At 60.2% G+C, this 228,094-nt stretch carries 210 protein-coding genes, 2 tRNA genes, 6 pseudogenes and 1 riboswitch; of the genes and pseudogenes, 109 read left to right on the forward strand and 109 right to left on the reverse strand.

Annotated elements, in window-relative coordinates; all coding sequences use genetic code 11:
- Positions 1-19 precede the first annotated feature (19 nt).
- The 3 genes from JFV30_RS32900 (at position 20) to JFV30_RS00010 (ending at position 1,668) form a co-directional block, all read left to right on the forward strand.
- Complete coding sequence (locus JFV30_RS32900; RefSeq protein WP_207201803.1) at positions 20-349, forward strand: hypothetical protein; 330 nt, start codon at positions 20-22, stop codon at positions 347-349.
- A gap of 91 nt (positions 350-440) precedes the next feature.
- Positions 441-1,409, forward strand: coding sequence for a DUF932 domain-containing protein (locus JFV30_RS00005; protein ID WP_201121450.1), 969 nt, complete (start codon positions 441-443; stop codon positions 1,407-1,409).
- A 67-nt stretch (positions 1,410-1,476) separates the two neighbouring features.
- Positions 1,477-1,668, forward strand: coding sequence for a hypothetical protein (locus JFV30_RS00010; RefSeq protein ID WP_155584205.1), 192 nt, complete (start codon positions 1,477-1,479; stop codon positions 1,666-1,668).
- Between the two features lie 29 nt (positions 1,669-1,697).
- On the opposite strand, the gene JFV30_RS00015 is transcribed toward JFV30_RS00010, so the two are convergent.
- A complete protein-coding gene (locus JFV30_RS00015; RefSeq protein WP_201121451.1) occupies positions 1,698-2,006 on the reverse strand; it encodes a helix-turn-helix domain-containing protein in 309 nt (102 codons plus the stop codon).
- Between the two features lie 121 nt (positions 2,007-2,127).
- Between JFV30_RS00015 and JFV30_RS00020 the strand changes: the two genes are divergently transcribed.
- The 3 genes from JFV30_RS00020 to JFV30_RS00030 all read left to right on the forward strand — a co-directional run bounded on the left by JFV30_RS00020 (position 2,128) and on the right by JFV30_RS00030 (position 4,234).
- Complete coding sequence (locus JFV30_RS00020) at positions 2,128-2,784, forward strand: hypothetical protein (protein WP_201121452.1); 657 nt, start codon at positions 2,128-2,130, stop codon at positions 2,782-2,784.
- 33 nt (positions 2,785-2,817) lie between these two features.
- On the forward strand, positions 2,818-3,150 hold the full coding sequence (locus tag JFV30_RS00025) for a hypothetical protein (RefSeq protein WP_201121453.1): 333 nt from the start codon (positions 2,818-2,820) through the stop codon (positions 3,148-3,150).
- Between the two features lie 496 nt (positions 3,151-3,646).
- Positions 3,647-4,234, forward strand: a complete 588-nt coding sequence (locus JFV30_RS00030; protein ID WP_342215024.1) for an EAL domain-containing protein — start codon at positions 3,647-3,649, stop codon at positions 4,232-4,234.
- A 9-nt stretch (positions 4,235-4,243) separates the two neighbouring features.
- On the opposite strand, the gene JFV30_RS00035 is transcribed toward JFV30_RS00030, so the two are convergent.
- The 14 genes from JFV30_RS00035 to JFV30_RS00095 form a co-directional block, all read right to left on the reverse strand.
- Positions 4,244-4,684: a response regulator gene (locus tag JFV30_RS00035; RefSeq protein WP_446739843.1), complete on the reverse strand. Its 441-nt coding sequence runs from the start codon at positions 4,682-4,684 to the stop codon at positions 4,244-4,246.
- Between the two features lie 14 nt (positions 4,685-4,698).
- The gene (locus JFV30_RS00040) at positions 4,699-5,820 is read right to left on the reverse strand and encodes a fimbrial protein (protein WP_201121454.1); all 1,122 of its coding nucleotides are present in this window, start codon (positions 5,818-5,820) and stop codon (positions 4,699-4,701) included.
- Positions 5,817-8,327 (reverse strand): fimbria/pilus outer membrane usher protein, encoded by a 2,511-nt coding sequence (locus JFV30_RS00045; RefSeq protein ID WP_342215017.1) that lies wholly within the window; start codon positions 8,325-8,327, stop codon positions 5,817-5,819. Before JFV30_RS00045 ends, JFV30_RS00040 begins: the two co-directional genes overlap by 4 nt.
- A 120-nt stretch (positions 8,328-8,447) precedes the next feature.
- Positions 8,448-9,194 (reverse strand): fimbrial biogenesis chaperone, encoded by a 747-nt coding sequence (locus tag JFV30_RS00050; RefSeq protein ID WP_201121455.1) that lies wholly within the window; start codon positions 9,192-9,194, stop codon positions 8,448-8,450.
- A 72-nt stretch (positions 9,195-9,266) separates the two neighbouring features.
- On the reverse strand, positions 9,267-9,815 hold the full coding sequence (locus tag JFV30_RS00055; protein ID WP_201121456.1) for a fimbrial protein: 549 nt from the start codon (positions 9,813-9,815) through the stop codon (positions 9,267-9,269).
- A 289-nt stretch (positions 9,816-10,104) separates the two neighbouring features.
- The gene (locus tag JFV30_RS32950) at positions 10,105-10,704 is read right to left on the reverse strand and encodes a response regulator (RefSeq protein ID WP_342215018.1); all 600 of its coding nucleotides are present in this window, start codon (positions 10,702-10,704) and stop codon (positions 10,105-10,107) included.
- Between the two features lie 5 nt (positions 10,705-10,709).
- Positions 10,710-12,410 carry an ATP-binding protein gene (locus JFV30_RS00060; protein ID WP_242486999.1) on the reverse strand — a complete coding sequence of 567 codons (1,701 nt, stop codon included), beginning with the start codon at positions 12,408-12,410 and terminating at the stop codon, positions 10,710-10,712.
- The gene (locus JFV30_RS00065; RefSeq protein ID WP_201121457.1) at positions 12,407-14,797 is read right to left on the reverse strand and encodes an ATP-binding protein; all 2,391 of its coding nucleotides are present in this window, start codon (positions 14,795-14,797) and stop codon (positions 12,407-12,409) included. Before JFV30_RS00065 ends, JFV30_RS00060 begins: the two co-directional genes overlap by 4 nt.
- A complete protein-coding gene (locus JFV30_RS00070) occupies positions 14,794-15,459 on the reverse strand; it encodes a response regulator transcription factor (RefSeq protein ID WP_201121458.1) in 666 nt (221 codons plus the stop codon). Before JFV30_RS00070 ends, JFV30_RS00065 begins: the two co-directional genes overlap by 4 nt.
- Before the next feature lie 150 nt (positions 15,460-15,609).
- A complete protein-coding gene (locus tag JFV30_RS00075) occupies positions 15,610-16,275 on the reverse strand; it encodes a response regulator transcription factor (protein ID WP_201121459.1) in 666 nt (221 codons plus the stop codon).
- 241 nt (positions 16,276-16,516) lie between these two features.
- A complete protein-coding gene (locus JFV30_RS00080; RefSeq protein WP_201121460.1) occupies positions 16,517-17,989 on the reverse strand; it encodes an EAL domain-containing protein in 1,473 nt (490 codons plus the stop codon).
- Between the two features lie 262 nt (positions 17,990-18,251).
- Positions 18,252-18,926, reverse strand: a complete 675-nt coding sequence (locus JFV30_RS00085) for an inovirus Gp2 family protein (RefSeq protein ID WP_201121461.1) — start codon at positions 18,924-18,926, stop codon at positions 18,252-18,254.
- A 425-nt stretch (positions 18,927-19,351) separates the two neighbouring features.
- Complete coding sequence (locus JFV30_RS00090) at positions 19,352-19,540, reverse strand: helix-turn-helix transcriptional regulator (RefSeq protein ID WP_201121462.1); 189 nt, start codon at positions 19,538-19,540, stop codon at positions 19,352-19,354.
- A gap of 53 nt (positions 19,541-19,593) precedes the next feature.
- Positions 19,594-20,994, reverse strand: coding sequence for a hypothetical protein (locus JFV30_RS00095; RefSeq protein ID WP_201121463.1), 1,401 nt, complete (start codon positions 20,992-20,994; stop codon positions 19,594-19,596).
- A 172-nt stretch (positions 20,995-21,166) separates the two neighbouring features.
- Here JFV30_RS00095 and JFV30_RS00100 point away from each other — a divergent pair, with 172 nt between their 5' ends.
- Complete coding sequence (locus JFV30_RS00100) at positions 21,167-21,850, forward strand: hypothetical protein (protein ID WP_201121464.1); 684 nt, start codon at positions 21,167-21,169, stop codon at positions 21,848-21,850.
- Positions 21,851-22,092: 242 nt separating this feature from the next.
- Here JFV30_RS00100 and JFV30_RS00105 read toward each other — a convergent pair.
- From JFV30_RS00105 to dapA, 5 genes are all read right to left on the reverse strand, one after another.
- A tRNA-Ser gene (locus JFV30_RS00105) sits at positions 22,093-22,182 on the reverse strand.
- 83 nt (positions 22,183-22,265) lie between these two features.
- Positions 22,266-22,979: a phosphoribosylaminoimidazolesuccinocarboxamide synthase gene (purC, locus tag JFV30_RS00110; RefSeq protein ID WP_003211975.1), complete on the reverse strand. Its 714-nt coding sequence runs from the start codon at positions 22,977-22,979 to the stop codon at positions 22,266-22,268.
- 28 nt (positions 22,980-23,007) lie between these two features.
- The gene (locus JFV30_RS00115; RefSeq protein ID WP_010176582.1) at positions 23,008-23,766 is read right to left on the reverse strand and encodes an MBL fold metallo-hydrolase; all 759 of its coding nucleotides are present in this window, start codon (positions 23,764-23,766) and stop codon (positions 23,008-23,010) included.
- 4 nt (positions 23,767-23,770) lie between these two features.
- Positions 23,771-24,886 (reverse strand): outer membrane protein assembly factor BamC, encoded by a 1,116-nt coding sequence (gene bamC, locus JFV30_RS00120; protein WP_010176583.1) that lies wholly within the window; start codon positions 24,884-24,886, stop codon positions 23,771-23,773.
- Between the two features lie 17 nt (positions 24,887-24,903).
- Complete coding sequence (gene dapA, locus JFV30_RS00125; RefSeq protein WP_010176584.1) at positions 24,904-25,782, reverse strand: 4-hydroxy-tetrahydrodipicolinate synthase; 879 nt, start codon at positions 25,780-25,782, stop codon at positions 24,904-24,906.
- Between the two features lie 261 nt (positions 25,783-26,043).
- Here dapA and JFV30_RS00130 point away from each other — a divergent pair, with 261 nt between their 5' ends.
- Positions 26,044-26,604: a glycine cleavage system protein R gene (locus JFV30_RS00130; RefSeq protein WP_003172487.1), complete on the forward strand. Its 561-nt coding sequence runs from the start codon at positions 26,044-26,046 to the stop codon at positions 26,602-26,604.
- 10 nt (positions 26,605-26,614) lie between these two features.
- Positions 26,615-27,088: a peroxiredoxin gene (locus JFV30_RS00135; RefSeq protein ID WP_201121465.1), complete on the forward strand. Its 474-nt coding sequence runs from the start codon at positions 26,615-26,617 to the stop codon at positions 27,086-27,088.
- Positions 27,089-27,221: 133 nt separating this feature from the next.
- Here the strand turns inward: JFV30_RS00135 and JFV30_RS00140 are convergent, their stop codons facing one another.
- Positions 27,222-28,292 (reverse strand): AI-2E family transporter, encoded by a 1,071-nt coding sequence (locus JFV30_RS00140; protein ID WP_003211986.1) that lies wholly within the window; start codon positions 28,290-28,292, stop codon positions 27,222-27,224.
- 40 nt (positions 28,293-28,332) lie between these two features.
- Complete coding sequence (locus tag JFV30_RS00145; RefSeq protein WP_003211989.1) at positions 28,333-28,572, reverse strand: sulfurtransferase TusA family protein; 240 nt, start codon at positions 28,570-28,572, stop codon at positions 28,333-28,335.
- A 95-nt stretch (positions 28,573-28,667) separates the two neighbouring features.
- Here JFV30_RS00145 and JFV30_RS00150 point away from each other — a divergent pair, with 95 nt between their 5' ends.
- On the forward strand, positions 28,668-30,101 hold the full coding sequence (locus tag JFV30_RS00150) for a M48 family metalloprotease (protein WP_010176586.1): 1,434 nt from the start codon (positions 28,668-28,670) through the stop codon (positions 30,099-30,101).
- Between the two features lie 67 nt (positions 30,102-30,168).
- Here the strand turns inward: JFV30_RS00150 and JFV30_RS00155 are convergent, their stop codons facing one another.
- The 4 genes from JFV30_RS00155 to rpoE all read right to left on the reverse strand — a co-directional run bounded on the left by JFV30_RS00155 (position 30,169) and on the right by rpoE (position 34,027).
- Positions 30,169-31,608, reverse strand: coding sequence for a DegQ family serine endoprotease (locus JFV30_RS00155; protein WP_003211993.1), 1,440 nt, complete (start codon positions 31,606-31,608; stop codon positions 30,169-30,171).
- A gap of 245 nt (positions 31,609-31,853) precedes the next feature.
- Positions 31,854-32,810 carry a MucB/RseB C-terminal domain-containing protein gene (locus tag JFV30_RS00160; protein WP_201121466.1) on the reverse strand — a complete coding sequence of 319 codons (957 nt, stop codon included), beginning with the start codon at positions 32,808-32,810 and terminating at the stop codon, positions 31,854-31,856.
- A 16-nt stretch (positions 32,811-32,826) separates the two neighbouring features.
- Positions 32,827-33,414, reverse strand: coding sequence for a sigma-E factor negative regulatory protein (locus JFV30_RS00165; RefSeq protein WP_034096393.1), 588 nt, complete (start codon positions 33,412-33,414; stop codon positions 32,827-32,829).
- Between the two features lie 31 nt (positions 33,415-33,445).
- The gene (rpoE, locus tag JFV30_RS00170) at positions 33,446-34,027 is read right to left on the reverse strand and encodes an RNA polymerase sigma factor RpoE (protein ID WP_007944079.1); all 582 of its coding nucleotides are present in this window, start codon (positions 34,025-34,027) and stop codon (positions 33,446-33,448) included.
- A 467-nt stretch (positions 34,028-34,494) separates the two neighbouring features.
- Between rpoE and nadB the strand changes: the two genes are divergently transcribed.
- Complete coding sequence (nadB, locus tag JFV30_RS00175; RefSeq protein ID WP_201121467.1) at positions 34,495-36,099, forward strand: L-aspartate oxidase; 1,605 nt, start codon at positions 34,495-34,497, stop codon at positions 36,097-36,099.
- A 648-nt stretch (positions 36,100-36,747) separates the two neighbouring features.
- Here the strand turns inward: nadB and JFV30_RS00180 are convergent.
- The 3 genes from JFV30_RS00180 to JFV30_RS00190 all read right to left on the reverse strand — a co-directional run bounded on the left by JFV30_RS00180 (position 36,748) and on the right by JFV30_RS00190 (position 39,457).
- Positions 36,748-37,898 (reverse strand): IS3 family transposase gene (locus JFV30_RS00180; protein ID WP_201121468.1). Its coding sequence is split into 2 segments (ribosomal slippage): positions 36,748-37,664 and positions 37,664-37,898, totalling 1,152 coding nucleotides; the frame shifts between segments, so codons are not numbered across the junction.
- 40 nt (positions 37,899-37,938) lie between these two features.
- Positions 37,939-38,322 carry an HNH endonuclease signature motif containing protein gene (locus JFV30_RS33545; RefSeq protein ID WP_446739844.1) on the reverse strand — a complete coding sequence of 128 codons (384 nt, stop codon included), beginning with the start codon at positions 38,320-38,322 and terminating at the stop codon, positions 37,939-37,941.
- A 511-nt stretch (positions 38,323-38,833) separates the two neighbouring features.
- Complete coding sequence (locus JFV30_RS00190) at positions 38,834-39,457, reverse strand: hypothetical protein (RefSeq protein ID WP_201121470.1); 624 nt, start codon at positions 39,455-39,457, stop codon at positions 38,834-38,836.
- Positions 39,458-40,611: 1,154 nt separating this feature from the next.
- On the opposite strand from JFV30_RS00190, the gene JFV30_RS00195 reads away from it, so the two are divergent.
- Positions 40,612-41,439 (forward strand): toll/interleukin-1 receptor domain-containing protein, encoded by an 828-nt coding sequence (locus JFV30_RS00195; protein ID WP_201121471.1) that lies wholly within the window; start codon positions 40,612-40,614, stop codon positions 41,437-41,439.
- Positions 41,440-41,866: 427 nt separating this feature from the next.
- On the forward strand, positions 41,867-42,112 hold the full coding sequence (locus JFV30_RS00200) for a hypothetical protein (protein ID WP_201121472.1): 246 nt from the start codon (positions 41,867-41,869) through the stop codon (positions 42,110-42,112).
- Between the two features lie 408 nt (positions 42,113-42,520).
- Here the strand turns inward: JFV30_RS00200 and JFV30_RS00205 are convergent, their stop codons facing one another.
- The gene (locus JFV30_RS00205) at positions 42,521-43,336 is read right to left on the reverse strand and encodes a TIR domain-containing protein (RefSeq protein ID WP_201121473.1); all 816 of its coding nucleotides are present in this window, start codon (positions 43,334-43,336) and stop codon (positions 42,521-42,523) included.
- A gap of 74 nt (positions 43,337-43,410) precedes the next feature.
- A complete protein-coding gene (locus JFV30_RS00210; protein WP_201121474.1) occupies positions 43,411-44,847 on the reverse strand; it encodes a tyrosine-type recombinase/integrase in 1,437 nt (478 codons plus the stop codon).
- A 43-nt stretch (positions 44,848-44,890) separates the two neighbouring features.
- Here JFV30_RS00210 and JFV30_RS00215 point away from each other — a divergent pair.
- A pseudogene (locus JFV30_RS00215) lies at positions 44,891-45,082 on the forward strand (L-aspartate oxidase); the annotation flags it as partial.
- On the opposite strand, the gene JFV30_RS00220 reads toward JFV30_RS00215, so the two are convergent.
- Both JFV30_RS00220 and JFV30_RS00225 read right to left on the reverse strand, forming a co-directional pair.
- Positions 45,051-45,503: a protein YgfX gene (locus tag JFV30_RS00220; RefSeq protein ID WP_201121475.1), complete on the reverse strand. Its 453-nt coding sequence runs from the start codon at positions 45,501-45,503 to the stop codon at positions 45,051-45,053. The pseudogene JFV30_RS00215 and the gene JFV30_RS00220 overlap by 32 nt on opposite strands.
- The gene (locus JFV30_RS00225) at positions 45,487-45,741 is read right to left on the reverse strand and encodes an FAD assembly factor SdhE (protein WP_003212000.1); all 255 of its coding nucleotides are present in this window, start codon (positions 45,739-45,741) and stop codon (positions 45,487-45,489) included. Before JFV30_RS00225 ends, JFV30_RS00220 begins: the two co-directional genes overlap by 17 nt.
- A 139-nt stretch (positions 45,742-45,880) precedes the next feature.
- Between JFV30_RS00225 and ygfZ the strand changes: the two genes are divergently transcribed.
- Complete coding sequence (gene ygfZ, locus JFV30_RS00230) at positions 45,881-46,822, forward strand: CAF17-like 4Fe-4S cluster assembly/insertion protein YgfZ (protein ID WP_201121476.1); 942 nt, start codon at positions 45,881-45,883, stop codon at positions 46,820-46,822.
- Positions 46,823-46,858: 36 nt separating this feature from the next.
- Positions 46,859-47,680: an HDOD domain-containing protein gene (locus JFV30_RS00235; RefSeq protein ID WP_010176592.1), complete on the forward strand. Its 822-nt coding sequence runs from the start codon at positions 46,859-46,861 to the stop codon at positions 47,678-47,680.
- On the opposite strand, the gene JFV30_RS00240 is transcribed toward JFV30_RS00235, so the two are convergent.
- Both JFV30_RS00240 and JFV30_RS00245 read right to left on the reverse strand, forming a co-directional pair.
- Entirely contained in the window at positions 47,681-49,066 is a 1,386-nt protein-coding gene (locus tag JFV30_RS00240; protein WP_201121477.1) for a sensor histidine kinase, read from the reverse strand. It lies immediately after the preceding gene.
- Positions 49,059-49,730, reverse strand: a complete 672-nt coding sequence (locus JFV30_RS00245; protein ID WP_003212008.1) for a response regulator — start codon at positions 49,728-49,730, stop codon at positions 49,059-49,061. Before JFV30_RS00245 ends, JFV30_RS00240 begins: the two co-directional genes overlap by 8 nt.
- A 237-nt stretch (positions 49,731-49,967) precedes the next feature.
- On the opposite strand from JFV30_RS00245, the gene JFV30_RS00250 reads away from it, so the two are divergent.
- Genes JFV30_RS00250 through JFV30_RS00270 form a run of 5 tightly spaced genes read left to right on the forward strand, consistent with a single transcriptional unit; the run spans position 49,968 to position 55,328 of the window.
- Positions 49,968-51,248 (forward strand): OprD family porin, encoded by a 1,281-nt coding sequence (locus tag JFV30_RS00250; protein WP_010176594.1) that lies wholly within the window; start codon positions 49,968-49,970, stop codon positions 51,246-51,248.
- A 28-nt stretch (positions 51,249-51,276) separates the two neighbouring features.
- Entirely contained in the window at positions 51,277-52,263 is a 987-nt protein-coding gene (locus JFV30_RS00255; protein WP_169387311.1) for a Bug family tripartite tricarboxylate transporter substrate binding protein, read from the forward strand.
- 60 nt (positions 52,264-52,323) lie between these two features.
- Complete coding sequence (locus JFV30_RS00260; protein ID WP_201121478.1) at positions 52,324-52,782, forward strand: tripartite tricarboxylate transporter TctB family protein; 459 nt, start codon at positions 52,324-52,326, stop codon at positions 52,780-52,782.
- A 1-nt stretch (position 52,783) separates the two neighbouring features.
- Positions 52,784-54,298, forward strand: a complete 1,515-nt coding sequence (locus JFV30_RS00265) for a tripartite tricarboxylate transporter permease (RefSeq protein WP_003212016.1) — start codon at positions 52,784-52,786, stop codon at positions 54,296-54,298.
- Complete coding sequence (locus tag JFV30_RS00270) at positions 54,291-55,328, forward strand: AbrB family transcriptional regulator (protein ID WP_201121479.1); 1,038 nt, start codon at positions 54,291-54,293, stop codon at positions 55,326-55,328. Before JFV30_RS00265 ends, JFV30_RS00270 begins: the two co-directional genes overlap by 8 nt.
- Before the next feature lie 40 nt (positions 55,329-55,368).
- On the opposite strand, the gene ung is transcribed toward JFV30_RS00270, so the two are convergent.
- Positions 55,369-56,061, reverse strand: coding sequence for a uracil-DNA glycosylase (gene ung, locus JFV30_RS00275; RefSeq protein WP_010176598.1), 693 nt, complete (start codon positions 56,059-56,061; stop codon positions 55,369-55,371).
- A gap of 132 nt (positions 56,062-56,193) precedes the next feature.
- Here ung and JFV30_RS00280 point away from each other — a divergent pair, with 132 nt between their 5' ends.
- Positions 56,194-57,306, forward strand: a complete 1,113-nt coding sequence (locus tag JFV30_RS00280; RefSeq protein WP_201121940.1) for an enoyl-CoA hydratase/isomerase family protein — start codon at positions 56,194-56,196, stop codon at positions 57,304-57,306.
- A gap of 6 nt (positions 57,307-57,312) precedes the next feature.
- Here JFV30_RS00280 and JFV30_RS00285 read toward each other — a convergent pair whose 3' ends face one another.
- Entirely contained in the window at positions 57,313-57,669 is a 357-nt protein-coding gene (locus JFV30_RS00285) for a hypothetical protein (RefSeq protein WP_201121480.1), read from the reverse strand.
- A gap of 302 nt (positions 57,670-57,971) precedes the next feature.
- Positions 57,972-58,072: riboswitch (guanidine-I (ykkC/yxkD leader) on the forward strand.
- A 61-nt stretch (positions 58,073-58,133) separates the two neighbouring features.
- Here JFV30_RS00285 and JFV30_RS00290 point away from each other — a divergent pair.
- From JFV30_RS00290 to JFV30_RS00335, 10 genes are all read left to right on the forward strand, one after another.
- Positions 58,134-59,201 carry a putative urea ABC transporter substrate-binding protein gene (locus JFV30_RS00290; protein WP_010176602.1) on the forward strand — a complete coding sequence of 356 codons (1,068 nt, stop codon included), beginning with the start codon at positions 58,134-58,136 and terminating at the stop codon, positions 59,199-59,201.
- Positions 59,202-59,213: 12 nt separating this feature from the next.
- A complete protein-coding gene (locus JFV30_RS00295; RefSeq protein WP_010176603.1) occupies positions 59,214-60,029 on the forward strand; it encodes an ABC transporter permease in 816 nt (271 codons plus the stop codon).
- Positions 60,026-60,790: an ABC transporter ATP-binding protein gene (locus tag JFV30_RS00300; RefSeq protein WP_010176604.1), complete on the forward strand. Its 765-nt coding sequence runs from the start codon at positions 60,026-60,028 to the stop codon at positions 60,788-60,790. Before JFV30_RS00295 ends, JFV30_RS00300 begins: the two co-directional genes overlap by 4 nt.
- The gene (locus JFV30_RS00305) at positions 60,787-61,512 is read left to right on the forward strand and encodes an urea amidolyase associated protein UAAP1 (protein WP_201121481.1); all 726 of its coding nucleotides are present in this window, start codon (positions 60,787-60,789) and stop codon (positions 61,510-61,512) included. The genes JFV30_RS00300 and JFV30_RS00305 overlap by 4 nt, the downstream gene beginning before the upstream one ends.
- 9 nt (positions 61,513-61,521) lie before the next feature.
- Complete coding sequence (locus JFV30_RS00310) at positions 61,522-62,154, forward strand: urea amidolyase associated protein UAAP2 (protein WP_010176606.1); 633 nt, start codon at positions 61,522-61,524, stop codon at positions 62,152-62,154.
- Between the two features lie 305 nt (positions 62,155-62,459).
- Positions 62,460-66,080, forward strand: a complete 3,621-nt coding sequence (gene uca / locus JFV30_RS00315; RefSeq protein WP_201121482.1) for an urea carboxylase — start codon at positions 62,460-62,462, stop codon at positions 66,078-66,080.
- A 73-nt stretch (positions 66,081-66,153) separates the two neighbouring features.
- On the forward strand, positions 66,154-66,366 hold the full coding sequence (locus tag JFV30_RS00320; RefSeq protein ID WP_201121483.1) for a cysteine-rich CWC family protein: 213 nt from the start codon (positions 66,154-66,156) through the stop codon (positions 66,364-66,366).
- Positions 66,366-67,058 (forward strand): pseudouridine synthase, encoded by a 693-nt coding sequence (locus JFV30_RS00325; protein ID WP_201121484.1) that lies wholly within the window; start codon positions 66,366-66,368, stop codon positions 67,056-67,058. Before JFV30_RS00320 ends, JFV30_RS00325 begins: the two co-directional genes overlap by 1 nt.
- A 305-nt stretch (positions 67,059-67,363) precedes the next feature.
- Positions 67,364-68,248, forward strand: a complete 885-nt coding sequence (locus JFV30_RS00330; protein ID WP_010176610.1) for an alpha/beta fold hydrolase — start codon at positions 67,364-67,366, stop codon at positions 68,246-68,248.
- Between the two features lie 137 nt (positions 68,249-68,385).
- Positions 68,386-68,459: transfer RNA gene (locus JFV30_RS00335), tRNA-Gly, on the forward strand.
- 89 nt (positions 68,460-68,548) lie between these two features.
- Here JFV30_RS00335 and lysA read toward each other — a convergent pair.
- A pseudogene (lysA, locus tag JFV30_RS00340) lies at positions 68,549-69,786 on the reverse strand (diaminopimelate decarboxylase).
- Between the two features lie 127 nt (positions 69,787-69,913).
- On the opposite strand from lysA, the gene JFV30_RS00345 reads away from it, so the two are divergent.
- A complete protein-coding gene (locus JFV30_RS00345) occupies positions 69,914-70,840 on the forward strand; it encodes a LysR family transcriptional regulator (protein ID WP_201121485.1) in 927 nt (308 codons plus the stop codon).
- Positions 70,841-70,904: 64 nt separating this feature from the next.
- Here JFV30_RS00345 and JFV30_RS00350 read toward each other — a convergent pair whose 3' ends face one another.
- Together JFV30_RS00350 and JFV30_RS00355 are read right to left on the reverse strand one after the other, a co-directional pair.
- Positions 70,905-71,144, reverse strand: coding sequence for a DUF6124 family protein (locus tag JFV30_RS00350; RefSeq protein WP_201121486.1), 240 nt, complete (start codon positions 71,142-71,144; stop codon positions 70,905-70,907).
- Between the two features lie 317 nt (positions 71,145-71,461).
- Complete coding sequence (locus JFV30_RS00355; protein ID WP_201121487.1) at positions 71,462-72,358, reverse strand: SDR family oxidoreductase; 897 nt, start codon at positions 72,356-72,358, stop codon at positions 71,462-71,464.
- A 95-nt stretch (positions 72,359-72,453) separates the two neighbouring features.
- Between JFV30_RS00355 and JFV30_RS00360 the strand changes: the two genes are divergently transcribed.
- Positions 72,454-73,266 carry a helix-turn-helix transcriptional regulator gene (locus tag JFV30_RS00360; protein WP_201121488.1) on the forward strand — a complete coding sequence of 271 codons (813 nt, stop codon included), beginning with the start codon at positions 72,454-72,456 and terminating at the stop codon, positions 73,264-73,266.
- A 110-nt stretch (positions 73,267-73,376) separates the two neighbouring features.
- Here JFV30_RS00360 and JFV30_RS00365 read toward each other — a convergent pair whose 3' ends face one another.
- Together JFV30_RS00365 and JFV30_RS00370 are read right to left on the reverse strand one after the other, a co-directional pair.
- Positions 73,377-74,570 carry an MFS transporter gene (locus JFV30_RS00365; protein ID WP_201121489.1) on the reverse strand — a complete coding sequence of 398 codons (1,194 nt, stop codon included), beginning with the start codon at positions 74,568-74,570 and terminating at the stop codon, positions 73,377-73,379.
- Positions 74,567-75,730, reverse strand: coding sequence for an MFS transporter (locus JFV30_RS00370; RefSeq protein ID WP_201121490.1), 1,164 nt, complete (start codon positions 75,728-75,730; stop codon positions 74,567-74,569). The genes JFV30_RS00365 and JFV30_RS00370 overlap by 4 nt, the downstream gene beginning before the upstream one ends.
- A gap of 95 nt (positions 75,731-75,825) precedes the next feature.
- Between JFV30_RS00370 and JFV30_RS00375 the strand changes: the two genes are divergently transcribed.
- The 4 genes and pseudogenes from JFV30_RS00375 (at position 75,826) to JFV30_RS00390 (ending at position 78,119) form a co-directional block, all read left to right on the forward strand.
- Positions 75,826-76,734 carry a LysR family transcriptional regulator gene (locus JFV30_RS00375; protein WP_201121491.1) on the forward strand — a complete coding sequence of 303 codons (909 nt, stop codon included), beginning with the start codon at positions 75,826-75,828 and terminating at the stop codon, positions 76,732-76,734.
- 171 nt (positions 76,735-76,905) lie between these two features.
- Entirely contained in the window at positions 76,906-77,088 is a 183-nt protein-coding gene (locus JFV30_RS00380; protein ID WP_201121492.1) for a type II toxin-antitoxin system HicA family toxin, read from the forward strand.
- Positions 77,089-77,111: 23 nt separating this feature from the next.
- A pseudogene (locus JFV30_RS00385) lies at positions 77,112-77,488 on the forward strand (type II toxin-antitoxin system HicB family antitoxin).
- A 130-nt stretch (positions 77,489-77,618) separates the two neighbouring features.
- A complete protein-coding gene (locus JFV30_RS00390; RefSeq protein ID WP_201121493.1) occupies positions 77,619-78,119 on the forward strand; it encodes a methylated-DNA--[protein]-cysteine S-methyltransferase in 501 nt (166 codons plus the stop codon).
- Here the strand turns inward: JFV30_RS00390 and JFV30_RS00395 are convergent, their stop codons facing one another.
- Positions 78,120-78,878: a GNAT family N-acetyltransferase gene (locus JFV30_RS00395; RefSeq protein ID WP_342215019.1), complete on the reverse strand. Its 759-nt coding sequence runs from the start codon at positions 78,876-78,878 to the stop codon at positions 78,120-78,122.
- Between the two features lie 203 nt (positions 78,879-79,081).
- Between JFV30_RS00395 and JFV30_RS00400 the strand changes: the two genes are divergently transcribed.
- A complete protein-coding gene (locus JFV30_RS00400) occupies positions 79,082-79,495 on the forward strand; it encodes a low affinity iron permease family protein (protein ID WP_201121495.1) in 414 nt (137 codons plus the stop codon).
- Between the two features lie 55 nt (positions 79,496-79,550).
- On the opposite strand, the gene JFV30_RS00405 is transcribed toward JFV30_RS00400, so the two are convergent.
- The gene (locus JFV30_RS00405) at positions 79,551-80,078 is read right to left on the reverse strand and encodes a DUF4142 domain-containing protein (protein WP_003212082.1); all 528 of its coding nucleotides are present in this window, start codon (positions 80,076-80,078) and stop codon (positions 79,551-79,553) included.
- Between the two features lie 209 nt (positions 80,079-80,287).
- Between JFV30_RS00405 and JFV30_RS00410 the strand changes: the two genes are divergently transcribed.
- Together JFV30_RS00410 and JFV30_RS00415 are read left to right on the forward strand one after the other, a co-directional pair.
- Positions 80,288-80,527 (forward strand): CopG family ribbon-helix-helix protein, encoded by a 240-nt coding sequence (locus tag JFV30_RS00410; RefSeq protein ID WP_010176623.1) that lies wholly within the window; start codon positions 80,288-80,290, stop codon positions 80,525-80,527.
- Positions 80,517-80,801 carry a type II toxin-antitoxin system RelE/ParE family toxin gene (locus tag JFV30_RS00415; protein WP_201121496.1) on the forward strand — a complete coding sequence of 95 codons (285 nt, stop codon included), beginning with the start codon at positions 80,517-80,519 and terminating at the stop codon, positions 80,799-80,801. Before JFV30_RS00410 ends, JFV30_RS00415 begins: the two co-directional genes overlap by 11 nt.
- A 6-nt stretch (positions 80,802-80,807) precedes the next feature.
- Here the strand turns inward: JFV30_RS00415 and JFV30_RS00420 are convergent, their stop codons facing one another.
- Entirely contained in the window at positions 80,808-81,716 is a 909-nt protein-coding gene (locus JFV30_RS00420; RefSeq protein ID WP_242487000.1) for a LysR family transcriptional regulator, read from the reverse strand.
- A 77-nt stretch (positions 81,717-81,793) separates the two neighbouring features.
- Here JFV30_RS00420 and JFV30_RS00425 point away from each other — a divergent pair, with 77 nt between their 5' ends.
- Positions 81,794-82,282, forward strand: coding sequence for a DMT family transporter (locus JFV30_RS00425; RefSeq protein ID WP_201121498.1), 489 nt, complete (start codon positions 81,794-81,796; stop codon positions 82,280-82,282).
- On the opposite strand, the gene JFV30_RS00430 is transcribed toward JFV30_RS00425, so the two are convergent.
- The 5 genes from JFV30_RS00430 to JFV30_RS00450 form a co-directional block, all read right to left on the reverse strand.
- Positions 82,283-83,614 (reverse strand): MFS transporter, encoded by a 1,332-nt coding sequence (locus JFV30_RS00430; protein WP_010176627.1) that lies wholly within the window; start codon positions 83,612-83,614, stop codon positions 82,283-82,285.
- Between the two features lie 59 nt (positions 83,615-83,673).
- Positions 83,674-84,612: a hydroxymethylglutaryl-CoA lyase gene (locus JFV30_RS00435; RefSeq protein WP_201121499.1), complete on the reverse strand. Its 939-nt coding sequence runs from the start codon at positions 84,610-84,612 to the stop codon at positions 83,674-83,676.
- Positions 84,609-85,802, reverse strand: a complete 1,194-nt coding sequence (locus JFV30_RS00440) for a CaiB/BaiF CoA transferase family protein (RefSeq protein ID WP_201121500.1) — start codon at positions 85,800-85,802, stop codon at positions 84,609-84,611. Before JFV30_RS00440 ends, JFV30_RS00435 begins: the two co-directional genes overlap by 4 nt.
- Before the next feature lie 236 nt (positions 85,803-86,038).
- Entirely contained in the window at positions 86,039-86,950 is a 912-nt protein-coding gene (locus tag JFV30_RS00445) for a LysR substrate-binding domain-containing protein (RefSeq protein ID WP_201121501.1), read from the reverse strand.
- Positions 86,951-87,625 (reverse strand): NAD(P)H-binding protein, encoded by a 675-nt coding sequence (locus JFV30_RS00450; protein ID WP_169387289.1) that lies wholly within the window; start codon positions 87,623-87,625, stop codon positions 86,951-86,953.
- Positions 87,626-87,740: 115 nt separating this feature from the next.
- Between JFV30_RS00450 and JFV30_RS00455 the strand changes: the two genes are divergently transcribed.
- Entirely contained in the window at positions 87,741-88,928 is a 1,188-nt protein-coding gene (locus tag JFV30_RS00455; RefSeq protein WP_201121502.1) for an MFS transporter, read from the forward strand.
- Here JFV30_RS00455 and yiaY read toward each other — a convergent pair.
- Positions 88,895-90,043 (reverse strand): L-threonine dehydrogenase, encoded by a 1,149-nt coding sequence (yiaY, locus tag JFV30_RS00460; RefSeq protein WP_010176633.1) that lies wholly within the window; start codon positions 90,041-90,043, stop codon positions 88,895-88,897. The two genes, JFV30_RS00455 and yiaY, sit on opposite strands and share 34 nt — an antisense overlap.
- A gap of 127 nt (positions 90,044-90,170) precedes the next feature.
- Here yiaY and JFV30_RS00465 point away from each other — a divergent pair, with 127 nt between their 5' ends.
- On the forward strand, positions 90,171-91,187 hold the full coding sequence (locus JFV30_RS00465; protein ID WP_201121503.1) for a DUF4917 family protein: 1,017 nt from the start codon (positions 90,171-90,173) through the stop codon (positions 91,185-91,187).
- 838 nt (positions 91,188-92,025) lie between these two features.
- On the opposite strand, the gene JFV30_RS00470 is transcribed toward JFV30_RS00465, so the two are convergent.
- Positions 92,026-92,568 carry a helix-turn-helix domain-containing protein gene (locus JFV30_RS00470; RefSeq protein WP_010176635.1) on the reverse strand — a complete coding sequence of 181 codons (543 nt, stop codon included), beginning with the start codon at positions 92,566-92,568 and terminating at the stop codon, positions 92,026-92,028.
- A 104-nt stretch (positions 92,569-92,672) separates the two neighbouring features.
- Between JFV30_RS00470 and JFV30_RS00475 the strand changes: the two genes are divergently transcribed.
- The 5 genes from JFV30_RS00475 (at position 92,673) to JFV30_RS00495 (ending at position 98,746) form a co-directional block, all read left to right on the forward strand.
- Positions 92,673-93,455 (forward strand): aldolase, encoded by a 783-nt coding sequence (locus JFV30_RS00475; RefSeq protein WP_010176636.1) that lies wholly within the window; start codon positions 92,673-92,675, stop codon positions 93,453-93,455.
- A gap of 27 nt (positions 93,456-93,482) precedes the next feature.
- On the forward strand, positions 93,483-94,370 hold the full coding sequence (locus JFV30_RS00480) for a dihydrodipicolinate synthase family protein (RefSeq protein ID WP_201121504.1): 888 nt from the start codon (positions 93,483-93,485) through the stop codon (positions 94,368-94,370).
- Between the two features lie 184 nt (positions 94,371-94,554).
- The gene (locus tag JFV30_RS00485; protein ID WP_010176638.1) at positions 94,555-95,094 is read left to right on the forward strand and encodes an RNA polymerase sigma factor; all 540 of its coding nucleotides are present in this window, start codon (positions 94,555-94,557) and stop codon (positions 95,092-95,094) included.
- The gene (locus tag JFV30_RS00490; protein ID WP_201121505.1) at positions 95,091-96,059 is read left to right on the forward strand and encodes a FecR family protein; all 969 of its coding nucleotides are present in this window, start codon (positions 95,091-95,093) and stop codon (positions 96,057-96,059) included. Before JFV30_RS00485 ends, JFV30_RS00490 begins: the two co-directional genes overlap by 4 nt.
- Before the next feature lie 128 nt (positions 96,060-96,187).
- On the forward strand, positions 96,188-98,746 hold the full coding sequence (locus JFV30_RS00495) for a TonB-dependent receptor (RefSeq protein WP_201121506.1): 2,559 nt from the start codon (positions 96,188-96,190) through the stop codon (positions 98,744-98,746).
- 159 nt (positions 98,747-98,905) lie between these two features.
- Here JFV30_RS00495 and JFV30_RS00500 read toward each other — a convergent pair whose 3' ends face one another.
- Complete coding sequence (locus JFV30_RS00500) at positions 98,906-99,223, reverse strand: ribbon-helix-helix domain-containing protein (RefSeq protein ID WP_169387283.1); 318 nt, start codon at positions 99,221-99,223, stop codon at positions 98,906-98,908.
- Between the two features lie 16 nt (positions 99,224-99,239).
- Positions 99,240-99,821, reverse strand: a complete 582-nt coding sequence (locus JFV30_RS00505) for a DJ-1/PfpI family protein (protein WP_201121507.1) — start codon at positions 99,819-99,821, stop codon at positions 99,240-99,242.
- Positions 99,822-100,009: 188 nt separating this feature from the next.
- Between JFV30_RS00505 and JFV30_RS00510 the strand changes: the two genes are divergently transcribed.
- Positions 100,010-100,909, forward strand: a complete 900-nt coding sequence (locus tag JFV30_RS00510) for a DMT family transporter (protein WP_010176643.1) — start codon at positions 100,010-100,012, stop codon at positions 100,907-100,909.
- A gap of 106 nt (positions 100,910-101,015) precedes the next feature.
- Here JFV30_RS00510 and JFV30_RS00515 read toward each other — a convergent pair whose 3' ends face one another.
- The 4 genes from JFV30_RS00515 to JFV30_RS00530 are packed head-to-tail and all read right to left on the reverse strand — an operon-like array spanning position 101,016 to position 104,260.
- Entirely contained in the window at positions 101,016-102,233 is a 1,218-nt protein-coding gene (locus JFV30_RS00515; RefSeq protein ID WP_201121508.1) for a class I SAM-dependent methyltransferase, read from the reverse strand.
- Positions 102,234-102,274: 41 nt separating this feature from the next.
- A complete protein-coding gene (locus tag JFV30_RS00520) occupies positions 102,275-102,892 on the reverse strand; it encodes a TPM domain-containing protein (protein ID WP_010176645.1) in 618 nt (205 codons plus the stop codon).
- A gap of 28 nt (positions 102,893-102,920) precedes the next feature.
- Positions 102,921-103,652 carry a TPM domain-containing protein gene (locus tag JFV30_RS00525; protein WP_201121509.1) on the reverse strand — a complete coding sequence of 244 codons (732 nt, stop codon included), beginning with the start codon at positions 103,650-103,652 and terminating at the stop codon, positions 102,921-102,923.
- Positions 103,652-104,260 carry a LemA family protein gene (locus tag JFV30_RS00530; protein WP_010176647.1) on the reverse strand — a complete coding sequence of 203 codons (609 nt, stop codon included), beginning with the start codon at positions 104,258-104,260 and terminating at the stop codon, positions 103,652-103,654. The genes JFV30_RS00525 and JFV30_RS00530 overlap by 1 nt, the downstream gene beginning before the upstream one ends.
- 214 nt (positions 104,261-104,474) lie before the next feature.
- Between JFV30_RS00530 and bglX the strand changes: the two genes are divergently transcribed.
- On the forward strand, positions 104,475-106,766 hold the full coding sequence (bglX, locus tag JFV30_RS00535) for a beta-glucosidase BglX (RefSeq protein WP_201121510.1): 2,292 nt from the start codon (positions 104,475-104,477) through the stop codon (positions 106,764-106,766).
- Between the two features lie 162 nt (positions 106,767-106,928).
- Here the strand turns inward: bglX and JFV30_RS00540 are convergent, their stop codons facing one another.
- The 8 genes from JFV30_RS00540 to JFV30_RS00575 all read right to left on the reverse strand — a co-directional run bounded on the left by JFV30_RS00540 (position 106,929) and on the right by JFV30_RS00575 (position 115,082).
- On the reverse strand, positions 106,929-108,086 hold the full coding sequence (locus JFV30_RS00540) for a phospholipase D-like domain-containing protein (protein ID WP_201121511.1): 1,158 nt from the start codon (positions 108,084-108,086) through the stop codon (positions 106,929-106,931).
- Between the two features lies 1 nt (position 108,087).
- A complete protein-coding gene (locus JFV30_RS00545; RefSeq protein WP_201121512.1) occupies positions 108,088-108,669 on the reverse strand; it encodes a YceI family protein in 582 nt (193 codons plus the stop codon).
- Between the two features lie 97 nt (positions 108,670-108,766).
- Positions 108,767-109,537 carry a helix-turn-helix domain-containing protein gene (locus tag JFV30_RS00550; RefSeq protein ID WP_010176651.1) on the reverse strand — a complete coding sequence of 257 codons (771 nt, stop codon included), beginning with the start codon at positions 109,535-109,537 and terminating at the stop codon, positions 108,767-108,769.
- A gap of 64 nt (positions 109,538-109,601) precedes the next feature.
- Complete coding sequence (locus JFV30_RS00555) at positions 109,602-111,044, reverse strand: amidase (protein ID WP_201121513.1); 1,443 nt, start codon at positions 111,042-111,044, stop codon at positions 109,602-109,604.
- Entirely contained in the window at positions 111,041-112,351 is a 1,311-nt protein-coding gene (locus JFV30_RS00560; protein ID WP_169387278.1) for a citrate-proton symporter, read from the reverse strand. Before JFV30_RS00560 ends, JFV30_RS00555 begins: the two co-directional genes overlap by 4 nt.
- A gap of 56 nt (positions 112,352-112,407) precedes the next feature.
- Entirely contained in the window at positions 112,408-113,583 is a 1,176-nt protein-coding gene (locus JFV30_RS00565) for a M20 aminoacylase family protein (protein ID WP_201121514.1), read from the reverse strand.
- A 108-nt stretch (positions 113,584-113,691) separates the two neighbouring features.
- Positions 113,692-114,006, reverse strand: a complete 315-nt coding sequence (locus JFV30_RS00570) for an amidase (RefSeq protein ID WP_201121515.1) — start codon at positions 114,004-114,006, stop codon at positions 113,692-113,694.
- Complete coding sequence (locus JFV30_RS00575) at positions 114,003-115,082, reverse strand: serine hydrolase domain-containing protein (protein ID WP_201121516.1); 1,080 nt, start codon at positions 115,080-115,082, stop codon at positions 114,003-114,005. Before JFV30_RS00575 ends, JFV30_RS00570 begins: the two co-directional genes overlap by 4 nt.
- 1,027 nt (positions 115,083-116,109) lie before the next feature.
- On the opposite strand from JFV30_RS00575, the gene olsB reads away from it, so the two are divergent.
- Both olsB and JFV30_RS00585 read left to right on the forward strand, forming a co-directional pair.
- Positions 116,110-116,865 (forward strand): L-ornithine N(alpha)-acyltransferase, encoded by a 756-nt coding sequence (gene olsB, locus JFV30_RS00580; RefSeq protein WP_010176659.1) that lies wholly within the window; start codon positions 116,110-116,112, stop codon positions 116,863-116,865.
- A complete protein-coding gene (locus JFV30_RS00585; RefSeq protein WP_201121517.1) occupies positions 116,865-117,659 on the forward strand; it encodes a lysophospholipid acyltransferase family protein in 795 nt (264 codons plus the stop codon). Before olsB ends, JFV30_RS00585 begins: the two co-directional genes overlap by 1 nt.
- Here JFV30_RS00585 and JFV30_RS00590 read toward each other — a convergent pair.
- Positions 117,656-118,228, reverse strand: coding sequence for an acyl carrier protein phosphodiesterase (locus JFV30_RS00590; protein ID WP_201121518.1), 573 nt, complete (start codon positions 118,226-118,228; stop codon positions 117,656-117,658). The genes JFV30_RS00585 and JFV30_RS00590 overlap by 4 nt on opposite strands.
- A gap of 156 nt (positions 118,229-118,384) precedes the next feature.
- On the opposite strand from JFV30_RS00590, the gene JFV30_RS00595 reads away from it, so the two are divergent.
- From JFV30_RS00595 to JFV30_RS00605, 3 genes are read left to right on the forward strand one after another with little or no spacing between them, the layout of a single operon-like run.
- On the forward strand, positions 118,385-118,699 hold the full coding sequence (locus tag JFV30_RS00595; RefSeq protein WP_010176662.1) for an ArsR/SmtB family transcription factor: 315 nt from the start codon (positions 118,385-118,387) through the stop codon (positions 118,697-118,699).
- A gap of 13 nt (positions 118,700-118,712) precedes the next feature.
- The gene (locus JFV30_RS00600; protein WP_010176663.1) at positions 118,713-119,879 is read left to right on the forward strand and encodes an MFS transporter; all 1,167 of its coding nucleotides are present in this window, start codon (positions 118,713-118,715) and stop codon (positions 119,877-119,879) included.
- 26 nt (positions 119,880-119,905) lie between these two features.
- Entirely contained in the window at positions 119,906-120,961 is a 1,056-nt protein-coding gene (locus JFV30_RS00605; protein ID WP_010176664.1) for an alkene reductase, read from the forward strand.
- A 106-nt stretch (positions 120,962-121,067) separates the two neighbouring features.
- Here the strand turns inward: JFV30_RS00605 and JFV30_RS00610 are convergent, their stop codons facing one another.
- From JFV30_RS00610 to JFV30_RS00655, 10 genes are all read right to left on the reverse strand, one after another.
- Positions 121,068-121,835: an autoinducer binding domain-containing protein gene (locus tag JFV30_RS00610; protein WP_201121519.1), complete on the reverse strand. Its 768-nt coding sequence runs from the start codon at positions 121,833-121,835 to the stop codon at positions 121,068-121,070.
- Positions 121,836-121,936: 101 nt separating this feature from the next.
- Positions 121,937-122,518, reverse strand: a complete 582-nt coding sequence (locus JFV30_RS00615; protein ID WP_201121520.1) for an anthranilate synthase component II — start codon at positions 122,516-122,518, stop codon at positions 121,937-121,939.
- Positions 122,515-123,990, reverse strand: coding sequence for an anthranilate synthase component I family protein (locus tag JFV30_RS00620; protein ID WP_201121521.1), 1,476 nt, complete (start codon positions 123,988-123,990; stop codon positions 122,515-122,517). Before JFV30_RS00620 ends, JFV30_RS00615 begins: the two co-directional genes overlap by 4 nt.
- A gap of 503 nt (positions 123,991-124,493) precedes the next feature.
- Positions 124,494-125,402, reverse strand: a complete 909-nt coding sequence (locus JFV30_RS00625) for an alpha/beta fold hydrolase (RefSeq protein ID WP_242487001.1) — start codon at positions 125,400-125,402, stop codon at positions 124,494-124,496.
- Positions 125,403-125,431: 29 nt separating this feature from the next.
- Positions 125,432-126,391, reverse strand: coding sequence for a DMT family transporter (locus tag JFV30_RS00630; RefSeq protein ID WP_242487002.1), 960 nt, complete (start codon positions 126,389-126,391; stop codon positions 125,432-125,434).
- Positions 126,324-126,935: a flavodoxin family protein gene (locus JFV30_RS00635; RefSeq protein WP_201121522.1), complete on the reverse strand. Its 612-nt coding sequence runs from the start codon at positions 126,933-126,935 to the stop codon at positions 126,324-126,326. The genes JFV30_RS00630 and JFV30_RS00635 overlap by 68 nt, the downstream gene beginning before the upstream one ends.
- Before the next feature lie 4 nt (positions 126,936-126,939).
- Positions 126,940-127,626 carry an iron-containing redox enzyme family protein gene (locus JFV30_RS00640; RefSeq protein WP_201121523.1) on the reverse strand — a complete coding sequence of 229 codons (687 nt, stop codon included), beginning with the start codon at positions 127,624-127,626 and terminating at the stop codon, positions 126,940-126,942.
- On the reverse strand, positions 127,619-128,173 hold the full coding sequence (locus JFV30_RS00645; protein WP_201121524.1) for an acetyltransferase: 555 nt from the start codon (positions 128,171-128,173) through the stop codon (positions 127,619-127,621). Before JFV30_RS00645 ends, JFV30_RS00640 begins: the two co-directional genes overlap by 8 nt.
- A 13-nt stretch (positions 128,174-128,186) precedes the next feature.
- Positions 128,187-129,542, reverse strand: a complete 1,356-nt coding sequence (locus tag JFV30_RS00650) for an AMP-binding protein (RefSeq protein WP_201121946.1) — start codon at positions 129,540-129,542, stop codon at positions 128,187-128,189.
- Between the two features lie 430 nt (positions 129,543-129,972).
- Positions 129,973-130,605 (reverse strand): TetR family transcriptional regulator, encoded by a 633-nt coding sequence (locus JFV30_RS00655; RefSeq protein ID WP_003219798.1) that lies wholly within the window; start codon positions 130,603-130,605, stop codon positions 129,973-129,975.
- A gap of 265 nt (positions 130,606-130,870) precedes the next feature.
- Between JFV30_RS00655 and emhA the strand changes: the two genes are divergently transcribed.
- The 8 genes from emhA to JFV30_RS00695 all read left to right on the forward strand — a co-directional run bounded on the left by emhA (position 130,871) and on the right by JFV30_RS00695 (position 144,011).
- The gene (gene emhA, locus JFV30_RS00660) at positions 130,871-132,028 is read left to right on the forward strand and encodes an efflux RND transporter periplasmic adaptor subunit EmhA (RefSeq protein WP_201121525.1); all 1,158 of its coding nucleotides are present in this window, start codon (positions 130,871-130,873) and stop codon (positions 132,026-132,028) included.
- A 3-nt stretch (positions 132,029-132,031) separates the two neighbouring features.
- Positions 132,032-135,199 (forward strand): efflux RND transporter permease subunit, encoded by a 3,168-nt coding sequence (locus tag JFV30_RS00665; protein WP_201121526.1) that lies wholly within the window; start codon positions 132,032-132,034, stop codon positions 135,197-135,199.
- Positions 135,196-136,653, forward strand: a complete 1,458-nt coding sequence (adeC, locus tag JFV30_RS00670; RefSeq protein WP_201121527.1) for an AdeC/AdeK/OprM family multidrug efflux complex outer membrane factor — start codon at positions 135,196-135,198, stop codon at positions 136,651-136,653. The genes JFV30_RS00665 and adeC overlap by 4 nt, the downstream gene beginning before the upstream one ends.
- 284 nt (positions 136,654-136,937) lie before the next feature.
- The gene (locus tag JFV30_RS00675; protein ID WP_201121528.1) at positions 136,938-138,635 is read left to right on the forward strand and encodes a molecular chaperone HscC; all 1,698 of its coding nucleotides are present in this window, start codon (positions 136,938-136,940) and stop codon (positions 138,633-138,635) included.
- A gap of 12 nt (positions 138,636-138,647) precedes the next feature.
- The gene (locus tag JFV30_RS00680; protein WP_201121529.1) at positions 138,648-140,267 is read left to right on the forward strand and encodes a J domain-containing protein; all 1,620 of its coding nucleotides are present in this window, start codon (positions 138,648-138,650) and stop codon (positions 140,265-140,267) included.
- Positions 140,268-140,422: 155 nt separating this feature from the next.
- Positions 140,423-141,673 (forward strand): OprD family porin, encoded by a 1,251-nt coding sequence (locus JFV30_RS00685; RefSeq protein WP_201121530.1) that lies wholly within the window; start codon positions 140,423-140,425, stop codon positions 141,671-141,673.
- A 176-nt stretch (positions 141,674-141,849) separates the two neighbouring features.
- A complete protein-coding gene (locus JFV30_RS00690; protein WP_201121531.1) occupies positions 141,850-142,980 on the forward strand; it encodes a hypothetical protein in 1,131 nt (376 codons plus the stop codon).
- A gap of 131 nt (positions 142,981-143,111) precedes the next feature.
- Entirely contained in the window at positions 143,112-144,011 is a 900-nt protein-coding gene (locus JFV30_RS00695; RefSeq protein WP_201121948.1) for a polysaccharide deacetylase family protein, read from the forward strand.
- Here the strand turns inward: JFV30_RS00695 and pcaC are convergent.
- The 11 genes from pcaC to pcaR all read right to left on the reverse strand — a co-directional run bounded on the left by pcaC (position 144,008) and on the right by pcaR (position 154,904).
- Positions 144,008-144,400, reverse strand: coding sequence for a 4-carboxymuconolactone decarboxylase (pcaC, locus tag JFV30_RS00700; RefSeq protein ID WP_010176670.1), 393 nt, complete (start codon positions 144,398-144,400; stop codon positions 144,008-144,010). The two genes, JFV30_RS00695 and pcaC, sit on opposite strands and share 4 nt — an antisense overlap.
- Positions 144,401-144,587: 187 nt before the next feature.
- Complete coding sequence (gene pcaD, locus JFV30_RS00705; protein ID WP_201121532.1) at positions 144,588-145,379, reverse strand: 3-oxoadipate enol-lactonase; 792 nt, start codon at positions 145,377-145,379, stop codon at positions 144,588-144,590.
- Positions 145,380-145,389: 10 nt separating this feature from the next.
- The gene (locus JFV30_RS00710; RefSeq protein ID WP_201121533.1) at positions 145,390-146,754 is read right to left on the reverse strand and encodes a 3-carboxy-cis,cis-muconate cycloisomerase; all 1,365 of its coding nucleotides are present in this window, start codon (positions 146,752-146,754) and stop codon (positions 145,390-145,392) included.
- Between the two features lie 49 nt (positions 146,755-146,803).
- On the reverse strand, positions 146,804-148,099 hold the full coding sequence (locus tag JFV30_RS00715; RefSeq protein ID WP_201121534.1) for an MFS family transporter: 1,296 nt from the start codon (positions 148,097-148,099) through the stop codon (positions 146,804-146,806).
- Positions 148,100-148,279: 180 nt separating this feature from the next.
- Entirely contained in the window at positions 148,280-148,846 is a 567-nt protein-coding gene (gene pcaG, locus JFV30_RS00720; protein WP_201121535.1) for a protocatechuate 3,4-dioxygenase subunit alpha, read from the reverse strand.
- A 1-nt stretch (position 148,847) separates the two neighbouring features.
- Positions 148,848-149,552, reverse strand: coding sequence for a protocatechuate 3,4-dioxygenase subunit beta (pcaH, locus tag JFV30_RS00725; RefSeq protein WP_201121536.1), 705 nt, complete (start codon positions 149,550-149,552; stop codon positions 148,848-148,850).
- Between the two features lie 28 nt (positions 149,553-149,580).
- Entirely contained in the window at positions 149,581-150,786 is a 1,206-nt protein-coding gene (gene pcaF, locus JFV30_RS00730; RefSeq protein ID WP_201121950.1) for a 3-oxoadipyl-CoA thiolase, read from the reverse strand.
- Positions 150,783-151,565 (reverse strand): CoA-transferase subunit beta, encoded by a 783-nt coding sequence (locus tag JFV30_RS00735; protein ID WP_201121953.1) that lies wholly within the window; start codon positions 151,563-151,565, stop codon positions 150,783-150,785. The genes pcaF and JFV30_RS00735 overlap by 4 nt, the downstream gene beginning before the upstream one ends.
- Positions 151,562-152,419, reverse strand: coding sequence for a CoA transferase subunit A (locus JFV30_RS00740; RefSeq protein WP_003219830.1), 858 nt, complete (start codon positions 152,417-152,419; stop codon positions 151,562-151,564). The genes JFV30_RS00735 and JFV30_RS00740 overlap by 4 nt, the downstream gene beginning before the upstream one ends.
- A 147-nt stretch (positions 152,420-152,566) precedes the next feature.
- Positions 152,567-153,913, reverse strand: a complete 1,347-nt coding sequence (locus JFV30_RS00745) for an MFS transporter (RefSeq protein ID WP_010176678.1) — start codon at positions 153,911-153,913, stop codon at positions 152,567-152,569.
- A gap of 148 nt (positions 153,914-154,061) precedes the next feature.
- Positions 154,062-154,904 (reverse strand): pca regulon transcriptional regulator PcaR, encoded by an 843-nt coding sequence (gene pcaR / locus JFV30_RS00750; protein ID WP_003219833.1) that lies wholly within the window; start codon positions 154,902-154,904, stop codon positions 154,062-154,064.
- A gap of 622 nt (positions 154,905-155,526) precedes the next feature.
- Between pcaR and JFV30_RS00755 the strand changes: the two genes are divergently transcribed.
- Positions 155,527-155,727, forward strand: coding sequence for a hypothetical protein (locus JFV30_RS00755; RefSeq protein WP_201121955.1), 201 nt, complete (start codon positions 155,527-155,529; stop codon positions 155,725-155,727).
- Between the two features lie 311 nt (positions 155,728-156,038).
- On the forward strand, positions 156,039-157,514 hold the full coding sequence (locus tag JFV30_RS00760) for an inorganic phosphate transporter (protein WP_003219836.1): 1,476 nt from the start codon (positions 156,039-156,041) through the stop codon (positions 157,512-157,514).
- A 769-nt stretch (positions 157,515-158,283) separates the two neighbouring features.
- Here the strand turns inward: JFV30_RS00760 and JFV30_RS00765 are convergent.
- From JFV30_RS00765 to JFV30_RS00770, 3 genes are all read right to left on the reverse strand, one after another.
- Positions 158,284-159,225, reverse strand: a complete 942-nt coding sequence (locus JFV30_RS00765) for an IS110 family transposase (RefSeq protein WP_201121537.1) — start codon at positions 159,223-159,225, stop codon at positions 158,284-158,286.
- A gap of 367 nt (positions 159,226-159,592) precedes the next feature.
- Positions 159,593-159,709, reverse strand: coding sequence for a cytochrome c oxidase subunit CcoM (gene ccoM, locus JFV30_RS33475; RefSeq protein ID WP_010176679.1), 117 nt, complete (start codon positions 159,707-159,709; stop codon positions 159,593-159,595).
- A gap of 143 nt (positions 159,710-159,852) precedes the next feature.
- The gene (locus JFV30_RS00770; RefSeq protein ID WP_177091307.1) at positions 159,853-160,014 is read right to left on the reverse strand and encodes a hypothetical protein; all 162 of its coding nucleotides are present in this window, start codon (positions 160,012-160,014) and stop codon (positions 159,853-159,855) included.
- A 133-nt stretch (positions 160,015-160,147) separates the two neighbouring features.
- Here JFV30_RS00770 and JFV30_RS00775 point away from each other — a divergent pair.
- The 3 genes and pseudogenes from JFV30_RS00775 (at position 160,148) to JFV30_RS00785 (ending at position 162,771) form a co-directional block, all read left to right on the forward strand.
- Positions 160,148-161,019: pseudogene (locus JFV30_RS00775) on the forward strand (LysR substrate-binding domain-containing protein).
- 88 nt (positions 161,020-161,107) lie between these two features.
- Positions 161,108-161,578 carry a RidA family protein gene (locus JFV30_RS00780; protein ID WP_010176682.1) on the forward strand — a complete coding sequence of 157 codons (471 nt, stop codon included), beginning with the start codon at positions 161,108-161,110 and terminating at the stop codon, positions 161,576-161,578.
- The gene (locus JFV30_RS00785; RefSeq protein WP_446739845.1) at positions 161,575-162,771 is read left to right on the forward strand and encodes an aminotransferase class V-fold PLP-dependent enzyme; all 1,197 of its coding nucleotides are present in this window, start codon (positions 161,575-161,577) and stop codon (positions 162,769-162,771) included. The genes JFV30_RS00780 and JFV30_RS00785 overlap by 4 nt, the downstream gene beginning before the upstream one ends.
- Here the strand turns inward: JFV30_RS00785 and JFV30_RS00790 are convergent.
- Positions 162,768-163,109, reverse strand: a complete 342-nt coding sequence (locus tag JFV30_RS00790; protein ID WP_010176684.1) for a hypothetical protein — start codon at positions 163,107-163,109, stop codon at positions 162,768-162,770. The genes JFV30_RS00785 and JFV30_RS00790 overlap by 4 nt on opposite strands.
- A 218-nt stretch (positions 163,110-163,327) precedes the next feature.
- Between JFV30_RS00790 and rapA the strand changes: the two genes are divergently transcribed.
- Entirely contained in the window at positions 163,328-166,174 is a 2,847-nt protein-coding gene (gene rapA / locus JFV30_RS00795) for an RNA polymerase-associated protein RapA (RefSeq protein ID WP_201121538.1), read from the forward strand.
- Between the two features lie 178 nt (positions 166,175-166,352).
- On the opposite strand, the gene JFV30_RS00800 is transcribed toward rapA, so the two are convergent.
- On the reverse strand, positions 166,353-167,699 hold the full coding sequence (locus tag JFV30_RS00800; protein WP_010176686.1) for a spinster family MFS transporter: 1,347 nt from the start codon (positions 167,697-167,699) through the stop codon (positions 166,353-166,355).
- 279 nt (positions 167,700-167,978) lie between these two features.
- Here JFV30_RS00800 and JFV30_RS00805 point away from each other — a divergent pair, with 279 nt between their 5' ends.
- Both JFV30_RS00805 and JFV30_RS00810 read left to right on the forward strand, forming a co-directional pair.
- Positions 167,979-170,240 (forward strand): putative bifunctional diguanylate cyclase/phosphodiesterase, encoded by a 2,262-nt coding sequence (locus JFV30_RS00805; protein WP_010176687.1) that lies wholly within the window; start codon positions 167,979-167,981, stop codon positions 170,238-170,240.
- Positions 170,241-170,446: 206 nt separating this feature from the next.
- On the forward strand, positions 170,447-172,624 hold the full coding sequence (locus JFV30_RS00810) for a hypothetical protein (RefSeq protein ID WP_029616157.1): 2,178 nt from the start codon (positions 170,447-170,449) through the stop codon (positions 172,622-172,624).
- A 1,042-nt stretch (positions 172,625-173,666) separates the two neighbouring features.
- Here the strand turns inward: JFV30_RS00810 and JFV30_RS00815 are convergent.
- Entirely contained in the window at positions 173,667-173,969 is a 303-nt protein-coding gene (locus tag JFV30_RS00815) for a DUF2288 domain-containing protein (RefSeq protein ID WP_017479356.1), read from the reverse strand.
- A gap of 339 nt (positions 173,970-174,308) precedes the next feature.
- Here JFV30_RS00815 and JFV30_RS00820 point away from each other — a divergent pair, with 339 nt between their 5' ends.
- The 9 genes from JFV30_RS00820 to JFV30_RS00860 all read left to right on the forward strand — a co-directional run bounded on the left by JFV30_RS00820 (position 174,309) and on the right by JFV30_RS00860 (position 181,984).
- On the forward strand, positions 174,309-175,436 hold the full coding sequence (locus tag JFV30_RS00820) for a branched-chain amino acid ABC transporter substrate-binding protein (RefSeq protein ID WP_010176689.1): 1,128 nt from the start codon (positions 174,309-174,311) through the stop codon (positions 175,434-175,436).
- Positions 175,437-175,663: 227 nt separating this feature from the next.
- Positions 175,664-176,587: a high-affinity branched-chain amino acid ABC transporter permease LivH gene (livH, locus tag JFV30_RS00825; RefSeq protein ID WP_003211659.1), complete on the forward strand. Its 924-nt coding sequence runs from the start codon at positions 175,664-175,666 to the stop codon at positions 176,585-176,587.
- A complete protein-coding gene (locus tag JFV30_RS00830) occupies positions 176,584-177,837 on the forward strand; it encodes a high-affinity branched-chain amino acid ABC transporter permease LivM (RefSeq protein WP_010176690.1) in 1,254 nt (417 codons plus the stop codon). Before livH ends, JFV30_RS00830 begins: the two co-directional genes overlap by 4 nt.
- Entirely contained in the window at positions 177,834-178,601 is a 768-nt protein-coding gene (gene livG, locus JFV30_RS00835) for a high-affinity branched-chain amino acid ABC transporter ATP-binding protein LivG (protein WP_201121539.1), read from the forward strand. Before JFV30_RS00830 ends, livG begins: the two co-directional genes overlap by 4 nt.
- Position 178,602: 1 nt before the next feature.
- Positions 178,603-179,304: an ABC transporter ATP-binding protein gene (locus JFV30_RS00840; RefSeq protein ID WP_003211664.1), complete on the forward strand. Its 702-nt coding sequence runs from the start codon at positions 178,603-178,605 to the stop codon at positions 179,302-179,304.
- A gap of 217 nt (positions 179,305-179,521) precedes the next feature.
- Positions 179,522-179,827: a BufA1 family periplasmic bufferin-type metallophore gene (locus JFV30_RS00845; RefSeq protein WP_010176692.1), complete on the forward strand. Its 306-nt coding sequence runs from the start codon at positions 179,522-179,524 to the stop codon at positions 179,825-179,827.
- 26 nt (positions 179,828-179,853) lie between these two features.
- The gene (bufB, locus tag JFV30_RS00850) at positions 179,854-180,729 is read left to right on the forward strand and encodes an MNIO family bufferin maturase (RefSeq protein ID WP_201121540.1); all 876 of its coding nucleotides are present in this window, start codon (positions 179,854-179,856) and stop codon (positions 180,727-180,729) included.
- Entirely contained in the window at positions 180,726-181,502 is a 777-nt protein-coding gene (locus JFV30_RS00855) for an HvfC/BufC N-terminal domain-containing protein (protein ID WP_201121541.1), read from the forward strand. The genes bufB and JFV30_RS00855 overlap by 4 nt, the downstream gene beginning before the upstream one ends.
- Positions 181,499-181,984 (forward strand): DoxX family protein, encoded by a 486-nt coding sequence (locus tag JFV30_RS00860; protein ID WP_201121542.1) that lies wholly within the window; start codon positions 181,499-181,501, stop codon positions 181,982-181,984. The genes JFV30_RS00855 and JFV30_RS00860 overlap by 4 nt, the downstream gene beginning before the upstream one ends.
- Here the strand turns inward: JFV30_RS00860 and JFV30_RS00865 are convergent.
- Positions 181,981-182,889, reverse strand: coding sequence for a LysR family transcriptional regulator (locus tag JFV30_RS00865; protein WP_201121543.1), 909 nt, complete (start codon positions 182,887-182,889; stop codon positions 181,981-181,983). The two genes, JFV30_RS00860 and JFV30_RS00865, sit on opposite strands and share 4 nt — an antisense overlap.
- Positions 182,890-182,993: 104 nt before the next feature.
- On the opposite strand from JFV30_RS00865, the gene JFV30_RS00870 reads away from it, so the two are divergent.
- From JFV30_RS00870 to JFV30_RS00880, 3 genes are all read left to right on the forward strand, one after another.
- A complete protein-coding gene (locus tag JFV30_RS00870; protein ID WP_010176697.1) occupies positions 182,994-183,593 on the forward strand; it encodes a short chain dehydrogenase in 600 nt (199 codons plus the stop codon).
- Positions 183,594-183,667: 74 nt separating this feature from the next.
- Positions 183,668-184,339 (forward strand): COG3650 family protein, encoded by a 672-nt coding sequence (locus tag JFV30_RS00875; protein ID WP_201121544.1) that lies wholly within the window; start codon positions 183,668-183,670, stop codon positions 184,337-184,339.
- A 107-nt stretch (positions 184,340-184,446) separates the two neighbouring features.
- A complete protein-coding gene (locus JFV30_RS00880) occupies positions 184,447-186,060 on the forward strand; it encodes an NAD(P)/FAD-dependent oxidoreductase (RefSeq protein WP_201121545.1) in 1,614 nt (537 codons plus the stop codon).
- Between the two features lie 84 nt (positions 186,061-186,144).
- Here JFV30_RS00880 and JFV30_RS00885 read toward each other — a convergent pair whose 3' ends face one another.
- Positions 186,145-187,242, reverse strand: coding sequence for a PLP-dependent cysteine synthase family protein (locus tag JFV30_RS00885; RefSeq protein WP_173860404.1), 1,098 nt, complete (start codon positions 187,240-187,242; stop codon positions 186,145-186,147).
- Positions 187,243-187,455: 213 nt separating this feature from the next.
- On the opposite strand from JFV30_RS00885, the gene nhaA reads away from it, so the two are divergent.
- The 4 genes from nhaA to JFV30_RS00905 all read left to right on the forward strand — a co-directional run bounded on the left by nhaA (position 187,456) and on the right by JFV30_RS00905 (position 190,616).
- Positions 187,456-188,643: a Na+/H+ antiporter NhaA gene (gene nhaA / locus JFV30_RS00890; protein WP_010176701.1), complete on the forward strand. Its 1,188-nt coding sequence runs from the start codon at positions 187,456-187,458 to the stop codon at positions 188,641-188,643.
- Positions 188,644-188,799: 156 nt separating this feature from the next.
- Positions 188,800-190,005, forward strand: coding sequence for an S-type pyocin domain-containing protein (locus tag JFV30_RS00895; protein WP_201121546.1), 1,206 nt, complete (start codon positions 188,800-188,802; stop codon positions 190,003-190,005).
- Between the two features lie 14 nt (positions 190,006-190,019).
- Complete coding sequence (locus JFV30_RS00900) at positions 190,020-190,265, forward strand: pyocin S6 family toxin immunity protein (RefSeq protein WP_201121547.1); 246 nt, start codon at positions 190,020-190,022, stop codon at positions 190,263-190,265.
- Positions 190,266-190,286: 21 nt separating this feature from the next.
- A complete protein-coding gene (locus JFV30_RS00905) occupies positions 190,287-190,616 on the forward strand; it encodes a hypothetical protein (RefSeq protein WP_201121548.1) in 330 nt (109 codons plus the stop codon).
- 77 nt (positions 190,617-190,693) lie between these two features.
- On the opposite strand, the gene JFV30_RS00910 is transcribed toward JFV30_RS00905, so the two are convergent.
- The 6 genes from JFV30_RS00910 to dinG all read right to left on the reverse strand — a co-directional run bounded on the left by JFV30_RS00910 (position 190,694) and on the right by dinG (position 199,227).
- Positions 190,694-191,158 carry a glycine zipper 2TM domain-containing protein gene (locus tag JFV30_RS00910; RefSeq protein ID WP_010176704.1) on the reverse strand — a complete coding sequence of 155 codons (465 nt, stop codon included), beginning with the start codon at positions 191,156-191,158 and terminating at the stop codon, positions 190,694-190,696.
- A gap of 280 nt (positions 191,159-191,438) precedes the next feature.
- Positions 191,439-192,086 carry a pyridoxamine 5'-phosphate oxidase gene (gene pdxH, locus JFV30_RS00915; protein ID WP_201121549.1) on the reverse strand — a complete coding sequence of 216 codons (648 nt, stop codon included), beginning with the start codon at positions 192,084-192,086 and terminating at the stop codon, positions 191,439-191,441.
- Between the two features lie 27 nt (positions 192,087-192,113).
- Positions 192,114-193,280, reverse strand: coding sequence for an OmpA family protein (locus tag JFV30_RS00920; RefSeq protein WP_201121550.1), 1,167 nt, complete (start codon positions 193,278-193,280; stop codon positions 192,114-192,116).
- Positions 193,281-193,421: 141 nt separating this feature from the next.
- Entirely contained in the window at positions 193,422-194,567 is a 1,146-nt protein-coding gene (locus JFV30_RS00925; protein ID WP_169387257.1) for a serine hydrolase domain-containing protein, read from the reverse strand.
- A 92-nt stretch (positions 194,568-194,659) separates the two neighbouring features.
- A complete protein-coding gene (locus JFV30_RS00930) occupies positions 194,660-196,987 on the reverse strand; it encodes a beta-galactosidase (protein ID WP_201121551.1) in 2,328 nt (775 codons plus the stop codon).
- A gap of 95 nt (positions 196,988-197,082) precedes the next feature.
- Positions 197,083-199,227 carry an ATP-dependent DNA helicase DinG gene (gene dinG / locus JFV30_RS00935; RefSeq protein WP_010176709.1) on the reverse strand — a complete coding sequence of 715 codons (2,145 nt, stop codon included), beginning with the start codon at positions 199,225-199,227 and terminating at the stop codon, positions 197,083-197,085.
- Between the two features lie 99 nt (positions 199,228-199,326).
- On the opposite strand from dinG, the gene JFV30_RS00940 reads away from it, so the two are divergent.
- Positions 199,327-199,791 carry a CopD family protein gene (locus tag JFV30_RS00940; RefSeq protein ID WP_010176710.1) on the forward strand — a complete coding sequence of 155 codons (465 nt, stop codon included), beginning with the start codon at positions 199,327-199,329 and terminating at the stop codon, positions 199,789-199,791.
- Positions 199,792-199,839: 48 nt separating this feature from the next.
- Here the strand turns inward: JFV30_RS00940 and JFV30_RS00945 are convergent, their stop codons facing one another.
- From JFV30_RS00945 to JFV30_RS00955, 3 genes are all read right to left on the reverse strand, one after another.
- The gene (locus tag JFV30_RS00945; RefSeq protein ID WP_010176711.1) at positions 199,840-200,598 is read right to left on the reverse strand and encodes a hypothetical protein; all 759 of its coding nucleotides are present in this window, start codon (positions 200,596-200,598) and stop codon (positions 199,840-199,842) included.
- A complete protein-coding gene (locus tag JFV30_RS00950) occupies positions 200,591-200,884 on the reverse strand; it encodes a DUF1145 domain-containing protein (protein WP_201121552.1) in 294 nt (97 codons plus the stop codon). The genes JFV30_RS00945 and JFV30_RS00950 overlap by 8 nt, the downstream gene beginning before the upstream one ends.
- Before the next feature lie 128 nt (positions 200,885-201,012).
- A complete protein-coding gene (locus tag JFV30_RS00955) occupies positions 201,013-201,708 on the reverse strand; it encodes an OmpA family protein (RefSeq protein ID WP_010176713.1) in 696 nt (231 codons plus the stop codon).
- A 180-nt stretch (positions 201,709-201,888) separates the two neighbouring features.
- On the opposite strand from JFV30_RS00955, the gene JFV30_RS00960 reads away from it, so the two are divergent.
- The 4 genes from JFV30_RS00960 (at position 201,889) to JFV30_RS00975 (ending at position 203,620) form a co-directional block, all read left to right on the forward strand.
- Positions 201,889-202,386, forward strand: a complete 498-nt coding sequence (locus JFV30_RS00960) for a DUF6231 family protein (RefSeq protein WP_010176714.1) — start codon at positions 201,889-201,891, stop codon at positions 202,384-202,386.
- A 4-nt stretch (positions 202,387-202,390) separates the two neighbouring features.
- The gene (locus JFV30_RS00965) at positions 202,391-202,861 is read left to right on the forward strand and encodes a YchJ family protein (protein ID WP_010176715.1); all 471 of its coding nucleotides are present in this window, start codon (positions 202,391-202,393) and stop codon (positions 202,859-202,861) included.
- Positions 202,862-202,922: 61 nt separating this feature from the next.
- On the forward strand, positions 202,923-203,423 hold the full coding sequence (locus JFV30_RS00970; RefSeq protein ID WP_201121553.1) for an LEA type 2 family protein: 501 nt from the start codon (positions 202,923-202,925) through the stop codon (positions 203,421-203,423).
- Positions 203,420-203,620, forward strand: coding sequence for an SEC-C metal-binding domain-containing protein (locus JFV30_RS00975; RefSeq protein ID WP_003213695.1), 201 nt, complete (start codon positions 203,420-203,422; stop codon positions 203,618-203,620). The genes JFV30_RS00970 and JFV30_RS00975 overlap by 4 nt, the downstream gene beginning before the upstream one ends.
- Before the next feature lie 121 nt (positions 203,621-203,741).
- Here the strand turns inward: JFV30_RS00975 and JFV30_RS00980 are convergent, their stop codons facing one another.
- Positions 203,742-205,133, reverse strand: coding sequence for an ATP-binding protein (locus tag JFV30_RS00980; RefSeq protein WP_201121554.1), 1,392 nt, complete (start codon positions 205,131-205,133; stop codon positions 203,742-203,744).
- The gene (locus JFV30_RS00985) at positions 205,130-205,840 is read right to left on the reverse strand and encodes a response regulator (RefSeq protein WP_201121555.1); all 711 of its coding nucleotides are present in this window, start codon (positions 205,838-205,840) and stop codon (positions 205,130-205,132) included. The genes JFV30_RS00980 and JFV30_RS00985 overlap by 4 nt, the downstream gene beginning before the upstream one ends.
- Positions 205,841-206,036: 196 nt before the next feature.
- Here JFV30_RS00985 and JFV30_RS00990 point away from each other — a divergent pair, with 196 nt between their 5' ends.
- The 16 genes and pseudogenes from JFV30_RS00990 to pdeM all read left to right on the forward strand — a co-directional run bounded on the left by JFV30_RS00990 (position 206,037) and on the right by pdeM (position 227,027).
- Positions 206,037-208,418: a TonB-dependent receptor gene (locus tag JFV30_RS00990; protein WP_201121556.1), complete on the forward strand. Its 2,382-nt coding sequence runs from the start codon at positions 206,037-206,039 to the stop codon at positions 208,416-208,418.
- Positions 208,419-208,421: 3 nt separating this feature from the next.
- Positions 208,422-209,102: a Fe2+-dependent dioxygenase gene (locus tag JFV30_RS00995; RefSeq protein WP_169387242.1), complete on the forward strand. Its 681-nt coding sequence runs from the start codon at positions 208,422-208,424 to the stop codon at positions 209,100-209,102.
- Between the two features lie 28 nt (positions 209,103-209,130).
- A complete protein-coding gene (locus JFV30_RS01000; RefSeq protein WP_201121557.1) occupies positions 209,131-210,246 on the forward strand; it encodes an ABC transporter substrate-binding protein in 1,116 nt (371 codons plus the stop codon).
- Between the two features lie 164 nt (positions 210,247-210,410).
- A pseudogene (locus JFV30_RS01005) lies at positions 210,411-211,468 on the forward strand (FecCD family ABC transporter permease).
- The gene (locus JFV30_RS01010; protein ID WP_201121558.1) at positions 211,465-212,253 is read left to right on the forward strand and encodes an ABC transporter ATP-binding protein; all 789 of its coding nucleotides are present in this window, start codon (positions 211,465-211,467) and stop codon (positions 212,251-212,253) included. The pseudogene JFV30_RS01005 and the gene JFV30_RS01010 overlap by 4 nt, the downstream one beginning before the upstream one ends.
- A 276-nt stretch (positions 212,254-212,529) precedes the next feature.
- Positions 212,530-213,174: a glutathione binding-like protein gene (locus tag JFV30_RS01015; RefSeq protein ID WP_201121559.1), complete on the forward strand. Its 645-nt coding sequence runs from the start codon at positions 212,530-212,532 to the stop codon at positions 213,172-213,174.
- 130 nt (positions 213,175-213,304) lie between these two features.
- The gene (locus JFV30_RS01020; protein WP_201121560.1) at positions 213,305-215,746 is read left to right on the forward strand and encodes a penicillin acylase family protein; all 2,442 of its coding nucleotides are present in this window, start codon (positions 213,305-213,307) and stop codon (positions 215,744-215,746) included.
- Positions 215,747-215,892: 146 nt separating this feature from the next.
- Positions 215,893-216,897 (forward strand): ligase-associated DNA damage response exonuclease, encoded by a 1,005-nt coding sequence (locus tag JFV30_RS01025; protein ID WP_201121561.1) that lies wholly within the window; start codon positions 215,893-215,895, stop codon positions 216,895-216,897.
- Positions 216,894-218,527, forward strand: a pseudogene (locus JFV30_RS01030) (ATP-dependent DNA ligase). The gene JFV30_RS01025 and the pseudogene JFV30_RS01030 overlap by 4 nt, the downstream one beginning before the upstream one ends.
- A 300-nt stretch (positions 218,528-218,827) precedes the next feature.
- Positions 218,828-219,607, forward strand: coding sequence for a transporter substrate-binding domain-containing protein (locus JFV30_RS01035; protein ID WP_010176727.1), 780 nt, complete (start codon positions 218,828-218,830; stop codon positions 219,605-219,607).
- A gap of 57 nt (positions 219,608-219,664) precedes the next feature.
- On the forward strand, positions 219,665-220,393 hold the full coding sequence (locus tag JFV30_RS01040; RefSeq protein WP_010176728.1) for an ABC transporter permease: 729 nt from the start codon (positions 219,665-219,667) through the stop codon (positions 220,391-220,393).
- Complete coding sequence (locus JFV30_RS01045) at positions 220,390-221,100, forward strand: ABC transporter permease (protein ID WP_201121562.1); 711 nt, start codon at positions 220,390-220,392, stop codon at positions 221,098-221,100. The genes JFV30_RS01040 and JFV30_RS01045 overlap by 4 nt, the downstream gene beginning before the upstream one ends.
- A 9-nt stretch (positions 221,101-221,109) precedes the next feature.
- Positions 221,110-222,228: a succinylglutamate desuccinylase/aspartoacylase family protein gene (locus tag JFV30_RS01050; protein ID WP_201121563.1), complete on the forward strand. Its 1,119-nt coding sequence runs from the start codon at positions 221,110-221,112 to the stop codon at positions 222,226-222,228.
- Positions 222,229-222,241: 13 nt separating this feature from the next.
- A complete protein-coding gene (locus tag JFV30_RS01055; protein ID WP_003209529.1) occupies positions 222,242-223,006 on the forward strand; it encodes an ABC transporter ATP-binding protein in 765 nt (254 codons plus the stop codon).
- Between the two features lie 887 nt (positions 223,007-223,893).
- Complete coding sequence (locus JFV30_RS01060; protein ID WP_201121564.1) at positions 223,894-226,371, forward strand: ligase-associated DNA damage response DEXH box helicase; 2,478 nt, start codon at positions 223,894-223,896, stop codon at positions 226,369-226,371.
- Positions 226,371-227,027 (forward strand): ligase-associated DNA damage response endonuclease PdeM, encoded by a 657-nt coding sequence (gene pdeM / locus JFV30_RS01065; protein WP_201121565.1) that lies wholly within the window; start codon positions 226,371-226,373, stop codon positions 227,025-227,027. Before JFV30_RS01060 ends, pdeM begins: the two co-directional genes overlap by 1 nt.
- Before the next feature lie 31 nt (positions 227,028-227,058).
- Here pdeM and JFV30_RS01070 read toward each other — a convergent pair whose 3' ends face one another.
- Together JFV30_RS01070 and dcd are read right to left on the reverse strand one after the other, a co-directional pair.
- Positions 227,059-227,262, reverse strand: coding sequence for a hypothetical protein (locus tag JFV30_RS01070; RefSeq protein WP_003219272.1), 204 nt, complete (start codon positions 227,260-227,262; stop codon positions 227,059-227,061).
- A 107-nt stretch (positions 227,263-227,369) separates the two neighbouring features.
- On the reverse strand, positions 227,370-227,936 hold the full coding sequence (gene dcd / locus JFV30_RS01075) for a dCTP deaminase (RefSeq protein ID WP_003219273.1): 567 nt from the start codon (positions 227,934-227,936) through the stop codon (positions 227,370-227,372).
- Positions 227,937-228,094 lie beyond the last annotated feature (158 nt).

Here is a 228,094-nt window from a genome sequence, read left to right on the forward strand (position 1 = left end):
CACCATGGAGCTTCGAACCATGTCATTGCAGTGCCCTCGCTGTCATTCCCTAAAAGTCGCTTCTTTCCATCACGCAATGAAAATTGGCGCTACCATTGGCACTCTAGGCGGCGCTGCTCGTGGCGCCAGCGCCGCACTTGCTGGCAGTCAGGCAGGGGCGCTCGTCGGAGCTATTACCGGCCCGCTGGGAGTTACCCTCGGAGCCGTTTCTGGCGCGATCCTCGGTGGGCTTGTTGGCGGCGCTGGCGGCTGTGCATTAGGCGCTCAACTCGGCGACAAGCTTGACCGACATGTACTCGCCCACAACCTCTGCCTGATCTGTGGGCATCGTTTCAACCTCCCTGCTTAAACCGTTTCCCACTTCTCTCTTTTAATACGTCCGGACGGGGCCACGCGATGCGTGGCCTTTATGCCGGCTCGCACCCTAAGGAATCGTAATCATGGCTCATCAAATCGAACAAATGGCTTACGTTGGTGCAACTCCGTGGCATGGCCTCGGCAGTCAGCTGACTCAAAAACAACCTATCGAGATCTGGCAGCGTGAAGCCGGTATGGACTGGCAGATCCAGGAAAGCCCCGTCCACTTCAAAGCCGACGCTATTGGCCATATGGGCAGTATTCACTCATTCCCAGAGCAAAAGGTACTGTACCGTTCCGACACCAAGGCTCCGCTGTCCGTGGTATCCAACCGCTACCAAATTGTCCAGCCGCGTGAGGTTATGGAGTTTTACCGTGACCTGACTGAAGTGTCCGGCTATGAGCTGGAAACGGCAGGTGTTCTGAAGGGAGGGCGTAAGTTCTGGGCATTAGCGCGAACTGGGCAAAACGCCACTTTGAAGGGCAACGATCAGGTTAATGGCTACTTGTTGCTGGCGACCTCGTGTGACGGCACCCTCGCGACAACAGCCACGCCGACCACCGTTCGCGTGGTTTGCAACAACACGTTGAGCATTGCCTTGAATTGTATCCCCCATGCAATCAAGGTCCCACATAACACGCGATTCAATCCGCAGACTGTGAAAAAGCAACTCGGTATTGCCGTCTCGCAATGGGACGAATTCATGTACCGGATGCGCGTGCTCTCCGAACGCAAAGTTCAGTGGCCTGAGGCGATGAGCTTTTTTATGGAGGTGCTATGTGAGACCTACGCCCAAGATCCCATTCCCGACGTACTACCCAACAAACGAGCGCTGGAGAAGGTGCAAAGCCTATACGAAGGCAAAGGGCGTGGATCAGGCATGGAGTCCACTCGCGGCACCGCATGGGGCCTGCTAAACGCAGTAACTGAGTATGTCGATCACGAGCGTCGTGCCAGGAGTTCAGAATACCGGATGGACTCAGCTTGGTTCGGGCAGGGAGCGCAAATCAAGCAACGCGCACTCGACTCGGCTCTTCGACTAGTTGCATAAAATTGTTTTCGACCAACATGCCTGAGCGATCACCGCTCAGGCATTTTTCCGCCTGAAGGAAAATACGATGAATTTCATACGCTTTGTCGGTCTGCTTTTCATGTTTTTCGGCATTCTGGCCAGCTGCCTGTTGGCAGTAGCGCTTGCTGTTCTCATGGCTCGCTCCTGGCCAATCCTGATTGCAGTGCTGCTGGCGGGTTTGCTATTCGAGTTGATCACGACAGAAGCCGGGGTCGAAGTATCTTTGAACCCATGCTGAAGGTAGACCAAAGGCGCATTGCTGAGTTGCTATTGAGATTCCAGCAGCAGGTCCAGGTGTTGCATAAGCTGCACGCGCTCGTCTGCACCCAGCTTACTAAACTTGATAAGCAGCTCAGCTTCGTCATCTTCGACCGCGTAAAAATACGCCGCAGGAACACTGAGCACCTCGCTCAGACGCTCGACCAAATCCGGTGCAGGAACACGCTTCCCCAACTCGTACCGGTTCATACGGGTGCTTGCAGACATCTCGTCTAAGCCGGCATCCAGTCCTAGTCGTTCTTGCGACAACCCCGCCCGAATACGCGCCTGCTTTATCCGCTTTGCCAGTACTGACATGCACACACCCAATTTCCAAAGGGGCATCGTGCATGCGCAGCTTTTTCCAAATACTACCGTTTTGGTAGTATTCGAATATCATACGAACTCAATCCAACCATCGACAAAACCGAGCACTCAGATGAAAGTCAAAATCTCGCTGATCAATGCAATGCTTTTTGCCGCTTTACAGGCAGGTGTGTCCCTGACAGCTGCCGCAGACCCGAACGTACGTGTATGCGATACGACCCCCACTCCAATGCCTATCCTTGCGATCAAACACATCGACTGCTCTATCCCCAACTCTCCGTCTTCAGTAAATAGGGCCTACGTCGATCAGAACGGCAACAAAACTTTGCAGCGTGTTGATGGAAGGCGAATCGTCAACTGCGACAGCGCAGGGACCTGCGCGCACCGTGGTGAATTCATGGGCAATGCTCCTGAAGGGATCTACGGGATCACAACCGGATGGTATCTGGGCACAGATACGTCGGGGGCCGTTGTGGCTTACAAGGAAGGTACAGGTCCAGGCTACGGAGGAAAGCGTTACGAACGACAGGCAACGAAAAGCCCATCATCAAGCCCGATAGACGTAAGCAAACTTGAAGTTGTGTGCATGGCAACGGCGGTTTTCAACTGTTCGATCAATGGGCAAGACATCGAAGATGAGGATTTACCTAAATATCTTCCGTTGGTGGATAAAAAGGATGTAAAGACAAAAGGTGGAAACTGCGACTCAGTACCACTTTGCTACGATAAGAACATGATGCTCCTGGGTCTCAACAAAGACCTATTTTAAAACTTGCGAATAGCACAAGCGAATGGAGACAAAATGGACATCAGTGTTTATTCAGCCAGCAAAATATCTAACGAGGAAATTTCCTCAATGATCGCAGAAAAAAAGTCTTTCAAAATAAAAGAAATCGAGTCTGATTTTTTTGGTGACACTGTGGAGACCATAGAAAAGCTAATTGAGTCTCAAGGACTCACGTGCAGAGTATATACCGCTGGCCGCATAGCAGCCCTCGGAGTCGGAGCACTTACTATCGTTGGTGGAATAGCAGCCGGACTTACAATTGCAGCTCACAACATTGCAACCTACAACCCAGACTACGAAATAGCCAAATTTTATCCGACAACGCTAGCCGTCATCTACAAGAAATAGAAACCTCCACCCAGCATAAATCAACCTTACGCCTTCCTTAGCAAAGCTGAGAAAGGCATAATGATCAAAAGTTTTCTTTTTGGGTAGCAGCTGAACCTTTACCCCACTCGTGCTTCTCCTGATTCACTTTAAATAAACTGAGAGGTATTTATTAGTCGACTATTATATCGACAGCATCTCGCATAGCTCTCTCCCTCATAACTATTAAAGAAAAGAGGTACCAGCCGTATGCCGTGTAATTTAGGGCATCTGGGAGGAGTCGACCACACTGACCTTTAGCCACAACATCAGTCCCTAAAGCTTTTGCATTTCAGCATGCCCAATAGCGGCCCTTCAATTTCCGAATCGCTCCGAATTATCCAGGCTTAAAGGCTATGCGTCGATACGCCAAGACAGGCCGCGTCATCAGCGACAGAGAGTTTCTTTTCGTTCACTTGATTGACAAATTGTATTTCGAACTCTTCGAGACAACGCTGGTTGCTCGTGGCACCTCCTAATTGGCCTCAGTTTAAGGCAAAGAGGTGTCTACGAAACCCGGGGCGATTCATCTAGAGCAGGGCCAACTCATAGGCATGGCATTCAACCTGTCCCTTGGGCATTGATGAGCGAAACACTTGTCGAGCGCTTGGAGACTCGGTTGCGCCAGCACCCTCTGCCACTTTCATCACTAACCATCGAAATCACCGAGGACGGTCCTAGCGGTGCTTGCGCTAGCAGCGTTGAAAAGCTTAATCGCCTGCGCCTATTGGGCATACGCCTATCGATTGATGACTTCGGCACGGGCTGTTCGTCACTTTTACGACTATGCCAGGTACCGTTTAGTGAAATAAAACTGGCGAAAGAGTTCATCCAATTTATCGACGGCCCCGGCCACTGCCGTGCAGTCATTCGCAATACACTGGTTCTGGCCGGCAATTTGGGCATGCAACTGGTGGTGGAAGGTATCGAAACCGCAGCTCAGCAGGATCATTTGTATGAGATGGGGGTGCAGATTGGTCAGGGCTTTTTGTATGCTAAACCGATGGCGATCGATGTATTTGAAAGGTGGATACAAGAACCGATGACAGAAGCCTGTTTCCAATAACGGTTTTCATTAGGCACCGACTTCTCCGTTTCGCTCCTGCGCAACAGGACAGGTCTCGACCTTTGCCATCAGGTGGGTGAGGGTTTCGAAGTCCGGCAATGGCAAAGCGCTGATCAGCACCTTGTCTTGACGGCATACCAGAAGCGAGGGTACGCCCCGTTGCTGATCATCGTAAATCAATGCATAACGAATATGCGGGTTGTCCATGCAGAAAGAAAACAGATCAAATTTCACCCCCTTCACCAATGAGGCGTTGATAATCAACAGGTCCAGAGGCTCGCGGTCGTACTCCACCGCACTAAATACCTGCACCAGTTGATGCAAGGGCGCAATTCGGTAATAACCCAAATGGTTCAGGTCCCGTTCAATCCTCAACCGGTAAAAGTGTTGTTCATCTGCGATCAGAATTCGTAGCGCTTTATTCGGCCTTATTCGCATCCTCGCGATCACTCTCAAGTTTTCCATCACTGATAAATAATCGTAAACGTCGCCGACGCATTGGCCGGCCCCGGCGTGACCTTGGCCTGTGTTTGCAAATAGCGGGCACGCAGCCGGATTGAATAGCTGCCCTCAGTCGTTCGCAGGGTCAGGCCACTGTTTTGATTGGTAGACAAAGGCAAGCCGCTGCCGTTAGGCGTCCCGACCTGCACACCTACGCCGGTGGCGGCGGGTGAACTGCCGGCAGTCGTAGGGTCCAGGCTTAGCACACCAGTACCGGCGTTGATCGCCGTCCTTGCCGGGTCAACGCGGTATTGCAGGGTGTTGTTGACCAGGGTGCCACTGGTGCCCGTACCGGAGGGTGAATTACCGCTCTGGGAGCTCCAGCCTGGTCCTGTGGTGCTAAAGGTTCCTGTAAACGCCGGGCAATCATTCAATTGAATGGCAAAATCAACCCAGCCGCTGGCCGTGTTTATTCCGGTAAATGTCTTGGTCTGATGCGTGCCCATAGGGACTGTCACATCCGGCGTACTGCAGGTGCGCGAGACAATCTGGATACTGCCGGAGATGCCCATCTTGAACCCCAACATTCTGACATCGCCAAAATTGCCAAACAGGCTCACGGTCGGCAACGTGCTGCCCATTAACACTCCCGGTGAAATATCGCCTATCTTGATGAGGATCAATTCATAATTGGATGGACCATCAAAAGGAACCAGGCACCTCCAGCCCGCCGAACACGTGGTCCATGATGGGCTACTTTGCCTTGGTAGCGGGCCGCCCGTGCTGTTAAAGGCGACCCCGAGCCCCGGAATCCTGGTTCTGTAGACTTTGTTGGCGTAGGTTCCGCTGGACCAACTGGCCAGTGAATTGTTCTCAAGAGTCATCTCCATCCATTGTTGAAACGGGGCATACAGGCACTCTAGCTTCACTGCCTGGCCCGCCGCCATGCTGAACTTCTGTCGATACACCTCAGTGCCCACCGGCACATCGCGCCCAACGCTGATGGAGGATATCTGCAACGGCATGTCGCCCACCGCCGGCTGAATACCGTTCATGTAGGTACAGGTGACTGCCATGGCCGTGTTGGCAGCGGCCCACAGCGCCATGACGGCCAATCCCGATTTGATCAAAGCCCTGATGCTCATAACGGTACCTTTTGCGTAGTGTTGGGCCGCACGCTGTTCGCGACTTGTTTGCCTGCCGCACACACGGCGTCCAGCTGTTGCAACTGCTGCCCCTCACCTGGGCCCGGCGGAATGGCCAACGCGCACTGCTGATGGGCTTTGCTGCCCCAGTTGATCAGCAATTGACGGGTGTCCGGCTTGATCCGCGCATAGAGCTGGCCACCCTGCCCGACCATGCCCACCGTGGCGCCTTCGCCATCCGTTACGCCGGCGCCGAACGGCAAGCTGCTGCCATCGTCCAAGCGCACATTGAGCAGCACCGCACGGCCTTGGTTGGTGGTGTATTTAAGGTGCACCACGGCACCGGCACGTGGTGCGACTTGCTGGCTGGTTTCGCTGAATTCGACGTCCAGGGAGCTGCCGGCCGGGTCAATGGCCACTTCATTCAACTCATATGGGCGCAAGTACGGCACCACGGCATTGCCACTCCCGTCGAGCCTTAGGCCTGGGTAACCGGAAACTTTGGCGCCCTGCGCACCGGGCGCACTGATCACGGCCATGGTTTCGCCGCGATAAGGCGACAACGTCACACCTTCGGAGTGAGCCACCACCGTGCCGCTGGCGCCCAGGGACGTGCTGGTATACCCATCGCCATAGCCCAATGCGGCATTGAGCATGGCCCGGGCGCCGGTGTACTGCCCGTTGAACGCAGCGCTCTTGCTGCTACTGCCGCCATCGTGCCCGAAGGTAGCGCCGTAGCCATACTGGCGGTCTTCGCCGGCAGTACCACTGATACCGGCCTGCTCGCTGTAGTTGCCGCGGGTGTCACGGCCAACCTGGGCGGTCATCTGCGGGCCATAACCTGAGCCGCCGAATTCCAGGGGCATGCTCATGGTCAGCAGAAAACTGTTCTCCATGTCGCCCATGCCCACACGGCTGCGGTTGGCATTCACACTGAAACTCACGCGGTTGAATTGCTTGCTATAGCTGAACTGGTATTGCACGTCGCTGCCCGGCTGGTTCCAGTAGTTCTGGGCATAGCCGCTGATAGTCACTTGGCCCCAAGGCCCGAGCGTCTGGTCGGCGGTGATGGACAGGCGGCTACGCGGGCGCCCAAATAAGCGGGTATCCCAGCCATTTTTCTCGGCATCCAGCAGTTGCACTGCATTACTGAAATCCAGGTAGTCACCGGTAGAAAACCGATAAGCCGCCACCGAAAAGTTACTGCCGGTGCTGAGTACGTTCTTGCTGTAGGACACGCGCATGCTCTGCCCTTTGGCGGTACCGCCAGCCAGCTCGGTCTGAGCATGAGTCACGTCGACCGCCATGGCACCGATGGGCGTACCGAACGCCACGCCCGTGAGTAACGCCGTGTAGTGGTCGCTCGATTGCATACCACCAAACCCGGTGAACGTGTTGTTCAGGCCGTATTGCAAAGTACCTTGCAGCAGGCGTACCTGTTGGTCGACATAGTTGTTGCGGGTTTCACCGGCGGTAAGGCTGAAACGCGCGGTTCCTGGGCGCAGCAACTGGCTGACCGAGGCATAGGGCACGATAAAGTTCTGTTCCGTGCCGTCTGCCTCGGCAACGCTCACATTGAGGTCGCCGCCGTAGCCGGTGGAGTACAGGTCGTCGATCACAAAGGCACCGGGCGCTACAGTGGTTTCCAGCAATACGTTGCCGGCCTGGCGGATGGTGACCCGCGCGTTGGTGCGCGCAATGCCACGGATAACCGGGGCATAACCGCGCATGGAGTCGGGCAGCATGCGGTCGTCGCTGGCCAACTGCACGCCGCGAAAGGACAATGTGTCGAAGATCTCGCCGCTGGTGTTGGACTCCCCCGCCGTGAACTGGCTTTTCAGCGCAGTGATATCGCGCTGTACGTAAGTGTCCAGGGCTTGGTATTTGTTGCCCTGGCGCGACTGCCAGCTCATCGACGCGTTGTGGCGCAGGCGCCAGTCACCCAGATTGAGGCCGGCGTTGAGGCCCATGAAAGCCGAGTCATAGTTACCGGAGCGGGTGCGGTTCCGATTAGCGTTAAAGTTGTAACTGAGCATGCCTGCCGTAACCCCGCGGTCCCACAGTTCAGGGCTGACATAGCCCCGGGAATTACGCTTCAAGGCCGCTTGGGGAATGCTGAGGTCGAGCGCCTGGTTCTCGGGCGAAAAGTTCGCGCTGGCGCCTTGGATCAAACTGCCCAATGCCACGCAGCCCTGACTACCGAGCGCCTGACTGGCCTCGGGTGGCAACTTGGACATTTCCACGCCCTGGCGCTCAAGCAACCCATGATCCATGCACACCACCGGCTTGCTGCCGTCGGGCTGGGCCTCAATGCGGATGTCCTGGCGGCTGTTCAACTGGCCATTGAGCAAAACGTCGGCGCGGTACTGTCCTGGCGTCACCGGGTTACCGGCCTGGTATTTACCGAGGTCAAGATTGCGTGAATCCTCAGGCAAAAACGCGTCGTTGAATTGCACCTCTTGCGCCAACGCGCCTTGCACCCCCAATGCACCAGGAGTAACGGCCAATACCCTGAGTATCAAGGTCGTAAGCGGATTCAAGGCAAAGCGAGGCTGCGCCCTCAGGGCAAGCCTGGAGCTGGAAGAGGTTGGCATAATTGACTCGCGGGTAAAAACGTCAGGGATTGATCAGGGCTTGAGTGCTTTCCGAGTCGGGATCAGCGCGCCGTAATCATTGATGGCACTGAACTCCACTTGGGCATCGGCGGCAGGTCGAGTCTTGAGGGTTGGCAGCGGGAACTGCCGGGTTTCGCCCGGGGCAACCATCCCATCCTCACTGCGAGCGCGCGTAGCACCTTGCACCAGGTCCAATTCGACCATCGACACGTAGAACGCCGACGGGTTGAACGCTTGCAACGCCAGGCCCACGCCATCAGGGGTCGACACCACTTGCCATTGCACCTGTTCAATCGCTTCAGTGGCGGTTCCAGGCAACCCGGTGGGGCGGTAGAACAGCTTGATACGCGAGCGGAATGCCATTTGCAGGGTGTTGAGGTCTGCGCCGGCTTCGGGCTTTGGCGGAATCTCCAACACGTTGAGCCAGAATATTGATTCTTTGCCTGGGGCAAGTGCAGCGCCCGTGAACATTACCCGCAGGCTTTGGCCTTTGGCCGGGTCGATACGCGCCACCGGTGGCGAAAGCAGAAACGGCGCCTTGGAACTGGTGGGGGTGGAGGTCACACTGCCGGTGTCGATCCACGCCTGCATCAGCGCAGGTTGCGTGCCGTTGTTGTTGAGTTTTACGGTGACTTCCTTCTGGCCTGCCGGGTAGATCACCCGAGTGCCGGTGATCACCACACCTGCATTGGCCTGAAAACTTGCCAGCACCATGAGGCTTGCCAGCAGTAACTGTTTGAATGGAAGTTTGTAATACATGACGTTGTCCCATCGCTGCCAGAAAACACGCCCTTCACATACCAATCAGGGCGTGTGCTCATTGCGCGCGGCTTACTGATAGTTGATAGAGTACGTAACGTTACTGATAACAGTACCTGGCGTAGTTGCTGCCTGTGCGTAGTACTGAACGGAGTACGGCAGGTCTGCACTTAGGGTGGTCGAATTGATGCTGATACGGCTGGTAGAAGCAACTTGCCCGGTATCGCCGGCCTTGATCGGTTTGCCATTAGAGGCGTCAACTAGTTGCAGTTGAGCCTTGGTGGCAGTGCCGCTCAAGTTCTTCAAATTGCCGCTGGCCGGGTCAACTGAAGCGCCGGCTTCAAAGAACGCAGAAGCGGTTTTCAGTGCAGCAGAGCACTTGCTCAGTTGAATGCTGAAACCGGTCTGGCCTGCCACTTGGCCGAGCGAGGCAAGCGAAGCGGTGGAGATCGTCGGCAACGTAACAGTGCTGCCCGCGGAGCCGGCAGCACCATTGACCGCAACCTGGCAGGTTTCAGCTTTCAGTTCGCCGTTGAAATTGATGGTGCCGTCCGACGCCATGGCGGCGGAGGTGGCGGTGGCTGCGACCAGTACAGCGAGGGCGCGGGCTTTGTAATCCATGAGGTAACTCCGAAAGAGCAAGGGTCTAAGTAAGTATTGGAGTTTCCTTTTGCAGGATAACTCCCTGTGCTGTTGCGGGGTTAAGTTTAAGGCGCCGACTGAGCCATCCAAATAGGACTGCTCCGAAAAAAACAACTAGCCAGCGTAGATTTCCAACAATTAACTATTCGCGCCCCACGCCTAAAAAACCACAAGTATCGGTTATTGTTTTTATTGATCACGCCGACACTTCGTCAATAGGAGCACTCCTAAAAAACTTGTGCCACCAGAGAGCAATTTGCAGCAAAACTCAAGAACTTAGTCCCACCCACTGTTCAACCAAACAACTGAGATGGCCCGCAATAACCACAGTGGGCCAGCGCCCTTCAGCCTGTAGCTCAGGCTCGAGCATTTTGGCTGTGGCCGCGAGATCCGCCCAACCCACCGCTAACGCAACCGCATGCAGGCGCCGCACGGCCTGCAGCGCCAGGCTGCGATCACGCAGGGCCACCGCCTCAAGCAAACTACTCAGGTGCTTGCGCAACGTCTCAGGCCCTGGGGCATTGGGTGACTGATCGGGCTGCGCCAAGATGACTTCGCACCACAGCTCAATGGTTTGTTGCAATGGCGCCTGGTGAATAGGCTTGCTCAGTGCACCATCCATACCGGCATCAAAGCAACGTGCGAGATGTTCATTGCCAGCAAACTGCGAGACCCCGATGATCGGGCAATACGTCCGCTGCTGTTGGCGCTCAAGTTCACGAAACTCGCCGGCCAGGTTATATCCATCGGCCTCTGGCAGATCACAGTCCATCAACACCAGATCAACTTCGTGTGCGCTGAAGAGGCTCAAGCCTTGGGTAATATCAGCCGCTGACAACGGCTCACAACCCAAGTCATGCAGTTGCACCTCCACTACGTGTTGATCGACTTTCGTGCCCCCACTACCAAAACCCGCAACCCCACAGATTCGGGCGCTATCGCTAGCGCCGGCGAATCGAGCGGTTCAGCCCATTCGATGGGCAACATCACCCCGACTTGGGTCCCTTTGCCCAGCGTGCTACTGAGCGTGAGCTCGCCCTGCATCAACTTCACCAACCGCCGACAGACCACCAACCCGAGCCCAGTGCCGCCCTTGCGCTTGTAAGCGTCCTTGTCCCGGACATAGGGCCGAAACAATGAACCTTGCGCCTGTTCAGACAAGCCGATGCTGCTGTCAACTACCCGAATCATCAGTTGCCGATCCCCCTCAAGCACTTGAAGCTGAACCTCTACCCGACCGACGTCGGTGAACTTGATGGCATTGAAGATCAGGTTGCGCAAAATCTGGGCCACGCGCAGCTCATCGAGTAACAAAGGGGCGACAGGTCGCTCACTCGTCACTGTCAGTTCAAGACCTTTTTCCTCGGCATACGGACGCTGGCTGTCCACCACGCGCCGGGCCAGTACACCGAGGTCCACGGCTTCCACGTTGAGCTTTAATTGCCCGGCCTCCATCTTGGAGATATCCAGCACATCGTCCACTAACCGCAACAAGGCGTTAGCGCCATTGTTAGCGAGATACGCGAAGTGGCGTTGATGTTCATCGAGCGCGGTATGCTCCAACAATTCGACAGCGGCCAGTACCGCGTTCATGGGCGAGCGAATTTCATGGCTCATCACCGCCAGGAACATCGCCTTCTCTCGCTCGTTATGGGTGGCGCGTCGACGCTGCACGCGACTTTGCCAAACGAGTGTGACGAGTATCAGCACAACGCCCAGCAGCAACCACAACTCACTTTCGTAATGATCGGTGATGGCCTCGATGGTCGGTATATCCAAGTTCATGTCTGCGAACCAGGCATCGTAGATCGCCTTGCGCTCATCCCCGGTGATGGAGGCCAGCGCCTTGTCCAGAATCGACAACAGGATCACATCGTCATCGCGTACCGCCATGCTCACCCCGGTATGCTGCTGGGGCACCACTCCGGAAACCTGCAACACGCCGTGGTACTGGCGAGACAGGTACGGAATCAGTAACCATTCTGAAGCAATGGCTGCATCTGCCTTGCCGTCCTTGACCATTGCCATCATGTCTACTGCGTTCTGGGCCGAAATGATCGTGATACCAGGCACCTTTTCCTTCAAAAATGCCGAATAGCCTTCACGTCCCAACATCACCAGCCGCTTGCCGGCGAGTTGCTCAAGATCGGCAAAAGGTTCACCGTCAAAACGACTGACAAGGATGGTCGAACTGGTGTTGTAAGGCTGGGTATAGAGGATCCCGCGATCCTCAGCGGGGTCATCGGAGCGACGCCGAGTAGGCAAGATATCGACCTCACCGCTGATCAGCATGTCTTTGCGGGCACTGCGTGTAGTGGTCGGCACAGACGTGAAATGCAACCCCGTACGGCGTGTGATCAATCCCAGGTACTTGGCCGACAGCCCTCGCAGCTCGCCACCGCTGATGTACTCGAAGGGCAACAGATTTTCGAACACACCTACGCGCAAGACCGGGTTAGCCGCAACCCAGTCGAGTTCCTGTTGCGTCAAAGTCAGTGGCGGCGGGTTCGCCTGTGCACCCACCAGGCCAGCGCAGCCCACCAGGACCAGTACCAGTAAAAGACGCCACATCATAGTTGCATCCGATGTGCCCGGATTGCCGGCAGCGCATCGAGCTGCGTATCGCCGTCCAAATCATTCCATTGCTGGAGCAATGCTCGCAGGGCTTGCGTGTAAAACGGGTTATCCCACTCCGCCTGCGTGCGCAGCAGGTTCTCCACATGCTCCGTCGCCCGGCCCATTGCTGGCCACTCCATGATCAGCGCTGCACCGTGCAAGCGATGAGCCACGTGCAGGGCGGACGGGCGATCACACAGGGCTATCGCCTTGATCAGGTTCCCCAGGTCAGCGGCCACTTCCCGGTTGATCCCGGCCTGGTCGAGCACGGGAGCCATCAAACTCACCGCGGGATCTGCCAGTGTGACGTCGCACCAACGCTCAATGACCTCGCGCAATTGGCCCAGGCCAATGGGCTTGCTCAATGCGGCGTCCATCCCGGCTTCCAGACAACGCTGAAGGTGCTGCCCACCGGTCAAGGCAGAGATAGCGATGATCGGGCAACGCGTGCGGCCCAGTTGCTGCTCGAATGCGCGCAACCTACGGGCTAGGCCATAACCATCCTCGTCCGGTAGATCGCAGTCCACCAGGATCAAGTCGTACGCGGCTTGCGCAAACAGGGCGCGGGCTTGGGCAGCATCGGCGGCCACCACGGGCCGACCACCGTAGCTGCTGATTTGTGCACGCAACACCTCTTGATTTGCCAGGGTGTCCTCCACCACCAGGATCTGCAATCCGCTGGAGGCCGGCAGCGCTGACGTGGCTTCTACTTGTGGCAGTTCAACAGGTGACGGTGCGGCCGCTACGGGCAAGCAGATAGTGATTGTGGTGCCTGCACCCAGCTCGCTCCTGAGTGTCAACGTGCCGCTCATCAAGTTGACCAATTGCTGGCAAATCACCAATCCTAATCCGGTTCCCCCTGAACGTTTGTATGACTGGCTGTCTTGTGCATACGCCCGGAACAGCGACGCCTGCACTGCGGCTGAAATCCCGATCCCGGTGTCACGCACCTCAATCTGCAATTGCCCGGCGTGGTCGGTAAGCCCCACCACCCGCACGTCGATATCGATACCGCCTGCATCGGTGAACTTGATGGCATTGGAAAGCAGATTATGAAAAATCTGCGTCAGGCGGGTGCTGTCGAGCAGCACCAAGGGTAACTGCGCTTGGATGTGGGAATTCAGCACCAGATGTTTTTCTCTGGCGCGCAAGCGGTGTAGGCCGACGACGCCTTGCACCAACGCCGTCACATCGGTCGATTCAACTGTCAGCTGTATGGGCTTCACCGTCGACCTCGACGTCTCCAAAATGTCATCCAGTAAACGCACCAACGTGTTGGCGCCACTGTTCGCCAAATGAGCAAAATGACGTTGTTGCAGGTTGAGCTGGGTGTGCCCCAGCAGCTCCAACGCCGCCAGCACGGCATTCATGGGGGAGCGTATTTCATGGTTCATGACCGCCAGGAATCTCGATTTTTCCTGCTCATTGCGTAGCGCGCGGCGCCGCAACCGATGACTGCGGTAGACCAGCGCGCACAGGCCGGCCAACGCCAGTGCACCAATCGTGAGGACATGCATGTAGTGGTTGGCGATACTCAACAGGGACGGAGCGTCTACATCCAGGTCGTGATACCAGTTCTCATAGATGGCATTGCGTTGATCCGCCGTAATGGACCCGAGAACTTTTTCAAGTATGGAACGCAGCATGACCTGGTCTGCGCGGACCGCCATGCTCACCTCCAGCACCTGGTGCCCAACCACACCCGACGTTTCCAGAACGCCCTGGAACTGTCGATACAGATAGGGCATCAGAAAGGTTTCTGAGGCGACCACCGCATCGGCCCTGCCCTCCTTGACCATGGTCAACATCTCCATGGCCGATGTGCTTCTGATGAGATGGGCCTTGGTCGCCTTTCCCCGGAATATCTCCTCGTAGTGCTCCACATCGGGAATCATCACGGTTTTGCCCTGCAGCTGTTCCAGGTCAAAAATCCCGGGACTGTCGACACGCGTGACAATAATGGGCGAGGTGGTGTGGTAGACCAACGCGACCAGCCCCTGAGTCGCGGGCTCGGACCTGAAGTGCAGGTAAGAGGACAGCAGATCCACCTGGCCTTCCAGTAGCATCTCTTCACGCGCGGCCAGGGTCTTGCCAGGTACATAAGTGAATTGAAGGCCCGTAGCGGCCGTCACAAACTGCAAGTACTGCATTGATCGACCGCGCAGTCCCCCGTCGCTCATGTACTCGAAGGGAATCAGGCTCTCCACCACCCCAACACGAAGTACCGGGTGTAGGGTTATCCAGTGCAATTGCTCTTCGCTCAGCTCAACAGAACCAGCCCAGATAAGCGGCGACCCCAGCATCAACAACACGAGAAGCCCAACACTCCACAACCTGGCTTTCATGACGTGCCGATGATCCTATTAAGCTTGAACAGTTCGTTGTTCGACGTCACGCCCAATTTGCGAAACGCTGAGGTTTTCTGGGTGCTGATGGTCTTGATACTGCGATTGAATTTCTCGGCAATTTCACTCACGGTCATACCCGCGAGATAACAGCGAATGACTTCCTGTTCTCGACTGGTCAGCTCCGCCTGGAATAACGCATCCTGCGCATTGCCCTGGCCTTCGCGGGTATCGCTGGTGACCGTTTCCGCCAAGCGGTAGGTCATGTCGGTGCTTAGGTACGCCGCACCCGCGGCGACCTTGCGAATGGCCTTGACCAGTTGGTCCATGTCTTCACCCTTGCCGACAAAACCACGGGCGCCGACCCGCATGGCCAGGCTAACTGTCGCCGGGTCGTGATGCGTGGACAAGACGAGGATATGACAGAGGGGAAACTTGACCCGCAAGGCCCGAATCAGTGATACCCCGTCCAGTTCGTCGGGATTCAGGGAGAAGTCCAGCAAGAGTAAATCCGCAGGAGACGTGGCGAGACCCGCGATAAGGTCACGGCTGCGTGCGTAAACGCCAACCACTTCAAAGTTCGCCTCACACGCCAGGGTGTTGGCGAGTCCATGCCGTACAACCGCGTGATCATCCAACAACGCAATGCGTACAGGTTTCATCGTGATCGACCCCACTCTGCGGACCGCACACAGTGCGATCGGAACACAGGAATAGCCTACCGATACAACGTTCAGCCCGTAGTTGAGTATATCCAGTGATCGGTAAATCACATCCCACTCGTGCTTTTTTCCGAGCAGTGCGTAGTTGAATCAAATACCCTCAATAATGTGCTTGATTCTGAATAACTCATTGTTCGATACCACACCCAATTTGCGAAATGCCGCGGCTTTTTGTGAGCTGATAGTCTTGATGCTACGACTAAATTTTTCGGCGATTTCCGTAATGGTCATGCCCGCCAGGTAACAACGGATCACGTCCTGCTCACGTGCTGAAAGGCTCACAAAACGCAAAGCTTCATCCCGGTTACTTTCTTCACCGTGACTATTCACGGCCGTGGCTTCCGCTACCCGATAAGCCATGTCGGGACTCAGGTAGACCTCGCCCGATGCCACCAACCGGACAGCGCTGATCAACTGATTGATGTCTTCACTCTTACCCAGAAAGCCGCGCGCGCCGACACGCAAGGCGAGAATCACAGTCGCAGCGTCGTGGTGGGTGGAAAATATCAGGAGGCGGCACTGCGGGTGCTTTACCCTCAATGCACGAATCAACAAGATGCCGTCTAACTCACTCGGCCCGAGCACAAAATCCAGCAACAATACCTCCGCCGGCGCCACCGCAAGCCCAGCCATGGCGTCACGGCTGCGGGCATAGACACCGACCACTTCAAAATCAGGTTCCTGCTGCAATCGATTGACCAACCCATGTCGTACGATTGCATGATCATCCAGCAAAGCAATTTTCAAGCGTTTCATAAATCAGAAGGCACTCTTTATAACGAGCAAAAGGATGAGATATACAGTGCCCTCATCTTTAGTAAGTTCTCGTCATCTCAGACGAACCTATAAAATCAATGACATCCGTGCTATTGACCAATCGCACATAACTACACAAGCGAACGAAAAGAGCGGCAAATAACCCAGAAAGCCAGAGGCCATAAAAGCTAATGTGATCGCGCCAGAATAAACATCAGAAAACTCTTAAAAGCGGTCAGTGCTATAGATTATTTTCCCGTTGAATAACGAAACTCAAGAAAGCATCAATTTCCATCGGGCGTGCCAACGCGTAACCCTGCCCTACCCGGCAACCCAATCGGTACAACAGCGGAATAGTCGACTCATCCTCGATCCCTTCTGCCACCAAATTCAAACTGAGCAGGCGTGCCCAGTTGACGATTCCGGCGATGACTTTACGTGACGACGAATGCAGCTCCACACCACGGACGAACGACCCATCAATTTTCATCTCATCAAACGACAGGTTCGCCAACAGGTTCAACGTAGCGGCACCCGTACCAAAATCATCCATCGACACTTGGAAGCCCTTGGCTCGAATAGCCGTCAACGAGGCCGATAAGTAGAGTTCGTCGGGCTCGGGTACATCCTCGGTGAGTTCAATTTTGAGCAGTCGACTCGGCAGGTCAGCCTGACGCATACGTGCCGCCAGCCGGTCAGAAAAGTTAGGCGTACAAATGGTCTTTGCCGACGCATTCACCGCAATGGGAATCTCGATATTTTCGCGTTTTAGCGCAAGCATGACCTTGATCGTCCACATCTCCACCAGGCTGAAAAGCAGCAAGTCCAGGCCCAACCTGTTGACCAATGGCATCAATACAGAAGGCGGTATTTCCCCAAAACGTGGGTGCTTCCAACGCACCAGCGCCTCAGCCCCCACAACGCGTCGGCTCCGCAACTCAAATTGCGGCTGGAACACAAAGCGCAGGCCCTCCCCCGTCGTCAGCGCATTGATCACCTCATCTTCGGCCAACGAATCGAACGTATTCATTCGCAACGTGGCGTCCGGTTGCGCACGCGTCAGTACCGCCGCTCGCAAGGCGTCGCCCAGGGCCAGGGTGGCACCTTCGCGCAGGATTTCCACCGAAATGCCTGCCGTCCGTGCCAATCGGGCATGGGACTCCAAAGCACTGACGGCAACCCCACCCATGTACTTGATCCAGAGCGGACTGGTCGGCGTTTTGTGGCACAGCGAGTGCCCCCCTTCAACGACACTGGAGGGTGCATCCAAGGCAGCCTCCCCGGTCCAGAAGATACTGGGGAACTGGGTCAGTGTGCCCACCTCATGCATCCCCCTGAGGAGGCTCGGCAACATCAGCCCGTCGCCACACTCAGGACGGAGCTCACAGACAATAACGTCGACTGGATATTCGCCCAACCAGGCCTCAACGCCACTCAAGGATTCGAGGTTGACGATTGGAGTCACCCCCATTCCACTCAAGGCAGAAGCCAGCCGGTGTGCACATACAGCATCGGACGCCAACGTGATGACACGTAATGCGCTGAACTCGCTGGGCACGGCGGCATTCAAGATCATGATAAAAATTTCCTGAGACTGTTTCAGGAAAAAGCTTATCAGCGCAAAAAAGAAGCAAATAGGACTGGGACTAAAAGTACACCCGCGCAGCTCAGGACAACTGATGCCCCACCCAAGCGGGTGTTGGGTTTCCCACATAAAAGCGTCGTTCTAACACGCTGTCAGAAATAGGTAGCTACCGGTAATCCGTAGAGTGTTGAACCGGGCTTTGATTTTCCTCCCTGCATCTCCTTTCTCATCAGCTGACCTACTCGCCTACATCAGCGACAGACAGTTTCATTTCCGGGCACTTAATTGACCGCTTGGCTTTTTTGAATCTTCGGGGCAGCGTAGGTTGCTCATGGCGCCTCCTGATTCGCCTCAGTTAAGGCATGGAGGTGTCTACGGAATGAGGGGCGATTCACCCTCTACTGCAACCAAACCCATGCTGATTGCTTCCGTAGACCTTGGTAGCCGATTTGCAGAGGTAGCTAGCCCTTCTGAAAAGTGAACCAAGCCCATCGTCACCAAATCCTTTCGCAGATTTTTCTCTGGCTACTCGGTAGGTCGCGTTATCTGGAATCTCTACCAGCCCTACAACTAGATTGACTGGTATCCCCTGCGCGCTCGCCCACGCCTCGTTCAAGCGGCTGAACATGTTGGCTCGGTCTGAGGCGATTTTGCCTACTGTGTAAAAGGCGTCTCGATTTAGCAAGATCAGCAGATGGTAGTGCGGTCTTCCACGCCACCCTTGCTCTCGTGCCCAGACATATCGAACTTTGCAGCTATGAGCGTACTCGTATCGCCGTGAAGCCATTTCGCGGTGATGCTTGACCTTTGATTTGAATGAGGCAAAGAACCTGCTAATGACCTGGTTGGAATCCAAGTAACCGTCAAGTTCAATATCACAGGGAAGCCGTAGGTCCACCCTGAACGCCAGCACCCTGGGATATTGATCAAGAGCCAGATCAATGGTGCGTTTTAGATCAGCAAGGTATTCGCGGATGAATGGGCCTTTCTCCACCATCACTGGCAGCCCTTCGAAGGTGTCGTCGTAGTGGAAGTGAAGGTTTCGGTTATCGGGATGACGAAGCATGATTACTACTCTTGGAGTGGAGGTCATAACCTCTGCATCCTGAGTAGTTTTTAACCCTGCCTCCTTCCTGCCCCTGATGCATTCGCCTTCGAGGGATGCCCCTTCTGTACAGGTCTATAAAGCATATTACCCGCACCGAGAAAGTAACCTCAGAGAGCTGCGAAGGCACATCGCTGAAATCCCAACGATACGTTGAGTTTTTGATAATCCCTTCACTCTGGAAAAAAAGCATCCCCCATGCATGGACCTCCTCATACTGTCGCGGATCACGCTATCAGCAATAGTGATCAACTCAACTTCGACGTAGGCCATGAATCACTGAAGCGACCGCAATGACCCGCACGGCCTCCGGCATAAGCGCCATGGTCGGAGATGATCCGACCATGGCGCTTATGCCGGTTAGTCAACACCCTTCACGCAACAAATTATTCGGCCGTGTCGCGCTCTTCGATTCGAGCCAGAATCCACTCGTGTACCTCCTCCTCCACCCAACCAACGCTGCGCTCTCCCAGTGAAACCGGCTTGGGGAAGGCTCCATCGGCGATGTACTTATAGATGGTAGAGCGACCTAGACCGGTTGAGTCGATGACGTCTTTCAGGCGAATGATCCTCATGAACGGGACTCCTCTGTTCGTTCAGAGGATTGGCAAGGCCTGTAAAAAATGACCTACACCTTGCTCGGACACCGCTTGGGCCGGGTGAGTAGCCCGAAGTCATAGCGATTTCGTAAGTCAACTTCAGACTCCAAAGTCTCCGCCCGTCGCGTGACAACACCTTGACTCGACTCGTCCAGCCAAACAAACCCTTCCGCACCACTAGAAGTTGATCTCAGTACCATTGCAATAACCTTATAACCAAGGTCATCAGCAACAGGTAGCACGCTCATTTGGGCAGATTCAAACTGAAGAAAAGTCGCCTGACCAAATCTGCTACGGAACTCATGAGCTATCTCATGTGTGAGCGTGTAAAAGTGTTCGATTATCTCAACCCATTCGGCATCAAGCTTGGCTTGCTCTGCTGTAGCATTCTCGCCGATCAATTTTAGGACCGGCTTGCGAAAATCAAGCTTTATCATTTCGTAGAGCCTGTCATCCAACATGTAGGCGCCCGGCAAAAGAGCCCGCCAGTGATGGGAGAGCAAAAACGAGGCATACCGATACAGGATGATCTGGAGCACCGCATAAACACGCGGACGCTGCCCCACCAAAAAACGAGCGACGCTAATCGGTGTCACTGAATCGGGATGTCTAGCCCCTCGGGCATAATCTAGGACATCGGCTCTTAGCCAACCAACATGGGTAAAAGCTTTATCCTCAGGAATCCAGGCTTGATGCACTGTCACTGCATACTTTCCCTGAAGCCCAAAGCTGGGATGATTCAGATTTAGAAAATAGGTGCTGCTTATCTTCGACTTCGCAAAAATTGAGCTCGATATACCGGGTACATAACGACGGATCAACCCCAGATCCATCAGCCGCCGAAGGCGGTGCTTCAGACTTGCAGAGTCAAAGCCCGTTAATTTCCGTAATTCCGGTCCTCCGAGCCCACTGACTACTCCACACTGATCGGCACGAGCAAGCAAGGTAGCGAACAACAGCCGATTACAGGCACTCAGTCGCTTACAAGCTCCTGGAGGCGCGGGTTTACCAGTCTTGGTAATTTTCACTCTCTCTTTCACGGTGCGTGACTGAAGGCCAGGCACCTCTACCTCAATTTTCGCGTCAGAAAATATGCGTTCGAGCAGCGAGACGTGAATCTCATAAGCAGGCCCACTAGCTTTCAGCGCGTGTATCACCGCAGGTGAGAATACATACCTGATCGCAGGCCTGCCTTTACCCACCCGCATTAAGCTCTGTTGCACCATCATGCCTAATCGAACCAAATCCGCCAAAGCATCACTTACCAGCTTTTGAGAAAGCCGAAACTGCTGAGTAAGCGCCTCAATGCCATAGCCCTCATCATCGCCATCCCCGCAGGCTGCTCTAGCAACGAGCAGCTCAAAAAAGAACCTGGTCTCCGGCTTTGCACCCTTGAGACACTCCATAAACTCCTTGATAAAAATCCTCACGCCTTGGAGTCCCCTACAATAACCAGCAGTTTTTATACCCTATAATTAATCTCTAAATGAGACAATAACACAACGAATAACACTACCAATAACGCGACAATAACGCCACTGTCACGCTAGACTCATATGTTTGCGCTCGCAAGAAATCACGTAAGGCCGATGGAGACAAATAATGATCAACGACGGGAGTGAGATGAGATGGTTACGCAAAGCTGGTGATGAATGGCAGTGGGCACAGAAATACATCAGCAAGCATGCCGACGCCGCTATGCGCGGAGGCATAAGAAATGCCACCCAAACAATGAAAGAGGGCTACGAACAGGTAGCAGCAGCCATCACATACCTTGAGCAGTCAGCCGAGGGGTTGAAGCTTGTTACCCGATTGAAAAGCGCGCTGAGACAGCACCGCTATCGCTCACCAAGTCACGGCAGAAAGCCGTGTACCTTTTCGCTCCCAAACTCGACTAGAGCGAACCTTTCTCGTCGAGCCAAGGACAACAAGATCACAGAGACAGAAGCCATCATCACGCTCATCGACGACGCCGAGCGGGCTGTAAGAACGCACAGCGAGCGAGCAAAGACCCTAAAGGCGACTCTAGCATTCGAACGAAAGCGCTCAGAAGTCGCCATAGAGCTTCTCAGGACTCAACTTGAAGCAATCACAAGACACCTGGAGCGATCAACAGAGCTGCTTGTTATGTGGGAGCAAACCATGGAGTGCGAACAACCACCGTTTAGCGGTGATATGGAGAGCGTAAAGCGAGAGGTGGAAATGCGACTGAAGTACGTGAAGACCGTGAACACGATGGCTGCCTTGAGCAACGACCTGCCCAACAGAGAGACTGAGCTGCAATGAGTAGCACAGGAGCCGACAGGCATCAGCACCCTCCTTATGAACTCACGCGTACTTGAGAGCGCTATGGCAGTGCCAATGCAGTAATCGACACAAACGACGACATGGGAACCTAGCGCACTCTAGATCCGGAGCTATCCAACGGCGCAGATAACTTTCCAAAATCCACATGGGGGAACAAATGGGGGAACAGAAACCACAGAATGCAAAAAGGCCCCGTAAAACGGGGCCTTTAGCTTAAATAATGGCGGAGAGATAGGGATTCGAACCCTAGGTACCGGTGAAGGTACAACGGATTTCGAATCCGTCCCATTCGGCCACTCTGGCATCTCTCCAACGGCGCGCATCATAACAGCCTGTTTCGTGGAAGCAAAGCGCCTAAGCGATTTTTTTCCGTGCTATCAGATGCTTGCGTCGATTACAGCGGTACGCCAAGACGGTTGGCGACTTCTTCGTAGGCTTCGATGACGTCACCGAGGCCCTGGCGGAAGCGATCTTTGTCCATCTTCTTGCGGGTGTCTTTGTCCCACAGGCGGCAGCCATCCGGGCTGAATTCGTCGCCCAGGACGATGGAGCCGTCGTGGAAAACACCAAACTCCAGTTTGAAGTCCACCAGCAGCAGGCCGGCGTCGTCGAACAGTTTGCTCAGGACGTCGTTGACCTTCAGCGACAGTTCTTTCATGCGAGCCAGTTGCTCAGCGGTGCCCCAACCGAATGCCACCACGTGGGATTCGTTGATGAACGGGTCGCCCTTGGCGTCGTCCTTCAGGAACAGTTCGAAGGTGTAAGGATTGAGCTTGAGGCCCTCCTCCACGCCCAGACGCTTCACCAGGCTGCCGGCAGCGTAGTTACGCACGACGCACTCGACCGGGATCATGTCGAGTTTTTTCACCAGGCATTCGTTGTCGCCCAGCAGTTTGTCGAATTGGGTCGGAATGCCGGCCGCCTCGAGTTTCTGCATGATGAAGGCGTTGAACTTGTTGTTCACCATGCCTTTGCGGTCGAGCTGTTCGATGCGCTTGCCGTCGAACGCCGAGGTGTCGTTGCGAAACAGCAGGATCAAGCGGTTGGCGTCGTCGGTCTTGTAAACCGATTTGGCTTTGCCGCGGTAGAGTTCTTCACGTTTTTCCATGATGGGCTCCGCTTGCTAAGTAGGTGGGCTAGGCGATGTGTCGCCAGTCGAGCCCTGAATCTTGATCGGCCAGTTGCAGCCAGTCCGGGTCGCACCCAAGGGTGTCGACAAAACATTGCCGGGCCAGCTGCGGCAGGTTGTTCTTGCTGCTCAGGTGGGCCAGGACCAGGTGTTGCAGGTCTTGCCAGCCCAACTCATACACCAGGTACGCCGCCTGGTGGTTGTTCAAATGTCCAAACTGCCCGCCGACCCGTCGCTTGAGAAAGGCCGGGTAGTGACCCCGCGCAAGCAGGTCACGGCAGTGGTTGGACTCGATCATCAATGCATCGAGGTCGCGGTAACCGTCCAGCACCTTGGCGCAGTAGGAACCCAGGTCGGTGAGCAGGCCGAAGCGCCGTTCACCGTCACTGAATACGTATTGCGTCGGTTCCTGGGCATCGTGGGCCACGGCAACTACATCGATGCTCAAGGCACCGACCTGCAATTGCTCGCCACCAGCCAGCAAACCCGCGGGTTCAATCGGTTTGCGCATCCCGCGCAAGGTACCGCGGCTCAGGTACACCGGAAGATTGTAGCGCCGAGACAGCAAACCCACGCCATGCACGTGGTCGGCATGTTCGTGGGTCACCAGAATCGCACTCAGCTGCGAGGGGTGAACCCCCAGGCGCAGCAGGCGCCGCTCGGTTTCCCGCAGGGAGAAACCACAATCCACCAGGACGTACGTGTCGTCGTGGGCTACAAGCGTGCCATTCCCTTGGCTACCGCTGCCGAGAACGGCAAAACGCATCGGATCAGCCCAGGTTGTCCTGAATCACGCCCAACACTTTGCGCGCCACATCAGCCGGCGCCACAGTATTGATGTTTTTCTCGACGGTGACTTGCACGCTGTCGCCAACCTTGCTCAAACGAACCTGGTAACGCTCGGCGCGGGTCTCGATCTCTTCCTTGGTCGGCTTGCTGCCGAACAACTTGCTGAAGAAACCTGGCTCGTCGTCTTTCTTCTCGGCTTTTTCGGCCAGGTTGATGTAGTACAGGCCCAGGCTGCGGTTGATATCTTCAACGCGCCATTCGCCGTGTTCCAGCGCGCGGCCGACACTCGACCAGGCACGGTCCAGGTCTTCACCCAGGTTGAGCACTACGTTGCCGCTGCCGTCTTCGCTGAGGCTGACTCGGCTTGGTGTGTCAAAGCTGCCGGCGGCGAGCAGGGAGACGGAACCGCCCTTCTCGGAGATACGGCTCATGCTGGCGAGCATTTCGTCGACCAGGGCAGCGTCCACGCCGGTGTTGACCGAGCGCGGGGTGAAGTCGACGTTGGCGGTGCTGCCGGCAGGACGCTCGGCGCTGACCACGTAGACTTCACTGGTGTTGCGTTGCACGCCTGGCTCGATACGCACGCGGATGCGGGCTTCGCTGTCATTGGCTACGCCGCCGGCTTGCAGGCGCTTGGCCATGGAGGCCGACAGTTCGCTGGTGTGCTGCCACGCGGTGGTGAATTCACCGGTCTGCGGGCGTTGCTCGTCAATGCGGAAACCGTTGTCCTGGAAGAACTGCACGGCCACCGGCCAGACTTCGGCAGGTGGGCGCTGAGCCATGACCCAACGGGTGTCGCCGCTCTTCTGCAGGCTGTAGTCGCTGGCATCGGCCACGGCCGACAGCGGCTGTGGACGCGGCACTTCGTATTCACCCTTGAAGGTGTCGTCGGCTACGTTGCGCGGGATCGGCAGCAACGGGTCAAGGCGCTTGGCGACATTGACGTCCGACGGCAATTTCATCGGGGCGGTTTGTTGGGCTTCCAGGTAATCGCTACCGCGGTCGCGGAAGTAGCCTTCCGGGCCCCAGATCCAACCGCAGCCACTGGTGCTGGAGATAATCAAGGCAAGTGCGGAAAGTCCGGCCAATCGCTTCATGCGTAGTGCTTCCTCAATTAAACCAGGACGCCGGACTGGCGCAGGGCCTGTCGCAGCGGTTCGTGACAGGCTTCGCTGAGCCAGGTGAGCGGCAGACGGATACCGTCCGGCATCAGGCCCATCTCATGCAGCGCCCATTTCACGGGGATAGGGTTGGATTCGATAAACAGGGTTTTGTTGAGCGGTGCCAATTGCTCGTGGATCGCCCGGGCCTTGACCGCATCACCGGCAATGGCAGCGGCACACAGCTCGCTCATGGCGCGCGGTGCGACGTTGGCAGTCACCGAGATGTTGCCTTTGCCGCCCAGCAGGATCAGTTCGACAGCAGTGGCGTCGTCACCGGAATACACCAGGAAGTCGCTGCTGACGCCGGCCAGGATGTCCTTGGCGCGTTGCAGGTCACCGGTGGCTTCCTTGATACCAATGATGTTCGGTACGGTGGACAGGCGGATCACGGTCTCGGCTTTCATGTCGCAAGCGGTGCGACCGGGCACGTTGTAGAGGATCTGCGGGATGTCGACCGCTTCGGCAATGGCGCGGAAGTGCAGGTACAGGCCTTCCTGGGTCGGCTTGTTGTAGTACGGCGTCACCAGCAGGCAGGCATCGGCGCCGGCTTTCTTGGCGTTGCGGGTCAATTCGATCGCTTCGCGGGTCGAATTGGCGCCCGTGCCGGCGATCACAGCGATACGCCCTGCAACGCGCTTGACCACGAACTCGATCACTTCGATGTGTTCTTCCACATCAAGTGTGGCCGATTCACCTGTGGTGCCGACCGCCACGATGGCGTTGGTGCCCTCTTGCAGGTGGAAGTCCACCAGTTTGCCCAGGCTGTCCCAGTCGAGATTACCTTGTGCATCCATGGGTGTGACCAGTGCCACCATACTGCCCGCAATCATGCAACCGCTCCTGCCGGAAAAAGAGAGCGGTAATGGTACTGGCGCCAAGATGCTTGTACAAGCGAAGTACAGTCTGAGGATGCGTTCTGGATCAACTTAGTTCGCAGCAACGCCATCATTGGGCCAAAGCGGGGTTTGATGAAGCTGATTACGTAATGAAAACGCCACCTCCTAGCCCTTGGCGATGGTTTTCGCTACCCTTCATCCTTTGATTGATACCGCTTTCATCGTATCGACCGCTCATCGCTTTAGGAAGGCTGCATGTCCACCCCCACAGTCCGCGAACAATTCCTTGTCATCAGTGCCCTTGGCGCCAACCCCATGGAGCTGACTAACGTCCTGTGCCGCGCCAGCCATGAAAACCGCTGCGCCGTCGTGACCTCCCGCCTGACCCGCCATGGCGAGTGCAGCGCGCTGGTCCTGCAGATTTCCGGAACCTGGGATGCCCTGGCCCGCCTCGAGACCGGCTTGCCGGGCTTGGCCAAGAAGCATGACTTCACGGTCAACGTGGTGCGCAGTGCGGCCCTGGAGAACCGTCCCCAGGCCCTGCCCTACGTTGCCTATGTCAGCTCGGCCTACCGCTCGGACATCGTCAACGAGCTGTGCCAGTTCTTTATCGACCACAACGTCGAGCTGGAAAACCTGACCTGCGACACCTATCAGGCCCCGCAGACCGGCGGCACCATGCTCAACGCCACCTTTACCGTGACCTTGCCGGCCGGCGTGCAGATCAGTTGGCTGCGCGACCAGTTCCTGGATTTCGCCGATGCCCTGAACCTCGACGCACTGATCGAGCCATGGCGCCCACAGAACCCAATGTAAGGAAGTTTTCATGGCTGTAGTCATCGACAAACCGGTAGCCGACTTCGAAGCCCAGGCAACCAGCGGGCAGACCTTCAGCCTCGCCGGGCTCAAGGGCAAGCAAGTGGTGACCTACTTCTACCCGAAAGACAGCACCCCGGGCTGCACCACCGAAGGCCAGGGCTTTCGTGACCAGCACGCAGCGTTCGAGGCCGCCAACACCGTGGTGTTTGGCGTGTCCCGGGACAGCGTGAAGTCCCACGAGAACTTCAAGGCCAAGCAGGCATTCCCCTTTGAGCTGATCAGCGACAAGGACGAAGCGGTTTGCCAGCTGTTTGATGTGATCAAGCTGAAGAAGCTGTATGGCAAGGAATACCTGGGCGTTGATCGCAGCACCTTCCTGATCGACAAGGATGGCGTGCTGCGCCAGGAATGGCGTGGTGTGAAAGTGCCCGGCCATGTGGACGCTGTATTAGCAGCGGCGCAAGCGCTGAACAAGGCTTGATTCACTTGCTGGCGTTGGAATAGCTATCGCAGGCAAGACAGCTCCCACATGTGATCGTCGTTCGACATCACAACTCAGTCAAATGTGGGAGCCGGGCTTGCCCGCGATGAGGTCTGCACCGGCACCACAGATATCAGAGTAATGGCGCGACAACGGGCTCCTGCCGGGGCCAGGCATCCAGCACCGCCTTGAACAGCGTCGCCAGGGGAATCGCAAAGAATACCCCCCAGAAGCCCCACAACCCGCCAAACAACAACACCGCACAGATGATCGCCACCGGATGCAGGTTCACCGCCTCGGAGAACAGCAATGGCACCAGCACGTTGCCATCCAGCACCTGGATAATGCCGTAGACCGCCATGAGGTAGATGAACTGATCACTCCAGCCCCACTGGAACAGCGCGATCAGCATCACCGGCACCGTCACCACCACCGCGCCAACATAGGGCACGACCACTGAAACGCCGACCAGCAAAGCCAGCAGGGCTGCATAGTTCAGCCCCAGTGCGACAAAGCCGATGTAGGTGACCCCACCGCAGATGAAGATCTCGATGACCTTGCCACGGATGTAGTTGGCAATCTGCCGGTTCATTTCCTCGGCGACCCGGGTAATCAGCGCCCGTTCACGCGGCAGGTAGCCACGCACCCAACGACCGATCATCTCGCGGTCCTTGAGGAAGAAAAACACCAGGATCGGCACCAACACCAGGTAGATCATGATGTTGACCAACAGCGGCAAGCTCGAAAGGGAAAAGGTCAGCGCCCACTGTCCGAACTTTCCGATTTCGCCGCGCGCCACTTCAATCGCCTGCAATACCTGCTCGTCCGACACCAGGTGCGGATAGCGCTCGGGCAACAGCAAGAGCAGCGACTGCCACTTGGCGAGCATGCCCGGCAGCTCGTTGAACAAGGTGATCAACTGATGCCACAGCAACGGCACCACGATCACGATAAACACCAGCAACAGGCCCATGAACAAAGCAAACACCAGGCCCACCGCTGCCCCGCCCGGCAAGCGCAGACGCTCCAGAATGGAGACCAGGCCTTGCATCAGGTACGCCAGCACCATCCCCGCCAGTACCGGCGCCAACATGCCGCCCAAGGTGAGCACGGCCGTAAAGGCGAGAAACAGCAGGACGGCCAGCACCACGGCTTCTTCGTCGGAGAAGTAGCGCTGAATCCAGTCACGTAACACTTTGAACATCAATAAACCTCAGGCGATAAGGACAGCACGTTCAAGCGATTCAGGCCTTGCGCAACCAGTAACGATAGACGCCCGCTTCGTCTTCTTCATGCAACAGGGTGTGGCCGGCCAGCTTGGCAAATGTACGGAAATCCCGCTGGGAACCCGCGTCTGTGGCGATCACCTTGAGCACCGCGCCGCTGGCCAGCCGATTGAGTTCCAGCTTGGCCTTGAGCAAGGGCAGCGGACAGTTAAGGCCACTGGCATCCAGTTCGGCATCGAAGGCTACAGCGTCGGTCATGGTTTTGCTCCGGGTGGGCGTCGGGGGCGCTTAGAATATCTGGTCCGAAGCTCAGTGTCCGGCTACAGTAAGCTCTTTGTCGAAAGGCTTTGTGCATGACTTTTTTGCGCCCTACCCTGCTGACGCTGGCTTGCCTGCTTGCCTCTCCAGGCTTCGCCGACGACCTGCCGTCACTTGGCGACGCCAGTTCTGCCATTGTCTCGCCAAAACAGGAATACGATTTGGGTCGGGCATGGCTCGCCTACCTGCGTGGCCAGGTCTCGCAACTCAACGACCCGCAACTCAAGGATTACGTCGAAACCAGCGTTTACAAACTGGTGGAGACCAGCCAGGTCAATGACCGGCGCCTGGAATTCATTCTGATCAACAGCCCGCAACTGAATGCCTTTGCCGCACCAGGCGGCATCGTCGGGGTCAACGGCGGCCTGTTTCTCAATGCCCAGACCGAAGGCGAATATGCCTCTGTACTGGCTCACGAACTGGCTCACTTGTCCCAACGCCACTTCGCCCGGGGCGTGGAAGCGCAGCAACGCATGCAAATCCCGATGATGGCTGCGCTGCTCGGCGGCATCATTGCCGCTGCCGCGGGTGCAGGCGATGCGGGCATTGCCGCGATTGCCGGCAGCCAGGCCGCCGCAATCCAGGAACAACGTCGCTTTTCCCGGCAAAACGAGCAAGAGGCTGACCGTATCGGCATCCTCAACCTGGAGAAGGCCGGCTACGACCCGCGCTCCATGCCGACCATGTTTGAGCGCTTGATGCGCCAATACCGCTTTGACGCCAAGCCGCCAGAATTCCTGCTGACTCACCCGGTCACCGAATCGCGGATCGCAGACACCCGCAACCGCGCGGAGCAAGCCAAGCCGGGCGGTATTGAGGACAGCCTGCGCTACCAACTGATCCGCGCTCGTGTGCAGTTGTATTACGAAGACACTCCGGGCCTGGCAGCCAAACGCTTCCAGGCTCAGCTGGATGAAAACCCGAAAAACGATGTGGCGCGTTATGGCCTCGCCATCGCCCAGATCAAAGGTGCGCAATTCAACCTGGCCCGGGAAAACCTGAAGCCGCTGCTGGCCAAGGCGCCCAACGACATCACCTACAACCTGGCGCAGATCGAGTTGGACATGAGCAACAATCGCCTGCCGGATGCCCAGCAGCGTACGGACCGGATGTTGACGCAATATCCAGGCAACTACCCGCTGAATCAGGTTCGGGTGGATCTGCTGCTCAAGCAAAGCCGCACCGCTGACGCGGAAAAAGCCCTCGAAGGCCTGCTTAAATCACGCACCGACGATCCGGACGTCTGGTATCAGGTCGCGGAAACCCGGGGTTTGTCGGGCAATATCATCGGCCTGCATCAGGCCCGCGCCGAGTACTTCGCGCTGGTAGGGGACTTCAAGCAGGCCATTCAACAACTGGACTTCGCCAAGCGTCGCGCCGGCAGCAACTTCCCGCTTTCGTCACGTATCGATGCACGCCAACGTGAACTGATCGATCAGGAACGCATGATCAAAGACATGATGGGCTAAACCTTACAGCCACAAAAAAGCCCCGCTCTCGTGCATCAAGAGCGGGGCTTTTTATTGGACTAGCGGATTACTCGGCCAGTTTGAAGGTAATGAAGCTGGCGCGACCCTGACGCAGGACACGCATCGACACCGAGCGGTTCTTCGGCAGCGCCTTGGCGATGTCGGTGAACTCTTTGGTGGAGTTGATGGCCTGGTTGTTCAGGTGAGTAATGACATCACCCGGCTGCAGGCCGATCAGGGAGGCAGGACCGTCCTGGACTTCCTTGATCACTACGCCACTCTTGAGGTCGAAGCTTTTCTTCTGCTCATCGGTCAACTCGACCACGGCGATGCCCAGGCGGTTGCTGCTGCGCTCTGCACCCGGCTTGCTGTTACCCAGCGCATCAAGTGCCGCGCCTTCTTCCGGGATCGCACCTACGGTCAGCTCAACGTTCTGGCGCTTGCCGTCGCGAATCACTTCCAGCTTGGCCTTGCTGCCGGCCTTGAGCGCGCCCACCAGGTGCGGCAAGTCTGCAGACATGACAATCGGCTGGCCGTTCATGCTCAGAATCACGTCACCGACTTGCAAGCCGCCTTTGGCAGCCGGGCCATCGTCCTGAATCTGCGCGACCAGGGCACCGGCCGGCTTGTCGAGACCGAAGGATTCAGCCAGGTCCTTGTTCACTTCCTGGATCACCACACCCAGCCAGCCGCGGCTGACTTTGCCACCGGTTTTCAGCTGGTTGGAAACGTCCATGGCCACGTCGATTGGAATCGCAAAGGACACGCCCATGAAACCACCGGAACGGGTGTAGATCTGCGAGTTGATGCCGACCACTTCGCCCGCCAGGTTGAACAGTGGGCCACCGGAGTTACCCGGGTTGATTGGCACGTCGGTCTGGATGAACGGCACGTAGTTTTCGTTTGGCAGGCTGCGACCGATGGCGCTGACGATGCCTTGGGTCACGGTATGGTCAAAACCAAACGGCGAACCGATGGCGACTACCCATTGCCCGGCTTTCAGGTCCTGGGATTTGCCCAGCTTGAGCACCGGCAGGTCCTTGCCTTCGATTTTCAGCAGGGCCACGTCGGAACGTGGGTCGGTGCCCACCAGCTTGGCTTTCAGCTCGCTGCGGTCAGCCAGGCGCACGAGAATCTCGTCAGCGTCGGCAATCACGTGGTTGTTGGTCAGGATGTAGCCGTCAGGCGAGATGATGAAACCCGAACCCAGGGACTGGGCCTCGCGCTGGCCACCACCACCGCCACGCGGCGTACGCGGCTGGGGCATGCCACGCTCGAAGAACTCCCGCAGCATCGGCGGCAGGCCTTCCAGGTCGGGCATCTGCTGGTTGGAAACTTTGCGATCCGGCAGCTTCTGCGTAGTACTGATGTTCACCACGGCAGGCGACGCCTGCTCCACCAATTGGGTGAAGTCAGGCAGCTCGGCCGCTTGCGCGGTAACGGCCTGACCCAGCACCAGCACCGTGGCGACTATGGATAGGTAAGACTTCAAACGTGGTATCGACATACAGCTCCCGTTACGACGAGCAGGGTTGAGCGACAGGGTTCAATAAACGCCGAAAAAACTGCGACCGACATTTTTGTTCCGCGAACAAAACAAGGCCAGGGCCGGCAGGCACTGACCTATAAAAAACATAGGGGATTTTAGCAAGTGAAAAAAATGATCCAGACATTTCATGCTCTCGACAGAGGCAGGCATCGACTTTCTCCTGCGCAACATTGAAATATCAGGATGAACATAGGATTAACAACTCACGGCTTGGCGGGCGTGGTGCCGCTGCGTACAGACAGCGCAATCCGTTCGGCGGTGCCAATCGGGATTTCACCGACGACAGTCACCATCACCTCGCCTTCCAGGGTATTGAGACGCCGTGATACAGCGACGGTCGGGCCCAGCTGGGTTCGAGTCTCGGTCACGGTCGCACCGTTGAGCGGCTCCAAAAACACGGAGAAACGTGCCAGGCCATCGTCATACATCAAACTGCTGACGATTACCTTGGTATGGGGATCTTTATGGGCGCTGCTGTTGACCAACTGGAAGCCTGGCGGCAGCCAATCGAGGCGCCAATCCTGAGGAACTTCGACCTCCGGGGCCTTGGCGCTGGTTACAGCCACAGGCGTACATTCGCCACTGGACTGCAGGTCACGATCATCAGGCACCGACGTATTGAGCTGGGTGAACTGGAATCGCTCCAGCAACTGGCCCTGGTCGTTAAGCAATAACGACTTCAGTGGCAGCGCGGTTTCGCGGTCCAGGTGCAGCTCAAAGCCATAACGGTATTGATCCCGGGGAGTCACAGAGACAATCACCGCATTTCGACCCGCCACGCGCGATTTGCCGATAACGGCAAGCTCGTAGAAAGCTTTGAGTTTTTGCGGATCAAGGGTGCGTGAAGGAGAATCGGGGGAGCCCCCAAGCCCGGCAACCAGTGTGCCACTCACGCATTGGGTACGGCCATCGACGCGCAGGACTTCCTGGGCAGAACCATCGAGCTGCAAAAGCCGCTCACGGACCTGACCGTTCTGGACGCGATGCCAGATGTCGTGGGTAGAAAAACTACCGTTACGCTCGTAGATGAAGGTGCCCTGAAAGCTTTGTTGCTGCTCCGCCCGCCCAAGACGCGTAAGCCAGTCTTGGGCTTCGTCGGCATGGGCGGGGACTGCAAACCAGCCACTGAGCAACAACGCAAGGAGCGGTATGGCGCGCATAAAGCTCCTTGGCGGTCTAGCGGTTTTCCAGGCTTGCAGCGCGAGCGTATGGCAGAGCGCTTTCAGTGCCCTTCAAGGCCGATTCCTGTGCGTGTTGGCGCAGGTAGCCTGGAAGACGCTGGTCCTGCCAGCCGGATTGCCCTTGAAGTACACCGTTGGCCATAGGCCCGGTGGCATCGGAGCTTTCCTTGTAGCCGGCCAGTACGGCTGGACCCTTGACCTGCGGACCGGCCATGACCGGTTGCTGGGTTTGTTGGGCCAGTTCGGCACCGGCGATTTCGTCCTGGTTGTACAGGCGAACACCTGCCAACACAGCAACGGTCACCGAAGCAGCGACTGCCAAACGACCCAGGCTACGCCAAGGACCGCGAGCAGCTTTTGCCGGAACGGCTTCATCAGCCAGCGCAGCAGAAACGGCCGCAGCAATATCCAGACGAGGGATTAGAAGATCCTTGTGCATCACCGCCCGAGCGACTTGGTAACGAGACCAGGTATCACGGGTTTCGGCGTCATCAAATGCATTAAGCACTCGACGAAGTTCCAGTTCATCCGCTTCGTTATCCATCACTGCGGACAGCGATTCCTGCAGGGCATCACGACTCATGGCGGTTCCTCTCTTGGCTGTCGCCGCTGTCTCAGTTTTCCTGCAACAACGGCTGCAGGGCTTTATCGATGGCTTCCCGAGCCCGGAAAATCCGGGAACGTACGGTACCCACCGGACATTGCATGACGGCCGCAATGTCCTCGTAACTCAGACCATCGAATTCACGTAAAGTTAACGCCGTACGTAAATCTTCTGGTAGTTGCTGAATTGTTCGATGGACGGTTCCCTCGATCTCGTCGCGCAGCAATGCACGCTCCGGCGACTCGAGATCCTTGAGGCCGTGATCACCATCATAAAATTCAGCATCTTCCGAACTAACATCACTATCCGGTGGGCGGCGACCGCGAGAAACCAGATAGTTCTTCGCCGTGTTGATGGCGATGCGGTAAAGCCACGTGTAAAACGCACTATCACCGCGAAAATTACCGAGTGCACGGTAAGCCTTGATAAAGGCTTCCTGTGCAACGTCCTGCGCTTCATGGGTGTCGTGCACAAACCGCACGATCAACCCGAGAATTTTGTGCTGGTATTTCAGCACTAGCAGATCAAATGCCCGCTTGTCGCCGCGTTGAACGCGCTCGACCAGCTGCTGATCCTCTTCCTGGGTTAGCATGAACACTCCTCGTTGTACTTGAAGGAGGCTTGCATAACTAATCGATCAGGCTTGCAAACATAGACTCGGACTTTTCGCAAAAGTTCTCCCCCTCCAAGCAAGTTTCCGGTGCGCACTGATTTGGCACACACGAAAAACGCAGCGCGGGCGATGCCGGCTGCGCGAATAATCTGTCGCCAGTTTCCTGACGCGCCTGACAGAGACGCCGATCAGTAAATCCAGCGTGTTCCCAGCTTTCGGGCATCCTGCTATTGAGTCGGGGCTTATGCAAAAAGTTCCCATCCCAATAGCTGTCGCCCTCATGAAAGCCGTGCAGTTCGTTGACCGTAGTCTCACAATGCCACGAATGCCCGGCTATTGTGCCGCTCCCCCCCTCTATATACTAGTGGGCCGTGTGACCCTTTGATTCGCCGATCCAGGCGTCCTGTTTGCGCCCCCTTCGGATCGCTTTTTGCGGAATCCTTCAAATGAGCCAACAGTTTCAACACGATGTCCTGGTGATTGGCAGCGGCGCCGCAGGCTTGAGCCTTGCGCTGACTCTGCCGAGCAATCTGCGCATAGCCGTACTGAGCAAGGGCGACCTGGCCAATGGCTCGACATTCTGGGCCCAGGGCGGTGTCGCCGCGGTACTGGATGACACCGACACCGTACAATCCCACGTCGAAGACACCCTGAATGCGGGCGGCGGCCTGTGCAACGAAGAGGCAGTGCGCTTCACTGTAGAGCACAGCCGCGAAGCCATCCAATGGTTGATCGACCAGGGCGTGCCGTTCACCCGCGATGAACATTCCGGTACCGACGACGGCGGCTTCGAGTTCCACCTGACCCGCGAAGGCGGCCATAGCCATCGGCGCATCATCCATGCCGCCGACGCCACCGGCGCCGCGATTTTCAAGACCTTGCTCGACCAGGCCCGGCAGCGCCCGAACATTGAACTGCTGGAACAACGGGTCGCCGTCGACCTGATCACCGAAAAACGCCTGGGCCTGTCGGGCGAACGCTGCCTCGGCGCCTACGTACTCAACCGCGCCAGTGGTGAAGTCGACACCTACGGCGCGCGCTTCACGATTCTCGCCTCGGGCGGCGCGGCGAAGGTCTACCTCTATACCAGCAACCCCGACGGCGCCTGCGGTGATGGTATCGCCATGGCCTGGCGTTCGGGCTGCCGGGTGGCGAACCTGGAGTTCAATCAGTTCCACCCCACGTGCCTTTATCACCCGCAGGCCAAGAGTTTCCTGATCACCGAGGCCCTGCGCGGCGAAGGTGCACACCTGAAGCTGCCCAACGGCGAACGCTTCATGCAGCGCTTCGACCCCAGGGCCGAACTGGCCCCGCGAGACATCGTCGCCCGGGCCATCGACCATGAAATGAAGCGCCTGGGCATCGACTGCGTCTACCTGGACATCAGCCACAAGCCCGAAGCCTTCATCAAGACCCACTTCCCGACGGTCTACGAGCGCTGCCTGGCGTTCAACATCGACATCACCAAAGGCCCGATCCCGGTCGTACCGGCGGCGCACTACACCTGCGGCGGCGTGATGGTCGACCAGCACGGCCGCACCGATGTGCCAGGCCTGTACGCCATCGGCGAAACCAGCTTCACCGGCCTGCACGGTGCCAACCGCATGGCCAGTAACTCGCTGCTGGAATGCTTCGTGTACGCCCGCTCCGCCGCCGCCGACATCATGGAACAACTGCCGCGCATCCCGGTGCCGGCCGCCCTGCCCCGCTGGGACGCCAGCCAGGTGACCGACTCGGACGAAGACGTGATCATCGCCCACAACTGGGACGAGCTGCGGCGCTTCATGTGGGACTACGTGGGAATCGTGCGCACCAACAAGCGCCTGGCACGGGCGCAACACCGGGTTCGACTGCTGCTGGATGAGATCGACGAGTTCTACAGCAACTACCGAGTAAGCAGAGACCTGATTGAATTGAGGAACCTTGCTCAAGTAGCGGAACTGATGATCAGGTCTGCCATGGAACGTAAGGAATCTCGGGGTCTGCACTACACGCTGGACTATCCAGGGATGCTGCCAGAGGCGAAGGATACGATCCTTACACCGACCTAATGAGGCACGTTAAGAGACCTTAGCGTAGCACCATTGGACCCCGTTTTGTAACAGCTTTGGCGCACATTTGTCCCACCGCTGGGGTCCTTATCGCCTGCCCGCAAGGGTCCTTATCGTGCGCCTATGCGAGCGTGCGAGGGCCTACGGGGGTAAGCGCGCAAGAGCTTTGTTGAAGGTGACCTAAGAAACGTTTTTGCCATTTTCTTAAAGGCCCCTTGAGGTCAGCCATCCAGACCCAACGGAACTGACGTGGCCCTCAGGGCGCGCTTAGAAGAACAGGATTGATGTATAGGAAAGCCCGTGCGAGGGCCTTTGTGTCGGGATGCTGCTTTGATCGTGGCCCTCGACTGTCACCCCTCCCAAGAATCAAGGAGAGTACAGCCACCACAACTGTAACCGCTAAGGCACCATGACCAGGGCCTTTAACACAGCGGTAAACTCAGGGAGGGACAGTCGAGGGCCACGATCAAAGCAGCATAGAGGGAGGGGTGTTTGTTGATAACAACCCCTGTCAACCAGTAGACATCAGATGCCCTCATGTGTGCCTTACGGGTCCACTGAGCTCTTCATGAGGTCACCCTGATATATGCCTTAAAGAATGATCATTAAGGGACCAGGGAGGGGCTCCCCTGAATCGCCCCGGATTCTCTAGACACCTTGCAAGCTCATTGCGTAACGTTTTTCAAACTCTACCGGTGACAGCTGATTGTTGAAACCATGCCGGCGTTTTGCGTTGTAGAACATCTCGATGTAATCGAACACATCACTACGAGCATCTTCGCGCGTGGAATAGATTTTCCGCTTGATCCGTTCCCGTTTTAGAAGCTGGAAAAAGCTCTCAGCCACGGCGTTGTCATGACAATTGCCTCGGCGACTCATGCTGGCAACCAAATTGTTCGCCTTCAAAAAGCTGCGCCAATCGGAGCTGCTGTACTGGCTGCCTTGGTCGGAATGAACCATCACCTCTTGCTTCGGTTTACGCCTCCAAACCGCCATCAATAACGCATCAATGGCCAAATCACTGGTCATCTGCGACTTCATTGACCAGCCAACGACCTGACGAGAAAACAGATCCAGCACCACTGCCAAATACAGCCAGCCTTCATACGTACGAATGTAAGTGATGTCGGTGACCCAAACTTTGTTGGGTTCTACGACATCAAACTGGCGCTTCAGTAAATTGGGTGAGGCGACCGCTGGCTTACCGCCGTACTTTCCAGGGCGACGTCGATACCCTGTCTGAGAGCGCAGCCCTTCAAGACGCATCAGCCTCGCCACACGATGGCGACCACAATCCTCACCGACTTCGCGCAGATCGTCATGGACTTTGCGATAGCCATAAACGCCGCCGCTCTCCAGCCAGGAATGCTTGATCAAACCCAGCAGTCGCTGGTCGTCTTTGGCGCGTACAGATTGCGGCTCAGACAGCCAGGCGTAATAACCGCTGGGATGGACTTTCAGCGTCAGGCAAAGCCGTCGAATGGAATAGTCGCCCGCTCGCTGCTTTATAAAGGCGTACTTCAACCGCACTCCTTGGCAAAGTACGCGGCGGCCTTTTTTAAGATGTCTCGCTCTTCGGTGACCCGCTTGAGTTCGGCTCGCAGACGACGCAGTTCAGCGTGCTGATCATCGTCTTGCTTCCGTTCTCCTTGAGGTTTGCTGTAGCGCTTTATCCAGGCATAGAGGCTATGCGACGACACGCCAAGACGCGCCGCCACATCAGCGACAGGCAGCTTCTTTTCGGTCACTTGATTGACCGCTTGGATTTTGAATTCTTCGGGGTAACGCGGGTTGCTCATGGCACCTCCTAATTGACCTCAGTTTAAGGCAAAGAGGTGTCTACGAAACCCGGGGCGATTCACCGTCCCGCTTAATGAAGGCCTTAAGTAGGGCCGCAGTCATGGCGTTGAGACGCTCTGAGCTATGGTCCTTGAGCAGGGAGAACGACTTGCAAGGGTAGACCTGGGAGAGGCCATCGCCTGGGCTATAGCAGCCAATGACGCGACCCACGGCTGATACGCTCATGCCCACAGGTAGGAAGGTCTTACGGCCACGCTTGCCGGTGTGGCGACTATTGAGTGCGCCTGACAGTAGCTCCAGGTTCCCGATCAGGTTGTTAGCTGGGTTGAGGTCAATGTGATTCACCAGCAGACCAGCCGGGATAGGGCCGTTGACCATCTCCCATATGAGGCGGTGGCATGAGACCAGCTTAGAGCCGGCCACACTTGCCAGTAACCGTGGGTGTCACGGCGACCAGCGCGAAGGTCAGCACGGCGACCGGTGCCGGATGTCTTCCAGCTAAACCCTGAAGGACTCATAGGGTCGATGTACAAGTGTTCCAGGGCGAAGGCTACAGGTGTGGTGTATTGGGGTTGTGCGGTCATGGTTATAGTTCTCCTTTGAGTGTCTCCTTGAGGGTGGCCGGTGGTGTGGCCTATTGGTGTGCCGTACTGGAACCTTGATGGTCCCTAAGCGCGACTTGTGCAACCGTGGTCGGTAGACCCAGGCTCTGTAACCCTTGAGGGTCCCTGAGTGGTCTGTCTTATAAAATGGGGAAAGGAACAGTGAGACCGATTGAGCATCAGTCCTCTTAAAGGAACCTTAGGGATAGGGATTGCTTATCAGCAAATAATCCCAATCACATAGGGTCTCAGAGAGCTTAGAGGTGGTCTCTATACACTCCATCGGTAACCATGAAGGTTGTGCGTTAGGTCTTCTTTATCTTGTGTCCGTATTAACTGGCGAACGCATCAACTCCCAGGGCTAAGCGCAGTTGCTGCAAGGACTTCAGGCAGACAGCGCACAGGGATTCAGGCTCAGAGGCTGTCCGTACTGAGTCCATATCGCCCATCGCCACACGCAGCCATTGAGGCCGGGACCGCATGAGGTATTGCATGGCAACGTAAAGTGCAGCCAGATACCGCCGCGCCGTCCTTGAGGACGCTCCCAGGTGTTCCCCGATGGTCTCAGCGCTCAGGTCCTCAAGCGTTTCAAGGAGGTCATAGAGAACCTTGACGGGTAGCTGCTTGGTCCCGCCATGATCCAGACGAGCAACGCCCACAAGGACATCCTCTGACCATGGCTCATAGCGGTCCTGAAAATCGAGGTGACCATAGAAAGGGTTCTCAATGATCAAGGGTACGGGCCCACGGCGGCGCACAGCAGGGACCTTAATAAGGGCCTTGAGGTAGTCCGTGGAGTCCTTCGGCTCATGCAACAGGGCAGCGGTACGGGCATTGCGCCACGCATCTTTAGGCAGCAGGTCATAAGGCTCATAGCCTCGATAATCGGTTAGCTCAGCGTGTAGGCGTTGGTAGCCTGCATAGGTGTCACTTTGATAGATTTTTTGCGGGGTCATGGCGGTCCTCCTTGGCGGCGTCCTCAGTGAGGTTTTCTGTGATGGTGTGTGCTTCCTGTATATGTGAGGGTTTTAAAGCCACGTCACAGCGAGAGCCCCAGCCGGGAAGGGCCAGGGCAGCATTTGAGGCATGACTGAGACGTGACCAGAAAGGAAGGGATGCGACGTGGTGTGTTGTACTGTGGTGAAACTGGTGAAGTGGTCCGGTTATTGTGGGTGGTTTTAAATTGCCGCCCCTTGAGGAACTCCTTGAGCCTGCTCTTTATGGCCCTGGCCGTAACCTTGCGAGCATCTCCAGGTCGAGCGTATGACCCAGGCCTATCGACAACTCAACTGGGCGCCAATGCTGTCCTCAGACCATGGCTCATAGCGGTCCTGAAAATCGAGGTGACCATAGAAAGGGTTCTCAATGAGTATCGGCACCGTTCCTCGCTCGGGTTTCTCAGGGACAAGGCAAAGGTCTGTCAGGTAGTCGGCCCGGTCGAAGTCATCGGCCAGGGTGTGGAGTAGAACGGTTGCGAGGTGGGTCATCGTGGTGGTCTCCTATAGCTCTCCTTATCGACGGGCAGCGTTGAGCCTCCCGTGCTGTAGGGTGATTGGTGATGTCCTCTTGTGGGTGAGGGGTTTTAATCCGAGGTGTCAATTGGTAGCCATAGTGAGGGTTTCTACGGTCACCTCTAAGCAGTCATCGGAGGAAACTGTTCGTATCTTCCCGCGTAGGTGAAGTTTCGAGTTGGGGTATCTGCCAAAAACCTGCTAATCGCTCATACAGGCACCACCCAAGGCAAACATTGCGGCTCACCGCATGACTAAAAGATAGGCTTTGGTTCAGCGATACGTATGATCTCGATAACCCGTGTCAACGAGCGGGTAACCAGAGGTCGCTCAATGACAGCCACCAAAAAACAAGCTAAGGCGGCCCATAGCCATCATTCCCATTGTCTGTTGACCCAGCCATACGCTAACCTTGCCGGCCGGCCTGACCACTGATCATGTGCATGAACCGTGATTTAAATGGATCGTTTGCGTAAGGCGCAAACACCGAAACTAATCTGTTACTGCAAATGGTGCTCCGTTAGTAAGCGTGATGGGGTCCGGCAATACATTCCATACGCCCATTGAAATGGGCTAACGCGCCCTACAAGGAGTTCAACTTGAAAATTTTTCTAAGCTGGTCTGGCGAGCTTAGTCGCGAGCTTGCAGAAGCCCTGCGTGATTGGCTCCCTGCTGTGCTTCAAAGCGTGAAGCCATTTTTTACTCCGAATGACATCGAGAAGGGCGCACGCTGGAGCAAAGATATTGCCCAAGAACTCGAAACTTCGTCATATGGAATATTTTGTTTAACTAAAGAGAACTTAACGAAACCTTGGATTATGTTCGAAGCTGGCGCGCTTTCTAAAAGAATAGATGTGTCACGGGTTTGCCCCGTGTTATTTGGTGTGGACAACGCAGACTTGGAAGGTCCTCTGGTTCAGTTTCAAGCATCACCATTCAACGAAGCCGAAATTAGAAAGTTAATGAAAACACTGAACTCCGGACTCGGGGAACAGCGACTGGATGAAACTGTGTTAACCTCAGTTTTTGAAATGTGGTGGCCAAAATTAAACGAGAAAATCTCCAAAATATTAGAGCGCCACGCGGCCAAACCTACTGGCACATCATCAACACGAACTGATCGAGAACTCCTTGAAGAGGTGTTACAACTTTCAAGACTAAATTCATCTAAGAACTCTAACACCCCACGCTTGGATCGAGTGGAGCGACTCGACCCCTCAGCGATAATTCACTCCTTTAAACATATAATGTACCTTTGCGACTATGCGCGCGGAGGGCAGCAGAACGAAGAGCTTCTACCGTTAATTCGAGGGATATTTGATCCTCTAAGATACGTTGTTGATGAAACTCTTGGCTCTTCAAAGCATAAGCATGAGATCAACGAAATTGCAGCATCAATTGAAACGATGCTCAACGCGGACAACTAATCTTAAGTCTCCCATTAGAATCCCTTTAAGCCGGCCGGCACTAATTGGGCAACCAGTGCCTTTATGGAGCCGGCAGTGTCATAGCGCCCCATCTTGCGGATGGCCGGGAACTTCCTCGGTGACCGACTTACGAAACTGTTCAGTCCGTTTGGAGCGGCCCCGCATCAGCATCCCGTTAGGGCTGAGCTTAGTGTTCGTATCGGCTTGGGTAAGCCACTGTCCGGATACGCATTGCCCGCAGAGGGCCACTTTGAGGGTGCCCTTACGACATCTTTAAGGGAAGGCCACGTCAGTATGGTCTCTCCCCTTATTGTGGGTGTTTTAAATCCGATACCTTGCCAAGCCCCTAATGCGCGTCACAGTGGACGCCACGTCGTTTGACATATAGAGTGCATGATGGCAATCCGCCAACAACAAGGAGAGTAAGATGGCAAATTACACCGATGAATCCGTATTGAAAAAGGTAGACGGAACCGAGGCACGCTGGACAACTAAGTACTCTCCAAGCGACACAGTTCCAGTATCTGGAATTTATCGCTGCGTTAATTGTAAACGCGAAGTTACTTGCAACGAGGGAGAAAGCTTTCCACCTCAGAACCACAGCCAGCATGCCCCTGGCAAGCCAATTTTATGGAAGCTCAACGTCCGGACCAATACAACCGGAGAAATTTGAGAACTTAATATAACGTACCAAGTTGGGTGCAATGATCCTTCTGAAGTTCATTACACCCAACAAGTCCATGCTATTGAAGTTTCTCGGCTTAAGCTTGGAAGCCTTAGCCCGAGAAAGCTCAGGAGACTACAAAGACGAATTTCAGCGCTTCAGTCATGCGACCACCTCGCAACACTCCCCACCCCATACAAGTCGTAACTGATAGACCCGAAGCAGTGCGCCAAGATTGACTCAGTGGTTCCCACAGGCACCTCAATGGACTTCCAGACAGGGCGACTGGGGCTCCTGAGCCCATTGTGAGTCCTTATGAAGGTCAAGGCATGGAAACGGTATGGCGCCGCTTTGATTGTAGAAGGCCATTAAGTCCCTTGAGATCCTTAGTTTCCCATTGTCAGCCTTGCATATTAATTAGAAGGGTACGTCTTCTTCCTCAGTAATTTGTGTAACTGTCTGGTAGCTCAGCTTTTCAAATCGATCATAAAGATCGGAAATTGTTGTTGATTCATCTTTGTATTTTCTTGCGATAAACCGTATCGAACGAGACATTTCTTTCAATGCATCTAAAGATTGCTCATACCCCCCGACCTCTTGCGCCTCACTGTTGTGCATGGAAATAAAAGACTCTAATAATTCTTCGAGGGCCTTTGGAGGAAGGCGAAAGGTTTGCCGGGCTGAGCGGGTCAAAAGTAATATTTCGTCCAAGACCTCTCTATCGTTTCGTACGGGACCATCAACAATAGTGATCGATGATAGAATCTCAGTGATTTTCTCTTCAAGGTCAGGCCACCATTTTTCAAATACAGCGTCCAAAGTTTTTGCAGGTAATTTATGTTCGCTTAGCCTACCGTTGATTACAGTAATTAACTTATGAAAGTCTGCCTTTGTAAACTCAGTCGTCTGAAACTGCTTTAAAGGCCCAGCAAGATCGGCATTGTTAATTCCGAACAAAATAGGGCAAACATAAGTCTTATCAAGACTTTTAGATAACGCTCCAGCCTCAAATAGAATCCAATCGCTGTGAATATTATCTCTTGTAATGCACAGAATCCCTATTTCTGCGTTTGAAAGCTCTTTTGCAATATCGTTAGCCCACCGCCCGCCCTTCTCAATATCAGCAGGTGTGAAGTAAGGAGTCACGAGTTGTAGCACTCCTGGGAGCCAATCTCTGATGGACTCTGCTAACCGTTTACTGACAGGTCCCGACCAACTAATGAAAACTTTCATTTAGAGCTTATCCCGCACTTTAAAAAGCGGAGCATATCAGCACGCAATATCATTTCGCCACCCCCAGCATTACCTTAAGGTATCAGGCAGCTCCTCAAAGCTTCAGCCATACGCCCGACTTCGACCGCACTCCCCGCCCCGTATAAGTCATAACTGATAGACCCCGAAGCATGCCCCAGGATTGACTCAGCAGTCCCAACAGGCACCTCAGCGGCCTTCAATGCACCAGCCAGAGAGTGACGCAACGAGTGGAAGGTCTGGGTCCGATCAGCATTCAAGCTCAGGACATCCCTTAAGGCCCCATTGAGCACGTTCGAGAACTGACCGGCGCCCAACTTGAACAGCCGTGAGTCTGCCTTTCTGACGAACTCAAGGAACGCCTGAAGATCGAAACCGTAAGCGCCATCAGTCAGCGGTACAACACGGAGAGCATTCTTGGTCTTGGCTGTCTTGCCATCATTCCTGTTGATGTCGATGACCCATACGCTGCCGACCCGCTTAACGTCAGCCTTGGTCAATTGCCTGAGTTCCTCGATACGGGCCCCAGTGATCACCCCAAGGTACAATGCCCAGCGCTGCCATGCATCCACTGGTAGTGAATTAGCGTGAGCCATCAAGGCTGCTACCTGATCCGGAGAGAACGCCTCACGGGAGCTGTCAGCGCCTTTCGTTGGCTTCAGACCCTTATCAAAACTCTTGTCGAGGTATCCGTTATTCACAGCCCAATCCATGACAGTCGATAGCCGGGTCAGCAGCTTCTTAACCGTCGAAGGCTTACGGTCCTCAAGGAGCTTGTCCCGAAGGTTCTTCATGTCCTCCCGTGTGTGGGTCTTCATGTCCAAGTTGCCAAGGATCGTGCCGATAGCCTCACACGATGACTTCACGTCCCGCATAGTGCTGTCCTGAATGCTGTCTTTGCGTTCCGCCATGTAGAGCCCAGAAAGGGCCTTGAATGTCAGACCTGAAAGAGCACTTACAGATAAGGGCAGGGAGAGGGCCACAGACGTGCCACAAGATTCCCCATTGAGGTCCTTCACTATCTCGACCAGCTTCCCCGACCGGCCCCGCATACGCTCCTGAGAGGCCTCAAGGATCTCAAGGGCCTTACTTACTGCTCGTTGCTGATTGATGCTCAGGGGCAGCTGTGCGGACGCCTTACGGAGCGCCAAGTGATGTTCATCGTTGATCATCTCGTAAGCGACCAGTGAACTGTCACCGTGTGCCATCGTCAGGTTGTACTCGGCGATGTCTATAAGGCGCTCACGAAGTTCATCCCATGGCGCTTCTGGGTTGTCCAAATGGTAGGCCTTCAGAGTCGAGAGGATGTCGTCGGAGATGGTCATTGCGGTGGCCTTGTCGGTAGTCCTGAGTGACAGCGTGAAGAAGCCCTTAACGGTTCCTTGAGGGCGAAGGCGAAGGTAATAGCGACCAGACCGGCGATAGTGGTACGGCTTGGCGAGCGCAGTTTGTAACAGGTTTGTCCCACTTGGGGAGCGGTGGTTGACGGTCATCGGCTGAAACCCCTGTATCCATTGGGTTTAGCCTCAAAGGGTCGAGTTCTACAGCAACTATAAGGTCAGCCGCGACCTGATCGAGTTGCGCAACCTGGCCCAGGTGGCGGAACTGATGATTCGCTCGGCCATGGAGCGCAAAGAGAGCCGGGGACTGCATTACACCCTCGACTACCCGCAAATGCTGCCCGAGGCGCGCGACACTATCCTGGTGCCAACCACCTACGGCGGCTGAACTTCAAGCGCACCCGCAGGCGCCGATGCACATCGGTGGCCTGCGAATCCCGCGGCACACAGATCGAACGCACGCGCCAGTCACCCTGCACCCGAAAGCGCAGCACCACGATCAACGGCAACGCCAGGCTGTCGGGGCGCAATTGCACGCTGTGCCAGCCACGCGCGGCGCTCCACAACTCCCAGCCGTCCTCATCGCGGCGCAGGCCACGGATCGACGAACGGTGAGTCAGCAGGATATGCCGCGGCAGCACCCAACCGGCATGGGCCAGGCACAACAAGGCGCCGAACACGGCGAACCACGGGGGCACATCGAGAAACCACAAAGCACCCAGCGCGAACGCCTGGGCGAAAAGATAAGCCGCCAGCAACTGCCCGGAGGCGTGCCAGCGGCATTCGAACGTATTACTTGGGCTGGACACGATCCAGAATCATCCGAACCATGCGCTGCAGCTCCGGGTCTTCCGATTCGGCACGCTCCATGAACCAGCCGAACATGTCCTGATCTTCGCATTCCAGCAGCTTGCGGTAGCAGTCGCGGTCGACGTCGTTGAGGTGCGGATAGACCTCCCTGACGAACGGTACCAGCAACACGTCCAGCTCAAGCATGCCGCGGCGGCTGTGCCAGTAGAGGCGATTGAGTTCTACATCTTCGACCATGGAGCGCTCCTCAAATAGAGCGCAAGTATACAGGCCGACGCTGCCTGGAACAGTCGGCTTTGGTCGGCCATACCGAAACTATCCATTTGCCGGGCGCCCCTCTATGATGCACCCATGACTTTTTAACCTGCGATGACCCATGGCTGACTCTGCTTTCTTCTGCCCCCTGTCCCACGAAGGCGTTCTCGCCGTCCGCGGTTCCGACGCTGCCAAGTTCCTCCAGGGACAACTGACCTGCAACCTCAACTACCTGAGTGACACCCAGGCCAGCCTCGGCGCGCGCTGCACCCAAAAAGGGCGCATGCAGTCGAGCTTCCGTATCCTGCTGCAAGGCGATGGCGTGCTGCTGGCCATGGCCTCCGAGCTGCTGGAGCCGCAACTGGCGGACTTGAAGAAATACGCGGTGTTCTCCAAATCCAAACTCACCGACGAAAGTGCCGCCTGGGTACGTTTCGGGGTGTCGGATGCTGATCCGCTATTGGCCAGCCTGGGCCTTGAGCTGCCCGCCGAGACCGACAGCGTGGTGCGCAGCGGTGAATTGATCGCCATCCGCGTATCCCCGGGCCGCGCCGAACTCTGGGCCCCTGCCGCCCAGGCCGATACCCTGCGCAGCCAACTCGCCGCGCAATTGAACGAAGGTGAACTGAATCAATGGCTGCTGGGCCAGATCCGTGCCGGTATCGGCCAGGTCATGCCCCAGACCCGCGAACTGTTCATTCCGCAGATGCTCAACCTGCAAGCCGTCGGCGGCGTCAGCTTCAAGAAAGGCTGCTACACCGGCCAGGAAATCGTCGCGCGCATGCAGTACCTGGGCAAACTCAAGCGTCGCCTGTATCGCCTGAGCCTGAATGCCAACGAATTGCCAGAGCCTGGCACCCCCCTGTTTTCCCCGTCGCACAACAGCGCCATCGGCGAGGTGGTGATTGCCGCCCGGGCCGGTGAGTCGATTGAACTTCTAGCGGTGCTGCAAGCCGAAGCAGCAGAGAGTGGCGATGTGCATGTGGGTACGCTGGAAGGCCCGGGCCTTCAGCTGCTCGACCTGCCTTACCAGCTGGACCGTGATCGCGAGATCCAGCGCTGATCGTCGTACCTTTTTGCAACACCCTAGAGATCATGAATGAACAAGCTGGCGGAAAGAGTCCAACAGGCTTTGGTTGTGGCCATCGATAATGATGACCTGGTCCTGCCAACGCTACCGGAAGTGGCCCTGAAGATTCGTCAGGCCGCCGAAGACCCGGACATCAGCATCAGCCATCTGAGCAAAGTGATCGGCCGCGATACCGCCCTGTCGGCGCGGCTGATCAAAGTGGTCAACAGCCCGCTGCTGCGCGCCACCCAGGAAGTCACCGACCTGCACACCGCCATCACCCGGCTGGGCACCAACTACAGCAGCAACCTGGCGATCGGCCTGGTGATGGAGCAGATCTTCCACGCCCGCTCCGAAGTGGTCGAACAGAAAATGCGCGATGTGTGGCGGCGCAGCCTGGAAGTGGCCGGCGTCAGCTATGCGCTGTGCCGCAACCACAGCCAGTTGAAGCCTGATCAGGCAGCCTTGGGTGGGCTGGTGCATCAGATTGGCGTATTGCCGATCCTCACCTACGCCGAAGATCACTATGAACTGCTGTCCGATCCGGTCAGCCTCAACCACGTGATTGAAAGCATTCACCCATTGCTGGGCGACAAACTACTGCGACGCTGGGACTTCCCGGAAATGCTGGTTAACCTGCCGGCACAGTACATGGACCTGGAGCGCGACTCCGAGCGCCTGGACTATATCGACCTGGTGCAGGTCGCCGTGCTGTATTGCCACCGCAACACCGACCATCCGCTGGCCAGCGTGCCGGTGTCGACACTGCCGGCGATCCAGAAACTGCGGATCGACCCCTACAACGACACCTTGCGTGCCGAGCTGGACGAAGCGCGGTCGATGTTTTACTGATCAACCCGCGATAAAACTGACCCGCACCTTCAACCCCGCCAACTCACCGTCATGCAAGCTGATCTGCGCCAGGTGCGCCCGGCAGATCTCGCCGACAATCGCCAACCCCAAGCCTGAACCCAGGCCCTGCTGGCTGCGCCGATAGAAACGCTCGAACACTCGGTCCCGCTCATCCAGCGGGATGCCCGGGCCATCGTCTTCCACTTCCAGTACCGCCGGCGCCGTGACCCGCAAAATAACGTTGCCGCCCGGCGGCGTGTGGGCCAGGGCGTTGTCCACCAGATTGCTCAGCAATTCGTTCAACAACGTTGGCTCGCCCCGCAACCACACCGGCTCGTCCGCCTCCAGCGCCAGGGCCACGCCCCGCGCATGGGCCAGCGGCGCCATGGCCATGCCCAGCTCGCGAGCCAACTGGCTCAAGTCCAACAGTTGCGCACCGCCTTCGGCAATCGCCCGGGCGCCGTTTTCGATACGGGCCAACGAGAGCAATTGATTGGCCAGGTGCGTCAGGCGATCCGTGCCCTGGGCGGCGGTTTCCAGGGAGGTGCGCCAGGTGGCCGGGTCTTCGGCGCGCAGTCCCAGTTCCAAACGAGCCTTGAGCGCGGCCAACGGTGTGCGCAGTTCATGGGCGGCATCGGCAATAAACTGGGCCTGGCGCTCGAACTGCCCGCGCAGGCGTTCGGTGAAGTGGTTGAGCGCCCGCACCAGAGGGCCCAACTCATGCTGCACTTCCACCAGCGGCAACGGCCGCAGGTCATCCGGCTGACGCTCTTCCACGGCCGTACGCAAGCGCTCCAATGGCCGCAGTGCCGCGCTCACCGCGAAAAACACCAACAACAATGCACCGACGGCCAGCATGCCCAGACGCAGCAAGGTATCGGCCATCAGGCTGCGGGCCATGGCGACTCGTGCCTCGTCGGTTTCGGCCACGCGGATTTCCGCCATGCCGTTCATGTTCGGCTCGGACACCGCCTTGAGCAGGCTAACCACCCGCACGTTCTGGCCCTGATATTTAGCGTTGTAAAAGCGTGCCAGCGCCGGATAGTCATCGGTGCGCGGCGTACCCGGCGGCGGGCCGGGCAGGTTTTCGTAGCCGGAAATCAGCTTCTGGTGAATATCGTTGACCTGGTAGTAAATCCGCCCGGCGCTGTCATAGGCGAACGTATCCAGGGCGACGTAGGGCACATCGGCGCTCAAGGTGCCGTCGCGATGAGACAGGCCCGCAGCAATGGTCCGCGCCGAGGCCAGCAGCGTTCGGTCGTAAGCCGTGTCTGCCGCCTCGCGCCCATTCCAATAAGCGCTCAAGCCACTGGCGATCATCAACACCACCAGCAGCAGCGCCAGGTTCCACAGCAGGCGCCAGCGCAGGCTGCTGGGCTTATGCATCGCGGGCTTCCAGCAGGTACCCCAAGCCACGGAAAGTGACGATGGCCACAGGCTGGCCATCGAGCTTCTTGCGCAGGCGGTGCACGTAGATTTCGATGGCGTCGGGGCTGGCCTCTTCATCCAGGCCGAACACTTGGGAGGCCAACTGCTCCTTGCTCATCACCCGGCCGGGACGTGCGATCAGCGCCTCAAGCACCGCCTGCTCGCGGGAGGTCAACGTCAGCAGCTCACCGCCCAGGGTGAAGCGCCGTGTGTCCAGATCGTAAATCAACACGCCACAGGCCTGCTGCCGCTCTCCGCCCAGCACGCTACGGCGCAGCAGGGCCTTGACCCGTGCTTCCAGCTCAGTCAGTTCAAACGGCTTGGCCAGGTAGTCATCCGCGCCGAGGTTGAGGCCATGCACGCGGTCTTTCACATCGCTGCGGGCGGTCAACATCAACACAGGCAGATTTTTCCCACGGGCCCGCAAGCGTGCCAGCACCTCGAAACCGTCCATGCGCGGCAGGCCCACATCAAGGATCGCCACCGCGTATTCCTCGCTGCTCAGGGCCAGGTCCGCCGCCACGCCATCGTGCAGCACATCGACGGTCAAACCCGTGCTCTTGAGCGCCTGGGCGACACTTTCGGCAAGCTGCAAATGGTCTTCGACCAGAAGGACACGCATGGGTTTATTACCTCGTTCGGGAGTGGTCGGCGCCACACTTTGCCGGGGAGTTTACAGGCGCCGCCTGCGCTGTGAAGCCCGAAAACATTGAAAGGCGACTGAAAGGTTAGTGAAAGCTTCGCCCTTTAGCATCCAGCCACGGTGGGTTTCGCCTGCCGAGCTATTTCACCCATAGCGCCCGAAAAACGCCTCGAAGCGTTTTCGCCAAAATAAGAACAATAACGGAGTACACCCACGATGCTGCGCACACAGCCGCCTGCTCGTTCTTCTCGTATCACCCAGACCGCCCTCGCCAGTGCCGCCGCCCTTGCCGGTTTTTCGCCTGCAGGCCAAGCCGCCTTTTTCGAGGACAGCACCGCCACTCTCGAAACCCGCAACATGTACTTCAACCGCGACTTTCGCGACGGTACCAGTGCACAACAATCCAAACGCGACGAGTGGGCCCAGGGCTTTATGCTCAACCTGCAGTCGGGCTACACCGACGGCACCGTCGGCTTTGGCGTGGATGCGCTGGGCATGCTGGGGGTCAAGCTCGACTCCAGCCCCGACCGCACCGGCACCGGCCTGCTGCCGACCCACGATGACGGCCGGGCCGCCAACGAATATTCCAAACTCGGCCTGACCGGCAAAGTGAAAATCTCCGCCACCGAACTGAAAATCGGCGCGCTGATCCCCGAGCTGCCGATCCTCAAGCCCAACGACGGGCGTATCCTGCCGCAGACGTTTGAAGGCGGCCTGTTGAGTTCCAAGGAATTCAAGAACCTGGTGTTCACCGGCGGGCGCCTGAACAAGGCCAAGGACCGCGACGACACCAACTACGAAGACATCGGCCTCAACAACAAGAACAGCCGCTTCCTGAGCGGCGCCACCGGCAAGCATTTCGACTTCGGTGGCGTGGACTACAAGTTCGCCGACAAGATCACCGGCAGCTACCACTTCGCCCAACTCGACGACGTGTACCGCCAGCACTTCCTCGGCCTCGTGGCCTCCCGCCCGATGGGCCCCGGCACCTTCGGCGCCGACCTGCGCCTGGCCGTCAGTGACGACACCGGCGCGGCCCGCGGCGGCAAGATCGACAACACGTCCCTCAACGGCCTCTTCAGCTATGCGCTCAATGGCCATAAGCTCAGCGCCGGCTACCAGCACATGTCGGGCGACAGCGCCTTTCCCTACGTGGATGGCAGCGACCCGTACCTGGTCAACTTCGTGCAGATCAACGACTTTGCCGGCGCCGAAGAGCGCTCCTGGCAGGCACGCTACGACTACGACTTCGCCAAGCTGGGGATCCCCGGCCTGAGCTTCATGAGCCGTTACCTGTCGGGTGACAACATCAAGCTCAAGAACGGCGAGACCGGCAAGGAGTGGGAACGCAACAGCGAGATCCGCTACGTGGTGCAAAGCGGCACCTTCAAGGATGTGGCCGTGCGCCTGCGTAACGCCACCTACCGCTCCAACTATTCGGCCCGTGATGCGGATGAAGTGCGCCTGCTGGTGAGCTACAGCGTCGCACTGTGGTAACAGCAACCTCATAACAACAATGATGGAGATGAACATGACCCTTTCACTGCGTAAATTTGCCCTGACGGCCAGCTGCATGCTGTTCGCCAGCCAATTGATGGCCGCCGAACCCAAGCGCCCGGAATGCATCGCCCCGGCGTCCCCGGGCGGTGGTTTTGACCTGACCTGCAAACTGGCGCAAAGCGCGCTGGTCAACGAGAAGCTGCTGAGCAAGCCGATGCGCGTGACCTACATGCCCGGCGGCGTGGGCGCAGTGGCTTACAACGCCGTCGTGGCCCAGCGCCCGGCAGATGCCGGCACGCTGGTGGCGTGGTCCAGCGGTTCGCTGTTGAACCTGGCCCAGGGCAAATTTGGCCGCTTCGATGAAAGCGCCGTGCGCTGGCTCGCGGCCGTCGGCACCAGCTACGGTGCCATCGCGGTGAAAAGCGATTCGCCCTACAAAAACCTCGACGATCTGGTCAAGGCACTGAAGAAAGATCCCGGCAGCGTGGTGATCGGCTCCGGCGGCACCGTCGGCAGCCAGGACTGGATGCAAACCGCCCTGATCGCCAAGGCCGCCGGGATCAACCCGCGCGACCTGCGTTACGTAGCGCTGGAAGGCGGCGGTGAAATCGCCACCGCCCTGCTCGGCGGCCACATCCAGGTGGGCAGTACCGACATCTCCGACTCCATGCCGCACATCCTCAGCGGCGACATGCGCCTGCTGGCGGTGTTCTCCGACGAGCGCCTGGACGAGCCGGAAATGAAGAACATTCCGACCGCCAAGGAACAAGGCTACGACATCGTCTGGCCGGTGGTGCGTGGCTTCTACCTCGGGCCAAAAGTCAGCGACGAAGACTACGCCTGGTGGAAAGACGCCTTCGACAAACTGCTGGCCTCCGACGAGTTCGCCAAGCTGCGTGACCAGCGCGAGCTGTTCCCGTTCGCCATGACCGGCCCGGAGCTGGACACCTACGTGAAGAAACAGGTGGCTGACTACAAAGTGCTGGCCAAAGAGTTCGGCCTGATCCAGTAATCGCCCCTTGTTCGCGCGGCCACGCCCCTGCGCATCGGGGGTGTGGCCCAGGAGTTTTGCATGCTCTTACAACGCATTTTCGCCGCGTTCATGTTGCTGGTCTGCGCCGGCCTGGCGCTGATGGCCTGGCCGTATCAGGCATCGTTTTCCTACGAGCCGGTAGGACCTCGCGCCTACCCGCTGCTGATGCTCGGGCTGATGAGCCTGGGCCTGATCTACATGCTGTTTCGCCCGCAGCCCACCAAGCACACCGAGGAAGAACCGGCGCTGGACCGCGAAACCCTGGTCAAGATCGCGGTCTGCGTCACGCTACTGGTGATTTTCGCCGGCACGTTCGAACCCCTGGGTTTCATCCTCAGCAGCATGCTGATCGGCATTCCCATGGCGCGCCTGTATGGCGGCCGCTGGTTGCCCAGCGTGGTGATCGTGACCTTGATGAGCATCGGTCTTTATCTGTTGTTCGATAAGGCCATGGATGTACCGCTGCCGCTCGGCCTGCTTGAAGTTCTGGAGAACTGATATGGATACGTTCAGCTATTTGGGCCAGGGCTTCGGCGTTGCACTGACCCCTTACAACCTGATCACCGCGCTGTGCGGCACCTTGATCGGCACCGTGGTCGGCCTGTTGCCGGGCCTGGGCCCGATCAACGGCGTGGCGCTGTTGATCCCCATCGCGTTCGCCCTCGGGCTGCCGCCTGAGTCGGCGCTGATCCTGCTGGCCGCCGTGTACCTGGGCTGTGAATACGGCGGGCGTATCAGCTCGATCCTGCTGAACATCCCGGGTGAAGCCTCCACCGTGATGACCACCCTCGACGGTTACCCGATGGCCCGTAAAGGCCTGGCGGGCGTGGCATTGTCGCTGTCGGCGTGGAGTTCGTTCATCGGCGCGTTTATCGCCACCTGCGGCATGGTGCTGTTCGCCCCGCTGCTGGCCAAGTGGGCGATTGCCTTCGGCCCCGCGGAATATTTCGTACTGATGGTGTTCGCCATCGTCTGCCTGGGCGGCATGGCGGGTGATAAACCGCTGAAGACCTTTGTCGCCGCGTTGATCGGTCTGTTTCTGTCAGCGGTGGGTATCGATGCCAACAGCGGCGTGTACCGTTTCACCGGCGATAACATCCACCTGACCGACGGCATTCAATTCGTGGTGTTGGTGTTGGGCCTGTTCTCCATCAGCGAGATCCTGTTGCTGCTGGAAAAAACCCACCGTGGCCAGGAAGCGGTAAAAGCCACCGGACGGATGATGTTCAACCTGAAGGAAGCTTCTGCGGTGTTCGTCGTGAATATTCGCTGCGGCCTGCTGGGTTTCATCATGGGTGTACTGCCGGGCGCGGGTGCAACACTGGCTTCCGCCGTGGCCTACATGACCGAGAAACGCCTGGCCGGTGCCAGCGGTAAATTCGGCCAGGGCGACATGCGCGGCCTGGCCGCTCCGGAAACCGCGATTGGCGCTTCCGCCTGCGGCGCCCTGGTGCCGATGCTGACCCTCGGCGTACCGGGTTCGGGCACCACGGCAGTGATGATCGGCGCCCTGTCGCTGTACAACATCACCCCTGGCCCGCTGCTGTTCCAACAGCAACCGGACATCGTCTGGGGCCTGATCGCCTCGTTGTTTATCGCCAACATCATGCTGGTGATCCTCAACATCCCGATGATCCGCATCTTCACCCGCATCCTCGCCGTGCCGAACTGGGCGCTGGTGCCGGTGATTGCCATCATCACCGCGATCGGTGTGTACGCGGTGCACGCCACCACCTTCGACCTGTTCCTGATGGTGGGCATCGGCATCTTCGGCTACATCCTGCGCAAGCTCGACTTCCCGCTGTCGCCGGTCCTGCTGGGCTTTATCCTGGGCGGCTTGATGGAGCAGAACCTGCGTCGTGCGCTGTCGATTTCCAACGGCGAATTGCAGATCCTCTGGTCCAGCCCGATCACCTTCGGTGTGTGGGTACTGACTGCCTTGATGTTGTTGTTCCCGCTGCTGCGTATCTGGCGCAAGCGTTCCCTGCAGCGTCGTGCCGTGGCCGATGTCTGAGGCCACGTTTAGAAACTGGTGGGCAACACCGCTGGTCGGTCTGCTGGGCGGGTACCTCGCCAGCCAGATCGGCTGGCCACTGCCGTATATGGTCGGCTCGTTGCTGGCGATCATCCTCGTGCGCTGCCTCACACCCTGGCAACTCGCAGAAATTCCCGGCGGCCGCAAATGCGGCCAATGGGTGGTGGGCATCGGTATCGGCCTGCACTTCACCCCGGTGGTGATGGAGCAGGTGATGAGCCACTTCGGCCTGATCTTCTTCGGCGCGCTGGTCACCAGTCTCTCCAGCATTGTGGGGGTGTGGTTGATGCGCCGCAGCGGTGAAGACCGCGCCACGGCGTTTTTCTCCAGCATGCCGGGCGGCTCGGGGGAGATGGTCAACCTCGGCGCACGCAATGGCGCGGTGCTCAGCCGTGTCGCGGCGGGGCAGAGTTTGCGGGTATTGGTGGTGGTGCTGTGTGTGCCGGCGGCGTTCAAGTACTTGCTGGGGGAAGGTGCGCCGCAGTTTCATCCGGCGACGGTGGATTGGACCTGGCTGGCGGTGCTCTTCCCCGTCGGCGCGTTGGTGGCCTGGGGTTGGCAGCGTTTGCGCCAGCCGAACCCGTGGCTGTTCGGGCCGCTGCTGGTGAGTGCTGCCGTGAGTATCACCTGGGACTTGCACATCGGCCTGCCAGACGGTGGCAGCCAGATCGGCCAGTGGCTGATCGGCAGTGGGTTGGGCTGCCACTTCAACCGGCAGTTCTTCCGGCGTGCGCCGTTGTTCATGGGGCGTACGTTGATCGGTACGGCGTTGACCATGTTGATCGCGACGCTGGCCGCCGTGGGCTTGAGTGCCCTGACCCATCTGGATCTGCGTTCATTGACGCTGGGCATGATGCCCGGCGGGATTGCGGAAATGAGCCTGACGGCAGAAACCCTGCAACTGTCGGTACCGTTGGTTACCGCGTTGCAGGTGATGCGCCTGTTGTTTGTGTTGTTTCTGGCGGAGCCGTTGTTCCGGCATTGGAACCGTCAGCCAGACAAGGTTTAAAGCCTGTAGTGAGGGGAATTTCCCCTCACTCACCCACTTCTCACACCGGCGGCAATCGCCACTCGATCGGCGTCTCGCCGTTCTGCTCAAGAAACTTGTTGGTGCGGCTGAAGTGCCCGCAGCCAATAAACCCTCTATACGCCGACAACGGTGACGGGTGCACCGACGTCAGCACCAGGTGCTTGGTGGCGTCGATCAGCTTCTGCTTGCCCTGCGCGTGGGCGCCCCACAGCAGGAACACCAGGTGCGGCTGATGCTCGCTCACCAGCTCGATAATCCGATCGGTAAAAAACTGCCAGCCCTTGCCCGCGTGGGCGTTGGCATTCGCGCGCTCCACGGTCATGGTGGTGTTGATCATCAGCACGCCCTGGTCGGCCCAGCTTTGCAGGTAGCCATGGTTGGGGATGTCGATGTTCAGGTCGCGCTTGAGCTCTTTATAGATATTGACCAGCGACGGCGGCGCCGGCACGCCCGGCTGCACCGAGAAGCACAGGCCGTGGGCCTGGCCGGGGCCGTGGTAGGGGTCCTGGCCGAGGATCACCACCTTGACCTTGTCCAAAGGCGTTGAGTTGAGTGCGTTGAAGATCATCGGGCCCGGCGGGTAGATCTCTTTGCCGGCGGCGTGCTCCTGGCGCAGGAATTCCCGCAACTGGGCCATGTACGGCTGGTCGAACTCGTCACGCAGGGCGTGTTTCCAGCTGGGTTCGAGTTTGATACGGTCGTCGGTGGTCATGGTTGTATCCAGAAAAAACAATGGTGCGAACCCTAGGAAAGCCCACCCTGCTTGTCAATTGATCTGACGCAGAACCGGCACTTTCCCACGAAGCGATCATACTGAACCTTCACTTTCTCGATTGAGGTCATGATGAACCTGCACTTCGAAGAGCTGATTGGCACGGGCGGCGCCCGCGTCGGTATCGCCAGCCTGGACGCTGAAAAATCACTCAACGCCCTGTCCCTGCCGATGATCCAGGCCCTGGGCGAACGCCTGGATACCTGGGCCAAAGACCCGCACATCGTCTGCGTGCTGCTGCGCGGCAATGGCCCCAAGGCCTTTTGCGCGGGCGGCGAAGTACGCAGCCTGGCCCAGGCCTGCCGGGAACATCCCGGCGAAGTGCCAGCACTGGCCGCGCAGTTTTTCGCCGCGGAATACCGCCTCGACTACCGCCTGCACACCTACCCCAAACCGTTGATCTGCTGGGGCCACGGCTATGTGCTGGGCGGCGGCATGGGCTTGCTGCAAAGCGCGGCAGTGCGCATCGTCACCCCGAGCAGCCGCCTGGCCATGCCGGAAATCAGCATCGGCCTGTACCCGGATGTGGGCGCCAGCTGGTTTCTGTCGCGCCTGCCCGGCAAGTTGGGGTTGTTCCTCGGTTTGACCGGCGCCCACATGAATGGCCGCGACGCTTTGGACCTGGGCCTGGCCGACCGTTTCCTGCTGGATGAACAACAAGACGAACTGCTCGAAGGCCTGCTGCAACTGAACTGGCAGGAACAGACCGACATGCAGCTCAACAGCCTGCTCAAGGCCCTGGCCCAGGAAGCCACCGGCCAGATGCCCGAAGCCCAGTGGCTGCCGCGCCGTGCGCAGATCGATGAATGGCTGGATGTCGGGGACGTACGCTGCGCGTGGCGCGCCTTGAGCCAGCTGCGTGACCACGCCGACCCGCTCTTCAACCGCGCAGGCAAAACCCTGAGCGAAGGCTGCCCGCTGACCGCACACCTGGTGTGGGAACAAATCCAGCGGGCGCGGCATTTGTCCCTGGCCCAGGTGTTCCAGATGGAATACACCCTGAGCCTGAACTGCTGCCGCCACCCGGAATTCAGCGAAGGGGTGCGGGCACGGTTGATCGACAAGGACCAACAGCCCCACTGGCATTGGCCGGATATCAACCTGATCCCCGAGGCGGTGGTGCAGGCGCACTTCCACAAAGTGTGGGAAGGGCGCCATCCGCTGGCGGATTTGTCCGACTACTGAACGCCCCTAGCGGTGCCCGCCGCCACGGCCTCCGCCCTGATTGCCGCCGCCCTGGCCACGGCCACCGCCATTACCCCAGTGGCTGCCCCAACCCTGGTTGGGGTACGGCCGGTAACCGGCTCTCGGCCCGGCTGGGTAGTAGCGAGGTGCGGGCTGGTAATACCGTGGCGAAGGGTAGTAACGCTGCGGTGGCGGGTAGTACCCCTGACGGTAATGGTAGTAAGGGCCGCCGCCGTAGTAATACGCCGGCGCAGGCGCCGTGTAGACCTCGGTACCGTAGTAGGCCTGGCCGCCACCGTAATAGGGCGCGCACGCGGAAAGGGTCAAGCCGAGCAAAGCGATGAGAAGCAGTCGACGATACATGGCGGCCTCCTGGACCGCGGAAGAGCACACCCAGCGACGCTGGGGGGCGGCAAACAGCTTTCACTGCCTGACGAAATATCTGACATCAAAATCGGAATCTGGTGCGATTTCGACATAGATTGATACATCTGTTCGTCGCCTCATTGCAGTGCAACCCCGCACCAGCACAACGCACACTCTGCGCGCCCTGCGCCCTCCTCCTCGCGCCAACCCGCGCCGTTGCTGCGCCGGTGCCACTTGGCACGACTCTCGCTTTACCTCTCCCGTGCAGGAGTCATCACAGGTTCGCGGCACCACAATTTGCAATGGCTGACTAGGGTTCCGGCTCGCTAAGGCGAGTGGCTGGTCCGAGAGTCGGCGACCTCCAGTTGAGGTTACACGGCGGGATAAAAGCCCGGGAGACAAGCCACCGTTTACGGTGCCGCGTTGCTCCTGTCCGCCCTTGATCAACTGGAGAAGCATCCATGCCCTCGATACGTTTACCCGCCCTGCTCGCCGCCGCCTTCGCCGCCGTGGTGAGCCTTTCCGCCCAGGCCGCCCCCAAAGACCATTTCAGCGTGTGCTGGACGATTTATGCCGGCTGGATGCCCTGGGAGTACGCCGGCAGCCAAGGCATCCTCGACAAGTGGGCCAAGAAGTACGGCATCAAGATCGACATGGTGCAGCTCAATGACTACGTCGAATCCATCAACCAGTACACCGCCGGCCAGTTCGACGGCTGCACCATGACCAACATGGACGCCCTGACCATCCCCGCCGCCGGTGGTGTGGACAGCACCGCGCTGGTGGTCAGCGACTTCTCCAACGGCAACGATGGCGTGGTCATCAAGGGCGAAGGCAAGACCGTCGCCGACCTCAAGGGCATGAACGTCAACCTGGTGGAACTCTCCGTGTCCCACTACCTGCTGGCCCGCGCGCTGGAGTCGGCCGACCTCACCGAAAAAGACCTGAAAGTGGTCAACACTTCCGACGCGGATATCGCCGCCGCCTTCAACACCGACCAGGTCAAGGCCGTCACCACCTGGAACCCGATGCTCTCGGAGATCAAGGCCAAGCCCGGCGTCACCGAAGTGTTCGACTCCAGCAAAGTGCCCGGCGAAATCATGGACATGATGGTGGTCAACACCCAGACCCTCAAAGACAACCCCAAGCTGGGCAAGGCACTGACCGGCGCCTGGTTTGAAGTGGTCGCGCTGATGAACGCGAAAAACGCCGCCAGCACCGACGCCCTGGAACACATGGCCAAGGCCTCCGGCACCGACCTCAAGGGCTTCCAGTCCCAACTGGACACCACCAAGCTGTTCGCCACGCCCAAGGAAGCCCTGGCCTTCGCCACCAGCGCGCAGTTGCCCGCCACGATGCGCAAGGTCGCCGAGTTCTCCTTCCAGCATGGCCTGCTGGGTGAAGGCGCCAAAGACACCAGCGCCGTGGGCATGAGCTTCGCCAACGGCGTGACCAGCGGCGACACCGCCAACCTCAAGCTGCATTTCGACCCCAGCTACGTGCAGATGGCCGCCGACGGCACGCTGTAAGAGGACCCGGCCATGCGCCTGATCAACCGTCACCCGGAACGCTCCAGTCGCCTGCTGTTGGTGCTGCTGCCCTTCGCCCTGCTGCTGTTCGCCTACTTCGTGGGCTCGGCCGAGCGCCTGGCAGACAACCCCAACGACAAGCTGCTGCCCAGCGCCGCACAAATGGGCGACGCGGTGAAACGCCTGGCCTTCAGCGCCGACAGCCGCACGGGTGAATACGTGCTGTGGCAAGACAGCGCCTCCAGCCTGCGCCGCCTGGCGATTGGCCTGGGCATCAGCGCCCTCGCCGGCCTGTGCCTGGGCATTGCCGCCGGCACCTTGCCGCTGTTCGGCGCGCCGTTGTCGCCATTGCTCACGGTGCTGTCGATGGTGCCGCCGCTGGCGATCCTGCCGATCCTGTTCATCGTGTTCGGGCTGGGGGAATTGTCGAAAGTGATGTTGATCGTGATCGGCATCACCCCGGCCCTGGCGCGGGACCTGGAGCAGCGCGCACGGGAAATTCCCGTGGAGTTGCTGGTGAAAGCGCAGACCCTCGGCGCCTCGACCTGGACCCTGATGCTGCGGGTGGTGCTGCCGCAGTTGCTGCCGCGCTTGCTGATCTCCCTGCGCTTGATGCTGGGCTCGGCGTGGCTGTTCCTGATCGCGGCCGAAGCCATCGCCTCCACCGACGGTTTGGGCTACCGGATCTTCCTGGTGCGCCGCTACCTGGCGATGGACGTGATCCTGCCCTACGTGGTGTGGATCACCCTGCTCGCCTGGCTGATGGACTGGGGCCTCAAGGCCCTGACCCGGCGCGCGTTCCCCTGGTACGAAGGAGCGCGGGCATGAGTTTTATCAGCGTCAACAATGTGTGGCAGCGCTATGGCGACCAGGTGGTGTTGGAGCGCCTGAACCTGCACGTGGCCGAAGGTGAGTTCTGCACCTTGGTCGGCACTTCCGGTTGCGGCAAATCGACCTTCCTGCGCCTGCTGCTGGGCCAGGAAACCGCCAGCCACGGCGAGATCCTGCTGGACGGTAAACCCCTGGCCGCCGAACCCGACGCCAGCCGTGGCGTGGTGTTCCAGCGCTACTCGGTGTTCCCGCACCTGACGGTGCTGAACAACGTTGCGCTGGGCCTCGAACTGCCGCGCTCACCGCTGCTCGGCCGCCTGTTCGGCAGCGCGAAAAAACAGGCACGGGAACAGGCCGCAGCCCTGCTGCATAAAGTCGGTTTGGGCCACGCCCTGGACAAGTACCCGGCGCAGCTTTCCGGCGGTATGCAGCAGCGGCTGGCCATCGCCCAGGCGCTGATCATGAAGCCCCGCGTGTTGCTGCTGGACGAACCCTTCGGCGCCCTCGACCCGGGCATTCGCAAAGACATGCACCTGCTCTTGCTGGAACTGTGGCGCGAAACCAGGCTGACGGTGTTCATGGTCACCCACGACCTGAGCGAAGGCTTCAGCCTCGGCACCCGCTTGCTGGTGTTCGACAAGGTGCGCCTCGACCCGCACGCCCCCGGCGCTTACGGCGCCCGCATTACCTACGACATCCCTTTGAACAGCGAGCGCCGCAAGGCGATCGCCGCCGAACTTGGAGCCACGTCCAAATGACCGACTCAACTCAATTGTTCCCACCCTTCGCCGAGGAAATGCTCCCCGGCGGCGGCCACCGTTCCTTCGTGCTCAAGCGCGGCCAACTGCTGCGCCTCACCGACCTTCGCGGCGGCGCCAACGTCAGCCTGACCCTGCTCAACGCCAACGAAAAAACCGAGCGCCTGAACCTGCCCGACAGCCTCAAATGCCAACACACCGCCAAGCTCACCAGCGGCCATTGCCTGTACTCGGACATGGGCCGCGTGCTGGCCGCCATCACCGCCGACACCTGCGGCTGGAGCGACAGCATCGGCGGCGTGCTATGCGCCTCCGAGGCAGCGGAAAAATACGGCAACGGCCGCTATCAAGAGTTGCGCAACGGCTTCTACCGCAACGGCACCGACAACCTGCTGGTGGAATTGGGCAAGTGGGGCCTGGGGCTTTCCGACCTGCTGATGACCCTCAACCTGTTCAGCAAAGTCACGGTGGATGACGCCGGCAGCCTGCATTTTGTGGCCGGTCATTCCAAGGCCGGCGACTACATCGAACTCTACGCACCGATGGACACGCTGGTGGTGCTCACCGCCCTGCAGCATCCCATGGACCCGAACCCCGAATACGCGCCGCAGCCGCTGAAACTCAGCTGGATGAACGCCGACAAAAGCGTCGCCGAACACTGCCGCACCTCGCGCCCGGAAAACGAGCGCGGCTTTATCAACACTGACCGTCTGTTCGCCTGAGGACCTGCCATGTCTATCGCACTCGCCAAACAACCGGACGCGGCCGTGTACCGCGCGACCATTCCCGCCGGCGAACCCTGGCTGATGGAAGTGAAGGCCGGCCAGACCCTGCGCATCCTCGACCTTGAGGGCAACCAGGCGGTCGACACGCTGTTCTACAGCCTGAAAAACCCCAAGGAACGCTACGACGTACAGCGCACGTTGCGCCGGCAAAACCGCGTGTACCTCAGCACCGGCAGCGTGCTGTATTCCAACCTCGGCCAGCCGATGCTGACCCTCATCGACGACACCTGCGGGCGCCACGACACCCTCGGCGGCGCCTGCGCCCAGGAGAGCAACACCGTGCGCTACGCCCTGGAAAAACGCTACATGCACAGCTGCCGTGACAACTACCTGCGGGCCTGCGCCCACGATGGACGCCTGGGCAAAAGTGACATCGGGCCGAACATCAATTTCTTCATGAATGTGCCGGTGACGGCCGATGGCGGGCTGACGTTCGAGGACGGTATTTCCGCCCCCGGCAAGTACGTCGACCTGCGGGCCGAGATGGACGTGATCGTGCTGATCTCCAACTGCCCGCAACTGAACAACCCGTGCAACGGCTACAACCCAACCCCTGCGGAGTTACTGGTATGGAACTGAAAATGAAGCGGTTACGTCAGTGGTTGTTCGCCCTGTGCCAGGCCCGAGCCGGGCAGTGCCTCCAAAAACGCTGAAGATCAACTGTGGAAGATGACCTGTGGGAGCTGGCTTGCCTGCGATAGCGGTGGATCAGCCAACATATGGGGTGACTGACCCACCGCCATCGCGGGCAAGCCCGGCTCCCACAGTTGATCTCCACTGGTGTTGAAATTTGCGCTCCGGACGACCGCAGCGCCATCCACATTTGCGGGACGGCCCGCATCCCAGGACAAGGCCGAGCACTCATCGGCCTGCGGGGTTTTGCCATGTTCGAAAAACTGTTGATCGCCAACCGTGGCGCCATCGCCTGCCGCATCCTGCGCACCTTGCGCGAGCTGTCGGTCAAGGGCGTGGCGGTGTATTCCGAAGCCGATGCCGCCAGCCTGCATATCCAGCAAGCCGACGAGGCCTACAGCCTGGGCGAAGGCGCGGCGGCCGGGACGTATCTATCGGTAGAAAAAATCCTCGCCACGGCCAAGGCCTGTGGCGCCACCGCGATTCACCCGGGCTACGGCTTTCTCTCGGAAAACGCCGCCTTCGCCGAAGCCTGCGAAACAGCCGGCATCGCCTTCGTCGGCCCGACGCCGGAACAGCTGCGCGTGTTCGGCCTCAAGCACACCGCCCGTGCGTTGGCCAAGCAACACGACATCCCGTTGCTGGAAGGCACCGAGCTGCTCAACAGCCTCGACGCAGCGCTGCTGGCCGGGGAAAGCGTGGGCTATCCGATCATGCTTAAAAGCACCGCCGGCGGTGGCGGCATCGGCATGCGCGTGTGCCACAGCGCCGATGAATTGCGCGACTGTTTCGAGGCAGTCAAACGCCTGGGCCAGAACAATTTCAGCGACGCCGGTGTGTTTATCGAGAAGTACATCCAGCACGCCCGGCATCTGGAAGTGCAGGTGTTTGGGGATGGGTGTGGCGAGGTGATCGCCCTCGGCGTGCGCGACTGTTCGGTGCAGCGGCGCAACCAGAAAGTGCTCGAAGAAACCCCGGCGCCAAACCTGCCCGACGGCATGGCGGATGAGCTTTGCGGTGCCGCCATCACCCTGGCCAAGGCGGTGAATTACCGCAGCGCCGGCACCGTGGAATTTATCTTTGATAGCGCAGATGGCCGCTTCTATTTTCTGGAAGTGAACACCCGGTTGCAGGTGGAGCATGGCGTCACCGAGCAGGTGTGGGGCGTGGACCTGGTGCGCTGGATGGTGCAGTTGGCCGCCGGAGAATTGCCGCCGCTTCGGGAGCTGGCGTTGAAGCCCCACGGCCACGCGATTCAGGCACGCCTGTACGCCGAAGACCCGGGCCGGGATTTTCAGCCGAGCCCCGGGCTTTTGACCTGTGTGGACTTCCCCGCCGCTGAAGGCCTGCGCATCGACACCTGGGTCGAGGCCGGCTGCGAGATTCCGCCCTATTTCGATCCGATGATCGCCAAGCTCATCACCTGGGCGCCGACTCGCGAACAGGCGCGCCTCGACCTGCATCAAGCATTGAGCAACAGCCAGTTGTATGGCGTGGAAACCAACCGGGATTACCTGCGCCAGATTCTGCTGGCCGCACCATTCGCCAGCGGCGATCCGTGGACCCGCTGCCTGGAAGATCTGGTGTACCGCGCTGATACGTTTGAAGTGCTGAGCGCCGGAACGCAAACCAGTGTTCAGGATTATCCGGGGCGCCTCGGTTACTGGGCCGTGGGCGTGCCGCCGTCGGGGCCGATGGACAGCCGCGCCTTGCGCCTGGGCAATCGCCTGTTGGGAAATGCCGAGGGTGCCGCCGCGCTGGAAATCACCATGAGCGGGCCGTTGTTGCGCTTCAATTGTGCGGCGGTGGTGGCGGTGACCGGCGCAGACATTGCGCTGCGGTTGAATGATGACGTGGTGCCGATGAACACCGCATTGTTTATCCCGGCGGGCGCGACCTTGAGCCTGGGCACCATCGCCGGGGCCGGTGCCCGCAGCTACCTGTGCGTGCGCGGCGGGCTGCAGGTTCCGGATTATCTGGGCAGCAAAAGTACCTTCACCCTGGGCCAGTTTGGTGGGCATGGCGGGCGGGCTTTGCGGGCGGGGGATGTGTTGCATTTACGGCCATTGGAGGATGGCGGTTGCGGCAACACCTTTACGCCTGAGCCACTTGCCGACGTGCGCACATTGCGGGTGATCTACGGCCCTCACGGCGCGCCGGAATACTTCAAGCCTGAGTACATCGACACATTCTTTGCCACCCAGTGGGAAGTGCATTTCAACTCCAGCCGCACGGGCGTGCGGCTGATCGGGCCCAAGCCTTTGTGGGCGCGTACCGATGGTGGTGAGGCGGGACTGCACCCATCGAATATCCATGACAATCCCTATGCGATTGGCGCGGTGGATTTCACCGGAGACATGCCGGTCATCCTCGGCCCCGACGGCCCGAGCCTGGGTGGGTTTGTGTGCCCGGTGACGGTGATCGAGGCGGACTTGTGGCAGTTGGGCCAGCTCAAGGCGGGCGACAAAATCCGCTTCACCCCGATCGATCTAACAACCGCCCGCGACCTTGCCCTGAAATGGGATCACTGTAGGAGCAAGCTTGCTCGCGATGCAGGCACCTCGGTACATCCGGAACACCGCATTGATACCATCGCCGGCAAGCCGGGCTCCTACCGTTCACCTGTGGTTCTGGATATCGGCACACAGGACACCCGCCTCGTCGCCCGCCTCGCCGGCGACACCCACTTGCTCCTGGAAATCGGCGCCGCCGAACTCGACCTGGTGCTGCGCTTCCGTGCCCACGCCCTGATGCAAGCCCTCGAAACCCGCGCCCTGCACGGCGTCATCGACCTGACACCCGGCATCCGCTCCCTGCAAATCCACTACCAGCCCGAACAACTGCCCCTCGCCGATCTCCTGGCGATGATCACCACCGAATGGCACACCGTCTGCGCCAGCCACAACCTGCAAGTGCCCTCGCGCATCGTCCACCTGCCACTCTCCTGGGACGACCCGGCCTGCCAACTGGCCATCGAAAAATACATGACCACCGTGCGCAAGGACGCGCCCTGGTGCCCGAGCAACCTGGAGTTCATCCGCCGCATCAACGACCTGGCCAACCTCGACGAAGTGCGCCACACCGTGTTCGATGCCAGCTACCTGGTGATGGGCCTGGGCGACGTCTACCTCGGCGCACCGGTGGCCACGCCGCTGGACCCGCGCCACCGCCTGGTCACCACCAAATACAACCCCGCGCGCACCTGGACCGCTGAAAACTCCGTGGGCATCGGCGGCGCCTACCTGTGCGTCTACGGCATGGAAGGCCCCGGCGGTTATCAGTTCGTCGGGCGCACGTTGCAGATGTGGAACCGCTACCGGGAAGTGGCGGCGTTCGATGGCAAACCGTGGTTGCTGCGCTTCTTCGACCAGATCCGTTTCTACCCGGTCAGCGCTGATAAGCTGGTGCAGATTCGCCGGGATTTCCCCCTGGGGCGATTTGAACTGAGCATCGAACACAGCCAACTCAACCTGACGGACTACCAGGCTTTTCTTACCCGGGAGGCCGAGAGCATCGGCGAGTTTCGCGGCCAACAGCAACGCGCATTCAACGCCGAACGCGAGCGCTGGATCGCCAGCGGCCAGGCGCATTTCGACAGCGAGGAACTCGCCGCGCCACTGGGCGAAGACACGCCATTGCAGGCCAACGAATACAGCATCGACAGCCACATCGCCGGCAATCTCTGGCAGGTTCAGGTGGCCGTCGGCGAACCCGTCGCGGCGGGCGATGTGCTGGTGATCCTGGAGTCGATGAAAATGGAAATCCCGGTGCTCGCGCCGTTCGCCGGCACCGTGCGCGAAATTCCCGTGCAACCGGGCAGCGGCATTGGCGCCGGCCAACGGGTGGTCGTGCTGGAGCGTGATTTGCAATAACGCGGCGGGGCTGTATCGTGCAAGGCACACCGGGTTTCACCGGGACCTTGTCCGATACAGCCTGAACCGACCGATGACCACGCCAACCCTCTGCCCCGCCTGCGGCGCCCGCAACGACTGCGCCCTGGCCGACCCGCGCACCGCCGACCAGGCGTGCTGGTGTTACTCCGTGAGCATCGACCCTGCGGTGCTCGAAGCCTTGGCGCCGGAGCTGCGCAACAAGGCCTGCCTGTGCCCGCGTTGTGCCCAGGTGGACAAGCAACTGCGCGGGGCCGAGCCCACGTAATGCGTGTCGACCGTTTCCTCAGCAACCTGCCCCGTTTCAACCGCAAACAGGTTCGCCTGTTGCTGGTGGAGCGGCGGATTACCGTCGACGGCCAATTCGTGAGCGACCCGCATCACCCGGTCAGCGAGTTCAGCCGCGTGTTGCTGGATGATGAAGTGCTGCAAGCCGGCAAACCTGCACGCTACTTCATGCTGCACAAACCCCAGGGCTGCGTGAGCGCCACCTCAGACCCGCAACACCCTACCGTGCTCGACCTGCTGGATGAACCGGACAAGCACGAGCTGCACATCGCCGGTCGTCTGGATTTCAACACTACCGGCCTGCTGCTGATCACCAACGACGGCCAGTGGTCGCGGCGCCTGACCCAGCCGCAAACCAAATTGCCCAAGGTTTACTACGTCGAGACCGAGCAGGCTATAGGCCCGGAATACGCGGCCACCTTCGCCGCCGGCCTGTACTTCGCCTTCGAAGACCTCACCACCCAACCGGCGGAACTGGAGCTATTGGGCCCCAGAACGGCGCGCCTGAGCATCATTGAAGGGCGTTATCACCAGGTGAAGCGCATGTTCGGGCACTTCGACAACAAAGTGATGCGCCTGCACCGCGAGCGCATGGGCCCGCTGGAATTGGACTCGGCCCTGGCGCCAGGGCAGTACCGGGCGCTGACGGACGCTGAAATCCAACAGGTCTGATGACCGTTCAGCCGATGATGGCAAAAAACCACGCCTGTGACTGGCGAACTGGCATCCCTGATGCTTGAATCAACCCAGCCAGCCGCAATCTGACTGGCGAGTCACCCCTACCTACAAGAAACACTTTGCCCGTCCGCGTGCTTGACCTGCGGGCCTCTCACGGCAAATTGCCCGCCATAACAACACCCGTCGGCCTGCCAGTACCGGACCGACATGGGCCCTCACTTCCAGGCGTATGCCTACCTGTCACAAAGCTCGTGCAGAGTGATCTGCGCGCATTACCCGCTTGCCAGGAGTCTTATGACATGAGGCCAGAAATCGCTGTGCTGGATATACAGGGTCAGTATCGGGTTTACACGGAGTTCTATCGCGCGGACGCAGCCGCCAAGACCATCATCCTGGTCAACGGCTCAATGGCCACCACCGCGTCTTTCGCCCAGACCGTGAAAAGCCTGCACCCGACGTTCAACGTGGTTTTGTACGACCAGCCCTACGCCGGTCGCTCAAAAATCCACAACCGCCACGAGCAGATGCTGACGAAAGAAGTCGAGGGCCAGATCCTTCTGGAACTCATTGACCACTTCGCCGCCGAACACGTGCTGTCCTTTTCCTGGGGTGGCGCCGCGACCCTTGTCGCCCTGTCCCACCGCCCCCGCCGTGTGGAAAAGGCCGTGATCAGCTCATTCTCCCCGGTGATCAACACCCCGATGCGCGACTATTTGGAGCGCGGTGTCGACTACCTCGGCAACCTCGACCGCGACCGCGTGGGCCACCTGGTCAACAGCACCATCGGCAAACACCTGCCGTCGCTGTTCAAGCGCTACAACTACAAACACGTGAGCAGCCTGGCCGAGCATGAGTATGGGCAGATGCACTTTCACATCAGCCACGTGCTGAACAGCGACCGGCTGTGCTACCTCAAGGCGGCGAAGCAGATTGAGATTCCGGTGCTGTTCTTGAACGGCGAATGGGACGAGTACACCAGCGCCCAGGATGCCAAGTTATTTGGGCAACATATTGCGAAAAGCAGCTTTGGGACGATTCAAGCGACCGGGCACTTTTTGGACATGGAGCACAAGGCGGCGTGCCGGGATAGCCGGGAGGCGTTGATGGGCTTTTTGAGGCCGGAGCAGCAACCGAGCCGGTTGCGGTACCACGCGTCGCAGCCACAGCATGCATTTGCCGTATGAGCGGCGGGGTTGTGGGCGGGCTGGATTTCCCAGGGGATCCACCTGCCCACGACCGACCGTTGGCACGTAAAACACAGAATTTTCGAAGAAAAACTTCAAATCCGCGAGCACATCTGGTACAAAGTCAGCCGCTCTGAGCGGGTATAGTTTAGTGGTAGAACGAAAGCTTCCCAAGCTTTAGATGAGGGTTCGATTCCCTCTACCCGCTCCACTCAGATTTAGGCCCTGCGTCAGGCTGGTTGTTGACGGGGGATGTGTAAAAAAACCGGCTCTTGGTGGCCGGTTTTTTTATGGGTGGCGTTAAAGCCCCAATTCCAAGGCCAGCAAGTCCGACAGCGGTTGCGGGCGTCGAATCAATTTGGCGTGCCCTTGCTCGATCAGTACCTCCGGCAACAGCGGGCGGCTGTTGTAATTGGATGACATGGCGGCGCCATAAGCCCCGGTGTCGTGAATCACCAACCAATCGCCAACCTGCGCTTGCGGCAACATGCGCGGCGTGATGCCCTGTTCATCCTGGGTGAAAATATCACCGGCCTCGCACAACGGGCCGCCCACTGCGCACAGGTGCTCCGGCCGGCTGACCGGCACACCGTGGGCATCCAGTAAAGTCATGTGGTGATAGGCACCATAGAGCGCAGGCCGCATCAGGTCATTGAAGCCGGCATCCACCAGGATGAAGTTCCTGCTACCCACTTTTTTTACCGCCCGAACTTCGGTGACCAGATAGCCCGACTCCGCGACCAGGAAGCGGCCAGGCTCGATCTCCATGCGTACCGGATGACCGAGCCAGCCTTCAATCTCCTGTTTGGCCTGGCGCCAGGTGCTCGCATAACGCTGGATATCCACCGGTTCATCTTCCGCACGATAAGGCGTGGCAAGCCCCCCGCCGATGGAAAACGCCTCGATATCGTGGTCCAGTGCCTTCACCACCGAGACCATCGCACAGCCCACTTGCTGAAGGTGTGCGTAGTCCACACCGGAACCGATATGCATGTGCACGCCCACCAGCGTCAGGCCGAATTGCCGGATCACGTTGAGCGCGTCCTGGACCTGCTCGTGCCAGATCCCGTGCTTGCTGTTTTCGCCACCGGTGTTGGTCTTGCGGCTGTGACCGTGACCAAACCCCGGATTGATCCGCAGCCAAACGCGGTGGCCGGGCGACCGCTGACCCAGTTGGCGCAGCATATCAATCGAGCCGGTGTTCACTTCCACTTGCAGTTCCACGACACGGTGCAATGTCGCTTCATCGAATAGATCACAGGTAAAAACAATGCCGGCCGGGTCACCGCCAGGGCTGAATCCAGCCAGCAGTGCCCGCTCGATTTCCCCAGCGACACCGCATCGATTCGTACGCCTTGTTCGCGAATCAACCGAAGAATATGCAGGTTGGAGCAGGCTTTCTGCGCGTATCGAACCCCATCAAAACCCTGCAATTGATTGATGCGAGACCTGATGGTCTCGGCCTCATAACACCAGAGCGGGGTACCGTGCTGTCTTGCAGAATCGGCCAACGACTGGAAAACGGAGGTGTTGGGCATGGCGTTTTTCTTTCTGAAATAGGGAGAGAAACCAGCATGCCCGGCGCTTTACATTCAATAAAATACCTATTCTTTGCCACGCGATTCAGTTTTGATATGGACCTGGTTAATTGGGTAGAGGTCAGGGATGGAAGTCTCCATACGGCAGATCGAGGTGTTCCGGGCCATCATGCAGGCCGGCAGCGTCACGGGAGCGGCGCAGTTGCTATTTACTTCCCAACCGACGGTCAGCCGGGAGCTGGCGCGACTGGAAAAGCTTTCTGGTTTGCGACTCTTTGATCGCACAGGAGGGCGGCTGGTACCGACGGCCCAGGCGATCATGCTGTTCGAAGAGGTCGAGCGCTCCTACATCGGCCTGGAACGAATCAACAGCGTTGCACAGTCAATTCGTCGCTTTGAACATGGCCAACTGAGCGTTACCTGCCTTCCGCTGTTTTCCCAGACGCTCCTGCCCAAGGTCTTTAAGCGCTTTCAGCAGCAGCATGTCGGCATAGCCTTGAGCATCGCGGCACAGGAAACGCCCCTGCTGGAAGAATCACTCAGCGCCCAGCGATACGACCTCGGATTGACCGAAGGCGAACATGCGCCTCAGGGCACACAGGGGAAACTACTTTTTTGTTCCGACATGGTGTGCGTACTGCCGGACGGTGATCCTATGTTGGCTAAACCGTTGCTGACACTGGAAGACTTTCAGGGGGTCCATTTCATCAACCTGTCGGGCCTGGATATCTATCGTCAAACCCTCGATGAGCTCTTCCGCCGGGCGGGCGTCGACCGGCATATTGTGGTTGAAACAACCAACGCTGCGTCGGTGTGCGCCATGGTCAGGCAACAACTGGGAGTGGCAATTATCAACCCGTTGACTGCGCTGGCGGAGGCCGGTGACGGGCTGGCCATTCGGCCGATCAGCGTATCGATTCCGTATCGAGTCATGTTGATCAGGCCCGATTATCGACCGTCCTCTCTCTTCGTCGACGCGTTCTGTGACGCGCTGATTGAAGAGGCGGCGAGTCTCGCAGACCGTTTGGATTTGAGGCGGGAACGTTCCAGCTAACAGACATTTGGCTTCCTTCCCCTTGGTATGGGCGGCCTGGGAAGGCAAGCCTGTTACAGAATGCCTAGGCGACTGAGTCCACGCGGTCTTGTGCCGCCTCCACCAGCATCAGGCCCAACTCAATGGTTTGCTGAATCGCCAAGGCCAGACAGCGATGCTCGTCTGGCAGGTTATCTGCAAATTCGTTGGTCATGGCGCCAGCACCGGCAATGGTTTCGTAGGCGTTGGCGAGCAATGCATCGGTGCCGATTTCGGGACGTACGCTGAATATTTTTATGGGTGAATTATACGAGTCAGTACACATCTGTTGATCCTCAAGAAGGACCACCACCCAGTACTACAGAAATAGGGTGGCAGCTGTACGCAGGTTAGTAGACCGGGAAGTTTCAGAACCGGCGCGCCCGAAGACGCCCTGCGCACAGCTACCATTAAGCACAGGCAATGAGATGCCTGACCGATTGGACAGCAGTACGCCAAAACTTCACAGGGCTACTAAACCCGACCGCTGATGGGCAGCGGCTGACGAACCTTAAAGAGGTCGCCCAAGGCGTACAACCGGGACGATTCTGATGGTTGTGTAGGCAATGGAGCAAGATTCAAATATTCAGACTATTCCGCGCTTCAGCCTTCAATTCCCTCCAACTGCGCAAGATCCACCAGTAGCCCCGGTCCCACCGGTTCCCATCCCAACGTCGCGCGCGTAATCGCGCTGGACGCTGGCATATCGTGAGCGGTAAACATCGACAACCACCCAAAAAAACCTTGAGCCTCTCCAGCAGCAATGGATTTAACCGGCAACCCTAGCCGCGTCCCCAACACCTCGGCTATCTCCCGCTGCGACACACCCTCCTCCGCCACCGCGTGATACCTCGCGCCCGGCTCAGCCTTTTCAATCGCCAGCCTGTAGAGCCGCGCCACATCCAGAATATGTGCCGCCGGCCAACGGTTTTTCCCGTCGGCGATGTAAGCGCAAACGCCCTTCTCGCGATACAACTCGATCACCGGGCTGACCAGCCCCTGCCTGAAGGTGTCGTGTACTTGAGGCAAACGCATTACCGATACATTCACACCCGTCGCGGCTACAGCGTTGGCCGCTTCTTCCGACGCTGCACGGGGAATCTGCGCGGAGGTCACCACCGCGCCATCCTCCGTCGCCAACTGGCCCGGCACGGTGCTCGCGATCCCGACGCCGGAGGTGATGATCAGCGGTCGATCCGACCCGGCAAGTGCCTCTCCCAGCGCCTGGATAACCCGGCGGTCATCCTCGCAGTTCGCGACGAATGTCGAGAAGTCATGATTGAACGCCAGGTGAATCACGCCGTCCGCTTGGGCGGCCCCGGCCTTCAGGCTTTCAAGGTCCTCAAGCGACCCACGGTGCACCTGGGCACCGGCCGCCTCCAGCGCTGCCACCTTGTCATCCGAGCGGCACAACCCCAGTACTTCATGGCCCGCCGAGATCAGCTCCTTGACGACAGCCGACCCGATAAATCCGCTGGCACCCGTGATAAATATGCGCATGAATCGTATCTCCGTGTGTATTCAGAGACTAATCTGTGCGCTTGCCCTATACGGGTAAAGTAGTGAAGTTATCAGGGTATAGAGGCTAACAGGCTATGAGCGCAAACCCGCTGGGCAGCTATCTGAAAGACCGTCGCACACGGCTCGACCCGGGGGCGTTCGGCTTCTCTTCGGCACGACGGCGTACGCCAGGTTTGCGCCGCGAAGAGGTGGCCCAACGCGCGAACATCAGCCCCACCTGGTACACCTGGCTCGAACAAGGCCGTGGCGGCGCGCCTTCGGTGGAAGTGCTGGAACGGATTGCCCATGCGCTGATGTTGACCGATATCGAACGCGAGCATCTGTTCCTGCTGGCCTTCGGACGCCCACCCGAAGTTCGCTATCAGCAGAACGAAACGGTGACGCCACGCCTGCAACGGGTGCTGGATGCCTTGAACCCCAGCGCCGCGATCCTGCGTACGGCGACGTGGGATGTGGTGGCCTGGAACCAGGCGGCGACGGTGATGTTGATGGACTACGGATCCCAGGCGCCGGAACAGCGAAATATCCTGCGTTTCATGTTCCTGGATCCCAATTCCCGCGCGGCCCAATACGACTGGGAAAGCGTGGCGCGGTTTGTGTTGGGCGCCTTCCGGATTGATACGGCGCGCTCAGGCGCCGCTGAGCAGGTGCAGCCGATGGTCGATGAACTGTGTCGGCGTAGTCCTGAGTTTAAAGCGATGTGGAGCGAGAACAACGTTCAGGGCGCCCATGGTGATGGCGTCAAGCGGATACGCCATTCGGTGTTGGGGCCGATTGAATTTGAGTATTCGGTGTTTGCGGTCGATGGGCGCAAGGACCTGAATATGGTGGTGTACAACCCGGCGACGCCGGAGGATGCGCAGCGGATCGCATCGCTGATGAGATAGGTTTTCGGTTGGGTCAGCTGGCATCAATGGTTGCAGTGCGGCCCCCATCGCAGCCTCGCTAAAGCTCGACAGCTCCCACAAGGAACTGAATTCACCATCCGAAAAGACGGCTATCTCTCGAACCTCACTCCCCGCTGCACCACCCACGCCAACGGCAAGGTCAGCAACAACATCCCCGCCAACACCATCACCGCCACCGGTACGCCCATCGAGTCCCCCAGCCCGCCAAACAGCACCGGCGCCAGCGCGCCACCACCGATGGTCCCGGTGTAGAACACGGCAAACGCCTGTTCCCGTTTCCCTGCGCCCGCCAGGTCCGGCACCGCGCCGTACAGCACCGAAGACGTGCCGTTCAACGCGAGTCCCAACACCGGCAACATCACCATCAAACCGGTCAACGGCAGGTACACCGCCGCGACGATCAACAGCGCCGTGCTGGTCTCCGTCAGCCACACGGTTTTCATCATGCCGATGCGTGCGCCGAGGTAGCCGCAGAGCAATTTGCCGAAGGCGCCACCGATAAACAGCATGGTCAGCGCCAGCCCGATTCCCGCAGTGCCGGCGCCTTTGGCTTGCAGCAGAAAGGGCAAAAACGTGAGAAACCCCATGCGCACCGCACTGTCGAGCGTGCCCGTGACGATCAGTGCACGCAGGCCGCTGACGGAGCCGCTTCCTACCAGTGTCTTGGCGTTTTTCCCGGAAGTGGACGCCGCGGCCTGCGTGGGGATCAGCCACCACAGCAACCCCGCCGCGGCCAACCCCAGCAGGCCCAAAAGCGTAACGCTCGCACGCCAGCTGATGACCGTCAGCAACAGCCCCACCAGCCCGGGAACCAGGGTTTTGCCGATGTCCCCGGAGAAGTTGTATTGAGACAGCGCCTCCTTGACCCCACCACCGCCCTCATAGGTGTCGGTGATCATTGAGGACGCCAGCGGATGCTGAGTACTTGCGCCCAGCCCGCCCAACAGCAGCGCCAGTAACAACATGCCCAACCCGGTCGCCTGCCCCGCCAACAGGTAGGCAACACCGGCAAGCGCGGTCCCGCCCACCAGCATCGGCGTGCGCCCCCAGCGTTTGGCGGCGCGGCTGGCCATCAGCTGGAACACCGCCATCATCCCGGAATAGGCACCGCGCAGCAGGCCGATCTGGGCGTAGGTCATGCCGAACTGCGCTTGCCAGATCGGCAGCAGCACGTAGATCACATCGGTCAGGCCATCGTGAATCGCGTGGGCGCTGCAGCCTGCGATCAACGAGCGGCGACGGGCGGAAGTCTCGGGTACGGGCAAGGCAACGGCGTCGTTCATGAGGTCTTGCTCAGTTCAGGTTGGAGGGGCTTCCAGCCCGCCAGGGCGATCAGCAGCGACAGTAGCTGGAAACCAATGATCAGCGCCACACAGCCCACCCAACCCCAACGCCCCCAAATCAGCGCCGGGACGATGGCACCGAAGCTGCCGCCCAGGTAATAGCAGGTGAGGTACAGGCCTACGGCACCGGCTTTGTTGTGGCGGGCGGTGGCGGTGGTGAAGGCGCTGGCAGCGGCCTGGGCAAGGAATACACCGGTGGAGCTGAGGGCCAGGCCCAGTACGATGCACCACAAGGATGGCAGTAAGGTCAGCGCCGAGCCGCATACACCAAGCGCCGCGGCGGCGGTCAGCAGTTCGGATTGCGGGCGGGATTTGCTCAGGCGACCGGCGACGGGGATCACTACCAACGCCAGCAGGAACACCATGTAAATGGTACCTAGCGCCGCCGGGCCAAGGTCAAAGGGCGCTTGGCTGAGGTACAGGCCGGCGTAGGTAAACGTCGCCACTTGGGAGAACAGTACGCAAAATCCTACGGCATAGGCAGCCAACAACGGAGTGCCGAGCACATCGCTCCAGGTGGTTGAAGGTCGCGCCACACGGGGAGGATTGTCCGGCAGCAAAAACTGGATAAACCCGCCCACCATCAGGCTCAGCACCGCCAGCAACTCAAAGGCTTCACGCCAGCCGACGTACTCGGTCATCACGCCAGTGACGAAGCGTCCGGCAAAACCACCGAGCACGGTGCCGGCCACGTAGAGGCTGGTGACTTCGGTCACGGTGCCGCCACGCCAGCGATCACCGATGTAGGCCACGCTGGTGGCAAACACCACGGGAATGAGCATGCCTTCGATAAAGCGCCACACCAGCAGTTCGGCAAAGCTGGTGGCATAGGCGGTCATCAGCGCCGGCACGGCCAGCAACAGCGCGGCCACCGAGATCACCGTGCGCTGCTCAAAACGCCCGGTCAGGCGGCTGACAAAGGGTGCGGTCAGCGCCACCGCCAAGGTGGTAACGGTAATGCTCCAGCCCGCCGCCCTGGCGCTCACCTGAAAGCTGGTGGCGAAGGTCTGCAAAATGCTCTGGGTGGCGTAGAGGTTGAGGAACGCCGCGCAGCCACACAGGAACAGGGCAAGACGGGCACAATGCAGGCGCGGTTTCATGAAACCTCTCGTTTTATTATCAGAGGCCTTTATAGAATGACCCGCACACCCGAGACCAATACCGATTTCGGACCGATCAATACCCTGGGGCCAGGATGCTCGACCTACGCAAGCTGCGCTACTTTCTGACCGTCGCCGAAGAATTGCACTTCGGCCGCGCCGCCCTGCGCCTGCACCTGGCCCAGCCGCCGTTAACCCGGCAGATTTCCGCGCTGGAGGCCGAACTGGGGTTTCGCCTGTTCGACCGCACCAGTCGCACGGTTTCGCTCACCGCCCAGGGTCGTTCGTTCCTGCCCTACGCCCGTGCAGTGTTGGAGCAGGTCGACCTCGCCGAAGTCATCGCCGGCAAACTTGCCGCAGGTGCCGCCGGGCAGCTGGCGCTGGGTTACGTCAGTTCGATCGCCCTGTCGGATTTGTTCAGCCAGGCGATTCAAGCCTTCGCCCAACGCTTTCCCGATGTGCAATTGACGCTGGTGGAGTGCGCCTCCGGCAGCCTCGGCGCGCAGGTGGCTGATGGCCGCCTGGATATCGGCCTGAGTCGCTTGCTGCCCCAGGACGGGCAGACAGAGGTGCGGGCGTTGTCGTTGGGTGAAGAGCGGCTGGTGGCGGCGGTGTCCAGCGACAGCCCGCTGGCCAGCCAGCCCGAGGTCAGCCTGGCGCAGTTGAGTGCGTACCCGCTGATTCTGTTCCCCGCCGATTACGGCTCGGGGCTTAACCAATCCATTGAGCAGCTTTACCGGCGTAATGGGTTGCCATTGCGTGCCGGGCCATCGGGGCGGCAAATCACATCGATCATTGCACTGGTGGCGGCGGGGCAAGGTGTGGCGCTGGTGCCGGCGTGCACCCAGAGTTTGATGAACAAGGGCGTGACCTATCGGCCGTTGGTGGATCTGGATGCGTATGCGCAGTTGCTTGTGCTTACGCGTACTGATGGGCGCAGCTTGATGGTCACGGCATTCCTGACAGTGATTGATGAGTTGTTGCAGGCTCGCCCGCAACTCTGAACATCCAGCCGAAAAACCTCGCAATACCTCCGTCCGGCAGCGTTCCCCCGCCCTCATACACTGCATACATCGCCTGCCGAAACATCGGTCAACGACCGCTGGTAGGTAGAGTGTTAATAAATTATTTTCAGTGGTTATAGTCACCACCAACACACACCACAAGGAGGTGATGTGGACAGCCGATATTTGATAGGTCATATCGTCGCGGACGGCTGGTATCTGGTGCGAATCAGCGGCAGTCATCACCCTTTCAAACACCCGACCAAGCCGGGGCTGGTGACAATTCCCCATCCTAAAAAGGACCTTTTGGACAAGACCGCAAAGAGCATTTTGAAACAGGCTCTGCTCAGCTAACACGTCCGTGGAGGACAACAGACATGCTGTACCCAATCGCAATTTCAACCGGTGACGAGGACCACGCCTGGGGTGTGGAAGTCCCGGACATTCCCGGTTGCTTCTCCGCCGGAGAGGACCTGGACGACGCCATGGCCATGGCCCGCGAAGCGATCGAAGGCCATTTCGAGATCCTCGCAGAAGACGGTGCGCCCATTCCTGCTGCGCAGAAAGTCACGCTCCATGCAGCTAATCCGCAGTACGCCGGCTGCACCTGGGCAAGGCGCAGAAACTCAACATCACGCTGCCTGGCTACCTGCTGAACCGTATTGATGAATATGTACTGCATCACCCGGAAGAAAAAAGCCGTTCGGGGTTTCTTGCCTCAGCAGCGCTGAAAGTGTTGCAACAGGATCGGTAACAGCACATAGACCCACTACGGGTTCCTACTGGAACGTCTACTCACGGTGTGAATTCCACCGCAAGAAACGTAGTTCGCCCATGGACCGGCGCATTTACAGTAGCGCCATACACCCTCAAGGAGCCCGACCATGTCCTGTGAATACACCCTCATGCCCTCTCCCGTCGGCCAACTGACCCTCGTGGCCCGTGACGGAAAACTCACCGCTATCCTTTGGGAAAAAGAGCGCCCCAACCGTGTTCGGCTCGGCGCCCTGCAAGAAGCCAACAACAGCCCGGTGTTGCAGGAAACCGAGCGGCAGTTGAAAGAATATTTCGCCGGTACCCGCAACCGTTTCGAGCTGGAACTGGACTTTGCCGGCACCGAGTTCCAGAAGAAGGTCTGGCAGGCGCTGCTGACCATTCCGTTCGGAGAAACCCGCAGCTACAGCCAGATCGCCGCACAGATCGGCAACCCCAAGGCCGTGCGTGCGGTCGGCGCGGCCAACGGGCGCAACCCGATTTCGATTGTCGCGCCGTGCCATCGGGTGATTGGTGCGTCAGGCGGGTTGACCGGGTTCGCCGGCGGGCTTGAGGCCAAGCAGTACCTGTTGGCGCTGGAGGATGGCGATGCAGCAAAAGTCGCCCTCTAATCACGCCTGAACAACAGGGCCGCGCACGAAAGCCTGGTACCCGAACAACCGTTCGAACCCCAACTTTCGATAAAGCGAGACACCCGCCGGCGTGGCCTCAAGAAAGCAGCGCCTGGCGCCCAAGGCCTGGGCGTGCACCAGTGCAGCGTGAATCAAGTGCGTGGCGTAGCCTTTACCGCGCGCCGCACTCTCAGTGCCGAGGTCGTTGAGCCTGGCCTCCCCCTCACACATCGACAACGTCAACGAACACACCACAACAGTGTTGACTGAGAGTGTGAAGTGGTAAAAGGCCTGATCGCTGTCCAGGGCCCGCTGATGCTGAGCCTGATAGTTGGCAATGCCACCCTCCGATAGCCCGAAGGCGTTGCCCACCGGCCCGGCCCAGTCTCCCAAGTGCCGGGTCAGGTTGATCTGCACGTGGCTGTCTGCCGGCAGTGGGGTAAACCTCGACAATTCAAGGACCATCGCCGTGGACCTTTCAAGCGCAACAAAACCTGAATCCGTCAGCACGGGCTGAAGGCCTTCGACCCTGTCGTCATGAATCGCCACACGTATGCCCATCGTGGTGCGACGGATCAAGTCCAGGGGCTCCAGCATGGCGTCGTCCTGCGCGACGCTGCTCACCCGGATAAATAACAGGTTCCATGGGACCTGATCTGCATCGATAAAATAGGCATTTACACCCGCGCTATAACGACGATGCAAAGGACAGACTGCCGCAAAAAAATGCGCTTCGGTCTGGTGATAGAGCGTGGCCAAGGTGCTGGCTGCAGTGGAGTGCATGAAAGCTCGTCCGGGCAAAAACCCAGTCTTCCCCTCGCCGCTTCAGCACACCGTAGGATCCCTCCGAAAAGCTCACCCAAAAAACGTACAACTTTGTTCAGATGTCCAAATGTAAAAAGAAATTTCAGAGCGCGCCTGCGGTCAGTATTTTCATCACCCACCTTTAAAGGAAAACGGTCATGAAATTCTCCGCCATCTCACAGTCCCTGTCCCGCTGGGCAGGCAGTGCCCGCACGTTCTATGCGGCCGTGGGATTGATCATTCTGTGGAGTTTGAGTGGCCCCTACTTCCACTACAACGACACCTGGCAACTGATCATCAACACCTCTACCACCATCATCACTTTCCTGATGGTGTTCCTGATCCAGAACACACAGAACCGCGACAACGACATTTTGCATATCAAGATCGACGAACTGCTGCGCGCCACCAAGGATGCGCAAAATGCCGTGCTGAGCCTCGATGGCCTTGATCGCAAGCAGCTTGAGAAATTGCGCAAGGAATACAAGACCATGGGCGACAGCGAAACCATCACCGTCACCACGCTGACGACTGAAGGTGAACAGCCCAAAACCGACCTGAACCAGGCATAAAAAAACGGCGACTGGAGTGATCCAGTCGCCGTTTTTCATGGGGTACGCCAGGTGATCAACCGTCGCCTTGATGACCTTTCCCATAAGTCGAGGCCAGCGCGCGGGCTTTCTCCAGGCGCTCTTCCAACTTCGGCAGGGTCTCGTCCACCAGGGCCTTTATTTCCGGGATATCGGACTCGGCGCCTTCCTGCTTGAACAAGGCGATCGCGTCTTCATTGGCCTTTATCTGCTGGGCGGTATAGGCGGCGTCAAAAGAGTCGCCATCCTTGAGCTCCGGCATCAGCGATTCGGCCTTGTCGACGATCTTGTCCCGAGGGGCTACCGGCAGATCGAGCTTCTTGGCGATGGCGGCCAAGTGCTGATTGGCCAGGGTGCGTTCATTGATGACTTCGATGGTGTAGTCCTTGATCTCCTGGGACGAAGTCTTGGCGTGTGCCATGCGGCTGGTCTCGATATCGGCCATGCCCTTGGCCGAAGCCTGCTCAATGAAATCGGCAGGCGACTGGGCGAAAGCATTGCTGGCGCCGAGGCCCAGCAGCATCGCGAAACTGGCGGTGCGTAACCGGATAGCCATGCGGCTCATGATGGGTTCCTCCAGGTAATAAACAGGTGCAGGGAAACGAACCCCGCCCTGAATCTGAATTTTCAGGGCGGTAAAGGTTTAGAAAAAACTTGTTAGTGCGACGAACGGTCGTATGGCCTTACCGAGGTGCAGTCCTGACGAACGGGACACAACGATGCAACGGTGACAATGTAGTATGTTGTATTACACATCACTACATCGAGGCACTTATGTCGGTAATGTCATTACGCCTACCTGAAGACATCTCCGAAACACTCGCCAGTCTCGCCAAGGCCACCGGGCGCAGCAAATCGTTCCTCGCCGTCGACGCACTACGCGAATACCTGACGCGTGAAGCATGGCAAATCGAAGAAATCCAAAAGGCGTTGAAAGAAGCCGATGCGGGTGATTTTGCAACCGCCGCCGAAGTAGACGCAGTGGCAAACAAATGGCGTACCAATGCGCGTTGAGTGGCTAAAGACGGCACTCAAAAATCTTGATGACGAAGCGGCTTACATCGCCGAGGAAAACCCCAAAGCAGCTTATGAGTTTGTTCTGGCCGTCCGGACAGGGCTTGAGCACGTTGCGGAGTTTCCGGCAATGGGGCGAGAAGGACGCGTTCCTGGTACACGTGAATGGGTGATGCCACGCTGGCCCTATCTCGTGCCCTATCGTATTCGCGAGGGACGGTTACAGGTTCTTCGAATATTTCACACACGGCGCCAACCACCGAACCATTGGTAACGCCGATCAACCCTGTATCACAACCTGCACCTGCCCATTCAACCACTGCAACGCCGGGTCCCCGCCCCGCCGCGAATGCCACGCCAGTACAAACGCAAACGATGGAATGTGAAACGGTGGTGGCACGGCCAACAGTTGCTCGTGATCAATGTTGAGCAGCCCGCGCGACGACACGGTAAGGATCAGGTCGGTGCCCTGGATCAACTGCGGCGCAACACCCCAGTGGGGCAAGCTGATAGCCACGTGCCGGCGTTCACGAATCGCCGTCAGCGCCCGTTCGATTTCCGGCGTGCCGCTGCCGCGCATTTCCAGCAATACGTGGGGCCGTGCCAGGTAAGTAGGCAGGTCGAGCACGCCGCTTTTCGGCAGGCTGTCACGATCCACCAGGCACACGTAATGCTCGTCAAATAGCGGCGTGCTGCGCAGTTCGGCCGGCATGTCGGGAAACACCCCGGCGGCCAGGTCGATATCACCATTGAGCACCCCATCCAGCATGCCCTCGCGACTGGCCTGGATAATCTGCAAATCAATCCCCGGCGCTTCCCGGCGCAAGGCACGGACCAGCCCCGGCAAAAAAATCGCCGCGCTGTAGTCCGACATGGCCACCCGAAAGGTGCGTTTGGCCGAGGCCGGATCAAAGCGATTGGGCGCCAGCAACGCCTGCACCTGGGCCAGCGCTTCCGCCAGCGGCATGGCCAGTTCCAGCGCGCGAGCGGTGGGCACCAACGCGCTGCCTTGGCGCACCAACAGCGGGTCCCCAAGCAAATCCCGCAACCGCGCCAGGGCGTGGCTCACCGCCGGCTGGCTCAAGTGCAGGCGCTCGGCGGCGCGGGTTACGTGCTGCTCGCTGAGCAAGGCGTCGAGGATCACCAGCAGGTTAAGGTCGATGCGTCGAAGATCATTCATCAGCTGCATGTTCTGTATAAGAACTTGGAATTTAAATTTGCGCGACGAATGACTTAGAGTCCAGCAAAACCTCTGGGAGATTGATCATGACAACGTTGCATTGGGTAGGTTTGTTGCTGTTGGCAGCGTTCGCCGGGGCGGTGGTGCCGTTTCAAAGTGCGATCAACGCCAACCTGGGGCGCGGCCTGGGCCATCCGTTATGGGCCACCCTCGCCTCGCTGCTGGTGAGCATCATCGTGTTGCTGCCGGTGATCCTGGCCCTGCGCCTGCCGCTGCCCAACCTTGGGTTTATCACAAGGGCGCCGCTGTGGATGTGGAGCGGCGGTGCGTTCGGGGTGTGCTTTATTTCGCTGGCGTTGATCCTGATGCCCAAGCTCGGCGCTTCAGGGTTTATCGCCCTGGCGATGGCCGGGCAAATCGTCGCCTCGTTGATGCTCGACCACTTCGGCCTGTTCGGGCTGGTGGAGCGCCAATTGACCGCGCCCCGGTTGGTCGGGGCGTTGATGTTGATCGGTGGTGTGGCACTGATTCAATTCAGCACCACACCCACCCGGTCACTGGTGACTGCGGGCTGATCAGCGCTTGTCGAGGGTGCGCAGCTTTTGCGGCAAGCCCCACAGCAACAGCGCCGCCGCCAGCAGTGCACACACGCCGATGACATACAGTGCCGGCGTAGTGCTGCCGGTCAGGTCCTTGATCCGGCCGACCATCACCGGGCTGACGATGCCGCCGAACTGGCCCAGGGTGTTGATCACCGCAATCCCGCCCGCCGCGCCTGCACCGGCACCGGCCAACAACTTCGGCGGCAAGGTCCAGAAGGTCGGAATCGAGGCAATGATCCCGGCGCCCAGCAGGCTCAGGGCGACGATCAGGAAGGTGGTGTGGTCGGCAAAGATCCCCGCACAGAAGAACCCCACCGCCCCCAGCGCCACCAGGCCGCTGACAAACTTGCGGCGCTCGCCGGTGGCGTCGGACAAGCGCCCGATCACCACCATGCTGATCGCCCCGCAGACGTAGGGAATCGCCGTCAGCAGGCCGATCATCACCGGGCTCTGGGTGCCGGCGCTGCGGATCAGTTGTGGCGCCCAGAAGTTCAGGCCGTAGGACGCCACCTGGATCAGGAAGTAGATAAAGCCGAGCATCAGGAAGCCCGGGATACGCAGTGCCGCCAGCAGCGACCCGCCGCTCTTGTGGGGTTCATGCACGGCAATGCGGCTGGCCAGCAAGGTCTTCTCCGACGGGGTCAGCCAGTGGGCGTCCTCGATGCGGTCCTTGAGCAACTTGAGCACCAGGAACCCCAGGCCCACGCAAGGCAAACCGCCGAGCAAAAACAACCAGTGCCAGCCGCGCATTTGCAGCACGCCGTCGAGGTGTTCCAGCACCAGCCCGGAGAACGGCGCCCCCACCAGCCCGGCAAACGCCGACGCCAGGAACAGCATCGAGGTGATGCGCCCACGGTAGTGCTGCGGGAACCACAGCGTCAGGTAATACAACACGCCCGGCGCGAACCCCGCCTCCATCGCACCGATGATGAAACGCAGCCCATAGAACTGCCATTCGGCCGTGACGAAGACCATGGCCGCCGTCGCCAGCCCCCACGACATCATGATGCGGGCAATCCAGCGGCGGGCGCCGACCTTGTACAGCATCATGTTGCTCGGCACTTCGAAGATCACATAGCCGACCACAAACAGCCCGGCGCCGAGGCCATAGGCGGTGTCGCTCAGGCTCAGGTCGGTCTGCAGCTGGAACTTGGCGAAGCTGATGTTGATGCGGTCAAAAAAGGCGAACAGATAGCAGACCATGATCAGCGGCATCAGGCGCCAGGCGACCTTGCTGACCAGGGCTTTTTCGGCATCGTGTTCAGCGGCCGGGCGCACGCCGGCCTCCAACGTATTAAGGCTCATTGTTTCTCTCCAGCGGACTGCTCGCAGGCGTCCGATTGTTTTTGTTGTCTGGTTGCGGCTTACAGGGTGGCGATGTAGGCCGGTGGCGGATGCAGGTCGCAATTGCGCCCGGCCTTGGCCACCTGGCCCGGCAGTTCATGGCCGAGCAACGCCGGCAATTGCCGCGACATCTGCAGCAGGTGCGGCAGGTCGATGCCAGTGTGAATCCCGACTTCTTCGCACAGGTTGACCAGGTCTTCGGTGCAGATATTGCCCGACGCGCCGGGCGCAAACGGGCAGCCGCCGAGGCCGCCCAATGCCGCATCAAAACGTCGTGCCCCCGCCTCGTAGGCGGCCAGCACATTGCACAAGCCCAGGCCGCGGGTGTTGTGGAAATGCAGGGTCAAATCTCTGGCTGGAACCCCTTCCAGCACGCGCTTGACCAAGCGCTCCACCTGACGCGGATTGGCCATGCCCGTGGTGTCCGCCAGGCTGATGCCCTGGATGCCCAGTTCGCGATAGGCGTCGACCAATTGCAGCACGCGGTCTTCGTCGATCTTGCCTTCGAACGGGCAACCGAAGGTCGTGGCGATGCTGCCGTTGAGGCGCACCGGAAAGTCAGCAGCAAAACTCACAATGTCGCCAAACGCTGCCAACGACGCTTCGCAGCGCATGCGCATATTGGCCAGGTTGTGGGTCTGGCTGGCGGACATCACCAGGTTCAACTCATCGGCCCGGGACTCGATGGCACGCTGGGCGCCCTTGAGGTTGGGGATCAGCGCCACGTAGATAACCCCGGGACGGCGGGTAATGCCCTGGAACACCTGCTCGCCATCGCGCAACGCGGGAATGGCCTTGGGCGACACGAACGAGCCGGCTTCGATCCGGGAAAACCCGGCAAGGGACAGTTGATCGATCAGGGCGATCTTGTCGACGGTCTCGACCCAGGTCGGCTCGATTTGCAGGCCGTCCCGGGGCGAGACTTCCTGCACGATCAAGGCATCTGAATAGTTTTTCATTGCACCACTCCTGACGTTTTCAGGCGTTGAATGTCTGCGCCGGTCAAGCCCAGGTCGCCGAGGATCGAGTCGGTGTGCTGGCCCAGACTCGGGCCCTGCCAGTTCACCGCGCCAGGGGTTTCCGACAGTTTGGGCACAATGCCGGGCATCTTCACGGTCAGGCCGCCGGGCAGGTCGGCGCTGAGCAGCATGTCGCGCGCCTGGTAGTGCGGGTCGGTGACGATATCGGCCACTGAATAGATGCGCCCCGCCGGAACTTCGGCGGCTTCCAGGGCGCTGAGCACCTGATCGATGGGCAGGCTGCTGGTCCAGTGAGTGATGGCCGCGTCGAGCAGGCCGCTCTTGGCGGCGCGGCCGTCGTTGTGGGCAAACTCCGGCGCCTCGGCCAGGTCGGCGCGGCCGATGGTGAGCATCAGGCGCTTGTAGATCGGGTCGCTGTTACCGGCGATCACCACGTAGGCGCCGTCGGCGGTCAGGTAGGTGTTGGACGGCGCGATGCCCGGCAAGGCGCCGCCGCTGCGTTCGCGCACATGGCCGAGCATGTCGTATTCCGGCACCAGGCTTTCCATCAGGTTGAACACGCTTTCGGCCAGGGACACGTCGACGATCTGGCCATCGCCCTGGCCGGTCTTGACCCGCAGCAGCGACATCAGCGCGCCGATCACCCCGTGCAGCGACGCCAGGGAATCACCGAGGCTCACGCCGACCCGCGCCGGTGGCGAATCCGGGTTGCCGGTGGTGTAGCGAATCCCGCCCATCGCCTCGCCGATGGCACCAAAGCCCGGGCGGTCGCGGTAAGGGCCGGTCTGGCCGTAGCCGGAGATGCGCACCAGGGTCAGCTTGGGGTTGAGGGCGTGCAACACGTCCCAGCCCAGGCCGAGTTTTTCCAGGCCACCGGGGCGCAGGTTTTCGATCAGCACGTCGGCGTCGCCCAGCAGTTGCTTGACCAGGTCCAGGCCTTCTGCGGACTTGAGGTCCAGGGCCAGGGACTTCTTGTTGCGCGATTGCAGGTACCACCACAGCGACGTGCCTTCGTGCAGCTTTCGCCATTTGCGAAGCGGATCGCCCTGGCCCATGGCTTCGATCTTGATCACCTCGGCGCCAAACTCGGCCATCAGGCGGGCGGCGAAGGGCGCGGCAATCAGGGTGCCGATCTCGATCACCTTTATACCGCTCAGGGGAGCCGTCATGGGGTGTACCTCTTGTTCTTGGAATGTGGGGCCAAGGCTAGAGGACACGGGCAGCAGAAATCCAACCGTCAGTTGGCAACGAGCGTTCGCGAAATGCGAAGGCTCGGGGATTTTGGGCGCTCTTTAAATCGCTATCGCGGGCAAGCCCGGCTCCCACAGGGGATCGATTTTTCCCCAAACATCTCGGTCAACTGTGGGAGCAGGGCTTGCCCGCGATGAGGCCTGCAGCGTTTCGCTCAGCCCTGCTCCCGACGCAAATAATCGAACAGCAACCGACTTACCGGCGACAACTGCGCCTCATCACGCACCACCAGAATCAGGCTGCGGTCCGACCACGCATCAGTCAGCGGCACCGCATGCAACCCCAACGCCCGACCAAACAGCTCGTAAGCCTTTTGCGGCAGGATACCAATGCCCATGTTGGCCTGGACCATCCGGCACATCGCGTCAAAGCCCGGCACGTGGATCCGCAGGCGCAGCACCTTGCCCGCCTCCCGCGCGGCTGCGTGGGTACGCATGTTGATCGAACTGGCGGAATGCAGGCCCACGTAGTCGCTGTCCAGGGTCTCGACGAAAGCCACTGCCTTGCGCGCCGCCAACGGGTGATCCGCCGGCATCAGCACCACCAGTTTGTCCCGCCGATAGGTCACGCCCGGCAGGCCTTTGGTATCGGTGTCGCTGGAACAGATGCCCAAGTCCGCGACACCGTCGAGCACGCCCTGCACCACGCCATTGCTGGGCCGCTCTTCCAGGTCGGCTTTCACCTGTGGGTGCAGCGCGGAAAAGTCGCGCAAGTCTTCAGGCAGGAACTGAATGATCGCCGAGAGATTCGCCAGCATCCGCACATAACCACGCACGCCATGGCTGTGTTCGCCCAGCTCCAGGCCCATCTTCTCGACGTTGAACAGCATCTGCCGCGCATGGTGCAGCAAGGTCTCGCCGGCAGCCGTCAGCTGCATACCCTTGGCCTGGCGCACAAACAGGCTCACGCCCAGCACCTGTTCCAGCTCCATCAAGCGCTTGCTGGCCGCCGAGACGGCGATGGCTTCACGGGCGGCGGCGCGGGTCAGCGTGCCTTCTTCATGCACCGCCACAAACAGTTGCAGGGTGATCAGGTCCAGGCGGCGAACCAGGCTTTTGTGCAGCATCTAGGCGCGCTCGGTGGCCAGGCGATTGATGTCGGCCTGCTCCACCACCGGCAGAGGTGCGCCGTGACGGACAGCCGAGAGCATCGCCCGGCCGACGGTTTCCGTGCTCACCACCCAGGCCGGCCGCACATGGCGCAGCAACGACAACAGCGGGCCGGTGACAGTGTAGAGGGATTGGTAGAGCGGGGTTTTCGAACGCACACCGTGCAGCGGCTGAATCACCCCGGGACGGAACAGGTACACCGCCTTGAACGGCAGGCGCAGCAAGGCGTTCTCGGTCTTGCCCTTGATCCGCGCCCACATGGTTTTACCGGTTTCGCTGCTGTCGGTACCGGCGCCGGACACGTAGATAAAGGTCATCTGCGGATTGAGCCGGGCCAGGGTGCTGGCGGCCACCAGGGTCAGGTCGTAGCTCAAGTGAGTGTACTTGGCCTCATCCATACCCACCGAGGACACGCCCAGGCAAAAGAAGCAGGCATCGAAGCCTTGCAGCAGATGCTCAAGGGGCTGGAAGTCGAACATGTCGGCATGCAGCACCTGGTGCAACTTGCCGTGTTCCTGGGTCAGCGCGGTCCGGCCGACGGCCACCACTTCCTGCACGTCACTGGCCAGCAGGCACTCGCGCAACACGCCCTGGCCGACCATGCCGGTGGCGCCGAATAATAGAACTCTCATAAGGTTGGTTCCTAAGCGACAAGCGGTTAGCTTCAGGCGGCTAGTTAGAGACAAACACACTAGCAGCTTGTAGCTTGCGGCTTGCAGCTTACTGCTCAACAGGATCTTTTGCCCCTTGAAAAGCACCACCACCCTCGCCATCGCCTGCAGCGCGGCCTTTCTGTCCCAGGTTGGCATCAGCAGTTACCTACCCGCCGTACCGGCGATTGCCCACGTATTGCCTGCCGCCGAAGACCAGGTGGCGCTGGCCCTGGCGGTGTATTTGATCGGCATGGCGCTGCCGATGCTGCTCTGGGGCAGCCTCGGTGAGCGGGTTGGCAGAAAGCCGGTGCTGCTGGCGGCGTTGGCGCTGTATGCCCTGGCCAGTGCGGCGATTCCGTCCGCCTACAACCTCGAATCCTTTCTTGGCCTGCGGCTGGTTCAAGGCCTCGGCGCGGGCGGTGTATCGGTGATGGCGCGGGTGCTGGTTCGCGACAGTTTCAGCGGTGCGCTGTTGGCCAAGGGGCTGTCGTGGCTGGGCATGACGTTCGTGATCGCGTTGGGCATCGGGCAGTTTGTGGGCTCGCTGTTGCAGGTGGCATTTGGCTGGGAAGCGATCTTTTATGGGCTGGCGATGGCGGCTGCCGGCTTGATGATTGCGCTGCAACGGGTGGTGTTTCCGACACTGGAAAAAGCCGCCGGGCACGTCTCGGCCTGGCGCATCTACGGCACGATCCTGCGCCATCCGGCGTTCCTGCGTCCTGCATTGGCGGGCGGTTTGGGCTACGGGGTGATCATCGCCTTCAACACCTGCGCCCCCTTGATCTTGCAGGGCCATTTCCAGTGGAGCGCGGCGCAATATGGCTGGCTCGGCTGGCCGATCAGCGGGGCGTATCTGGCGGGGGCGTTGATGGTCAATCGCCTGGTCGCCCGCACCGGGCGCCTGTCGATGATGAGTTGGGGCGTGGTGTTGGTGATGTCCGGCAGCGCAACGATGTTGCTGGGCAGCCTGTTTGCCAATGGCCTGGCGATTCTATTGTGGTTGCCTTACTGCCTGGCGGTGTTCGGGCAGTCGATGAGTTATCCCATCAGCCTGTCGCTGGCCAATGATGAGTCGCCGGTGAGCGGCTCCTACGCCATGGCCTTGAGCGGCTTTATGCATCAGTTGATGGCCGCGGTGATCGGTGGTGTGGCCAGCCTGCTGGCGAGTCAGCAGGCCTGGCCGTTGGCGGTGTTGTGCGGGGTGCTGGCGGGCGGCGCACTGCTGAACGTCGCCCTGATCAGAGCCGATCAAAACGCGCTGCGAAAGATCTCCTCAATCTGACGCTGATCCGCCCGCCGTGGATTGGTCAGGCCGCAGGCATCCTTCAGTGCGTTGCTCGCCAGCAGCGGGATGTCCTGCAACTTGGCGCCCAACTCCCGCAGCCCGGCAGGAATTTCCACATCCTGGGACAGGCTGCGAATCGCCGCAATGGCCGCCTGGGCGCCCTCTTCCGCCGACGTACCCTTGATGTCGGCACCCAACGCGCGGGCCACATGGCTGAGGCGTTCGGCGCTGACGCTGGCGTTGAAGCTTTGCACGTGGGGCAACAGCACCGCATTGCACACGCCGTGTGGCAAGTCATACAGGCCGCCCAACTGGTGAGCCATGGCGTGCACGAACCCCAGGGATGCATTGTTGAAGGCCATGCCGGCGAGGAACTGCGCGTAGGCCATATTCTCCCGGGCGGCCATGTCTTTACCGTCGCGCACTGCAATGCGCAGGTTGGCGCTGATCAGCTCGATGGCCTTGATCGCGCACGCATCGGTGATCGGGTTGGCGGCCGTGGAGACGTAGGCTTCGATTGCGTGGGTGAGCGCGTCCATGCCAGTGGCGGCGGTCAGGCCCTTGGGCATGCCGACCATCAGCGCCGGGTCGTTGACCGACAGCAGCGGCGTGACATTGCGGTCGACGATGGCCATTTTCACGTGGCGGGTTTCGTCGGTGATGATGCAGAAGCGGGTCATTTCGCTGGCGGTGCCGGCGGTGGTGTTGATGGCCACCAGCGGCAGTTGCGGCTTGGCCGACTGGTCGACGCCTTCGTAATCCCCAATGTGCCCACCGTTGGTCGCACACAGGGCAATGCCCTTGGCGCAGTCATGGGGCGAACCGCCACCCAGCGACACCACGAAATCACAGGCGCTCTGTTTCAGCAGGGCCAGGCCTTTTTCAACGTTCTCGACATTCGGGTTGGGCTTGGCGCCGTCATAGATCACCGAGTCGATGTCCTGCATCGCGAGTTTTTCGGCGATCATGCTGGCAACACCTGCCTTGGCCATCCCGGCGTCGGTAACGATCAGCGCCTTGCGGAAACCGTAGTTGCGAATGGCGGTCATGGCTTCGTCGAGGCAGTCGATGCCCATGATGTTGACGGCGGGAATGAAGAAGGTGCTGCTCATGGTGGCTAATCCTTTAAAGTCGTTATGCCTACAGCATCGACCTCGATTGCCTGCGGCATCTTGACCAGGATCAACGCCCGCTCGTGATAAAGTCACCGCCCAGCCGATTTTGAGTAGACCCGCCGCAATGAAGGATTCCCAGGATTTTGATGCCCACCTAGAAGACTGGAACGCCTTGCGCAGCAGTACCGCCTTCAGCGGGATCCTGATCGGCAACGGCGCCAGCCGCGCAGTGTGGGAAGACTTTGCCTACGACTCACTGTTCGAAAACGCCCGCACCGTGGAAGAAAAACCCCTGAGCCAGTCTGAACTCAGCGTGTTTGACGCGATGCAGACCCGCAGCTTCGAACAGGTGCTGGGGGCGCTGAAGACCACCAGCCGGGTCAACAAGGCCCTGGCGGTCAGCTCGGCGGCGCCGCGTAATCGGTACTACGCGATCAAGGAAGCGCTGATCAACACGATCCACAGCGTGCACATCCCGTGGCGCCTGGTGAAGCCTTCGACGCTGGCGACGATTCATCAGGAATTGGCGAGTTACCCGACGGTGTTTACCAGCAATTACGACTTGCTCAACTACTGGGCGATCCTGCAGGCGCCGGGCATCGATGATCTGTTTCGCAGTGCCGATGCGAGCTTTGACCTGCGCAATACCGTGACCGACACCACACGCGTTCTGTACCTGCACGGCGGCCTGCATCTGGTGCGTAACCTTGACGGTACGGCGCGTAAATTGCCGACCACTGACAGCACGTTGCTCAGCAGTTTTGCGATCAACAATACGATCAAGACGCTGGATGATGTGCCGTTGTTTGTCAGTGAGGGGAAGGTTGAGGAGAAGCTGAAGACGATTCGCAGTTCTGACTATTTGTCGTTCTGTTATGAGCAGTTGTTGAGCCATGAGGGTGGGCTTTGCATTTTCGGGCATCACCTCGGCGCGCAGGATGTGCATCTTGTGCAGGCGATTCGGCAGGCGAACGTCAGCACTTTGGCGATTTCGGTGTTTGGTCGTAGTGCGGGGTTTATCCAGCAGCAGAAGCGGCGTTTTGCGGAGCTGTTTGAGGGGATGGATGTGGAGTTGCGGTTTTTTGATGCGCGTAGTCATGCGCTTGGCACGCCGGGGCTTTCGGTGCCGGTGGAGCGGTGATGGGGGGTGGGGGTTGTGTACATATCCGTTATTTAGGTAACGGCTACTTAGGGTTTCGCTCTTACAGCGACTCACTTTGGAAAAGCCCCAAAGTAAGCAAAGGGCTCTGCCCCGCCTGTCGGCACCTCGCCTAGGCTCGGTGTTCCCTCACTCCGGCATTGCTCCGCGGGCCGCCGCGACGGGGCGTCCCTGCCCCGTCGCGGCTAAACCGGCGTCCTGCCGGTTTACCCGCTCCTCAATCCCTGCGTTCGGCCTCGGGCTTATTGGGGCAGTCAGAGCCAGATCAAGATCAAAAGCAAGAGCACAGCGGCCTACAGGCCGGCTTGAGTGGTAGAAGCCAGATCAAAAGCCAAAGCGAAAACAGAGCTGCTTTCTGTGGGAGCTGGCTTGCCTGCGATGCAGACACCTCGGTTTTTCAGATGCACCGAGGCGAGGCCATCGCAGGCAAGCCAGCTCCCACATTTGGACCGTGCCCGCTTTTGATTTTGATTTTGCCTTTGCTTCACACCACTCAAGCCGGCCTGTAGGCCGCTGTGCTCTTGATCTGCTTTTGATCTTGATCTTGGGCGCCCCGTTAAACCACGCTGGCCGAACGCAGGCTTTGGAGCGTGGGTAACCCGGCAGGACGCCGGGTTAGCCGCGCTGGGCCAAGGATGGCCCATCGCGGCGGCCCACGCTCCAAAGCCGGAGAGAGGGCACACCGAGCCTAGGCGAGGTGCCGAGTGGTGGGGCAAGAGCCTTTTGGTTACTTTTGGGCTCCTTTCAAAAGTGACCCGCTGTAAGAGCGGAACCCATCGAAGCCATCACCCAAATAACGGATATGTACCCAAACCCAAAATCACTCGTCGCTGCTGTGCACCACCACCAAAAGCTGCGCCTGAACCTCCCCCACCGACCGAATCCGGTGAGGTTTCTGCGCATTGAAATGCAGCGCATCCCCACGGTTCAACACCACCCGCTCGCTCATGAAATCCACCTCCACCTGGCCTTCATGCACAAACAAAAACTCTTCCCCCAAATGCTCCTTGAAAGTCTTGTCAGTGAACTCCGCCGGCGGATAAATGATGAACGGCAGCAGGCTGCGCTCACTGACCTGATGGGCCAGCACCGCATACCCCGGTGACGCATCGGTGCCCGACAAGGCCTGCCGCTCATGGCTGCGCACCAGGCTGTAGCTGTCCAGGCTGACGTTGTCTTCGCTGAACAGCTCTTCGACCTTCACGTTCAACGCCTTGGCCAGTTTCAGCGCCGCCGCAATCGACGGCGTATTCAGCCCGCGCTCGACTTTCGACAGGTAACTCTTGGTCATCCCGGATTTTTCCGCGAGCGACTCCAGGGTCACGCCAAGTTTTTTTCTCAGTATTTTCAAACGGATAGACATGTGCAGCGGTTAATCCATTAAAGAGGCGATGATGAATGCTTGCCAATGACACTTTGTGTCATATAGTCTCTTTCGTGTCATTTGCGGCGAACAAGGACACTGATATGGCCAAGACATTAGCACTCCCGAAAGACCAACTGGTCAAGCAAGCACTGACCCAGATGCAAAGCACCCTGGCGGATAATACGTGGACCGACCGGCAAAAGCTGGCGCTCACCTGCCGGATCCTGTTCGAAAACGGCCACGACTCCGGCCTCGCCGGGCAGATCACCGCACGCGGCCCGACACCGGGCACTTATTACACCCAGCAACTGGGCCTGGGTTTCGATGAGATCACCGCCAGCAACCTGTTGCTGGTCAACGAAGACCTGGAGGTGTTGGAAGGCCATGGCATGCCCAACCCGGCCAACCGTTTTCACAGCTGGGTGTACCGCGGTCGCCCGGACGTGAACTGCATCATCCACACTCACCCGACTCACATCGCTGCATTGTCGATGCTCGAAGTGCCGCTGCAGGTGTCCCACATGGACCTGTGCCCGCTGTACGAAGACTGCGCCTTCCTCGAAGCCTGGCCCGGTGTGCCGGTGGGCAACGAAGAAGGCGAAATTATCACCGCCGCCCTGGGCGACAAGCGCGCCATCCTGCTGTCCCACCACGGTCAATTGTCCACCGGGGCGAGCATCGAGGAAGCCTGTGTCATCGCGCAGTTGATTGAGCGCGCGGCGAAATTGCAGCTGCTGGCGATGGCCGCCGGCACGATCAAGCCGATCCTGCCGGAACTGGGCCGCGAAGCCCATGACTGGATTTCCAAGCCCAAGCGCCATGGCGCCGCGTTCAACTACTACGCTCGGCAGAACCTGCGTCAACACGCCGATTGCCTGAACTGAACCCCTTTTTCGACCGGAGACTTTTCCATGTCCAGCCCTTCTATTCACGGCATTATCGGCTACACCATCACCCCGTTCAGTGCAGACGGCCAGCACCTTGACCTGAACGCCCTCGGGCGCTCCATCGACCGCTTGATCGACAGCGGCGTGCACGCCATCGCACCGTTGGGCAGCACCGGCGAAGGCGCCTACCTCAGCGATGCGGAGTGGGACGACGTCGCCGCCTACAGCCTCCAGAAGGTCGGCAAGCGCGTGCCGACCATCGTCAGCGTCTCCGACCTGACCACCGCCAAGGCCGTGCGCCGCGCGCGGTTTGCCGAAAGCCACGGTGCGGACGTGGTGATGGTATTGCCAGCCTCGTACTGGAAGCTCAGCGAGGCGGAAATCCTCGCCCACTATGCGGCCATCGGTGACAGCATCAGCGTGCCGATCATGCTCTACAACAACCCGGCCACCAGCGGTACAGACCTGTCGGTGGACTTGATCCTGCGCATCGTCGAAAGCGTCGACAACGTGACCATGGTCAAGGAGAGCACCGGGGATATTCAGCGCATGCACCAGCTGTATCGGCGCAGCGAGGGCCAGTTGCCGTTCTACAACGGCTGCAATCCGCTGGCACTGGAAGCGTTTGCGGCGGGCGCGAAGGGTTGGTGCACGGCAGCGCCAAACCTGATTCCACAGCTCAATCTGGATCTGTATGGAGCCGTTTTGGCCAATGACCTGAAGAAAGCGCGGGAGCTGTTTTATCGCCAGTTGCCGTTGCTGGACTTCATCCTCAAAGGCGGCTTGCCGGCGACGATCAAGGCCGGTTTGCGGCTCACGGGGCTGGAGTGCGGGGACCCACGCTTGCCGGTGTTCCCGCTGGGTGAGGCTGGCCGGGTTCAGCTTCAAGAGCTACTGACCACATTGCGGTGAACCCCCTGTAGGAGCAGGCTTGCCTGCGATGGCATCACCTCGGTATTTCTGACAAACCGAGGTGCCTGCATCGCAGGCAAGCCTGCTCCCACACTGATGCGTGTATTTCGATAAAGACAAATGACAATAATTCTCGATATCATTCGCGACTTTTCTACGTCGTGCTTCGTCAAGAAGGATATCCATGTCTCGTCCCAAGCCCGACCCGCTGTCGGCCGATGCCTTTCGCGGGTTTTATGCAGATATCCTGCATTTCCTGCGCAAACGCACGGACAACGCCAGCGACGCGGCAGACATGACCCAGGATGTCTTCACCCAATGGCTGGACTACCGCGACCGGGCTCAGGTCGAGCAGCCACGGGCGTTTCTGTTCCAGATGGCGCGCAACCTGCTGCGCGATCACTGGCGCAAACAGAAGGTGCGGCACACCGTCCACCAGCAACAGGCCGAACTGGATGCCGAGTCTGTCAGCGACCCGCGAGACGATCCCATGGCCGCCGCGCAACGCCTGCAACGCCTGGAACAGTTGAAAGAAGTCCTCGCTGAACTCTCGCCCAGAAGGCGAGAAGCCCTTATGCTGCACCGCTTCGAAGGCCTGAGCCAGGCCCAGATCGCCGAGCGCATGGGAGTTTCGGTCAGCATGGTGGAAAAGCACATCGCCTTTGCCCTGCTGCATTGCAAGCAGCGACTTCAACAAGAACACGGCAAGGAGCAGCCAGAATGAACCGCCTGAGCGACATCGACACCTGTGACATCGAGGCCAGCGACTCGATCGATGCCCAGGCCGCCAGCTGGTTTGCGCGCAACCGCAATGACACGGCGCGCGCCGACCGCAAGGCGTTTGCCGCCTGGCAGTCCGAGCCGGCCCATGCCCGCGCCTATGCCGAGTTCGAACAGCTGTGGGCCGACCTGGCCCAGTTGCAGCAACTGAACAAACCGACACCGCTGCCCGTGCGCAAGACACCCGTGTGGCGCCCCGCCCTGGCGGTGGCTGCCGCGTTGGTGTGTGCCGTGCTGGCAAGCAACATCGGCGCCCCGCGTGAGCTGTTCCACACCCAGGTCGCGGCCCATGCCAAAGGCATGCGCACCCTGCATCTGCCCGACGGCAGCACGCTGTACGTCAATGCCAACACGCGCTTGCGGGTCGACTTCAACAGTCACCAGCGCATCGTGCACCTGGATCAGGGCCAGTTGTATATCGAGGTGGCCGCCGACAAGGAACGGCCGCTGTTCGTGCAGGCCGGCGAAGCCAATGTGCGGGTGGTAGGCACCGGCTTCGACGTGCGGCGCAGCAAGCAGCAGCTGGTGGTCAGTGTGGCCCACGGCCAAGTGGCGTTCGACGCCGATGCCAAGGTGCCCGCCCTGTTGCTCGGCGCCCAGCAGCGCGCCACGCTCAGCTATGCCAAGGGCACCGTGCAGCAGCAAACCCTCACCGCCGGCGAGGTCGCCGATTGGCGCGGCGGCCATGTGTCGTTTCGTAATCGCGAGCTGGCCAGTTTGATGGACGAGTTGAGCCTGTACCGGCCCCAGGCGCCATTGCTGGTGGACAGCGCGGTAGCGCAGTTGAAGGTCTCGGGCAACCTGGATGTGAATGATCCAGACGCTCTGCTCAACGCGCTGCCGGCCCTGTTGCCGGTGAAAACCGTGGCGTTGGCAGACGGCAATATCAGGATCGAACCGCGCAAATAACCCCGCGAAACTCTTGTTTGAGAATATTTTGCATTCGCATGTGAGGATTATTTTTCCTGCCGCGTCTTCCTCGGGTCTGCGTTTGATACGCACACCTTTTTGGCCATTTGGCTACTCCGGGGGATTTCATGTTTCGCGCGCCTTGCCACGTTCAGCACCTGTTTATTCGACCCACCGCCATTGCCGCCTGCCTGGCCTTCAGCCTGAGTGCCCAGGCCGAGTCGTTCAAGCTGCAACTGCCGGCCCAGTCCCTGGCCACGTCCCTGAGCCAGGTGGCGCAGCAAGCGAAAATCCAGCTGCTGTTCGATGAAACACTGCTGAAAAATGTCCAGGCGCCGGCCCTCAACGGCGACTTCACACCGGAAGTGGCGATTCGCACCCTGCTCAAGGACGGCGAGTTCGTGTTGCTCAAGGTCGGCAGCACCTACGTGGTACGGCCCGAAGAAGGCAAGACCACCAACAGCAGCGCGATTCAGCTGGAAGCCCTGAGCGTGATCGGCACCGGCAACGAGGTCGACTCCACCACCGTCGGCCGCTCCACCCTGAGCCAGGCCGACATCGACCGTTACCAGTCCAATAACATCCCCAGCCTGCTGCAAACCTTGCCCGGCATCAGCCAGGGCGGCTCGCTGAAGCCCGGCGGCCAGACCATCAATATCCGCGGTTTCGGCGATGCCGAAGACGTGCCGCTGACCGTCGATGGCGCCACCAAAAGCGGGTTTGAGCGTTACCAGCAAGGCACCGTGTTTATCGAGCCCGAACTGATCAAGAGCATCGAAGTGGAGAAAGGCCCCAACTCGCCCTTCAGCGGCAACGGCGGCTTTGGCGGTACGGTCAACATGACCACCAAGGATGCCCCGGACCTGCTCAAGGACGGGCGCAACAGCGGCGCCATGCTCAAGTACGGCTACTCCAGCAACGACCATGAGCAGGTCTACAGCAGCGCAGTTTACGGGCGTACCGACGACGGGCGCTTCGACGCCCTCGCCTACCTGACCCAGCGCGACGGCGGCGACATGAAGCTGGCCGCCACCCTGCCCAACGACAACAACCAGTACCCGATCAACCCCAAGCGCCTGCCCAACAGCGCGCAGAATGTGGACGGCAAACTGTTCAAGGTGAACGCCCACTTCACCGACGAGCACAGCCTGGGCCTGTCGTATTCACGCTCCAACAGCCAGCGCTGGACGCCCTTCTCCGCCGCCAGCTACCCGACGCCGCCCACCCAGGCCAACATCGACCGCTATGGCTACGAAGCCGCGCTGAAGCGCTTCCTGGCCAACCGCAACACCGTCGACACCACCTGGAGCAGCAAGTACGAATACCAGCCGATGAATAACCCGCTGGTGGACTTGACCATCAAGTATTCCGAGTCCAACACCGACCAGACCGACGAGCGTGACGCCACAGCGTTTTTCCAACTGGCCACCGGCGGGCGCAAGATGGACACCTCCTACAACGACAAGAACCTCGACGTACGCAACGTCAGCCTGTTTTCAACCGGCCAGTTGCAGCACGCGGTGACCACCGGGGTGCAGATCCGCAAGCACACCCGGGAAACCGAAATGTGGATGCCCGGCGCTACCTACAACACCCCCAAATACAACTACGGGCACTTCCAGCCGGGCTTCATGCCCCATGGCAAGGTCGACACCAACAGTTTCTTTATCCAGGACGCGGTGACGCTGGGCGATGTCACCATTACCCCGTCGATGCGCTATGACCATGTGCGCAACCGCGGCGAAGCCAACGACGCGCCGTACTACAGCAGTCCGGACCCGGCCATCGGCCACGACTACAGCGACCGTACCTACACCGGTTGGTCGCCCCGCCTCGCGGCGTACTGGACCATCACCCCGAACGTGGCGATGTTTGCCAACTGGAGCCGCACCTGGCGCGCCCCGGTAATCGACGAGCAGTATGAAGTGCAGGGCCTGGGCAGCCGCACCGCCACCAGCCTCGACCTGGACCCGGAGCGCATCACCTCGATCACCCTGGGCAACGTCACGAGCTTCGCCGACGTGTTCACCCACGGCGACAACCTGCAACTGCGTACCACGTTGTTCCACAACAAGGTCGAGGACGAGATCTTCAAGAACACGGGTGTGGGCTGCCAGAATCAGGCGGTCAACGGCGGGACGATTTCCAGCGCCTGCCCGCCGGGGGCGATGTCCAACTACCGCAACATCGGCGGCATGACCATCAAGGGTTTCGAGGCCGAGAGTTTCTATGACTCCACCTACGTGTTCGGCTCTGTGTCCTTCGCCTACACCACCGGCAAACACGAAGGTGCCTACACCAACCCATGGGGGCCGGACGTCTGGGCGCGGGATATTCCGCCGACCAAATGGGTGATCGTGCTCGGCACCAAGATCCCGAGCCTGGATGCGCAGGTGGGCTGGCAAGGGCAGTTCATCGGCGCCACCAGCCGTTTGCCGAGCGACAAGTACTCCGGCGGCCCGGGCACCAGCATCGGCGACCTGTTCTACGATCAGTACGGCAACAAGCGCTACAACACCCAGGGCCTGTTCGCCAGCTGGAAGCCGCAACAGGCTTATCTGAAGGGCACCGAGGTGAACTTCACCGTAGACAACCTGTTCAACAACAACTTCCGCCCGGCCCTGAGCGGCGACCGCGCCTATACCAAGGGCCGCGATGCCAAGATCAGCGTGACGCGGTTCTTCTGACCCTTCACCAGCATTCGGCTTGGAAACCCGATCAGTGTGGGAGCTGGCTTGCTGTGGCGAGCGGGCTTGCCCCGCGTTGGGCTGCGAAGCAGCCCCATCAATCTGTGGTGAACCCGACGGGGGACAAGCCCCCTCACCACAGCAAGCCCGCTCCCACATTTAGATCTTCTGCGCGCCACCTCGTGTATTAACAAGGCTGAGCTCTGGCGCATGAACCCGCTGCCGGCTCAAATACCGCGTGCAACTCACCCGCAAGAACGAAGCGAAATTCACCACTTCGCCGCGATAATCCATCACCTCCTCATACAACTTGGCGATCAGTTGATTGGTGGTCATGCCATCCACCTCGGCGATTTCACTGAGGATGTCCCAGAACTGGTTTTCCAGGCGCACGGTGGTCACCACGCCACAGATGCGCAGGGAGCGCGAGCGGGACTCGTACAGAATCGGGTCGGCCTTGACGTACAGCTCGCACATGGCGATGACCTCCGGGTTACAGGGTAATTCTGGTGCCCAGCAGGCCGAGGAAACCCGCCAGCCAGCTTGGGTGCGCCGGCCACGCCGGGGCAGTTACCAGATTGCCTTGAACGTGGCTGTCGGTCACCGGGATATCGATGAACGTACCACCCGCCAATCGCACTTCAGGCCCGCACGCAGGATAGGCACTGCACTCACGGCCTTCCAGGATGCCGGCGGCCGCCAGCAGTTGCGCGCCGTGGCACACCGCAGCGATGGGCTTGCCAGCCCGGTCGAATGCCTTCACCAGTTGCAGGACTTTTTCGTTCAGGCGCAAGTACTCGGGGGCACGGCCACCGGGCACCAGCAGCGCGTCGTAGTCGGCGGCGTCGACCTTGGCGAAGTCGGCATTCAAGGCGAACAGGTGCCCGGGCTTTTCGCTGTAGGTCTGGTCGCCTTCGAAGTCGTGGATCGCCGTGCGCACGGTCTGGCCGGCGGTCTTGTCCGGGCACACGGCGTGCACGGTATGCCCCACCATCAACAGCGCCTGGAACGGCACCATCACTTCATAGTCTTCGACGTAATCGCCGACCAGCATCAGGATTTTTTTCGCGGCCATGGGACATTCCTCCGGTTGAACGGTTGGGCAGACAAGAGTAGCCAAGATAGACCTGTGCCGCCGGGCCGGGTAATGGCCCGCTACTACAACTGTACGGATAAATCCGCACCCAGCTGTAGGCCCGCGTTTTTCGGGCTTTGTGGCTAGATGAACGTCCACTTCCGGCCCATTCGACCCTGGTTCCTTCCATGAGCTCCCGCGAAAATACCGGCATGGCCCTCGGCCTGCTGGGCGTCATCATCTTCAGCCTTACCCTGCCCTTCACCCGTATCGTGGTGCAGGAAATCCATCCGCTGCTCAATGGCCTGGGCCGGGCGTTGTTTGCGGCGGTGCCGGCGGCGGCGTTGTTGCTGTGGCGCCGTGAGCGCTGGCCCACCTGGCGCCAGGTGCGCGGGCTGACGCTGGTGATTGCCGGGGTGATCCTGGGTTTCCCGGTGCTGTCGGCCTGGGCCATGCAAACCTTGCCGGCGTCCCATGGTGCACTGGTCAACGGCTTGCAGCCGCTGTGCGTGGCGCTGTATGCGGCGTGGCTGTCCCATGAGCGGCCGTCAAAAGCCTTCTGGGCCTGTGCGGCGCTGGGCAGCGCGCTGGTGCTGAGTTATGCGTTGATCACCGGGGCCGGCAGTATCCAGGCGGGCGACCTGTTGATGCTCGGCGCGATTGCCGTGGGCGGGCTGGGTTATGCCGAAGGCGGCCGGTTGGCCAAGGAGATGGGCGGCTGGCAGGTGATCTGCTGGGCGCTGGTGCTGTCGACGCCAGTGTTGATCGGGCCGGTGGCGTACCTGGCACTGCAACACCAAGGGCCGATTTCCATGCACACCTGGTGGGCGTTTGGTTATGTCTCGCTGTTTTCGCAGTTCCTGGGATTCTTTGCGTGGTACGCCGGGCTGGCCATGGGTGGCATCGCCCGGGTCAGCCAGATTCAGCTGCTGCAGATCTTTTTCACCATCGCGTTTTCGGCGCTGTTTTTTGGTGAGCACATCGAGCCGATTACCTGGCTGTTTGCCTGTGGGGTGATTGTGACGGTGATGTTGGGGCGCAAGACCAGTGTGAAACCTGCGCCAGCTCCCAAGGCCAGTACAGTCTAACTGTAGGAGCTGGCTTGCCTGCGATAGCATCACCCCGCTTTACCTGATACACCGAGGTGCCTGCATCGCAGGCAAGCCAGCTCCCACATTTTGGTCAGCGTCGTTCTCAGGCCAGGTAACCGTCCGCCCGCAGCAGGGTTTCCAGGCAGTGCTCGGTGATGGTGTAAAACGCCTTCAGCTCCTGGATTTTCACCAGCAACTGCGCCGGGTCTACCGGCTCGGCACGTTTCACCGCGAGGATCATCTTGTTCTTGTTGGTGTGTTCCAACGAGATGAACTCAAACACCTTGGTCTCGTAGCCACAGGCTTCGAGGAACAATGCCCGCAAACTGTCGGTGACCATTTCCGCCTGCTGGCCCAGGTGCAGGCCGTATTGCAGCATCGGTTTGAGCAGCGCCGGGCTCTGAATCTGCAGGCGAATCTGCTTATGGCAGCACGGCGAGCACATGATGATCGACGCGCCGGAGCGGATGCCGGTGTGAATCGCGTAGTCGGTGGCGATGTCGCAGGCATGCAGGGCAATCATCACGTCCAGTTCGCTGGGCGCGACGCTGCGCACATCACCGCACTTGAACACCAGCCCCGGGTGGTCCAGGCGGGCGGCGGCGTTGTTGCACAGGGTCACCATGTCTTCGCGCAATTCCACGCCGGTCACTTCGCCCTCGGCATTGAGGGTGTTGCGCAGGTAATCGTGGATGGCGAAGGTCAGGTAGCCCTTGCCCGAGCCAAAGTCCGCGACCCGCACCGGCTGGTCCAGCTTCAACGGTGACGTGGTCAGCGCATGGCTGAACACTTCGATGAACTTGTTGATCTGCTTCCACTTGCGCGACATCGCCGGGATCAGCTCATGCTTGGCGTTGGTCACGCCAAGGTCAGCAAGAAAGGGCCGCGTAAGGTCCAGGAAGCGATTCTTCTCGCGGTTGTGCTCCGCAGACGGCGCTTCCCGCAGTTGTTGCGGCTTGCTCTTGAACAGCGAGCTTTTGTTCTTCTTGCTGTATTCCAGCTGGGCTTCGTCGGTCACCGAGAGCAGGTGCGCGTTCTTGAACGACGCGGGCAACAGCTCGGCGATCGCCGCCACGCCGTCAGCCAGGGAGAAGTTCTTGGTGATGTCGCGGGTCTTGTAGCGGTAGACGAAGGACAGGCAAGGCTGATCCTTGACCGTCAGTTGCTTGATGATCAGCTTCTGCAGGTCAGGCTCGGTGCCGACGTACTTGGCCAGCACCAGCTTGATAAAGGCGTTTTGCTCAAGGCTCGCACTCAGCAGTTCGAGGAACTGCGCGTGATGATCCGGCGCGGGGCTGGCAGGTTTAGCGGTGGCAGACATGAACAAAAACGCCTCGGGCAGGGAATGCCGGGAATTTTACACTACTCCAACACCACCAACCGGTTCGGCAACTCATTCCGTGCGTGGGTCACCGGTACGTGCTCCTTGAGCAGCGCCCCACAGGCTTCAATGCAGCTGATAAACCCGGCCAACGTCTGGCCTTGCTTCACCTGGCGGGTGAAGTCCTTGACGATCACATCCCAACTGCTGTCATCCAGGCGACTGGAAATGCCCTTGTCCACCAGGATTTCCACATACCGCTCCGCCTCGCTGACAAAGATCAGCACTCCGGTACTGCCCAGCGTGTGGTGCAGGTGCTGCTCCAGGAACTGCCGGCGCGCCAGGTTGGACGCACGCCAATGCCGCACAGAACGCGGGATCAGCCGCGTGGTGACCCTGGGCAACCGGAACACCAGGCACAGCACGACAAACGTGCCCCATTGCGCCAGCAGCAAGGTGTACATGCTCAACCAGCCCGACACATAGTGAATGATCCCCGGCACCACCAGCGCCAGCAGGCTGGCCCACAACAGCGGGATGTAGGCGTAGTCGTCGGCGCGGGCCGCAAGCACGGTCACCAGTTCGGCGTCGGTCTGTTGCTCGACCCGGGCGATCGCCTCGGCGACCTGGCGTTGCTCGTGTTGACTCAGTAATGCCATGGTTGTTGATGCTCTCTAGTTATTGTCATTACCAGCCGCCCGAGGCGCCACCGCCGCCAAAACCACCGCCGCCGCCCCTGAAACCACCACCGCCACCGCCGCCTCCCCCGCCGCCACGGCCACTGCTGCTGAGAATCGCCAGCAGGATAGCGCCAACGGGCAGGCCCATGCGATTGCACAGCCACAACACCGCCAGCAGCAGGATAAACAGGCCGAAGGAAATACCAGGGTTTTGCGTGGCGAAGTTGGCCTCGGACACATGCGCCGGCACCGCCAGCGGATCGCCGCCCACCACCTGCAGCATCGCCGCCACACCGTCGCTGATGCCCTTGCTGTAGTTGCCCGCCTTGAACGCCGGGGCAATCACCTGGTTGATGATCACCCAGGACTGCGCGTCGGTGAGTACGCCTTCGAGGCCGTAACCCACTTCGATACGGATCTTGCGCTCATCCCGGGCGACGATCAGCAGGGCGCCGTTGTCCTTGCCCTTCTGGCCGATGCCCCAGGCGCGGCCCAGTTGATAACCGAAGTCTTCAATGGGCACGCCTTGCAGGTCCGGCACGGTGACCACCACGAGCTGGTCGCCGCTGGTCTGCTCCAAAGCCTGCAATTGCTGGGTCAGCTGCGCGCGCACGGCCGGGTCGATCATCTGGGCGTTGTCGACCACCCGTCCGGTCAGGGCCGGGAAATTCAGGGCGGCCTGGGCAGTCAGGCTGAAGGCCAGCAGCACCGCCGCCAGCAGCCAAGCGCGCTTGCCCATCAGAATTTCACTTGCGGCGCTTTATCGGCATCGGCACTGGTGGCCTCGAAGTTGGCGCGGATCGGCAAGTCGCTGTACATCACGCTGTGCCACAGGCGGCCGGGGAAGGTGCGAATCTCGGTGTTGTAGGCCTGCACCGCCTGGATAAAGTCGCGGCGGGCCACGCTGATGCGGTTTTCGGTGCCTTCAAGCTGGGACTGCAGGGCCAGGAAGTTCTGGTTGGCCTTCAGGTCCGGGTAGCGCTCGGACACCACCATCAAGCGGCTGAGTGCACCGCTCAAGCCGTCCTGGGCTTGCTGGAACTGCTTGAGTTTTTCCGGGTTGTCGAGGGTGCTGGCGTCCACCTGGATCGAGGTGGCCTTGGCCCGCGCTTCGATCACGGCGGTCAGGGTGTCCTGTTCATGGGCGGCGTAGCCCTTCACCACTTCCACCAGGTTGGGGATCAGGTCGGCGCGCCGCTGGTACTGGTTCTGCACCTGGGCCCAGGCGGCCTTGGCCTGTTCGTCCAGGGTCGGGATCTTGTTGATGCCGCAACCGCTCAGCACGGTGCTCACCAGTATCAATGCCACGGCCTTCCAGCCCCAGCGGTAACCTTGTGCTGCTTGCATGGTGTTTCTCCTGCCAAACCTATGAAATATACCGACTGACGCGTTAGCTACGGGCTTAGGGCATAATCCGCCACCACCCACTGGATTGCATCGAGCCAATCAGCTAAAAGATGCCCAGCGCCAATAAGAGTTCAGAAGTGTGCTGCATTTATCTGAACAACACCCGAACAACAATAGACGCTCTCCGGTCCCGAGGCTGCGAGAAAGGATTTTCATGAAGAAGCTGTGTTTGCTGGGCCTTGTTGTCAGTTTGGCCACTCACTCCGTATTTGCCGAAACAAAGCCCGCAGTACTCAAGGACAAAGACGCCTTCGTCAGCGATCTGCTCAAGCAGATGACCCTCGATGAAAAGATCGGCCAATTGCGCCTGATCAGCATCGGCCCCGAAATGCCCCGTGAGCTGATCCGCAAGGAAATCGCCGCCGGTCGCATCGGCGGTACCTTCAACTCGATCACCCGCCCGGAAAACCGTCCGATGCAGGACGCGGCCATGCGCAGCCGGCTGAAGATCCCGATGTTCTTCGCCTATGACGTGATCCACGGCCACCGCACGATTTTCCCGATCAGCCTGGCCCTGGCCTCCAGCTGGGACATGGACGCCATTGGCCGCTCCGGGCGCATCGCTGCCCAGGAAGCCGCCGCCGACAGCCTCGACATTACCTTTGCACCGATGGTCGACATCTCCCGCGACCCGCGCTGGGGCCGTACCTCCGAAGGGTTTGGCGAAGACACCTACCTGACTTCGCGCATTGCCGAGGTGATGGTCAAGGCGTTCCAGGGCAGCAGCCCCGCCAAGGCCGACAGCATCATGGCCAGCGTCAAGCACTTCGCCCTGTATGGCGCGGTGGAAGGCGGTCGCGACTACAACGTCGTCGACATGAGCCCGGTCAAGATGTACCAGGACTACCTGCCGCCCTACCACGCGGCGATCAAGGCCGGTGCCGGCGGCGTGATGGTTGCGCTGAACTCGATCAACGGCGTGCCTGCCACGGCCAACACCTGGCTGATGAACGACCTGCTGCGCAAGGACTGGGGCTTCAAGGGCCTGGCCGTCAGCGACCATGGCGCGATCTTCGAGCTGATCAAGCACGGCGTGGCCAAGGACGGGCGTGAAGCCGCCAAGCTGGCGATCAAGGCCGGCATCGACATGAGCATGAACGACTCGCTCTACGGCAAGGAGTTGCCCGGCCTGCTGAAGTCCGGCGAGATCGAACAGAGCGACATCGACAACGCCGTGCGCGAAGTGCTCGGCGCCAAGTACGACATGGGCCTGTTCGCCGACCCGTACCTGCGCATCGGCAAGGCCGAGGATGACCCGGCCGACACTTACGCCGAAAGCCGCCTGCACCGCAGCGATGCCCGTGACGTAGCGCGCCGCAGCCTGGTGCTGCTGAAAAACCAGAACAACACCCTGCCACTGAAAAAGACCGCGACCATCGCCCTGGTCGGCCCGCTGGCCAAGGCGCCGATCGACATGATGGGCAGTTGGGCCGCTGCCGGCAAACCCGCGCAATCGGTGACCCTGCTGGACGGCCTGAACGCCGTGATCGGTGAAAAAGGCAAAGTGATCTACGCCCGTGGCGCCAACATCACCAACGACAAGAAAGTGGTCGATTACCTCAATTTCCTGAACTTCGATGCCCCGGAAGTGGTGGATGACACGCGCTCGTCCCAGGCGATGATCGATGAAGCGGTGAAAGCCGCCAAAGACGCCGACGTGGTCGTGGCGGCCGTGGGCGAGTCCCGTGGCATGTCCCACGAATCATCGAGCCGTACCGACCTGAACATCCCGCAAAGCCAGCGCGACCTGATCAAGGCGCTGAAAGCCACCGGCAAACCGCTGGTGCTGGTCTTGATGAACGGTCGTCCGCTGTCGATTGTCGACGAGAACGAACAAGCTGACGCGATCCTGGAAACCTGGTTCGCCGGTACCGAAGGCGGCAACGCAATCGCAGACGTGCTGTTCGGCGACTACAACCCGTCGGGCAAGCTGCCCATCACCTTCCCGCGTTCGGTGGGGCAGATTCCGACCTACTACAACCACCTGAGCATTGGCCGGCCGTTCACCCCGGGCAAGCCGGGCAACTACACCTCGCAGTACTTCGATGACACCACCGGGCCGCTGTTTCCGTTTGGTTATGGTTTGAGCTACACCAGCTTCAGCCTGTCGGACATGGCGCTGTCGTCCACCACCCTGAACAAGTCCGGCAAGCTCGACGCCACCGTGGTGGTGAAAAACACCGGCAAGGTCGACGGCGAGACCGTGGTGCAGTTGTACATCCAGGACGTGGCCGGCTCGATGATCCGCCCGGTGAAGGAATTGAAGAACTTCCAGAAGATCATGCTCAAGGCGGGCGAAGAGCGCGCGGTGCACTTCACCATCACCGAGGAAGACTTGAAGTTCTACAACACCCAGCTGAAATTCGCGGCTGAGCCGGGCGAGTTCAATGTGCAGATTGGGCTGGATTCCCAGGATGTGAAGCAGCAGAGCTTCGAACTGCTCTGATCTAAAGCTGTAAACGCGGTCAGTGTGGGAGCTGGCTTGTGTGGGAGCCGGGCTTGCCCGCGATTGCATCACCTCGGTGCATCTGAAGTACCGAGGTGTCTGCATCGCAGGCAAGCCAGCTCCCACACAAGCCAGCTCCCACATTTGTATCGGTTGGTCTGGCTATCCGCGGCGGTCCAGCAGGTTAACCACCAACCGGTCAATCCACCCCCACACCCGCTGTTTCACCCGCCGCCACAAGGGCCGCGATTGCCACGCCTCCAGGCTCACCGCCTGGCTTTGGGCAAAGTCCCGCTCGAAACTCCCCGCCACCGCCAGCGTCAGCTCCGGGTCCAGCGCTTCCAGATTTGCCTCCAGGTTGAAGCGCAAATTCCAGTGGTCGAAGTTGCACGAGCCGATGCTCACCCAATCGTCCACCAGCACCATCTTCAGGTGCAGGAAGCACGGCTGATACTCGAAAATCCGCACCCCCGACTTGAGCAGGCGCGGGTAGTAACGGTGCCCGGCATACCGCACCGACGGGTGATCGGTGCGCGGCCCGGTCAGCAGCAAGCGCACATCCACCCCGCGCCCCGCCGCCCGGCGCAGGGCCCGGCGAACGCTCCAGGTCGGCAGGAAATACGGCGTGGCCAGCCAGATACGCCGGTGGCCGCTGTTCAGCGCGCGGATCAGCGATTGCAAAATATCCCGGTGCTGGCGGGCGTCGGCGTAGGCCACACGCCCCAACCCCGGCCCGGTGGCCGGCACCTTGGGCAAGCGTGGCAGGCCAAAATGCGTGGCCGGTTTCCACGCCCGACGATCATCATTGGCCAGCCATTGGCGATCAAACAACGCCTGCCAATCCAGCACCAGCGGGCCGCGGATTTGCACCATCACTTCGTGCCAGTCGGCGGTGTCTTCCCCGGGCGTCCAGAATTCATCCGTCACACCCGTGCCGCCGACCACAGCGATGGTCTGGTCGATCAGCAACAGCTTGCGGTGGTCCCGATAGAGGTTGCGCATCCAGCGGCGCCAGCTCAGGCGGTTGTAGAAACGCAGGTCCACCCCGGCCTCGACCAACCGCCGACGCAGGCCCAGGGTAAAGGCCAGACTGCCGTAGTCATCGAACAGGCAACGCACCCGCACGCCCCGCTCAGCGGCAGCGACCAGCGCCTGAACCATCGCCTCGGCACACGCCCCTGCTTCCACCAGATACAGCTCCAGCGCAACCTGTTGCTCGGCCTGGGCGATGCCTTCCAGCATGCGCGGAAAGAAACTCGGACCGTCGATCATCAACTCGAAACGGTTGGCGCTGCGCCACGGGAACACTGCGCCGCTCATGTCAGCGCGCCGTGAAAATCAGTACCGCACCCACCGGCACCGACAGGCTGATCTGCGACAGCCCGGCGGCCTTGCGCAAAGCGGCTACGCCCGGCAGCAAATCGAAATCCTCGGCGTGCACCACCAACGGCTCCAGGGTCACCACTTGAAAGCGCCGGTCATCCAGGCGCGTGGCCAACAACTCGGCGCTATAGGTTTGGGTCTTACCGTGCAACGTCACCGACAGCGGCAGGCGCAGCTCGTATTGCGCGCCGGGGGCCAGGTCGTTGATGGGTTGCAGGTTGATCTGCGCGTTGATCACGGCGTCGGGGAAGGACTTGATCTCGAACAGGTCATTGCGCATGCGCTCATCCCGCAGCGGGATGCCGCTGTTGATCGACTCCAGTTCGACTTCCAGCTGCGCCGCGCCCTTGCTGTCGACCTTGCCGTGCAGCACCAGGAAGCGCTGCACTTCGGCAATGTCGGTGTTTTTGGTGGTGACGAACGACAGGCGCGAGGACTCGTTGTCCAGGTACCAGTCGGCGTGGGCAGGCACGGTGGCAGCGGCCAGCAGCAGGAAGGCCATGGGTTTGAACAGGGACATAAAGACTCGTGGGGCAAAAAACCTGCACGAACCTTAAGCGCAATGTAACGAGCGGCGCAAATTCAATGTGGGAGCTGGCTTGTGTGGGAGCTGTATTTCAGGCCAACGCCTGCTGCACATCGCGAATGGTCGACTCCAGGCTGGCCAGGTGCAGGCTCAACACCCGCTCCACCGGAGCCTGATCCATCGGCCAATGCAGCGCCATGCTGCCCACCAATCGCCCGTTGGCCCGCACCGGCAAGGCCACGGCGCGAATCAGGAACGGCAAGCGCACCGGGTATTCCCAGTAGCCCTCGGTGCGCTGGCCAAACCCTTGGTGCTGGGACTGTTCACACGCCCGGTATTGGTCGTCTTCTGCCACCCGCTCACGACCGGCCAGGCGCTGCACTTCATCCGCCGACAATTGCGACAGGCACGCCTTGCCCATGGCCGAGTGAAACAGGCTGGCGTGCTGGCCGACGATCTGGCAGTTGTTCGGGTAGAGCTTGCGCAGCACCGTGGGGATCGCGCTTTCCATCACCTCCAGGCGTTCACCGTCGAAGCTCGACAGGTCCACCACCAGGCCGGTGCGCTCGCTGAGGTCCAGCAACCAGGGCGCAGCACTTTCCACCAACTGGCGCTTGAAGCGTTGCTGGGTGTCGCCAAACAGGCGTCGGGCCCGCAGGCGGTAACGCCGGTCGCTCAGGCCGCGATAGATCCAGCCCTGCTCCTGCAAGGTCAGCAGCATCCGCGAGACGGTGGCCTTGGGCAGGCGGGTCAGGTAATGCAACTCTTCCAGCCCCAGCGCCTGGTGCTCGCCGAGCAATTCGATGATCGCCAGTGCCCGCCCCACTGAGCGTACGGTTCCCGTCTCGGCGTCGCTGCCCATGTGTCGATCTCCTTGAGGCCAATGGATGATCTGATTTCACAGCAAGATACAGGCCCGTCGCGGCTCAGCCGGTCGGGGCGAGGCACGCGGGCGGTCGTCGCTGCACCCAGCGGGTCAGTTGTTCGTGGGCGTACGCCAGCTGCAACACCGCCCTGTCCGCCTGGGCCGGGCCGATGATTTGCAGGCCCATGGGCAAGCCCTGGGGGTTGAAACCCACCGGCACACTCATGCTCGGCAGGCCGGCCAGTGTGGGACCGATCACCACCTCCATCCAGCGGTGATAGGTGTCCATCTCGCGCCCTGCGACAATGCGCGGCCAGGGTTGTTGTGCATCGAAAGGGAACACTTGGGCGGTGGGCAGCAACAGGAAGTCGTAACGTTCGAACAGTTTGCCGAGGGCGCGGTACCAGTCACTGCGGTTGACAGAAGCCTGGTAGACATCGGCCGCGCTCAGTTGCAGACCGCCCTGCACTTCCCATTGCGCTTCGGGCTTGAGCAGCGCACGTTTTTGCGGGTCGGCGTAGGCTGCGCCGAGGGAGCCCTGGATCAGCCAATGGCGGTGCGTCAGCCAGGTCTGCCACAGACGTTCCAGGGAGAATTCCGGCTGGCAGTTTTCCACCTCGCAGCCCAGCGCCGCAAAGTCCTTGAGGGCCGACTCACACAGGCTCATCACGCCGTCTTCCATCGGCAGATAACCGTTGTAGTCCCCCAACCAGCCAAGCCGTGCGCCCTTGAAATCGCGCTGCAACGGCTCACCGAACACCGCCGGATCCTCCTTGAGCGACAGCGGCACCCGAGGGTCGTAGCCGGCCTGCACACTCAGCAGCCGCGCCACGTCCGCCACACTGCGGCCCATCGGGCCTTCGGTGCCCAGTTGCTGGATGAACAGTTCCGGCGCCGGCCCATAAGGCACACGGCCCAGTGACGGACGCAGGCCAAACACGTTATTGAACGCCGCCGGGTTACGCAGCGAGCCCATCATGTCGCTGCCATCGGCCACCGGCAGCATGCGCAGGGCCAACGCGACTGCCGCCCCGCCGCTGCTGCCACCGGCCACCAGGCGTGGGTCGTAGGCGTTGCCGGTGGTGCCGAACACGCTGTTGTAGGTCTGCGAACCCAGGCCGAACTCCGGCACGTTGCTCTTGCCGATGATGATCGCGCCGCTGTCCCGAACCCGTGCCACGCTGATCGCATCGTATTGAGGCATGTGCTCGGCAAACAACGGCGAACCGAGGGTGGTGCGCAACCCCTTGGTGGCCGCCAGATCCTTGATCGCCTGGGGCATGCCGTGCATCCAGCCACGGGATTGGCCCTGGTCCAGCTCCCGGTCGCGCTGCACCGCTTCGGCCAGCACCTCCTCATCGGAGCGCAGCGAGACCAGCGCATTCACCGCCGGGTTGAAGCGCTCGACCTGGGCCAGGTACGCCTGCATCACTTCATGGCAGGACACCTGCCGCGCATGGATCGCCCGAGACAGTTCGATGGCATCCAGTTCAACAATACTCAAGGTTTCACCTCGCTGGAAAACGGCGCCGGTCGTTTCGCCCGTGGCGCCTCATGCATGCAGTAAGTGCCCAGCAGCGTCAGGACGCAAGCGAACAGCACATAAAACGCCGGAGCTACCGGTGTGCCCAGCACCTTGCTGAGCCAGGTGACGATCAGCGGCGCAAAACCGCCGAACACCATCACCGCCACGTTGTAGGCCACCGACACCCCAGTGGAACGTACTTCGATGGGAAACTGCTCGGCCAGGGCCGTCGGCGCCGGGCCGAAAAACCCGCCGATGGCGGTGCACAGCATCACCTGCATCACCAGCAAACGCTCGATGGACGGTGCCGCCGCGACCCACACATACAGCGGGTACACCATCACAAAAAACGCCAGGGTGAACGCCATCAATACCGGGCGCCGCCCCAGCCGATCCGACAGCAGGCCGGACAGCGGAATCACCACGGTCATCAGCGCCACGGCGAACATCTGCACCATCAACACCTGGTCCAGCGGCAGGCCAAGATTCTTGTGGGCGAAGGTCGGCATGTTCACCAGCACCACGTAGAACGACACCGTCGCGCCACAGGCCAGGCCCATCGACACGAGGATGCTGCGGCGGTGATCGCGGATCACCTCCATCAAGCTCGGCGCCGCGCCTTTGGCCTGTTTGCGCGCCTCGATAAATTCTTCGGGATCTTCCATGTGCCGACGGATCCACAAGCCCACCGGGCCGATCAGCAAGCCGAAGATGAACGGCAGGCGCCAGCCCCACACTTCAAGGGTTTGCGGTTCGAAGAAGTGCGTCACCAACGCCACCATCGCCGCCCCGCCAAACACCGCCAGGCACTGCCCCACCAACTGCCAGGAGCCGTACAGGCCCTTGCGATGGGCCGGCGCGCTTTCCACCAGGAACGCCGTGGCGCTGGCATATTCGCCGCCCGTGGCAAAGCCCTGGAGCATGCGCGCAACCACGATCAGCATCGGCGCGCCCATGCCGATGGCGGCGTAGCTGGGAGCAAACGCGATCAGCGCGATGGAAATGGTCATCAGCCGGATGATCAACTGCATCGCGGCCTTGCGACCTTTGCGGTCCGAATACATGCCCAGCAGAATCCCGCCCACCGGGCGCATGAAGAAGCCGACGCCAAAGGTCGCCAAGGCCATCAGCAGCGAGGCGTATTCGTCCTCCGAGGGGAAAAACTGCCGGGCGATGATGCTGGCGAGAAAGCCGTAGACGATGAAGTCATACCATTCGAGCGCATTGCCGATCACGGCCGCCACCACCTGGCGGGTGCGCGATACACCTTGTTTTGTAGCCTGCATGGGAACACTCCATTCAACCTGTTGGGAAAGGGTCCAGCGGCAGAAAAAAGAGGTCGTCAGGCAGGCTTGAGCCAGCTCTCGGCCAGCGCGCCCCAGTAGGCGGCGCCGGTCAGCAGGATGTCGTCGTTGAAGTCATAGGCGGGGTTGTGGACCATCGGCCGCGAAACACCATTGCCGATAAACAGGTAACTGCCGGGGCAGCGTTGCAGCATCCAGGCGAAGTCTTCGCTGCCCATCAGCTTGTGGGTGTTGCCGTCGACGGCATCTTCACCGAGCAAGGCGACACCGACCTGGCGGGCGAATTCGGTTTCTTCGGGATGATTGACCAGCACCGGATACGCCGGCCGATGTTCGATCTGCGCGGTGCACCCGAAACTCGCGGCCTGGGTCAGGATGATCGCCTTGACCCGCTCCAGCATCAGTTCACGCACACTTGCGTCCAGGGCGCGCAGGCTCAGGCGCAACAGCGCCTGCTGGGGAATCACGTTGGCCGCCTGGCCCGCTTGCAGGGCACCGACGGTGACTACGGCGGCTTCCTGGGCATTGATATTGCGCGCCACCACGGTCTGCAACGCCATGACCATACTGGCGGCAGCCACCAGCGGGTCTACCGTCAGGTGCGGCATGGAACCGTGACCGCCGACGCCTTCGAGGGTCACGGTGAGCAGGTCCTGGGAGGCCATCATCGGCCCCACCCGCAGCCCCAGATGGCCGGCAGGCAAGCCCGGCATGTTGTGCATGCCGAACAATGCATCGCAGGGAAAACGCTCCAGCAGGCCGTCGGCAAGCATGGCCTCGGCGCCGCCCTGGCCTTCTTCGGCAGGCTGGAAAATCAGGTTCAGGGTGCCGTCGAACTGACGGGTCGCGGCCAGGTAACGGGCGGCGCCCAGCAGCATGGTGGTGTGGCCGTCGTGACCGCAGGCGTGCATGCAGCCGGCGTGTTGGCTGCTGTAGCTGGCGCCGGTGTTTTCGATGATCGGCAACGCGTCCATGTCGGCACGGATGCCCAGCTTGCGTGAACTGCTGCCATTGCGCAGCACACCGACCACGCCGGTCTGGCCGATGCCGGTGTGCACTTCATAGCCCCAGTTTCGCAGGGAGTGCGCCACGAGGGCGGAGGTGCGGTTTTCTTCAAAGCCCAGTTCGGGATGGGCGTGAATGTCCTGACGCACGGCGTGCAGGTCGCTGGCGACATCGCTCAGCCAATCCAGGATGTGCTGGTGTGGGCTCATGGTGATTCTCCTCGCAGGCGGGTGTTCCCGTTCTTTTTCGTTGCACACCGCCAGATAACCGCGATGCGCGCAGGAGGACAATCAAAGGTGGTTCCACCCTGTGGAACCTCAGGGCGTGAGGCGGCAGCCCTCGCGTTGGCCCAGCCACTGGGCACTGTGGGTGCGGCCCAGGCCGCTGGCGGTCACCGAGTGTTTTTCCGGATTATCGGCGAAGGCGCTGGTGGGCACGTATTGCTTCACATACCCCACGCAATAATCAGCGGGATTGCCTTCCACGTACCGGCACGAGCAGTACTCCTTGGCGGTGTAGGCCGCGATGATGTCGGGGAAGGCTTGCAGGTTGACCCGCTCGTGCCAGACCCAGCCGAGCAACGCGAGCAGCAGCAGAACCAACAGGCTGCTGAAGGGACGACGGCGGATCATGGTTGCACCGCCGCGAGGACGCGCTTGAGGAGTTCATTGTGCCGATAGCTGCCGTCGCGATCATCGCCGTAGCGCACGATCACCAGCTGTTTCTCAGGCATCACGTAGAGCGCCTGGCCCCAGTGACCGAGGGCCGCGAAGGTGTCGGCGGGCGCATCCGGCCAGGGTCTGGCGGCACCTTGCACCTCGCGGTTGAGCCACCATTGGCCGCCCGGAACGGCTTCGTCCTGGCCCGGCTTGTACTTATCGAACGGCTGGCGGTTGAACGCGACCCACTCCTTGGGCAGCACCTGTTGATCGCCCCAGCGACCGTCGCGCTGCATCAACAGGCCGACGCGCGCCAGGTCGCGGGCGGTGAGGTAGGCGTATGAGGAGGCAACGAAGGTTTCGTCGGCGTCGCTTTCCCAGGTGGCGTTGCGGATGCCCAACGGCTGGAACAGTGCCGTCCACGGGTAGTCGACGTAGGCCTTGTGGCCGAGCATGCCCTTTAGGGTAGCGGACAGCAGGTTGCTGTCGCCGCTGGAATAACGGAACGCCTGGCCGGGGGCGCTGAAGGTGCCGGTGTCGGCGGTGAACTCGGCCATGTCGTGGCGGCCGCGGGTGTAGAGCATGGCCACCACCGAGGATTTCAGCGGGGCGTATTCGTAGTCTTCCTGCCAGTCGAGGCCCGAGGCCCAGTGCAACAGGTCGGCCATTGTTACGCTGGGGTGTTGCTTCATCGGCGGGTAAAAGCGCGCGGCGGGGTCGGTGAGTTTGAAGCGGTTTTCGCCGAAGGCCACGCCGAGCACAGTGGCCATCAGGCTCTTGCTGATGGACCAGGTCAGGTGCGGGGTGCTCGCGGTGGTGGGCGCGGCGTAGCGTTCGTAGATGATTTGGCCGTCGCGGATGACCAGCAAGGCGTCGGTGCGGATGCCTTTGCGGGTGGTGTCGTCGCGGGGCGGGAAAGCGTAGTCATCCAGGGCCTGAGCGGCGGGACCGGTGAGTTGCTCGCCTTGGGTCCAGTCTTTGGACGGCCAGGTTTCGGCGTGGGCCGTCAGGGTGAACAGCAGCGCGGCGTAGAGCAGGCCTTTGAACATGGGCTTGGGACTCGGGCATTCAAGCCCGCGAGGCTAGCGGAGGGAAATGACGGTTTTGTTACGGGGCCTTGGGGGTGAGTACATATCCGTTTTTTGGGCGTTGCTGAAATGGGTTCCGCCCTTACGGCGGCTCACTTTTGAACAGCGCAAAAGTAAGCAAAACGCTCTTGCCCCACCACTCGGCACCTCGCCTAGGCTCGGTGTGCCCTCTCTCCGGCATTACTCCGCGGGCCGCCGCGACGGGGCGTCCCTGCCCCGTCGCGGCTAAACCGGCGTCCTGCCGGTTTACCCGCTCCGTACTACCTGCGTTCGGCCAGCGTGGTTTAACGGGGCGCCTAAGATCAAGATCAAAAGCAGATCAACAGCACAGCGGCCTACAGGCCGGCTTGAGTGGTGTGAAGCAAAGGCAAAAGCAAAATCAAAATCTAAAGCGGGCACGATCCCCTGTAGGAGCTGGCTTGCCGGCGATAGTCGTTAACGATGACGCGGGCATCCTGATTCAACGCGGCGACCTCAGGTTTTTCGCCGGCAAGCCGGCTCCTACAGAAAAGCGGCTCTGCTTTGGCTTTTGATCTGGCTTCTACCACTCAAGCCGGCCTGTAGGCCGCTGTGCTCTTGCTTTTGATCTTGATCTGACTGCCCCAATAAGCCCGAGGCCGAACGCAGGTGGTGCGGAGCGGGTAAACCGGCAGGACGCCGGTTTAGCCGCGCTGGGCCAAGGATGGCCCATCGCGGCGGCCCGCGGAGCATCGCCGGAGTGAGGGAACACCGAGCCTAGGCGAGGTGCCGACAGGCGGGGCAGAGCCCTTTGCTTACTTTGGGGCTTTTCCAAAGTGAGTCGCTGTAAGAGCGAAACCATAAGCGGCCGTTACCTAAATAACGGATATGTACCCCGCGATCCCCAACCGAAACGCCTGTCATCTAAGCGTCACCGTAACTTCATGGAGATGACACCGGCCGTACATAGCCTGAGTTGGCACAAACAAGTCGACCGGCCGCAACCCTGGCCGGCACTCGGAGACTCGCCATGACTCAGATCGCCCGCATCAGCGACACCGGCAATGAACGCCGCCTGCAAGCCGAACGCCTGATCGGCGCCCAGGCTTTGCAGGAAGCCCAAGCCCTGCGGTTCAACGTGTTCAGCGGCGAATTCAACGCCAAGCTGAAAGGCGCGGAACTGGGCCTGGACATGGATGACTATGATGTTCACTGCAGCCACATCGGCGTGCGGGATTTGAACAGCGGTCGACTCGTCGCCACCACCCGTTTGCTCGACCACCAGGCCGCCAGCACCCTGGGCCGCTTCTACAGCGAAGAAGAATTCAGCCTCCACGGCCTGCTGCACCTCAAAGGCCCGATCCTGGAGATCGGCCGCACCTGCGTCGACCCGGCCTACCGCAACGGCGGCACCATCGCGGTGTTGTGGGGCGAATTGGCCGAAGTGCTCAACCAGGGCGGCTACAGCTACCTGATGGGCTGCGCGAGCATCCCGATGCACGACGGCGGCATCCAGGCCCATGCGATCATGCAGCGCCTGCGCGAACGCTACCTGTGCAACGAACACCTGCGGGCCGAGCCGAAGAAGCCGCTGCCGGCATTGGACCTGCCGTCCAACGTGATCGCAGAAATGCCGCCCCTGCTCAAGGCCTATATGCGCCTGGGGGCGAAGATTTGCGGCGAGCCGTGCTGGGACGAGGACTTCCAGGTGGCCGACGTGTTTATCCTGCTCAAACGCGACGAGCTGTGCCCGCGTTATGCCCGCCACTTCAAGGCAGCCATGTGATGAGCCGCCTTCGGGTGTACGGGCGGATCGCCCGCGTGCTGGTGGTGGTGGCCCTGGGTTTGAGCATGGCCAGTGTGTTTGGGGTGTTTGAGCGACTGGGCGTGGCCAACTCGATGGTGCGCCGGCAGCGCTGGTCGCGGTTTTTCATGGCACGGCTGACCAACGCCCTGCCCTTTCGCGTGACCGTTCACGGTGAGTTGCCACAGCAGTCGATGCTGTGGGTCAGCAACCACGTGTCATGGACCGATATCCCGTTGCTGGGGATGGTGGCGCCGATGTCGTTCCTGTCCAAGGCCGAGGTGCGTACCTGGCCCGTGGCGGGGTGGTTGGCAGCCAAGGCCGGCAGCCTGTTTATCCGCCGTGGTTCGGGTGACAGCCAGTTGATCCGCAAGCAGATGACCCGCCACCTGGAACAAAAACACCCGCTGTTGATGTTCCCCGAAGGCACCACCACCGATGGCCGAACGTTGCGTACATTCCACGGGCGGTTATTGGCCAGTGCGATTGATGCCGATGTGTCGCTGCAACCGGTGGCGATTCGTTACCTGCGCGATGGCAACATCGACCCGCTGGCTCCGTTTGTGGGCGACGATGATTTGCTCTCGCACCTGATGCGGTTGTTTGGCAATGACCAGGGCGATGTGGAAATCCATCTGCTCAAGCCGATTGCCTGCGCCGGGCAGGAACGTGCGGCGCTGGCGTTCCAGGCGCAGCAGGCGGTGCAGAAAGCGTTGTTCGGTGAAGTGGTGCAGCCGGCAGAACCGCGGCGTGCCGGAACTCTGGCCGCAGCCTAGATGTGTTGCGCGGCAAACACCTGCAACTGCGGGTAAAACACCCGGAAATCCTCGCTCAACGGCTCATACAGCGCGCGCAATTCCTGCATGGCATGGCCCAGTTCTTCGGGCCGTGTCAGGCGCCGGCCGATTCCCGCCAACACCTGTTCCATCACCGCGAACTCGCGGTATGAACCCAGCCAGTCATCCGCCGCCATATACGGCGCAATCTGCGCCAGCCGCCCCGGCAACGCCGGTTCTTCGGCGAGCACTCGATAAACCCGGGAGGTAAAGCGCTCCAGCGGTTGATCGGCATACAACGCCCAATCCCGCGCCAGGCAGTGGTCGAAAAACACATCGAGGACGATCCCGGCGTAGCGGCGTCGGGTGAGGGTGAAGCGCGACAGGGCCTCCCCTATCAGCGGGTGGCTGTCGGTGTAGCGATCGATTGAGCGGTGCAACTGAATCGCCGACTCGATTTGCGGGCTGAACTGGCCTTGCAGGCGACCTTTAACGAAGTCGCCATACAGGCTGCCGAGCAATTGAGCAGGAAGTTGGCCGCCCAGGTGCAGATGTGCGAGATAATTCATGGCGCGCAGTCTAGCACTGCCGTCAACGCATCGTTATAACCCGATATACCGATTTAATCTGGTTTAAGACCAAAATCATATTGGTATATCGGGATATAACGATTTAAGGTTCGCCTCATCGCGATATAACGTTTTACAAACCCGAGCATCACTGCCATGTCCATCGACCTCGACGAAATAATAAAAGCCCTGGCGCACCCAGTACGGCGAGACATCCTCAACTGGCTGAAAGACCCGAAAGTGCAATTCCCCGAGCAGATCCACAACCACGAGCACGGTATTTGCGCCGGGCAGATCGACCAGCGCTGCGGCCTGTCGCAGTCCACCGTGTCGGCGCACCTGGCGAACCTGCAACGGGCGGGGCTGATCAGCAGCCAGAAGGCGGGCCAGTGGCACTTTTTCAAACGCAATGAGGAGGTGATCCAAGCCTTCCTCAAAGCGCTCACCGAAGAACTCAGCACACCGCTGTAACAAGGACCCGACAATGCCTCTCTCGCTACTCATCCTGGCCTTAAGCGCCTTCGCCATCGGTACGACCGAGTTCGTCATCATGGGGCTGTTGCCCGATGTGGCGACCGACCTCGGTGTATCGATTCCCGGCGCCGGCTGGCTGGTGACCGGTTACGCCCTGGGCGTGGCCATCGGTGCTCCGTTCATGGCACTGGCCACCGCCAAGCTGCCACGCAAGGCCGCCCTGGTAGCGTTGATGGGCATCTTCATCATCGGCAACCTGCTCTGCGCACTGGCCAGTGACTACAACGTGCTGATGTTTGCCCGTGTGGTCACGGCGCTCTGCCACGGTGCCTTCTTCGGTATCGGTTCGGTGGTTGCGGCCAACCTGGTACCGGCCAACAAGCGTGCTTCAGCCGTGGCATTGATGTTCACCGGCTTGACCCTGGCCAACGTGCTGGGCGTGCCGCTGGGCACTGCGCTGGGCCAGGAAGCCGGCTGGCGCTCGACCTTCTGGGCAGTGACGGTGATTGGGGTGATCGCATTGATCGGCCTGATCCGCTTCCTGCCGGCCAAGCGTGACGAGGAAAAACTCGACATGCGCGCCGAACTGGCCGCCCTCAAGGGTGCCGGGATCTGGTTGTCGCTGAGCATGACCGCGCTGTTCGCCGCCTCGATGTTCACCCTCTTTACCTACGTCGCGCCGCTGCTGGGGGATGTCACCGGTGTTTCGCCCAAAGGCGTGACCTGGACCCTGCTGCTGATCGGCCTGGGCCTGACCGTCGGCAACATCATCGGCGGCAAGCTGGCCGACAAACGCCTGGCCGCCACCCTGATCGGCGTATTTATCAGCATGGCGGTGGTGTCCACGGTACTGACCTGGACCAGCGTCGCCGTGATCCCGACTGAAATCACCCTGTTCCTCTGGGCCACCGCCTCGTTTGCCGCCGTACCGGCGCTGCAAATCAACGTGGTGACCTTCGGCAAGGCGGCGCCCAACCTCGTGTCCACCTTGAACATCGGCGCCTTCAACATCGGCAACGCCCTCGGCGCCTGGGTAGGCGGCAGCGTGATTGCCCATGGTTTCGGACTGACCAGCGTGCCCCTGGCCGCTGCGGCACTGGCGGTGCTCGCCCTGCTGGTGACCCTGATTACTTTCCGTCAGACCGGCGATGCCGACCTGGCCCCCGCGACCAACTGATCAACTAAAGAGAAGGGTGTTATCCCATGACGACTATTTTCGATCCCATCAAACTGGGCGACCTGGAACTGTCGAACCGCATCATCATGGCGCCGCTGACCCGCTGCCGTGCCGACGCCGGCCGTGTGCCGAATGCGCTGATGGCCGAGTACTACGTACAACGTGCCTCCGCCGGGCTGATCCTCAGCGAAGCCACCTCCGTGACGCCAATGGGCGTGGGTTACCCGGATACCCCGGGCATCTGGTCCAACGACCAGGTGCGCGGCTGGGCCAACGTGACCAAGGCCGTACACGGCGCGGGCGGCAAAATCTTCCTGCAACTGTGGCACGTGGGCCGTATCTCCCATGAGTCCTACCTTGATGGTGAAACCCCGGTCGCGCCAAGTGCCATCCAGCCTAAAGGCCACGTCAGCCTGGTGCGCCCACTGGCCGACTACCCTACCCCGCGCGCCCTGGAAATCGCTGAAATCGCCGACATCGTCGACGCTTACCGCGTAGGCGCCGAGAACGCCAAGGCTGCCGGTTTTGACGGCGTGGAAGTGCATGGCGCCAACGGCTACCTGCTCGACCAGTTCCTGCAAAGCAGCACCAACCAGCGCACCGACAACTACGGTGGTTCCCTGGAAAACCGCGCACGCCTGATGCTCGAGGTGACTGACGCGGTGATTGAAGTGTGGGGCGCCGGCCGTGTAGGTGTGCACCTGGCACCGCGCGCCGACTCCCACGACATGGGCGACGCCAACCTGTCGGAAACCTTCACCTACATCGCCAAGGAACTGGGCAAGCGTGGCATCGCGTTCATCTGCTCCCGTGAAAAGGAAGCGGGCGACAGCCTCGGCCCACAACTGAAAGCGGCCTTCGGCGGTCCTTACATCGCCAACGAACGCTTCACCAAGGACAGCGCCAACGCCTGGCTGGCCTCGGGCAAGGCAGACGCCGTCGCGTTCGGCGTGCCGTTCATCGCCAACCCGGACCTGCCGGCTCGTCTGAAGGCCGATGCTCCGCTGAACGAAGCTCATCCAGAGACGTTCTACGGCAAAGGCCCGGTCGGCTACATCGACTATCCGACCCTGGCACTCTGATCCGCTGAAATGAACAAGCCCCGGCTCGCAAGAGCCGGGGCTTTTCTATGGAAAAATGAAACACCTGGCACGATTTGAAATGAACAGCGTCCCCCGGAATCGTGACCTACAGAGCGATCAATCCCTGCGCCAACGCTACGCCCACGGCTTGCCGGCGGCTGAAAGAACCCAGCTTTCGACTCGCATTCGAAATGTGGAAATTGATGGTTCGCTCTGAACAGCCCAAGATGCAGCTCATTTCCCAGGTCGTTTTACCCACCCCGGCCCATTTCAGCACCTCAGACTCTCTCAACGTCAGGTTGCAAGGTTGTTCGCCGGCGGCTTTCAAGTGTCTTTGTGAGCCTTCCAGAAGAAAGGGAATCAGCATGAATAACTTACCCAAGGGGCCATTCGGGTCATCGCCGAGGTCGTTGGTAGAACTCACGCAGTGGGCGACATTGATTGAGCCGGCCATTTCGTTGAAGCGCAGGGGAATACTGACACCTTGCAACAGGCCATACCCCTCACGCTCCGTCCAGAATTGATGGGATCGGCCTCGCGCCTGTCTGCGCGCCAGGCCCCAGAAAAGGGGCGCGAAGTGATGGCGGCAATGCCTGATGATCGGGTCCACCTGAATAAAGTTCTCATCCTTGTATCGCCTGAGCCAGTCAGAAGGATAAGTCGTCATGATCCGGTTAAAGGGGTCACTGGTGCTGGAGGGGCCGAGGCTCAGCAAATAGCGTTCATAGCCGATGCGACGCAGCACTTTGCGTAGATGGCTTTCCCAGTCACGCCGGTGCAAGTCGGTGGCCAGTACAGAGAAGTCATCCAATACCTCTTTGAAATTAATCCTCAGGATTACGTCTTCTTTCTTATCCCTGAATAAGTCATCCACGATAAATCCCTGCTACTCATAGAAGCTTTTTTTGATACAACTCAATATTTAAAAACGGGCCGCTGAACACGCGGCCCGCTGGCCGTCACCGACAATTCTGATTAGCGACAGTGTTGTTCTATAAAGCTTTTGAATATTCCGAGACCATCCTCCGTCAAAATACTCTCGGGATGGAACTGGACTCCCTCGATGGGGTAGCCCGCGTGTCGCACGCCCATGATGTATCCATCGTCCGTCGAAGTGGATGTCACGGCCAGTTCCCCGGGCAGGCCCTGGTGGTCAACAATCAACGAATGGTAGCGGGTCGCCTGGATCGAGCGGCCCCCGGTATGGGTATAAACGCCTCGCCCATCGTTATTGATGGTGCTGATCTTGCCGTGCATGACATGGGAAGCCCGGATCACCGAACCGCCAAACGCCAGGCCAATGGCTTGATGCCCCAGGCATACACCCAGTATCGGCAAGCGTCCTTTAAAATGCTGGATAACCTCGATGTAGCCAGCATCTCGGGGATGCCCAGGCCCCGGGCCCAGGACGCAAAAGTCTGGCGCATACGCTTCGATACGTTCGATCAAGTCCGGAACATCATTGCGCTCCACGTGGGTTTCCAGTCCTAACTGTTCAAGGTACTGGCTGATAATGAATACAAAACTGTCGTAGGCATCAATCAGGAAAACTTTCATTGCAACATCTCCTTTCCGGTCACCGCACGATAGACAGAGCCCATTTTGTAGAAGGTTTCAGTCCACTCTTTCTCCGGGACCGAATCGGCAACCACGCCTGCCGAAGCGCGCAGGTAATAAGTACCGTCTTTATGAACGGCGGAGCGAATGCATAACGCTGTATTGATGCTGCCGTCGAATCCAATCAAACCGACTGCACCGGCATATATCCCGCGGCGATTGTTTTCCATGCTTTCGATAATCTGCATCGCGCGGATTTTCGGCGCACCGGTCATGGTTCCCGCAGGAAAAGACGCCTTGATCACATCAAAGGCATCGAAGCCTTTTCGCAATAAACCACGGACGTTGGACACCATGTGATAGAGGTGGGAGTACTCCTCGACCAACATCAATTCATCGACCTCAAGCGAACCTGGCTGGCAGACGCGACCGATGTCGTTCCTGCACAGATCCACCAACATCAAATGTTCAGCCCGCTCTTTTTCAGAGCGCGTCATGCTCAGGATCAGCTCGCTGGAAGGTATCCCCGGGGTTTTGCCCACCGTCCCGGCGATAGGCCTCATCTCGATCAGGTCGTCCTTGATGCGAACAAACAGCTCGGGGCTTGCACCAATCAGGTCAACGCCCCCCAGGTTAGCCAGATACATGTAAGGCGACGGGTTGTTCTTGCGCAGCGCCCGATACACATCAAAGGGTTTGACCGGCGTATCCACCTGCACTTCATGACCCAACTGGATTTGATAGATATCACCTTGGCGAATGTGCTCCAGCGCCTTGTCGACCCAGCCAAGGAACTGCTCTTTTTGCACCGTATCGCGCACAACCGTGACCGCTGGGTAAAGAATCGGCGAGTCTTGCGCCGGGGTGCCCGCGGCATCCGCCAACAGCGCAACGTAATCATCGGTACTGCGGGACTTCCAGAGGGCACTGTTATTGACCATGACGTCTACTGTTCCATTGGCGTGGAAATACACCAGCGTCTGAAACACCGTCAGGGCGATGATCGGATAATCATTGGTTCGCTCGGTCAGGTCAGGAATATCCTCGACGAACCGAACGCAGTCATAAGAGAGGTAGCCAAAAAAAGCGAGGCTGGGGTTAGTCTGGCGCGGAACATCAAATGGCGCCTGTAACGCACGCAGCAAATCCCATACCGCGTCGTTCGAATTGATGCCGATACGCCCATGGTCGTCCAGGACTATTTCCTGTGCCGACAATGCACTTCTTAGATACCCGAGCAGTTGCTCATTAGCCTCGAGTGTTGCATGCCCCTCATAAATCTTTACCGCCAGCAGGGGGTCTATTCCGATAATCGTCGCCTTGCGATCCCGGCTGGGGCCGGACAGTGATTCGAGAATGAACGTTTTATCGGCGCCAAGTACTTTTGTCGCCGCCTCATAGACAACAAGCGGCTCGCATTTCAAACGTTCGGTATGTAGTTGAACACTCACGGGTGTGGTTATCCCACGCATGACATCACTCCTCTTTATTAATAACAGCGCACACAGCAGAGCATCGAGCGCACAGGGCGACGCCTCAAACTGTCTGGCAGTTCAACCAGCTAATTATTGATGTGAAGGATTCATCAGCCATGCGCCCACTCGGGGCCCGCAAAAGCACTGGCTCAAAAACCAGGCAGAACTTCAGCGTACCATTCGCGTATTACGATTTTCATGGAAACAGCCACGAAAGATCGAATAACAGCGCTCGGCTATTAATGAATTACCAATTAGGGGTGTTTGACTGAAACAGGCAGCAAGACACCGGCGGTTGCTGGATTAGCGACGCCAGATATTGCTTTTGAAAACCGAAAGATGGGCAGTGTTGGACTCGGAGGAAGATCCGAGGGAGTTCTTCAGCACTGATAGTCGGTAGTACATTTAAGACTTCCTGTGTCTTGAGGGCATTGCAGGAGTAATTCCTGAATGCCCGTTGGATACTACTCATAGGTTCAATAAGGGTCAACCTCAATTGCCTACGCTCTATTGGTGCTCTCATCCAGGTGCGGGGACCCGGCAAGAAACCGCTGGATAGCCTCCAGGGTTTGCTCGGCACACTCCAGGTACGGTACATGTCCCGCATCCTCGATAATGCAAGTGCTCGCCTGCGGCAGAAGCCGGTAGACCTCGTGCAGGCACGACACATCAAAGACCCGATCATTGCTCCCCCACACCACCAACGTCCTGGCTTGAACGTCCGATAATCGAGGTTGAAGCGGGTACAGTCCGGCGCCCTTGAAGTCATCGAGTATTTTCCGGACCTTGCCATAGCGCTGTGCCCCCTTGTGGGCCAGCGCCTTCGCCAGAAACACCGGAACCTTGGGCGGCCGAGTGAACACCACCTCCCACAGGGCCTGCATTTCACCAACGCAACGGTAGCCAAACGGGTGTTTGCCAGACTCCAGAAACCGACTCATCGCCGGGCTGAGCCGTGCAGCCGGTAACCCCGCAGGTGCCATTGCAATGACGTGAGAAACGTCTGCCGGATGAGTGGCCGCATAGAGACAGGCGATACAGCCACCAATGGAGCTGCCTATCAAGACAAGCTCCCGGAAAGCGTGCGCCTCGAAAAAACCCTTCAATCGAGCCACCTGAGCAACGGGGCTGTAGCTTTGCGAGTCGTCGAACGAGGACTCGCCTTCCCCGGGAAGGTCCAGGAAAACGCAGTTGCAGGTCTCAACCAACGAATAGAGCCTGGGGCCCCATTGATCCTTGCTGGCGCCCAAGCCATGAAGGAACACCAAGGTAGGTCCGGCTTTAACGCCGCTCGATTGCAGGTAGGCGACCTCATAACCTTGCCCCTTCCAGCGCCGGGCCTTAAGCCTGTAGCGAAACCGGTTTTGCTCACGCATGGCGAACAATGCCCACTGACCTGGCCAATTCATCGAACATCACCTCCCAACGGGTTCGCCAATCAATCGGCCGGAGTATTTTCGGCAGGGGCCTGCCGTGGCGGTAGCCGTACCTGACACAATGCAACCCCCACCAAAACCGCCACGCCGCCGACGACCAGGCTCAGCGAAACACCTTCCTGCAGAAGCACTTGGCTGACCGCCACTGCAAACACCGGCACCAATAAGAGGAACGGCGTCAGGCGCTGGACCGGATGCCGCCCCAAAAGCCAGTACCACAGGCCAAACCCGACCAGCCCGCCACTGACGGCGGTATACAACACGGCGGCCCAGGCTCTCGGGCTGGCAGTCAGCACCGAGCCCCACGCATGCCCTTCCACCGCGGCGGAAACCATCAGTAACTCCGGTGCAGCAATCAATGCTGTCCACGCGCTGATCGCCACGGGATTGAATGGCCCCCAGCGCTTGGTGAGGACAGTGCCCACCGCGAAAACAAACGCCGCGGCAATAACCAGCAAGACGCCCGATAACGCACCGCCACGGCCAACGCCCCCCAACACCGTCAGCACCCCAATCAGCGCAATGACAATCCCGGCCACCACCTGCACGCCAATCCGCTCCTTCAAGACGCCGAAAGCCAGCAACAACGTGAAGGGGGTTGCCAGTTGGTACGCGACAGCAGAGGTGGAGGCATCCACCCGCGAAATACCGCAGTACAACAGCCCAAAGTGCAGAGCGCCCACCAGTGAGGCAATCCAGAATACGGGGAGTAGTTCGCGGCGTTTGGGGATCCCGCAAAACGGCACCAATACAATCGCCATCAAGGCAAAGCGCATGGCAACCATGAGAATTGGCGGGAATTCCTGCCCCCCAATTTTAACTGCCGTCACCTGGGCGCCCCATAAAAACGCTACCAGCACGGCTATCAACGAATCGCGAATAGGCATTAATCGATCATCCCGTTTGAAATTGGACTTGCTTGAGCAAGCGCAGGCGCTCGACGCCTTGGCGCGGGCGTTCATTCAATTTGTGAAAGTGCTCAAGGAGGCGATCCAGGGTTTCCCGCAGGGCTTGTTCTGCCTCAGTGTCCTGAACCAACTGCGTGTTGAACGTGGCTGGAAAACCGGAGCCAACGAGTACCATCTTGTTCAACAGAACGTTCAGCACCACCTGGCTGAAGACCGCCGTATGCCCATAGCGGCGCCCCACCACTGCCACCGCGGCCAGCTTGTCCCGCAACGGGCGTTCCCTGGGCCGCAAAAAGCCGTACCCCACCCGCTCCAGAAACGCCTGGAACCGGCTGTTGGTGCCATAAGCATGCATCACTGGCAGGTACAGGATGGCGTCGGCCTTGGCCATTTCATCGACAATCGCCGCGACATCGTCCTGCAGTAGACAATCGGTGTGTGAGCAGGCGTTATCGGCGTCACAGTAGTCGATCCGATAATCGCGCAACCAGAGGTCCTGGACCGAGGCACGCCCTTCCAGGTGGCGTCGAATCAACGACACCACCTGGCTGCTGACCCCGTGCGAGCGGCTTGACCCGACGATGACGATCAGCTTCATCGGTTCAGGACGCCTTGGCCAGCGGCGCATCGGCGATACGCTCGTACTCGAGCAACGACTCCTCCAGCAACTGACCGGTGAGGTACAGGGTCACCCGGGCCACTTCCTTGATCAGCGCCCGTTCTTCATCCGTCTTCACCGAGCGTTGCATCGCCAGGCGAACTTCTTCGGAGTGCTTTTCGTCGATCGTCGAATGAGCGACGAAGAATGTCATCTGCTCGTCCTTGAGCCCCAGGTCTGTGCGAAACTTGTCCAGGATCGGCTGGATATGCTCATACACCTCTTCGGCCCAGTAGCTGTAACCCAGGCGAGCGACCGGCCCGAGGCGAATGGCGACGTCATTCAGATAAGCGATCAACGCTTGAGTAGGCGGTAGCGGCGCCGGCAGTGACGCAGGCAAGGCACTGATGGATTCCAGGTCGCGAATCACCATCTTTTCGTGCCCCAACTCTTCAAGCGCATGCTTGTAGACAAAGCGCAGCAGTGTGGTCTGGCTCGGGTCCGCACTGAATGCACAGGCTGCCTGATTAATCGAGTTGAACCGGGTGTAGTGATAAACCTGGAGCATCACCTGCTGATAGAGCTCGACCGTAATCGTCTGCTCAAGGCTGTGATTCCAATAACGACCTTTCTTGATTTTGGCCCAGCCACTGTCAACAATCGCATCCAGTTCCTTGAAAAAATTATCCATGAGCTACTTTTCCTTTGATGGTGTTAAAGACGGTTTCCAGTTCCAGGTAAACCAAACTGTAATTCCGTGATGACTGGCGGTTCGTCCAGGTAATATCGTCAACCAGGACATGGCCGCCGATATCGACATACAGGGCAGCCAGGCGCCCCCGGCATAAAGCCGAGATGTATCGAAACTGCGTATTGGCCCTCAACCAGATGGCGGTTTGCAGAAGAAACGACCTCAAGTGCAAACCCCCTCTGTACTTCTCATCCAATACCAACCGATTGGCATCAAATGAATCCATGGGATGAGCAAAGTAACTCCCCACTTCAACCACTCGTTCGACAAAGCTCATGCCATGCCCCAATGGCGTTATCCGAATAGCCCCGACTACTTCGTCGCCATCGAAATAAGCCATGTGGTACGAACAGGTATCCCGTAGCGCTTCGGTATCGGAGAAGCTTTCTTCATTGGCCGGGTTATCACCGATATAGCGGGACCTTAATGCGCAGACTTTCTGGAACAGTTCACTTTTCGCCGAAACGATTTGCACGGACATGCTCATACGCAGCCCCCGACTATCGATTGCGCTGATCGACAATTCGCGCTTCTTTCCAGCTGAACCAACTGCCCAGGTTCACGTGGTCATCGAGGTCTTCAACGATCATGATCGTGGCCTCGACCCCCAGGCGTTCGCGCACACGCTCACGAATCAGCAGCGTCAATTGGCTGCGATCGCCTTCGTAGAATCTGGACATCTCCATCTTGGCGATCACCGTATCCCTGCCGTTCACGCAGTTGATGACGATCTGGTAACCCAGGCATTGTTCCACGCCCTCAAGCAGCGCCTGCTCGATATGGCCGGCGGTAAAGGCCTTGCCGTTGAGCGTCATCGCATCCTTGACGCGCCCGACCACTTTCATGACCTGTGCGTGAGCGATCGGGTTCTTCGGGTTTTTTTGAATGCTGACCAGGTCGCCCGTACGGTAGCGAATCAGCGGCTTCACGCCATCGATCAGCATGGTGACGCACAACTCCCCCTCGCCACTGTCACCCAGGCTTTCACCCGTTTGCGGATTCAGCACCTCAATGATGTAGTTGAGTCGGTGAGGCATCAGTTGATCGCTGGCATTGGCCGCGGCAATGATCATGGCTTCCTGGGAGCCATACAGGCTGTTGTAGGCTTCGCAGCCCCAGAGGCTGTACAAGTTGTTCTTCAGCGCCGGCGTGCACAATTCACCGCTCATCATGAACGCACGCAGATGAAAGTCCTCACGCGGGTTGAAGCCAAGCCGCTCGGCTTCCTTGGCCAGCGCCAGCAACAGCCCCGGTGCCGACGCAACGACCCCGATACGCAAATCCTTCATCAACTGGAGCGTCTTGGGATACCCGATGACCGGGGAGTGTGGCCAGATCTTGGCGTTACAGACTCCCAGTTGGTGACAGACATCACCCAAAGTATCGCCGAAGGAGTGCACCTCGGTTGGCCCCATGACGCCTACAACGGTTTTCTCGGTGGGGAAGTGCTTCTCCAAGACCGCTTGATAAGACATGGCCAGTTGCTTGTTGCTGGCATAACTTTCCTTTTTATCCCTCGGGCACGGCGTCGCCGGGCCGGTGGTACCGGTGGTTTCGTAATAGTAAATACTGTCTTCCAGCGAGCCGGAGAGGATATCCAGCATGGACTCTCGCAAATCATCCTTGGTGGTAAACGGCAGTGAGGAAAAATTCGCCAGCGTGACACCGTCAACATCGATGTCCTTCAAGTGCCCCGCATAGAAAGCGGACTTGTTTTTGACGTGGCGCAAGACTGTTCTGAGCTGTGCTTCATGCCATTGCTTCAGATCGCCTTCACTTAACGTATTGGTCCAGTACGCCCGGTGAACTTCGTCATACTTTACGGTGAACTCATCAAACACCTTTACCGCACCCATAACCTGCTCCCTCATCGACATAGATTTTTTCGCCACCGCGGCTGCCCGCTCTGGATGCAGACACTAACCAGCCACGAAAAACCACACACCTGTCTACTCAAGCAGTTGTTATCGGAAAAACCATATGGTAGGCGGCAGGCACTACTCACCTGGAAATCACTCGCCAAGCGCCATCTCGACGTGACCACGAGGCCATGGCACCCAATTGATTAAAAAAAAAGCCCCGGCGCACGCGCCAGGGCTTTTTATAGGCCGCAGGAAATATTCCTTCACAGCCTTGCAACAATATTGCTACAAAATACTTAGCCAACTACCTATCAACCACCCGCCAGCCCGTATATAACGTCACCCCATAAATTCAGGGAAAAGGCTGATTGACCTGCCCTGGCCTTTATTGTTGACACAACTGGTCGCAATTACGCATTTTGTCTTAATTGCGCAGGCCAGGGCTCAAGCGCAGCATGTCCAACGCGATATCGACCCATCGCTCTGCGTCCTGGGCCAACTGAAAACTGTCGGGCACCAGCAGCCATTGGCCGAGAATTCCGTCGATATAGGCGTGCATGCACACAGCGGCACGCACTGTGTCGAGGTTCTCTGGAAGCTGCCCGCGATGGACCGCGTTACGCAGGGTCAGCCCGATGCGCAGGTTGCATTCAAGGCTGGCGGTCTGGCGCTGACGGCGCAGGTCACACATTTCATCGGTGAATTCGCACTTATGAAACAAAATCTCATTGATGCGCCGGGTCTTCGGGTCCAGGGCCACTTGATGGAACAGATGAATCAGCAGCTTGCGCATGCAACCCAGCGGATCGACCTCGTCCTCGCTCTCACTGGCCCTGGCCAACTCATCCAGCGGCTCGTGCAGCGTATCGAGCATCGCCTGCACCAGGTCGGCCTTGTTGCTGAAATGCCAGTAGATGGCACCGCGCGTCACGCCGGCCAGCGCGGCGATATCCGCCAGCGTGGTACGCGCAACCCCGCGCTCGTAAAAGGCTTGCTCGGCCGCTTCAAGAATCTGGCTGCGCGTTTCCTGAGCTTCCTCTTTGGTACGACGAACCATGGCAGTAAAACCTCAATCAGGACACTTGGGGTGGCCGGAAACGACCATCTGAATAATTGTGGGACGACGCCTTCATGGGCGCCGAACGTACTAGAATCGAGGCTTTGGACGGTGCTTTGTCAACATTCCGCGAAGCCTGTCAAGAGTTTACAAACAACCATGAACGTAAGTATATTGCGTAGCAAGCTACTTATCCACTCAGTGCCTGTTTTTTACCCTTCCACACTTCTTGTGCGCACTCTGCGCGCCTGACCCGAGGATCTTCATGCAACTTAAGCCAGCTGTTACCGCCCTGGTTACTGCCGTCGCCCTGGCATCGCTGCTCAGCGGATGTAAAAAGGAAGAAGCGGCTCCGCCCGCTCAAACCCCTCAGGTCGGCGTGGTCACTATTCAACCTCAAGCCTTCACCCTGACATCCGAGCTGCCAGGCCGCACCACGGCCTACCGCATTGCCGAGGTTCGCCCTCAGGTCAATGGCATCATTCTCAAGCGCCTGTTCAAGGAAGGCGGCGACGTTAAAGAAGGCCAGCAGCTCTATCAGATCGATCCGTCGGTGTATGAGGCCACCCTGAAAAGCGCCGAAGCCAACCTGCAACAGACCAAGTCGATTTCCGATCGTTACAAGCAATTGGTTAACGAGCAGGCTGTCAGCCGCCAGGAATACGACACGGCCGTGGCCAACCGCCTGACGTCGGAAGCCAACCTGCAAAGCGCCCAGATCAACGTGCGCTACACCAAGGTCTACGCACCTCTGACCGGCCGTATCGGTCGCTCCTCGGTCACCGAAGGCGCCCTGGTCAGCAATGGCCAGACCAACGCCATGGCCACCATCCAGCAACTGGACCCGATCTACGTCGACGTGACCCAGTCGTCGGTTGAGCTGCTGGAACTGCGCCGCGAACTGGAAAGCGGTCGCCTGCAAAAAGCCGGCGACAACTCGGCCAAGGTCAAGCTCACCCTGGAAGACGGCAGCCAGTACAAGCTGGACGGCAAGCTGGAATTCTCGGAAGTCTCGGTGGACGAAACCACCGGATCCGTAACCATTCGTGCCGTGTTCCCCAACCCTGACCACACCCTGCTGCCGGGCATGTTTGTGCACGCGCAATTGCAAGCCGGTGTGAACAGCGCCGCGATCCTCGCCCCGCAACAAGGCGTGACCCGTGACCTGAAAGGCACCCCGACCGCGCTGGTAGTCGGCCCGGACAACAAGGTTGAACTGCGTCAGCTCAAGGCCAGCCGTACCGTTGGCAGCCAGTGGCTGATCGAAGACGGCTTGAAAGCCGGTGATCGTGTGATCACTGAAGGCCTGCAATTCGTGCGCCCTGGCATTGAAGTCAAGGCAACCGAAGCGACTAACGTGAAGGCAGCAAACCCGGCCCCTGCCCCGGCAACTGATAAAGCTGCAGGCGGCAAAGGGGAGTAAACCATGTCGAACTTTTTCATCAACCGTCCGATTTTCGCCTGGGTAATTGCCCTGGTGATCATGCTGGTCGGTGCAATCTCGATTCTCAAGCTACCGATCAACCAGTACCCGAGCATCGCCCCACCGTCGATCGCGATCTCCGTGACCTACCCGGGCGCCTCTGCACAAACCGTGCAGGACACCGTGGTACAGGTCATCGAGCAGCAGCTCAACGGTATCGATAACCTGCGTTATGTATCCTCGGAAAGTAACTCCGACGGCAGCATGACCATCACCGCGACGTTCGAACAAGGCACCAACTCGGACACCGCCCAGGTTCAGGTGCAGAACAAGCTGAACCTGGCTACCCCGCTGCTGCCTCAAGAAGTGCAGCAACAGGGTATCCGCGTTACCAAGGCCGTGAAGAACTTCCTGCTGGTGATCGGTGTGGTTTCCACCGACGGCAGCATGAGCAAGGACGACCTGTCCAACTACATCGTGTCCAACATGCAGGACCCGATCTCGCGGACCGCCGGCGTCGGTGACTTCCAGGTGTTCGGTGCACAGTACGCCATGCGTATCTGGGTTGACCCGGCCAAGCTGAACAACTTCAGCCTGACCCCGGTCGACGTGCAGAACGCGATTGCCGCGCAGAACGTGCAGGTGTCCTCAGGGCAGTTGGGCGGTTTGCCAGCAAAACCAGGTACGCAGCTGAACGCCACGATCATCGGCAAGACCCGCTTGCAGACCGCCGAGCAATTCAAGGCGATCCTGCTGAAGGTCAACCCGGATGGTTCGCAAGTGCGCGTCGGCGACGTTGCCGATGTGGCCCTGGGGGGTGAAAACTACGCGATCAGTGCCCAGTTCAACGGTAGCCCGGCTTCCGGCCTGGCGGTCAAACTGGCCAACGGCGCCAACGCCCTGGACACCGCCAAGGCACTGCGCCAGACCATCAAGGACCTTGAACCCTTCTTCCCTGCCGGGATGAAAGTGGTATTCCCGTACGACACCACCCCTGTGGTAACCGAGTCGATCAAGGGCGTAGTTGAAACCCTGGTCGAAGCAATCGTGCTGGTGTTCCTGGTGATGTTCCTGTTCCTGCAGAACTTCCGCGCCACGGTGATCACCACCATGACGGTACCGGTGGTACTGCTGGGTACCTTCGGGATCCTGGCCGCCTTCGGTTTCAGCATCAACACCCTGACCATGTTCGCCATGGTACTGGCCATCGGATTGCTGGTGGATGACGCCATCGTCGTGGTGGAGAACGTCGAACGGGTCATGAGTGAAGAGGGACTGTCGCCCAAGGATGCGACCATCAAGTCGATGGGGCAAATTCAGGGTGCATTGGTCGGTATTGCCATGGTGCTCTCGGCGGTACTGTTGCCGATGGCATTCTTCGGCGGCTCCACCGGGGTTATCTACAAGCAGTTCTCGATCACCATCGTATCGGCCATGGGCCTTTCGGTACTGGTTGCCCTGATCTTCACCCCTGCCCTGTGCGCAACCATGCTCAAGGCGATTCCAAAGGGTGAACACGGCGTTCCGAAAAAAGGCTTCTTCGGCTGGTTCAACCGCACCTTTGACCGCAGCGTGAAGAGCTACGAGCGCGGCGTGGGCAATATCCTGCGGCGCAAGGCACCGTACCTGCTGATCTATGTGGTGATTGTCGCGGGCATGATCTGGATGTTCCTGCGCATCCCGTCCTCCTTTCTCCCGGAAGAAGACCAGGGCGTTCTTTTTGCCCAAGTCCAGACGCCTGCCGGCTCGAGTGCCGAACGTACTCAGGTTGTCGTCGACGAAATGCGCGAATACCTGCTGCGTCCGAACAAAGATGGCGGTGAGGCAGACGCAGTGAACTCGGTGTTTACTGTGACCGGCTTCAACTTCGCCGGCCGTGGCCAGAGCTCGGGCATGGCGTTCATCATGCTCAAGCCATGGGACGAACGTAACGCTGACAACAGCGTGTTCAAACTGGCTCAGCGCGCACAGATGCACTTCTTCAGCTTCCGCGATGCGATGGTGTTTGCTTTCGCCCCGCCCGCCGTACTGGAGTTGGGTAACGCGACCGGTTTCGACGTCTTCCTGCAGGACCGCGCCGGTATCGGCCACGACAAACTGATGGAAGCTCGCAACCAGTTCCTCGGCATGGCCGCACAAAGCAAGATCCTGACGCAGGTACGTCCAAACGGCCTGAACGACGAACCGCAGTACCTGCTGGAAATCGATGACGAGAAAGCCAGCGCCCTGGGCGTCAGCTTGAGCGACATCAACAGCACCTTGTCGATTGCCCTGGGCAGTGCTTACGTCAACGACTTCATCGACCGCGGTCGTGTGAAGAAAGTCTTCATCCAGGGTATCGCCGGTTCGCGGATGAGCCCGGAAGACCTGAAGAAGTGGTACGTGCGCAACAGCAGCGGGACCATGGTGCCGTTCACCGCCTTCGCCAAGGGCGAGTGGGGCTACGGTTCGCCGAAGCTGGCGCGTTACAACGGCGTAGAAGCGATGGAAATCCTGGGTGCTCCGGCACCGGGCTACAGCACCGGCGAGGCCATGGCGGAAGTCGAGCGCATCGCGGCGAAACTGCCAAAAGGTGTGGGTATCTCCTGGACAGGCTTGTCTTATGAGGAACGTCTTGCTGGTTCCCAGGCACCCGCATTGTTCGCCCTGTCGCTGCTGATGGTGTTCCTGTGCCTGGCGGCACTGTACGAAAGCTGGTCGATTCCGATCGCCGTCGTATTGGTGGTGCCATTGGGGATTATCGGTGCGCTGTTGGCGACCAGCCTGCGGGGTCTGTCCAATGACGTGTACTTCCTGGTAGGCCTGTTGACGACAATCGGTCTGGCGGCGAAAAACGCCATCCTGATCGTAGAGTTCGCCAAAGACCTGCATGAACAGGGCAAGAGCTTGCAGGAGGCAGCCATCGAGGCGTGCCGCATGCGTTTGCGTCCGATCATCATGACCTCCCTGGCCTTCGTCTTGGGTGTATTGCCACTGGCAATCTCCACCGGCGCAGGTTCGGGCAGCCAGCACGCCATCGGTACCGTAGTGATCGGGGGTATGATCACCGCCACCGTATTGGCAATCTTCTGGGTACCGCTGTTCTTTGTCACGGTATCGTCCATCGGCCGCAGGAAAGATGCGGACAAACCGGACGACACTGAAACTCCACACAACGAGGCTGGCCGATGAGCAAGTCGCTACTTTCCCTGGCAGTTACGGCATTCGTGCTCAGTGGCTGCTCGCTGATCCCGGACTACCAGCGCCCTGAAGCGCCGGTAGCCGCGCAGTTCCCGCAGGGGCCGGCGTATTCGTCGGCCCAGGCGCCGAGCCAGGCCGCTGCCGAGCAAGGCTGGAAGCAGTTTTTCCATGACCCTGCCCTGCAACAGCTGATCCAGACCGCGCTGGTGAACAACCGCGACCTGCGTGTCGCGGCCCTGAACATCGACGCGTATGCCGCGCAGTACCAGATCCAGCGTGCCGACCTGTTCCCGGCGGTTTCGGCCACCGGCAGCGGCAGCCGTTCGCGTACCCCGGCCAAACTGTCGCAGACCGGCGAAGCAGGCATCACCAGCCAATATTCGGCGGGCCTGGGGATCAGCTCTTATGAGCTGGACCTGTTCGGCCGCGTGCGCAGCCTGAGCGAGCAAGCGCTGCAACAATACTTCGCGACCGAAGAAGCCCGTCGCACCACCCAGATCAGCCTGGTGGCCAGCGTGGCCAATGCCTACCTGACCTGGCAGGCCGACAAGGAACTGCTCAAGCTCACCCAGGACACCCTGGGCGCGTACGAGCAGAGCTTCAAGCTCACCTCCCGCAGCAACGAAGTCGGCGTGGCGTCGGCCCTGGACCTGAGCCAGGCCCGTACCTCGGTGGAAAACGCCCGGGTTGCACTGGCGCGTTACACCCGCCAGGTGGCCCAGGACGAAAACAGCCTGACCCTGCTGCTGGGCACCGGCCTGCCGGCGAATATCGTCAGCCGGCCATTGGCTGACGACCTCTTGAGCGAAGTACCGGCCGGCCTGCCGTCGGACCTGCTGCAACGTCGTCCCGACATCCTGCAGGCCGAGTACAACCTCAAGGCGGCCAACGCCAACATCGGCGCGGCACGGGCGGCGTTCTTCCCGAGCATCAGCCTGACCGCCAGCGCCGGTACCGCAAGCCCGTCGCTGGGCGGCCTGTTCAAGGGCGGTTCGGGTACCTGGTCGTTCGCACCGCAGATCAACATCCCGATCTTCAACGCCGGCAGCCTGCGCGCCAGCCTGGATTACTCGAAAATCCAGAAAGAGATCAACGTCGCCAACTACGAGAAAGCGATCCAGACCGGCTTCCAGGAAGTCTCTGACGGCCTCGCCGCCCGCGAGACCTACAAGCAGCAACTGGACGCCCAACGTGGCTTCGTCGCCGCCAACCAGGATTACTACCGACTGGCCGAGCGTCGCTACCGCATTGGTGTCGACAGCAACCTGACGTTCCTCGACGCCCAGCGCCAACTGTTCAGTGCCCAGCAATCGCTGATCACCGACCGCCTGGCGCAGCTCAACAGCGAGGTCAACCTGTACAAGGCCCTCGGTGGTGGCTGGAACGAGCAAACCGCGAAGAATGAACCGTTGAAAGAAGAAGCACCGGCGCTGAAGTTGTTCTGATAGCCCGGTAACTCAGAAAAACCGCTTCCCTCGGGAAGCGGTTTTTTTATGCCTGCAACACCGATTAACTGTGGGAGCTGGCGAGCCCTGGCGAGGCTGCGATGGGATCGCTGCGGTGTTTCTGGCAGACCGCGTCGTCTGCATCGCGGGCAAGCCCGGCTCCCATAGGGGAGTGCATTACAGATCCGGAAGCGGCACTGCTCTGATGCGGGTTGCGTTTCGCGCCGGACATCAGGGTAAAATTGGTAACAGATTCTTACAGACCACAGAGGGAGCTTGTCGTAATGATCGTAGGAATCGACTTGGGGACCACCAACAGCCTTGCCGCCGTCTGGCGCGGCGACACCACCGAGTTGGTGCCCAACGCCCTTGGCCAGTTCCTGACCCCAAGCGTGGTCGGGCTGGATGACCAGGGCCGCATCCTGGTAGGCCAGGCCGCACGCGAGCGGCTGCACACTCACCCGCAGCTGACCACCTCGTTGTTCAAGCGCTACATGGGCAGCGCCACTGAAGTGCGCCTGGGCGACCGGCTGTTCCGCCCGGAAGAACTCTCGGCGCTGGTGCTCAAAAGCCTGAAAGAAGACATCGAGCGCACGTACGGCCACACCGTCACGGAAGCCGTGATCAGCGTGCCCGCCTATTTCAGCGACGGCCAACGCAAGGCCACCCGCATCGCCGGTGAGCTGGCGGGGCTGAACATCGAAAAACTGATCAACGAACCCACTGCGGCCGCCCTCGCCTATGGCCTGCACCAGCGGGACAAGGAAACCTCGTTCCTGGTGTTCGACCTCGGCGGCGGCACCTTTGACGTGTCGATCATCGAGCTGTTCGACGGGGTCATGGAAGTGCGCGCCAGCGCCGGTGACAACTTCCTCGGCGGCGAAGACTTCGACACCCTGCTGCTCGACCATTTCATCGACAGCCAGCGCAACGTCCAGGGCTTCCCACCACGTGCGTCGGTGCTGCAACCCCTGCGGCGCGAAGCCGAACGCGTGCGCAAGGCCCTCGGCCAGGACGACAGCGCCGAATTCACGTTGCGGGTGGACGGCCAGCAATGGACCCACACCATCACCCAGCAGGAACAGGCCAAGCTCTTCACGCCGCTGCTGGAGCGCCTGCGCACCCCGATCGAACGGGCGCTGCGGGACGCGCGCATCCGGGTCGGCGACCTGGACGAAATCCTGCTGGTGGGCGGCACCACGCGCATGCCGCTGGTGCGCAAACTGGCGGCCGGGCTGTTCGGGCGCTTCCCGTCCATCAGCCTCGACCCTGACCAGGTCGTCGCCCACGGCGCTGCAATTCAGGCCGCACTCAAGGCACGTTCGGCGGCGCTGGAGGAAGTGGTGCTGACCGACGTCTGCCCCTACAGCCTGGGCATCGAAACCTCGACCCAGTATGGCAACCAGATCGAAAGCGGCCATTACCTGCCGCTGATCGAGCGCAACAGCAGCGTGCCGGTGAGCCGCGTCAAAACCGTGCACACGATGCACGACAACCAGACCCAGGTACTGCTGAAAATCTTCCAGGGTGAAAGCCGCCTGGTGAAAGACAACATCAAGCTCGGCGAACTGGAGATTGATGTGCCCAAGCGCAAGGCCGGCGAAGTCTCGCTGGATGTGCGCTTCACCTACGACAACAACGGCCTGCTGGAAGCCCAGGTGAGTATTCCGCTGACGGGCGAGCAACACTCGCTGGTCATCGAGAACAACCCCGGCGTACTGACCGCCCACGAAATCCAGCAACGCCTGCAAGCCCTGGCGCTGCTGAAGATTCACCCCAGGGACCAACAGGTCAACACCGTGCTGACCGCCCGCCTGGAGCGGCTGTACCAGGAAAACCTCGGGGAGTTGCGTGAACAACTGGGGCATTGGGCCGCGCAGTTCCAGCAAGTGCTCAATACCCAGGACGAACGCCGCATCCGTGAAGCGCGCGCTGAACTCACCCGGCAACTGGAACAACTGGACAGTGGCATCTGGCGCTAGGGAGCCTGCGACATGGAATGTTGGACAGTGTTGCAACTGCCGGAAGACGCCGACGAACGCAGCATCAAGCGCAGCTATGCGCGCCTGCTCAAAAGCTGCCGCCCGGATGACGACGCCGAAGGCTTCCAGCGCCTGCGGGAGGCTTACGAACAGGCGCTGAACATCGCACGCTGGCGGGCCGAGCATGAAGAGGACGAAGCCGACGTCATTGAAGCCCCGGTGGCCGAACTGGCCCACGGCGACCGGAATGAGTACTCGGATTTTATCGACGTACGCCCCGTCAGCCCTGCCCCGTTCGAGCCACCGCCCGAGCAGAGCCGCGCACACGCCCTGATCAAAGGGCTGACCGCAGCCAACCTCAACGAACGCTGGGAGCAGGCGCAGCAGCAACTGTGCGCGGATGCCTTCCAGGCGGCCCTGTTGCGCCACTGCTTCGACACCCCTGGCGAACGCGGTGCGATTGCCGCCTGGGCCGTGCACCATCTGGAGTGGCTGACGCCGTGGCAGAGCGTGGTGATGACGCCCTGGCAGCACGAAGCACTCACCAACGAGCTCCTCCAGGAATACCGCCAGGCGCTCCACGAACGGCTGGAGCAAAAGGCCGAGCGCGAGTTCGTCAACCTACTCAAGGCCTACAACCAGCAACCCTGGCTGCGGGTTTTCGACCTGCAGCAACAGTGGCAACGCATCGTCCTGCAATTGCTCCACGACACCCAGTGGAGCGTGCCGCTGTTCGAGCGGGTGTCCCAGGCCTTTGGCTGGGACGACCAGAAAGGTGTGCACCCGGAGCCCGAATGGATGTGGACCGGCCTGTTGGAGCGCTGCCAGCAGGAAAGCTTCTACGACAACCTGCTGGCCAAAGCCAAGGAGGGTCCGCGCAATTCACCCGATGTCCTGGCGGCGCGGTTGCTGCTGACGCCCATGTCCGCCACGCAGCAGCATCGCTTCACGGACCCGTTTGGCGGCAACGAATGGAACGCCTGCCAGCATCTGTCTGAAACCCTGGCCTGGCGCTACCCGCAATTGCTGGAGCGCCTGCCCCAGCCCGAGGTGTTTTTCTGGCGCAAGTTCCTGCCGCGTCCCGTCTCTTATCAGAGCTGGGCCCGGGTGTGGGGCGGCTTGGCCATCGCCAGTGGCCTGGCGTTTTATCAGCAGAAAAAAACCACGCTGGTCGCCGAAATGGTCATGTTCATGTTGCTGACTTTCATCCCGGCCATGATCGCCATTCGTGGCACCCAGTTATGGGCCGCCTTCACGTCCCGGCTGATCGTCCCGGACCTGTGGCTGAGCGAACGCCTGTTGCCCAAACGCTTCAACCCTCACCAATACTGGCTGGTGCTGCGCCACGGCATCCCGCAAGTGGGCATGCTGTTGATGTTCGGCTTCGTGCTGGGGCTGATGGGGATGCTGGGCTACCTGGGCATGATTCTGATCAGCCTGTTTCACCGCCGGCGCATAGGCGAAGTGAGCGAAAGCTTCAATGAGAAATGGCCGTGGATCTGCGGCCTGCACTGGGGCTACTGGAGCCCGCTGCAAGTGGGGTTCCTGATCGTGATGGTGGCGTCAACCCTCGCCTGCCAGAAATACCTGCCCGCCTTTCCCTGGACCAGCCTCACCGCTTCCCGCCTGTAATCCCCCGAAACGCCGGCCGGCCCTTCCCCGGGGCCGGCCCCGCAACTTGCGTTCGATCATCGCCCAGAACCCGCTTCCCCCAATTGAAACGCCCCCGCACCGCCCCGCACCATGGCCCGCACCTGCATAACCCCAATAACAACAGGTCTAACGCCATGAGCATTCTTCACCCGCGCCAGCTATTGCTGGCGACCGCTGTTGCCAGTCTCGCCCTACCCGTTCTCGCCGAAGAACACGGCTTTCTCGAAGACGCCAGCGCCAACCTCAACCTGCGCAATTTCTTCTTCAACCGTAACTTCACCAACCCGACCAAGGCCCAGGGCGACGCCCAGGAGTGGACCCAGAGCTTCATTCTCGATGCCAGGTCCGGCTTCACCCAGGGCACCGTCGGGTTCGGCATGGACGTACTGGGCCTGTACTCGGAAAAGCTCGACGGCGGGCGCGGCACCGGCGGCACCCAACTGCTGCCGCTGGACCACGACGGACGGCCCGCCGATAACTTCGGTCGCCTGGGCGTCGCGTTCAAGGCCCGGATCTCGAAGACCGAAGTGAAGGTCGGCGAGTGGATGCCGGTGCTGCCGATCCTGCGCTCCGATGACGGCCGCTCACTCCCGCAAACCCTGCGCGGCGGCCAGATCACCTCCAAAGAGATCGACGGCCTGACCCTCTACGGTGGCCAGTTCCGCGCCAACAGCCCGCGGGACGACAGCAGCATGACCGAGATGTCGATGTTCGGAAAAACCGCCTTCACCTCCGACCGTTTCAACTTCCAGGGCGGCGAATATGCCTTCAACGACAAGCGCACCCAGATCGGCGTGTGGAACGCCCAACTCAAGGACATCTACCGCCAGCAATACCTCAACCTGATCCACAGCCAGCCCGTGGGCGACTGGACCCTGGGCGCCAACCTCGGGTTCTTCTACGGCAAGGACGACGGCAGCGCCCGCGCCGGCGACCTCGACAACAAGACCTGGTCCGGCCTGTTCTCGGCCCGATACGGCGGCAACACCTTCTACATCGGCCTGCAAAAACTCACCGGCAACAGCGCCTGGATGCGGGTCAACGGCACCAGCGGCGGCACCCTGGCCAACGACAGCTACAACGCCAGCTATGACAACGCCCAGGAAAAATCCTGGCAGGTGCGCCACGACTACAACTTCGTCGCCCTGGGCATTCCAGGCCTGACCGTGATGAACCGCTATATCAGCGGCAGCAACGTACACAGCGGCACGGTGACCGACGGCAGGGAATGGGGCCGGGAAAGTGAAGTGGGCTACACGGTGCAGAGCGGAACGTTGAAGGACCTCAATGTGCGCTGGCGCAATTCCAGCATGCGCCGGGACTACAACAACAATGAGTTTGATGAAAACCGGTTGATCGTCAGTTACCCGATCTCGCTGCTCTAATGCTGGAAGTCCCATGGTTGTGACTGCACTGGGAAAACGCTCACCTATTTGAAAATTTTTCCCCTACGGTCGGTAGGGAAATGACACAACCCCAAATGAACCAACTCCATCGTTGCACCAATAACAACCTGTTCCGACCAACACTTCACTTAATGTTTGCAAGATGGAGCAACACCATGACGACAGTAACTTCAGGCAACCCAAGTCCATTCTCCTGGAATGACTGGCGACAAAAACTGGACGAAAAACATACGGCAAGCACCTCACACCACCAGAGCGCCCATCAGGAGCCGCCCCACAACAAGGAAGCTGGCCAGCGCCAACGGCACCGATCTCACTCTTCCGGTCACTTCACTCAACACAAGTACGACGCGACCCCACCACCCGCAAAACCCGCTGTCACACCACCCGGTAACGAGTACCGCGCCAACGAATTCGTTTGGACCGATCTTGTCAACGTGCCCAGGTCTGCGAGTGGAGCTCCCGTGACCCACGAATTTGACAATGGCAATGTCAAAATAACCTCGTCGCCCATGCACCAGGGAAGCTTCAACGGCACGGCTACCCCGCGAAACAAGGTCACCATCGAAACGGGTAATCAGGACGATCACGTTGAGATAAAGACCCTACAGTCCGGGGGCATCGTGGCCGAAATCAATGGAAAAGCCTACGAGCTCCCCATCGAAAACGTGGGTGCAATGGCTGGGCTGCTTGAAATAAAAACCAACGGTGGGAAAGATCAAGTAAACGTCGCCAAAAATATCTGGTTCGAAACGCAGATCAGCCTCAACGATGATCATCGTGTATCAGGCCGAAATGGCTACACGTCCGCACCTGAATCCTCTGACAAAAAAACGTTTTCGGAGGCAGACGCTATCCCGGTGGCTTCCCAAATGAAGCAAGAGGGTGATAGCCGGGTCTTCAAGAAGGGCGATGTAACCATTTCATATGATCAAAACAAGCACTCCGACCGGCCCGGGGATGGTGTCACACAAATTAAGACAGGCAACGGTGATGACAAGGTTCGCATCAGTGCCGCCGCCGATGGTTCATTAATGGCCAATATCAATGGGGAGTCATTTTTGCTACCCGTCAAAAATGACCCCACCGGACAATCGCGACTGTTTCTCCAAACCCAGGAAGGTAGCGATAACGTCACCATCGACTCGAACGTTAAAAACTTCTCTTATATCAACTTGGGCGCGGACAAGTCGGGGACGGTTTATACCGGCGGTGGATTTGTCTCCGGCCCGGAAGAAACGAAGCAGGACCAACAATATAGAAACCAGAACTACACCCCGGTTTAAAACCGCCTGAGTGACCAGGCTGTGCGCGCTCGTCAGCCTGGCAAAAAACTGCGACGAACTTGCTGTATGGTGCGCGCGTGTCATGGATGACCGAAACCCGCAGCCAACGTCTTTCGAGTCCGCCGTACACCATGAAACCCTTCGCCGCCGTATCGGCCCTATTGGTCCTGGCCCTGAGCCTCAGCGGCTGCATCAGTCCGCCCCTGGCCCTGACACCGCAGACCGAACAACGCCTGAAAACCGAGGCGCCGATTCGTTTTTTACTGACCTTCGATGACGGCCCCAGCGCCTCGGGTTTTATGAACCCGAGCCGTTCGGTGATGGCTGACCTGGCGAATAACCCGATACAGCCGGGCATCAAGGCGGTGTTCTTTTTGCAGACCGAGGCGCCCCGCTCCGGCGGCAACCCTCGGGGTCGCAAGACCATGGAGCGTGAGTACGCGGCCGGCCATATCCTGGCCTTCCACACCGCGACCCCGTGGCACAGCAATCATCGCTCGCAGAATCCGGTTGAACTGGAACACTACCTCAGCCTGGGTTCATCGACCCTTGAATCCATCACCGGCCAGCCGCCCACACTGGTGCGCCCGCCGTTCTGGAATTACGACAAACGCACCTTCGCCGCGTACCAGCAGCATGGCCTGCACGTATTGCTCACAGACTTGAGTGCAAACGACGGGGTGATCTGGGTCTTCAATGGCAGCCCCCGGCGCCGGGAAAACCTGATCCGCCAGTTGTCGGTACTGCGCGAGCGCATTGCCAAGGGTGAGTTACCGACCGTGGACGGTGTGATCCCGGTGGTGGTGACCTTTCACGACATCAACCGCTACACCGCCTGGCACCTGAAGGAATACCTGCAAATCCTGATGGACAGTGCGCGCATTAATGGCGTGCCAGTCGCCCCGCAGCCGTTCTACACCGACCGGGCCGCCTTGCAGCGCGCCGCCATGGCGCGCACGGTGAAGGACGCCGACGAAGTGGTGCACCTGCCGGGCGTATGGAATTGGGTGTGGGACGCTGACTCGCATTAACTGCGCGACTCAACCCCCAGCTCATCCCACACCGACTCAGCCAAATGAAACGTCGCATTGGCCGCCGGAATCCCGCAGTAGATCGCGCTCTGCATCAGCACTTCCTTGATCTCGGCGCGAGTCACGCCGTTACTCGCGGCGGCGCGCAGGTGCAGCTTCAGTTCTTCACTGCGGTTCATGCCGATGAGCATGGCGATGGTGATCAGGCTGCGGGTATGCCGGGGCAGGCCCGGGCGGGTCCAGATATCACCCCAGGCGTGGCGGGTGATCATTTCCTGGAACTCGCTGTTGAACTCGGTCAGGGCGTTGAGGCTGCGGTCGACATGGGCGTCGCCCAGCACTTCGCGGCGCACTTGCAGGCCCTCGGCATAACGTTGTTTCTCGTCCACAAAACGCTCCTCATACAACGGTGACGACAGGCACATACCTGTGGCGAGGGAGCTTGCTCCCGTTGGGTCGCGCAGCGGCCCCAGTGAGGCCGCTGCAGGGTTATACAAATAGTTGAGTTGCGGCTGCTTAGGGGCTGCTACGCAGCCCAACGGGAGCAAGCTCCCTCGCCACAGGGTTCAGCGAAACTCAGCGGGCTAACAGAAATTCCAGTACGCGGTCGCTGAACGCGGCCCCGGCCTGTACGTTGGACAGGTGCGCGGCGTAGAACTCGGCGTACTCGGCGCCCTTCACGTGTTCCTGGATAAAGTGCCCACCGGCCGGCGGCGTAACCGCATCTTCACTGCCCGCAATCACCAGGGTCGGCACCTTGATCGACACCAGTTGCTCACGGAAATCCGCATCGCGCACCGCCGCGCAATTGGCGGCATACCCCTGGGGATTGGTCGCCGCCAGCATGTCGGTGATCAGCGTGGCTTGATCAGGGTGGGCCTCGGCGAAGTCGGCGGTGAACCAGCGTGCGATCGACGCATCACGCAGGGCAACCATCGCTGCCGCGCCGTCCCGCAGGACCATCTCGATGCGCGGGTTCCAGATCTCCGGCGTGCCGATTTTCGCGGCGGTGTTGCACACCACCAGCCGACGCAAACGCTCGCCCGCATGAATACCCAGCCACTGGCCGATCAGGCCGCCCATGGACAACCCGCAAAAATGCGCGCGTTCGATCTGCAATGCATCCAGCAACGCCAACACGTCACGGCCCAACTGCTCGATGCTGTAGGGGCCTTCGGTCACCAGGGATTTGCCGTGGCCACGAGTATCGAAGCGCAGCACCCGGAAGTACTTCGTGAACGCCTCGATCTGGATGTCCCACATGTGCAGGTCGGTGCCCAGGGAGTTGGACAGCACCAGCACCGGTGCGTCTTCGGGGCCATCGAGTTGGTAGTTCAGTTCGCCATCGGCGAGTTGTACAAATCCCACAGCAGCCTCCTCAGGCAGTCAATGCAAAATGTTCGGCAACGGCCCGGGTAACCCAGGTGTGTGCCTGGCCCAGGTAGTGCGCCGGGTCCAGCAGGCGATCGAGTTCGGCGGCCGAGAGCTCGGCCGTCACTTGCGGTTCATCACCCAGCACCGCCCGCAGGTGGCGCCCGTCGGCGACGGCGCGTTTGCAGCATTGTTCCAGCAGATGGTGCGCGGTTTCGCGGCCCAGCCGTTGGGCGAGCACGATGCTGACCGCTTCGGCCAGGACCAGGCCCTGAGTCAGGTCGAGATTCTGTGCCATGCGCCCGGGGTCGACTTCCAGGCCTGCGCTGACCAACAGCGCCTGATGCAATGCACCGGACACCAGCCGGCAAATCTCCGGCAGGGTTTCCCATTCGGCGTGCCACAGGCCCAGGCTGCGCTCGTGTTCCTGAGGCATCGCGCTGAACATCGTCGCCACCAGGCCCGGCACGCGGGTCGCGGCGCTGATCAGCACGGCGGCGCCCACCGGGTTGCGCTTGTGGGGCATGGTCGAAGAGCCGCCTTTGCCGGGCGCCGACGGCTCGAACACTTCCGCCGCCTCGGTCTGCATCAACAGGCTGATGTCGCGGCCCAGTTTGCCGAGGCTGCCGGCGATCAGGCCAAGCACCGAGGCGAACTCCACCAGCCGGTCGCGCTGGGTGTGCCAGGGTTGTTCCGGCAGGCTCAATTGCAACTCGGCGGCCAATGCTTGAGCCACCGGCATCGCCTGTTCGCCAAGGGCCGCCAGGGTGCCGGAAGCACCGCCAAATTGCAGCACCAGCAGGCGCGGTTTGAGTTCGCTGAGGCGTTGCCGACTGCGGCTGACTGCACCGAGCCAGCCGGCGATTTTCATGCCCAGCGTGACCGGCGTTGCGTGCTGCAGCCAGGTCCGACCCGCCAAGGGGGTTGCTGCATAACGTTGAGCCTGCGCGGCAAGGATATCACCCAGCCGCGCCAGGTCATGCTCGATCAGCTCGACCGCGCTGCGCAGTTGCAGCACCAGGCCGGTGTCCATCACATCCTGGCTGGTAGCGCCCAGGTGCACATAACGCTCGGCGCCGGCATCTTCGCTGGCGATCAACTTGCCGAGGGCCTTGACCAACGGAATCGCGGAGTTGCCCGCGATGGCGATCGCCTCGCCAAGGGCATCAACGTCGTAGAGAGAAGCCAGGCAGGCCTGGGCAATCGGCGCGACGGCCGCTTGCGGGATCAACCCCACCTGAGCCTCGGCCCGCGCCAGGGCCGCTTCGAAGTCCAGCATGCCCTGCAAGCGTCCCTGGTCGCAGAACACTTCGGCCATGCGGTTGGCGGTGAAATAGGCGTCGAACAGTTGGTTGCTCGTGCGCATCGTCATAGAACATCCCTAGGTGGCGCATACCCGGCAGCGGGCATGCGCCAGCCGGTTACAGATCGTGGTGCAAGTACGCCGCCTCTTTGGGCAGGCGCAAGCTGAACAGGAACGCCACCGCCATCATCGCCGTGACGTACCAGTAGAAGGTGTTTTCCATGCCCAAAGACTTAAGGCCCAGGGCCACGTACTCCGCCGAACCACCGAAGATCGCGTTCGCCACCGCATACGCCAGGCCCACGCCCAGTGCACGCACTTGCGGCGGGAACATTTCAGCTTTCACCAGGCCGCTGATGGAGGTGTAGAAACTCACAATGGCCAAGGCCAGGGTGATCAACACAAAGGCCAGGAACGGGCTGCTGACGGTTTTCAGGGTCAGCAGGATCGGCACGGTGAACAGCGTGCCCAGCGCGCCGAACCACAGCATCGAATTACGGCGGCCAATCTTGTCCGCCAGTATGCCGAACACCGGCTGCATGCACATGTAGAAGAACAGCGCGCCGGTCATGATGTAACTGGCCGTCTTGGCGTGCATCCCGGCGGTGTTCACCAGGTACTTCTGCATGTAGGTGGTGAACGTGTAGAAAATCAGCGAACCGCCGGCGGTGTAGCCAAGCACGGTGATAAACGCCGCCTTGTGATCGCGGAACAACGCGGCAATGCTGCCGGCGTCCTTGTCTTCACGCATTTCCTTGCTGGTGGTTTCTTTCAGGGTGCGACGCAGCAACAGCGAGATCACCGCGGCAATGGCGCCGATCACAAACGGAATCCGCCAGCCCCAGGCCCGCAGTTCTTCTTCGGTGAGGATCTGTTGCAGGATCACCACCACCAACACCGCCAGCAGTTGGCCGCCGATCAGGGTCACGTACTGGAACGAGGCGAAGAACCCGCGCTGGCCCTTGAGGGCGACTTCACTCATGTAGGTGGCGGTGGTGCCGTATTCGCCGCCTACCGACAGGCCCTGGAACAGCCGGGCGACCAGCAGCAAGGCCGGGGCCCAGGCGCCGATGTCTTTGTAGGTGGGCAAAAAGGCGATGACCAGGGAACCGGCGCACATCATCAGCACCGAGATCATCATGGAATTCTTGCGACCGTGTTTATCCGCCACCCGGCCGAACAGCCAGCCGCCGATGGGGCGCATCAGGAAGCCGGCAGCGAACACGCCAGCGGTGTTGAGCAATTGCACGGTGGGGTCGTCCGACGGGAAAAACGCCGGGGCGAAATAGATGGCGCAGAAGGCATAGACGTAGAAGTCGAACCATTCGACGAGGTTGCCGGAGGAGGCACCGACAATCGCAAAAATCCTTTTGCTGCGTTCTTCTCCGGTGTAGTGACTCGTTTTTGTTGTCATGTTTTTTTCACTCAGTGGGAACGGTTATAGCCTAGACATACTTTGCAACAACCATGTTCCGCAAGCAGACTTTTGGATATTTGTTGCCTGTGCCGGCCTCATCGCGAGCAAGCCCGCTCCCACATTTGGAATGCATCCCCCTGTGGGAGCTGGCTTGCCTGCGATAGATCCCCAGCCAACTCAGTAATCGAAGAACACCGTCTCTTCCTCTGTGCCCTGCAAAATCACATTCCACTGATACACACCCGCTGCATCCGCCTTGGCGATCAACGTGCGCCGCCGCTCCTGCGGCACACACGCCAGCAGCGCGTCATCCTCATTCAGCGCCTCACCGTCAAAGTAAATCCGCGTCAGCAGGTGCTTCACCAACCCACGGGCAAACACCAGCACCACCAGGTGCGGCGCCTGGGTCGTGCCCTTCAACCCCGGCACGCTGCCCGGCTTGATGGTGGTAAAGCGAAACCGCCCTTCCGCATCCACCGGCACCCGGCCGAAGCCTTCGAAGTTCGGGTCCACCGGTTTGTCCTGCTCATCCTCGGGATGGTCGTACTTGCCGGCCGCATTGGCCTGCCAGACTTCCAGCATGGCGTCGTTGACCACATCGCCGTTGCCATCCACCACCTGCCCGGTGATCGCCACGCGCTCGCCGAGGGTCTCGGCTACGGTCAGGTCTTCACGGTTCAGCCAGGTCAGGCCGATGTGGTAATACGGCCCGACGGTGTGGGAAGTAGTCGCGTTGCGGCTCATCTCATTTCTCCATCGGCGTGGCGTCGCGGCCGCGCAGGACGATGTCCCAGCGGTAGCCGAGGGCATAGTGCGGAATGGTTTTTTCCAGATCGAACGAGGCGATCAGGCGTTCCTTGGCGGACGTGTCCGGGACGCAGTTGTAGATCGGGTCGTAGGCCAGCAACGGGTCGCCGGGGAAATACATCTGCGTCACCAACCGCGTCAGCACACTTGGGCCGAACAGCGAGAAGTGAATGTGCGCCGGGCGCCAGGCGTTGTGGTGGTTGCCCCACGGGTAGGCGCCGGGCTTGATGGTCTGGAATTGGTACCAGCCATCGGCGTCGGTGACGGTGCGCCCGGTGCCGGTGAAGTTCGGGTCCAGCGGTGCGTCGTGCTGGTCGCGCTTGTGGTTGTAGCGGCCGGCGGCATTGGCCTGCCAGATTTCCACGAGGATGCCGGGCACGGGCAAGCCGTTTTCATCCAGCACGCGCCCGTGAATGATGATGCGCTCGCCCTGGGGCTCGCCTTCGTGCTGGGCAGTCAGGTCGCTGTCCTTCTCGTTGATCCGCTCGGCGCCGATGGTCGGGCCGGTGATTTCCGACAGGGAATGGGGCAGGAACACCAACGGCCTGGACGGCGAACGCAGGTTCGTCGACTGGTAGGCCGGGTGCAGGTAATCAGGCTGAGTACCCGCTTGCGGGCGCCGGTATCCGGGCTTGTCACTCATGGAGCAATCCTCTTTATTCTTGTGGGGCTCAAACGCGTTCGATCGCCAGGGCCAAACCCTGGCCAACACCAACACACATGGTCGCCAGGCCTTTGCTGCCGCCGGTTTTTTCCAGTTGATGCAGGGCGGTCAGTACCAGGCGCGCGCCGCTCATGCCCAGCGGATGGCCGAGGGCAATCGCGCCGCCGTTCGGGTTGACCTGAGGTGCATCGTCGGCAATCCCCAGTTCGCGCAGCACGGCCAGGCCCTGGCTGGCGAAGGCTTCGTTGAGTTCGATCACATCAAAATCGGTCACCGCCAGGGCCAGGCGCTCCACCAGTTTGCGCACGGCCGGCACCGGGCCGATGCCCATCACACGCGGCGCCACACCCGCGCTGGCCATGCCCAGCACACGAGCGCGAGCGGTCAGGCCGTGTTTTTTGACGGCTTCAGCGGAGGCCAGGATCAGCGCTGCGGCACCGTCGTTGACGCCCGAGGCGTTGCCTGCGGTGACGGTCTTGTCCGGACCGTTAACCGGCTTGAGTTTGGTCAGGGCTTCCAGGGTGGTGTCGGCCCGAGGATGCTCGTCGTGCTCGACCACGGTCTCGCCTTTTTTGTGGGCGACGCGCACCGGCACGATTTCTTCAGCGAAGAAGCCGGCGGCCTGTGCTGCGGCAGTACGTTGCTGGCTGCGCAGGGCGAAGGCGTCCTGGTCGGCGCGGGAGACTTTATAGTCGTCGGCCACGTTGTCAGCGGTTTGCGGCATCGGGTCGACGCCGTACTGGGCCTTCATCAACGGGTTGATGAAGCGCCAGCCGATGGTGGTGTCTTCCAGCTTCATGTTGCGCGAGAACGCCGCATCCGCCTTGCCCATGACGAACGGCGCACGGGACATCGACTCGACGCCACCGGCAATTGCCAGTTCCATCTCGCCACTGGCGATGGCGCGGAAGGCCGTGCCGATGGCGTCCATGCCCGAAGCGCACAGGCGGTTCAGGGTGACGCCGGGAATGCTCTCCGGCAGGCCGGCCAGCAGCGCCGCCATGCGCGCCACGTTGCGGTTGTCTTCGCCGGCCTGGTTGGCGCAGCCGAGGAACACTTCGTCCACCGCGTTCCAGTCCACCGACGGGTTGCGTTCCATCAAAGCCTTGATCGGCAATGCCGCCAGGTCATCGGCGCGGACGGTGGACAAGCCACCGCCAAAACGGCCGATGGGGGTACGAATGGCGTCACAGATAAATACGTCGCGCATCAGGCTTCTCCGGGGGCTTGGCCGTGGGCGGCAGCGGTGCGTGCTTCAAGGTCGCGCAGGGCGGTCAGTTCAATGTCGGTCGGTGCGGCGCTGGTGGTGACCTGGTCGGCAAAACGAATCGCCCAACCGGTGGCGGCCACCACTTGCTCACGGGTCACGCCGGGGTGCAGGGCGGTGACGACAAACTCGTGGCTGCCCTCCTCCGGTTCCATGATGCACAGGTCGGTAATAATCCCTACGGGACCGGCGCCTGGCAGACCCAGGCGTTTGCGCGAGTCGCCGCCTTCGCCGTGGCCCACCGAAGTGATGAAATCCAGCTTGTCGACAAACGAACGGGCCGACTGCTTTAGGATGATCAGCACGCTCTTGGCAGAACCGGCGATCTCCGGCGCGCCACCGGCACCCGGCAGGCGCACTTTGGGCTGGTGATAATCACCGACCACGGTGGTGTTGATGTTGCCAAAACGGTCGACCTGGGCCGCACCGAGGAAGCCGACGTCAATGCGCCCGCCCTGCAGCCAGTAGCGAAAAATCTCACCGGTCGGCACCACGGTGTCGGCGGTTTCCGCCAGTTCGCCGTCACCGATGGACAGCGGCAGCACCGACGGTTTGGCGCCAATCGGGCCGGACTCGTAGATCAGCACCACATCAGGCGACGACGTCAGGCGTGCCAGGTTGGCAGCCTTGGAGGGCAGGCCGATGCCGACAAAGCACACCGAGCCGTTCTTCAGGCGGCGCGCGGCGGCGACGGTCATCATTTCGTTGGTGGAGTAAGCCATTATTTGGCCTCCTGCGCGGTGGCCAGCTTGGCCTGGAATTCACTGAAATTGGCGGTGCCGTGGATGTATTCGTTGATCCACGCGGTAAACGTCTCACGGTCCCGGGCGATCGGGTCCCAGGCCTGATAGAAACGGTTGTCCCGCTCTGTGTAACCGTGGGCGTAGGACGGATGCGCGCCGCCGGGCACGTGGCACACGGCAGTCAGGGCCCAGGTCGGCAATACGCAGGCGTTCATCGGCGCATTCAGGTCATCGACGATTTCTTCGACGGTGACGATGCAGCGCTTGGCCGCCAGGGCCGCTTCCTTCTGCACCCCGAGGATGCCCCACAGCAGCACGTTGCCCTTGCGGTCAGCCTTTTGGGCGTGGATCACGGTGATGTCCGGGCGCACCGACGGCACGGCTGCCAGCACTTCACCGGTGAACGGGCACGTCACGGTCTTGATCAGCGGGTTGACCTTGGGCAGGTCGGAGCCGGCGTAGGCGCGCAGCACCGCGAACGGCAGGCCGGAGGCGCCGGCGACGTAGGCATTGGCCAGGTCGGCGTGGCTGTGCTCTTCGATCTCCAGCGGTTGCGGCCATTGTTTTTCAACGGCGTCCCGCAGGCGATGCAGGGAGCCCACACCCGGGTTGCCGCCCCACGAGAAAATCAATTTGCGTGCACAGCCGGCGCCGATCAACTGGTCGTAGATCAGGTCGGGGGTCATGCGCACCAGCGTCAGGTCTTTCTTGCCCTGACGAATGATTTCATGACCTGCCGCCGTAGGGATCAGGTGAGTAAAGCCTTCGAGTGCAACGGTGTCGCCGTCATTCACGAACTGCTTTACCGCATCAGCCAGCGAAAGAATTTCAGCCATGGGGTGGGCTCCCGGTATCGATCGAAAAAGGCGCTGGAGGCAGCGCCGAAGTGTTTGAAGATTAAGCCGGGGGTTGTGGCCAAACAATCCGATAATCGACTGAGTGTTCGATTATCGAACGGATTGTTGTCTTGCTATCGGTCGGTTTCAGGTGGCATCCGCGTGGCTGACCATGCCCTTGATGACCACCGCCGTGGTGGCCAGAGCCGCTGGAATCACCAGAGCCGTCAGCACCTGTTCGAAGTTCCAGCCCAGGCCCAGCAAGGTCGCGCCCATCCATGCGCCGAGGATCGCGCCAAAGCGGCCGATGCCGAGCATCCACGACACGCCGGTGGCGCGGCCCTGGGTCGGGTAGAAACGTGCGGCCAACGACGGCATCGCCGACTGTGCACCGTTGACGCACATCCCGGCGATCAGCACCAGGGTCGCCAGCAGCGTGATATTGCCCAGGCTCTGCCCCACCGCGTAGGCAAACACCCCGGCCAGCAGGTAGAACGTGCCGATGACCTTGTGGGGATTGAACCGGTCCATCGCCCAGCCCACGCCGACCGCGCTCAATACGCCGCCAAACTGGAACAGCGCACCGATAAACGCGGCCTGTTCCATGCTGGCGCCGCTGTCGCGCATCAGGGTCGGCAGCCAACTGGTCAACAGGTAAACAATCACCAGGCCCATGAAGTAAGTCAGCCACAGCAGCAAGGTGCCGGCGCTGTAGGTGCCGGAGAAGATCACTGCGAATACGTTGCGCGCCTTGACGGTTTTTTGTTCCGGGACGCTGAAGCTTGAGGCCTGGGCGACAATGCCCGGCTCGATCGGCGCAAGGGTCTTGCGCACCTTGTCGGTGCCCCGATTGCGCACCACCAGGTAACGCGCCGACTCCGGCAGCCACACCAGCAACACCACCGCGAGGATCAACGGCAAAATCCCGCCGATCATCAGCAAGCTGTGCCAGCCAAACGCAGGGATCAACTTGGCCGAGATAAACCCGCCACCGGCCATGCCCAGGTTGAAGCCGCAGAACATGCTGGTCACCAACAACGACTTATGGCGTTCCGGTGTGTATTCGGAGAGCAGCGTCGTGGCGTTTGGCATGCCGGCGCCCAGGCCCAGGCCGGTGAGGAAGCGCAGGATCAGCAGTTGATCGACGTTACTGCTGTAGGCCGACGCCAGGCTGAAGGCACCAAACACCAGCACCGCCCCCACCAGCACCACTTTGCGCCCGAAACGGTCGGCCAGCGGGCCGGAGCCGAGGGCGCCAAACACCATGCCGATCAGGGCAGCGCTCATCACCGGGCCGAGGCTGGCGCGGTCAATGCCCCAGTCCTGGGACAGCGCCGGGGCGATAAAGCCCATGGCGGCGGTGTCGAGGCCGTCGAGGAAAACGATGAGAAAACACAGGATCACCACCCGCCATTGATACCGCGACAGCGGCTGGGCGTTGATGAAGGACTGAACGTCCAGGCAAGTACCGACAGCAGGTGAAGGCTGATTCATTATTTTTATTTCCACACCGATGGGCGGGCGAACGACGTTGGGTCGTCATTATTATTGGGGCGGCGCCATGAAGCGCTGCCGCACATTAATAAGCCTTGGGAAACACCGTCAATTCATCCCGCCGGGATCTGTGCGGTCACCGAACACCTTAGGCAAACAGCTGGGCACTCAGCTCCTGGCTGGCGCTGAGCATGCTCGGCAGGAAACGCTGCTCCAGCTCACTGCGGCTGACCCTTCCGGCATGGGTGCTGACGTTCAGCGCGGCCAGCACCTGGCCGGAAGCGTCGTACACCGGCACGGCGATGGAACGCAGGCCCTGTTCCAGTTCCTGGTCGACAATGCACCAGCCTTGCTGCCGCACTTCCTGCAAACATTCGAGCAACGCTTGCGGCGTGGTGAGGGTGCGGCTGGTCTTGGTTTGCAGGTCGGCGTGGTCGAGGTAATCTTGCAGCGAGGCGTCATCCAGCGCCGCCAGCAGGATACGACCCATCGAAGTGCAATAGGCCGGCAGGCGGCCGCCCACCGACAGGTCAACGGAAATCAGGCGCTGGGTGGTAGCCGAGCGGGCGATGTAGAGGATGTCATCGCCTTCCAGGGTCGCCATGTTGCAGGCTTCGTGGAGCTGCTCGCTCATGCGGTCCAGGTACGGCTGGGCCGACACCGCCAGGGGCGTGGATGACAGGTACGCATGGCCGAGGGTCAGCACCTTGGGCAGCAGCGAATAGGTGCGCCCGTCGGTGGTGGCGTAGCCGAGTTTGATCAGGGTATGCAGGCAACGTCGCACGGCGGCGCGGGGTATTTCCGTACGATGGCTGATCTGGGCGATGGTCAGGTGGCGCTTGCGCTCCTGGAATGCCTGCACCACGGCCAGCCCGCGGGCCAGGGAGGTCATGAAGTCCGGATCGCCGGTAAACGCCTGGATACGCTTGGCGGGTGACGCAACGATCGGCGGCGCCACTGATGCGAAGGAGTTGCGCAATTGATCGTTCATTTGGGGGTCCTTTCTCTTATTTTTAACCGCTGCGGGAGGATGACCGCTATTACAAGCCCCCCTGCAATTGATACACAAGGCAGGGCTGCCAACATTGGGCGATTATCGGACGGTCATTCGATAATCGCAATTTGTCACCGCTGACCGGTACACACCCTACAGCGGCGCCCCACTTGACCGACTTTCGGAATCGACTGATGTACGAGCGAAGTTGCGGGTTATTTACCGCCGGTAGAACGCCGCACAATTTATGGCGCCAATAGTTCAGCAAGTACCCCACATGCACGCGTAACAAAACCCTCACACAAAGTTGACGATTTTTAACTTGATGACGATAGTGTTATTCAAACACATCGCTATAATGCATCCTGTGTAGAGGCCAGCCTCGTCTAGCCCCCGAGGACGAACCTCACCCAGCCGTGCGCTGGCTTTGTGCAAGCTGCGCCGCAAGTACCTGACACTCATTTCAAATGCCTGCCAACTGCTTGTGGCTGTGAAAAGAAAACTGTTGCTACGACAGCTGTTCTTCTCCGGTATCGTGGCCGCGTGCAATAAAGAAGTGTTTTTTCCTTTCTGGCATCGCGCTTCACCGGAATTAAACTCAACTCAATTAGGTAACAATGTGACGAAAGACGAACTGCGCGCGGAACTTGAGCGCCAGGAACAACGTTACAAGGATGTTTACGGCGGGGAAGTCACCACCTACGCCGCCCAGCCAGAACCTGAACGCAAGCCATGGCGAAAACGAGCCAGTCTGCTCGACCAGGCCTTTGCCCAGGAAATCCAAAAGATTGAACAGGACCTCAAAGCCGGAGAGCCATAAGCGATTCGGGTTGAGCTTCCCAAGGTGCCATCTCTCTGCCAGTACCGCACTGGCGGAGGGAAGCCTCTTCATGCCGTCTTAGCGAAATTTCATACAATTGTTTCAGATATTCCCTTTCGGCGGTTTAACCCGTCTATTTTCGCTATCTCCCTTATAAATCAAACACTTGCCAAAGCCCCGAAAACACCGGGATGCGCCCCTGCCCCCCTTTTTTTTTCGTTGAAGAATGTTACCGATGAGCAGCTAGTGCATTGATTACCGATGTTTTCTGGCATAATCGCGCCCCCTTACGACCGGGTCAGAAAACCTTCATGATCGATTTATTCAGCGGACTGGATGCTTGGGTTCTCGTGAGCCTGTTGCTCGCCCTGGCCTTTGTCCTCGCCTTCGAGTTCATCAATGGCTTTCATGACACCGCTAACGCGGTTGCCACAGTCATCTATACCAAAGCCATGCCTCCGCATCTGGCCGTGTTCTTCTCCGGGGTGTTCAACTTCCTCGGCGTGTTGCTCGGTGGTGTCGGTGTTGCGTATGCCATCGTGCACTTGCTGCCGGTGGAGCTGCTGATCAATGTGAACACCGGCCACGGTCTGGCCATGGTCTTCTCATTATTGGCAGCGGCGATCACCTGGAACCTCGGCACCTGGTATTTCGGGATCCCGGCGTCCAGCTCCCACACCCTGATCGGTTCGATCCTCGGTGTCGGCCTGGCCAACGCCCTGATCAACGACATTCCCCTGGCTGACGGCGTGAACTGGCAGAAAGCGATCGATATCGGCGCCTCGCTGGTGTTCTCGCCCATGGCCGGTTTCGTGGTGGCAGCCCTGGTGCTGCTGGGCCTGAAATGGTGGCGCCCGCTGTCGAAAATGCACAAGACGCCGGACCAGCGCCGCAAGCTCGACGACAAAAAGCACCCACCGTTCTGGAACCGCCTGGTACTGGTGATTTCGGCCATGGCCGTGAGCTTTGTGCACGGCTCCAACGACGGGCAGAAAGGCATCGGCCTGATCATGCTGGTGTTGATTGGTATTGTGCCGGCGCAGTTCGTGCTGGACCTGGGCAGCACCACTTACCAGATCGAGCGTACCCGCGACGCCACGCTGCACCTGAATCAGTTCTACCAGCGCAATCAAGAAACCCTCGGTGAGTTCCTCGCCTTGGGCAAAAGCGTGAAAGACGACCTGCCGGGCAAGTTCCAGTGCAATCCGCAGCAGACTGAACCGACCATCAACGCCCTGCTGGGTACATTGAAAGGTGTCTCTGACTACCATTCACTGACCGCCGAGCACCGGATTGAAGTGCGCCGCTACCTGTTGTGCCTGGATGACACCGCGAAGAAAGTCGGCAAGTTGCCTGGCCTGGATGCGCGTGAGAAGTCCGACCTGGACAAGTTGCGCAAGGACCTGACGGCGACAACTGAATACGCACCGTTCTGGGTGATCCTGGCCGTAGCGTTGGCCTTGGGCCTGGGCACTATGGTGGGCTGGAAGCGTGTGGTGTTGACCATTGGCGAGAAGATCGGCAAGCAAGGCATGACCTATGCCCAGGGCATGTCGGCGCAGATCACCACGGCCAGCATGATTGGCCTGGCTAACATCTTCAGCCTGCCGGTTTCCACGACCCATGTGTTGTCTTCGGGTGTGGCGGGGACCATGGTGGCGAACAAGAGCGGGCTGCAAGGTGGCACCGTCAAGACCATTCTGATGGCTTGGGTGTTGACGTTGCCGGCGACTGTGGGCCTTTCGGCCGGGTTGTTCTGGTTGGCGTCCAAGGCTTTGGGCAGCTGACAGTTCTGATGCTTGTGAAGAAGGTGCGGCCTGTGAGGGTTGCGCCTTTTTTTATGGCTGGGGTTTGGGTGTATATCCGTTTTTTGGGTGATGGCTGATATGGGTTCCGCTCTTACAGCGGCTCACTTTTGAACAGCGCAAAAGTAAGCAAAACGCTCTTGCCCCACCACTCGGCACCTCGCCTAGGCTCGGTGTGCCCTCAGCTCCGGCAGTACTCCGCGGGCCGCCGCGACGGGGCGTCCCTGCCCCGTCGCGGCTAAACCGGCGTCCTGCCGGTTTACCCGCTCCGTACTACCTGCGTTCGGCCAGCGTGGTTTAACGGGGCGCCTAAGATCAAGATCAAAAGCAGATCAATAGCACAGCGGCCTACAGGCCGGCTTGAGTGGTGTGAAGCAAAGGCAAAATCAAAATCTAAAGCGGGCACGGTCCCCTGTAGGAGCTGGCTTGCCGGCGATGGTCGTTAACGATGACGTTGGCATCCTGATTCAACGCGGCGCTCTCAGGTTCTTCGCCGGCAAGCCGGCTCCTACAGAAAAGCGGCTCTGCTCTGGCTTTTGATCTGGCTTCTACCACTCAAGCCGGCCTGTAGGCCGCTGTGCTCTTGCTTTTGATCTTGATCTGGCTCTGACTGCCCCAATAAGCCCGAGGCCGAACGCAGGTAGTACGGAGCGGGTAAACCGGCAGGACGCCGGTTTAGCCGCGACGGGGCAGGGACGCCCCGTCGCGGCGGCCCGCGGAGTAGTACCGGAGTGAGCAACCGTGTCGAAATTCAAGCCATTTCAGCGAAATGCTTTTGATCGCGCACCATCGCATTCAGGATCGTCAGCAACTTTCTCATGCATGCCACCAGCGCTACTTTCTTCGTCTTCCCTGCAGCAAGCAGGTGGTTGTAAAACCTCTCGATCACCGGGTTATGGCTCTTCGAGGACAAGACAGCCATGTAAAGGACACTTCGCACCTCAGCTCGACCACCCCATATCCGTCTACGTCCTTTGTAGAGACCGCTATCACAGTTAAAAGGGGCCACACCAACCAATGCAGCCACTTGTTTGCGATTAACCTTGCCCAGCTCCGGAACCATTGCCAGCAGCGAAAGTGCGAGCACATTGCCAACGCCCGATACCTCGCGCAGCAAATCATAATTGGCCTTCCAGGCCGGCGAAGCTTTGATCGCTTCGTGCAAGTCATCGTCTGTGCTTTTAAGGCGCTTTTGAAGCCAGACGATATGTGCCTTGATGTCCCGTCGAAGTGCCTTGAATACCGCCTGTTTCAGTCGAGACTCTTCCGCCACGATCATATCGATGAGCTGGCGGCGTCGAGTCAGTAGATCCGCCAGTTCACGAGCGTGTTCATCTGGCATCTCCCGAATCTCGGGTTTGACCGCCTGGGCAAACTCCGCAATCACCTGGGCATCCAGAGCGTCGGTTTTCGCCAGCCTACCGGTCGCCTTGGCGAAATCACGAACCTGACGGGGATTGACAACAACAACGGGTAATCCAGCAGCACAAAGCTCGGCAGCGGCAAGCCGCTCATATCCGCCAGTTGCTTCCAGCACCACCAAAACCGGCTCCTGAGCCTTGAGATGTTTAGCTAAACGCTGGATATCTTCTTGAGTATTGAAAAACTGTTCGACTTGGCCAGTAGTGCTGACGAATGAGTCGAGCTTGTTTTTGGAAACATCAATTCCGACGAACGCAGAGTCATGGTCCATAGCGTTTTCCTCACGTCCAACCTTGCAGAATCGGGCTTTGCGCCCAGGCAACCGTTCGGACTAGTTTAGGAAGGAACCTGCTCCGACCCATGCTCACTCACGATCTCGAAATCAGAGGGCACTACGGTCTGAAGCAGGTGAAAACAATCTTACAAGGGAACGCCGAGCCTAGGCGAGGCGCCGACAGGCGGGGCAGAGCGTTTTGGTTACTTTGCCGCTTTTGCAAAGTGACTCGCTGTAAGAGCGAAACCCTAAGCAGCCATTACCGCAGCAACGGATATGTACTCAACCCCAATAAAAACAAAACAAAAAAAAGGCGACCGAAGTCGCCCAAAATGCCTTGCGTGCTCATGTATCCCGAAAAGACCTAAGGCTTCTTACGCTTGTTAGCGTCTTTCCAGATAAAAATTCCAAATCCAACAAAGAACATCACCATGAGGCCAACCGTCAGCACTCCGGCAAATACCACATTATCGAAAAACATGACCGGCCTCCTGCACTTGCCCTGTTGCGATAGGGCTAAGTTAACCAAGAAGACGAAAGAAGAAATTGACGAGGATCAATGTCGCCCGCGACGGGGCGTAAAGAAGGGAAATAACTGACCTGCATCAAGTGATGCAGGCTATATCAACGCTTTTTAGGTTTGTTTTTCGGCTTCTTCTTACCTTTGCCCAACGGCATCGCTTGCTCAAACGCCTGGCGCACTTCATTCAGTCGTTTGTCATTCAGGTCATGCACCCGTTTGGCCCGCTCGGCATTCAGGTCAATCAGCTTGTCATCGTCACTCATGGCTTGGCTTACGTAATGGCTTGGATGCCTCAATAATGCGTCCTGCGCCGATCCCGCGTAAACAAAATCGATGTCATCCCGCGCATTTGCCCGCAAAATCCCCCCATCCCAACCCTCACACAGAGCGTTCGACGTGGCACTGCACAAGGACCTTCCCCACTTCTGGCCCTGCGCGCCTTTGAGGCCGTGGCCCGGCATTTGAGTTTTATCAAGGCCGCCGCCGAGCTGTCGGTGACCCAGAGCGCCCTCAGCCATCAAGTGCAAAAGCTCGAACAACACCTGGGCAAGCCACTCTTTATCCGACGCACCCGCGCCATTGATCTGACCGAAGACGGTCAACACTACTACGACCAGATCCGCCCCGCCCTCGACGCCATCGCCGCCGCGACCCGCCAGCAACAAACACCGCCCGCCAGCACCGTGCTGCGAATCGGCCTGCTCGCCTCGTTCGCGACTTTGTGGCTGGCACCGCGCCTGGCCGGGTTTCTCAGCCGCTACCCGCACATCCAGGTGGAGCTGGTGCCGGCGATTCAACTGGCAGACGTCGCCGCCGCCGAAGTCGACCTGGCGATTCGCTACGGCAAGGGCGACTGGGACGATGTGCAGGCCACTCGCCTGATGAGTGAAACCCTGTCACCGGTGTGCAGCCCGGCATTCAAGGCTGGCCAACTGGCCCACGGCCCGCTGTTGATGGCCACCTCGCACCGTCCTTTCGAGTGGACCGACTGGTCCCGGCATTACCAAGTGGATGTGGAGCACTACCCCAAGGCGCTGCTGCACGACTACAACATCGTGGTCGAAGCCGCCGTCGCCGGCCAGGGCATCGCCATGGGCCGCCACCGCTTGATCGAGCGCAGGCTGAAGGACGGCACATTGGTGGAGGCCTTCGACTGGCCGCCCTACCACAGCGAGATCGGCTACTGGCTGATCGCCCCGCAAGGCGATACCCGCGAAGCGTCCGCCTGCTTCAGTGAATGGCTGCGGGAAATCTGCGCCGATGCATGAGTTATTTCGATACGTCGAGTGAGATCTATCCGTTTGTCGGCCAACACCACGCCGCCCATGCTGAAGACTCTTCCCATGAGGATTCACCATGAGCCAGTCCCTCTCGCAACGCGTACAAGCCCTCGGCCTGAGCCTGCCGACACCTAGCCAGCCCATCGCCAACTACGTCAATTACGTCATCAGCCAGAACCAACTGTTCATCTCCGGCCAAATCCCGCTGCTGGACGGCAAGCCTGTGTACATTGGCCGGCTCGGCGAATCCATCAGCGAAGACGAAGGCGCCAAGGCCGCCGAACTCGCCGCGCTGGGGCTGCTGGCGCAATTGAGCGATGCCCTGGGCGATGACCTGTCGCGGCTGGTGCGCATCATCCGGCTGGGCGTGTTTATCGCCAGCAGCGGCGATTTCCAGCGCCAGGGCGCGGTGGCCAATGGTGCCTCGAACCTGCTGGTCAACGCCCTCGGCGACAAAGGCCGCCACGCTCGCACGGCCGTGGGCGTCGCCAGTTTGCCGGGCGGCGTGGCCGTGGAGATCGACGCGATTTTCGAGCTGCAGCCGTGAATGCGCTGTCCCTGGCGCAAGTCCGGGCGCTGCGGGACGAAACGCCGGGCTGCCAGTCCGGCATCGTCCACTTCAATCACGCCGGTGCGTCCCTGCCCAGCCAGGGAACGCTCGACGCGATCATTGACCAGCTACAACGTGAGGCCCGCGACGGCCCGATGGAAGCGGGTGAACACGGTGCGCTGCTGGCGGAAAAAGCCCGTCGCGCCGCCGCGCAATTGCTCAACGCGCCGGTGTCATCGATTGCCTTTGCCAGCAGTGGCTCCACCGCCTGGAGCATGGCGTTCCAGGCGCTGGGCCCGTGGCAACCGGGCGACCGTATTCTGGTAGGCCGCCACGAATGGGGCGGCAACCTGGCGAGCATGCAGACGGCGGTGCAAGCCGGTGCGCGAGTGGAGGTGATCCCTTGCGATGAAACCGGCGCCGTGTCCGTGGCCGGCCTGGAAGCCATGCTCGACGCCCGGGTGCGGTTGATCGACCTGACCTGGCTGCCCGCCAACAGCGGCTTGATCAACCCTGCCGAAGCCATTGGCCAGTTGGCCAAGCGCCACGGCATCGCCTACTTCATCGACGCCGGCCAAGCCCTCGGCCAGGTGCCGGTGGATGTGCAAGCGCTGGGGTGCGATGTGCTCAAGGGCGCCGGGCGCAAACATCTGCGAGGCCCGCGCGGGACGGCCCTGCTCTATGTACGGCCGGATTTTCTGGAGCGCTTGAACCCGGCCCAGCGCGACGTGTTCTCTGCGCCCTGGAGCCCTGCGGGTTTCGACTTGCGCAACGACGCGCGGCGCTTTGAAACCAGCGAAGTGTCATTCGCGCTGCTGGCAGGCCTGGGCAATGCGTTGCTGGAGGTCAATCGATTGGAGGTTGAGCGAATCCGCCAGACGGTCCAGCTTCTAAGCGCCACACTCCGCGAAGCTCTGCGACAGGTCGACGGGATCACCTTGCATGATCTGGGAACGGCGGGAAACCAGTCCGGCTTGATCGCCTTCAACCTGGCCGGCTGGGACGCCTTCGAGCTCAAGCGTCGCCTGGGGCTCAAGCGGATCAACATCGGTGCCAACGGCGTGCCCTATACCCCGCTGGACATGCAGGCCCGCGAGCTGGACAGCGTGGCGCGAATCTCCGTGAGCTACCTCAATACGGCGCAAGACATCGAGCAACTGATCGCCGCCCTGCGGGAACTGCGGGATTAAACCTCGACGTCCACCCACAAGCCTTGCCGGGGCGCATCTTCGATCAGCGGCACCACCGGCACGGTGTTGTCGGCGTTGAGTTCGTCACCGGGCACAGCCAGGTGCTCCTGCGGATCTTCATCGGCTTCGCGGCGGCGCTTTTGCTGTTCCTGCTGGCGACGTTGTTCTTCGCGCAGCAACAGCGCCGCTTCCTCGGGGTCGCGTTTTTGCAGGTCGATGGTGCTTTCGTTGGAGCCTGGCTGAACCGGCACCACGGGCGGGATATCCGGCTTCTGGCGCACCGGATCGAGCTGTGACGTGACCGGCACAACACTCAAGGGCAGCATGGGTGGGATCATAATTATCAGTCTCCTGTCAGCAGGCTGTCGGCTGGCGCGGCATCCACTTGAGGCTGCGTGTGCCAAGTTGTGACTCAGTCGTCAGTCGCAAGTGCCTTGCCACCCGTCGATTGCAGCCCGAACCACCCGTAAAGCTTGGTAGTTTTTGTCAGAGTCCTTTGGCTGGGGCCCTTGTTCCGTTAAGATAGTCGGCTTTTTCACGGCGGGAGTCAGGCAGCATGGCGCAGCAGTATCAACCGGGGCAACGCTGGATTAGTGACAGCGAAGCAGAGCTGGGGTTAGGCACCGTTCTGGCACAGGACGGCCGCTTGTTGACCGTGCTCTATCCGGCCACTGGCGACACCCGCCAGTATGCGCTACGGAATGCGCCCCTCACTCGCGTGAGGTTCTCGCCGGGTGACACCATCACCCATTTCGAAGGCTGGAAAATGACCGTGCAAGAGGTCGACGACGTCGACGGACTGCTGGTCTACCACGGCCTCAATGGGCAGAACGAACAGGTCACCCTGCCGGAAACCCAACTCTCGAACTTCATTCAGTTCCGTCTGGCCAGCGACCGTCTGTTCGCCGGCCAGATCGACCCGCTGGCCTGGTTCTCCCTGCGTTATCACACGCTTGAGCACACCAGCCGCCAGTTGCAGTCCTCGCTCTGGGGCCTGGGCGGCGTGCGTGCGCAACCTATCGCGCACCAACTGCACATCGCCCGTGAAGTCGCCGACCGTATCGCGCCACGGGTTCTGCTGGCAGACGAAGTGGGCCTGGGCAAGACCATCGAAGCCGGCCTGGTGATCCATCGCCAGTTGCTGTCGGGGCGCGCCAGCCGTGTGCTGATCCTGGTTCCGGAAAACCTCCAGCACCAATGGCTGGTGGAAATGCGCCGCCGCTTCAACCTGCAAGTCGCGCTGTTCGACGAAGAACGCTTTATCGAAAGCGATGCGGCCAACCCGTTCGAAGACACCCAGCTCGCGCTGGTGGCCCTGGAATGGCTGGTGGACGACGAAAAAGCCCAGGACGCGCTGTTCGCTGCCGGCTGGGATTTGCTGGTAGTCGACGAAGCTCACCACCTGGTCTGGCACGAAGAGAAAGCCAGCCCCGAGTACTCGCTGGTCGAACAATTGGCCGAAGTGATTCCCGGCGTCCTGCTGCTCACCGCAACCCCTGAGCAACTGGGCCAGGACAGCCACTTCGCGCGCCTGCGCCTGCTGGACCCGAACCGTTTCCACGACCTGCACGCCTTCCGCGCCGAGAGCGAAAACTATCGCCCGGTGGCCGAAGCCGTTCAGGAGCTGCTGGACAAGGGCCGCCTGTCGCCCGCCGCCCACAAGACCATCCAGGGTTTCCTCGGCAACGAAGGCGAAGCCCTGCTGACCGCCGTCAACGATGGCGACGCCGAAGCCAGCGCCCGCCTGGTGCGCGAACTGCTGGACCGCCACGGCACCGGCCGCGTGCTGTTCCGCAACACCCGCGCCGCGGTGCAAGGCTTCCCGGAGCGCAAGCTGCACGCCTACCCGCTGCCGTGCCCGGACGAATACCTCGAACTGCCCCTGGGCGAACACGCCGAGCTGTACCCGGAAGTCAGCTTCCAGTCGCAGCCGGACGTGGATGAAGAACAACGCTGGTGGCGTTTCGACCCGCGCGTCGAGTGGCTGATCGACCAGTTGAAGATGCTCAAGCGCACCAAAGTGCTGGTGATCTGTGCCCACGCCGAAACCGCCATGGACCTGGAAGACGCCCTGCGCGTGCGCTCCGGCATCCCGGCCACGGTGTTCCACGAAGGCATGAACATCCTAGAGCGCGACCGTGCTGCTGCGTACTTTGCTGACGAAGAGTTTGGCGCCCAGGTGCTGATCTGCTCGGAAATCGGCAGTGAAGGCCGCAACTTCCAGTTCTCCCACCACCTGGTGCTGTTCGACCTGCCGTCCCACCCGGACCTGCTGGAACAGCGGATCGGGCGTCTGGACCGGATCGGCCAGAAGCATGTGATCGAACTGCACGTGCCGTACCTCGAAACCAGCCCGCAAGAGCGGCTGTTCCAGTGGTACCACGAAGCGCTGAACGCGTTCCTCAACACCTGCCCGACCGGCAACGCCTTGCAGCATCAGTTCGGCCCACGCCTGCTGCCGCTGCTGGAAAACGCCGACGACGGCGAGTGGCAAGCGCTGATCGACGAAGCCCGCACCGAACGCGAGCGCCTCGAAGCCGAGCTGCACACCGGCCGCGACCGCCTGCTGGAGCTCAACTCCGGCGGCGCGGGCGAAGGTGATGCGCTGGTGGAAGACATCCTTGAGCAAGACGACCAGTTCACCCTGCCGATCTACATGGAAACCCTGTTCGACGCCTTCGGCATCGACAGCGAAGACCATTCGGAAAACGCGCTGATCCTCAAGCCCAGCGAAAAAATGCTCGACGCCAGCTTCCCCCTTGGCGACGACGAAGGTGTGACCATCACCTACGATCGCAACCAGGCGCTGTCGCGCGAAGACATGCAGTTCATCACCTGGGAACACCCGATGGTGCAGGGCGGCATGGACCTGGTGCTGTCCGGTTCCATGGGCAACACCGCCGTGGCATTGATCAAGAACAAGGCGCTGAAGCCCGGCACCGTGTTGCTGGAGCTGCTCTACGTCAGCGAAGTGGTTGCCCCGCGCTCGCTGCAACTGGGCCGCTACCTGCCACCGGCCGCGTTGCGTTGCCTGCTGGATGCCAACGGCAATGACTTGTCGGGCCGCGTCTCGTTCCTGACCTTGAACGACCAGCTCGAAAGCGTGCCACGGGCCAGCGCCAACAAGTTTGTGCAGGCCCAGCGCGACCAGCTGACGCCACGGATCAACGCCGGCGAAGAGAAGATCGCCCCGCGTCATGCCGAGCGTGTGGCCGAGGCGAAGCGCCGTCTGGCGGCGGATACCGATGAAGAACTGGCGCGCCTGACCGCGTTGCAAGCGGTCAACCCGAGCGTACGTGACAGCGAACTGGTTGCCCTGCGCCAACAGCGCGAGCAAGGCCTGGCCATGCTCGACAAGGCGGCGCTGCGACTGGAAGCGATTCGGGTGTTGGTCGCGGGCTAACCTCGCCGCTCTACCCTGCCAAACAAAAAGGCCCGCGCAATGCGGGCCTTTTTATGGGTATCGGTAACCGCTGTGGCGAGGGGGCTTGTCCCCCGTTGGAGTGCGCAGCGCTCCCGCTCTTTGGGGCCGCTACGCAGCCCAACGGGGGACAAGCCCCCTCACCACAGGGGTTATGTATTCAGGCAGTCACCGCCCTGGCCGGCACCTCCACCGCCCCCAACCCATCCTTCATCCGCTTGGCATCACGCACAAAACTGCGGGACGCCTGGAACAGAAACAGCATGGTCAGGAACAGCGCCACCGGAATCAGGTACATGGCATCGTGCAACCCAATGGCTTTATAAGCCTCGGTCATCTGCTCCGCACCCGCCGCATACATCGCCGAATGAGCAAAATGATCCGACAACCCACCCACCACAATCGGCCCCATGCCACCGCCCAGCAAATACAAGCCGGCGAAGAATAACGCCATCGCCGTCGCCCGCAGGCGCGGCTCAACCACGTCCTGGATCGCCGTGTACACACAGGTGTAGAAGTTGTAGGCAAACAGCCAGCCCACACTGAACAACGCCACAAACACACCAATCTCGATCCGCCCCGCGTGCAACGCCCAAGCCGTGGTGACGGTGGAGATGATCAGGCTGCACGCCGCAAACAGCAGCCGGCCATTAGCGATACGTTGATGGATCTTGTCGGCAATCCAGCCGCCCAGGGTCAGGCCTACCAGGCCGGTAATACCGACGATAACACCGGTCGCCACGGCCGCATCCTGCAACGGCAGCAGGAAATAGCGCTGCAGCATCGGCACCAGGAACGAGTTGCACGCGTAGGTGGCGAAGTTGAAGCACAAGCCGGCCAGCACCAGCCAGAGGAACGTCGGCACCGCCAGCACCCGGCGAATTGGCCGGTCGACTTTCTCCTGGGAGACTTGCACGGTTTCCGCCGCGCCGCGCTTGGGTTCCTTGATGTAGAACATGAAGACCGCGAGGATCAGCCCCGGCACCGCGGCAATAAAGAACGGTGCGCGCCAGCTGTCGAATGCCTTGACCATCGCACCAATGGTGAAGAACGCCAGCAACAGGCCCAACGGCAGGCCCAGCATGAAGATCCCCATGGCCCGGGCCCGGCGATGGGCCGGAAACAGGTCGCCGATCAGCGAGTTGGCCGCCGGCGCATAACTGGCCTCGCCGATCCCGATGCCCATGCGCACCAGCAAAAACGTCCAGAAGCTGCCCACCAGACCATTGACGGCCGTCAGGCCGCTCCACGCCGCCAGCCCCCAGCCCATGAGTTTGCTGCGTGAGCCGGTGTCGGCCATGCGCCCGAGGGGCAGGCCGGCAATCGCATAAACGATGGTAAACGCGGTGCCGATGATGCCGAGCTGGAAGTCGCTGAGGTGCCATTCCATGCGGATCGGTTCGATGATGATCGCGGGAATGGTGCGGTCGAAAAAGTTGAACAGGTTGGCCAGGAACAGCAGGAACAGAATGCGCCAGGCATTCGCCGCTTGGGTCGAGTTCTGCATGGGTCCGTCTCTTTTATTGTTATGTGAGCCGCGATGCCAGACGCATCCTGAGCCCGGAACCTGCAATCTAGTCAGCCCCGTGGGGATTGTCTGTAATGATTCGTAAGTCTGATGTCACTCCATCGGGCGACCCTGGCTGTCATCCCTATTCATTTAGTTCTAGTTGTTTATAAATTCATCGCCAAATGATTAGAAGCAATCTGCCATCAGCCCTTGCAACCCGCTCAGGCTCTCTATACTCAGAGCATTGTCAGGCAAAGACTTATGACGGGACATGCTATGGAATGGCTTGGTTTGCATTTTTTTACCGACCTTCCGGACAGCGGGCACTTATTACTCAATTGCAGTCATAACCCCTTTCTGGTGCTACTGGCTTACGTGGTGGCGTGTGCAGCGGGCTTTGGCACCCTGGACATGGCCGAGCGTGTCGGCCATGTCGATAACCTCAAGGCTCAACGGCACTGGCGCTGGGTAGGCGCGGGCTGCCTGGCAGGCGGAATCTGGGCCACCCACTTCATCAGCATGCTGGCCTTCCAGGCGCCTATCGCAATCCACTACGAATTGATCATGACGTTCGCCTCGCTGCTGATCGCCCTGATCGCGTCGCTGTTCGCCATGCAAACCCTCAGTCACCCAAAGCTGCGTGCTTACCAATATGTGCTGGCGTCGGTGTGGATGGGCCTGGGTATTGCGCTGATGCACTACGTCGGCATGTCGGCCATGCGCTCCGAAGCGAGCGTGTACTTTCAGACGGGGCTGTTCCTGGCCTCGGTGGTGATTGCCATCGGCGCCAGCCTGGCGGCATTGCTGCTGTCGCTGTACCTGCGCAACGGCACCGGCATGTTCCATCAATTACTCAAGTACGCGGCCAGCCTGGTGCTCGGTGCCGGCATTATCAGCATGCACTTCACCGGCATGGCGGCCCTGCAACTGCTGGTGCCCGAGGATGTCGTGCCCTCGGCGCTGCCCGTGGACAACAACCCGATCCAACTGGGCCTGCTGGTGGCGGTCATCGCCCTGCTGGTGATCGGCAGCAGCATCAGCGCAGCCCTGGCCGACAAGAAACTGCAGCACAAGGAAACCGACCTGCGCCGGGTCAATGCCCTGCTCACCGAGCTGGACCAGGCCCGGGCTTCCCTGCAACAGGTGGCGCATTACGACGCCTTGACCAGCCTGCTCAACCGCCGTGGTTTCAACCAGATCTTCGCCGAGAAACTCGCGGAAAAAACCGCCACCGACGGCATGCTGGCGGTGATCTTCCTGGATATCGACCACTTCAAGCGCATCAACGACAGCCTCGGCCATGACGCCGGTGACGAACTGCTGACTGTGTTGGCCGGCCATATCAAAAGCTCGGTGCGCAGCCATGACGACGTGGTCGCGCGGTTTGGCGGTGACGAGTTCTGCATCCTGATCAGCATCCATCATCGCGATGAGGCGCGGCACATGGCCCAGCGCATCATGCAGAAAATGAAAGACCCCATCGAACTGGCGGGCCGGCGCATGGTGATGACCACCAGCATCGGCATCAGCCTCTTCCCCGAAGACGGCAAAACCAGCGAAGAATTGCTGAAAACCGCCGACCTGGCGCTGTATCAGTCCAAGGATGCCGGGCGCAACAGCCTGAACTTCTTCAGCTCCAACCTGAAAACCCGGGCCTTCCTGGAACTGCAACTGGAAGAAGAACTGCGCGCCGCCCTGCGCGGCAAGAACGAGCTGGTGCTGTTCTACCAACCGATCCTGGACCTGAAAAAAGGCAAGATCACGCGCCTTGAGGCCCTGGTGCGCTGGCAACACCCGCAACACGGCCTGCTGACCCCGGACCGATTCATCGGCATTGCCGAAAATAACGGGCTGATTGCCGAACTGGATCACTGGGTACTGCGCCAGGCCTGTCACGACCTGAGTTTGCTGTCGGAGCAGGGTCATACTGAATTGATCATGGCGGTCAATTGCTCGGCCCTGAACCTGACCCGCGACGAGCTGGCGGATGAAATCGAAAACGCCCTGCGTTTCGGCGGCATCGCTGCCAATCGCCTGGAACTGGAAGTGACCGAGAACGCCCTGATGGGCAATATCAGCAGCACCCTGGCGCTGCTGCGGCAAATCCGAGCGCTGGGTGTCTCGCTGTCGATTGACGACTTCGGCACCGGCTATTCGTCCCTCGCCTACCTCAAGCGCCTGCCGCTGAACACCTTGAAAATCGACCGCTCCTTTATCCAGGACATCCCCAAGTCCAACGCCGACATAGAGATTGTCCAGGCCATTATCGGCATGGCCCACACCCTGCACCTGCAGGTGGTGACCGAAGGCGTGGAAACCCTGCAACAGCTGGAAGTGGTGCAAAAACACGGCTGTGATTTCGTCCAGGGTTACTTGCTCAGTGCTGCAGTGCCGATGAGTGATATCAGCGCGGTGATCAACGGCCTTGATTCGCACAACATGTTCAGCCTGCTGGGCATTACCGGCGGTGAACCCGCGCCGAAAGACCCGCCCTCGGGCCGTGCGAGCCCACCCGCCATCGTTCGGCCAATTCGCTGACGCCGAAAATTTGGCAAATCGCCATCATTTCATTAAAGAACCCCGACGAACGGCCGATTCATCAGAGTCCGGCCAGGATTTCCCCTTAAAACCCTAGGGTTAAACCCTATCGCCCAGGACCAGGACGCACTGTAAAGTCGCGATCTCTCATTCCGTGATGGCTATTTGGCACCTCTTCAGCCATCCGTCCAGGCACATGGCGCACAATGACTTCTAAAAATAACTCTGCCACCGCGGTATCCGACGTGTTGCTGACAACTCCTGCGGAAAAACCCTCAGGTTCAAAGTCATTGAGCACCGCCCGCCCGTTGGCCACCCAGCAGTACCTGTACTTCACCGAGACCAACACCGACCGCATCCTCGACAACCTCGACGGCCTGCGCGACATGGTGTTCCCGCGTGCACCGCACCTGGAAGTCGACGGTGAACTGCGCAACGAGCAGGAATTCCCCTCGGTGTGCCTGATCGGCCTGGGCCGCTGCGGTTCGAACATTGCCCTGGACGTGGCGGAGCTGGTCTACAACGCCCGCAAGTTCTACCTCAACGAATTCAGCAACGAAGATAAATCCACTGACAAGGGCTACCGCCCGGCCCAGTGGATTCGCAACAACTTGCGCCTGGGTTCGAACAAGGGCACCAAGCCGGTATTCCTGGTCGAGCCGCTGGTGATGCTGGGCGACCTGGACAAGGACATTGCCGGGCGCATCCGCTTCTCGCGCAAGGGTGAGAAAAGCGGTTTCCTGCGGGACTACAGCAAAATGAAAATCATGGACCTCTCGGAAGTCCATGCCGGTGGCGCCGGTAACGCGCCAATCCTCGGCCAGTACCTGGCCAAGATCATCCTCAACAAAGACACCCAACGCTTTTCCAGCCCCGACTGGAAGATGATCCATTCGTACCTGATCGACTCCTGCGGCATCAAGGCCAACCAGTCGCGCCTGTACTTCTCGATCTTCAGCGCCGGCGGCGGTACCGGTTCGGGCATGGCCTCGGAATTCGGCCTGGCCCAGCAGCACTCGTACATGAACAAGACGTTCGACACCAAGCCCGCCGACGAGCACGACAGCAAGAGCGGCCACGCCTTCGTGTTCGAGCCGATCTTCACCAGCGGCATTTGCGTGCTGCCGAACATCTCCGATCACCGCAGCGAAATGTCCGAAGCCTTGCACATCAACGCCGGGCGCCTGTTGTGCAAATACCTGTCGGAAGAATGGGACTTCTCGTACAACTTCGACAATGAAGACAGCAGCGAAGCCAGCGTGAAAGGCCGCATCCGGCCGTGGAACGCGATGATGCTGATCTCCAACGACATCATGCGTTACGCCGAGGAAAGCGATGACGGCAACATCCAGAACATTGATGTCAATGCCATGGAAAAGCACGCCAACCAGTACATCTCGCAGCAGATCTTCAACATCCTGACGGCCCAGGCGGTGACGACCGACTACGACCAGAACTATTTCCGCCGGGCCGGGATCGACATCGGCGAGACCATCCGCCTGGATGCCAACGACCTGTTCATGAGCCTGGCCGGCCCGGTGGCGATTGCCTACGCCGAATCGGTGGTGCCGGAAACCCCGGCGCCTTCAAGCGACAAGTTCAAGGTGTTCGAAAAAGAGCCGCAGCGGCTGAACATCGACGACCTGTTTTTCCGTTCCATTGACCTGCCGCACTTCAACAAAGTGACCCAGGCGATCGAAGGCATCAGCCTGCTGCCGATAGAGTCCAAACGCTACAAGGCGTCCCTGGAGCAGTATAAGAATTCCGGGTATGACGCGGCGGCGCTGCATGACCTGCACTTCTTCAAGAACTGCTCGTCGGTGGTGTCGATTGTGTCGTTGCCCAAGGACTACAAGCTGTCCTACATGGACCTGAACCGGCTCAAGACGCACCTCAACAGCCTGTTTCCCAACACGACCCTCAAGCGTTATGCGCTGGTGATCGGGGCGTCGGCCAACTTGTCCCTGACCACGTTGATCGCCAAGAGCCCGTGTTTGTCGGATGACTTTTTGACGTTGATCGTGGCGTTTATCAAGCGCTGCTTTGCACGCAATCCGTATCGGTTTGATGACACGCTGGATAATTCGATTCTGGATTTCATCATCCATGAGGACTTTGATGAAGACCGGATTGATGAGCTGCTCAATGAGTTTGAGAACCCGGCGAAGATTCTGGATACCAACTGGTATGCGATCAAACCGATGTATGAGAAGAAATACCGTGAGTTGATCAACGACAAGGACAAGTTTGTGTCGATCAACGATATCCGGCTGTCGAGGGATTGCGTGAAGAAGGCGATCAAGTACCTGCGTGAGATTTATCGTCACCGGATTGGGAAGACCAAGGTTATTTCGCTGAATAACCATACCGGGAAGACTGCGTAGGCTGGTTGTTGCTGGGGTGGGGTGGGGTGTATATCCGTTATTTGGGTGATGGCTGATATGGGTTCCGCTCTTACAGCGGGTCACTTTTGAAAGGAGCCCAAAAGTAACCAAAAGGCTCTTGCCCCACCACTCGGCACCTCGCCCAGGCTCGGTGTGCCCTCACTCCGGCATTACTACGCGGGCCGCCGCGACGGGGCGTCCCTGCCCCGTCGCGGCTAAACCGGCGTCCTGCCGGTTTACCCGCTCCGTACTACCTGCGTTCGGCCAGCGTGGTTTAACGGGGCGCCTAAGATCAAGATCAAAAGCAGATCAAGAACACAGCGGCCTACAGGCCGGCTTGAGTGGTGTGAAGCAAAGGCAAAATCAAAAGCCAGAGCGGGCACAGTCAAATGTGGGAGCTGGCTTGCCTGCGATGCAGACAACTCGGTACATCAGACACACCGAGGTGATGCCATCGCAGGCAAGCCAGCTCCCACAGAAAAGCAGAGCTGCATCCGTTTCAGATCTGGTTTTCGCTTTGGCTTTCGCTTTTGATCTGGCTTCTACCACTCAAGCCGGCCTGTAGGCCGCTGTGCTCTTGCTTTTGATCTTGATCTTGATCTTGCTCTGACTGCCCCATTCAGCCCGAGGCCGAACGCAGGTGGTGCGGAGCGGGTAAACCGGCAGGACGCCGGTTTAGCCGCGCTGGGCCAAGGATGGCCCATCGCGGCGGCCCGCGGAGCATCGCCGGAGTGAGGGAACACCGAGCCTAGGCGAGGTGCCGACAGGCGGGGCAGAGCCCTTTGGTTACTTTGGGGCTTTTCCAAAGTGACTCGCTGTAAGAGCGAAACCATAAGTAGCCGTTACCTGAATAACGGATATGTACACACACGAAGAAACAATTCCCACCGCATTCCGGCGCAAACAAAACTGTTCCCATGACGCGCACGTAACCCCCGCCTGTGACCTTTCTCTACGGCAACGTGCCATCACCGCAAATGCGGTTACCCCGCTACACACTTAAACTCAGAAAAATCACGCACCAATTTCGCGCAGACATTTCTTACGCCGCCCTTTCCTGGATCAGAATCCACGGCGAAACCACCACCGCCCACAAGCTCGGATCCCGCTCAACCAGGTCCAACGCCCGCGTCGCAGACACCTCGCCCAGACTCCCCGCAGCCAGCCAGGCAGCGACTTTCTCACGGTTGTCCTCAGCCATGCCCTCGGCGGCCTCGATCAAATCCAGCCCGGCGTCGACCCACAATAGGGCACCCTTGGCAAAGAACGGCTCAAGCTCCTTCCAGGAAATTTCGGCGGTTTCACCAAGCAGCTTGGCATAGAGGGTGCTAGGTTCTTGCGTCATGGGAGTTCACCTGAAGAAAAATCGGCGCAATCATAACGTCGAGCGGCAGGCAGAAAAACCCAGTTGCAAATGAGGCACCGAACGAAAGTGTCAGGAAAGCCAAGGATTGCCCGAAACTCTGGCATCACCCCGCCGCAATTCTGTCTTTTTCTTTCATTTAAGCGACATACCCGGGTTTTGCCCCCAGCAGCCAGCTTTTCAAGCGATCAACCGGCGCTCTACACTGTACCGGTACAGTTGCCAGGCCGCTGCCGGGGGATATCCGAGATATCTGATCCGGTTCTGCAGCTCACAAGGCCGCTAGAACTATAAAAAATACAACAGTAAGAGTGGAGCACTATGAATAAGGCTACTAAGCAGATTTCCAAACTGTTTGCCGCTATGGTCCTGGCCGGGGTTGCCAGCCATTCGTTCGCAGCTGACACCATCAAGATCGGTATTGCCGGCCCTAAAACCGGCCCTGTGACCCAGTACGGCGACATGCAGTTCATGGGCGCCAAGCAGGCCATCGCCGACATCAACGCCAAGGGCGGCGTCGATGGCAAAATGCTTGAAGCCAAAGAATACGACGACGCTTGCGATCCAAAACAAGCCGTGGCCGTAGCCAACAAAGTGGTCAACGACGGCGTCAAGTTCGTGGTCGGTCACCTCTGCTCCAGCTCCACTCAGCCAGCCTCCGACATCTACGAAGACGAAGGCGTGATCATGATCACCCCGGCGGCTACCAGCCCGGAAATCACTTCCCGTGGCTACAAGCTGGTCTTCCGTACCATCGGCCTGGACAGCGCCCAGGGCCCAGCCGCCGGCAACTACATCGCCGACCACGTGAAGCCGAAAGTCGTTGCCGTTATCCACGACAAACAGCAATACGGTGAAGGCATCGCCACCGCCGTTAAACAGACCCTCGAGAAGAAAGGCGTGAAAGTTGCCCTCTTCGAAGGCATCAACGCTGGCGACAAGGACTTCGGTTCGCTGATCCAGAAGCTCAAGCAAGCCAACGTCGACTTCGTCTACTACGGCGGCTACCACCCAGAGCTGGGCCTGATCCTGCGCCAGGCCAAGGAAAAAGGCGTGAACGCCAAGTTCATGGGCCCTGAAGGTGTCGGCAACGACTCCATCTCGCAAATCGCCCAGGGCGCTTCCGAAGGCCTGCTGGTTACCCTGCCGAAGTCGTTCGACACCGATCCTGCCAACAAGGCCATCGTTGAAGAGTTCGCCAAGAACAAGCAGGACCCAACCGGTCCGTTCGTGTTCCCGGCCTACTCGGCCGTTGAAGTGATCGCCGGCGGTATCGCTGCCGCGAAGAGCGAAGACACCGCCAAGGTGGCTGCTGCCATCCACGCCGGTACCTTCAAGACCCCAACCGGCGACCTGAGCTTCGACGCCAAGGGCGACCTGAAGGACTTCAAGTTCGTGGTCTACGAATGGCACTTCGGCAAACCAAAAACCGAAGTTTCCCCTCAGTAAGCCAGGCGTTACTGGTCAACAAGCCCACTGTGCAAGCAGTGGGCTTTGTTTTACGAGGTTTATGGGCCTGACACCCGCGATCCGGGAGCTGGCTCACCTGAAAATCTTAAAACCGTCACCAGCGGTTCGCTGGCAAACGCTTCGTGCAACCTGATCACAGAACAGGGCACCAGGCCGGAAATTGACTCCACCAGTGAAATGCGTATCGGGTTTTTAGGAGCGCTGTAATGCCTGAGATCTATCATTTTTTCCAAACGCTGGTTAACGGGATGACCGTTGGCAGCACCTATGCCTTGATAGCCATTGGCTACACAATGGTTTACGGCATCATTGGAATGATTAACTTCGCCCATGGCGAGGTGTACATGATTGGTTCCTACGTGGCCTTCATCGCCCTTGCCGGGCTGGCCATGCTGGGTATCCATTCCCTGCCGCTGTTGATGACCGCTGCGTTCCTGGCGTCCATCGTCGTAACCAGTGCCTATGGCTACAGTATCGAACGCGTTGCGTACCGCCCCTTGCGTGGCAGCAACCGCTTGATCCCGCTGATCTCCGCGATCGGCATGTCGATTTTCCTGCAGAACACTGTATTGCTGTCCCAGGATTCCAAGGACAAATCCATTCCCAACCTGATCCCGGGGAGCATCTCCTTCGGCCCAGGCGGCGCACAAGAAGTGCTGATTTCCTACATGCAGATCCTGGTCTTCGTCGTCACCCTGGTGGCGATGCTCGGCCTGACCCTGTTCATCTCCCGCTCCCGTCTGGGGCGCGCCTGCCGGGCCTGCGCCGAAGACATCAAGATGGCCAACCTGTTGGGCATCAACACCAACAACATCATCGCCCTGACCTTCGTCATCGGTGCCGCACTGGCCGCCATCGCTGCCGTGTTGCTGAGCATGCAGTATGGCGTGATCAACCCCAACGCCGGCTTCCTGGTGGGCCTCAAGGCCTTCACCGCAGCGGTATTGGGCGGCATCGGCAGCATTCCGGGCGCGATGCTCGGCGGGCTGGTGCTGGGGGTGGCTGAAGCCTTTGGCGCCGATGTGTTCGGCGACCAGTACAAGGACGTGGTGGCATTCGGTCTATTGGTTCTGGTGCTGTTGTTCCGGCCGACCGGCATTCTGGGCCGTCCGGAGGTTGAGAAAGTATGAGCAGATATCTTAAATCGGCGTTTTTCAGCGCCTTGCTGGTCTGGGCCGTGGCCTTTCCGGTACTCGGGCTCAAGCTGAGCATTGTCGGAATCAACCTTGAAGTGCATGGCACCGGCCCGGTGACATTGACCATCATTGCCCTGTGCTCGGTGCTGATGTTCCTGCGCGTGCTGTTCACCCAGCAGGTCGGTGCGCTCCTCAAGTCCAACCGTGGCCCGCTGGTTTCGCCCAAGGTCAGCCAGTTCCTGACCCTGCCGCGCACCCAGCGCTACATCATCATCGGCCTGATCGTGGCCGCGTTGATCTGGCCGTTCTTCGGGTCCCGTGGCGCGGTGGATATCGCAACGCTGATCCTGATCTACGTGTTGCTGGGCCTGGGCCTGAACATCGTGGTGGGCCTGGCGGGCCTGCTCGACCTGGGTTATGTGGGCTTCTACGCGGTGGGTGCCTACACCTATGCGTTGCTGTCGCACTACCTGGGCTGGAGCTTCTGGATATGCCTGCCACTGGCGGGTATGGCGGCGGCCACCTTCGGCTTCCTGCTGGGCTTCCCGGTGTTGCGCCTGCGGGGCGACTACCTGGCGATCGTGACCCTGGGCTTCGGTGAAATCATCCGTCTGTTCCTGCGTAACCTGACGGACATCACCGGCGGCCCCAACGGCATCAGCAACATTCCCAAGCCGACATTCTTCGGGCTGTCGTTCGACCGTTCCGCCGCAGAAGGCATGCAAACCTTCCACGAGTACTTCGGGCTGGATTACAACCCGATCAGCAAGGTGGTGTTCCTGTACCTGGTGGCGCTGTTGCTGGCATTGGCCGCACTGTTCGTGATCAACCGCCTGCTGCGCATGCCGATCGGCCGTGCGTGGGAAGCGTTGCGCGAAGATGAGATCGCCTGCCGTGCACTGGGCCTGAACCCGACCATCATCAAGCTCTCGGCCTTCACCCTCGGCGCCGCATTCGCCGGTTTTGCCGGCAGCTTCTTTGCCGCGCGCCAGGGGCTGGTGACACCGGAGTCGTTCACCTTCATCGAGTCGGCGATCATCCTCGCCATCGTGGTACTGGGTGGCATGGGCTCGCAGCTGGGCGTGATCCTCGCGGCGATCGTGATGATCCTGCTGCCGGAAATGATGCGTGAGTTCAGCGAATACCGCATGTTGATGTTCGGCGCCATGATGGTGCTGATGATGATCTGGCGTCCTCAAGGCCTGCTGCCCATGCAACGTCCACACATGGAGCTGCGCAAATGAGCCGCGAGATCCTGAAAGTCGAAAACTTGAGCATGCGCTTCGGCGGTTTGCTGGCGGTCAACGGCGTGGCCCTGACCGTAAAAGAGAAACAGGTTGTCGCGCTGATCGGTCCCAACGGTGCCGGCAAGACCACGGTGTTCAACTGCCTGACCGGCTTCTACAAGCCAAGCGGTGGCAGCATCCTGCTGGACGGCCAGCCGATCCAGGGCCTGGCCGGCCACGAGATTGCCCGCAAGGGCGTGGTGCGGACCTTCCAGAACGTGCGGTTGTTCAAGGACATGACGGCGGTCGAGAACCTCTTGATCGCCCAGCATCGCCACCTGAACACCAACTTCTTTGCCGGCCTGTTCAAGACCCCGTCGTTCCGCAAGAGCGAGCGCGAGGCCATGGAGTACGCCGAATACTGGCTGGACAAGGTCAACCTCACCGAGTTTGCCAACCGCCCTGCCGGCACCCTGGCCTACGGTCAGCAACGTCGTCTGGAAATCGCCCGCTGCATGATGACCCGCCCGCGGATCCTCATGCTCGACGAGCCGGCCGCCGGCCTGAACCCACGGGAAACCGAAGACCTCAAGGCGCTGATCAGTGTGCTGCGTGAAGAAAACAACGCCACGGTGCTGCTGATCGAACACGACATGAAACTGGTCATGAGCATTTCCGACCATATCGTCGTGATCAACCAGGGCACACCACTGGCTGACGGTACGCCGGAGCAGATCCGTGACAACCCGGCCGTGATCAAAGCCTATTTGGGGGAAGCGTAAAATGCTGCAATTCGAAAACGTTTCCACTTTCTACGGCAAGATCCAGGCGCTGCACAGCGTCAACGTCGAAGTGCGCCAGGGCGAAATCGTCACCCTGATCGGCGCCAACGGTGCCGGCAAGTCCACGCTGCTGATGACCCTGTGCGGTTCGCCCCAGGCTCACAGCGGCAGCATCCGCTACATGGGTGAGGAACTGGTGGGGCAGGCCTCCTCCGAGATCATGCGCAAGAGCATTGCCGTGGTTCCGGAAGGCCGTCGGGTATTTGCCCGCCTGACCGTGGAGGAGAACCTCGCCATGGGCGGGTTCTTTACCGACAAGGGCGATTACCAGGAGCAAATGGACAAGGTGTTGCACCTGTTCCCTCGGCTCAAGGAACGCTTCAGCCAGCGCGGCGGCACCATGTCCGGCGGCGAACAGCAAATGCTCGCCATCGGACGCGCGCTGATGAGCAAGCCCAAGCTGCTGCTGCTGGACGAACCGTCCCTGGGCCTGGCGCCGATCATCATCCAGCAGATCTTCGACATCATCGAACAGCTGCGCAAGGACGGTGTAACAGTGTTCCTGGTGGAGCAGAACGCCAACCAGGCACTGAAGATCGCCGACCGCGCCTATGTGCTGGAAAACGGCCGGGTGGTGATGCAGGGCAGCGGCGAACAACTGCTGACCGATCCGAAAGTGCGTGAGGCTTATTTAGGCGGTTAACGCCGGCCTCTGTGGGAGCTGGCTTGCCTGCGATAGCATCGCTTCGGTGGTTCTGAAACACCGAGGCGTCAGCATCGCAGGCAAGCCAGCTCCCACACTTTTTTTGCGAAACCTGAAATTAATTTCGCCGTGTTTGTAACGAATCCCTTCCCCCTGTCTCTAGTGGTGTAAGCAGGCAACTACGCTTGCCAACTCAACCCACTGCTGGAGATACACCATGACTACCAAAACCCGTTCGCTGTCCGCCGCCACCCTCGTCCTGGCCCTGGGTTCGGCCCTGAGCCTGTCCGCCCTGACCACCACCGCCCACGCTGCCGATGACATGCAGAAGTGCTTCGGCGTAGCTGAAGCCGGCAAGAACGATTGCGCTGCAGGCGCTGGCACCACTTGCGCCGGCACCTCGAAAGTCAAGGATCAAGCCAACGCCTGGAAACTGGTCCCGGCCGGCACCTGCCTGAAAACCCCAAGCGCCACCTCGCCAACCGGTTTCGGCCAGGAAGCGGCCTTCACCGCCAAGTCCTGAAACCCTGCGCAGCCTGAGTACTGACGATGACGCTCCCCTGCACCCACTCCATCCCCCAGGCTCAGGCGCCCGGCCTCCCACGTCGGGCCGGGCTGGGGCTCAAGAACGAGCACTTCAGTGAAGTGCTCGAGACTTCCCCCGACATCGGTTTTTTTGAAGTCCACGCCGAAAACTACATGGTGGCCGGCGGGCCTTTTCATCACTACCTGGGATTGATCCGCGAACAGTACCCGCTGTCACTGCACGGCGTGGGCCTGTCCATCGGCGGCGAAGGTCCGCTGAACAGCGAGCACCTTGCGCGCCTCGCGACGCTGATCGAACGCTATCAACCCCACTCTTTTTCCGAACACCTGGCCTGGTCCAGCCACGGCCCGGTGTTTCTCAATGATTTGCTGCCGCTGGCGTATGACGATGAAACCCTGAAGCGGGTGTGCGAACACATCGACCAGGTGCAAACCCGCCTGCAGCGCCCCATGCTGCTGGAGAACCCTTCGACGTACCTGCAGTTCCAGTGCTCCACGCTGGAGGAGACCGACTTCATCAGCGAGGTGATCCGCCGCACCGGCTGCGGGCTGTTGCTGGATGTGAACAATGTGTATGTGTCGTGCATCAACCATCAGCAAGACCCGCTGAAGTACATCGATGCCCTGCCGTTGCACGCCGTGGGCGAGATTCATCTGGCAGGGTTTGCCGAAGACACCGACAGCCTGGGTGATCGTCTGCTGATTGATGATCATGGTGCCCCGATCGACAACGCGGTATGGCAGCTCTACCAGCAGGTGCTCACACGCACCGGGCCGGTCGCCACGCTGATCGAACGTGACAACCAGGTGCCGGCGTTCAGCGTGCTGCACGCCGAAGCGCACCAGGCCGAACGGTTTCTGCTGGAGGTGCGCACATGAGCCGCCAGGAGGAATTTGCCAGCGCCCTGTTGTCGCCAGACGAAACGTGCCCGCAAGGTGTGTTCAGCCGCAACGGCGCTGACCCGGCCAGCCGTTTTGCGGTGTATCGCAACAACGTTCACAGCTCGCTGATCAATGCCCTGACCGCTGGCTACCCGGTCACCCTGCAGTTGGTGGGTGATGCGTTTTTTCGGGCGATGGCCGGTGTGTATGTCCAGGCGTTCCCACCGGCAAGTCCGCTGATCAATGAGTACGGCGCCGACCTGCCCGACTTTATCCAGGGTTTCGCCCCCGCTGCCAGCGTGCCGTACCTGGCTGACGTGGCGCGCCTGGAACGGCTGCGGGTCAGGGCGTATCACGCGGCAGACGCCACACCCCTGGATCAACAGGCGCTCATCGCCACCCTGCAACAACAGTCGGACCTGGGCGAACTGCGCCTGCAACTGCATCCGTCACTGACCACCCTGAACTCGGCCTACGCCGTGGTGGCTCTATGGGCCGCGCACCAGACGGACGAATCCCTTGCCACGCTCGACCCCTTCCACGCCCAAAGCGCGCTGGTACTGCGCAATGGCTTGCAGGTGCAGGTATTTCACATCGACAGCGGCTCGGCAGCGTTTATCAACAGCCTGAACAACGGCTGGCCGCTGGAGATGGCCGTGGCTTACGCCCTCGATGCGGCCGACGAATTTGATCTGCACCAATGCCTGGCCCTGCTGATCGGCCACGGCGCCATCACCCACTTGCACACAGAACAAAAGGTATCGCCATGAACACCATCGCCCCCGGCCCGATCCAAAAGATCATTCAACTCTTCGAGAGAATCCCCTACAGCCTGATCGCCTTCGTCGCACGCTTCTCCATTGCGGCGGTGTTCTGGAAGTCCGGCCAAACCAAGGTTGAGGGCTTCGCCGTGGACCTCATCGGCGGCACCTTTCAACTGGGCTGGCCGCACCTGGCGCCGTCCACGCTGCCGCTGTTTCGCAGCGAATACCACGTGCCGCTGCTGTCGCCCGAAGTGGCGGCGCACATGGCCGCGTTCGCCGAGCACTTTTTCCCGGTGCTGATCCTGGTAGGGTTTGCCACTCGCTTCTCGGCGCTGGCGTTGCTGGGCATGACGTTGACCATCCAGCTGTTCGTCTACCCGGAAGCCTACCCGACCCACGGCACCTGGATCGCCCTGCTGTTGCTGTTGATGGCCAAGGGGCCGGGCAGTTTCTCCCTTGATCACCTGATCGCCCGGCGCTACCGCTAAAGGCGGTCCAGGGCTTCGCCGCTGCGCTTGAACCAGCCCACCAGATAATCCGCCAGCACCTGGGTGCGCCGCGGCAGGCCACCTTGATAGGGATGGACCAGGTACATCGGCATGCTGCGGGTCTGATAATCCCGCAGGAGCCAGCGCAAGCGACCGTCAGCCAATTCCGCGTGTAGCACGTAGGACGGCAAACGTGCGACGCCCGCCCCTACCAGCGCAGCCTTCTTCAACAAGTTGTAATGATTGGAGGCAAACGTCCCGGAGACGCGAACCCGCAGCAGTTCATGTTGCTGGTGATACAGCCACTCTTCACGACCGCTGTAGTGGCTGTTCAGCAGGCAGTTGTGGCCCACCAGTTCTGCCGGTGCCAACGGCTCGCCATACTGTTCCAGATATGCCGGGCTGGCGCAGGTCATCTCGTGCCAGGCGAGCAACGGCTTGGCGACCAGACGCTCGTCGTTGGCGACCTCCGAACGCACCGCCAGGTCGAAGCCATCCCGCGCCAGGTCCCGGTAATGGTTGTTGAGTTCCAACTCGATCTGCACCTGTGGGTACTCCCGGGAAAACTCCAGCAACAGACCGTCGAAGAAGGTTTCGCCCAGGGACACCGGAACCGTCATACGCACCGGGCCGACGAGATCATCCTTGAGCCGGGCCAATGCCTGACGTGCCCGCTCCACCTGGACCACCAACGCCTGGGCTTGCGGCAACAGCGCCGCACCCGCCGCCGTCAGGCTCAGGCGGCGCGTGGTCCGATGCAGCAACACCACCGAAAACTGCGCCTCCAACTGGCTGATGCGCTTGGACAGTTGACCCTTGCTGCAGCCCAACTGCTGGGCCGCCAAGGTAAAGCTGCCGGCTTCGATCAACACGGCAAATGCCGCGAGGTCATCCATTTCGCTCATGGATTGTTTCCAATTGAAAACCAAAGGTTGCCTATTAGTGCACTTATCCGCGCAAAAAATCACTCTAGACTGAAATCTCACCTACACATCTGGAGGAAGGCACGATGAAAATCCTGTTGATTGGCGCAAGCGGCACCGTGGGCTCGGCGGTCAAGGCAGAACTGTCCCAACGTCATGAAGTGATCAGCATCGGTCGCAAGAGCGGCGACTTTCAGGTCGACATCAGCGACAGCGCCTCGATCCGCAAACTGTTTGAACAAACCGGCAAGTTCGACGCATTGATCTGCGCCGCCGGCAGCGTCAACTTCGTGCCCTTGGGCGAAATGAGCGCGACCGACTTCGACCTGGGCCTGCAAGACAAGCTGATGGGTCAGGTCAACCTGCTGCTGATCGGTCGCGAGTTCGCCAATGACGGCGCGTCGTTCACCTTCACCAGCGGCATCCTCAACCGTGATCCGATTCGCACCGGTGCTTCGGCAGCCCTGGTCAACGGCGCGCTGGATGCATTCGTAAAAGCCGCAGCCATCGAACTGCCGCGCGGCCTGCGCATCAACTCGGTCAGCCCTACCGTCCTGCTGGAAGCCATGGGCAGCTACGCACCGTACTTCCGCGGCTACAAACCGGCTCCTGGAGCTGAGGTGGCGTTGGCCTACGCGAAAAGCGTGGAAGGCTTGCAAACGGGGCAGACGTTTATTGTTGGTTGATTCAACCTGTGTCCCGGGCTTGTGATGCACCGTCAGCCTGCGTAACGTGGCGGCACTTATCAGGAGACCCGATAATGCGTGCCGCCCGTACCCTAGCTTTGTTTGCCCTGTTGCCCCTGTTCGCCGCCTGCCAGATGTTCGACAACGAGCCGGCCAAGCCCTCTCTCGCCGGGCTGACCCGCATGCAGGGTGAGCTGACGGCCCAGGGTGACAAACTGCTGTTCCAGCCCTGCAACGACAAACGCAACTACGTGGTCAACGACACCGGCGGCACCAGCATCCTGCAGGAAGCCGCCTCCCTGGCCGGCCAGCAGGGCGCGTTGTTTGCCGATGTGCGTGGCAAGTTCTCCGGCGTTGCCAGCGGCACCCAGGGCAGCGTGGACCTGCAACAGGTGTATCGCGTCGAACGCTCGACTTCGGCCTGCGATGACCCGGACTTCAAGCGCATGATCCTGCGGGCCAACGGCCACAAGCCGGCCTGGGCGATGAACGTCACTGCCAAGGGCATGGTGCTGGAACGCGAAGGCCAGCCGCCATTGGCCGTGCCTTATGTGGAAGAGCAATCGGGCGACGGACGGTTCAACCTGATGACCGAAGCCAATAACCAGCACATCGAACTGTGGGTGGCCCCGCAACGTTGTGTCGACAGCGCCAGCGGCAGCCTGCAACACATGTCTGCCGAGTTGCGGGTGAACGGCCAGGTGCAGCGCGGCTGCGCGTCATTCGGCGGTTCCCGGGACGACTGATTGACCCCTGCGCTGTTTTAACATGACGGGAAAGTGCAGTTGGGGCTTATAATCGCCGGTTTGCAAAACAGCCGGCCTCTTTGCCCGCCGCCTACCGGATTCCTGTCATGTTACGAATCACCGAACTCAAGCTGCCCATCGACCATCCCGAAGAAGACCTGCGGCCAGCCATTGTGCAGCGCCTGGGCATCGCCAGTGATGACCTGCTCGATTTCACCCTGTTCAAACGCAGCTACGACGCCCGCAAGAAATCGTCGGAGCTGTGCTTCATCTACACCATCGACCTGAACGTCAAAGGCGAGGCGGCCCTGCTGCTCAAGTTCGCCGACGACCGCAACGTCAACCCGGCACCGGACATCAGCTACAAAGTTGTTGGCCATGCGCCGGAAGGCCTGACCGAGCGGCCGATCGTCGTGGGTTTTGGCCCGTGCGGGATCTTCGCCGGGCTGCTGCTGGCACAGATGGGCTTCAAGCCGATCATCCTCGAGCGCGGCCGCGAAGTGCGCCAGCGCACCAAGGACACCTGGGGCCTGTGGCGCAAGAATGTGCTGAACCCGGAATCCAACGTGCAGTTCGGTGAAGGCGGCGCCGGGACCTTCTCCGACGGCAAGCTCTACAGCCAGATCAAGGACCCGAAATTCCATGGTCGCAAGGTGCTGCACGAGTTCGTCAAGGCCGGCGCGCCGGACGAAATTCTCTACGTCAGCAAGCCGCACATCGGTACGTTTCGCCTGACCGGCGTCGTGGAAAACATGCGCCAGCAGATCATCGCCCTGGGCGGTGAAGTGCGCTTTGAGCAGCGGGTCACCGACGTGCTGATCGAAGATGGCCAGTTGAATGGCGTGGTGGTGGATGGCGGCGAGCAGATCCTGTCCAGACACGTGATCCTGGCCCTCGGCCACAGCGCCCGCGACACCTTCCGCATGCTCCATGGCCGTGGCGTGTACATGGAAGCCAAGCCGTTCTCGGTGGGTTTCCGCATCGAACACCCGCAATCGCTGATCGACGCCGCGCGCCTGGGCAAGTACGCCGGGCACCCGAAACTCGGCGCGGCGGATTACAAGCTGGTGCACCATGCCAAGAACGGCCGTTCGGTTTACAGCTTCTGCATGTGCCCGGGTGGCACCGTGGTAGCGGCGACGTCCGAGCCGAACCGCGTGGTGACCAACGGCATGAGCCAATACTCGCGTAACGAGCGCAACGCCAACTCAGGAATCGTGGTGGGCATCACCCCGGAAGTGGATTACCCGGGCGGCCCGCTGGCCGGGATCGAGTTGCAGGAGCGCCTGGAATCCCACGCGTTCATCCTCGGCGGCAGCAACTACGAAGCACCGGCGCAACTGGTCGGTGATTTCATCGCTGGCAAGCCGTCCACCGCCATCGGCACAGTGGAACCGTCCTACAAACCTGGCGTGGCCCTGGGTGACCTGGCCCTGGCGTTGCCGGACTTTGCCATCGAAGCCATCCGCGAAGCGCTGCCGGCGTTCGAGAAGCAGATCAAGGGTTACTCACTGCACGATGCGGTCCTGACCGGGATCGAAACCCGCACCTCGTCGCCGCTGCGGATTACCCGTAACGAGTCGATGCAGAGCTTGAACGTAAAGGGCTTGTTCCCGGCGGGTGAAGGTGCCGGTTATGCAGGCGGGATCTTGTCGGCGGGTGTCGACGGGATCCGGATCGCCGAGGCGCTGGCGCGGGATATGTTGGGTATCGAGGCCTGACGTAAACCTTGTAGGAGCCGGCTTGCCGGCGATGGCGTCCTCAAGATCGCCATCGCCGGCAAGCCGGCTCCTACAGTGGGTGTTTCAGATATTGGCGCGCAACACGCTGTCAGGCAGCGCTTCTCCCCGCTCGACACTGGCCGCAACGGCCGCGATCAAACCCTCCAACTCATACCCCTGCCCTGCCAGCCACGCCTGATCGTAATAGGTCGTGGCATAGCGCTCACCGCCGTCGCACAAGATCGCCACGATCGAGCCCGACTCCCCCGCCGCTTTCATCTGCTGCGCCGCAATCAACGCGCCGATCAGGTTGGTGCCGCTGGAACCGCCCACTCGCCGCCCCAGCCGCTGGGCCAGGTAATGCATGGCCGCCAGCGACAGCGCATCCGGCACCTTGACCATCGCATCAATCACTTTCGGCAAGAACGACGCCTCGACCCGTGGACGGCCAATGCCTTCGATGCGCGATCCACACTCCAGGCGCAGGCTGGCGTCGCCGCTCAGGTAATAGTCGAAAAACACCGAACGCTCCGCGTCCGCGCACAACACCCGGGTGCAGTGCTGGCGATAACGTACATAACGCCCCAACGTCGCCGTGGTGCCGCCTGTGCCGGGGCTGGAAATCAGCCAGCTCGGCTCCGGATAACGCTCAAAGCGCAACTGCTGGAAGATCGATTCGGCGATGTTGTTGTTGGCCCGCCAGTCGGTGGCGCGCTCGGCGTAGGTGAACTGGTCCATGAAGTGGCCACCGCTCTCCTGCGCCAGGCGCTCGGATTCGGCGTAGATCTGCGTCGGATCCTGTACCAGGTGGCTCTTGCCACCGTAGAACGCGATCTGCGCGATCTTTTCCTGGGAGGTGGTGGCCGGCATCACCGCAATAAACGGCAAGCCCAGCAACCGGGCGAAGTACGCCTCGGAAATCGCCGTGGAGCCGCTGGACGCCTCGATCACCGGTGCACCGGGCTTGAGCCAGCCATTGCACAACGCATAGAGGAACAACGAGCGCGCCAACCGGTGCTTCAGGCTGCCGGTGGGATGGCTGGACTCATCCTTGAAATACAGCTCGATGCCCGGCAAACCCGGCAGCGGCAAGGGAATCAAGTGGGTGTCGGCGCTGCGCTGGAAGTCCGCTTCAATAATACGAATGGCTTCGCGGGCCCATTGGCGGTTGTCGCTCATGATCGGTTTCTCTAAGGATTTCAGACTTGATCTTAGGATGTTTCCTACACTCCACACAGATACAGTCATGACTCAATTGGACACACAATTTTCGGGCTTTGGCGAGCAACTGATCAGGCCGATCCCTTATAACAAATAAGAATATAACTTTTGTTTTAACAACTAACGGTACGGGTTAGGGTACCCACCTATTGAACTTTGATTGGAGAGCATCCCTTGCCTCTGCGTAGCACTTTCACCCGATTCTTCCAGCTGGAAGCCGCCAGCGGTCTGCTCCTGATCGCTGCCGCCGCTTTGGCGCTGATCATCAACAACTCACCGCTGTCGCACTGGTACGCGAGCTTTCTCGACGTTCCCGTGGTCGCGCAAATTGGCGCGTTGAAAATCGCCAAGCCGGCGCTGCTGTGGATCAACGACGGGCTGATGGCCCTGTTCTTCCTGTTGATCGGCCTTGAGGTCAAACGCGAGGTGCTCGACGGCCAACTGTCCAAACCCTCGCAAGTGGTACTGCCGGGCGCGGCAGCCATCGGCGGCATGGTGGTGCCGGCCCTGATCTACTGGGCGCTGAACAAGGACAACCCCGCCGCCCTCGGTGGCTGGGCGATTCCCATGGCCACTGACATTGCCTTCGCCCTGGGCGTATTGGCCTTGCTGGGCAAGCGCGTGCCAGTGTCACTGAAGCTGTTCCTGATGACCCTGGCCATCATCGATGACCTGGGTGCAATCATCGTGATCGCCCTCTTCTACTCCGCCGACCTGTCCGGGGCCTCATTGGCCGGTGCCGCGGCGTGCCTGATCGCGTTGATTGCGATGAACCGGCTCGGCGTAGTCAAGCTGGGGCCCTACATGATTATCGGGCTGATCCTGTGGGTCTGTGTGCTCAAGAGTGGTGTGCACGCCACCCTGGCCGGCGTGACCCTGGCGTTCTGCATCCCGTTGCGCACGAAAAACGCCGAACCTTCGCCGCTGTTGACCCTGGAGCACGCGCTGCACCCTTGGGTGGCCTATGCGATCCTGCCGCTGTTTGCCTTTGCCAATGCCGGCGTCTCACTGACCGGCGTCAACCTGGAAAGCTTCACCCACCACGTGCCCCTGGGCATCGCCGCCGGCCTGCTGCTGGGCAAGACCGTTGGCGTGATGGGTTTCGCCTGGGTCATGGTCAAGACCGGCGTTGCAGCGCTGCCCGCCGGTGCCAACTGGGGCCAGGTGTTGGGCGTCGCGATCCTGTGCGGCATCGGCTTCACCATGAGCCTGTTTGTCGGCTCCCTGGCGTTTGTACCGGGCAGCAGTGAATACGCCGGCATGGACCGGATGGGCATCCTGACCGGCTCGATCTTGGCGGCGTTGATCGGGTATGCAGTGACGGCGATGGCCAGTCGCAAGCAGGTACTCGTTCAGGCGTAACCGCTTTTGGAGCCGGCTTGCCGGCTCCAACCTCCTCTAGGCCCATTCGGCGCCATCTCACAGAACCGTCCTACATCCACCCTCCGCTGCTTGCCATAACGTCGTGCTCCCGGCTCCACCGTCGGACGTCGTTATGCAACACGCCAGGAGGGCACGATGGCAAACAACAAGGACATACCCCAGGTCTGGCGATGCTACGGGACCGGCACGGGGGGCTACCGAAAGCTCGATAACATGAACGAGCGCGAGTTGGCTGATCGAGAGGCCAGGCAGCGAGCCTACGAAGCCATGCTTGCCCGACAGGAGGCCTACGAGGCCAGACGCAAAGTGGAGTCGCCGCCAACGCCACTGCCCAGGGTTGGATGCGTGTTCGCCAAGTCCTGCGACCTGCCCGACGCCCTCATCGACTACAACAATCCGTCCGGCTACATACCGCTTGATCGCATAGGGGACTATGGCGAGCACGTGCTGCTCGGTGGCCGTGAAACGGACAGTGAGGGGCTGCTGCCGCTCAAGAAGATCAGCGGCAGCGCACTCCCGGCAGGGCTCGGCACATTGGCATTGGGCGGTTCCGCGATAGGCGGGGCATCAAGCGTCGCAGCCGGTGCTGGGACAGTCGCCGCTGGCCTGATGCTTGGGGTTGCAGCACTTATCTGGCCCTCCAGCTTGGGCGACAGCGCGCTCTACAGCGACCGTCAACTGCGCTCAATGCCACGAGCGCGTACACGGGTTCGCCTGCACGTCGAGCAATTAGCTAACGGCACCCTCAAGGGATACGCCTTCTACACAGGGAAAAATCGCGACTGGGAAATGATCGATGTCGTGCAGTTTGGGCTGCGAGGCACACATCAGGTCGCAGACTTGGGCGACGGGATTGAGCTGATCTGGACGCCTGCCATCGATCCGGCCGACACACTTGGTATCCCTGCTTTGGAAGCTGCGCCGCAGGCACCGCAAATCTGGGTGTATCCGCCGACGGAGAAGGCCGCCAGCATCATCGTTGACCCGATCTACCCGCCGGAATACAGGGATTTCATTCTGGTGTTTCCGGCGGACTCGGGGGTTCGGCCGCTCTACGTGGTGGTCAGCGTTAGACCAGGGGACCATGGCTACTATGAGGCCCCTAACACACTTCCAGCCTTTCCCGACGCAGCAAGGGTTAAACCTAAATCATCCGTTCAAGGTGGAGGAAAAAAGAGAGCAAGGTGGGTCGATAGGAAAGGGAAAATCTACGAATGGGACTATAAAAGCAACGCCGTGGAAAAATTTGACAGATTTGCGATACACCTAGGAGAGTTCAACCATATAACGGGCGAGCAGACTGGCCCAGCAAAGCCAGGCAGAACGACTACTCGACAATAGCGAGAATACGATTCATGACCCATTTAACAATTACCGGCTTCTACCCTGACGAAAAACAGGATGATTCGTTGCAATACGAATTCGATATAGAAGGAGCCGAACTCAATCAGGCTGCTGCCCAACTCACAGAGTCAAAGCCTCTGGAAAACCTGGCTCCAGGTGAGCTGGAGCTGACAAAAAGTCAGATAACGCAATTGGCGGTGTTGCTTAACATCAACCTCCCCGATGACTTGGAATACTTCATCGGGGTACGCGCATAACGGTACAACCAAAGGTATGCCTTGATTTATCACGACCCGTCTTTGAGCCACGATGAAGCTATAAGCCTTCTAGCCACCAACGACCTAAACAAGATCACAGAAGCCCTTATATCCATTGGCCTTAACGAGACAGACGCTACGTGGGCACAAGAAACCTGCCTCCGGTATGTGAGCAATGATGACGAGAACATCGCGTCAGCTGCCATCATTGCGATAGGCCACATCGCGCGGCGCTTCGGTGAGCTGGACATGGCGAAAATTTCGCCAGCACTGCAACAAGCAAAAACAAAATCACCGTTTCTGAGTGGTGCCGTCCAAGACACGCTTGACGATATCCAGATGTTCACCTGATCTGGCAAGACATACGCCCAACAAAAAACCCCAACCGGTCACCCGGTTGGGGTTTTTCTGTTCCTGCGACCTTACTCTTAACGAGTAACGCGGCTGGTCCCGTTCACGGTCATGATGCGAACGCGGTCGCCGATGCGGAAGACTTCGTTCGGGTCAACGGCCTGGACGTAGGCGCGCATGCTGCCGTCGTCTTCACGAACGGTGACTTCAACGCCTTGGGTGCGGGTCAGGCCCTCTTCTGCAGCGGAACCCAGCAAGCCACCGGCAACGGCACCGATCACGCCGGTGACGATGCTGCCACGGCCACCACCGATAGCGCTGCCGCCAACACCACCAACCACTGCGCCAGCCACGCCGCCGATTGGGGTCTTGGTGCCTTCGATTTTCACCGGACGCAGGGATTCGATGGTGCCCATGCGAACAGTTTGCACGCGACGTGCTTCGTCACGGGAGTACGAGTCGCCGGTCAGACTCGAGGCGCAGCCACCCAGCAGCAACGACAAGGTGGTAAAGCAGGCAACCAGTAAAACAGACTTACGCATAGCATCAACTCCAAAGGACAGGTAATCATTAAACCGCTGCGGCTTGCTGCCTGTCACGCCATGCCGGGCAGAAAATTGTTTTCATTCAGCCTTAGTACAGTCTGCCTGTACCGAAAAACTCGACGAACGGTATAAACCTCACCGCCATCGGGATCTTCATGGACTGTTTCATCATTGTAGCGAATGGCTGAAAACGCGGCGCAGCGTTACACCTCCAAAGCCTCTGACTAGAGACTTCGGCGTGCAGCACTGCATTCAGGCGAGGTGACGAAAGGTGGGCTCAGGGCGCCAGCCGCTCACGGGACCAGTCGGCACCCTGCAAGCGGTAGTTCAAGCGGTCGTGCAAACGACTCGCGCGGCCTTGCCAGAACTCGATGCGCTCCGGCAGCAGGCGATATCCGCCCCAATGCTCGGGGCAGTCGGGCTGGGTATCACTGAAACGTTGCTCAGTGGCCTTGAGCAGGTCCTGTAACTCTTCGCGGTCCCGGATCACCCGGCTCTGCGGTGAAGCCCAGGCGCCCAGGCGGCTGCCCAGGGGGCGGACCTGGAAGTAAGCGTCCGATTCCTCAGGCGTGACCTTGACCACCCGGCCTTCGATGCGCACCTGGCGCTCCAGGGTCGGCCAGAAGAAGGTCATGGCAGCAAACGGGCGCGCCGCGAGCTGTTCGCCCTTGGCACTCTGATAGTTGGTGAAGAAGGTAAAGCCCTGTGCATCCAGACCCTTGAGCAGCAGGATCCGGCAATGGGGGCGACCGTCCTGGTCGACCGTTGCCAGGGTCATGGCATTGGCCTCCACCGGTGGCTGTTCGGTTTTCACCGCGTCGCTGAACCACTGGTGGAACAAGGCAAACGGTTCGTCCGGGGCCTGGGCCTCGCTCAAACCGTCCCGTGTGTAGTCACGGCGCATATCGGCCAGTGCCTGGGTCATGCGGCTTTATCCTTCTTGCTCAAATAATCAGTTTTTTGCCTGGTCGTTCGAAGCGGCTGGAGCAGCGGCCTTGGCCGGTGCTGGCTTTTTAGCAGCTGGCTTGGCCGGGGCCTTTTTGGCCGCTGGCTTGGCAGCGGCTTTCTTGGCGACCGGTTTTTTCGCCGGCGCGGCTTTTTTGACCGGAGCAACTGCTGGAGCAGGAACGTCCTGCACAGCCACCATTTCAGCCTTCGGCGGGTTGGCCGAGTTGTACTTGCTCAGCAGGGCCAGCATGGTGGTGCGCTGGGTGAACATGATTTCCATGCGACGGTTCAGGGCCCGGCCCTGGGTGCTGTCGTTGGCGGCACGTGGCATCAGGTCGCCCATGCCACGCAGCATCAGGCGGTCCTGCTTCAGGCCGCTGAGGCTGAAGATCGAGGCGATGGACTGCGCACGCTCCTTGGTCAGGGCCTGGCTCACTGGCTCGGCACCCGAGGTATCGACGTGGCCCAGCACCAGTACGGCGGTCTTCGGATCGCCTTCAACCGCCTTGGCAACGCGGGTGAATGGACCCAGGGTTACCGGCAGCAACATCGCCGGGCGTTTCGGGTTGTAGGAACCGTCGACCGGGGCAATCACTACCAATACGTTGTCGCGACGTTCCAGTTGCAGGTTGCTGTCCTTGATCGCGAGGCGCAGGCGCGGCTCGTAATCGTCCAGCCAGGCCTGGGTGATTTTTGGATCAGGCATCGGGATGTTGGCGACGTCGACCTTGGCCAATGGCTTTGGCTTGCTTTCGAACGGCCACCACCACTTGGTATCGGTATCTGTCTTGACGGCAGGTGCAGCAGCCGGTGCGGCAGCCGGTGCGCCGGACGCAGGCGTTGCGGCCTTGAGGTCGGCTTTCAGGTCAGCCTTGGCATCGTCGGCTTTCGACGAGAACGGCCACCAGCTGGAGCCGGTATCCGCCTTGGCAACCGGGGCCGGAGCCTGAGCAGGTGCTGCAGCGGCAGGTGCTACCGGCGCAGGCGCCTTGGCAGCAACGGCAGGTTTGGCATCCGGTTTGGTGTCGGCTTGGCTCACTGCGTCCTTGGTAGCAGCCTTATCGGAGCCAAATGACCACCAATGCCCACCTTCGGCATCATTTTGTGGGGTTTGTGCACAGCCAGTAATAGTGAGGCATAGCGCCAGTGCCAAGGACTTGTTCGATAACATGAGATATCCACAAAATGAGAAAAAATCAGGGGCCTGAATGACCCGTTAAACAGACGCTTCTGGAACATTAAAGTTACAACATTTCGCCTAGCGTCTTTTTGTAGGTGTCTTTGTAACAAAAAACGCAAGACAGCAAGCTATTTACAGACAACCGGCCAATATTCTTACCAACTTTTGCGCCCGCGGGTCCATAAGTACATAAGGCCCCAATGTATTGGTCACAAAACCAAAGGCTACATCATGTTCCGGGTCGGCAAATCCCACCGAACCACCGGCCCCGGGATGCCCAAAGGCCCGTGGGCCAAGGCCGAACGTGGCGTTTGGCACGTGCGGTTGATCCAACATGCAGCCCAGGCCAAAGCGGGTTTGTGTCAATAAGGTTTTATCCGGGCCAATACTGTGTTCGCGGGTCAACTCTTCAAGCATATCGGCTTCCAGCAAACTACCGTCGAGCAGCCCACTATAAAAACCCGCCAGACTTCGCGCATTACCGTGACCATTTGCCGCTGGCTGCTGCATACGCCGCCATTCGGGTTTATTAGTGCTGGTCAGAATAGACGGTGGATTGGTAAATGCACGGGTAGTCATCGCCGTCGGCTCGCGCATCGTTACTTGAAGTAAACGTTGTGCCGCCTCATCGCCTACATTGCCCTTGCCCCGGGCTATATGGGCAACTCGATAAAACTCTTCATCGGCCAGACCCACGTGAAAGTCCAGGCCCAATGGCCGCGCCACCCGGGCCACGATGGACTCGCCCGGGCCACGACCGTCGGCGCGACGAAGCAATTCGCCCACCAGCCAGCCGTAGGTAATCGCCGCGTAGCCATGGCCTTCCCCGAGCTTCCACCAGGGCGCTTCGGCCGCAAGGGCGTCGACCATCATTTGCCAGTCGTACAGCGCCTCGGCGGGCAGTGTTTCACGCAGGGCAGGCAGCCCGGCCTGGTGGCAGAGCAGATGGCGCAGGGTGATGGCTTCTTTGCCGGCTGCCGCGAATTCCGGCCAGTATCTGGCGACCGGTGCATCCAGCTGCAACTTGCCTTCGGCCACCAGTTGCAGCGCCGTGACGGCTGTAAACGTCTTGGTGCAGGAGAACAGGTTGGCGATGGTGTCGCTGTGCCAGGCCTCGGCACCGTCCTTGTCGGCGGTACCGGCCCACAGGTCGACGACGGTTTCGCCGCCGATCTGAATGCACAGCGCGGCGCCGCGCTCCTGAGGGTCGTCGAACAGCGCGGCGAAGGCTTCACGCACCGCTTCGAATTGAAGCTCGTAATGACCCTGAATCTGCACCTAAGCCCCCTCGGAAAAGTACCGCAAAAAGTGGCCAACATTGTTCCAGCCATTGAGTGATTTGTGAACCCGCACTCGTCGATCAGGACCGATCAATGGCCCTTGCCCGAATGCCCGCCGGAGCGCCCTGCACCCGGCCCTGCCGCATCGCCGTCATGCCCCGGTTTACCGCCTTCTCCGGTATGGACCACGCTGGCCGCCTTGGCCTTTTCGGCCTCCTTGCCCAACTGGTCGACGGCCGCCAGGTTACTTTTACGAACACTGTCAACGAAGCCCTGAAACGGCACATCGGTGATGCCCACCAGGCCGAAGTGGCCGTTTTCGCCGTCCAGCAGACGGCCGGTTACCGGCTGGTCGAGGTACTGGAACCAATGCACGCCAACAATCGATGGCTCGGCCATGGCCTGCTTGAGAAAGTTGGCGTACGCAGCCCCGCGATCCTCCTCCCTGGCCAACTGCGTCACGCCGCCCCAGAACGGACCACGGTCCGCCGAGCCGAAGTTGAACTCGGTGATCAGCACCGGCTTGTCCAACGCCCGCAGCGCCGCGAAGTCGTAGCCATCCTGGGGCTTGAGGGTATACATGTTGAAACTCAGCACGTCGCAATATTGCGCGCAGGACGCCACCGCCTCCGGTGTGCTGACAGCGTAACGGCCACCCAGCAACAGCTGGTTGGGCGCATGCCATTTCAGCGAGTCGGAGATGGTCTTGAAGTAGGCATCGGCGAAGGTCTTCTGGAAGTATTTGAAGTCTGCTTCGATTTCCGGGTGTTCGGGGTTCGGCATGGGCGGCACAAAGCCCGGGTCTTCCATCAGCTCCCAGGCAGGCAGGTCAATGCCCCAGGCCTTCGACAGGCCGGCCTGGTTGCGGTACTTGTCGCGCAACTGCTTGAGAAACGCGCGCTTGGCCGGAACGTCGGTGGTCATGCGCAACGTGCCATAGGCCAAGGCGTAGCGGGACTTCGGATCATCACCGGGACCGGCCCAGGCCAGCTCGTTGTCGGCGAAGAAACCGATCAGCCACGGGTCATCGCGATGGTCACGGGCGGCAATCGCCACCGCACGCTCGGTGGCCATGGCGAAACGCGGGTCGAACGGGTCGGGCATGCCGCCCCACCAATCGGTGCCGGTGCTGATGCTCGCGTAGTCGCCAACGATCGACAGCGGCAAGGTGTAAGGCACGCGATCAGCGGTCGCCAACTGCGGCGCACTCCAGTTGCCCACGGTGTTGAAACCCCAGGCTTGCAGGCGATCCAGGGCATGGGTCACCCAACGTTTCTGGTCGAAGCCTTCCGGGGCGCAAGGCGCCGGGGGCACACAGGGCTGGGCAAACGTGCGCTGCAGGTTGGCGCCGTAAAAATCGTACCAGCGGCCGACATTAAAGCTGCGGCCCTGATCGGCACCATTGCCGCCACGGTTATCACCGCTGCCGTAGTACTTATCAAAGGGTTCACCGGCCTTGGGCAACGCGGCAAACATCCATTCGCGACCTGCCACGTAAGTCTGGCTGTTGTCCGGGGCCACGGTGTTGACGCCCAGGGAGTAGAACGGATGGCCTTCCGGCGTCACCAGGTACCAGCGCCCGTCGCGCTTCTCGGTGCGGAAGAAGCCGCTGGCATCGAAGGCCGGGCCTTTGTTCCAGCCGCCGAATTTGTCCAGGGAGGCTTTGTCACGCTCGGCCAGCCAGCCCTTGAGCTGTTGCTGTTCCTTGACCGCTGCTGCCCTCAACTGGTCATCACTGCTGACTTTCTCCGGCCATCTGGCGCGGGTGGACTGCCCGTAGGCATCCACCAGATCGCTGTAGGTGGCCTTGAGCACCGGCTCGATGTCCTGCACGCCGAAGCGCTCCAACAAAATGCTTTGGGCGACATTGGGCTTGATCATCGACAGGGTTACCGACACGACCTGGCTGCGGTCGATCTCCCCTTCACTGCTGGCCAGCAATACGCGCTGGCCATCGACGGTGACCGGCATGGGCGGGCCGGCCTTCATGCCCTGGCTCAGCGGCGAGTTGGCTTGCAGCGGAATCAGCAGTGTCTGCGCCGGGCCTGCGGGCAGGTCGATACGGCTTAACAGCGTCCGGCCGTCATTGCTCTGCACCTTGACGTACAGGGTCAACGCCCAGTCCATCGCACTCTGAATGCGCAAGCTCATGGCGCCGGATTGCGACCAGTCCCAGGCACCGGTCTGCGGGCTGAGCACCAGGCTCGGCTCGGCCGCCGGGTTGAAGGTAATACGGCGCAGCACTTCGCCTTCAGGGGTTTGTTCGGCGTTGTATTGCGGCAGGCTGGCGTCCTGGGTCGCTACCTTGACCACATCAGCGGGCCGTACAAAGTTGAACAACGTTTGTTGCCCCGCAGGCGCAGCCAGCAAGGGCGCGGCAAACAACAAGGCAAAAACAGCGGGCAGCGTGCGAATCATGTGAACAAGGTTCTCCCAAACGGCCGATGACTGGCCTGATGACGTGAAGCAATGGTGAGATAGACCACGAAGTGGGCGATTTCGCCCACGGTGGCTTATGAAATTTCCCGCCGGAACGGCGGCAAAGCATTCAGGATAGCTTTGCCGTAGCGCTGGGTGACCAGGCGCCGGTCAAGCAAGGTGATGGTGCCGCGATCTTCTTCGGTACGCAGCAGGCGCCCGCAGGCCTGGACCAGCTTCAGGGAAGCGTCCGGCACCGAGATTTCCATGAACGGATTGCCGCCCCGGGCCTCGATCCACTCGGCCAGCGCGGCCTCCACCGGATCATCCGGCACCGAGAACGGGATCTTGGCGATCACCACGTGCTCACAGTAGGCGCCCGGTAAGTCAACACCCTCGGCGAAACTGGCCAGGCCGAACAGCACGCTGGAGTCGCCGCCATCCACCCGCGCCTTGTGCTTGTTCAGGGTTTCCTGTTTCGACAGGTTGCCCTGGATAAACACCTGCTTGCGCCAGTCACGGTCAAGGCCGTCAAACACGTCCTGCATCTGTTTGCGGGACGAGAACAGCACCAGCGTGCCCCGGGAACCTTCCACCAGCGACGGCAGGTCGCGAATGATCGCCGCCGTGTGGGCCGGCGCATCACGCGGGTCGGCCTTGAGGTCCGGCACCCGCAGCACACCGGCGTCGGCGTGATGGAACGGGCTCGGCACCACGGCGGTGACGGCCTTTTTCGGCAGCCCGGCGCGCATGCGGAAGCGGTCGAAGGTGCCCAGGGCGGTCAGCGTGGCCGAGGTGACCAGGGCGCCGTAGGCCACGTTCCACAGGTTGCGTCGGAGCATTTCCGCCGCCAGGATCGGGCTGGCGTTGACCTCGATATCAAACAATGCACCGCTTTCCGACAAGGTCAGCCAGCGAGCCATGGGCGGGTTGTCTTCCGGGTCTTCGACGGTAAAGGCCGTCCACAGCTCCCAGTTGCCCTGGGACCGGGACAACAGGCTGCCAAACAGCGGGTACCATTCTTCGGCCTGGTTGCTGGCGATGCCGATGTTGACCTCGCCGTCCATGCCTTCCTTGAGCAAATCGGTGAGACGGGTGAACAGGTCGGTCAGGCGCGAAAAGCCCTTCTTCAGCTCAATGCCCATCTCGCGCATGTGCTCGGGAATCAGCCCGCCGACGAAACGATGACGCGGCCGCTCGCGGCCTTCCACGTCTTCGCCGGGCTTGAAGTCTGCCACCTGCTCGCAGGCACTGAACATGAATTGCTGCTGGGTCTTGATCTCCCGCGCCAGCTCCGGCACCTGCTCGATCAACTTGCCCAGGTCGCCCGGCAACGGGTGCTGGGCAAGCAACTTGGTGAGGTTCTTGGCGGTGGTTTCCAGCCAGTCCGCGGTGGAACGCAGCCGCGTGTAGTGGGCGAAGTGGCCGATGGCCTTGTCAGGCAGGTGATGGCCTTCGTCGAATACGTAAAGGGTGTCGCGGGGGTCGGGCAAGACAGCACCGCCGCCCAGGGCCAGGTCGGCGAGGACCATGTCATGGTTGGTGACAATAACGTCGACCTTACCCATGCCTTCCCGGGCCTTGTAGAAGGCGCACTGGCCGAAGTTGGGGCAATGACGGTTGGTGCACTGGCTGTGATCGGTGGTGAGGCGCGCCCAGTCGGCGTCTTCCAGGGCGTTGGGCCAGCTGTCGCGGTCGCCGTCCCATTTATTGCCCGCCAGTTTCTCGATCATGCTGGTAAACAGCTTCTGACTGACCTCATCGACTTCGATCTTGAAGCCTTCTTCTTCGAACAGCGACGCCGTGGCGGTTTGCGCGTGGCCTTCCTGCAACAGCACGTCGAGCTTGGACAGGCACATGTAGCGCCCACGGCCCTTGGCCAGGGCGAAGGTAAAGTTCAGGCCACTGTTGCGCATCAGGTCGGGCAGGTCTTTGTAGACGATCTGCTCTTGCAGGGCGACGGTGGCGGTGGCAATCACCAGGCGCTTGCCGGCGGCCTTGGCAGTAGGAATCGCCGCCAGGCTGTAGGCCACGGTTTTCCCGGTACCGGTGCCGGCCTCGACGGCCACCACCGCTGGGTCGCCACTGCGCCGGCCTTCGTCGTCGGTGTCGATATCCCCGAGGACCTTGGCCACTTCGGCGATCATCAGGCGCTGGCCGTATCGCGGTTTCAAGCTCTTGGCTTCGAGAAAACGCGAGTAGGCGCCCTGGATCGTGGTTTTGAGTTCAGTGCTGATCATGGATAGTCGGGCGCAAAAAACGCTGGATAAATTTTCAGTGGTTCGGATCGGCCGCTATCATACCCCGCTAATTAATCCCGCGCAGAACGGAGTACCCCAATGACCGTGTTTAGCCTCGCTTATACCCTGCATGTACTGGCCGCCCTGATCTGGGTCGGCGGTATGTTTTTCGCCTGGATGATCCTGCGCCCCGCCGCCATGGCCGCGCTGGACGGGCCTGCCCGGCTGAAACTCTGGGTGAATGTGTTTCAACGTTTTTTTGTGTGGGTCTGGGTCGCGGTGCTGGTATTGCCGATCAGCGGTGTCGGCCTGCTGCAACTGCGCTTCAGCGGGTTTGAGACCGCGCCGCGTTATGTGCAGGTCATGATGGGGTTGTATGTGGTGATGACGGCGCTGTTTATCCGGATCCAGGCGTTGAAGTTGCCTGAGTTGCGCACGGCGGTGGCGGCTGAGGATTGGCCGGCCGGAGCGGCGGCGCTGGGGCAGATTCGCCGGTTGGTGGGGATTAACTTGATGGTGGGGTTGGTGCTGGTGGCGATTGCTTCGGCGCGGCCGATGTTCTAGGGCACCCCATACCCTGTGGCGAGGGGCTCCCTCGCCACAGGTAAAGCATTAAAGCCGTTGAACAGTCACAGCACCCGCAGGCCCCGCCGGCCCCGGCTGACCTTCCAACCCGGCCCGGCCTTTCTCGCCGCCATCGGCGCGGTACACCAGGCAACCCTTGGACTGCCCGCCTTTACCCGGCTTGCCCGCCGTGCCCGCCAAACCACCGGCACCGCCGTCCACCCAGACCTTGATCTTTTCCCCCGGGAAGTCCTGCGGCAATTCCACTCGAACCTGCGCACCCGCTGCGCCCGGTAGCCCGTCGCCACCGTTGTCGCCATTGGCACCGCGCCCGGCCGAACCCCAGGTGCAACCCGGGTCTTCGCCGTTGGCACCGTCCAGTCCGGCATAACCCTGGGCGCCCGCGCCGCCGCGGGCATCCACCGACAGCTCATCGGCCGTCAGCGAATTGATGCGCAACACCAAGTCACGCCCAGCCTTGGCCGGACGTTCATGGGTACCGGGCGCACCACGCGAGGTGATCTGACTGCCATGCTCCAGCTGCGCCTGGCGCACCTGCAGTTGCAGGGCGGTGCTGCCGGGCACGATGGCGATACGAGCTTCGCGGCCCAGGTGCAGCTCATCCACCGTCACCTGGGTGATATTTGAAGGGATCAGCAGGGTGCCGTAATCCGCCACCTCCAGCCGCTCCAATTGCAACACGCTGCTGCTGTTCGGCAGGCGCATCAACGAATTGGTGTCAACGCTGACGCTCTGGGCCAGGGCAATGGGGCTGACCAACAGGGCCAACAGAAAAACCTTACGCATGATTGGCCTCCTTGTTTACATCATTAACCGGTGCCGGCGCCGAAAGGCTCTGCACATGGAACATACCCACCAGCAGGATCTGCAAGCGGTCACGCCAGGGATGGGCACGATTTTTCACGCTGCCGTTGAACAGCAGCAATTCAAGAAGGTGGGTCAACAGCAACAGGCTGCCGCCCAGATTGACCAACAGGTGGAACGGGTTGATCAGCGGCGAGAACAGATTGACCACCACCACGACCCAGAACAGCAACGTCAAAAACTTCCCCAGCCCCCAAAACACCTTCATCCCGCACGCTCCCCTTGCACATTATTCTTTGGGCGCACAGTAACGACTTCTACAGGCGTTGTGCCAGTGAAGGATTAAAAAATTGATGAAGGGGCCCCCGTGGATCCCACGGGGGCCTTGAGGCTCTGTCAGCGGTTGATCTGAATTTCCACGCGACGGTTCAGCGCGCGGCCGTCAGCGGTTTTGTTGTCCGCCACCGGATGGCTTTCACCGGCGCCGGTCACCGAGACAAAACTGCTGCGCGGGATGCCGGAACTGACCAGATAGTCGGTTACCGAGTGAGCGCGTCGTTCAGAGAGTTTCTGGTTGTAGGCGTCTTTCCCGACGCTGTCGGTATGCCCGCTGACTCGCAGTTGCGCACTCGGGGCCTCTTTTTTCAGGCGGGTGGCGATGGTGTCGAGCTTGGTTTTATCGGCGGCCGTCAGCTTGGCGGAGTCGAACTCGAAGTGCACGTCACGAATCACGATGGTCTCTTCCTTGACCACCACCACTTCTTCTTGAACCACGGCTACCGGAACCGGTGGGCAGCCATTGGCATCCACCTGCACGCCTTTTGGCGTACCCGGGCACTTGTCGCGGCTGTCCGGCACGCCGTCGCCGTCTTCGTCACCGTCGCCGTGCACCCAGCAATAGGCGCCGGCCATGCCGCCGATCAGCAACGCGCCATAGCCCGCATAGGCAGAGCTTTCAGTCGCGCCGATGGCAGCACCGGTCACACCGCCAACCGCGGCGCAGGTGGGCCAGTCGGTTTTTTGCAAGCCTGCGCAACCTGTCAATACTCCGGTTAGCAGAACCAAGGGTAGAGCTGTCCGCATGATGCTCATCTGACTTTCTCCTGAGGGGATCGGCGGGGGCCGACGAGTGGAGTAAAGACGGCTCTTTTCATCTGCGCCAGCGTGTCACACCCCTGTATTCATTGGGCCCGGCTGTTTATTCTCGCCGCCCGCTCTAGGCCCGCACGCTCAGGCAGGCTAGTCTCTACGGTCCTGATGTGAGGATCTTCGATGACCGCCGGTATTTCTGCCCGTACACCCCAGCAAGCGCTCGCCGCGCTGCTTGATCTACACGCGCCAAAACGCCTGCTTTTATTGGGTGCCAGCCAGTTCCCGGCGTTGGATGCGTTCAAGGAGGCCCACCCGGATACCGTGGTGTCCTTTGCCGAGCCCGGCCCCTTGCCCGCCGACCTCGCCGCCCAGCGTTTTGACCTGGCGCTGGTGGTCGATTGCCTGGAACACCTGTCAAAACCTGCGGGCCTGACCCTGCTGGGGGGCATTCGCAACCTCAATGCCAGCCGCATTGCAGTGCTGGTGGACCTGGCCGCCTGCAACTGGAAGGACACCGACTTCTTTTCCCTGGCCCTGCAAGCCAGCGAGCGTTTCCAGCGTGACGATCAGGTTTTGACACTGTTTACCTATGATCTGCTTGACTATAAACAGGTGCCGGATTGGCTGAACGCCCGCTTCTGGGCCAACCCGCAAAACTTTGGCAAGTATTGGTGGTAACCCGATGAGTACATCCATTTGCCCCTGCGGCAGTGGCAACCTGCTGGATGCCTGCTGCGGCCATTATCACGCCGGCCACCCGGCTCCTTGCGCCGAAGCATTGATGCGTTCGCGCTACAGCGCCTATGTGCTGGGCCTGGTGGACTACCTGGTGGCCACCACGTTACCTGCGCAACAAGCCGGGCTGGACACGGCCGCCATCGGTGCCTGGAGTGCCCAAAGCACCTGGCTGGGCCTGACAGTGGAAAGCTCCGAAGTGTTCGGCGGCCAGCCGGAACACGCCTTTGTGACCTTTACCGCACGCTGGCATGACAGCACTGGCGAACACAGCCACCGCGAGCGCTCATCGTTCGTACAGAACAATGAACACTGGTACTTCATCGACCCGACGGTGGACGTGAAGGCCGGACGCAATGACGCCTGCCTGTGCGGCAGCGGGCAGAAATTCAAGAAGTGCTGTTCCAGCTACCTCTGACATTCATTGATACCCGGTAGGCTCGCGCTTGCTATGCTGACTCTTCATACGGAGTAACGGCATGGTATTTCAGGCGCGGGTATTCAGGACTTACAGCCTTCTGCTGGCATTGATGCTAGGGCTTTCCGGCTGCGCGTCCTGGTTTGCCGACGACGCGCCTGCCCCGGAGGTCCGGCTGGTCAAGGTCGACCCGGTGCGGGTCAAGTTGCTGGAGCAGAAGTTCAAGCTGTACTTTCGCGTGGATAACCGCGACGACAACGATTTGACCGTGCGCGGCCTGGTGTACAAGGTCAGCCTGGGCACGATGGTGCTGACCGAGGGCGAGTCCAATGAATGGCTGACCGTACCGCCCCACAGCCACGCGTTTTTCCGGGTTTCGGTGCGTACCAACCTGTGGCCACAAATCCGCGATGTGGTCGATATGTTGAAAAACCCACGGGAGCCCGTGCCCTATCGTCTTGAAGGCGAGTTGAAAACCGGTTTATTTATCGGGAACGACGTGCAGGTGCTGCGCAATGGCGAGATAATGCCCGGCGATTTTATTCCGGAGCGACATCGATGACTCAGCAACCCCATGTCCATGGTCCTGACTGCAACCACGATCACGATCACCATGATCACGACCACGGCCATGTCCACGGCCCGAACTGCGGCCACGCTCACCAGGAGCCGGTGCGCAACACGTTGAAGGACGTGGGTCGCAACGATCCTTGCCCGTGCGGCAGCGAGAAGAAATTCAAGAAGTGCCACGGGGCTTGATATCCTGAACACTGGTCAGTGTGGGAGCTGGCTTGCCTGCGATAGCAATCTTTCAGACAACATTGGTGTGACTGAAACACCGCTATCGCAGGCAAGCCAGCTCCCACATTTTGACCGTATTTCAACCTAGAGTTTTGCGCTGAAACTGCAACACCACCTCCAATCCCCCGCCTTCCCGATTGCTCAAGCTCAACCGCCCGTCATGGGCACTGGCAATCGTATGCGCGATGCTCAACCCCAGCCCGTAGCCGCCGGTTTCCACATTGCGCGAGCCTTCCACCCGGTAAAACGGCTCCATCACCTGCTCCAGCTGTTCCTGGGGAATCCCGGGCCCACGGTCGCTGATCACAACCCTTAAGCTGTCCGCCTTGTCCTCAACCCGCACCACCACTTCGCTGCCATAACGCACTGCGTTCTCCAGCAGGTTCTGCACGCAACGCTTGAGGCTGCGGGCGTACCCCGGCAGCGGCTGTTTGGCTCGCCCTTCTATCGTCACCGTCTCACCCACATCCTGAAGGTCTGCCTGCAAGCTTTGCAGCAAGGCGTTGATGTCGATGTTCTGGCGTTTCTCGTTGATTTCGCCGCTGCTGACAAAATCCAGGGTGCTGGACACCATGTGTTCCATTTCTTCCAGGTCGCTGCGAAAACGCTCCTTGGTGCGGTTGTCGTCGAGCATTTCCGTGCGTAAGCGCAGGCGTGTGATGGGAGAGCGCAGGTCGTGGGAAATCGCCGCCAGGAAACGCGTGCGCTCGGCGATGTTGGCGATCAGCCGCTGCTGCATGGCATTGAACGCCTGGGCGGCGCGGCGCACTTCGGTGGGGCCGTCGACGGCCAGCGGTGGCCGTTGAATGTCCCGGCCTAACGCTTCAGCCGCCTTGGCCAACGCATTCAGCGGGCGAATGGCCAGACGAACGGCCACCAGGGCGATGATCACCAGCACCACGACCCGCAGCAGATAAATCCGCATCACGTAGTCGAATAACAGGTCCATCGGCGAGGTACTGGTCCAGCCCTGCTCTTCGGTGGCCTCCACCTGCAACCAGCGCCCGTCCGGCAAACGCAGGTCAATCAGGAACTGTCCCACCACCGGTTTGGCACCGAGCAAGGTCGAAAGCCCCGCGTGCTGGCCTTCGGCGTCCAGCAACTTGAGGCTCAACAAATGCAGGTTCTGCGTGTAGCCGGTCTTCTCCGAGAGCACTTTATTCAACAGGCGCTCGGTGGACTGGTCGCTGTCGCTGATGCGGCTCGGCACATCACTGGCCTGTTCACTGAGCGTCAGGCGAAAACGCGGTGTATCGAGCATCTTGATCAGTAGATCAGCCTGCGCCGGATCGCTGTGCACCAGCCGCACCACGTCCGCCAGGCGCGTGGCGATCAGCCGGCTGGGGATTTCCAGGACCTGGCCGTGGCGCATGTCGTACCAGATGCTGCTGGTGAGCGCCTGGGCCGCGAGCATGCCGCTGACCAGGATCAGCACCAGCCGGCCAAACAGCGAACGCGGCAGCAGTTTCACGATTGCAGCACCACGTCGTCGGCGGTGAGCATGTAACCCTCGTTGCGCACGGTCTTGATCAGCCCGGCCGGCAATTGCGAGCGCAGGCGGCTGACGCACACATCAATCGAGCGGTCGAACGGCGTGCTGTCCTTGTCGAACACGTGGTTGAGCAAAAAGTCGCGGCTCAGCGGCCGGTTGGGGTGCTGCAACAGCAGGCGCAATACCCGGTAATCGGAGTTGCCAAGGCTCACCACCACACCTTCCGGCGAGAGCAGTTGGCGTGCCCGGGTGTCCAGTTGCCAGCCGGCGAAGCTGATGCTCGGTGCTTCATCCAGCCGCGCCCGGTCCGGAAAACTCTGCACCCGGCGCAGCACCACCTTGATCCGCACCAGCAACTCCCGCGGGTCGAACGGCTTGGGCAAGTAATCGTCGGCGCCGATTTCCAGGCCGACAATCCGGTCGATCAGCGTGCCCTTGGCGGTGAGCATGATCACCGGCGTGTTGGAGCTCACCCGCAATTCGCGGCACAAACTCAGGCCGTCTTCGCCGGGCAGCATCAGGTCGAGCACGATCAGGTCAATGACATTCAGCGCCAGGCGGCGGCGCATTTCCTTGCCGTCGCCAGCGGTGGACACCTGGAAGCCGGCGTCACTCAGGTAGTCACACAACAGCTGGCGGATTTGCGGGTCGTCATCAACGATCAACAGGTGGTCTTGCTTGGCCATGGGGCAATACGTCCGAAACTCAAAAGGCAGGAGATAGCCGAAACGTCAGCCAGGCGTACGCGCAAATGTAATGGAATGTTGTGGGAAGCGGTAATCGCGCATCCACATTACAAAGCCACGGCGTGGCGGCCGGTATCGGTCTTTAGACTACCGAATCTAAATGAGATTAATTGTAATTTAGCCTAGGTCACTCCGAATGCCATTGCCTTCCCCTCGCGCCTTGTCGCTGCCCTCTACCCTTGCGCCGATGTTCGGCCTGCTTGCCGCCGGCAGCCTTTCTCCCACCGCCTGGGCCGATGCGCCAGTGGCAGCGTCCAACGATTCGGTGCTGAGCCTGCCGGAAATCAAGGTCGACGGTGAAGCCACCTCCACCTTCAAGGTCGACCGGGTGACCTCGGCGAAAATCAGCCAGCCGCTGCTCGACGCTCCGCAAAGCGTGACCATCGTCCCGCAGCAGGTGCTCAAGGAGCAGAACGCGCAAACCTTGCAGGAAGTGTTGCGCAACGTGCCGGGCATTACCTTCATGTCCGGCGAAGGCAACCTGGGCTGGGGTGACCTGTTTTCGATTCGCGGGTTTTCTTCGGAGCAGAGTCTGACCGTCGACGGCGTGCGCGATGCCGGCCAATCGACCCGCACCGACACCTTCAACCTGCAACAGGCGGAAGTGTTCAAGGGTACTGGCTCGATCGAATCCGGCGTTTCCGCCGTAGGCGGCAGCGTCAACCTGGTGAGTAAAGAGGCGCATCTGGGAGACGCCAACACGCTCTCCGCCGGCATCGGCACCGACAGCTACCGCCGCCTCACGGGCGATTTCAACAAGCAGTTGAACGACACCACCGCCCTGCGCATCAACCTGATGAAGCACTACAACCAGGTGGCCGAACGCGACGACGTGGACTACGACCGGTGGGGCATCGCGACGTCCCTCGGCTTCGGCCTGGGCACCGACACGCGTCTGTTTATCGACACTTTCTACCAGAAGGACGACAACACCCCGGACGGCGGCGTGCCGATCCAGCGCGGCACCGACGGCGACCGCATGCCGGGCGTGAAGCGCTCCAACTGGTATGGCGACTCACACCTGTACACCCAGCAAACCAAAACCACTTCGCTGACCACCCGCTTCGAACATGATTTCGACTGGAACGAAGCGACCCTGAAAAACCAGACCAAGTGGGAGCGCACCGACAATTTCGCGGTACTTTCACCCGCACGCTTCTTTGCCGCCAACGCCAATGGCCAGAAAACCTGCACCGGCACGCGCTGTGCGACCTTGGGCTACACCGGCGTAGGACCGATCAGCCAAGTGCCCGGCAGCACGGTAAATGCCTACCCGGGATACACCAACAGCGGTAACACCGCCTACGGCATCCTGCGAGGCAGCGACTTCGGCCAGTCGACGCGCTACACCATCCTCGACAACCAGACCGACTTCGCCTTCAAGCTCAACACCGGCGGCCTGGAACACGCGGTGGTCAGCGGGCTTGAGTTCTATCACGAGACCTACGGCGGCCTGAAACGCAACGCCGAAGTCCCGGCCGGCGATCTGTTCTTCGACATGAACGACCCGAACCACAGCTTCGCCAGCACCACCGTGACCAAGGGCGAAGGCCAGCCGCGTTCGGTGATCGACAACGCCGGCATCTACCTGGGTGACACCATCACCCTGAACGAACAGTGGCAGGTGCTTGGCTCCCTGCGCTACGACAACTGGCAGGCCAAGACCACCCAGCGTGGCCAGGCATCCGTCGACAGCACCGACGGTGCCGTGAGCGGACGGGTCGGCGCGGTGTACAAGCCTTTGCCTAACGGCAGCATCTACGTGTCCTACAGCGAAGCGGCACAACCCTCGGCCCTGGGCGCATCGACCAACAACCAGATCTACGGCGCCGCCAGCACCAGTAACTACACCCCGGCCAAGTCGAAAACCTACGAAATCGGCACCAAGTGGGACATTGCCCACGACCTGCTGAACGTCACCGCCGCGATCTTCCGCACCGAACTGGACAACTCCTGGGAATACCAGGACGGCGAAACCGCCCCGGTCCGCGCCCTCCCGGCCAAACGCGTAGACGGCGTGGAACTGGGCCTGCAAGGCAATATCACCCCGCGCTGGACGGTGTACAGCGGGTTCTCGGCGCTCAAAAGCACCCAGACCAAGGGCGCCAACAAAGGCGAGGAAGCCAAGAACGTTCCCGACCTGACCGCCAACCTGTGGACCACCTACGCCGTCACCGACGACCTGAGCCTGAGCTACGGCGCGCAATACGTAGGACGCCGCCGCTACAGCGACAACAAATACGTCGGCGGCCTGAACAACAACAGCAGCTACGCCAACGGCCCGTCCGGCGTCTACGCGATCTACACCCGCGACCACGAAAAGGCCCCCGGCTACTGGCTCAACAACGTGGCCGCGCAATACAAAGTAACCAAGCAAACCACGGTCAACCTCAACCTCAACAACGTGTTTAACACGTTCTACTACAGCCAGATCGGCGCGTCCCTGGACGGCTTCCAGCTCTACGGCATTCCGGGCGCCGGGCGCACACTCACGGCCAGCGTCGACTATGAGTTTTAAGCCGTGCTGATCGAAATCCCGGCGCTGTTGAGCGCCGATGAAGTCGAGGTGGCCGTCGCCACCTTGCTCCATCAGCCGTGGGTCGACGGCAAAGTCACCGCCGGGCAGCGCTCGGCCATGGCGAAAAATAACCGGCAGTTGCCGGAAGACGCTCCAGTGGCGATTCGCCTGGGTGAGCAGATTCTGTCGCGGCTGTCGGACAACGCGCTGTTCATGTCCGCCGCCCTGCCGAAGAAAATCTACCCGCCGTTGTTCAACCGCTACAGCGGCGGCGAGGCCTTCGACTGGCATATCGACAATGCCATTCGCGGCCTCAAGGGCGTGCGCGAGCGCGTACGCACCGACATTTCCGCCACCTTGTTCCTGGCCGACCCGGCCAGCTATGACGGTGGTGAACTGGTGATTCGCGACACCTTCGGCGAACACGCGGTGAAGCTGCCCGCCGGGCACTTGCTGATGTATCCCGGCAGCAGCCTGCACAAGATCAACCCGGTCACCCGGGGCGAGCGCATCGCCAGTTTCTTCTGGATCGAAAGCCTGGTGCGCGAAGACAGCCAGCGCCAACTGCTGCTGGACATGGACGTGGCCATTCAACGCCTCACCGCGCAACACGCCGACGACCACGCTCTGCTGCAACTGAGCGGCGCCTATCACAACCTTTTGCGGCGCTGGAGCGATGTCTGATGCGCCGCCTTCACCTGGAGTTCTCGCCATGCTGAAACCCCGCAACTTCCTTAAGCTGGGCGCGCTGTTTGCCGTGCTGATCCTTGGCCACGCCGAAACGGCCGCCGCCCATGAAGTCACCGACGTGCTGGGCCGCAAGGTCGACGTGCCGGACCACGTGCAGCGTGTGGTGCTCGGCGAAGGCCGGCTGATTTCGGCCTTTGCCTTGCTGGACAAGGACGCGCCGTTCCAGCGGATTGTCGGCTGGCAGAATGATTTGAAGCTGCTGGATGCCCACACCTACAACGCCTACGTGGCGAAATTTCCGACGGTAAAAGACATCCCGCTGATTGGTCAGGCCTCGGAGCAAAGCGTCAGCGCCGAGGAAATCCTCTCGCTGAAGCCGGACCTGGCGGTGTTCAGCATTTCCGGCCACGGCCCGACTGAACACAGCCCGGTGGCGGATGTGTTGGCCAAGGCGGGGATCGCGGTGTTGTTCGTCGACTTCCGCATCAACCCGGTGCAAGGCACCCACACCAGCATGACCGCCCTGGGGCAGGCCCTTGGCCGGGAAACCCAGGCCAAGGCGTTCCTCGACTTTTACGACCAGCACGTCAAGGTGATCACCGACGCCGTCGCCACCTTGCCGGCCGGGCCGCGTCCGAGTGTGTTCCTGGAATTGCTCGCCGGCGCCTGGCAGGCACCGGGGCACACCACCGGCAAGAGCGGCATGGGTGAAGTGATCAAACTGGTGGGCGGGCGCAACATCGCCGCCGACGTGGTGCCGGGAGCGCTGGGGGACATCAGTGTCGAGTACGCGCTGAAGGCCGACCCGGACGTGTACGTGGCCACCGGCAATCACAAGCCTGGGTTGATTCTTGGGGCTGGCGTGAGCAATGAAGACGCGCGCGCCGCGTTTGACAGCGTGCTGGCACGTCCGGAGTTCGTGAACCTTCGGGCGATTCGTGAGGGCAATGCCCACGGCCTGTGGCATGACTTCTACAACTCGCCATACAACCTGCTGGCGATTGAAGCGCTGGCCAAGTGGATCCATCCGGAGCTGTTCGCCAAGCTGGACCCGCAGGCGACCATGGAAGCGATGAACCAGCAGTTCCTCGGCATGCCGCTGCAGGGTGCTTACTGGATTGATGGCAAGGCCAAGTAACTAATAAGGCTCACACCCCATTCCCTGCCTGGACACGGTTCCTGTGGGAGCTGGCTTGCCTGCGATAGCGGTGTTGGATTCACCATCGCCATCGCAGGCAAGCCAGCTCCCACACTGACCGAGTACCGGCAGGGATTTTCGTCGTTTTCAAGGCTGCGAATCCAATGACCACTCAAACCCTCGACCTCGCCACCGCCAGCCAGGGCTATCGCCGCCTGCTCGCGCGCCGTTGCTGGCTGCTGGCCCTGCTGGGGGCGCGCTGGTTTGCGCGATCCTCGTGGACCTGGCCAGCGGCCCGTCGGGCATGGGCCTTGGCGCCCTGCTCGACGGTTTGCTGCACCCGGCCCACTTGAGCGCCACCGACCAGGTGATTATCTGGAACGTGCGCCTGCCCTACGCCTTGATGGCGGTGTTGGTCGGTTGCGCACTGTCGCTCGCAGGCGCCGAGATGCAGGCCATCCTTAATAACCCGCTGGCCAGTCCGTTCACGCTGGGGGTTTCCTCGGCGGCGGCGCTGGGCGCATCCCTGGTGATTGTGTTTCCGGTGACGACGCTGTGGGTGTCGGCCAATACGGCGATTTCCATTTCGGCGTTTGTGTTCGCTGCCGCCTCGGTCTTTTTGCTGCAAGCCATGTCACGGCTGCGCGGTGCCGGGGTGGAAAGCCTGGTGCTGTTCGGGATTGCGCTGGTGTTCAGCTGCAATGCAGTGGTCGCCCTGTTGCAACTGGTCGCCACCGAGGATGTGCTGCAACAACTGGTGTTCTGGACCCTGGGCAGCGTGACCCGGGCCAACTGGGACAAGCTCGGCATCCTCGCGTTTGTGGTCGCCGTGGTCATGCCCTTTTCCTTCGCCGCCGCCCCGCGCCTGACCTTGCTGCGCATGGGCGAAGACCGCGCGCAAAGCTTCGGCGTCGACGTGAAACGCCTGCGGTTTTTCTCGTTGTTGCGCATCAGCCTGCTGTCGGCCACCGCCGTGGCGTTTGTGGGAACCATCGGTTTTATCGGCCTGGTAGGTCCGCATATCGCGCGGATTCTCGTGGGTGAAGACCAGCGTTTCCTGTTGCCGGCCAGCGCGCTTGTCGGCGCATTACTGCTGTCGCTGTCGTCCATCGCCAGCAAGCTGATCATGCCCGGCGTGATTGTGCCGGTGGGCATCGTCACCGCACTGGTGGGTGTGCCGATTTTCGTGTTGCTGGTGTTCAAGCGCGGGAGGCAGTTATGAGTACGGGATTATCGATTCAGAACGCCCACGTCAGTTATGGACGGCGCCAGATTGTGCATGACCTGAGCTTGCCGACCCTGGCCCACGGCAGCCTGACCGCGCTGATCGGGCCGAACGGTGCGGGCAAGTCAACGTTGCTGCGGGCGGTGGCCGGGTTGGAAAAGATGCAGGGCGTTGTCAGATTGGGTGACCTGGACCTGACGAAAATGTCCGTTGGCGAGCGCGCCCGACGCGTGACCTACATGCCGCAGAACCTGCCGCCGGGCTTGAGCCTGAGCGTGATGGAAAGCGTGATCGCAGCGCTGCGGGTGGCCAACGTCGAGGGCATTCCGCTTTCAAGCGACGCGTGCATGCGCGAGGCGTTTGATGCGTTGCATCGGATTGGCATCGCTCATCTGGCGGATCAGCTGTTAAGCACGTTATCCGGCGGCCAACGGCAACTGGTCAGCCTGGCGCAACTGATTGCGCGCCGCCCGCAGGTGATGCTGCTGGATGAGCCGACCAGTGCGCTGGATTTGAACTATCAGTTGAAGGTCATGGATTGCGTTCGGGGTTTGGTGCGCGAGCACAACCTGATTGCGGTGGTGGTACTGCACGACATCAACCTCGCGGCGCGTTATGCCGACCATATCGCAGTGCTGTGCCAGGGCCGGCTGTATGCCAGTGGTGCAGCGGATAACGTGCTGGATGCGGCACTGTTTGCCGAAGTCTATGGCGTGCAGGTGCGCATTGAGCGCTGTTCGCAGCAGACGTTGCAGGTGTTGGTGGATGGAGCGGTGGCTTAACTGCCGACAAAAACTTCTGTAATGAAGCGGTTGTTGTGGTGAGGGGCTTGCCCCCGTTGGCCGCGCAGCGGCCCCAGTACAGCCAGCGCGCTCTTTCAGTTAAAACGCTGAGGCAGGTCTTGGGTCTGCTTCGCAGCCCAGCGCGGGGCAAGCCCGCTCACCACCGGAACGAATTTCCATATCGATAGACCCAAATGTTTCATTGAATTTTCGTCCCCCTAACATTACCTATACCTACAGGCATTCGCTCAAGCGTCACCACCCTTGGAGAGCTTCATGATCGACCTGTATTACTGGACCACCCCCAACGGTCACAAAGTGTCGTTGTTCCTGGAAGAAGCCGGTCTGCCTTACGAGGTGCACCCGATCAACATCGGCCAGGGCGAGCAGTTCAAGCCCGACTTCCTGAAAATCGCCCCCAACAACCGCATTCCGGCGATCGTCGATCAGAACCCGAGCGACGGTGGCGCGCCGATTTCCCTGTTCGAATCCGGTGCGATCCTGCTGTACCTCGCGGAAAAAACCGGCCAGTTCATTCCCCAGGACCTGCGCGGTCGTCAGGAAGCGCTGCAATGGCTGTTCTGGCAAATGGGTGGACTGGGCCCGATGGCCGGGCAGAATCATCACTTCAGCCAGTTCGCCCCGGAAAAAATCCCCTACGCGATCAAACGTTATGTGGATGAGACCGCCCGCCTGTATGGCGTGCTCGACCGGCGCCTGGCCGACCGCCAGTTTGTGGCCGGCGAGGAATACAGCATTGCCGACATGGCGATCTACCCGTGGATCGTTTCCCACAAGTGGCAGAGCCAGAAGCTGGAAGACTTCCCACACGTAGAGCGCTGGTTCAACCACATCAAGCAACGCCCCGCGACGGTGCGTGCTTATGAGCTGGTGCAGAAGGTCAATCCGCCGAAATCCTGAGTGACACAGCCTTCCTGCACCTTGTGTGGGAAGGCTGCCTGAAAATAAGCATCGCCTCCCGCTTGCGTCGTTTCGCCGCGCTCACTAACGTAGCGCCTTTACTGACGCTACCCCCCGCAGGAGCTTTGCCATGGCCTCGCCAGCCCTCTCACATTTTCTTCCCCGGTTCGGCGTTGCCGCGGCAATTGCCAGTGCCTTGGGCCTGGCCGGTTGCCAGTTACAAAGCACCCAAGACACCCTGCCTCCGGTTTCCGGCGTGCAGCCCATCAAGGGCCTCGCGCAGAACGTTTCCGTGCGCCGCAACAGCCAGGGCATCCCGCTGATTGAAAGCAGCACGTTCCATGACGCGCTGTTCACCCTGGGCTATGTGCACGCCAGCGACCGCATCACGCAAATGGTCACCCTGCGCCTGCTGGCCCAGGGCCGTCTGGCAGAAATGTCGGGGCCGGACGTGCTGGATGTCGACCGTTTCATGCGGGCGGTCAACCTGCGCAAGAGCGCCGGCGAGCTGTATAACGCTTCGTCGCCACGCCTCAAGCGCTTCTTTGAAGTGTATGCGCGCGGGGTCAACGCCTACCTGTTCCGCTACCGCGACAAGCTGCCGCCAGACCTGGCCCAGAGCGGCTACAAGCCCGAATACTGGAAGCCGGAAGACTCCGCGCTGCTGTTCTGCCTGCTGAATTTCAGCGAGTCGACCAACTTGCAGGAAGAGTTGTCGTCGTTGGTGCTGGCGCAAAAAGTCGGCGCCGACAAACTCGCCTGGCTGACCCCAAGCTACCCGGATGAACCGTTGCCGGTGGCCGAGTCCGACAAGCTCAAGGGCATCAACCTGGGCCAGATCCCGGGCCTCGCCGCGCTGACCAGCCTCAGCGAACACCTCGGCACCTTGAACACCCTGGGCACGTCCAGTTCCAGCAACTGGGCGATCGGCCCGCAGCGCAGCCGCAGCAACAAGAGCCTGCTGGCCAATGACCTGTCGACCTCGATGCAGGCGCCGTCGCTGTGGAACTACGTGCAAATCCGCTCGCCGAAATACCAGGCCGCCGGTGTGTCGATCGCCGGTTTGCCAACCCTGCTTTCCGGCTTCAACGGCAAGGTGGCCTGGAGCATGAGCCAGGTCTCGGGCGACACCCAGGATGTGTTCCTGGAGAAGGTCAAACGCCAGGGCAACGCGCTGTACTACGAGAACAACGGCAAATGGTTGCCGGCCATCGTGCGTAACGAAACCTACTTCGCCAAGGGCCAGCGGCCGATTCGCGAAGCGGTGTACGAAACCCGCCACGGGCCGCTGCTCAACAGTGCCCAGTCGCTGAACAGCGGCTACGGCCTGGCCTTGCAGACCGCCGACTTTAAAGACGACAAGAGCCTGGACGCGTTCTTCGACCTGTCCCGTGCACAAACCGCCGGTAAAGCGTCTGACGCCACCCGGGAAATCCGCGCGATTGCCTTGAACATGGTCTTCGCCGACGCCAGCAGCATCGGCTGGCAAGTCACCGGGCGCTTCCCGAACCGCCGTGAAGGCGAAGGCCTGGTGCCGTCGCCGGGCTGGGACGGGCGTTTCGATTGGGACGGCTACGCCGACGCGATGCTGCACCCTTACGATCAGGACCCGACCCAGGGCTGGATCGGCACCGCCAACCAGCGCACGATTCCCCGCGGCTACGGCATGCAATTGTCCAACTCGTGGGCGGCGCCGGAACGCGCCGAACGTATCGCGCAACTGGCCAGCAGCGGCAAGCACGACAACCGCAGCATGATCGCCATGCAGTACGACCAGACCACCACCTTTGCCGCCAAGCTCAAGGGCATGTTCCAGGCGCCGGGCATGGCCCAGCCGCTGAAACAGGCGATCGATGGATTGCCGGCAACAGACCAGGCCAAGGCGCGGGAAGCACTGGGCCGCCTGATGGCCTTTGATGGCCGCCTGGCAGCTACCTCCGCCGACGCGGCGATTTATGAACTGTTCCTGCAGGAAAGCGCCAAGCAGATTTTCCTCGACGAACTCGGCCCGGAAAACAGCGCCACCTGGAAAGCCTTTATCGGCAACGCCAACCTGTCGTACTCGGCCGTGGCCGACCACCTGCTGGGGCGCGAAGACAGCCCGTTCTGGAATGACGCACGCACCGGACAGAAAACCGACAAGCCGGCAATCCTGGCCCGCAGCCTGGCCGCCTCGATCACCGCGGGCGACAGCGCTTTGGGCGCCGATCACAAGGCCTGGCAGTGGGGCAAACTGCACAGCTACACCTGGAAGAACACCAGCGGCCAGACCATTCGCGGGCCACTGGCAGCGGGCGGCGATCACAACACGCTGAACAGCGCGCCGTACAGCTGGGGCCAGAGCTTCGACACGACCCAGGTGCCGGCGCTGCGGATGATTGTGGACTTCGGCCTGGCGGAACCGATGATGGGCCAGAGCGGCATCGGCCAATCCGGCAACCCGGCCAGCCCGAACTACGCCAATGGCATCGACCCGTGGCTGAAGGCGCAATACCTGAGCTTCCCGATGCAGCCGCAGAACTTTGACGGGGTGTATGGGAAGACGCGGTTGACGTTGGTACCCGGCAAATAACCCGGCCCCCTGACTCAACCGAATCAAAATGTGGGAGCGGGCTTGCTGTGGTGAGCCCGCTCCCACATTTGATTGCATGCATTCCGATAGAACTTCTCCGCTCATCCCCGCCTCATAATTAACAAGCCCATCTCCACGGCACGCCCATGGACCTTGTTATAGCCCGGCCCGAAGGCCTCTACTGCCCCGCCGGGGATTTCTACATCGACCCCTGGCGCCCGGTGGAGCGCTCGGTGATCACCCACGCCCACGGCGATCACGCCCGCACCGGCAACCAACATTACCTGGCCGCCGCCCCCGGCGAAGGGATCCTGCGTTCGCGCCTGGGCCAGGACATCAACCTGCAAACCCTGGCCTACGGCGAAACCCTGCGCCATCACGGCGTCACCTTGAGTTTTCACCCCGCCGGCCACGTGCTCGGTTCAGCCCAGGTGCGCCTGGAATACCAGGGCGAAGTCTGGGTCGCCTCCGGTGACTATAAAGTCGAGCCCGACGGCACCTGCGCACCGTTCGAACCGGTGCGCTGCCATACGTTTATCACCGAGTCGACCTTTGGCCTGCCGATCTATCGCTGGCAGCCCCAGGCGCAGATTTTTGCCGGGATCAACGACTGGTGGCAGGCGAATATCGCCGCCGGCAAAGCCAGCGTGTTGTTCTGTTATTCCTTCGGCAAGGCTCAGCGAATCCTCCACGGCATCGACGCCAGCATCGGCCCGATCCTCAGCCATGGCGCGGTCGAGCCGCTGAACCGGGTGTACCGTGAAGCCGGCATCTACATCCCCGAAACCCTCTACGCCGGTGATTTCAAAAAGACTGATCCCCTGCTGCGCCAAGCCCTGATCATCGCCCCGCCCTCGGCCGGTGGCAGTACCTGGATGCGCCGTTTCGGCGACTACAGCGACGCCTTCGCCAGCGGCTGGATGCGCCTGCGCGGCACCCGGCGGCGACGCGGGGTGGATCGCGGCTTTGTGCTCTCGGACCATGCCGATTGGCCCGGGCTGTTGTGGGCCATTGAGCAAACCGGCGCAGAACGAGTGATGGTCACCCACGGATCTGTAGGTGTGTTGGTCCGGCACCTGCGGGAAAAAGGCCTGGATGCCCAGGGCTTCACCACCGAATACGGCGATGACGAAGAGGAAGCCGCGTCATGAAAGCCTTCGCCGAGCTGTACGCCAACCTCGACGCCACCACCTCCAGCAATGCCAAGCTCGCCGCCTTGCAGGCCTATTTCCTACAGGCGCCAGCGGAAGATGCCGCGTGGGCGGTGTACTTTTATCCGGCGGGCGGCCACGGCAACTGGTGCCCACCCGTTTGCTGCGAGACATGGCCACCGAAGCCGCTGGCATTGAGCCGTGGTTGTTCGAAGAGAGTTATCAGTCGGTAGGCGATCTGGCGGAAACCATTTCCCTGCTGTTACCGGAATCGCCCCACACCTCTGATGACGGCCTGGCGGTGTGGCTGGAAGAAAAACTCCTGCCCCTGCGTGGCCTGCCGCCCGAAGAATTGGCCGAACGCCTGCCCGCGTTGTGGGCACAACTGGATCAACCGAGCCTGATGCTGTGCATCAAGCTGATCACCGGCAGTTTTCGGGTCGGCGTGTCGAAGTTGCTGGTCACCCGCGCCCTCGCCGCCATGGCCGGGCTGGACAGCAAGCGCGTGGCCCAGCGCCTGGTGGGCTACACCGACCTGTCCAATCGCCCGACCGCCGAAGGCTATCTGAAGCTGATTGCCGCTGAATCGTCCGACGAACACGCACAACGTGGCGGACAGCCTTATCCGTTTTTTCTCGCCCATGCTTTGGCCCAACCTGCGGAGCAGTTCGATGCCTTGCTCGGCGCCCCCGCAGACTGGCAAGTGGAATGGAAGTGGGACGGCATCCGCGCACAACTGGTCAAGCGCGAAGGCCGCTTGTGGGTCTGGTCCCGGGGCGAAGAACTGGTCACCGACCGCTTCCCGGAGCTGCATGACCTGGTGCACAGCCTGCCCGACGGCACGGTGATCGACGGCGAAATCGTGGTGTGGAAAGGCTCGGTACAACCCTTCGCCCTGCTGCAACAGCGCATCGGCCGCAAAACCCTGAGCAAGAAAATCCTCGAAGACGCACCGGTCGCAGTGCTGGCCTATGACCTGCTGGAACACCACGGCGACGACTGGCGCAACCACACCCAGGCCGAACGCCGGGCGCAACTGGAGCGGGTAATCAGCGATTGCGATCAGCCGACGTTGCAGGCTTCGCCATTGCTGACCGGCGACAGCTGGCAGGCATTGGCGCAGCAGCGTGAGGCGTCCCGCAGCCTGGGGGTGGAAGGCATGATGCTCAAGGCGCGGGAGGGACTCTATGGCGTGGGCCGCACCAAGGACATGGGCGTGTGGTGGAAGTGGAAAGTCGACCCGTTCAGCGTCGACGCGGTGTTGATCTATGCCCAGCGCGGCCATGGCCGGCGCGCCAGCCTGTACAGCGACTACACCTTCGCCGTGTGGGACGGCCCGCCCGGCAGCGAACGTACGCTGGTGCCGTTCGCCAAGGCCTATTCCGGGCTGACTGACGAAGAAATGCGCAAGGTCGATGCAATTATCCGCAAGACCACGGTGGAGAAGTTCGGCCCGGTGAGCAGTGTGACGCCGAGTCTGGTGTTCGAGCTGGGCTTCGAGGGGATTGCGCTGTCCAAGCGGCACAAGAGCGGGATTGCGGTGCGTTTTCCGAGGATGTTGCGGTGGCGGCAGGATAAATCCGTGGATGAGGCAGACAACCTGGCCACGCTGCAAAATCTGCTGGCCTGACCCAAGCCCTTGTAGGAGCTGGCTTGCCAGCGATGGCGTCCGCAAGATCACTGCCTCATTCAGGAAACAATCGCCGGCAAGCCGGCTCCTACAGGTAACTGCGCCGCCTCACATTGGTGCATTCAATTTTTCATGCCCATTTTCGGGCATTTCCTACCGACACAACTTCTTAATCTCACCTTTTAAAACGACCATTCGGAACTATGGTGCAGAAATTGCTACTTGAGTCAGGTCTGACACCGTTCAGTAACAGTCCTAACCGCGCCACAAGCGCTTATCTTGGTTTCCAGGGATTACATAATGAAAAAAGCATTGCTGACCCTTTCTGCACTGGCTCTGTGCATGGCCGCCGGTTCCGCGCTGGCCAAGGAATACAAGGAATTGCGTTTTGGTGTCGATCCGTCCTACGCCCCGTTTGAGTCAAAAGCCGCTGACGGCAGCCTGGTGGGCTTCGATATCGACCTGGGCAATGCCATCTGTGCCGAGCTGAAGGTCAAGTGCAAATGGGTCGAAAGTGATTTCGACGGCATGATTCCAGGCCTCAATGCCAACAAGTTTGATGGCGTGATTTCGTCCATGACGGTCACCACAGCCCGTGAAAAGGCGATCGACTTCTCCAACGAGCTGTTCTCCGGCCCTACATCCCTGGTGTTCAAAAAGGGCGCGAACTACTCCACGCCTGAGTCCCTGAAGGGCAAAAGCGTGGGCTACGAGCAAGGCACCATCCAGGAAGCCTACGCCAAGGCCGTACTGGACAAGGCCGGTGTGACCACCAAGGCCTACGCCAACCAGGACCAGGTGTATGCCGACCTGACGTCCGGCCGTCTGGACGCTTCCGTACAGGACATGCTGCAAGCCGAACTGGGCTTTTTGAAGTCGCCAGCCGGTGCTGACTACGAAGTCAGCAAGGCCATCGACGACCCACTGCTGCCCTCCAAAACTGCGGTCGGTATCAAAAAAGGTAACAAAGACCTCAAGGCCTTGTTGGATAAAGGTATCAAAGCGTTACACGATGATGGCACCTACGCCACCATCCAGAAGAAACACTTTGGCGATCTGAACCTGTACAGCGGCAAATAATGCCTGGGGCGCCCTTCCTCTGGAGGGGCGCTTTTTTATCGCCATAGGTCCTGATTTATGTTCGAAGATCTTTTGCAAACCCTGGGGCTCAGTGCCTTTAGCTTGAAGGGTTTCGGCCCGCTGTTGCTGCAAGGCACCTGGATGACCATCAAGTTGTCGGTGTTTTCCCTGGCCGTCAGCGTGTTGCTGGGCTTGCTCGGGGCTACCGCCAAACTGTCCAGCCTGCCGTTCCTGCGGATTCCCGCGCAGATCTACACCACCTTGATTCGCGGCGTGCCCGACCTGGTGCTGATGCTGCTGATTTTCTACAGCCTGCAAATCTGGCTGACCGGCTTTACCGACTTTATGGAATGGGACTACATCGAGATCGACCCATTCAGCGCCGGGGTCATCACCCTGGGCTTTATCTACGGTGCGTATTTCACCGAGACCTTTCGCGGCGCGATCCTCGCCGTGCCCCGTGGCCAATTGGAGGCTGCCACGGCCTACGGGCTCACGCGCGGCCAGCGGTTTCGCTTCGTGACCTTCCCGCAGATGATGCGTTTCGCCCTGCCGGGCATCGGCAATAACTGGATGGTGATGCTCAAGGCCACGGCACTGGTGTCGATCATCGGCCTGGCCGACCTGGTCAAGGCCGCGCAGGATGCCGGCAAGAGTACTTATCAACTGTTCTATTTCCTGGTGATCGCCGCGTTTATCTACCTGTTGATCACCAGCGCGTCCAACTTCGTCCTGCGCCGCCTCGAACGGCGCTACTCCGCAGGCTCCCGGGAGGCAGTGCGATGATCGAACTGATTCAACAATACTGGCGCCCCTTCCTTTATAGCGACGGCCAGCACATTACCGGGCTGGCCATGACGATGTGGCTGCTCAGCGCCTCGATCTTCATCGGCTTCTTGGTATCGATCCCGCTGTCCATTGCCCGGGTGTCGCGCAATCGCTGGGTACGCTGGCCGGTGCAGTTCTACACCTACCTGTTTCGCGGCACGCCGCTGTATATCCAGTTGCTGATTTGCTACACCGGGATCTACAGCATCGCGGCGGTTCGCGCGCAGCCGGTGCTGGACGCGTTCTTTCGTGATGCGATGAACTGCACGATTCTCGCCTTCGCCCTCAACACCTGCGCCTACACCACGGAGATTTTCGCCGGGACGATCCGCAGCATGGCCCATGGTGAAGTCGAAGCGGCTAAAGCCTACGGCCTGAGCGGCTGGAAGTTGTACGCCTACGTGATCATGCCGTCGGCCCTGCGTCGCTCGCTGCCGTACTACAGTAATGAAGTCATCCTGATGCTGCACTCGACGACGGTGGCCTTCACCGCGACGATCCCGGATATCCTGAAAGTCGCCCGGGACGCCAACTCGGCCACCTACATGACGTTTCAATCATTCGGTATCGCTGCGCTGATCTACCTGACCGTGACCTTTGCCCTGGTCGGTCTGTTTCGTCTGGCGGAGCGCCGCTGGCTGGCCTTTCTCGGGCCCAGCCACTAAGGAGCCTTCATGCGTCATCAGATTCATCCACTTGTGGCGCCGGTGCCGGGCACGGCGCGACAAATCCACAGTTTTCACTTCGGGCCGGAACAGGCTGAAGGCAAGATCTACATCCAGTCGTCGCTGCATGCCGACGAATTGCCGGGCATGCTGGTGGCCTGGCACTTGAAGGCGCGCCTGACACAACTGGCCGCCGCCGGCCGCCTGCGCAGCGAGATCGTGCTGGTACCCATCGCCAACCCGACCGGCCTGGAACAGGTGTTGATGGACATCCCCCTGGGCCGCTATGAGCTGGAAAGCGGGCAGAACTTCAATCGCCTGTTTGTCGACCTGAGCGAGGACGTGGGTAATCAGGTCGAAGAGCTGCTGGGGGATGATCCGCAGCACAATGTCGAGCTGATCCGCGATGCCCTGACCCTGGCCCTTGCGGCACAAACACCGGTCACGCAACTGGAATCCCAGCGCCTGGCACTGCAACGCCTGGCGTGTGATGCCGACATGGTGCTGGACCTGCACTGCGACTTCGAAGCCGTGGCGCACCTGTACACCACCCCCGAGGCCTGGCCCCGGGTGGAGCCGTTGGCGCGCTATATCGGGTCGGAAGCCAGCCTGTTGGCCACCGACTCCGGCGGGCAGTCGTTCGATGAGTGTTTCACCCTGGTGTGGTGGCAATTGCAGCAGCGGTTTGGCGAGCGCTTCCCGATCCCGATGGGCAGTTTTTCGGTGACCGTCGAGTTGCGCGGCCAGGGCGACGTCAACCACGGCCTGGCCAGCCTCGACTGCCAGGCGATCATCGATTACCTGATTCACTTCGGCGCGATCAGCGGCGAGCCTGCACCGCTGCCGGAACTGCCCTACCCCGCCACACCGCTGGCGGGCGTCGAGCCGGTGACCACGCCCATGGGCGGCTTGCTGGTGTTCAGCGCCCTGCCTGGGGAATACGTGGAGGCCGGGCAACTGATCGCCGAAATCATCGACCCCATTTCTGACCGCGTAACGCCGGTGCATTGCCGCAATGCCGGCCTGCTCTACGCCCGTTCGCTGCGGCGCATGGCCACTGCCGGGATGGTCATCGCCCATGTCGCAGGCCTTGAAGCCTATCGCAGCGGCTACCTACTTTCGCCTTGAGGATGCATGCCCCATGTACAAATTGACCGTTGAAGGCCTGCATAAAAGCTATGGCGACAATGAGGTGCTCAAAGGTGTCTCGCTCAAGGCCAAGACCGGTGATGTGATCAGCTTGATCGGCGCCAGCGGCTCGGGCAAAAGCACCTTTTTGCGCTGCATCAACTTTCTTGAACAGCCGAACGATGGGGCCATGACGCTGGATGGCCAGCAGATTCGTATGGTCAGCGACCGCCATGGGATGCGCGTGGCGGATGACGCTGAGTTGCAGCGCCTGCGTACGCGGTTGGCGATGGTGTTTCAGCATTTCAACTTGTGGAGCCACATGAGTGTGCTGGAGAACATCACCATGGCTCCGCGCCGGGTACTGGGTTGCAGCAAGAAGGACGCCGAGGACCGGGCTCGTCGTTACCTGGACAAGGTTGGGCTGCCGGCGCGGGTGGCGGGTCAATACCCGGCGTTTCTGTCGGGTGGCCAGCAACAGCGGGTAGCGATTGCCCGGGCGCTGGCGATGGAGCCGGAGGTGATGCTGTTTGACGAGCCGACTTCGGCGCTGGACCCGGAATTGGTGGGTGAGGTGTTGAAGGTGATCCAGGGTTTGGCTGAGGAGGGCCGGACGATGATCATGGTGACCCATGAGATGAGCTTTGCCCGAAAGGTGTCGAGCCAGGTGCTGTTTTTGCACAAGGGGTTGGTGGAGGAACAGGGTGCGCCGGAGGATGTGCTGGGTAATCCGAAGAGCGAGCGGTTGCAGCAGTTTTTGAGTGGGAATTTGAAGTAGGGTTGGGGGCATATCCGTTATTTCGGTAACGGCCGCTTAGGGTTCCGCTCTTACAGCGGCTCACTTTTGAACAGCGCAAAAGTAAGCAAAACGCTCTTGCCCCACCACTCGGCACCTCGCTAAGGCTCGGTGTGCCCGCACTCCGGCATTACTACGCGGGCCGCCGCGACGGGGCGTCCCTGCCCCGTCGCGGCTAAACCGGCGTCCTGCCGGTTTACCCGCTCCGTACTACCTGCGTTCGGCCAGCGTGGTTTAACGGGGCGCCTAAGATCAAGATCAAAAGCAGATCAACAGCACAGCGGCCTACAGGCCGGCTTGAGTGGTGTGAAGCAAAGGCAAAATCAAAATCAAAATCAAAATCTAAAGCGGGCACGATCCCCTGTAGGAGCTGGCTTGCCGGCGATGCAGACAACTCGGTACATCAGACACACCGAGGTGATGCCATCGCCGGCAAGCCGGCTCCTACAGAAAAGCAGCTCTGCTTTCGCTTTGGCTTTTGCTGTGGCGTCTACCACTCAAGCCGGCCGGTAGGCCGCTGTGCTCTTGCTTTTGATCTTGATCTGGCCCTGACTGCCCCAATAAGCCCGAGGCCGAACGCAGGGATTGAGGAGCGGGTAAACCGGCAGGACGCCGGTTTAGCCGCGACGGGGCAGGGACGCCCCGTCGCGGCGGCCCGCGGAGCAATGCCGGAGTGAGGGAACACCGAGCCACAGCGAGGTGCCGACAGGCGGGGCAGAGCGTTTTGGTTACTTTGCCGCTTTTGCAAAGTGACTCGCTGTAAGAGCGAAACCATAAGCGGCCGTTACCGCAGCAACGGATATACCCCCAACATTCGTTAAACCTTTCCCCCAACAAAGGTCTCTGAAATACCCCCCAGAGCCCCAAGCATGGCCAAATCCAGCAACTTCGCCAAAGACTGGTTCACCGCCAAAAACTGGAAACCGTTCGCCTTCCAGAAAGACGTATGGCACGCAGTCAAGGAAGGCCAGTCGGGACTGCTCCACGCCAGCACCGGCGCCGGGAAAACCTACGCACTGTGGTTCGCCGCCCTCAACCGCCTCGCCATCACCGAAACCACTCCACGCAAACGCAAAGCCCCCGCCGAACCGCTGACGGTCCTGTGGATAACCCCCATGCGCGCCCTGGCTGCCGACACCGCCCGTGCCCTGGAAGCACCGCTCCAACCCCTGAACATCCCCTGGACCGTCGGCCTGCGCACCGGCGACACCAGCAGCAGCGAACGCGCCCGACAAAGCCGCCGCCTGCCCAGCACCCTGATCACCACCCCGGAAAGCCTCACGCTGATGCTCGCCCGCGCCGACAGCGAGGTCAGCCTGTCCCATCTGCGCATGGTGGTAGTGGACGAATGGCACGAACTGATCGGCAACAAACGCGGCGTGCAACTACAACTCGCCCTTGCCCGCCTGCGGCAATGGCATCCCGAACTGATTGTGTGGGGCATTTCCGCAACCCTGGGTAACCAGGCCCACGCGCTGGAGGTGTTGATCCCACAGGGCGGCGGGATCAACGTGCAGGGGCAAACCACCAAGCGGTTGCAGGTCGATACGCTGTTGCCACCGGTGATCGAGCGATTTCCCTGGGCCGGCCATATCGGCCTGAAGATGCTGCCGCAAGTGGTGGCCGAGGTCGACGCCAGCAGCAGTTGCCTGGTGTTTACCAACACCCGCGCGCAATCGGAAATCTGGTACCAGGCGTTGCTCGACGCTCGTCCCGACTGGGCCGGGTTGATTGCCCTGCACCATGGTTCGCTGTCCCGTGAAACCCGGGACTGGGTGGAGCGCGCCTTGAAGGACGGTCAACTGAAGGCGGTGGTGTGTACGTCGAGCCTGGACCTGGGGGTGGATTTTCTGCCGGTGGAACGGGTGCTGCAGATTGGCTCGGCCAAGGGCGTGGCGCGCCTGATGCAGCGCGCCGGGCGCTCCGGCCATGCGCCAGGCCGGCCGTCACGGGTCACGCTGGTGCCAACCCACAGCCTGGAGCTGGTGGAGGCCGCTGCCGCGCAGGACGCCATCGCTGAACGACGTATCGAGGCCCGCCAGTCGCCGCACAAGCCTTTGGATGTGCTGGTGCAGCACCTGGTGAGCATGGCTCTGGGCGGCGGCTTTGTGCCGGCTGAGCTGCTGGCGGAGGTGCGTACCGCTTGGGCCTATCGCGACCTGAGCGACGAGGATTGGGCCTGGGCCCTGGGTTTCGTGCGCCATGGCGGGCTGTCGCTGACGGCCTACCCGGATTACCGTCGGGTCGAGCCGGACGAGCACGGCATCTGGCGCGTCCCCGATGCGCGGCTGGCGCGGCGCCATCGCATGAGTGTGGGGACGATCGTCAGCGATGCCAGCATCCAGTTGAAATTCTGGAGCAAGGGCGGCGGTGGCAAGACCCTGGGCAGTGTCGAGGAAGGTTTTATTGCGCGGTTGAAGCCGGGGGATGGCTTCCTGTTCGCCGGGCGCTTGCTGGAATTGGTGCGGGTGGAAAACATGACCGCTTATGTGAAGCGCAGTACCGCGAAAAAAGCTGCCGTACCGCGCTGGAACGGCGGGCGCATGCCACTTTCCAACGAGCTGGCCCAGGCAGTGGTCGAGCGCTTTGATGCGGCCGCCCACGGGCATTTCCTCGGCCCGGAGATGCAGGCGGTGCAACCGTTGCTGGAAACCCAGCTGCGCTGGTCGGGCCTGCCGACCCGTGAACATTTGCTGGCCGAGGCGCTCAAGTCCCGGGAAGGCTGGCACCTGTTTCTGTATCCGTTCGCCGGTCGCCAGGTGCATCTGGGGTTGGCGAGCCTGCTGGCCTGGCGAGTCAGCAGGCAACAGGCGGTGACGTTTTCGATTGCGGTCAATGACTATGGGCTGGAGTTGCTGAGCGCGACCGAGGTGGATTGGCCTGCGATATTGAGCGGGGAATTGCTGAGTGCGGATCATCTGCTGGATGACGTGGCAGCCAGCCTGAATGCCGGTGAACTGGCGCTGCGACGCTTTCGCGAGATCGCGCGCATCGCCGGGCTGGTATTTGCCGGCTATCCCGGGGCACCGAAAAGTACCCGCCAGGTCCAGGCGTCCAGCGGTTTGTTCTTTGAAGTGTTCAAGCAATACGATCCGCAGAACCTGTTGCTGACCCAAGCCGGGGAAGAAGTCCTGCGCGAAGAGCTGGATATTCGTCGGCTGGAAGAGACGTTGCGCCACTTGTCGGGGTTGAAACTGGACCTGCATCCAATCAAACGGCCTACGCCACTGGCCTTTCCACTGCTGGTGGAGCGTTTTCGGGAAAGCCTCAGCTCGGAAAAACTCTCGGAGCGTATTGCACGGATGGTCAAGGACCTGGAAAAAGTCGCCGATAACGGGAAGCACTGATGCCCGCTCATTACCCGCTACATCTGGCAGGCGAAGCGCTGTGGTTGCTGGCGGACAAGGCAGTCTATTGGCCCGCGAGAAAGTGCCTGCTGATCGCCGATGCGCACTTTGGCAAGGCGTCGGCCTATCGCAGCCTGGGCCAGCCGGTGCCGCAGGGCACGACGACGGACAATCTGCAACGCCTGGACCGGCTGTTGGCAGCCTATCCGTGCGAGCAGGTAGTCTTTCTCGGCGACTTTCTCCACGGGCCCGGCTCTCACGCCAGCGGCACCCTGAACGCCCTGAGAGCCTGGCGGGAGCGTCATTCAGCTCTGGCGCTGAAGCTGATTCGGGGTAACCACGACAAGCGTGCTGGCGACCCGCCTGGCGATCTGAACATTGAGGTGGTAACCGAACCCCTGCTGATGGGGCCGTTTGCGTTGCAGCACGAACCGGACGCTCATGCCAGCCACCACGTACTGGCCGGGCACGTACACCCGGTGTATCGCCTGCGGGGCAAGGGTCGGCAAAGCTTGCGCCTGCCGTGCTTCCGGCTCGGAACCCGGGTCAGCCTTTTGCCGGCGTTCGGCGCATTTACCGGGGGTTATTCAGTCACCCTGGAAGAAGGCAGCCAGGTCTTTGTGGTCGGCGACCATGAAGTATGGCCAGTGCGTTGAGCCACTGACCATCGGGCACGGCTGCAGGAAATCAGGCCACTGGGGCGGGAGGCGGTTCGTCAGGGAGGGTGGGCTCACCGGGTTCTTCAGGCTGGTTGGGCCAGGGATCATCGGGGCCGGGCTGGCCGGGAATGCCGCCAGCGGCGGGATCGGCCATCAGGGACCAGGCCATGACACCAATCTGATTGGGTTCAAGCCGGGCGAGTTCGGCGCTGATTCGCGGATCGAGCTTCATAAGGGACTCCTCAAGCGTGGCCCGGCGCGTTGTGCACGCGTCGGGGCAGTACACCCAATAGAGTGCCTGCCCGCTGACAAATTCCCTTAGCCTGTAAGACGATTCGATCAGGTGCGTGGGAGAGTGACGCCGCGCTGGCCCTGATACTTGCCGCCACGGTCTTTATAGGACACTTCGCACTCTTCGTCGGATTCGAAGAACAGCATCTGTGCCACGCCTTCGTTGGCGTAGATTTTTGCCGGCAAGGTGGTGGTGTTGGAGAATTCCAGGGTCACGTGCCCTTCCCATTCCGGCTCCAGCGGCGTCACGTTGACGATGATGCCGCAGCGCGCGTAGGTGCTTTTGCCCAGGCAGATGGTCAGGACGTTGCGCGGGATGCGGAAGAACTCGACGGTGCGCGCCAGGGCAAAGGAGTTTGGCGGAATGATGCAAACGTCGCTTTTAACATCGACGAAGCTTTTTTCGTCGAAGTTTTTCGGATCGACGGTCGCCGAGTTGATGTTGGTGAACACCTTGAACTCATCGGCGCAGCGCACATCGTAGCCGTAGCTGGAAACCCCGAACGAGATCAGCCGCTCAGCGCCTTCACCGCGCATCTGGCGCTCCACGAAGGGCTCGATCATGCCGTGCTCTTGCGCCATGCGGCGAATCCACTTGTCCGATTTGATGCTCATGGCGGGTGTCCTGAATAGCGAGGTGAAAAAATTCTGTTGGGCATCTTACCGGGGCTGGCCCCGTGGTTCAAAGGGGCGACTGTTTTTCTTGGTGCCGCGCAGCCCCTGCTGGGCGGGGCGCACCTTCAATTGCGGGGCGTTGGTGCGGTATCAGGCTG

It is taken from the genome of Pseudomonas sp. TH32 (genome assembly GCF_016650855.1).
Lineage (GTDB): Bacteria > Pseudomonadota > Gammaproteobacteria > Pseudomonadales > Pseudomonadaceae > Aquipseudomonas.

Bases quoted from the DNA above. Each gene is read 5' to 3' on its own strand.
- JFV30_RS32900 (WP_207201803.1), top strand. From the start codon at position 20: ATGTCATTGCAGTGCCCTCGCTGTCATTCCCTAAAAGTCGCTTCTTTC.
- JFV30_RS00005 (WP_201121450.1), top strand. From the start codon at position 441: ATGGCTCATCAAATCGAACAAATGGCTTACGTTGGTGCAACTCCGTGG.
- JFV30_RS00010 (WP_155584205.1), top strand. From the start codon at position 1,477: ATGAATTTCATACGCTTTGTCGGTCTGCTTTTCATGTTTTTCGGCATT.
- JFV30_RS00015 (WP_201121451.1), bottom strand. From the start codon at position 2,006: ATGTCAGTACTGGCAAAGCGGATAAAGCAGGCGCGTATTCGGGCGGGG.
- JFV30_RS00020 (WP_201121452.1), top strand. From the start codon at position 2,128: ATGAAAGTCAAAATCTCGCTGATCAATGCAATGCTTTTTGCCGCTTTA.
- JFV30_RS00025 (WP_201121453.1), top strand. From the start codon at position 2,818: ATGGACATCAGTGTTTATTCAGCCAGCAAAATATCTAACGAGGAAATT.
- JFV30_RS00040 (WP_201121454.1), bottom strand. From the start codon at position 5,820: ATGAGCATCAGGGCTTTGATCAAATCGGGATTGGCCGTCATGGCGCTG.
- JFV30_RS00050 (WP_201121455.1), bottom strand. From the start codon at position 9,194: ATGTATTACAAACTTCCATTCAAACAGTTACTGCTGGCAAGCCTCATG.
- JFV30_RS00055 (WP_201121456.1), bottom strand. From the start codon at position 9,815: ATGGATTACAAAGCCCGCGCCCTCGCTGTACTGGTCGCAGCCACCGCC.
- JFV30_RS00060 (WP_242486999.1), bottom strand. From the start codon at position 12,410: ATGATGTGGCGTCTTTTACTGGTACTGGTCCTGGTGGGCTGCGCTGGC.
- JFV30_RS00065 (WP_201121457.1), bottom strand. From the start codon at position 14,797: ATGAAAGCCAGGTTGTGGAGTGTTGGGCTTCTCGTGTTGTTGATGCTG.
- JFV30_RS00070 (WP_201121458.1), bottom strand. From the start codon at position 15,459: ATGAAACCTGTACGCATTGCGTTGTTGGATGATCACGCGGTTGTACGG.
- JFV30_RS00075 (WP_201121459.1), bottom strand. From the start codon at position 16,275: ATGAAACGCTTGAAAATTGCTTTGCTGGATGATCATGCAATCGTACGA.
- JFV30_RS00080 (WP_201121460.1), bottom strand. From the start codon at position 17,989: ATGTGGGAAACCCAACACCCGCTTGGGTGGGGCATCAGTTGTCCTGAG.
- JFV30_RS00085 (WP_201121461.1), bottom strand. From the start codon at position 18,926: ATGCTTCGTCATCCCGATAACCGAAACCTTCACTTCCACTACGACGAC.
- JFV30_RS00090 (WP_201121462.1), bottom strand. From the start codon at position 19,540: ATGAGGATCATTCGCCTGAAAGACGTCATCGACTCAACCGGTCTAGGT.
- JFV30_RS00100 (WP_201121464.1), top strand. From the start codon at position 21,167: ATGATCAACGACGGGAGTGAGATGAGATGGTTACGCAAAGCTGGTGAT.
- purC (WP_003211975.1), bottom strand. From the start codon at position 22,979: ATGGAAAAACGTGAAGAACTCTACCGCGGCAAAGCCAAATCGGTTTAC.
- JFV30_RS00115 (WP_010176582.1), bottom strand. From the start codon at position 23,766: ATGCGTTTTGCCGTTCTCGGCAGCGGTAGCCAAGGGAATGGCACGCTT.
- bamC (WP_010176583.1), bottom strand. From the start codon at position 24,886: ATGAAGCGATTGGCCGGACTTTCCGCACTTGCCTTGATTATCTCCAGC.
- dapA (WP_010176584.1), bottom strand. From the start codon at position 25,782: ATGATTGCGGGCAGTATGGTGGCACTGGTCACACCCATGGATGCACAA.
- JFV30_RS00130 (WP_003172487.1), top strand. From the start codon at position 26,044: ATGTCCACCCCCACAGTCCGCGAACAATTCCTTGTCATCAGTGCCCTT.
- JFV30_RS00135 (WP_201121465.1), top strand. From the start codon at position 26,615: ATGGCTGTAGTCATCGACAAACCGGTAGCCGACTTCGAAGCCCAGGCA.
- JFV30_RS00140 (WP_003211986.1), bottom strand. From the start codon at position 28,292: ATGTTCAAAGTGTTACGTGACTGGATTCAGCGCTACTTCTCCGACGAA.
- JFV30_RS00145 (WP_003211989.1), bottom strand. From the start codon at position 28,572: ATGACCGACGCTGTAGCCTTCGATGCCGAACTGGATGCCAGTGGCCTT.
- JFV30_RS00150 (WP_010176586.1), top strand. From the start codon at position 28,668: ATGACTTTTTTGCGCCCTACCCTGCTGACGCTGGCTTGCCTGCTTGCC.
- JFV30_RS00155 (WP_003211993.1), bottom strand. From the start codon at position 31,608: ATGTCGATACCACGTTTGAAGTCTTACCTATCCATAGTCGCCACGGTG.
- JFV30_RS00160 (WP_201121466.1), bottom strand. From the start codon at position 32,810: ATGCGCGCCATACCGCTCCTTGCGTTGTTGCTCAGTGGCTGGTTTGCA.
- JFV30_RS00165 (WP_034096393.1), bottom strand. From the start codon at position 33,414: ATGAGTCGTGATGCCCTGCAGGAATCGCTGTCCGCAGTGATGGATAAC.
- rpoE (WP_007944079.1), bottom strand. From the start codon at position 34,027: ATGCTAACCCAGGAAGAGGATCAGCAGCTGGTCGAGCGCGTTCAACGC.
- nadB (WP_201121467.1), top strand. From the start codon at position 34,495: ATGAGCCAACAGTTTCAACACGATGTCCTGGTGATTGGCAGCGGCGCC.
- JFV30_RS00190 (WP_201121470.1), bottom strand. From the start codon at position 39,457: ATGACCCCGCAAAAAATCTATCAAAGTGACACCTATGCAGGCTACCAA.
- JFV30_RS00200 (WP_201121472.1), top strand. From the start codon at position 41,867: ATGGCAAATTACACCGATGAATCCGTATTGAAAAAGGTAGACGGAACC.
- JFV30_RS00205 (WP_201121473.1), bottom strand. From the start codon at position 43,336: ATGAAAGTTTTCATTAGTTGGTCGGGACCTGTCAGTAAACGGTTAGCA.
- JFV30_RS00210 (WP_201121474.1), bottom strand. From the start codon at position 44,847: ATGACCGTCAACCACCGCTCCCCAAGTGGGACAAACCTGTTACAAACT.
- JFV30_RS00225 (WP_003212000.1), bottom strand. From the start codon at position 45,741: ATGGTCGAAGATGTAGAACTCAATCGCCTCTACTGGCACAGCCGCCGC.
- ygfZ (WP_201121476.1), top strand. From the start codon at position 45,881: ATGGCTGACTCTGCTTTCTTCTGCCCCCTGTCCCACGAAGGCGTTCTC.
- JFV30_RS00235 (WP_010176592.1), top strand. From the start codon at position 46,859: ATGAACAAGCTGGCGGAAAGAGTCCAACAGGCTTTGGTTGTGGCCATC.
- JFV30_RS00240 (WP_201121477.1), bottom strand. From the start codon at position 49,066: ATGCATAAGCCCAGCAGCCTGCGCTGGCGCCTGCTGTGGAACCTGGCG.
- JFV30_RS00245 (WP_003212008.1), bottom strand. From the start codon at position 49,730: ATGCGTGTCCTTCTGGTCGAAGACCATTTGCAGCTTGCCGAAAGTGTC.
- JFV30_RS00250 (WP_010176594.1), top strand. From the start codon at position 49,968: ATGCTGCGCACACAGCCGCCTGCTCGTTCTTCTCGTATCACCCAGACC.
- JFV30_RS00255 (WP_169387311.1), top strand. From the start codon at position 51,277: ATGAACATGACCCTTTCACTGCGTAAATTTGCCCTGACGGCCAGCTGC.
- JFV30_RS00260 (WP_201121478.1), top strand. From the start codon at position 52,324: ATGCTCTTACAACGCATTTTCGCCGCGTTCATGTTGCTGGTCTGCGCC.
- JFV30_RS00265 (WP_003212016.1), top strand. From the start codon at position 52,784: ATGGATACGTTCAGCTATTTGGGCCAGGGCTTCGGCGTTGCACTGACC.
- JFV30_RS00270 (WP_201121479.1), top strand. From the start codon at position 54,291: ATGTCTGAGGCCACGTTTAGAAACTGGTGGGCAACACCGCTGGTCGGT.
- ung (WP_010176598.1), bottom strand. From the start codon at position 56,061: ATGACCACCGACGACCGTATCAAACTCGAACCCAGCTGGAAACACGCC.
- JFV30_RS00280 (WP_201121940.1), top strand. From the start codon at position 56,194: ATGAACCTGCACTTCGAAGAGCTGATTGGCACGGGCGGCGCCCGCGTC.
- JFV30_RS00285 (WP_201121480.1), bottom strand. From the start codon at position 57,669: ATGTATCGTCGACTGCTTCTCATCGCTTTGCTCGGCTTGACCCTTTCC.
- JFV30_RS00290 (WP_010176602.1), top strand. From the start codon at position 58,134: ATGCCCTCGATACGTTTACCCGCCCTGCTCGCCGCCGCCTTCGCCGCC.
- JFV30_RS00295 (WP_010176603.1), top strand. From the start codon at position 59,214: ATGCGCCTGATCAACCGTCACCCGGAACGCTCCAGTCGCCTGCTGTTG.
- JFV30_RS00300 (WP_010176604.1), top strand. From the start codon at position 60,026: ATGAGTTTTATCAGCGTCAACAATGTGTGGCAGCGCTATGGCGACCAG.
- JFV30_RS00305 (WP_201121481.1), top strand. From the start codon at position 60,787: ATGACCGACTCAACTCAATTGTTCCCACCCTTCGCCGAGGAAATGCTC.
- JFV30_RS00310 (WP_010176606.1), top strand. From the start codon at position 61,522: ATGTCTATCGCACTCGCCAAACAACCGGACGCGGCCGTGTACCGCGCG.
- uca (WP_201121482.1), top strand. From the start codon at position 62,460: ATGTTCGAAAAACTGTTGATCGCCAACCGTGGCGCCATCGCCTGCCGC.
- JFV30_RS00320 (WP_201121483.1), top strand. From the start codon at position 66,154: ATGACCACGCCAACCCTCTGCCCCGCCTGCGGCGCCCGCAACGACTGC.
- JFV30_RS00325 (WP_201121484.1), top strand. From the start codon at position 66,366: ATGCGTGTCGACCGTTTCCTCAGCAACCTGCCCCGTTTCAACCGCAAA.
- JFV30_RS00330 (WP_010176610.1), top strand. From the start codon at position 67,364: ATGAGGCCAGAAATCGCTGTGCTGGATATACAGGGTCAGTATCGGGTT.
- JFV30_RS00345 (WP_201121485.1), top strand. From the start codon at position 69,914: ATGGAAGTCTCCATACGGCAGATCGAGGTGTTCCGGGCCATCATGCAG.
- JFV30_RS00350 (WP_201121486.1), bottom strand. From the start codon at position 71,144: ATGTGTACTGACTCGTATAATTCACCCATAAAAATATTCAGCGTACGT.
- JFV30_RS00355 (WP_201121487.1), bottom strand. From the start codon at position 72,358: ATGCGCATATTTATCACGGGTGCCAGCGGATTTATCGGGTCGGCTGTC.
- JFV30_RS00360 (WP_201121488.1), top strand. From the start codon at position 72,454: ATGAGCGCAAACCCGCTGGGCAGCTATCTGAAAGACCGTCGCACACGG.
- JFV30_RS00365 (WP_201121489.1), bottom strand. From the start codon at position 74,570: ATGAACGACGCCGTTGCCTTGCCCGTACCCGAGACTTCCGCCCGTCGC.
- JFV30_RS00370 (WP_201121490.1), bottom strand. From the start codon at position 75,730: ATGAAACCGCGCCTGCATTGTGCCCGTCTTGCCCTGTTCCTGTGTGGC.
- JFV30_RS00375 (WP_201121491.1), top strand. From the start codon at position 75,826: ATGCTCGACCTACGCAAGCTGCGCTACTTTCTGACCGTCGCCGAAGAA.
- JFV30_RS00390 (WP_201121493.1), top strand. From the start codon at position 77,619: ATGTCCTGTGAATACACCCTCATGCCCTCTCCCGTCGGCCAACTGACC.
- JFV30_RS00400 (WP_201121495.1), top strand. From the start codon at position 79,082: ATGAAATTCTCCGCCATCTCACAGTCCCTGTCCCGCTGGGCAGGCAGT.
- JFV30_RS00405 (WP_003212082.1), bottom strand. From the start codon at position 80,078: ATGAGCCGCATGGCTATCCGGTTACGCACCGCCAGTTTCGCGATGCTG.
- JFV30_RS00410 (WP_010176623.1), top strand. From the start codon at position 80,288: ATGTCGGTAATGTCATTACGCCTACCTGAAGACATCTCCGAAACACTC.
- JFV30_RS00415 (WP_201121496.1), top strand. From the start codon at position 80,517: ATGCGCGTTGAGTGGCTAAAGACGGCACTCAAAAATCTTGATGACGAA.
- JFV30_RS00420 (WP_242487000.1), bottom strand. From the start codon at position 81,716: ATGCAGCTGATGAATGATCTTCGACGCATCGACCTTAACCTGCTGGTG.
- JFV30_RS00425 (WP_201121498.1), top strand. From the start codon at position 81,794: ATGACAACGTTGCATTGGGTAGGTTTGTTGCTGTTGGCAGCGTTCGCC.
- JFV30_RS00430 (WP_010176627.1), bottom strand. From the start codon at position 83,614: ATGAGCCTTAATACGTTGGAGGCCGGCGTGCGCCCGGCCGCTGAACAC.
- JFV30_RS00435 (WP_201121499.1), bottom strand. From the start codon at position 84,612: ATGAAAAACTATTCAGATGCCTTGATCGTGCAGGAAGTCTCGCCCCGG.
- JFV30_RS00440 (WP_201121500.1), bottom strand. From the start codon at position 85,802: ATGACGGCTCCCCTGAGCGGTATAAAGGTGATCGAGATCGGCACCCTG.
- JFV30_RS00445 (WP_201121501.1), bottom strand. From the start codon at position 86,950: ATGCTGCACAAAAGCCTGGTTCGCCGCCTGGACCTGATCACCCTGCAA.
- JFV30_RS00450 (WP_169387289.1), bottom strand. From the start codon at position 87,625: ATGAGAGTTCTATTATTCGGCGCCACCGGCATGGTCGGCCAGGGCGTG.
- yiaY (WP_010176633.1), bottom strand. From the start codon at position 90,043: ATGAGCAGCACCTTCTTCATTCCCGCCGTCAACATCATGGGCATCGAC.
- JFV30_RS00465 (WP_201121503.1), top strand. From the start codon at position 90,171: ATGAAGGATTCCCAGGATTTTGATGCCCACCTAGAAGACTGGAACGCC.
- JFV30_RS00470 (WP_010176635.1), bottom strand. From the start codon at position 92,568: ATGTCTATCCGTTTGAAAATACTGAGAAAAAAACTTGGCGTGACCCTG.
- JFV30_RS00475 (WP_010176636.1), top strand. From the start codon at position 92,673: ATGGCCAAGACATTAGCACTCCCGAAAGACCAACTGGTCAAGCAAGCA.
- JFV30_RS00480 (WP_201121504.1), top strand. From the start codon at position 93,483: ATGTCCAGCCCTTCTATTCACGGCATTATCGGCTACACCATCACCCCG.
- JFV30_RS00485 (WP_010176638.1), top strand. From the start codon at position 94,555: ATGTCTCGTCCCAAGCCCGACCCGCTGTCGGCCGATGCCTTTCGCGGG.
- JFV30_RS00490 (WP_201121505.1), top strand. From the start codon at position 95,091: ATGAACCGCCTGAGCGACATCGACACCTGTGACATCGAGGCCAGCGAC.
- JFV30_RS00495 (WP_201121506.1), top strand. From the start codon at position 96,188: ATGTTTCGCGCGCCTTGCCACGTTCAGCACCTGTTTATTCGACCCACC.
- JFV30_RS00500 (WP_169387283.1), bottom strand. From the start codon at position 99,223: ATGTGCGAGCTGTACGTCAAGGCCGACCCGATTCTGTACGAGTCCCGC.
- JFV30_RS00505 (WP_201121507.1), bottom strand. From the start codon at position 99,821: ATGGCCGCGAAAAAAATCCTGATGCTGGTCGGCGATTACGTCGAAGAC.
- JFV30_RS00510 (WP_010176643.1), top strand. From the start codon at position 100,010: ATGAGCTCCCGCGAAAATACCGGCATGGCCCTCGGCCTGCTGGGCGTC.
- JFV30_RS00515 (WP_201121508.1), bottom strand. From the start codon at position 102,233: ATGTCTGCCACCGCTAAACCTGCCAGCCCCGCGCCGGATCATCACGCG.
- JFV30_RS00520 (WP_010176645.1), bottom strand. From the start codon at position 102,892: ATGGCATTACTGAGTCAACACGAGCAACGCCAGGTCGCCGAGGCGATC.
- JFV30_RS00525 (WP_201121509.1), bottom strand. From the start codon at position 103,652: ATGGGCAAGCGCGCTTGGCTGCTGGCGGCGGTGCTGCTGGCCTTCAGC.
- JFV30_RS00530 (WP_010176647.1), bottom strand. From the start codon at position 104,260: ATGCAAGCAGCACAAGGTTACCGCTGGGGCTGGAAGGCCGTGGCATTG.
- bglX (WP_201121510.1), top strand. From the start codon at position 104,475: ATGAAGAAGCTGTGTTTGCTGGGCCTTGTTGTCAGTTTGGCCACTCAC.
- JFV30_RS00540 (WP_201121511.1), bottom strand. From the start codon at position 108,086: ATGAGCGGCGCAGTGTTCCCGTGGCGCAGCGCCAACCGTTTCGAGTTG.
- JFV30_RS00545 (WP_201121512.1), bottom strand. From the start codon at position 108,669: ATGTCCCTGTTCAAACCCATGGCCTTCCTGCTGCTGGCCGCTGCCACC.
- JFV30_RS00550 (WP_010176651.1), bottom strand. From the start codon at position 109,537: ATGGGCAGCGACGCCGAGACGGGAACCGTACGCTCAGTGGGGCGGGCA.
- JFV30_RS00560 (WP_169387278.1), bottom strand. From the start codon at position 112,351: ATGCAGGCTACAAAACAAGGTGTATCGCGCACCCGCCAGGTGGTGGCG.
- JFV30_RS00565 (WP_201121514.1), bottom strand. From the start codon at position 113,583: ATGAGCCCACACCAGCACATCCTGGATTGGCTGAGCGATGTCGCCAGC.
- JFV30_RS00570 (WP_201121515.1), bottom strand. From the start codon at position 114,006: ATGATCCGCCGTCGTCCCTTCAGCAGCCTGTTGGTTCTGCTGCTGCTC.
- JFV30_RS00575 (WP_201121516.1), bottom strand. From the start codon at position 115,082: ATGTTCAAAGGCCTGCTCTACGCCGCGCTGCTGTTCACCCTGACGGCC.
- olsB (WP_010176659.1), top strand. From the start codon at position 116,110: ATGACTCAGATCGCCCGCATCAGCGACACCGGCAATGAACGCCGCCTG.
- JFV30_RS00585 (WP_201121517.1), top strand. From the start codon at position 116,865: ATGAGCCGCCTTCGGGTGTACGGGCGGATCGCCCGCGTGCTGGTGGTG.
- JFV30_RS00590 (WP_201121518.1), bottom strand. From the start codon at position 118,228: ATGAATTATCTCGCACATCTGCACCTGGGCGGCCAACTTCCTGCTCAA.
- JFV30_RS00595 (WP_010176662.1), top strand. From the start codon at position 118,385: ATGTCCATCGACCTCGACGAAATAATAAAAGCCCTGGCGCACCCAGTA.
- JFV30_RS00600 (WP_010176663.1), top strand. From the start codon at position 118,713: ATGCCTCTCTCGCTACTCATCCTGGCCTTAAGCGCCTTCGCCATCGGT.
- JFV30_RS00605 (WP_010176664.1), top strand. From the start codon at position 119,906: ATGACGACTATTTTCGATCCCATCAAACTGGGCGACCTGGAACTGTCG.
- JFV30_RS00615 (WP_201121520.1), bottom strand. From the start codon at position 122,518: ATGAAAGTTTTCCTGATTGATGCCTACGACAGTTTTGTATTCATTATC.
- JFV30_RS00620 (WP_201121521.1), bottom strand. From the start codon at position 123,990: ATGCGTGGGATAACCACACCCGTGAGTGTTCAACTACATACCGAACGT.
- JFV30_RS00625 (WP_242487001.1), bottom strand. From the start codon at position 125,402: ATGAATTGGCCAGGTCAGTGGGCATTGTTCGCCATGCGTGAGCAAAAC.
- JFV30_RS00630 (WP_242487002.1), bottom strand. From the start codon at position 126,391: ATGAACGCCCGCGCCAAGGCGTCGAGCGCCTGCGCTTGCTCAAGCAAG.
- JFV30_RS00635 (WP_201121522.1), bottom strand. From the start codon at position 126,935: ATGAAGCTGATCGTCATCGTCGGGTCAAGCCGCTCGCACGGGGTCAGC.
- JFV30_RS00640 (WP_201121523.1), bottom strand. From the start codon at position 127,626: ATGGATAATTTTTTCAAGGAACTGGATGCGATTGTTGACAGTGGCTGG.
- JFV30_RS00645 (WP_201121524.1), bottom strand. From the start codon at position 128,173: ATGAGCATGTCCGTGCAAATCGTTTCGGCGAAAAGTGAACTGTTCCAG.
- JFV30_RS00650 (WP_201121946.1), bottom strand. From the start codon at position 129,542: ATGGGTGCGGTAAAGGTGTTTGATGAGTTCACCGTAAAGTATGACGAA.
- JFV30_RS00655 (WP_003219798.1), bottom strand. From the start codon at position 130,605: ATGGTTCGTCGTACCAAAGAGGAAGCTCAGGAAACGCGCAGCCAGATT.
- emhA (WP_201121525.1), top strand. From the start codon at position 130,871: ATGCAACTTAAGCCAGCTGTTACCGCCCTGGTTACTGCCGTCGCCCTG.
- JFV30_RS00665 (WP_201121526.1), top strand. From the start codon at position 132,032: ATGTCGAACTTTTTCATCAACCGTCCGATTTTCGCCTGGGTAATTGCC.
- adeC (WP_201121527.1), top strand. From the start codon at position 135,196: ATGAGCAAGTCGCTACTTTCCCTGGCAGTTACGGCATTCGTGCTCAGT.
- JFV30_RS00675 (WP_201121528.1), top strand. From the start codon at position 136,938: ATGATCGTAGGAATCGACTTGGGGACCACCAACAGCCTTGCCGCCGTC.
- JFV30_RS00680 (WP_201121529.1), top strand. From the start codon at position 138,648: ATGGAATGTTGGACAGTGTTGCAACTGCCGGAAGACGCCGACGAACGC.
- JFV30_RS00685 (WP_201121530.1), top strand. From the start codon at position 140,423: ATGAGCATTCTTCACCCGCGCCAGCTATTGCTGGCGACCGCTGTTGCC.
- JFV30_RS00690 (WP_201121531.1), top strand. From the start codon at position 141,850: ATGACGACAGTAACTTCAGGCAACCCAAGTCCATTCTCCTGGAATGAC.
- JFV30_RS00695 (WP_201121948.1), top strand. From the start codon at position 143,112: ATGAAACCCTTCGCCGCCGTATCGGCCCTATTGGTCCTGGCCCTGAGC.
- JFV30_RS00710 (WP_201121533.1), bottom strand. From the start codon at position 146,754: ATGACGATGCGCACGAGCAACCAACTGTTCGACGCCTATTTCACCGCC.
- JFV30_RS00715 (WP_201121534.1), bottom strand. From the start codon at position 148,099: ATGACAACAAAAACGAGTCACTACACCGGAGAAGAACGCAGCAAAAGG.
- pcaG (WP_201121535.1), bottom strand. From the start codon at position 148,846: ATGAGCCGCAACGCGACTACTTCCCACACCGTCGGGCCGTATTACCAC.
- pcaH (WP_201121536.1), bottom strand. From the start codon at position 149,552: ATGAGTGACAAGCCCGGATACCGGCGCCCGCAAGCGGGTACTCAGCCT.
- JFV30_RS00740 (WP_003219830.1), bottom strand. From the start codon at position 152,419: ATGGCTGAAATTCTTTCGCTGGCTGATGCGGTAAAGCAGTTCGTGAAT.
- JFV30_RS00745 (WP_010176678.1), bottom strand. From the start codon at position 153,913: ATGAATCAGCCTTCACCTGCTGTCGGTACTTGCCTGGACGTTCAGTCC.
- pcaR (WP_003219833.1), bottom strand. From the start codon at position 154,904: ATGAACGATCAATTGCGCAACTCCTTCGCATCAGTGGCGCCGCCGATC.
- JFV30_RS00760 (WP_003219836.1), top strand. From the start codon at position 156,039: ATGATCGATTTATTCAGCGGACTGGATGCTTGGGTTCTCGTGAGCCTG.
- JFV30_RS00765 (WP_201121537.1), bottom strand. From the start codon at position 159,225: ATGGACCATGACTCTGCGTTCGTCGGAATTGATGTTTCCAAAAACAAG.
- ccoM (WP_010176679.1), bottom strand. From the start codon at position 159,709: ATGTTTTTCGATAATGTGGTATTTGCCGGAGTGCTGACGGTTGGCCTC.
- JFV30_RS00770 (WP_177091307.1), bottom strand. From the start codon at position 160,014: ATGAGTGACGATGACAAGCTGATTGACCTGAATGCCGAGCGGGCCAAA.
- JFV30_RS00780 (WP_010176682.1), top strand. From the start codon at position 161,108: ATGAGCCAGTCCCTCTCGCAACGCGTACAAGCCCTCGGCCTGAGCCTG.
- JFV30_RS00790 (WP_010176684.1), bottom strand. From the start codon at position 163,109: ATGATCCCACCCATGCTGCCCTTGAGTGTTGTGCCGGTCACGTCACAG.
- rapA (WP_201121538.1), top strand. From the start codon at position 163,328: ATGGCGCAGCAGTATCAACCGGGGCAACGCTGGATTAGTGACAGCGAA.
- JFV30_RS00800 (WP_010176686.1), bottom strand. From the start codon at position 167,699: ATGCAGAACTCGACCCAAGCGGCGAATGCCTGGCGCATTCTGTTCCTG.
- JFV30_RS00805 (WP_010176687.1), top strand. From the start codon at position 167,979: ATGGAATGGCTTGGTTTGCATTTTTTTACCGACCTTCCGGACAGCGGG.
- JFV30_RS00810 (WP_029616157.1), top strand. From the start codon at position 170,447: ATGACTTCTAAAAATAACTCTGCCACCGCGGTATCCGACGTGTTGCTG.
- JFV30_RS00815 (WP_017479356.1), bottom strand. From the start codon at position 173,969: ATGACGCAAGAACCTAGCACCCTCTATGCCAAGCTGCTTGGTGAAACC.
- JFV30_RS00820 (WP_010176689.1), top strand. From the start codon at position 174,309: ATGAATAAGGCTACTAAGCAGATTTCCAAACTGTTTGCCGCTATGGTC.
- livH (WP_003211659.1), top strand. From the start codon at position 175,664: ATGCCTGAGATCTATCATTTTTTCCAAACGCTGGTTAACGGGATGACC.
- JFV30_RS00830 (WP_010176690.1), top strand. From the start codon at position 176,584: ATGAGCAGATATCTTAAATCGGCGTTTTTCAGCGCCTTGCTGGTCTGG.
- livG (WP_201121539.1), top strand. From the start codon at position 177,834: ATGAGCCGCGAGATCCTGAAAGTCGAAAACTTGAGCATGCGCTTCGGC.
- JFV30_RS00840 (WP_003211664.1), top strand. From the start codon at position 178,603: ATGCTGCAATTCGAAAACGTTTCCACTTTCTACGGCAAGATCCAGGCG.
- JFV30_RS00845 (WP_010176692.1), top strand. From the start codon at position 179,522: ATGACTACCAAAACCCGTTCGCTGTCCGCCGCCACCCTCGTCCTGGCC.
- bufB (WP_201121540.1), top strand. From the start codon at position 179,854: ATGACGCTCCCCTGCACCCACTCCATCCCCCAGGCTCAGGCGCCCGGC.
- JFV30_RS00855 (WP_201121541.1), top strand. From the start codon at position 180,726: ATGAGCCGCCAGGAGGAATTTGCCAGCGCCCTGTTGTCGCCAGACGAA.
- JFV30_RS00860 (WP_201121542.1), top strand. From the start codon at position 181,499: ATGAACACCATCGCCCCCGGCCCGATCCAAAAGATCATTCAACTCTTC.
- JFV30_RS00865 (WP_201121543.1), bottom strand. From the start codon at position 182,889: ATGAGCGAAATGGATGACCTCGCGGCATTTGCCGTGTTGATCGAAGCC.
- JFV30_RS00870 (WP_010176697.1), top strand. From the start codon at position 182,994: ATGAAAATCCTGTTGATTGGCGCAAGCGGCACCGTGGGCTCGGCGGTC.
- JFV30_RS00875 (WP_201121544.1), top strand. From the start codon at position 183,668: ATGCGTGCCGCCCGTACCCTAGCTTTGTTTGCCCTGTTGCCCCTGTTC.
- JFV30_RS00880 (WP_201121545.1), top strand. From the start codon at position 184,447: ATGTTACGAATCACCGAACTCAAGCTGCCCATCGACCATCCCGAAGAA.
- JFV30_RS00895 (WP_201121546.1), top strand. From the start codon at position 188,800: ATGGCAAACAACAAGGACATACCCCAGGTCTGGCGATGCTACGGGACC.
- JFV30_RS00900 (WP_201121547.1), top strand. From the start codon at position 190,020: ATGACCCATTTAACAATTACCGGCTTCTACCCTGACGAAAAACAGGAT.
- JFV30_RS00910 (WP_010176704.1), bottom strand. From the start codon at position 191,158: ATGCGTAAGTCTGTTTTACTGGTTGCCTGCTTTACCACCTTGTCGTTG.
- pdxH (WP_201121549.1), bottom strand. From the start codon at position 192,086: ATGACCCAGGCACTGGCCGATATGCGCCGTGACTACACACGGGACGGT.
- JFV30_RS00920 (WP_201121550.1), bottom strand. From the start codon at position 193,280: ATGTTATCGAACAAGTCCTTGGCACTGGCGCTATGCCTCACTATTACT.
- JFV30_RS00930 (WP_201121551.1), bottom strand. From the start codon at position 196,987: ATGATTCGCACGCTGCCCGCTGTTTTTGCCTTGTTGTTTGCCGCGCCC.
- dinG (WP_010176709.1), bottom strand. From the start codon at position 199,227: ATGATCAGCACTGAACTCAAAACCACGATCCAGGGCGCCTACTCGCGT.
- JFV30_RS00940 (WP_010176710.1), top strand. From the start codon at position 199,327: ATGACCGTGTTTAGCCTCGCTTATACCCTGCATGTACTGGCCGCCCTG.
- JFV30_RS00945 (WP_010176711.1), bottom strand. From the start codon at position 200,598: ATGCGTAAGGTTTTTCTGTTGGCCCTGTTGGTCAGCCCCATTGCCCTG.
- JFV30_RS00950 (WP_201121552.1), bottom strand. From the start codon at position 200,884: ATGAAGGTGTTTTGGGGGCTGGGGAAGTTTTTGACGTTGCTGTTCTGG.
- JFV30_RS00955 (WP_010176713.1), bottom strand. From the start codon at position 201,708: ATGAGCATCATGCGGACAGCTCTACCCTTGGTTCTGCTAACCGGAGTA.
- JFV30_RS00960 (WP_010176714.1), top strand. From the start codon at position 201,889: ATGACCGCCGGTATTTCTGCCCGTACACCCCAGCAAGCGCTCGCCGCG.
- JFV30_RS00965 (WP_010176715.1), top strand. From the start codon at position 202,391: ATGAGTACATCCATTTGCCCCTGCGGCAGTGGCAACCTGCTGGATGCC.
- JFV30_RS00970 (WP_201121553.1), top strand. From the start codon at position 202,923: ATGGTATTTCAGGCGCGGGTATTCAGGACTTACAGCCTTCTGCTGGCA.
- JFV30_RS00975 (WP_003213695.1), top strand. From the start codon at position 203,420: ATGACTCAGCAACCCCATGTCCATGGTCCTGACTGCAACCACGATCAC.
- JFV30_RS00985 (WP_201121555.1), bottom strand. From the start codon at position 205,840: ATGGCCAAGCAAGACCACCTGTTGATCGTTGATGACGACCCGCAAATC.
- JFV30_RS00990 (WP_201121556.1), top strand. From the start codon at position 206,037: ATGCCATTGCCTTCCCCTCGCGCCTTGTCGCTGCCCTCTACCCTTGCG.
- JFV30_RS01000 (WP_201121557.1), top strand. From the start codon at position 209,131: ATGCTGAAACCCCGCAACTTCCTTAAGCTGGGCGCGCTGTTTGCCGTG.
- JFV30_RS01010 (WP_201121558.1), top strand. From the start codon at position 211,465: ATGAGTACGGGATTATCGATTCAGAACGCCCACGTCAGTTATGGACGG.
- JFV30_RS01015 (WP_201121559.1), top strand. From the start codon at position 212,530: ATGATCGACCTGTATTACTGGACCACCCCCAACGGTCACAAAGTGTCG.
- JFV30_RS01020 (WP_201121560.1), top strand. From the start codon at position 213,305: ATGGCCTCGCCAGCCCTCTCACATTTTCTTCCCCGGTTCGGCGTTGCC.
- JFV30_RS01025 (WP_201121561.1), top strand. From the start codon at position 215,893: ATGGACCTTGTTATAGCCCGGCCCGAAGGCCTCTACTGCCCCGCCGGG.
- JFV30_RS01035 (WP_010176727.1), top strand. From the start codon at position 218,828: ATGAAAAAAGCATTGCTGACCCTTTCTGCACTGGCTCTGTGCATGGCC.
- JFV30_RS01040 (WP_010176728.1), top strand. From the start codon at position 219,665: ATGTTCGAAGATCTTTTGCAAACCCTGGGGCTCAGTGCCTTTAGCTTG.
- JFV30_RS01045 (WP_201121562.1), top strand. From the start codon at position 220,390: ATGATCGAACTGATTCAACAATACTGGCGCCCCTTCCTTTATAGCGAC.
- JFV30_RS01050 (WP_201121563.1), top strand. From the start codon at position 221,110: ATGCGTCATCAGATTCATCCACTTGTGGCGCCGGTGCCGGGCACGGCG.
- JFV30_RS01055 (WP_003209529.1), top strand. From the start codon at position 222,242: ATGTACAAATTGACCGTTGAAGGCCTGCATAAAAGCTATGGCGACAAT.
- JFV30_RS01060 (WP_201121564.1), top strand. From the start codon at position 223,894: ATGGCCAAATCCAGCAACTTCGCCAAAGACTGGTTCACCGCCAAAAAC.
- pdeM (WP_201121565.1), top strand. From the start codon at position 226,371: ATGCCCGCTCATTACCCGCTACATCTGGCAGGCGAAGCGCTGTGGTTG.
- JFV30_RS01070 (WP_003219272.1), bottom strand. From the start codon at position 227,262: ATGAAGCTCGATCCGCGAATCAGCGCCGAACTCGCCCGGCTTGAACCC.
- dcd (WP_003219273.1), bottom strand. From the start codon at position 227,936: ATGAGCATCAAATCGGACAAGTGGATTCGCCGCATGGCGCAAGAGCAC.